The sequence below is a fragment of the Paenibacillus caseinilyticus genome, from assembly GCF_027533645.1.
Lineage (GTDB): Bacteria > Bacillota > Bacilli > Paenibacillales > NBRC-103111 > Paenibacillus_G > Paenibacillus_G caseinilyticus.
Window position 1 is genome coordinate 1 of sequence record NZ_JAQAGY010000009.1, and the last position, 230,686, is coordinate 230,686.

A 230,686-nucleotide genomic window follows, 5' to 3' on the forward strand; every position below is an offset into this window, starting at 1 on the left:
TCGACAATATCTACGTCAGATAGTTCAAAGATGGTTTTCAGCAACAAATATTTAAACATCCGGATGGGGTCAATTGCGCTGCGTCCCTTGTCCAAACAATATTTTGTTTCCAGTTCCTCATAGATGAAGGTAAAGTCCACCAGTTCATTAATTTGACGGAGCATGTTATCTTTCGGCACGACGATATCATACAGAGCCGCATAAGGACTCAGAACCAAGCTTTGTTGTTGTTGGATCATCCGTCTCACCCACTTTTCGTGATGACTTAATTATACGTCAAAAAAAGCACAGCCACTTCAATTTTCTTGAAGTGCTGTGCTTTTTTATAGGACGGACTTTTTCAGTGGCCTCCCGCACACGGCGTGGCTCCTTCTCTCTGCTGTGCATTCCTATCCTATAGCAACCCAGACTGAAAAGCCCGGGCCGTGATCTTATCTGCGCCCCTTACACCGTTCGCCTCTGCCCAGGGTCCACGTTCTGCGCCGGCATGCTCCCGTTGCGCTTCTTCATCCAATCCGCCCAGTAGGCCGTCAGAATCGGCACGATGATGGAGGTGACGATCACGCAAGCTGCGACTAAAGCGGTTGCAGACTGCGCCGCAGGCATGAACTCCGGCTTCATGTTCGCAATAATCATCGGATTGGCTACCGCTGCGCCCGCCGTACTGGAGGCCGCAAGACCCGCCGTGCCGTTCCCGCCGCCGATCCACTTGTCCGCCAGGATCAGCGGGATGCCCGTGATCACGATGACCGCCGCCCCCAGCAGAATCCCCAGGAATCCGGTCTGCAGAATGACGCCGAGGTCGATGGAGTTCCCCAGTGCGAAACCGAAGAAGGGGATCATCGTATGGGTCGCCTTGCCGAAAAACTCTCGCAGGTCGTGATCCAGGTTGCCCAGGATGAAGCCGATCAGAAACGGCAGGACCGCGCCGACGAACAGGTGCGGCTCGAAGGAGGCCAGTCCCGTGGTGCCGAGAATCAGCATCGTCACGAGCGGGCCCGACTCGAGTGACATGAGCACGAAGGCCCCGGCCTCTTCCTTGGTGCCATACTGCTGCATGATCGAGGCGTACAGGCCGCCGTTGGTCATGTCCATCGCGGCGATCAGCGCGAGCACCGAGAGCCCCGCGAAGAAGCCTGACTGGATCCCGCCTTCCGGCAGGAATTGTCCGGCAATGAGCGCAACGATCCAGGCCACGGCAATCTTGGTGAGTACCAGCGTCCCGGATTTGCGCAGCACCGTACCGGTAGCCCTGACGTCGATGCCGGCCCCCATACAGAAGAACCAGACCGCCAGGATTGGCACGGTTCCGGTCATGAGACCGTTCGTGAAGGAACCAAAATATTTGCCCGAATCAGGCCAAAAGGTGTGTACGACCGCCCCGAGAAAAAGCGGCACGAGCATCATGCCGCCGGGGATTTTATCCAATGCTTTCTTGATAGCCATCTGTCTTCACCACTTTCTTCCTCGGCAGCAATTATTCGCTGCTGTTCGGTTAGGGCCGGTCTATTTCCTGCTTAATCCGAGCTCCGGAATCAGCTTGGCGAAGGCATCGTGGCTGGCTTTCATCTGCTCCCGGAAGCCTTCGCCGTCCCGGACAAGCAGCCCGAGCCCGTTATCCTCCATATACGTTCCGAACTCTTCTTCTCCCGCCGCCTTCATGAACGCATCCGCCAGCACCGCCGTCACCTCATCCGGCGTATCCTTCGGCACAGCCAGCCCCCTCCATGTACCGGTGAACTGGACGCTGAGGCCGGTGGCCTCCTTCAACGTCGGCACACCGGGCAGCGCCCTGGACGGCTGCTGGGCATTCACCGCCAGCGTGCGGAGCTTCCCCTGTTCCACATAGGTCTTCACTTCCGCCGGACTCACCGGCACCGCGTCGACGAAGCCGCTCAGCAGCGCGGATACGGCGGGTCCCGCTCCCTCGAACGGAATATGGCTGAACTTGACCCCCGTGCCCTTCTCCAGGGTGGCTGCCGCCAGATGCCAGATGCTGCCGGTTCCCGCGTTGCCCATCTTCACCTTTCCTGGATGCGCTTTCGCAAAATCGAGAAACTCCGCCGCCGTTCTCCATGGCGCCTCTACCCTCACGGTAATGGCCGACGGGTCCAGATTCGTCTGGGCGATCGGCTTGAAGTCCTCGTAGGTGACCGGCAGCAGTCCCAGATGCGGCAGCGTCGTCAGCTCCGCCACGAGATAGGTGACCGTGTAGCCGTCCGCCTTGGCCCCCGCGCCTTCCATCAGCCCGATGGAACCGCCGCCGCCCGTCCGGTTCACCACCGTGATCGGCTGGGGCAGATGCTTCTCCGCCGCCTTCGCCAGCGCTCTGGCCGTCAGGTCCGTACCGCCTCCGGCGGCATACGGGACAATCAGGGTGATCGATTTCCTGGGAAATGCCTCCGGCCCGCTGCCTGTCCCTTTCGCCGCAAACCACTCACCCGTACAGGCTGTCAGCAGCAAAAGGAGTGAAGCGGCAGCACCGGCCCTCCGCAGGCGGCGGCTCCATCGTCTTGTTATCACGTTCATGCCTCTCTTCTATTGTAGGATGTGCCCTATCACCTCCCGGGGTTATGGATGGTTATCAAGTTCACCACAGCATAACGGGAGTGTAACGCATACCGGTCCATCGGCCAATCGTTCAATCTTACTTCAGATCCTCCGATATGCCGGACGGGCGGGATATCGGCCGATCTGCATACCCGCCGGAAGATTTGGCACCTTCCCGGTACCTGCCCGGCGTAATGGATTTCACCTTGCGGAACACACGGATGAAGCTGTTCTCGTTCTGGTAGCCGACCTGCAGGGCGATGTCCGCGATCTTCATCGGGGTCTCCTCCAGCAATCTGCAGGCCTTGTCGATTCGAAGGTGCGTCAAATAGTCGTAGATCGTGCTCCCCGTCTCTTCCTTGAACATGCCGCTCACGGACGAGATCGCCATCCCTACACTGTCCGCGATATCCTGCAGTCCGATATTCTGCTCCAGGTGGTCCGCCATATAGTTCTGCATCCGCTGCACGAGCTGGTATTCTCTCGTCTGTCTCCGGCTGCCAAGCCCTTCGGCCACAGCGGTCAGGCTGTGTTCGAGCAGGCCCGCAATCTCTTCAAGCGCCAGGGCGGCGCCTTGGCCCGGGGTATAATCGGCCAGCTCGGCCGGAGGAACCAACCCGTGAATGGCAGCGGTTCTCAGCAGTTCTTCTACGAGCGCATCGACCTCCCTGTACACGCAGGAGGGCCTCGCTCCGCGCGCCCGGAATGCCTCCGTCCAGTTCCGGGCCCACTCTCCCCATGACCGGCCGCCTCCAGCCGCCAACGCGCTGAGCCCGTCCGCCAGCCCTGCGTCCCCGCGAACGGACGGCTCGTCCTTCTCTGCAAGGTTCATCGCTGCCGAGTAGACCTGAATGCTGCCGTACCCGGCATAGAGCCGGTACGATACCGCCTCTCTCGCCTCCGCTAAGGAGCGGGCAGCCTGGGTAACCATCGGTACGGCCGTACCGATGCCGACCGATACCGACATGTTCAAATACTGCGAGAGCGCATCCCGCAGACGCACGGCTTCGTGCCGCAGTGCCTCGGAACCTTCCCCTGTCTCCGCATTCCTCGGCTGCAGCAGTACGGCGGCCCCATCCAGCCCATCCCCAATACTGACCGCCCGCCAGGCAGGCTCCAGGGCCTCCAACAGAATATTATTCATGGCATACTTCAGTAGTCTCCGGTCTTCCTCCGGATAACGTGCAGCCCACTCCCCGTACCGGTCGATGGATACGACGAATACCGTCAGGTCCCCGTTCCTCCATTCCTGAAAATACTGCTCCCACTTGGCCTGCGCCTCCCGGGCGCCGAGACGTCGGGCCAGCAGATCCTCAAGAAACTTGGCCCGCAGCTCCGGCAGACTCTGCCGGGCGACCATCGACTCTCTGTGCCAGTCCTCCACCAGTTTGCCGATGACCGGTTCGAGTTCATACAGATCTCCCTGTGCAACCTCGTTTCTTTGCACCGGACGCAGCAGCTTTTGAATCCGCTTCAAGGGCCGAAAGGCAGCGTAATTATAAGAATACACGGCAGCGCAGCCCACCGTGATGGAGAGCAGTGAGAGCAGCAGCATCATGTCGCGGGCCAGCTTGGCATTCTTCAGCAGTTTCTCCAGCGGCACGAGGGAGATCAGTCTCCAGCCCGTCACGTCAGAGAAAGTCTGGTTGGCCATATACTCCTGCCCGTCCGCCTTCACATAGGCGAACGGCCGGACGTCGAGCCCCTCGGTCACGCCGTGCATCTCGGGGAGCGGTATCGGGATATTCAGCTTCGGATAGATGAGGTCGCCCTCCAGGTTGTAGACATACAGATAGTTCGTTGAAGGCGTGTACATCTTCGAGAACAGCCGGTCATAGTCCAGGTTGACGATCACGGCACCAGTGACCTGCCCGTCCTCCCGGACTGCTCTCGCCAAGCTGAGCAGCTCGGTCTGTCCCGCACCCGCCGGGCCGCCTATACTTCTGCGCTTCACCAGCAGGGGCTTGTCGTTCAATTCCTGGAGCCAGGCGTCCCACGGCTCCCCCTCACCCCAGAGGGCTTGGTAGCCGTCCAGACTCGATACACGGGAACGGCCTTCCTTGGCCAGCACTTCAATCGAGTGCAGATCCGGTTTCTCGGCGAGGGCCAGCAGGTAAGCCTGAAGAGGGGCCGACCGGGCTCCCCGCTCCGAAGCATCCGCCCCGATGAAGCCCAGTGCGGACTCATAGTAAGACACATCGACGGCCTTATTGTCCGCCTCCCGGAACGCCCGGTTGGTCACATCCAGATTGATCTGGAGCAGCTCCACATTCGGCGTATTGAGCTCCGTATCCAGCACCCGGCGGTACTCGGCATAGGAGAACAGGCCGATCGCGCCGATGCATACCGAGATGCAGAGAGCAAGTAGTAGGATCAGCCTCGTTCTTTTGTTCGCCAGCATATATTTGAACCGGATTCGGAGCATCCTGCCGCCGCCCTTCTTCTGTCCTCTATGACAGAATTTCTCTCTTATTCTATTTATTCTGATCCGGTTGAAGGGGGAAGTCAAGGAATGGAGGCATTGCGACCCAAGACCTGCAGCGGACGGCCCGCATCCGTGTAGAATTATGTCGAACAACTCTATGATTCGGGCCTATCCCCTGATATAATAGCTTGGAAATGCTAGCCAAGGAGGCTTATCTTGTTGAAACGTTATCCATTCTGTCTCAGTTTGCTCCTCGCCGCTTCCTTGACCACACAAGCGGGCGCGGCCGCTCTTCTGCCGCCGGAGGCCCAGCAGTCCTATGCCCGGACTGAGCTTCAGGAGCTGGCTGACCGGGGCGTGTTGGGGGACGCGTTTCTGGCCCGGCCCCGGGAGGCGATCAGCCGCGAAGACTTCATCGGGGTGCTCGTCAGAGCGCTGGCGCTTGATGTGAGCTCGCTGCCTGCGGTGCCGACCTTCACCGATGTGCCGGCTGGCCACCCGTCTTATCCATACATAGAAGCCGCTGTGAAGGCCGGACTCGTCCAAGGTATCGGCGGCGGTCTCTTCGGAAGCGGACTGCCGCTGAACAGGGAAAGCATGGTGGTCCTGTATGTGCGCGCCCTGGGTCTGCCGAGCGGCGGCAAAGGCAGCCTGCTGACGTTCACGGACAAGGACGCCATCTCCCCGTGGGCGCTCGATGCGGTTGGCGCCGCGGTGGAATACGGCCTGATCTCCGGCTTCCCGAACCATGAATTCCAGCCGCAGGGAACGACGACGCTCGAACAGGCCGCTTCCGTCACCGCGCGGTATATCCGCGCGGAGGAAGCGGCTGCACAGGACAAGAAGCCGGAAGAGCCCAAAGAACCGGAGCCGGCCCTGGTTCAGCCGGACCCTGGCGGCAGCTCCTCCTCCTCGGGCGGCAGCGGATCCAGTTCGGGTTCGTCTGACGGAAACGGCAGCCCGGACTCCGCTTCGGACCACCACGATGACGATGTTCGTGATCATGACAACGATTCCGATGACTCGGAACCGGCACCTGTACCGTCTCCAGAGACAGGAGACGTCGAAATTATCCAAATCTATTAAAGGAGCTCCCTTACTTATGACAGCAAGACGCCTGCACTCCCTGCTATTATCCGCTTTCCTTGCCGGCAGCCTGCTGGTTGGGGCAGCTGCGCACCCTGCCCCGGCAGCAGCTGAAGACGAAGATAGGGTCTGTGCTCCGGCCGGAGAAGAGACCGTTTCTTCGGACGTGTATGACGGTAGCATCGACCCGCTGCCGCAGACCGATCTCGAGATGGTACGTATGTGCCTGCAGAATAACTATCTGTATGAAGTGCCTGCCGACATCCTGAGGATGGGTTCCATCGAAGACATAATCGCCGCGGTGCAGGTACAATTTGGCGATCCTTACACGAGATACATGACAGCGGCAGACTACGAGACCTACCTCGGGCGCATCAACCGGGAGTACGCGGGAATCGGCACTTTCATTCAAGGCGCTTCCGGGGGATTGGTCATTACGGAGGTGTATCCGCACACACCTGCCCAAGAGGCCGGTCTGCTGGCAGGCGATGTCATCAAAGCTGTAGATGGGGCCATCCTTGCCGGTATGCCCGAAGCGGAGGCGTCAGCCCTCCTGAGAGGTGAGCCGGGGAGTATCGTTCATCTATCCGTCCAACGGGGTGACCAGACTATTGAAATTCCGGTAACCCGGGAATACATCGATCTGCCCGTAGTGACGGGAGCCCTGCTCGATGGCCATATCGGTTATATCCGGATAGCGACCATGGCAGACGATACGACGGAACAATTTCTGTCCGCATCCGACAGCTTGACGCAAGAGCAGCCCGACAGCTACATTCTTGACCTGCGGGGGAACACGGGGGGAATGGTACTGCCCGCCGTGGAGATCGCCGATTTCCTGCTTCCTCCCGGCAGCGGAATGATTCAATTGAGCACCAGGCAGGATTGGAACGCTTTAGAATCGGCCTCCGGTCCCCTTTGGGATCCCGGCAAGCCCGTCTTCCTGCTGGTCGACCGTCTTACTGCCAGCGCGGCGGAGCTTCTGGCCTCATCTCTGCAAGAGAACCACGCGGTCTATACCCTTGGAGAAACCACGTTCGGCAAAGGAGTCAGTCAACTGCACATCCCGCTTCCTGAAGGAGGCGTCCTGCTCCTCACAGACATGGAATTTCTCGGGGGTGTCAGCGGTGAGAGCTATAATCACATCGGCCTGAAGCCCGACCTGTCCCTGGCTTCCCTGCCTGCGGAAGACTGGGTGAAGATCGCCGAGATGCTGCTTCACCCTGAAGCGGGTACGAAGGATGGCGATCTTCGACTTCGACTGGGCAGCCAGCAGCTACAGCTGTCTGGGGAGAGCCTCCGGCTGGAGCAGAACACAGCCGCCTTCCGCCATTTGCTCCAGCAAGCGGAACCCGGCTCCGTAGAGATAAGAAGCGGTGCTGCCTGGATTCAGGCCGGCGGGGCAGCGCTGGAGAAGCGGTGGCCGCTGTACTACCCCGGGTTCAAGGACATGGGTACCTTGGAGCAGGTGCCGCTGGACAAGACCTTCCATGTCGTCTTCTCGCAGAGCATGAACCCGGATTCCGTCATGGCGGACCGCGTGCGGCTGACCGAGAAGGAGACGGGGCATGCGGTGCCTGTGGAGGTCAGCTGGAGCCGCGCAGATGAGCTGCATGTCGTACCCGCGGAGCCCTTGAAGGCAGGCACAGCGTACTGGCTGGCAATACAGCCTCCGATGCAGTCCGCCCAAGGATCCCCTCTGAAGAGCGGCGCCGTGCTTGAAGTAACGGCGGAATAGATCCCTTACACAAACCAAATACCCCCATTTCCCGTCAGGCGGCGCAAGTTCTCACACCGGCCCGACCGGGAGACGGGGGTTCTTTGGAATGGATACAAATGAATGGGTGTTCCAGGCCTACAATCCACGAGCCCCATCCCTATGGAAATAATGAGGATCCAGATCATCCAGTATTGGCCAAAGAAAGTCTCGGATTTGCAGAAGAGGATCATAAAGAATATAAAGAACTGCCAGTGGATGAGATACTTTACGTCCATGTTTCTCTCCCCCTCCATATGTCCTCAGCCGTTCCTTCCACTCCCCGCCATAGGAACGGACCACCCCGAGCGTGCCCCAAGCGAAACAATCCGGGCCGTATGATGCCGGCCGTGCCAAACGAATCTCTGCAGAGCCGTATCCAGATTCATGACGCCATGAGCGGGACTTGTGAATGTCCGCTGGAACTCCGGCGGCTCTAAGGAGCGGAGCAGCACGGCAAACCGGCTGTGCAGTGCCTGCAGCAGCATCAGCGAATCTTCGACCGGCGTATCGTAATCATCGCTCCGAAATACAAGAAGGCAGGATCGAGCTCTGGCGAGATATAAATTCTAGCATTTTAAATAAATTCGCCCGGCCGCGGCTAATCTCCTTTCCCCCAGCAATTTTGTACAATACGCCTTGAGGTGAATCCCCGTACAATGATACCAGTCTTACTCACAGGAGGGATCGCGCGTTGAAAGAGCTTATGTTGAATGAAAGTTGGCTGCACGAAGCCGTGCGCAATGAAGCGAAGTGCGCCGAAGCGCTGCGGAGTGCCGCCCGCCGTCAGGATGTCAAGTTGTATGTGGAACAGTCCCCCGAGATATACCGGATCGTCAGCCGGGCAGCAGCGAGGTATATCGCTGGCGAGACCCGGCAGGAAGGCATCGTTACCGCCCGTCAGCTCATGGAGAAAGGATACGCGGTGTCGCTCGAATATATCGGCGAGAATACGGCGGATGCGGAAGAATGCAAGCAGGCGGCCTTGGAATTCATGCAATTGATTCAGGAACTTGGCAGGGCAGGCATGACTTCCCGCATCTCGCTGGACCTCTCCCATATTGGCCTCGCGGTTGACCCGGAGCTTGCTTATTTGCATCTCACGCAATTGGCGGAGCTGGCACAGCTGCACGGGATGGAGCTTGTGATCAGCATGGAAGAATCGGAGAAGACGGAGGGCATCCTTGCTGTGTACGAGAGAGCAGCGGCTGAGCACTCCCATGTCGGGATTACCCTTCAGGCGCAGCTGGAGAGGACTCCGCATGATCTGGAGCGGGTGCTGGCCTGCCCGGGACGCATTCGTATCGTCAAAGGCGCCTATCTGGAGGACGAGAGCATCCCGCGCTCCGATGCCCTGAATGCGCGGTATCTGGAGCTCTTGGACCGCTGTATCCGTGCGGGGCAGCCGGTGTCGATCGCCACCCATGACGAGCGCCTGATCCGGACAGCGGCCGAGCGGGGTTACCTGAAGGGGCCGCAGGTGGAGCTGGAGATGCTGTACGGGATCCGGCCGGATCTGGCGGCGAACCTGCGGGCAGCCGGCGCGCCGGTCCGGATCTACTTGACTTACGGATCCGAGTGGTTCCTGTACCTCCTTCACCGGATCGCCGAGTATCCCCCGAATGTGTATACGGCCATCACGGATATGATCACCGGTGCAGCGGGCCGGTCCGCGCTCTATTGAGCAGCCCGGCAGCCTCTTTTGATTGAACGCGGTGCCCATAGAACAGGCCCTCCCCCGCTCCAGGCGGCCGCATGCATTCACGGTAAGATTTGGTTTACACTCGATCTTTCCTTTGCGAGGGGACGGCACCGCCGCGTAGAATGAAGGAAACGAAGCTGTAAGAGGAGTGCATTCATGGACCGCAACAAATTCTCGATGATCGCCCATAGGCATCATGCGTTCTATAACCCTTTGGACCAAACGAAGCTGGCCCGCATGCTCGAACGCATGGGACTATTCCCGGGAGCCCGCGTATTGGACGTCGGAGCCGGGCAGGGGGAGCTCGCGCTGCGCATGATCGAACGGTTCGGAGTCTGCGTGACCGCACTCGAACTTAGCGCGGAAGCCGCGGAGCTCGGCCTCTCCCGCGCACAGGGCCGCGCAGCCGAAGGTGCCCTTACCTATGCCATAGGCGACGCGGGAGAAGAGATCGCGAGAATCCCCGATGGCAGCCTGGACGCGGCGCTCTGCGTCGGCTCCAGTCATGCGCTGGGCGGCCGGGATGCGGTCTTCGCCAAGCTCTTCCCCCTACTGAGACCGGGCGGCACGCTGCTGCTGGGCGAAGGCTACTGGAAGCAGAAGCCGGCGCCCGCTTACCTGGAAGCGCTCGGCGGCGGCGCCGAGGAGTCCGAGATCACGGACCATGCCGGCAACGTGACGGCCGGCGAAGAGGCCGGCCTGATTCCAATATGGGCAGCGGTAACCAGCGAAGACGAGTGGGACGACTATGAATGGCTGTATGCCAAATCCATTGAGGATTACGCGCTCGAGCAGCCGGACGATCCGGATCTCCCCGCGATGCTCGATAAAAGCCGCCGGTGGCGCAATACCTACATGACGTGGGGACGGGATACGTTGGGCTTCGGCTTGTACTTGTTCCGTAAGCCGGGTTAAGTCGGCCGGAGCGAAGCTCTACCTGACATACGTATCACTGGACGCGGCTCCGCTACTTCACAGATACTACCTTTAATGCTGCGGAGGCGTATCCGGTCACGTCTGCCGGCAGGACAACCTCGAAGGGCCCGATGGTGGATGCCTTCCCCGAATAGGACGCATCGAAGTCGAGGCTCAGGGGGGCCTCCGCGATCACCTTTCCCTCGGCATCCGCAAACGACAGCTGCGCCTCTACCCGATGCTCCCCCGGAAGCATGAAGGTATATTGGCCGTTCACGATGCTGAACGCCCCTTCCTGCCTAACCTGAATCGCGCCTAACCGAAGATCGGTATGGGCGGGGTCCGTAACCGACATGGGGTCTGCCGGGCTGATATCACGGGCAAGGTGGTGATTGAGCATGCCTATGTGTATCGTAGCCAACGCATACTGCCCGGCGCCAGGGTCAGCGGTCAATACCGCAGTCGACGGTTCGCTGCCACGAAGCTCCAGGGCTGCTCCAGAGGAGGTGCTGATCCGCTCTCCCTTATCGTTATAGAAGACAACACGAAAGCCGACCGGAACCGTCTCTCCCGTATCGCGCCATGTCGGTCCCAGCCGCACCGTTGCTTGGAATCGCGTCTCTTTCTCATCTAAGTAAAAAAGCCCCAATCCTACCTCAATGTCGTTATATCGATCGACGGCATCCCCTTCATGAAGCCGGAACCATACGGGTCCTAACCAGGAATCCGCCCGGTACCAGTCTCTCCACACCCCCGTGACATGCACCTTCTGGGGCGTTATGCTTGCTCCGATCTCATCGCGGGGAAAACGGAACAATCGGGTATTCGGAGCGGTCAAGGCCACTTCCGTCTGAAGCGGCTTGATCCCGGCGAGCACCTGCCCGCGGGGGGCAATCCATCCTGTTCCACCGGGCGTCTGGATCTGGTACCGCCCATCCCACTGCGCCACCGCTCTTGCGGTCTGCTTGCCGACGGTTCCTGTAGGCGACAATAATCCCGGATCGGCGTACACCTTCTCCTCTTGCGAAAGCTCCAGGTCGACATCGAGAGGCATCTGGCTGCCTCTGAGGGCGTTATCCGGGATAATCCACCGCTCGCCGAGCCACGTGGGGATGCGGTACATCGGCACTAGGTACCCTTCCCCGTGTCCTCTTCTTATTTTGGAGACTTCCAGCACTTGAACTTGCTGGGGCGCGATCCGGCCGACTTCCACGAATTGATCGTAGATCGCTGTGGACTCGAAGAGCGTAAGGGTCTGAGGCTGGCCGGTCAAGTCCTGCGGGCCGTCCGCATGAACCCGTGCCGTCAGCGGACCGGACGCCATACTTGCCAAGAGTCCAAGGATGAGAGCGGTTCTTCTTGTTCTTTGCATACTCCACCTCGTTATCGCTTCATGACATTACAGCCCTATAGACGTACCGGGGTTTGAATAGGTTTCCAAGTCAGAACCCTTGGATTGGACCTAGACTGGGACTGGGCCTCTGAGGATAAGTCCTGCGCGAACGCGAAGAAGCACTTGCGCGGAGTCATCGCGATGACCCTGCGCAAGTGCTTCCCCCAGTCTTATTTTATAAGCAAGGTTTACTTCATTAAGAAAACAAGGGACTGCGGTTACTGCACCCACAGCTTAAACAATCCCTCGGTTACGCCGAGGTTGTACATGTAATACACACCAAAGCCGGCACTGATCGCCCCCGTGAGCCCCGTCAGCGGTTTATTGAGACTCGCCTTCTTCGCCGTGAGGACAAAAGGAATCCCGATCACCGTCGTAAATAAGAGCATACCGAGGACCGTTCCGGCCCCAAAGACCAGAATATACACAGCCCCCTCCCACACGCTCTGAACCGTACTCATCGTCAGCAGCACCATCGCTCCGCTTCCGGCCAGACCGTGAACGAGGCCGATCCACATCGACTTCGCATAGGAAACCGGCCGGTGACCATGATCGTGCCCATGAGCGGCTCCTGGTTTATGCACCTGTTTGAAGGAAAGAATCGTCGTCATCCCCAGATACACAAGCATGATCCCGACCAGGAACTCGAGGGACATGGCCCATTTCTCCGGAATCTCGTCCTTCATGATCAGAAGCACGAGGCCGACAATGAACAACGTCGCCGTATGGCCCAGCCCCCAGAATACGCCGGCCAGCGACGAGCGGGATAACTTCCTGCTCTGACTGGCGATCGTCGATACAGCGATGACATGATCCGGTTCTATCGCATGCTTGATGCCTAGCACGAATCCGAGTGCTAGTATAGACAACAAACTGACTTCCATGGGAATACCTCCTGCATCATCGTAAAGTCGTGTCACGCTGCTGCGTCACCGTGTTACTCTCGTAGCTAAATGTAACACACCTGCGGGAATTATTCATCCATTAAATTGCCTGTCAAAAAAAAGAGCGCCCTCCCCTACGGGACAAAGGCACTCTTCTATTGGTGGCTCACTCCGCTTCTTCGAGACGTTCTTTGCAGAAGGCGCCGAGCTGCTGCACTTCCTCGTCTTCGAGATCGAACTCGAGGTATTTCTCGCTGCTGCGCTCGTAGAGCTCGTATTTGACGATTCCGCTGCGGCTTTCCTCGACGCCATAGATCACCCGGACATAGATACCCTGTTCGGAGTAGAGCTCGTCATCCTCTTCCACGTCCAGGTCAAGCCGGAACTCGTAACGCTGGCCCGTAATGATGCCGAACGGATCTTTAATTTTCTCCACGCTGTATTCGGTCACGCTGAACAATTCCAATCATCCTTTCCAGACTTCTGCCCTTATTATACAACAAAACAGGCAGAAGGCCAGAAACCCGGCACCGGTGGTCCGGGGAGGCAGCTTCCGATGCCGGCTCCTGCGGAAGCGGAAGGCCAAGGGACTTGCAAGGATTATCCAATCTTGATCCCAAGGCGCATGCCGGCCGCCGGGACCGTCTCCATGCCTTCGGCCGGGCCAAAAGCGAGACTGGCCAGAAGCACGTTCTCCTGCAGCACCTGCCTGAATCGTTCAATCGCTTCCTTCACATCAGGATCGACATCGAGTACGAGATCGATTCGCTGCTCGATCGGCAAATCCAGCTTTTTCCGGTAATCTTGGACCGCACGTACGACTTCCCGAACGATGCCCTCTTGTTCCAGCTCCCGGGTGATCTCCGTATTGAGGGCAGCGGTGATACCGTAGCCGGACGCGGAGGCAAAGCCTGTTTTCGCTTGTTTGTCGACGAGCAGCTCATCCAACGCGATAGAGCGTTCTTCCCCATCCAATGTCACTTGGAGGAAGCCCTGATCCACGGCCCGTTTGGCTTCTCCGGCGGATAATTGTTTGAGATGGTTCTGAATAGCACCGACCTGCTTACCGTACTTTTTGCCCGCCGTTTTGAGATTCAGCTTGAGCCGGAACTCGGCAATCTCACTGTCGGATTGTTCGATCCGGACGTCTTTGACGTTCGTTTCGTCCTGAATGATCTCCTGGAACCGGGCCAGGTCGAACGGGCGCGTCAGGATGATCTTCAATTCCGACAATGGCTGGCGGGTCTTAAGTCCGGTATCGCTCCGGATGCTGCGCGTCAGCTCCACGATGCGCCGGGCCGTCTCCATCTCCTCTTCGAGATCGGCATCAATCAGGGATTCATCGGCTTCCGGATAATCCGTCAGATGCACGCTTCCTTCGCCCCCCAGGTTGCTGAAGAGCTCTTCGGCGAGGAACGGCGTGTAAGGAGCCATCATCTGCGACAGCGTCAAGAGCACTTCGCCCAGCGTCTGGTAGGCGGAGATTTTATCCGCCGTCATCCCGCTGCCCCAGAACCGGTCGCGCGAGCGCCGGATGTACCAGTTGCTGAGCTCGTCGATGAGGGCTTCGATCCCCTTGGCCGGATTCAGGAAGTCGTAAGCTTCGAGCCCCTTCCTTACCTGCCGCAAGGTGCTGTGCAGCCTTGACAAGATCCAGCGGTCCAGCACACTAGCCGGCGGCTGCGCCGGATAGTCTTCCGGAAGATAGCCGTCCATCGCGGCGTACAGGGCATAGAATGCGTGCGTATGGGTCAGCGTATCGATCACCTTCGATTTGGCTTCGGCTACGATCCCTTTGGAGAACCGCTTGCTGTTCCAAGGCGCACTGTCGGCCAGCAGAGCCCAGCGGAACGCGTCGGCTCCGTATGCTTCAATGATGTCCCAAGGGTCGACCACATTGCCTTTGCTTTTGGACATCTTGAGCCCCTTCTCGTCGAGCACGTGCCCGGTCGAGATGACCGCTTTGTAGGGCAGCTGTCCGTTATACAGGGTGGACACGGCCAGCAGGCTGAAGAACCAGCCTCTCGTCTGGTCGATGCCTTCGCAGATCATATCCGCAGGATACTGATCCTCGAACTTCCCGTCGCCGGCGGAGGGATGATGGTACTGGGCGAACGGCATCGAGCCGCTGTCGAACCACACGTCGATCACTTCCGGCGTACGCTCCATACGGCCTCCGCAGGAACAGCGCAGAGTAACCTCATCCACATAAGGCTTATGCAGCTCCAGGTTCTCGTCGACCTTCCCTGCCGCCCGCTCACGCAGGTCCTTGTGGCTTCTCGGCGCATACTCCGATCCGCAATCCCCGCATACCCAAATGTTGAGCGGGGTCCCCCAGTAGCGGTTCCGGCTGATATTCCAGTCCACCAGCTCCTCCAGGAATTTACCGAAGCGGCCCTCGCGGAGATGATCTGGATACCAGTCGATCCGGCTGTTGTTCGCGATCAGCTGCTCCTTGACGGCCGTCGTCCGGATGAACCAGCTTTCCATCGCGTAATACAGCAGCGGGGATTTGCAGCGCCAGCAGAACGGATAGCTGTGCTCATAGCGTTCTTTGGAGAAGAGCAAACCGCGCTCGGCCAAGCTCTTGATGATATCGACGTCACAATCCTTCACGAAACGTCCGGCCCACTCGCCGACCTGCTCGGTGTATCGTCCGGCCAGATTGACCGTATTCACAAAGTCCAAACCATGCTCGCGGCATGTACGGTAGTCGTCCTCCCCGTGAGCCGGGGCCAGGTGAACCATACCGGTACCGCTGGTGTCGCTGACATAGTCCGCATCGACGACGATATGCCCTTTGGTGACTTGGATATAGCCAAAAGGCGGTTCATAAGCCATGCCTGCGAACTCCGAGCCCAGATGCGTGGACTGGATCTCATAGTCCCCCTGCATCACACGGTCGACAAGGTTCTTGGCGACCACATACACCTCCCCGCCCTGCTTCACTTTCGCATACTCGAGATCCTTATTCACAGCCAAGGCGACGTTAGACGGAAGCGTCCATGGCGTGGTCGTCCAGGCAAGGAAAGTAAGACCGCCTTCCTTGCTCCTGAACTTCACGGTCGCGCTTAAGTCCTTCACATCCTCGTACCCTTGCGCCACCTCATGGGAGCTGAGCGTGGTCTGGCAGTCCGGACAATAGGGACTGACGCGGTGGCCCTTGTACAGATAGCCTTTGCTGTGAATCTCAGCCAGAATGTTCCATACGCTCTCGATGTACTCCTTCTTCAGGGTGATATACGGATCATCCAGGTCCGTCCAATAAGCGATGGCTTCCGTGAGATCGCGCCACTGCTTCTCGTATTCGAACACGGAGCTCTTGCATTGCTCCACGAATTCCGCTACGCCGTACTTCTCAATGTCCTGCTTCCCCGAGATGCCCAGCATCTTCTCCACCCCGAGCTCCACGGGCAATCCGTGCGTATCCCATCCGGCCTTGCGGACGACCCGGTAGCCGGCCATCGTTTTGTACCGTCCGATGAAGTCCTTGATCACGCGTCCGAGCACGTGGCCGATATGGGGCTTCCCATTGGCTGTCGGGGGGCCTTCATAGAAGACGAAGTTCGGCTTCCCCTCCCGGCCCTCGACCGACTTCCGGAACGTTTCGTTTTGCTGCCATTGCCTAAGGATACGCAGCTCGCGCGCTCTTGCTTTTTCTTTTACATCTACTTTTCTCATGGGAATCCACTCCTTCGGGCTTCTGGAAAAAACAAAAAAATCCCGCCCCGTAAGGGACGAGATTCGATTCTCGCGTTACCACCCTCGTTCCGCACGACCACACCCTGTGATCTTGCGACAACTCTGCGTACCAACATACGCGTCCCTTGTAACGGCGGGATCCCGGGGCGGCTTACTCTACTGCTTCAGCCTTCCTTCTCGGAGAGGATTTTCCGCTAAGCCTTGAACGTTGGCTTTCAGCACAGGGCCAACTCTCTGGGGGACAAGGGGTTCAGCATACTCTTTCTCGTCAATGAATTTCAATGGGATAATATGTGCATTGCATTGCTTAGTCATGTTATACACCATAATCCAGTTTGCTGTCAATCGCCCGGCCTGTTTACCTTGAAGGAGATGTCCCCATCAGCAAAAGGTATTAATGTTTTTCAACATAAATATATTGATTAACGATAAATCATATGGTACATTCAGAATTGAAAATTACGAAGTGAGGTGCTCTCTTTATGAAACGGGGAACGACGCTCTTTTTAAAGCTGGCTGTTATAATTATAGGAATTCCTGTTCTTCTTTTGTGCCTATTCTTGGTGCCTGAATTAGCGAAAACGACAGCAACATTGTTTCCGGAGCTTGCTTATATGAAATATCTCGTTTCCATCATATTTTATGCATCGGCGGTACCATTTTACTTTGCTCTGTATCAAGCTTTTCAACTGTTAAGTTACATTGACCAGAATAAAGCTTTCTCCGAATTATCTGTAACGGCTTTAAAGAAAATCAAATACTGTGCCCTCACCATTAGCGGGCTGCATCTGCTGGTCTTGCCCATGTTCTATTACTTTGCGGAGATCGACGACGCCCCGGGTGTCATCTTTGTCGGTTTGGTTGTTCCATTCGCTTCCCTGGTGATTGCGACCTTCGCCGGTGTTCTCCAGAGGCTTTTACAAGAATCTATTGATATCAAATCAGAAAATGATTTAACGATCTGAGGTGAATAACATGGCGATTATCATCAATATTGATGTGATGCTGGCTAAAAGGAAAATGAGCGTGACCGAGCTTACTCAAAAAGTGGGTATCACAATGGCGAATCTCTCCATATTGAAGAATGGAAAGGCGAAAGCCATTCGATTTTCAACTTTAGACGCGATATGTAAAGCATTAGATTGTCAACCTGGTGATATTCTTGAATACCGCAGTGAGGCGGAAAGCGAGGAGTAACAGGATGACGTGCTCATTACGTTAAGGAGAAGCAGATGCCGAACCATGCGCTTGCCATTCGTCCTTTCCGGATAAGATGGCAGGGTTGCTTGTTTACAGAGGGAATGACTTAAATTGACTGACATTCCTTCCAGATTGCTTCCTTTCACAATTGGTTAGTCTGCAGCTTTATATGTCGAGCTATGTCGAGCATTTCATTGATTATACTGGTCGGATGTACATCTGCTTCTTCCCTTTTTGTTGTTGGGACGACTGACAACATTACAGAAGGAGCAGATGTTTTCACTATAAATGTATATTTTAGGACATTTACACAATATTATAATTTATGGAACTAAATTACTATTGTAACATTTTATTCCATATGAGAGAATAGAAAACGGTAATAGCTGGCCAGCTAACCTATTATTTTTCCATACGGAGGGAGCTTTTGAAATGAAGAAACGCGTCTCTACACTGTTGCTATTAATGTTTACTTTAATTACTTGCCTGGGATTTGCGGGCTCTGCAAGTGCGGCACCCAACGGGACCGAGGCTCTCTATCGTTATTACAATGGAACAGATCATTTCTATACAACCAACTATGGAGAACTTGGTAGTGGTAAAGATGGTTATAACTTAGAGGGAATTCAAGGCTATATTTATACACAACAAGTTGCAGATACCCTTCCACTCTACAGATATTACAATGGAACTGAACACTTCTATACTACTAGCTTTGATGAGCTTGGAAATGGTAGAGACGGGTATGTATTTGAAGGAATTCAAGGCTATATTAATTCTCAACCTCAACCAGGAACTACTCCCCTTTACAGGTACTATAATGGAACCGATCATTTCTATACCACCAATTTTGGTGAACTAGGTTCTGGCCGGGACGGGTACACATTGGAAGGCATTCAAGGTTACATTTACTAATTGGGTGTCCTAATAAGAATTCGGAACAGCCCTAGCATATAGTTTGCTACGGGCTTTTCCTTTTAAGTGTGTTTGCGAAAATAAACAGAAGAGGCAATTCAACAACTTACGTGAGAATATGACTTCTATGGGCTGCCGCTGGTTTCATACTCGAGTTAGCTTGGCAAAGAAAAGCCGCCCCTGGTGAATGAGCGGCGGTGTGGAGGAATGAATGTTGCACGCAAGCGGACAGGAAGCGTAAAACTACTCACCACATTGCTGAAAAAATACGTACGGTAAGTCCACCCGGGTATTCTTCCAACACTGCAGTCAAATCTGCATCAGGATCATTAAGAAAAGCAAGTGCCTTGCTATTGGTATTCACAGCCGGCTTCCATTCCCCATTTACACTCTGGTTAACAATATGGATATGGCACTTCTCACCCTTATAGTCAGTACCCTCTAGCGTATAATGTGCCCGCATTTTAACTAATGTACCCTCAACATGATCCTGAACATCTTCGGCTCCAGGTAAGATATGGCCTTTGAAGAACGGGCTTTCACCGTTTCCTGTAAAGAGAACGGCAGTCTGTCTTTGGGCACCTTCTTCCTTACGCACCTCACTACCGGTAATCTCAACATGGATGGTTAACACTTCTTTTTTGCCAAGTAAAAATTGGTGTATGGATACGATGGCACTAGCCGTTTGTTTTTCCGTAAAGGCATGTCCGGCATCTTTGATCAGCTGCAAGCGGCATTGATCAGGGGCATAAGATTCTTTGGCCTTAATGGAGTAATTGTAATGTACCAATGGATCTGCTGTGCCGTGCAACAGCAGCACGGGTCCTTTGTAAGGGATGATTTCCTCAAAAGGATTCATATCTACCACGGCTTCATGGAACTTCTTACTGATTCTCATCCACCCGCAATCAATAACCTCCGGAACATCATGGACATCATACGAAGAATTTGCTAATGCGCCTCTGCGTGCATCATCCGGTATACAGAGCGCGGGGTAAATGAGAATTAACGATTCCACTTCACCTTCGCGTTGTGCTGCTGCAAGTGCCGATACCAATCCCCCCTGACTGAAGCCCATAAGTGTCATTCTGCTTGCATCTACATAAGACAAACCCTTGACATAATCCATGACTGCCTTCAAGTCCTCACATTCCGTCAGCACCGTCATGTCTATTGTTTCTCCATCACTTCTTCCTTCCCCATCAGCACTGCCACCACAGAAATCAAAACCATACGCTGCATAGCCCCATGATGCCAATGCCATGCAATAGTCTGCTACCTCCTTTGAATTTCCACCAAATCCATGACTGACAATAATGGCCGGAAGACGATCTCCCTTCGGTAGAAATTCTTTTCCCCGAATCGTCAACCCCTCTCTATTGCAACAAAAATCACCTTCTCTAATCTCGCTATACATCCCTGCACATCTCCTTCTTTTCAAATTCAAACGCTTTCATTATAACAATATTAATATATCTGCAGCCTCAGCGAAAGGGAAGCCCTCCCTTGACTCACTCCGGCTATTAGTTACTCCTTAACTCCCCGTTTCCTTAATCAATAAATGAAGAATGGAGCACCGACTGCAAGTATTGACTGCAGGCAACCAGAGCACTCATGATCGCTAAACCAGATATCGCTCTTACGAAACGGCTTCTTGTCAAGTTATCCCCCCACCCTTTTCAATCAAAGTATTGATTTCCACTTTTAACTATATCGGGGAGATAACCCATTGAGGATGGCCCATCCGAGTCATCTTCATCTAAAACGATGTCTAACCTATGAATTCGGTCACAAGGTCCGATTCCTGTTCTTTCGTTATGATCGCTGTCGGAATGGGGTTCATGAGACGCTCCAAGGGCAATGATGCCCCGCTCCGCGCCATTCTTATTGAAGCAAAAAAAACCGCTGTGCCCTGCAGTCAGATTACCTGCACAGGGCACAGCGGTGCGATTCACTTCCGGCCATTCAGCCGCAGTATTACCTGCCGGCAATCGGTCCGGCCGAACGGATGTCTTCGCTGACTTCGCCGAACTTGGCGAAGTTACGGTGGAACGCGGCGGCGAGCTCCGCCGCCTTCGCATCGTAGGCGCCGCCGTCCTCCCAGGTGCGGCGCGGCTGCAGCACGTCGGCCGGGACGCCGGCTACGCGGTCCGGGCACTGCAGGCCGAACACGGGATCGGCCGTGTAGACCGCCTCCTCGATGCTGCCGTCCAGCGCGGCTGCGACCATCGCCCGCGTATGCGCCAGCTTCATCCGGCTGCCCGTCCCGTAAGGGCCGCCCGTCCAGCCGGTGTTGACCAGGTACACGCGGACGCCGTGCCGGTCGATCCGGCTGCCGAGCATCTGCGCATACACCTCGGGCTTCAGCGGCAGGAACGGCGCTCCGAAGCAGGCGGAGAACACGGCTTCCGGCTCGGTTACGCCGCGTTCCGTGCCCGCAAGCTTCGAGGTGTAGCCGGAGAGGAAGTGATACATCGCCTGCTCCTTCGTCAGCTTGGCGATGGGCGGCAGCACGCCGGAGGCGTCGGCGGTGAGGAAGATCACGACCCCCGGATGACCCGCTATGCCTTCCTCCACCGCGCCCGGGATATGATCGAGCGGATAAGCGGCCCGCGTGTTCTCCGTCAGCACGCCGCTGGCATAATCCGCCTCGCGGGTGAACGGGTTCACCGCCACGTTCTCCAGTACGGCGCCGTGACGGATCGCCTGCCAGATCTGCGGCTCCTTCGCTTCGCTGAGGCCGATACACTTGGCGTAGCAGCCGCCCTCGAAGTTGAACACGCCGCGGTCCGACCAGCCGTGCTCATCGTCTCCGAGGAGACGGCGGGAAGGGTCCGCCGAGAGCGTCGTCTTCCCGGTGCCGGACAGCCCGTAGAAGAGCGCGGTCTCCCCCTCCTCGCCCACGCTGGCGGAGCAGTGCATCGGCAGCACGCCCTGCAGCGGGAGGAGATAATTCAGCACGCTGAAGATCGACTTCTTCATCTCACCGGCATATTCCGTCCCGCCGATGAGCACGATCCGCTTCTCGAAGGAGATGACGATGAAGGTCTCGGACCGCGTACCGTCCCGTTCGGGGTCCGCCCGCAGGCCCGGCAGGGCCAGCACGGTGAAGTCGGGGGCCGTCTCCTCCGCCGCCTCGCCTGCCGCCGGCCGGATGAACAGCTGCCTGGCGAACAGGTTGTGCCAGGCGTACTCGGTCCGCACCCGAATCCGCAGCCGGTAGGCCGGATCGGCCCCGGCATAGCCGTCGAAGACGTAGGTCTCGCGCTCGCCGGCATACTGCAGCGCCCGGAGGTAGAGCCGCTCGAATCGCTCCGGCTCCAAGGGGCGGTTCACGTTCCCCCAGTCGATATGCTCCTGCACGGCAGGCTCGTTCACGATATATTTGTCCTTCGGGGAGCGCCCCGTATAAGCGCCCGTATCCACGCGAAGCGCTCCGGTGGAGGTCAGCATCCCCTCCTTGCGGCGGAGCGCCTCCTCGATTAACTCTCCGGTGCCGAGCCCTTGATGTATAAGCTCCGAGGTGGTTAGATCAATACTGCGTTTTGCCATGGCTGCATCTTCCTTTCTGCTGTAAGCTCCGCCAATTCCACGACACGGCACGCATAAGCCCACTCGTTGTCGTACCAGGCGAGCACTTTGATACTGTCGTCCAGAACCGCAATGGAGAGACCGTCGATCACCGCCGACTTCGAGCTGCCGACAAAATCCACGGACACGAGCGGCTCCTCCGTATAGTCCACGTAGCGGGAGAATGCGCCCTCCGCCGCTTCGCGGAACACGCGCCGCACCTCGGCGGCATCCGCCTTCCGCTTCACCTTGGCTGTCAGATCCACGAGCGATACGTCTTGCGTCGGCACCCGCAGGGAGAGGCCCTGGATGTGCGGCGCCAGGTGAGGCAGCACATCCCCGAGGGCTTTGCCGACCCCGGTGGACGTCGGCACGATCGACTGGGTGCAGGCCCGGGCACGCCGCAGATCCTTGTGCGGATTATCGAGATGGTTCTGATCGGAGGTGAAGGAGTGGACAGTGGTCATCCAGCCGCTGACGACGCCGAAAGCGCTGTCGAGGATATGCAGCACAGGCGCCAGGCAGTTCGTCGTGCAGGAAGCCGCCGAGAGAATGCGGTGACGGTCCGGTTCATAGCGGCCGTCGTTGACGCCCATCACCACCGTCAGGTCCACATCTTTGCCGGGAGCCGTCAAGATCACTCCTGAAGCCCCTGCGGCCAGATGCTTCCCGGCGCCTTCCCGGTGGTTGAACTTGCCTGTGGCATCCAATACCAGCTCAACCCCCAGCTCACGCCAGGGCAGCTTCTCGGGATCCCGCTCGCCGACGATCCGTACCGTGCGGCCGTTAATCACCAGCCGTCCGTCTTCCACACCGACTTCCGCATCCCACCGTCCGTGCACCGTATCGTATTTGAGCAGGTGCGCCACCGTTTCGGCCGGGTATACACAGTTGATAGCCTTCAATACAAGTCCCGATTCGTCCCCGGAGAACAGCTTGCGGACGAGCAGCCGTCCAATCCTCCCCATCCCGCTGATCCCGATGCCCTTGGTTACCTTCACCCTCGATCGCCTCCAATAGTACACTTTTAATAAATGCTTCCACGTCATTTATTGTATACTATTTATTAATTAATGTGTACTATTTAATTCAATGTTTGCTTTTTGTTCATTAATTGTACGCCCTTATTCCTTACTAACAGCCATTTAGAACACAATGACTCCAAGCAGCAGGGCTGCTGCAAGCATCACCAGGGTCGTTCCCACCGCCCATTTCAGCGTGAACCGCTGGTGGTCGCCGAAGTCGACACCTGCCAGTCCAACCAGCAGGTAGGTGGAGGGCACGAGCGGACTGAGCAGATGAACCGGCTGGCCGAGCAGCGAGGCACGGGCCATCTCCGCCGGCGAGATGCCGTAAGCTGCGGCAGCTTCCGTAATAATAGGCAGAATACCGAAATAGTAGGCATCATTGCTCATAAAGAAAGTGAACGGCATCGAAGCCAGCGCGGCGATCACCGGAAGGTGCGGCCCCAAGGCATCCGGGATCAACGAGACCATCGTCTGTGCCATCGCGTCGACCATCTGGGTACCGCTCAGGATGCCCGTGAAGATGCCGGCGGCGAAGACCATGCCCGCGACGGCAAGCGCATTGCCGGCATGGGCCTCGAGCCGTTCCTTCTGGTCCTGAAGCTTCGGGTAGTTGACGATCAGGGCAACCGCAAGCGCTAACATGAAGAGAATCGAGAGCGGCACCACATTCAGAATGAGTCCCGCCATCAGTGCGGCTGTCAGCAGGAAGTTGAACCAGAGCCGATTCGGACGCTTATATTCCAGCACTTCTTCCGATGCGGCAAGGCCCGCGATGGCCGCTTCCTGTTCCGGATGGCGCATTGCCCCTTCGAGCCCGAGCCGCTTGCGCTCCCGGCGTCCGAGCAGATAGGCGGCGAATACCACCCACACCCCGCCGGCGACCATGCCCGGGATCAAGGGGGTGAACACTTCGGAAGCGTCCAGGTGCAGCGCACTCATGACCCTGGCCGTCGGGCCGCCCCAGGGCGTAATGTTCATGACGCCGCTGCCGAGCATCGTCACCGCAGCGAGGATCAGCGGATTCATGCCGAGCCGCTGGTACAGGGGCAGCATCGACGCCGCAACGATCATGTACGTGGTCGATCCGTCTCCGTCCAAGGAGACGAACAGGGAGAGCAGCGCCGTGCCGACGACGATTTTGACCGGGTCGCCCTTCACCAGCTGCAGGGTCTTGTTCACCAGGGGGTCGAAGAGCCCCGCATCGATCATGACGCCAAAATAGAGAATGCCGAAGAGCAGCATCACGCCCGTGGGGGCAATCGTCTTGACGCCGGTGAGCATCATGGACCCGAGCTCCGCATGGAACCCGCCGATGAGCGCGAAGGCGGCCGGCACGAGGATAAGCGCTGTCAGCGGCGAGATCCGCTTGGTCATGATCAGGTACATGAAGACGGTAATCATTCCGAATCCGAGCAGGGCGAGCATGGTCAGCACTTCCCTTCCGCGGATGGGGACACGGCCGCATCCTCGTCTTCCGGCCGAGCGAGCGGATACGATGGGAACGAAGCATACCCGAACTCGAGAAGATCGAGACAGGTGCCGCACAGGCGCCCTCTTTGGCCCCCTCCTGCTGTGCTGTCGTAGCACAAAGGACAGGCAGATGGCACGTTGTTACCGCTTACGAAATTTACAAGGGTGACCTCACGAATTGACTTGATTGCTGTCATTCCAATCCTCCTCCTGAAGAGCCGCGCCGATGGAAACCCTTCCATGAAAGCGCATTACTTTGGTTCTTACCCGTAGTATAGTGGCTCACCGTGCGGCGGAACAGTTTTCGCGCTTAAGTTGAATAAGTTTCATGAAGTTCATTTTTTTCATAAATTTCACGGCCCGCTCCCCTCCCCTATATGGAGGCGGATACAACCTTTCTGCTACAATGGGAGGAAACCGATTAAAATCTTAAAACTTAGCCATAAAGCACCTGAGGGAGGACCCGATGTTCGCCTTACCCAAACCCCGGCTGCGTCTGCTGACGCAAATCGTTCTGCTCATCTCCTTCGTCGTCTTCGCGAGCATGGCGCTGGCCGGCACCCTGTTCGCCTTCATGATCGACGGGGCGGTGACGCATTATATCGGACAGAATGCACTGAATGTGGCCCGATTGACGGCTATGGACGAGCGTATCGTGAACGCCTACGGCGATGCGGATCCTTCGGCCGTCATCCAGCCGGTCGCCGAGCGCATCCGCCGGGAAACCGGCGCAAGCTACGTCGTGGTCGGTTCGCGCGAAGGCATCCGCTACTCGCACACGAATCCGGAGCTGATCGGCCGGGAGATGCAGGGCGGCGACAACGCACCGGTGCTCGCCGGCGGCTCCATTATCTCCGAGGCCGTCGGCGCAAGCGGCCCTTCGCTGCGCGGCAAGACCCCCGTCCTGAATGAACGGGGGGAGGTCATCGGGATTGTATCGGCCGGCTTTCTCTCCGGCGATATCCGCACCCTGGTGCGGGGCTACGAACGCACCATCGCCGGGCTCAGCGCCGGACTGCTCGCCGTCGGCATGCTCGGCGCCTATCTCACCGCACGCCGGGTCAAGAAGCTGATCTTCGGCCTCGAGCCAGGAGAGATCGCCTTCATGTTCAAGGAGAAGGAAGCGACGATCGAAGCCATCCGGGATGCGATCGTGGCGGTGAACGGGCAAGGCACCGTCGTCACGATGAACCGCCGCGCGCGCGAGCTCCTGCAGGTACACGGCCTCGCCGCAGGAAGCAGGCTGACGCATCTGCCCCTGCTCCAGGCCCTGCGTGAGGTGGCCGAGTCGAGGCGGGGCTACAGCGACCACCGGGTGTTCCTCGACAGCGAGGTATACGCCCTGCATGCGGAGCCGATTCTGAATGAAGAGCGCGCCGAGGGAGCCGTCTTCACCTTCCATACCGAAATCGAGATCGAGCGGCTTACCGATGAATTCTCGAAGATCCGCGCGTTCTCGGATAACATGCGTGCGCAGAATCACGAATACCTCAACACCTTGAACACGATCTCCGGTCTGCTGGCTCTCGGCCATATCGACCAAGCCGCGGAGATGATCTCCGGCGAAGTCAGCGACCGGCAGGATGTCATCGCCTTCCTGGTGGGCTCCGTCCGGGACCCGCTTGTCGCAGCCTGCCTGCTCGGCAAGTCGAACCGCGCCAAGGAGCTCAAGGTGCAGCTGGAGATCGATCCGGACAGCCAACTGGCCGGCGTGCCCGAAGGGCTGAACAGCCAGTCCCTCGTCACGGTGCTCGGCAATCTGCTCGACAACGCCATGGAAGCCGCGCGGGAGCACCGGGGCACCGCGGCCCATGTCCGCCTGTCGTTCACCGACCTCGGCCACGACCTTGTGTTCGATATCGAAGACAACGGGCCGGGCATCCCCCCGGGTCAGGAAGCCGCCGTATTCGTGAGCGGCTACTCTACCAAACCCGGCGGGAACCGGGGCCTTGGCCTTGCGATCGTGAAGCATGCGCTGCACGCCATGCACGGCCAGATCTATGCGGACCGCAGCGAACTCGGCGGCGCGAGGTTCACGGTCACCGTGCCCAAGCCTGTGCCGGCCGGACCCCATCTAGAGAGGTGAACCCCTTGTCCGATAAGCCATTAACGGATCCATCCATTCCCGTCATGATCGTCGAAGACGATCCCGTCGCTGCCCGGATCTACGAGCAGTTCGCAGCCAAGCTCGGCTGCTTCCAGATGATCGCCACAGCCTCCACCGGCCGGCAGGCCTTGGACCTCATGGAAGTATGCACCCCCGAGCTTATTCTGCTCGATGTATTCCTGCCCGATATGAACGGGATCGAGCTGCTGAGGCACGCGAGGCAGCACGGACATAAGACCGACTTTATTCTCATCACGGCCGCCAACGATACACAGACCGTCAGCGAGGCGATCCACGGTGGAGCCTTCGGCTATATCATCAAGCCGATTCAGCTCGACAAGTTCACCGCTACGCTGGAGCAGTACGCCGCGGTGCGCGCCCGGCTCGGCAGAAGCCAGACGATGGATCAGCAGGAAGTGGACCGTCTCTTCCGTCCAGCCGGATCTAACGGATCTCCCAGCTCTTCCGGGGCTGCCGGTGCCGCCGCAGGCGATCCTCTCCTGCTCCCGAAGGGCATCGACAAGCTGACCTTGAAGCTCGTCCGGGACACAATCCGCTCGCTCCAAGGCCCGGTAGGCGCCGACGAATTCGCCGCCGCAGCGGGTATGAGCCATTCCACCGTCAGGAGGTATCTAGAATATCTCGTATCCGTCAGCGAAGTGCGGGTCGATATCCTCTACGGTACGGTCGGCCGGCCGGAACGCAAATATTCGTGGTGCCCGGTATAGAATGGGATTCAACGCGCCCCTTCCCTCACAGCAAGGCGCTGGGCTGCCCGCAAGGAGCCGGCGGAAGTTCTACGCCCCGGTCCGGTCCGCAGGGACAACCAAAGAAGGACCTCCGCTCCCTGCCGGGAATGGAGGTCCTTCTTGTTGCCGGGCGGTGCCTGCTTACATGCCGCCCTGGCGGCTCACCTGGCCTGCTGCGCTTGTACGGCGGCCCCAGGACAGGGAGATGGACAGGCTGACAAGCAATACTACCGCCCCAAGGAGATAAGGAATGTTGACATGAACTTCGAACAGAATGCCGGCAACGGCAGGCCCGAAGATGTTGCCGAGGCTCATGTACGCGTTGTTCATGCCCGCAACGAAGCCCTGCTCCTCACCGGCCATCTTGGACAGCAGCGTATTGATCGCCGGCCGCAGGATGGAGGTGAAGGTGAAGAAGAACAGCGTCACCACGAGCACGTAAGAGAAATTACCCGAGAGCAGCATAAGCACCAGCGCGACCGCCGAGAACAGGAAGGTCAGATTGATGAGCTTCTTCTCCCCGAACTTCAGCAGCAGCTTGTTGATGAACAGCGCTTGGATCACGGTACCGATCAGCGCGCCGACCGTGATGAGGATCGATATGTCTCGTGCCGTGAAGCCGTACTTCTGGTCGACGAACAGCGGGAAGATCGCTTCGAAATTCGCGAGTCCGAACGTCAGCGAGAAGATCAGCAGGAGCAGTACGAAGTAGGGCGCACGGAACGAGCGGCCGAGCTGCTTGAAGATGCTCTCTCGCTTCGCCGTATTGCTGCGGGCGGCTTGGCGCTGCGCTGCGGACAAGGTCTCCGGCAGCATGATCACCGAGAGCAGCATCGCGACCAGGCCGACGGCGGCCGAGACATAGAACGGCGTGCGGAAGCCGAATTCGGCCAGGAAACCGCCGATGCCGGGCCCGATCACGAAACCGAGCGACATCGCCGCGCCGAGCATGCCCATGCCTTTGCCCCGGTTCTTCTCGTCCGTAATGTCCGCGACATAAGCCATCATAGATGGGATCATTGCTGCCGCGCCAATGCCTCCGACGAATCGGGAGATATAGAGCATCCAGATCTGCTCCGCCGCAGCGAAGATGAGATTGGACAGGGTGAACATCGCGAGGCCCAGGATGATCAGCTTGCGGCGTCCGTACTTATCCGACCACTCGCCGCTGATCGGCGAGAAGATGAACTGGGTTAAGCCGAAGGCGGCTACGAGGTATCCGGCGGTCTGGCCGCCCGCCCCAAAGTGCTTCAGGAATTCCGGGAGTACCGGAATGATGAGTCCGATGCCCAGCATCGCGATGAACATGTTGATCATCAGAACGATGAGCGGGGATTTCTTATTTTGCAATTCCGACATGACGGTGCATTCTCCTCTTCTCTCTTCTGGTCCGATATCGGGGGTCCAGTATCTGTATCCGGTAAAGGCCAGCGGTTTCTCTCTTACGGTAGTATATCACAGATTGACTTCAAGTCAATCTGTGACCTTCCTCTCCTTCTTGACAGCGCCGCGGGACCGCTCTATCATAAGAGCGATCCGGTGAACAACCGCGCAGGAGGTGGGCCGTATGCCAAGAAACACAGCCAAAGATCAGGAGCTCCGCAAGGAACGGTGCAGCCAGATTCTGTCCGCCGCCGTTGAACTGTTCGCCAAACAAGGGCTCGCCTCCACCAAAATTTCCGATATCGCCAAGAAGGCCGGGATGAGCCATGGCCTCGTGTACAATTATTTTCGCTCCAAAGAGGAGATCTATCTCTCCCTTCTTGATATGAACCTGAATGAACTGGAGAACCTGCTCTCCTGGATCGCTTCCCTCCCGCTCAGCCCGAGGGCCAAGATCGAACGGCTGCTCGATACGTTCAGCAGCCATACTTGGGACGAAGCGATGTTCTTCCAGATGTTCGTCGACCAGTTCCTCTCCTCCGATACGATCTGTGAAGAGATCAAGGTCTCGGTGCGGAAGAAGATGAGCGAGAATCTCGATCTGCTCGCCGCCATCTTCGCCGAGGGACAAGCGGCAGGCCAATTCGCGGGAGGCAGCCCGCGCGAGCTCGCCTTCTACTTCATGACCATCGTCCATGCGAAGATGATCTCGAAGACGCAGGGCTTCCAAATCTGCGACAACGGGCCCGAATCGTGGAGGGCCCTGCTTCATTTTTTCGTGAGGGAGTAGATTCCGCATGCATGCATGCGTGCCTGCCCGTGACGGCCTCTCCGGCCCCGCGTACCCGGCACATGATCAGCAAATAAATAAAGAGAGCCGCATCCCCTGCCGGCTCTCTGGAGTGTACGCTCCGCTGCTGCATCCTTTCGGTTCCCCCGCCAGAGGCAGCGGCCGATGCACGCCTCACCCCTGCTCCGCATCCATCGCGTCCGCCGCATCGATTGCAGACTCTCCGGGGACGGCCGTGATCGATTCCGCCTCCTCGATCTGCCGGCCGATCTCACGCCAGCTTTCCCCGTCCGTCCCGCCCTCCGTATCCTTGGGCTGCTCCCTGTTCATCATCATTCTCCTTTCACTCCTTACATGAGCACGAGCGCCTGCGATTTGCGGTGGCTCATATGCTCCATGAGATAAGCGATATACACCTCATCGCGTACCAGCCAGGCGCCGTACTGCCGCTTCACGTACCGTTCGGCCTCTTCGAAGGAGGGGAAGCTGCGGCTGATCTCCTCCCCGTCCACATCCACAATCCATTCGTCGTCCGAAGCGAACAGGAACATCATCTGCTCTTTGCCGTTCTCGTACAAAGTGCCGAAGGAGGAGTTTTTGACATTGTACCCCGTCTTGTAGGCGTCCGAGCGCAGCGGTTCCTTCGGGAAGGCCTCCGCTACATACAGCCGGTACACTTCCTCGGTCATCGGACAGCCCGATGCCTTGGCATGTCCGCCTCCCCCGTAATGACCCGCAACGGCGGACACGTCGATGTCGTCGTGGATCGTGCGGAAGCTGGCCTTTTTGCCCCCGATGTTCAGAATCGCTATGTAGTCCAGGTGCGGGTACTCCTTCCCGAGCTCATTGCCGAGCTCCGAGTGGTAAGAGTCCGCATGCACGATGCCGACACAATAGCCGCCGATGAACGTCTGGACCGTCTCCCGCTTCTTGCGCCGCACGTACCGTTCGATCCGCTCTTCCTCCACCGCGAGCATCTCCAGCTCGACCGTGCTGAAGGCGAACGGCTCCCGGCCCTTCAGCCTCTCCAGCATCCGTTCCTCGAACTCCTCCAGGGACAGCATCGAGAACAGGTCGCTGAGCCGCTTCGCCTCCATGTTCCCCGCACGGTCCCACTCCCATGTATCGTACAGGCGGACCAGCTCGACGAACTGTTCGATGCCCGGCTCCGACTTCAGCAGCCGGCCCTTCAGCAGGTAATCGTAGAACAGCGAAGTAGCCGAAGCGAGCCTTCCGTCGTCATACGCCACCTCCACCTGTCCCCACGAATACCGGTTCAAATGCAGCGAGGTTTGGTGGTGATCGATCAGCTTTACCTTGCCTCCGCTCTTCACGAATTCCTCGATCCCCCGTTCATTAGCCTCGTTGACGGCAAGATCAGTAATGAACAGGTGCTTCTTCTTCTTCGCCCGTTCCAAGAAACGCTCGACCTGCCCGTTCAACCCGCCGATGGAGTTGTAGCGGATCTCCACCTTGTCTCCGAACGCGCACCTGGCCAGGATGCCGCAGCCCACCCCGTCCAGATCGTTATGGGTATACAGATAGTACATCGTCCAGAAGGCCCCTCCCCTTGATGGATGTTAGGATTACGAGGATAAAATTCCCTCGGGGGGGTGGAATTATGCGCCAGACGTCCGCCGGAGTCCGAAGCCGGCTAGGCGAGCATAGAGGCGCGCGGAGCGGCCCGTGGAGATACCCTTGGGGAGGCAATAGAAAAGGATGCCTGACCGGCATCCCTCCTAAGCCTTCTATAAAGGGAAGCGTGGAACGGGATGCAGGCACAGCGAGCCTGCATCCATCAGCCTCTGATCAACCGCACGTTCCTCAGAAGTTCGTCCCATTCTTTTGAATCACCGTACCACTGGGTTCCCTTGGCGATCCGTACCGTATGAACTCCACCAAGCCCCCAGCCTTCTTCCTTCATGCCTTGGGATTCCTCATGGTAATTCACAAGGAGCAGGGAGCAGCGGCGCGGCGCCGTCAATGCATCCAGCGCTTCTTTGAGAGGTGCCGCCTCCTCCGCTTTCACATGATTGCGTATGAACAAGATCCGCTGCCCGCTGCGGACCGTCTCGTAGAACCGGGCGATCCGCCTGTCCAGCTTCTGCCGGAATTCGGGGTACCCGTACAGCGGATCCTGATCCGGCTTCGTCGGCAGCGGAAAATCGTGATAGGACCAGCACGTGGTGAACCGGTCACGCACCAGCGTCGTCACCCGGCTCGGCTGGCGCGGCTCCAAATTCTCCCTGAGCATAAAATGGGCAAAATCCGTCTGCAGCACCCGGATGACCTCGGCGGTATTCGAGAAATAAAACCAATCGAACGGATAGGATGCCTTCCGAAGCTTCAACCGCCTGAGCTGGTATGCCGTCTGGCAATTCGCTCCAAGGGAGATGATCGCTCCATAACTTCGGGACGCCGTACTCCAGGGCATCGGTCTACCTCCTCTCTCATGGAATCCGGGTTAAGCGATAGAGGCGCCGGCTCAGGCCGACAGCACGCGGACGAATTCAATGGAACGGAACGCAATGACGGCACGGTCCTCCGGGGGGCCGTAGATGACAGGAGCGATCTTGAGCGTAAGCTGGGTTGCCGAAACCGACAATAGCTCCCCGGTGAACAGCTCGCCCGGGATCATCACTTCCACCTCGCTGCCGATGAACGAAGACAGCATTTGTTTGAACTTCATGAAGCCCTCTCCTTTCCTGTCCTTAGACGACAGCCGCAATCTGGCTCAAGGGGATGGTCACAAGCTCGCCGGACCCCTCGCGGATCTGCAGGGCATCGCTGCCGACGGCAATCACCACTCCCTCCAGCGACGCATCCGGCAGCTTCACGGTAACGGTCTCGCCGAGCTTCGACTCCAGATATGCTTTCAGCTCCGGCTGAGGGAACAGCCCGCTCGCGAGCTGCTCGCGGATGGAGGCTACCTCGCCCGTCACGGTGAGCCATTGGTCTTCCAGATCCTGAACATCCCCCCGCAAGAGGATCAGTTCATCCTTCAGCGCTTTTTGTTCGCGCTCCAGACGGCGGATTTCGCCTGCCGCGAGATCGCGGAACGCCGCGAATTCGACCTCCAGCCGGCGCACTCTTCTCTCCAATTCCTTATTACATTTCCAGCCAAAGAGACACATGATGGGCAAAACTCCTTTCTCCCACTGGAAATAAGTGGTACCCCTTATTGTATGAAAGATTCATAGAACAGGGTGCGGGCACCGTGCCACAAAAGGGCTCTTACCGCCGGAAAGCCTTACTCCCCTGTCCCCTGCCCCTTCCAGACCCGGAACCATTCCCGGTACTGCGTATGATTCATCTGGCTGATGCTGTCCGCATGCACCCTCCGGTGATAGACAGCCTGCACAACCGCCGCCGCCGGGAACCTTGACAGTATCCGCGAGCAGACGGCGATGTCTTCGAAGAGACGGTCCCAATGCGCGGGCAGCACCGGCCATCCGCCGCACTCGCGCAAGAGCGCCGTCCGGTACATCCGGGGGATCAGCGGAGAAGCGGAGTCGGCCGACGCCCTGAACACCGCCTGCTGCTCGCCCCGGTACTGCAGTTCGCCCCGCTTGGGCTCGAACCATACGTGGAAGCGTCCCCCGGCCATACCGGCCCCGGGGCAGCGTTCCATCGCGGACACGAGCACGGCCAGCGCCTGCGGTGCGAGCCAGTCGTCCGCGTCGAGCTCGAGCAGATAGCGCCCGCGGCAGGCCGGGAGCAGCTCCCGCAGGCGGGCGGCCTTGCCCGCGCTGGCCGTGTGCCGTACGCAGCGGATACGCGGGTCTGCCGTCCAAGGGGCGGCCGCCTCCAGCGTGCCGTCGGTCGAGCCGTCGTCGGCCAGCAGCAGCTCCCAGGCCGGCAGCGTCTGCGCCAGCACCGAGCGTACCGCCCACGGCAGGCGCGCCGCCTCGTCGCGGACGCTGATCGCGACGCTCACGAGCGGCGCAGCCGGGGGCGCCGAGAGCGGCGCGGCCGGGGGCGCCGAGAGCGGCGCGGCCGGGGGCGCGAGGCCGGCCTGCAGCAGCGCCCGGGCCTCGGCGGCGCGCCGGCAGCCGGGCCGTACGCAGCGCAGGCCGAGCGGCGCGGGCGGCACGGTGAGGCCAGCCGTCGGCGGCCCCTGCGCGAGCAGGTCGGCGTCGAGTGCAGCGGCGGCCGGCAGCCCCGGGCGCCAGTCCTGCAGCAGCCGGCGCAGCAGGTCGCGGCGCCACAGCAGCGGCGCGGCGGGGTGCTGCGTTCCCGGCGGCGGCTGCTGGCCGCGGGCGCCCTGCGGGCGGGCGGGCTCGCCGGAAGCGGCGATCCAGCCGGCAGAGGCGGATACGGTGCGGAGGAAGGACGCCAGCGCTGCGGGGGCGCGCTGCGACCAGACGGCCGGTGCCGGAGACCAGAGCACCCAGGGGCTGTCTGTCCCGCCAAGCATGTGCCCTAGCTCCTGCACATAAGCCCGGACGTCCGGACGCAGAGATGCAAGCCGTTCCGCCCGCCTCCAGACGCCCGTATCGAACACCGCAGGCAGCGTATCCTCTCCGGCGCCGTTCATATCGAGCGGATCAGGGCGTCCGCCTGGCGCGCCCGTACTTCCCAGCGGTTGCGGTAAGCATAGGCAGCCCGCTGTTCCCTAGCCTCCTCGGAATCCGCTTCGCTGAGCAGCTTGCCGAGCTTCCAGCCGAAATCCTCGTGGGTCGTGGCCGTGACGACGTGCGGGTGCATCGCCACGCACTCGGGGAGTGCGGTTGACAGCACCCTTACCCCCGACGCGAGATATTCGTAGGCCTTCACCGGGTTCGTCGCCAGCGTGATGGGATGGTAGCGGAACGGGATGAGGGCCGCATCAAAATGCTGCAGGTACGCCTGCAGCGCTTCGTGCGGTCTCTCGCCCAGCACATGCACGTTGGGGTACTCCTCGTAGGTCGGCACTTCTCCGTACGCGGCTCCGATGGAGACGAACTGCACCTGCGGGAACCAGCGCGCCATCGTCATCACCAGCGGATGGTCGACCCAGTAAGCCCAGGCGCCGATGTAGCCGACCACCGGGCCATGAGGAAGATCCGCGGGCCGGGGCAGCGGCTCCCGCTCCAGGAACCGCTCGTCGGCCGCATTGCGGATCAGCGTGATTCCCTTCTCCGGGTAAGCGAGCTCCAGCCGCTGCCGGATGACTTCGGCCGAGCAGACCACGTGGTTCGCATAGCCCACCATCGGTGCCTCGTACCTAGCCCACTGGGGGAACTCGTCGCAGCAGTCGTAGATGACCCCGTCCGGCCGAAACAGCGGGATCCGTGTGCGCTGCTTGGCCCATGTCGTCCATACCACGACCCGCTCGCTCCCCCTGAGGCGCGGAAGCTCCCGGCCGATGAACCGCTGCGCATCCGTGAAGAGATAGACGTTCGGCTCCACTTCCGTGAACTGCTCTTCGATCGGGGCCGGGTTCTCGAAGTACACCTTGTGCCCGAGCTTGCCCAGATGGGTCATGAGCTGCTGCGGCCGCTGTTTCATATAACTCCAGCTGAGGGTCTTGGGGTAGATCACAACAGCCACTGACGCATCACTCCTTTGTCCATAACCCTTTCAGTGTATGCGGACCTGCTGCGCCGGGTAGCTGTGAGCGCCCGGTCCCGGGCAAAAATGGGTGCTTGCATGCAACGAATCCGGGATGATACCCTTAGGAAGGAAATACCAAAAAAACCTCCCTTTCCCCTGTTGAACGGAGAATCGAGAGGTATGGGGGGATACGATGAGCAACTCCCGTCAGGAGCGGGATCAACAGGTGGACGGCGGCACCGTTACAGCGGTCAGCCGAAGCGAAGGACATACGTTCAGCAAGGCGAACGAGGACCGGATCCGGCTCGTGGCAGGCCTTGGCGTCGAAGGGGACGCGCACCAAGGGGTCACAGTCAAGCACCGCTCGCGGGTCGCCCAAGACCCTGCGCAGCCGAACCTGCGGCAGGTGCACCTGATTCATGCCGAGCTCCACGACGAGCTGCGGGCTGCCGGATTCCCGGTGGAGGCCGGCCAGATGGGCGAGAACGTCACGACACGCGGCATCGATCTGCTCGGTCTGCCGGCAGGCACGCTGCTGCATATCGGGTCCCAGGCTGTGGTCGAAGTGACGGGCCTGCGCAACCCCTGCCCCCAGCTCGACCGCTTCCAGCCCGGCCTGAAGAACCGGCTGCTCGAGGAGAAGCCTGACGGCAGCCTGGTCAGGAAAGCCGGCATCATGGGCATTGTGCTTGCGGGCGGCGAAGTCCGTCCCGGCGATCCGATCCGCGCCGAGCTTCCGCCTCAGCCGCACCGGCCCTTGGAGAGGGTCTAGCGTACTTGGCAGGTGGGACGCATGCCCGGCCGGCAGTTTTGGCAAGAATTGCCCCGATCTTGTGGGCGGTCTTCGCTGTATCATTCGTTCCCGTGACCCGACCCAGCTTCCGTTCGCGGCTAGGATAACGCTTGAAGATTAACAGCCCCGCTCATCAGGAAGCCGCATGGGCGTCCTGCAGGCTGCGTTTTTTGCCTTTAAGCGATAAGAAGAAACAAACAAACAATACCAGGCACGCCAGCGTATACGGGTAATTGATATCCAGGTCGAATAAAAAACCGGCCGCAATGGGCCCAGCAACATTACCGAGACTCGTGAAGGCGGAGTTCAAGCCAGCAACATAGCCTTGCTGATCCTTAGCCACCATTGACATTTGTGTACTGATGGCCGGTCGTAAGATATCGATAGCCAGGAACACGATAAAGGTAACGGCAAAAATCATCCAGAACTTGTGAACGAAAAGCGTCAGCAATATAAAAAGACCAGCAAAGAAAAGGCAAAGCGATATGACGAGCTTCTCACCTAAACGGTTCAATATCCAGCTGAAGGCCGTGACCTGAACCACTGCACCGGCAATCGACCCGAACGTAATAATAAAGGCGATATCTTTGGGCTCGAACCCAAACTTTTGATCCACGAACAGTCCAAACACCGTTTCAAAGTTAGCCAGTCCGAACGACATGACAAACACGATAATCAAGCTTAAAAAATAGGGCTCTCTGTACGCGTACCTCAATTGCGATAGAAGTCCACCCCTCTGTTGGACTGCGCCGGGGCCTGGCGGAGTATCTGCTGCAGCTTCTTTGGAAGGGAGCGATTCCCGGAGCATCAACAATGTGACGCATGCAGCGATCATCCCCGCAGCCCCCGCCGCGTAGAAGGGTACGCGGATTCCAAATTCAGCGATATAACCGCCAATGCCAGGTCCTATAATAAATCCTGTGGTAATGGCTGCTGTAATGTACCCCATCCCCGCTGCGCGTTCTTCTGGTGTCGTGATATCAGCCGCATAGGCCATAATGGCCGGCATAATCATCGCAGCACTAATGCCGCCGAGCATCCTCGAAACAAACAGCAGGACAGGTGAACCCGCTAGCCCAAACAGTCCTTCAGTGATGGCGAACACGATCATGCCGATGACAATCAGCCTTTTTCTGCCGAAGGAATCGGCCAACCGGCCGGCCATCGGCGAGAAAAGAAGCTGAGTGACTGAAAAAGCAGCAACCAACAGGCCGACAATCCCCCCGGTAATGCCCAGACTCTCCATGAACTTAGGCAAAATGGGGACAACAAGGCCAATCCCCGAGAACACCAGAAACACATTAAACATGAGAATCAGTAAAGCTCCCCGATTTTTCGATAATAAGGCCATTCTTTATTCCTCCATACTCATACTCATAAAATACTGAACTTTTATTCAGGATAGGGGCAAAAAAAGGGCTAGCGAGTTGGTTTGGCAATGCCATGCAAAAACACATCCATAGCCAAACGATATGTCGCCAGCGCTTCCTCTCGTCCCATCCTCAGGCTGTGTTGGTTTAATCCAAGGAACAGACTGTCCAAAATAATGGCGAGTCCGGTAACATTGATGTTTTCGAATTCATGGTTATCGATCCCCTTTTGCAGCATTTGCTGATTGAAGGCCAGATATCCTTTGACCATTTCATTAATCCGTTCCTCCACTTCTGGAGCTTTTTCGGAGTTGTTGAAAAATTCATCTGAAGCCTTGGTTAGCGGATGATTGAGCTGGTCGAGCGCTAAATGTTCGGCCAGGCCATATAATTTATCAATCGTAGTGGGATACAGCGTTTCTTTGGCCACCCATGTCTTGCCCCATTCCGCGTTCCACTCTTCAAGTAAAAATAAAAAAAGCCCTTCCTTGTTCTTGAAATGATAATAAATGTTACCTGCGCTGCAGCCTGTCGCTTTTACGATCTCCTCTATGGATGTTGCTTTATACCCTTTTTGAGCAAACAAAGCTCTTGCTGCATCAGCGATTTTCTTCTTCGTTTGCTCGGTTTGCTGTTTCTTTTTGTTCACGTCTGCTTCACCACTTTTCTGGATGACGGTTTCTGGAAGTCAAAAAAAATAATACTGAACTTTCATTCAGTATTATAAGCGACGAATGGGGACTTTGCAAACCCTAAAAAAGAGCAGTCACCTTGGCGGGCAACTGCTACCGGTTGTAGTGCTAACGTTCTCCGATCGTTCATGGGGACTTTTGGAGCGAGACAAAATAAAAAGCTATGTAAAAAGTAGATTCTCCAACCATTCTTCTAGGGTATTTTTTATCAAAAATCTGTCTTTTGATTCGGTTTCCCGAATGACCTGCCAGTGTTCATCCACTTGAACTAACTTATACTGGCCGTCTGGTTGTCCGTCTGGATACCAACCTAGATCAATAATTATTTTCCCTTCCCTAGGTAAGCCCCATTCTCCATCTAGAATTCGCATCTGCACAATTTGCAGAATATCTTCCGTGAAATACTCCCAGTTCTGTATATAGCCATCTTCATCCTGTATGGGTTCAACGTCTGAAAACTTGTTATAACAAACGGCATAACCCATCGGTATTCTCAATGGGAGAAGAGACATAGCCATTTCCTCATTTCTACGGAAGCTGCCCTTACAGCAGCACACTCTCATTTACAAATCGATTGTCCCTGACGATTTTTCTTACCTTCTTCATCGTATCCGGGCCTTTGGGCACTCCAGCGATTCGGTCGAGCAGCAGCCACCGCAGGCAGGCAAGCGCTTCAAAGATCTCCAGTTCCTCCGTCGCTACGGGCATTTCCTCTTGGTATTTGTACAAAAACGTAAGGCTTTTGCTCTCGCTCAGATAGATACGCAGAAGCAAAAGAGCCCATGACAGATCATACCTGGGATCCCCCAGCTGCCCGTTCGTCCAGTCGATCACCGTGTATTGTCCATTCTCCTCTAGAATGTTGCCTACATTGAAATCGCCGTGAATAATCCGGTCCATTCTCATATCCGCGATAGTGACGAGACGGATCAGTTCCTCCTTCATCGCCGGATACGCCTCGATCCCCGGGAAAAAATACCCGACAAAATCATACCTAGCCAGCACGCTCTCCAATCCATCTGGGGGCAACCGGTGAATGTCGGCTAAAGCAGCGGCGATTTTCTTAAAAATGCCCGGATTCACCTTCGTTACTGTAGTGCCGTGATAGCGGGTCAGCAGCACGCCGTCCCCCGTTTCGGTTCGCCCATAGCCGATCGGCTCCGATACGCGGATTCCCTGACGATAAAGAACTTCCAAAAGGCGATACTGGCGCAGGACATCGGGTTTTGAGCGTTTGTTCCACACCTTCAGCACAAAATGCCTCTCACCTTGCGTGATCTTAACCACATCCGCCTCAAGCCCCGGCGAAAGCGGGCTAAGCGTCAGTTCAGCCCCTGAAGCAATCAGGTTGTTCAAAATTGGAGTTGTTTCAAGCCATTCAATCCCCTCCAATGAGTCATCCAGGGGATCTCCCGTTACCTTGCCTTCCCATTGTTTCATATCTCACCTCTATGTGATTTTACTCCTTCCAGAGAATTCAACATTTTGCTGCGTTATCCTCCCACTATGGAGAAACGCAGAGGCGTGCGAACAGCGGCTGGATCCCGTCTACATGAGACGAAAATAAGCGCCGCGACTGCGTATAAGTTAACGAAGCAGTTGCCTAGGTAGGCGGAACATTCGCCTTCGCCTTATATATTCTTGCCAGCCCCTTCTCGAGTACCCGGCACTCCTCTTCATCCAGCATACTTATGAAATAAGCATATATCCCCTGTTCATAAGTTGGCCAAGCTTGCAAAAATGCCCGCTTGCCCTCTCTAGTAATTACCGCATAAGAGCCTCGCCGATCCTCCTGCGTTCGTTCGCGTTGAACAAGCCCCTCTTTTTCCAGCCGCTCGACCACGCGGGTCAATCCGCTTGGAGTCAGTACGACCTTCTCAGCCAGTTCACTCATCCTCAGTTTTTTATTAGGCGCTTGATATAGAGCGACCAGAACATCGTACCACGTTAGCGGTACCTGACTGTGAGCAGACAGATCTTTCTCTATACGTCCGATGATGGTCGAATGCGCGTTTACAAATGCCCGCCAAGCCGCTAACTGATCTTCGCTTAGTTTCTTCATATGATACCGATCCTCCACACCCTAAATTGCATTATGCTTAAATCTTAAATGAAAGTATTTGACTATGCAAATAAATGATGATACTATTTGCTCACGCAATATTTGTATACGCAAATACGTTGGTTGGAGGAGGGGTGCTATGCTGTGGGGTCTTCTTTCAGCTTTATTGTTTGGTACCGCTGATTTTTTTGCGGCGAATTCCAGCAAGAGAATAGGAGCATATACCACACTGTTTTACATGCAGCTTGTCGGATTTATGCTCCTGTGTGTCGTTATGGCCGTATCCGGCGAATGGTACGTATTGCGGTCGCTATCCGGCGTCACTGCGGCCGGATTATGGATGCTCGTTGATCTCGTAGGAATCCTGCTGCTATACAAGGGGCTGCTCGCTGGCCAAGCGTCCATCGTCGCTCCCATTACGTCGAGCTTCTCTGTGGTCACGGTATCGCTTTCGATAGCGTTCGGGGACCATGTAAATTGGCTTACGCTTACCGGCATTGCGCTCACGATCTTAGGTGTTATCGGCGCGACCCTAACCATGCCTCGTTCCGGAAACAAGCAATCCCCTAATGCCAAAGCTGCGGAGGGATCATTATGGGCGATATTGGCGGCCCTGTTTCTTGGGACTGCCTTTTTTGGACTGCGTAATCCGGTTGAGGACTTGGGCGGGATCGCTACAGTCTGGGTTGGACGGCTGCAAGCGATAGTTCTCCTCCCGCTTCTCTCGCTGTTGGGAAAATGGAAACTATCACGACCCAAGCGGGGGCACTGGGGCAATCTGCTTATCGTCGGAGGGCTCGATTCCTTCGCTATTGTCAGTTACAACTTGGGGTTAGGGTATGAACAAACCTCCATCGTAATAACGGCGGCATCCTTGTTCGCCATCGTTACGCTGGTATGGGGAGTCCTACTGGGCAAGGAGCGGCCATTGTGGAACCAATGGATAGGGGTCACGTTGACATTCGCCGGTATTACGATGGTTTCATTGGGATGATTTATTAGTTCTTCCAGCTATGGCTATATGTGCTAACTGGTGAAGTTCGCCAGGCTTTGGACGAGGTACAAAGGGATCAGCTCCTAAGGGCTGTATTCCCGTCCGAATTGGGGAGCGAGTACACTCCACATCGTCCCAATCGCCGTCTCCACCTTGGCCATTCCGTCCGGGGCGCCGACATCTACTGGATCAAGACCAATCTCGGATATCAACTGGGTAACGGTTGCTACCGCTGCGGGGTCATCCCCGTATAAGAAAGCCTTAGCAAGTACGTGCTCCACATCATCGGGCAGCACGGCCAGCAGGATCACCTCGCCGAATGCTGCCGCTTCATTGATCGTGCTGGCCTGTGCGTGGGTGCCCCCTCCCTGCTCTGATTATTTTTATTCTAGAGGATGGAGTCGACTCCAGGTCAATACCTGATTTATTCACTGGATTCAGTTCTACGAATTTCAAGCAACTTAGCTACTACCCAACCATTTAATCCGTATGAAGATTGGATCACGTAGTATAAATAGTTTTCTTTTTTAAGAAAACTACTTAGATCATTCATGTTGTCATAGTACATCGGCCAACAATACTTTTTTTGTTTCTCCAGTAGATTCCTGTTTCCATCAATAAACCGGTCCAACTCATATTCTTGAATGCCAAAGATAATGCTTCCCTCTAAGGGCGCCTCGAATTGATGAGCTAGCACTTCCACAAATAACACTTCGACTTCTTGGTGGTTAGTGGGGGATAGCGTATGGAAGGTTATTTTGTGATTTTTTAGATCCACCTTATAAGATGTGATCTCATTATCATGAATGCTAATCACTTGGACACCTCCTTAGTTGTCTGTAAGCGTCAAATAGCTCCCACCTTGTCTACAAGATGAGAGCTATTGAATATTGCAGCAATGGTTGTTGTTTTACTACTCGGCAGTAAGCGGGAGTATTTCTGGCCACGGAAGCAGCATATCCAGCGTCTCAAAAGCACTAGGATGCGCTGTAGTTTAATCTGATAAAGTACACGAAAGTTTGAACGGCGACTGCGAAACCCTTCGTGTTACCCAGTGCATTAATTTAATTAATTGACATTTATAATGATCTCTGTGTCAAATCTATAGGGAGCAAAAATGGCCTCTCTTGCTTTTGCGTATCTGTTTATATGGGTAGTACCCGGTTTTAGAGCGGTGATCGTACCGTCATTCAAGGAAATTACCCCATTTTCGCGACCTATTGTGTATTTGTAAAAATAGAACCCCAGTTTCTTCCCATTATTCAAAAAAACCACCGGCGGCAGCTTGTGCTGTTGACCAACACTCAAATTAATCGTCGTACTGTCGTCTTGCTGCACAGCCTGTCCACTGCTAACCGCACTAGTAGATGTCCCTTCAGATGCAGATGCCGCCGTACCGCCAATCAATAAAGAGAAGGAAAGGGAAGAGACAAGCAACGTTTTTACCATTTTTCTCATCATATTGTTACCCTCCAAAAATATATAATGTAAAACAGTGACAAATCAAAATAACAGTAAAACAACCCTCTTATCCACACCCCCCCTAATTTACATAACTGATATTTATATCCAGATATATAATATCAAACTATATTTTCTTTTAGTGTTAAATTATGGTTAAATCCATCTTTATCAACCCCTTAGAGATGCCCCCCCTGCAAGCGGGCTTTCAAAAGCGTATTAATCCGCTCGGAGGCGATCAGCATCAAGAGGGCGTACAGCAGGACCAAGACCGGAAATATCCCGATGGTAAATGAAGCCGCGAGCGCCCCGAGCAGCGGAGGCAGCACGGTGCTGCCCGTATAGGCCGCTGCGATCTGGTATCCCATAATCCGGGGAGCATGCCTGCGGCCGAAACGCGCCGGCGTCTCGTGAAGCATGCACGGGAAGATTGGGGCACAGCCGAGCCCTACCAAGATCAATCCGATCAGCGAGCATACCGGTGGAACCGGCAGCAGCAATAACAGAGCTCCGGCCAGCGCGGTCAACTGTCCGGCACGGATGAGTGTCCGGCTGCTGACCCGGAAGGTCACGAACCCAGTTACGAGCCGGCCAACCGTGATCCCGGCATAGTACAAGGAAATCCATCCGGCCGCCGTCGACGCCGGCAACTGCTTGACATGGACGAGGAAGCTGCTTCCCCACAGGCCGACAGACGCTTCCACCCCGCAGTAGAACAGGAATGAGAGCATCGCGAGGAGGATCCCCTGCTTCGCCGGTGGCTTCTCCGAGTCCGTCCCTTCAAGGGGCAGCGGCTCCGCCCCCTCCTCCGTGCGGTCCGCGCGGTCAGCCTCATGTGAGGAGGCCGCCCGTTTCCACAACGGCAGGGATAGGAGCAGAACAGCCACCAGTATCCATTGGATCACGGCAATCGTACTGTAGCCGTCCCTCCAGGAAGCGTCATGGTCGATATACCAGGACAGGATGATGGGACCCAGGGTGGCTCCGACGCCCCAGAAGCAGTGCAGCCAGCTCATGTGATGGGCTTTGTAATGGGCTGCCACATAGCTGTTCAGGCCCGCATCGACAGCGCCGGCTCCGAGGCCCAGCGGCACTGCGAAGAGAAACAGCCACGCCACGGAAGGGGCATGGGCATAACCGAGCAGAGCCGCCGCGGTCAGCATGCAGCTGACCATGGTGACGAGGCCGGTGCCGAACCGCCCGATGACCGGTCCGCTCAGCAAGCTCGACAGGATCGTTCCCGCCGCGATGCTCATCGCGATGTAACCCGCGGTTCCGAGCGGCACCCCGAAGTCGGACTGCATAAGCGGCCAAGCCGAGCCCAGCACCGAGTCGGGCAGCCCCAGAGAGATGAAAGCCATATAAATTAGAACCAGAAAAAAAGTTGCCATATGTATGCCCGCCTATGCTTCGTATTTAGATAACAGGAAACCGGGTTCGAGGGTGCTCAAGGTCTGCACGATCATCCCGTCCACATAATCAGCCGTAAAATCTTCGGAAATCGACAGTTGGGGAACGGCGCCCGGAGGCAGCAGCCTGGAGCAGCCCTGCATCATCGCCGGAAGCTGCGCTTGACCCAGAAAGCTGGCGTTCAGCACAACGAAGTCCGGATTGAGTACGCTGCAGACGGCCGCGGTCAGTCTGGCTGCAGCCTCGCACCTCGCCTCGACCGATTCCCGCAGCAGCGCCCCGCCCCAGGGAATCCCTAGCGGAATCGTCGCCACCTCGCCGGCGAATCCGCGCTTGCCCTTGAACAGCTTCCCTTGGATGACAATCCCCGCTCCCGGCGCGAACCGGTCGGGAATATACAGGTAGACCCCCGTCGCATCCGGAGCTACCCCCTTCTTCTTCCAGAACCCGAGGACCGCCGCATTCACATCGTTCTCCACGACGACCGGCTTACCGTAACGTTCCCGGAAGTGCTCCGTAAGCGCCACGCCCCGGAGCGCATCATAGTCGGACACCATCATCCGCCCCTCGTATTCCGCGCCCGGCAGGCCGAACCCTATCGCGCCAATCGCAGGATAGGCAGCGAGCGCAACGTCGATCAGCGTTTCGAACGTCTGCACATCCACCTTCTCCGTCCTAGCGTCTGTCTCCGATATGGTTTTGCCCGAGAGATTGACCACCGTGCTGCGGATCCGGGTATCCCCTTTCGTTTCGTAGGGAAACAGGATTAGGGCAAGAGCATAATCCGGATTGTAGGCATAGAGCTGCGCCGGCCGGCCTCCGCCCGAAGACACCCGCTCAGCCTCCTGTACTTCCCCCCGCTCCGTCAAATCCTGCAGGAGGGTGCCGACCGTGACGGCGCTCAGCCCCGTAGCCTGTGCCAGCTCCCGTTTGGTGGCCTGCCCCTTCTCTTTGAGCACCCGGCGCACCAGGTGAAGATTCACCTCGCGGATCAGAACGGCATTACCGCCGATGGAATCGATAAGCTCTCCCCCTTCCGTATAAATAAATCACTTTTCAAAAGTGTTTTATAAAGTGGTTCCAAGTTACCATCTTCCGGAGCAACTGTCAATCCCTACAGAGGTATTCCCCCCTCCAGCCGTCTGCCCGGCAAGCCCAAAGAGGAAGCCGCCCTTCAGGCGCTTCCTCCTTGCTTTTACTTGCGGCCTGCCGCCTGGTCAGCGGCAGCTTCCAGCTCTTCCGCGAACTGCCGCGGCGAGATCGTGCCTCCGAGCAGTTTGCCGTTATACTTGCCATCATGTGCGGTTTCTAAAATATATGTATCGTTCATCCCTCTAAGATAGTATCGCAGCTGAGTCAGCTCATGAATTTGGTAAAGTTCTTGAATGTGCAGCAACAACGCAACGCCTGCTTCGACAAAAGTGAGTAGGTAACGGGAAATGTACCCATATACGAAATTATGCACACCCGTATCTCCATGCAATAAGCATTTCATGTCCACATTAGAGATGCTTTCCAGAAGGGACTTCACTCTATGATAGTCCTCCATAGGCAGCACGCTTCCCACCTGAATTCGGGCACCCTCGAGACTTCGCTGATTGAACTCAAGCCACGAATCGCGCGGAGCCGCGAGCCTTCCCCACTTCTCGGTCTGTTCATAGATGAAATCTCCTCCGGTCGGTCGAGCTTCAATACGCAGCTGGGTTCTTCGTTAACTGTCAGCGTATATACCTGCCCATCCGTGGTTCCATTCATGGAATCACTTACCCACCTCTATCGCCTTCACGTATTGTAAGTTACGAGCTCCTTGCGGCGATGCTTTCCGTGAGGTCTTCTCTCTGAAGAGCAGGCACTTCCCACCTTCTAGACCGCCAGCGCCGCCTCATCAATAGGGCGCGGATCCACTCGTCGGCCACGAAGGACGCATAGACGCCTAGCAGCCCCAGGTCAAGGTATACAATGCTCACATAAGCTGCCGGCACCCGGATTCCGATCATAAAGAGAACCCCGAGCACCGCGGGGTAGTTCGCATCCCCCACGGCCTTCAGCACATGCTGATACACCATGCACATGCTGTGCGCGGGCTGGAAGAGAAGCATCAGCCACAGCAAGCGGGTTCCCCACCCGATGACGACCGGGTCGTCTGTGAAGAAACCAAGCAGCGCCTCCGCCTCCACCGCGATCAAGACAGCGGCTGCCGCTCCGAAGATCATCGACCAGCGGATGCCGTGCATGCAGCGTTCCATGGCTTCCGCCGTCCTGCGCCCTCCAATGAGGTGCCCGATCATAATCTGTGTGCCTATCGCAATAGAGGTTGCTATGAGCGAAACGATGCCCAGCGTGCTGTCCACAAAGACTCGAGCGGTCAGGGCCTTGATCCCGAGTCCTGCGATGAAAGAGGTGATGCACAGCTGGGAAACATAGTAAGCCAGGTACTCGATCGTGGAAGGGATGCCGATCCGCAGCAGCCTGCCGGTATATTCACCGGACATGCCCCAGAACCTGCTCGTCTTAGATGAAGATCCTAATTTGGTTATCAGCACCAAGGCCATCAGCGTCATTCCCAGCACCCTTGACAGGACCGTGGACCAGGCCACTCCTTCGATGCCAAACTCCGGCAGCCCGGCGGGACTGTACAGCACCAGATAATTGCCGATGACATGTACCACATTCATGCCCACCCCGATGTACATAACTTGCCGGGTCAACCCATGGCTGCGGAGGATGGCAGATAACGTCAGCATGACGGCCTCCAAGAACAAAAAGCCTCCGACGATCCGTACATACGTAAGCCCGTCGCCCATCAGCTCGGGAGGCGTCCCGAGCCAGGACAAGTATAGCGATGCCCCGCTCCAAAGCGCCAGGCTGCATAACAGCCCGAACACGGCATTCAACGTAACCGCCGTCCGCGCCGCCGCTGCTGCTTTCCGGTGCAGACCGGCACCGAGCTCCTGCGAGATCACGATCGTCGTCCCCGCTGCGACGAAGCCGAACAGCATAATAAACAGCTGTACGATCTGATTGGCGATCCCTACGGCCGCTACGGCTCCGCTGCTGTAATGGCTTAACATATAAACGTCCAAGCTTCCCATCAGGAGATGCAGCAGCATCTCCACAAATATCGGCCAAGTTAACCTTGCCAAGCTTGTTACTGTAGGCTGAGCCTTCATCCATTTCTTCCCCCTGCTGCTCATTTGAACTTAGCGTAGCACGGAAAAGTGCCAATGGCTGTCACCTTTCTATGTTACTATCAAAGGAGTCAACAAGGAGGGCATGCCCATGATGAATAAAGCCCAGCGGCTGCTTCAACTATTCATGACCATTCAGACCAAACATAAATTCAATCTCGCCGATCTGACGGAGGAGTTCCAGGTATCGAAGAGGACGATGCTGCGCGACCTGCAGGAGCTAAGCGAGCTCGGCGTCCCGCTGTACTCGGAGCTCGGCGTTCACGGTGGGTACAGGCTCCTTCGCGACCGCATGCTGCCGCCCATCCACTTCACGGACAAGGAAGCCCTGGCGCTGTTTCTCATTGCCGAATCTCTTCGGGATTACAAGATGCTTCCCTTCGATTCCGAGGTGGAGTCCGCGCTGAAGAAGTTCTATCATTACTCGCCGCCGGAGACCAAAGAAAAGCTCGACCGGATCCGCTCGAACATGCTGTTTCATGTACCGGCACGGCAGCTGGAGACGCCTCATCTGTCGGCCTTGTTCGAAGCCTCCTTAGACCGGCGTGTGGTTCATATTACGTATGAGTCGGAGAGAGGGGTGTCGAACAGAGACATCCAAGCCATCGGCATCTATGCTATGAACGGCTTCTGGTATTGCCCGGCCTACTGCTGCAAGTCACAGGATTACCGGCTCTTCCGGGTAGACCGCGTCACCTCGCTGACTGAGGCGGAGGATCCGACAAGCCGCATCGATATGATCGGATACCAGATCAAGGATTGGGTGTTCTTCGACCGGACTGAGGAGACAGCGGATCTGACTATCAAGCTGACCCGGGCCGGTGTCATCCGCAGCCAGTCCGATCCCTGGATGCTTGAAGGACTTACGGTTCAAGAGGACGGAACCGGCTTGATCCGCCGGAAGGTCACGTCGTCTTATCTGCCCTGCCTGGTCGATGTGCTGATCGGTTATGGGAAGGATGCCGTCGTAGAGGAGCCACGGGTATGCCGTGAAATGATCTTGAACCGCGTCGATGAGATTCGCGAGCTGTATTCCGCAAAAATTTGATCCTCCCCTCCGTGCGCTTGCCGGAAGGACAAGGGAACCAAAGCAAACCAGCCTTCGTCCGGCAGCAAACCGGACGAAGGCTGGTTTTGTCCTATTCTCATTTGGCGATAATATTACATCGGCCCTTGTGACATCGAAAGCATCTTATCTGCGGCATGCTGGATATCTTCCTTGGTGATTTTCGTATCATTGTTGATATCGAACTTAGGGTCAACCATAAACGAATTACTTATTTCGCCCTGATAGAGGGCCAAGTTCCAGATATCGAATAAGTTCACCAACCGATCCCCATTATAATCCATATCCATAAAACTAAACAGATTATAATCCCGGGGGAACCCTGGAACAATCATGGCGTAAGGGGTGCCTGCATTGCCTTTTCTAAACGCAAGCTGTGGGTCAATCCTAAAGGAGATTTTGCCTATGCCGCCAGAGCCGATCACTTTAAGCTTTATAGTCAGCAGCCTTACTTTGCCGCTTTTTGCAGGATACTCTTTAGGGATCCAGCCCATATAATTATTCATATTGAAATATTCATGTTTTGCGAAGACCGCCGTCTTGCCTTCTACGCCAAACTCTTCAGACAACTTAGATTCGATAATTTGAAACTTAGTGGAATCCGGCTTTACATAAAGGAAGAACCCTTCTAAATCGGTAACCTTATCCGCATACACGTTAATGGTTAGGATGCTGTTCGGTTTTAAAACAATGGGGTCATTCTCAATGGCTACATGTGCATACTCATATTCTAACGGGGATGGGTTCTGAGTATGAGATGTAACCGCCCGGCTGTATACATTCTGAGCAACTGCTTGCTGAAGATAAACATCATCGCTGATTGTAAAGACCTGATTGGTCCAATCTTCAGGCAAAGGCGATGCCTCTTCTGCGCTTGCGAATGACGGTAAGAAAACCATGACAGTAAACATGAAAACCATTACCTTGACTATGCTCATCTGCAGTCTCTTCATTCTCTTTGCTCCCCGTATGTAAGATAGGTGTGACTCTATTAATATACCAAACTTCGCATACAGGATTAATAAAGGTTTGATAAAGACTTCCTGCGTCTCTTCTCCAATAAAGGACCAAACGCTTCTACCTGCATCGCAAATATCGTTTCGGCATCCCGTAACGCCGCTTTCTCCAATCTAACTTCCATCGTCTTCCTCCCGCTGGTTGAATCCCCCCAATTGTATCCATTGGGAGATGGAGCTGGCTCCCCTGGTACTGGACTAGCGCATCGCCGCCCAAGCACACCAAACAGCGCCAGCCTTGGCATCGTTCTTGCCTGGGACTGACGCTGTTCGCTTGACTACCTGCTACCGCCTATGCCTGACCGCCATAAATCTTCTCCAGGGCTTCGCGCTGGGGAGGCCTGATATTGATCACCGGCCGGATGTCTTTCGCGATCCGCTCCGCTTCTTCGATCGTCGAGGCTTGGCCCAGCGCGATCAAGGTGCCGACCGCCACCGCGCCGGTCCGGCCCTTGCCGCCGCCGCAGTGGAATCCTACCTTCTTGCCGCTGCGGTAAGCGTCCACGACAGCATCGATCGCCTGGCGGAACCGCTCGTCTTGCGGCGTCTCGGCATGGTCCCCGAGGCCGATCTTCACCCAAGCGGCCTCTGTTCCCGGATACGCGCACTCGGTCGCCTCGTCACGGAGATCTATGATAACGTCGCAGTGTTCCTCCGTAATCATAGCCTCCACGTCGGAAGCGCCGCCAAGATAAATCCGGTCTTCCACTAAGGCTTGATAAGCTTTGCTCATGCTGTGCTCTCCCTTCATCCTTACGGTTATGAATCTCGCTTGCAACCATCGCGAACATTGGACTGTATATCATTATATAACTGCTCGATGATATGTAAAAGATGAGCTTATGCAGCCGCATCTCTCTGCGAGTAAGTCTTTGTCCTCTGACCGGTGTCCAGCATAGCAAAAGGGCCGCCTGAAGGCAGCCCCGCTTATCCCCTATACGTTCTCTTTACCGCTCCGACACTCCACGCCTTCCTTCCCCATCTCTCCCGCCGCTCTCCCTGCTGACCTCTTCCCAGAGCTCCCGGGCCGTCCTTGCCAGCCACAGGGACTGCGCCCAGCGGTCCCCGAGCTCCTCGGCACGTTCCCCGCATTCATCCCGGGTGATCGCATAAGGAGGCGGTCCCAGCTCACAGACGAACGGCAGGACTACGCCCCGGCCCGCGTCGTTCAGCCAATACTCCATCCCCCGCTTCCACCAGCGGACAAAATGCGGTACGGCCTCATGCTCTCCGTGCTCGCCCGGATCGACCTGAATCTGCTCCCCATTCGAGATCCGGCCGTGAATGGCGGAGGTCCGGGTTAGCAGAATGCCGAGCAGCGCCTCGGCTTCGGGAGACACGGTGCGCATCTCCCCGGCCGTCACATAGTGGGAGAAGTCGATCGTCAGCCGCAGATCCTCCAGTGCCTGGACATACCGGACAGTCCGCAGGAGATCCTGGGTGGCCGTCCCCCGGTGCGTTTCGATGCAGACGTCGATCCCATAGGACGCCACCAGGGCCTGCAGCCCGCCGAGGAGTTCCTGCGCCGGAGCGCCGGTCACGAACGGCGTCATGACCTGCACATTCACGTGGCCGATCGCTCCCCCGTAGGCAGCCGCCCGCTGGAGGAATCCCTCCAAGTCGCCCACAGAAGACGGGTAGGCATTCACGCTGAAGGACAGACCGTACTCCCGGAGCAGCCTCTTCCACTCCTGCGCCCCGGCAGGCTCCGGCAGGAAGCCGTTGATGCCGTCGAAGCCGGCTTCGGCAATCCGCCGCACTTTGTCCTCCGTCGTGTCTCCCGCTGCCCCTCCCTGCAGTCCGCTCATGCCCCACCACGACATCTGGACCTCGAGCCGCCGGCCAGCCGGTCTCTCAGTGCGGATAGAGCGCATCGAATTCGACACCGCACGGACCTCCCTCCATCGAAGCCTCGGGTTCTACCGGCGTACCGTCCGCCCGCAACAGAGGTCTGTAATGCCCGGCAATCTTCGCGAGCGAGGCCGGAGCATAGTGGCAGATGAACGCCCGGCGGAACCGGTCCTTCGACTTGTTCCGGTAGGAGCCGTGGATCAGGTTCCCGTTGAAGAAAAGAACATCCCCCCGTTCCATCACGGCGGGTACCGCTTGGAGGCCCGCCGGTACCTTGACCAGATGCTTCGTGAACGATTCGTTCTCGTCGGCGAGCTCCGGGCAGACGATCTCGTGTCCGCTGGTCTGCGGTACGACAAGCAGGCTGCCGTTCTCCTCATCGGCCGCATCCACCGCCGTCCATGCGGCAATGCAGTTGCCCGGCTCCACCTTCAAGTAGAAGTTATCCTGGTGCAGCGCCTGTCCGCGGGAGCCCGGCGGCTTGTAATAGAACATGCTCTGCGCCGCCAGCGCTTCCTCCCCGTACAGATCTTCTAGTACGCCAAGCACAGGAGGATGAAGCATGTACCTGCGCGCCGTATCGTTGAAGCGGTGCGGGTGCATGACCCGCGGGTACCGGCTCAGCGGATCACCGCTGTCTGCGGTCAGGTTCGGCTCAAAATAGCCCGGAACCGTTCCCTTGCCTATCTCCTCGAACGTATGACTGATCTCTGCAAGCTGTTCCTCCGTGAACAGCCCCTTGACGATCAGATAGCCTTCCCTGACAAACCCGCTGATCTGCTCCTCGGTCAAGGTCTTGCGTGCGTATGCCATCGTAACTTCCCCCTTGGAATGAGATTGGGTGTCTCGCGTTCACCGTACTCTCATCTTACGGGGAATCCCCCTCCGATTGAAGCAAGAATCCTGCTGAGGTATGTCACGATCCTGCTGCCGGATTCGCGATATTCATGAGTTCCAAGGATGCAGCACACTTCGTACTGGCATATTCGTGCTGCCTCGCCTATGATAAAGAGCAGAATAACTTTCCCTCTTCACCGAAGACGACGAAAGGAGACACCGTGCGATGAAATCCGTTCATAAGCCCTACGCCGGCGTTGCGGAAACCGAGGGGTTGGTACTCGCCGGCCATTTTGACGAAGGGGACGACTATAGTACGAAGCGCCCGCACGGCCGGGGGGACTGGCTTCTCACCTATACGCTGGGCGGGGAAGGGTATTATGCCGTACCGGACCGGGAATTGATCTGCCGCCAAGGGGATATCGTGCTGCTGAAGCCGGGCACGCCGCACCGGTACGGCACGTCGGCGGGACAGCGCTGGCATTTTGTATGGGTTCACTTCTCCTCCCGGATCATGGAGACAGGCACCCTGCCGGATACGCCCCTGCTCCTCCATCACGTGGGCGATGATTCGACCGGGCAGCGCATCCGCGACGCCTTCGGAAGGATACTGACCGACTCCATCGGTCGCGGGGAATACTGGCTGGAGCTGTGCGAGCAGGCGGTCCGCGAGGTGCTGCTCCTGCTGGCGCAGACGATGCACAAGCCGGTCGATCCCCGGGTCCGCTCCGTGCTCCACCTGCTCTCCTCCCGGATGCGCGAAGGGATCCGGATCGACGAAGCCGCCCGTGCGGCAGGACTGTCTCCCTCGAGGCTCTCCCACCTCTTCAAGGCAGAGACCGGCCGCTCGATCATCGAGACGCTGAACCGAATGCGGGTAGAGCAGGCAGCCCTGCTCCTGAAGCATACGGACCGGACAGCGCTGGAGGTTTCGCACGATGTCGGGTTCACGAACTACCATCACTTCGCCGGACAGTTCCGCAAGCATTACGGCACCAACCCCAGCACGTACAAAAGCCTTGATCCGCCGCTTCCCCAGGCCCCCCAGTCCCGGCACCTGCCGCAGTCCGATCCCGCAACACTGGAAGATGAACAACAACCCGGCCGCCTTTGAGGGGGCCGGGTTCTGCGTGTGGGCATGGGGGAGAATTGCATTTAATATATTCCGATACAATTACTTTACTATAACTTAATTATTCTCTTATTTAACCTATGGTATATTGTGGTAGAAGACCAATTTGAAGGAGGAATTAGAGTGAAAAAAGTAAACTGGTTGCTGGTGCTTAGCATGCTGTCTGTCCTGCTCTTCGCTGCGCCGTCTGCGTACGCTTTCGGCCCTCCGGTATGCGACAACAACTTCTCGAAAGCAGGAGCGCCGGCAGCGCAGACGGCGGCCGCGTCCAAGGCTTCTCCGGCGGCCCTGACGGGGAATGTGACTCCGCAGGTTTTTTGCTCCGGCGACTTTGGCTACGCCCGCTTGGATTACGTGTACGGTGGCGGCGGTTTCGCCTGGAGTGCTTCTCCTGATTCCGGCAGCATATACCGGTTCAGCGGCTCCATTACGGTAATCAATAATACGTCAGGATCGGTAGCAGCCGTAATCCCGATCTCCGGCTGGGGAACGGGCAGCGGAAGCGCCTCGGGACTTGCCGATTTTAACGCCGTGAGAGGACAATCGTATACGGCGACACTAAGCGGACGAGCCTATGATGCCTCTGGTTACGTTACATCCGTCGCTGAGAATTGCTCCATCCAAGTCTTCCGGCCATAATCGCTGCGCCTTTAGGGTGAGATATCCATACCTATAGTTGAACAAAGACGCTTCCACTGCCGCTTCTAACGTGGTTTGGGAGCGTCTTTGCTTGGTTGGTTGGGGGAATGGAGCCGCCTCCGGTACATTGGGGATGTGATGTACTCCCTCAGTGTAGTCCTATAATCGACCGGGTTCATGACGGCGGATGATTCCCATGCCTTGCCAGCGAAACGGAAGTCCGCTCCCTACCGCAGAGCCGCCTGCTGCCCTTCCGCCGCCCAGCCAGCGCTGTTGCGGATGAGCCGCCTATAGGCCTCCGGCCGGAAGGAGGCGGCATGATGACCGGGCTGCAGGTATACTACCCTGCCGAGTCCGTAAGCGTGCTCCCATCCGGCAGGGTGTCTGCGTCCCTCGAATTCGAATTCCAGGAAAATGTTCCGCTCCGTGAACGGGTCCATTGCGAACAAGTAGGGCTCCTCTTCGAGGGCAAAATCTTCGACGCCCTCCAGCAGGGGATGCCCATCCGCCGTCCCGTAATACCGCAGATGCTGATACGGCGGGTGTCCGGTGAACTCGGCGCCGATCATCTGCAGCAGCTCGTAGCTGCTCTGCAGGGAGATCCCGTTGTGGATCACGAGCAGGCCGCCTCCGCCCGCCACATACCGGAGCAGCCCGGCCGCCTGCTTCTTCGTCACTTCCCTCCTCCAGCAGTCGGTATACGCGATGCACAGCGGGTACTCGGCAGGCTCCAGCCTCACCAGAACGTCATAATTCTCCGTGGCCATCAGCTCGAACGCTTCTCCGAGGATGCCTTGAAGCTCCGCCTGCGCGGGCTCCAGCGGATGCCACGGGGCATCCGTGTAATCACCGAGCAGCAGGGCTTTTGTCTGCGCTTTCTTATCCGATTTCATGTTCTCCATTCGTTATTCCGCCTCCCCCATGTTCCTCTTGTCTGGTTACCAAGGCAGCTCCCTGCCTGTGTCCGCCTCCACGTAGATCGGCTGCTCCCGGATGTCCCCTCCGCGCTCATCGATCCGCCTAAGAATATTCTCTGCCGCTTCCTGCGGGGTATAAGTGCCCTCGTCGTTCCAGCCGCCGCTCATATAGGTCTTCACCCAGCCGGGATGAAGCAGCAGCACGCGTCCCCCATCCTTCCGAATCCGGTTATGGATGAGGCTCGATCCCATATTCAGCGCCGCTTTGGCCATACAGTAGCCGAACCACGCGTCGCGGTAATTCTGCCCGATGCTCCCGGCTTCCGAGGAGATGTTGACGATCAGCCTGCCGCCGTTCATCAGGGGCCTGATCAAGGCATTGGACATGCGGATGGCCCCCAAGGCCGTCACATTATACACCCGCTGCACTTCGTCAAAATCGATCGCACCCTCGATCGCAGCCGAAGTATCACCGAGTATCGCCGCGTTGTTGATGAGCAGATCCAGTTTATCGGTCCGGCTCCGGATATAACCGGCCGCCAGCCTGACGCTCTCGTCGCTGCCGACATCCAGCCGGAAGGGATGCAGCCTGCCCGGATGGGCCTCCCCCAGCCGCTGTATCTCCGGATGATGCCCTGCCTCTGCAAGGCCGCCCGCATATACGGTATCCCCTGCGTGCAGCAGGGTCTCCGCCAGCGCCAGACCTACTCCCCTGTCGGTTCCGGTAATACATACCACCCGCTTCTCCGCCATCCCCCTATGCCTCCGTTCCAGCTTCGGCCCTACTTTGGCTTCGCTCCTTTCATCTTAGGACACCGGCAGCCTCCCGGACATAACCCAATGGAAGGCAAATATAGTATAATGTCTTTATCTGTATGCGCCTTCACAACGAAACCAGGGGAGGGAACCTGTCCATGCGAACCCAGCGGCTGACGAACCACTATGTGAATTCCTGTCAGGATATCCAATTCTACTATGCCGGGACGGAAGCGTGCGAACCCGGCCACGCCTGGGGCCCCGGGGTCAAGGATCATTATAAAATCTTCTACGTGCACTCCGGCAGAGGCACCTTCCGTACCTCCAACATGAACTATCCCCTTACGCAGGGCGAAGGCTTCTTCATGGTGCCAGGGGAGCTGTACGCCTACGAGGCGGACCTGGAAGATCCCTGGACTTATTCCTGGGTCGCCTTCAACGGCGGAGCCGTGGAGACCTATCTGCAGCAGGCCGGGCTCTCCGGCGAGCGTCCCCTGTTCACCTGCCCGCAGGACGGGCCCATCCGCCAGAGCCTCCAAGGCATGCTGGAGGCCGACCAGACCAGCTGGAGCAAGCCGCTGCGCATGACGGCCGCCCTCTACTCGTTCCTCGCGATCGTGATGGATTCGGTGCAGACGGCGCCGAAGGATCCTTACCGCAGCTCCATGCAATCACACTACGTCGCCCAGGCGCTCGAATTCATCGAGACGAACTACTCCCGTCCCGTCTCCATCGGGGATCTGGCCCAGTCGCTCGGATTGAACCGCAAGTACATCGCCAGCCTGTTCAAATCGGCCGTGGGCATTCCCCCGCAGCAGTACCTGTGCCGCTACCGGATGCAGAAAGCTCGGGATCTCATGAAGAGCCCCCTCTCGATCAAAGAAATCTCTTATTCCGTAGGCTACAGCGACCAGCTTATCTTCTCCCGCATGTTCAAAAAAACATACGGCTTTGCCCCCCGGGAATACCGTCAGAGGGCCGGAGGCATCAAGCCCCTCCGGTGATACGGCTCCAAGCTGGTATATATACGCCCTCCTTGGTGCCCGCCCGGCCCATCCTCGCGCTCCTCTGTCCTCTCCCGCCAACAAGCTTCCTGCCCGGCCCGGCGAATGGCATTCCCCTTCCCGATCTAGTACACTGGAAGGATAAGGAGTGGATTGCCGTGACGAAACGAACATTTACCCTGGAAGAAGCCAACGCGATGCTTCCCGAGCTCCGGGAGGAACTGTCTAAGCTGCAGGCTCTGGTCAAACAATTCGAGGAAATCTATCAGGAGCTGAAGAGCCGCAAAGCCCAGCATCACGCAACGCCAGCTGGGCTGCAGGAGGGGGGCGATCCCTTCTTCGAGCTCGAAGGGCAGCTGGAGTTCCTGCGGCTTGAAGCAGATCTCTTCATGGATAACTTTACTCGCAAAGGCGTGCTCCTCAAGATGATCAAGCCCGGCCTGATCGACTTCCCCGCGGTAGTCGATGGAGAGGACGTACTCATCTGCTGGAAAGAAGGCGAAGAGCGCATCACGCATTATCATGGCTGGCACGACGGGTTTGCGGGCCGTAAGCCTCATCCGGGAGCCTGATTGGCGGAGCGGGCATCTATCGTGCGGCTGCTCCATCCGCTGCTCATGGCAGCGGACCGGCAGGCAGTACACATAGAAGGGGGGAGCCTGCCGCTGAAGCGGTAAGCTCCCCCCTTCTCGCATTCCTGCGGGATTAATGCGTAACCAGCTGCAGAGCACCGAACTTCGAGGTGTTCGTATAGGAGAGGCCGGACGGATCGTTCCACACCGCGACAGTATCCCTTGTTCCGTCGCCGTCCCCGTCGTTATTCACCTGGAAGTCGAAGCCGATCACCCGGCCCCGGGCCGCGTCCGGCAGAGCGAGCGCCGCTTCGACGATGTACCCGCCAGGCACAGGGGTGACGCGCGAGCTGATCTTCTCCGCCGAGGCGGCTCCGCCGAAGCTCAGGACATTCTTGAAGTTCACCCGGAACTGTCCGTCGTCGGGCTCGTATACCGCGCTCCGGTGATGGTTCGGGTCGAGGAACAGCTCGATGGAATCCTGCTGGTGGGCCTGGGCCGAGGCATCGCTGAGCAGCGCATCCTCCACCTCGGCCCATACGTACAGGTGCCCTTCATCCCAGAGCAGCTTCGCCCTGCCGGCGGCTCCCCCCGTCCCCTGCACCCATACGCCAGTGGAGACGTTCTTCGCCGAATTCCAGATCCGGTCCTTCTTCCCGTCGATGACCGGCGTCCCCTTGGTCACAGACTGCACAGATACCGCCTTCGCGAGCGTGAGGCTGCCGAATTTGGATGTATCCGTATCCTGGCTGCGAGTAGAATCATTCCAAGAGACGACGCCGGCCGTGTCGGCATCGGTCACCCGGATATCGAAGCCTTTTTTCACTCCGACAGCCCCCTTCGTGATCGGCACCTTCGCCTCGAACCGGTAGCCTCCCTCCACTTCCTTCACCTTGAACTTCACCCGCGGATCCGGCTTCCCGGAGCGCTTCAGCACGTAATGCTTGTCATCCGCTTCATAGGCCGGCGTCTTCGCATGGTTGTCGTCGATGAAGAGCTCCACCATATCCCCCTTGGACCGCGAGCTGTCGCGGATCTCTCCGAGCACATACAAGGAATCTCCATGCCACAACGTCCTGAAGGTGCCGCCGACCGGATCTCCCTTCAGCTCGAAGGGCTGCTGCGTGCTCCATACGAGATCCGCTTTGCCGTCGATCTCCGGTTTGCCCTGCGCCACATCTCCCTGCTGAATGCTCACCGGCAGCTTCGACGGATCCACCAGACCCCAGTAAGCGGGCTTCGCCTGCAGCTGCTCGTCGAAGAGCAGCGGGAGATCGGTGCGCGTGATCGGGAACGTCTTCAGCCACGTATTATCGTCCGCCATCCCCCAGAATACCACCGAAGAGATGTAAGCCTTCAGCCGGACGAACTCCGCCATAAGCTCCTTGTAGCGGTACCCCTGCTTCACAAGCAGCTCCTGAGGCACAGGATCGTATTTATCCGTATCATTGCCATACACGGTCACATCGAGCTCCGTGATCTGGTTGTCGAGGCCGAGCTTCCCGAACATCTCGATGGAAGCCCCGATCTGGGCGATCGACGGCGAGTCGATGCGGATATGCGTCTGGTGTCCCACTCCGTCGACCGGCACGCCTTCCTCCAGCAGTTCCTTCACCAGGTTATAGAGCTCCTGCGCCTTCCTCGGCGAGTGGGTGTTGTAGTCGTTAATATAGAGCTTCGTGCCGGCCGGTGCATATTTGCGCGCATAGCGGAACGCTTCCTTGATATAATCCTTGCCTGCGATCTGGTACCACTTGCTGTTACGCAGCCCTTGCGTATCGTCGATGACTTCGTTCACCACATCATAGCCGTACACATCCGTGCCGAAGTGCTCCACCACCGTCTTGATGTGCGTCTCCATGCGCTTCAGCAGCAGCTCCTTGTTCGCCTGCCGCTTCGCGGGGTCCGTCTCTTCCGTCATCTCCCTGCCGTCCGCATCCTTGAAGAACCAGGATGGGGTCTGGCTGTGCCACACCAGCGTGTGGCCGCGTACCTTCATGCCGTTCGCTTTCGCGAAAGCGACCACCCGGTCCGCGTTCTCGAAAGTGAAGGTGCCCTCCACCGGCTGGGTGTAGTCAGGCTTCATTACGTTGCCCGCTACTACCGCGTTAAAATGCTTCTTGAGCAGCTCCCCGTGCTGCCCCTCGGTCTCGAACGGTTCGATGGCTGCGCCGATGCCGTTCGGAAAGTCCGCCTGGTACCGCTCATAAAGGTTCGGAATGTCCTTCTGGATACCGATCGGCGCAATGTAGGAGAGCGAGAAGTCGTCGAGGTAGAAGGAAGCCTTCCCGTCCGCTGACTCCACGTACAAGTCCAAGGTATCCGCCGTATTCCTCAATTGGTAGTCGCCCGTCAATTGAACCCAGCCGTCTGCGGTTACCGCCGTGCTGCCGACAATCGTATCGTAGCTGTTCGTCCCCTGGTACCCGCGCTCCAGGCTGAGCCGCAGCTGTGCGGGAGCTTCGCCCGGAGCCAGCTTCACCCATACGGAGAATTTGTATTTGCTGTCCTTGTGAACCTTGCCGAGCATGCTGCGTTTCGGCCCGAAGTACGCGCCTTCGCGCGCCGTGGTCAAGAGGCTGTACGCGCCCGAATGCGCCGTGTCCGTTACCGCGTTCACAGCCTCGCTGCCGATGCGGGGAGCCCAGCCCTGCGGCGTACCGTCTTCGAAGTCCGATGACAGGCCGGTCTGGTCATTGTCCGCCGGCGTCACCATCTGGATCGCGAGGTCATCGATCAGGATGTCTTCCGCAGCGTCCGAGCTCTCGACATAGAGCGTCAGCCCGTCCATCTCCTGCGTGAACGAGTAGCTTCCCTTGAGCTGAATCCAATCCGCAGCCGTCACGGAAGATGAGGCTACGGTAATATAGCCGGTCGTACCGCCCGCAGGCTTCTGTTCCATCGAGAGCTTGACTGTGCCGGCCGGGCCGCCGGCATGCTGCGGGAGCTTCACATAGCCCGAGATCTCGTAGACCGCGCCTTTCTTCAAGAGGCCCGAGACGTTCAGGCTCGGCCCGTGCCATGCGGCCGTCCGCCCCGCCGTCTTCAAGCTGTAAGTCGCCGACACGACGCTCTCGCTCGTGAGGCCCAGCGTCACCCCGCCCCTCGGGGCCCAGCCCTGCAGCGTACCGTCATCGAAGCTGTAGCTGTACGAGTCGAGCCCAGGTGCCACAGTAGAAGGCGCAGCAGGGGCAGCTGCCGGGGCAAGTCCGGCAGAAGCGCCCTGCGAATCGGCCGCGCGGACGGTGACAGGCCCCTGCGGAAGCAGGAGCGAGACCGACAGGAGCGCGGCGGTCAAGAGGCGGGATGATTTCGATAAGAATGACATAATATCCTCCCTTGCGAATGGTTATTCTCTTTCTTGCAATCGCTTGCAAAAAAGATTATATCTTGGGCCTGCCCGCCAGCGTACCCAAGGAAGTATATGTTTTACTGTGAAGATTAAAGAGGATCCGCCAGCTGCTGCCTTCTCCTCTGAGGCGCCCGTGTAAGCTATCGGCGGTGAGCTGCCACCTGATAAGACGGAAGAGAGTCTTAAACAGATAAGTCTTCCGATGCTCCGCTCCTTCCGGCGCGAAACAGAATCCAGCCAAGCCTTGGGACAGCTCAGCGCAGCTTGCACAGCAACAAAAGCCCGGTATCTCCCTAAGGCAAGGAAGATATCGGGCTTTCATTCGGCTGCACACAGCATCTGCTGCGGGTGCCGGCTGGGTGTTGCTCAAGCTGCCGCGTCCTATTGTTGGTTATTCGTGCTGTCGGATTGGTTCTCGGAGAACACCTGCGCCGCTTCTTCAGCGGAGAATTCCGTATCGTTCTCGCCGGAGACAGGCAGTTTGTTGAGTTCCGTGGACTGTACTTCCGATTTGGACACTTGATTCCGTTCGTTAGCCATGGGAGCACCTCCTTCCTTAAAATGACAACATCCGTTATCATTCCACAGGACAGGATTGTTTATGCAGCGATTGCGGTGCTCGCAGGTCATGCCGCAGCGCATCTCCACAGGATTGTTAAGGCAGCGCTGCAGTGCGGAGCAGCAGGACCTGCCCTTGGCCGGGATCCGGAATTCCAGCTGCGCTACTTCCTCCGCCTCCCCGGCAGATTCGTCCCCACCACGCCCAGCAGGATCAGCGCCGCCCCGACGAAGTGGTAGTAATGGAGCTCTTCCTTCAGGATCAGCGCCCCAGCGGCTATCGTTACCAGCGTAGAGAGATGGCTGAAGACACTCACCTTCGACGCCTCGAGCTTCGACAAAGCATACGTATTGAGCATCGACGTCACCATCGAGGATAAGACCCCGAGGTACAGCACGGCCGCAAGGAACGGCAGGCTCCCCAGCGGTTCGAAGTACGCCGGCAGCGTTCCCTCCATGGCGTGGCGACCGGCGGACATGACGCCAAAGAATACAAAGCCGATCAGCGTCATCGCGAAGGTCATCTCCATGACCGTGAAGCGCTTCGCCATCCGCCGGGCCATCACGCTGTACGCCGCAAGGCAGCCCGCGGACAGCAGGATCAGCACCGTTCCGAGGACCGCTCCCGAGCCGACGGCAGCCCCCTTCATTACGAAGATGTAGACCACGCCGGCAGCCGACAGGAGAATGAACAGTACCTGCCGGATGCCGGTATATTCCTTCAGCACTACAGCCGCGAGCAGCGCAGTGAAGATCGGAACCGTCGCATGAATGATGCCTGCTTCCGACGAGGAACTGTATGCCAGGCCGAACGCCTGGAAGGCAAAGAACAGCGAAGGGTACAGCAGCGCTAAGGGCAGCAGCGCGATCATCTCCCGGGGACGGATCTTCACCCGGATCCATCCCGCGGCCGCAGCGAATACCAGCACAGCGAACGAAGCCGTAAAGCGATGCGACAAGGTATCGAGCGGATGTGCCGTTTCGAGCGCGATCTTGACGAACAGGAACGAGAAGCCGACAATCACCGCATTGCCGACCGCCGCCAGGTAAGCCCAGCCCTCCTTCCCCGTACCCGCCGGTGCCCTCTTGGCAGCCCTCATGTCATCGCTCACGGAGCCTCCGGCCTCCCCGGGCCCGCCATCTGGTCCCTCTGCCGTCAAGGTCCTTCCTCCCGTTGTCCTCTCCCCCGCCTCTGAATCTCTCATATCCTTGCCTCCCCCGCAGCTTCTTCTCTTTCCAATACCGCCTAATCGTAACCCGCTTAGGGGAATACTGCCATATGGAAAAGAGAGATCTGTACCGATACAGATTCCAGCGCGGGAGATGGACGCGGACACTTTTCTTATGCGGGCTCTGCGCCCCCTCCGAGTCGTTCCATGAAGGTCCGGAACATCCGGTCCGAGAGATACGGAAGAGCTTCATGGCCGAACTCATGGTACACAAGCAGTTCTTTCTCCGAACGGATTTTGTTGTAAGCGGCGAATTGGGTGGACGGAGGACACACGGTATCGGTCAACCCGGTAACCCACAGCACCTGGGCGCGAATACGGTCCGCCAGGTTCTGAATATCGATATATCCGAGCTTGCGGAACAGCTCCTCTTCCCGGACATGGTGGGGATCGAAGAACCGGAAGAAGTATACAAGCTCTTCATAGGCCGTCGTCGCAACACCGGTCTGCCAGGCCCGCTTGAAGTCCGAGAGGAACGGATAGACAGGCACGGCTGCGCGCACGCGGGGTTCCAGCGCCGCGCAGGCCGTCGCTAGGGCACCGCCCTGGGAATAGCCGTACACGCCGATCCGCTCCGGATCGACCGTATCCATCGACATCAGGATCCGGACCGTCTGTACCGTATCCAGGAACACGTTCCGATAATAGAGCCGGTCCGGGTCCGGATCGTCCAGCCCGCGGATGATATGCCCCCGGATGGTCGTCCCCTTCACCGTCAAGTTATCCTGCGAGTCCCCTCCCTGTCCCCGGCAGTCCATGCCGATGACCGTGAACCCGTGGGCGGCATAGCCGACCTTCTCCATCCAGTCCCCGCTGTCGCAGGCATAGCCGTGGAATATGGCAAGCCCCGGACCCGAAACCTGCGTCCGCTTCGGTCTGGCAAGCTTGCAGTGCACCCTCGCCCCCCCGACTCCCGTGAAATAGAGATGGAAGCAATCGACCAGCGGTGTTCCGAAGTCCGCCGGCACGAGCTCATAGGCCAGAGACTGCCGCTCCAACTCGCCGAGCCCCCTCTGCCAATAGGCATCAAAATCATCCGGCTTCGGACTGCTCCCCCGATATATAAGCAACTCGGCTAATGACATGTCGGCCGCCATCACCCCAACAACCCCTTTTTGTTATTATTGTTATATTAACATTATGATATTTCTCTATCAAAATAACAAAAAATAATGAACATTACCAGACTTCGGTGGAAAGAGAATCGGACCTGCTGCCACTATGCACACTTGTACACTCACAGGCGCTAGGCAGGGCCAGGCCCTGCGATGGCTGTTGCGTAGGGGGTGTTGCTGCATATGGAGAGTTGTTCGTATGGAGTTTTGTCACGCAGGGAGTGCTTTTGCCCACAGGGAATGCGGCCGAACAGCCTTCTCCTCTTCACGTAGTCCTCCCCTTCAGTAGGAAACGAAAGGCCCCCGGGCCCTATATGCCCGGAAGCCTTCCGCATCGTTCATGCTTATGGTGTGGCCGCGCCACCCGAAATCCGTACGTCGTCAAGATAGGCGTGAGCCGTGCCCTCCCCGGTGAAGCCCTCGAATTTCAGGCCGACCGCCTTGACGCTGCGGAGATCCGCGATGCCGGCCAGAGGCAGCGATATCGTCTGAAACCCGCTTGAGTCCACCCCGACCAGCCCGCTGTCGTTCCAGGACCAGGCATCTCCCGACTTGATGTACAACCGGACCTTGGCTGTACCGCCCGACAGCTTGACCTTCGCGCTCAGCGCATCTGCCGAACGCAAGTCCAGATTCCCGAACTTGACGAGTTCGAAGTCCGACCCCGTCAGGGAGAACTCCGTGCTCAGAGCATGCGTGCCTTCCGCGTAAGCATCTGCCGTCACGGTGGCGGCGCCGGCCCCCGCGTTGTTCACATCCACGGTCCACCCCTGCGCATCGGTCTCGAAGCCGTACAGGAGACCCGGCAGCGCAGGCCCACTGCCCGGATCTGTGCCGTTATCCGGTTCGTCACCCGGATCACCTCCGGGCACACCGCCCGTTCCGTCGTTGTAAGCCTGGATCTCATCGAAGTACAGTGTGCCGGACGTGCCCATCGTGCCTTCCTTCTTGTTCACATAGATCCCGAACGAGCGGATGTCCTTCAGGTTCTCCTTCGTCATGACCTTGCCCGCATTGGCGCTGTCCCAAGGAGCCGGCGCGAACTCGCTGAACGGAATCTCGATGATCCCCGCCGCCGTCCCGGCCAGCGACGGATACGCTTCGAACGAGAAGCCGCTCGCGTTGACCTGCAGGACCAGCTTCTGGCCGCTGCCGTCCGGTGCCAGCCAAAGCTTCAGCTTGTTCGCCCCGGACCAGTCCACATTGTTCATATTCTTGACCTCGCCGCTGTAGCCTTGGCCGTCCACACGGTAGTCGAACTTCAGGCCGTACTTGCCGCTGTACTTGTGATCGGTATCGAGCGAGATTGCATTGAGATCGCCCGCCGGGCTGTAGGCCGCGTCGAGCAGCTCGCTGCTCCCCTTGTAGGTGTCGAACGTATCCACGGTCAGCGGATCGCCATTGCCCTGCACATCGCTTATGAACACTTGGATCGTCTCCGTGAGGACAGAGCCGTCCTTGGCATAGGATCTCACCGTGATCGTGGTGCCAGATTCGTCCAGCGCCGCGCCCGGCGTCCACTCGGCCGTATAGTAGAACCCGTCGCTGTCGAGATTCAGGAGATATTCCTTCGTATCGCTGCCGATCAGGTACGTCATTCGCTCCACAGCCTGGTTCACCGCATGGGCGCGGATCGTCGTCGGCGACGTCGTCGGTACCGTCTGGCTCGCCGTAGGAGAGGCGATATGCATGAACGGCTGCTCTGCGGCGGCCGTAACCGGCTTGCTGTAGGCGCCGGCTGCCCGCACCTCGTCGCTGAAGGAGGTATACGGATCGTTATAGTAGTTCACGAAATCCGGCAGGAGCTCGTGGTCGCCGAGTCCGTTCGGCGCGTTCTTGTAGGGCACGAAGATCGAATCCGTATTAAAATTCGCCCATGTCAGCATGAACGCCATCTTCTTCGCGTCGGGATCGGACTGCAGCGCCGCGATCAGCTTCGTATAATACTGCAGATCCTTCGTGCCCGACGGCTTCACGCCCGAGTACCCGAACTCGGTGAAGGCGGCGATCTTCCCTTTGGCATCCGCCAGCTTCGAGACCAGCTTCGCATCCTTCACGACCGCATCGTACCAGCCCGGCGTATTCCCGTCATAGTAGCAGTCGAAGCCGAGGATATCGACATAGTCGTCGCCCGGATACGTCTCGAGGAACGTCGCGTCCGTGCTGTTGAACGGGCTGCCTGGCGAGAAGGCATACAGGAAGTTGTGCACGCCCTTCTTGTCGCGCAGGTACTCCACAGTGTAGCGGTAAATCTCTTTGTACTGGTCCTTCGTGCGGTAAGGTGCGCCCCACCAGAACCAGCCGCCGTTCTGCTCGTGGAACGGACGGAAGATCACAGGGATCGGTTTGCCGCCGTCATCCTTCAGGTGGACCGCAAAATCCGCGATCATATCCAGGAACCGGTTGTATTCCGCTTGCTTGTCTCCGCCCGGCAGAATATGCGAGAGCACTTGGCCCTTCGTGTCGTAGAAGCTGCCGCCGGTGACGAAGTTCGGCATGTGCGAGCTCAGCGTCAGCACGCCGCCTTCCTTGTAAGCGGACTTCATCACGGCGATGAGGTTATCGCGGTTCTGCTCTCTCGCTGCATCCCCGGCGCCCGGCTTCTCCAGGCCTTCGAGGCTCAGCGTATCCCAGCCGAACATTCCCGGCAGGTCGCCTACGGCATTCTGCACTTCGGACTGGGTGCCGTCCTTCGCCGTAATAGAGATACCCTCGGTCGTCGCATGCTGGTGTCCGAACAGGATCTCCTTGCCCCGGATATCGTCCAGGTAAGCGAACAGCGATCTCGTCTCCGCCGTGGCGTCCTTGTCGGCCAGGTTCTCCACCCTCTCCGGCGCAGGTGCCGGGTCCGACCCGCTGTCCGAGTCCCCGTCCGAGTCGCCGTCTGATCCGCTGCCCGATCCGCTGCCCGATCCGCTGCCCGATCCGCTGCCCGATCCGCTGCCCGATCCGCTGCCCGATCCGCTGCCCGATCCAGACCCGGAACCCGAGGAACCGGAGCCCGCCGGCGCAGTTGGCTGTGCCGCCCCCGGTACAGGATCCGCCTTACCGTTCGTGATCGTGACCGGACCCTGCGCCAAGGCCTGTCCGTTCAGCGTCACGCCGGACGCCGTAATCTGCGCCTTGGCGATGCTGCCCTTGCCTGTGATGGCCGTGCCGGCTGCTTCCCGGCCCACCGTCAGGTCCGCGATCGCGGCTCCTTCCCCTACAACCAGGGATGCCGTCCGGCGGATGTCCGCCGCTGCGATCCGCGTCCCCCCGCCCAGCTCCAGCTTCGCAGCGCTGTCTACGGTGAGGCGGTCGATCTGCGTCGTTCCGCTCGCGACGACGTGCACTTCGCCTTCCTTGCGGTTCACGCTCACTTCGCCGAAGGTGGAATCCTTGAGCGTGACGGTGTTCGGCCCGCCGCCCGCAATGAACGTGGTGCCGGTGACGCGGACCCCGGCAAGTGTCACTTCCCCGTCGCCGATTCCGGCGGTCAAATACAGATTGCCGCGGACGGTCGTATTCTTCAGTGTCACGCCCGCCCGGCTTACCACGACGCTGCCTTCAACCTCGCCGCCCTCGTAACTGCCGGCATTCGAATAGTAGCCGGCGACCAGCTTGTCGATCAGCGTTATGAACTCCGCCCGCGTGAGGCTGCCTTCCGGCCGGAAGGTTCCGTCCTCATAGCCGCCCAAGATATCCGACAGCGCATGAACCGCCCCCAGGGCGTACGCCTGAATTTGTGCGGCATCGCTGAACGTGCCTGCCGCGGAAGCGCCGGCCTTGACCTGCAGTCCGAACGCCCGCGCCAGCAGCGTCACCGCATCCTGCCGGGTAATCCGCTCGGTGGCCCCGGCTTTGTTGCCCGGGAAGCCTTCGTAGTAGCCTGCCTGCCGGGCGGCGGAGAGCTGCTGCGCATACCAGCTGGATGCGTCCACATCGTCGAAGGCCGCGTTCGACGGGGCATAATAACCGAACACCTTGTTGAGGACGGTGACGAACTCCGCCCGCGTGATGCTCCCGTCCGGACGGAAGGTCCCATCCTCATAGCCGCTCAGGATCCCCTTAGCAGCCCATGCCTCCAGCCGGCTCTGGGCCCAGTGGCCCTGCGTATCCGTGAGAAGCGGGGCAGATGCCTTCACCTGCGCTGCATCCTCCGCAGCCCGCATAGGAGCCGCCGGAGCAGCGACCATGGCCGCGGTCACGATACAGCTCATCCACTTGGTTGTCTTCTTCATCATGAACTCCCCCTCTGCCTAATCATTGAATCATTCGATGCGTTCCTTGAGCAGCTGCTCGAAGCTTCTTCAGGACTTGACCGCTCCGTCGGTCACCCCTGATATAATGAAGCGCTGCGCGAACAGATAGACGAGAAGCGTAGGCAGCAGGACGGCGATAATGCCGGCCGACAGCACGTTCCACTGCGAACCCCGGTCCTGCGTGAAGAGCATGAGCCCGCTCGTGATCGTCGACAGCTTCGAGGAAGGCATATACACCGTCGGAATGAAGAAATCGTTGTAGATGCCGACGATCTTCAGGATCGAGATCGTGGCGATGGCCGGACGCATCAGCGGGAGAATCACCGACCAATAGACCCGGAAGTAGGAAGCCCCCTCTACCCGCGCGCTCTGATCGAGCTCCGTAGGGATTTTGTACATAAACTGCATGAACATATAAATATCGAGCACGCCCGCCGCCGAATACAGCAGCAGCCCGGCATACAACGTATTGTAGAGCGCGAGGCTCTTGATCACCGTGAAGGTCGCGATCGCCGTCGTCGTGGTCGGCAGCACCGCCGCGAAGACATACAGCCCGAGGATCAGCTTCCTCCCCCGGAACTTGAAGCGGGTGATGACATAGGCGACCATCGTCCCCATGAAGATACTGGTAATAAGCGAGACCACGATCAGAATGCCGACATTCTGGAAGCCGAGCAGCATCTTGCCCCGTTTCCAGTACACCTCGAAGTTGTCGAAGTTCAGGAAGCTCCGGGGCAAATCCCATACCTGCGAGTACATGTACTCCTGGTTCGACTTGAAGGACACCAGGAAGACGATCAGGATGGGCGCAAGGACCATGGCCACAAAAGCCAGCAGCAAAGCGTAATTCAACCAGCGGAGCACGGGGTGATTCACCACCAGCCCCGATTCCATCGAACGATGTCTCATCCTTCTTCCCCCCCGCCGCGAATGACTAAGTTCTGGATCAGCAGCACGACCAGGACAATGCCCAGCAGGAATACCCCGAGCGCCGAAGCCAATCCGAAGTTGTGGAAATTAAAGGCCGTATAATAAGCCATGGAAGCGAAGGTCTGGGTCCGGTCGCCCGGCCCGCCCTTCGTCATAATGAACGGCTGGAAGAAGGCTTGGAGCGCGCCGTTCAGACTCAGGAACAGATTGATCTGTACCACCAGCTTCATGCTCGGAATGGTGATGAAGCGGACCTTGTGGAGGAAGTTGGCCCCGTCGATGCTCGCCGATTCGTACAGATCCTTCGGAATCGACTGCAGGGCGCCGAGGAAGATCACCATCGCCAGACCCGTATTCTGCCACAGCCCCATGAACGCCAGCGACAGGTTCGCCCACCAGTTGTTGCCGAGGAAGCGGATCGCGTAGTCCCCAAGACCGATGCCCCGGAGCAGGATGTTAATGGGACCGTCTTCGAAGTTGTACATATAGCTGAACATGTAAGCGACGGCCACGCCGTTCAGAATATAGGGCATGAACAGGAGGGAGCGGAAGAACCGCTTGCCGCGGATATTCGAATCGAGCAGGATCGCAAAATATAAACCGAGGAACGTCTGAAAGATCGAGATGAGCACATAGGCCATGTTGTTAACGAGTGTTTTCCAGGCCATATTCTCCCGGAGAATCTCCTTGTAATTATCCAATCCTACGTAATTGTAGGAAGGCTTCATCCCGTCCCAATCCGTCAGGCTCATCTGGAACAGCTTCACGGCCGGATAGTAGGAGAATACGAGCAGGATGATCATCGGCACGGCCATGAACCAGCCGATGGTCCATCTTCTTTCCCATAGGTCATTGCGGTTGTGCAGCATGGCTTCTCTCCGCCTTTTTTATCTAAAATCTGAATGTTGCGCATGGAGAAGAGAGCCGGCTGAGAACCTGCTCCGCCGGCCCGGCATCTCCCGGGGGGACTACTTGCCAAGCGCCTTGCGCGCGTCGGCCCACTTCTTGTTGTACTTGTCGATAATCTCCTGCGGGTTCTCCGCCAGCACGTATTCCTGGGCCACTTTCTTCGTATCGATCTGCGCCTTGTTAATGAGATCCTGATATTCCGGCTGGAGCGCTTCCCACTCCACGATCGGAAGCTTATAAGACAGCAGCTCCTTCAGGAACGGCTGGTCCGCCTGGTAATCCTTGTTCGGCGGAATCATGCCGGCCTTCTTCGGCATATAGCCGTTATCCCACATGAATTTCAGGAAGGCCTTGGCCGCTTCCGGCGCCTTGGAGTTCTTCGTTACCCCGTACATGTAGTCCGCCGAACCGACGAGCGCTTTGGCTCCCGGTACCGGGAACATACCGATATCCTCCGGCTTGCCGCCGTTCTGTTCGATCTGGGCCGGCAGCCAGGTGCCGAGATAGGTCATCCCGACTTTCCCTTGGGCGAGATCGCGCTTGGAAGCGTCCCAGTTCGTGGACATAAGGTCCTTCTCCAGGTAGCCCTTATCCGCGAGCGTCCGGAGGAACTTGATCCCCTCGAGCAGGCTGCCCGGTTCGGAGCCGAACAGGTCTTTGCCGATCAGGGTGTTCTGGTAGTTCTTCAATCCCGTGATGTCGTTGGAATAGGCTCCGTCCGCATAGTTGCCGAGCGGCCAGCCGTCCTTGAAGTTGGAGGCGACTGGTACGGTGCCCTTCGCCTTCAGCTTCTCGGCAGCCGCGAGGAATTCTTCCATCGTTGCCGGAGGTTTGTCGATCCCCGCCGCTTGGAAGGCGGATTTGCTGTAGATGAAGCCCTGGTAGTTCACTCCAATGGAGAGCGTATACAATTTGTTGTCGGGCCCGGCCCCGTTGGTGTAGTACCACAGGTTATCCTTGGTATAGCCGAGATCGTCGATCGGGACAAAGTACGTCGGGTAGTCCTTGCGCGTCATCCCAAGACCGCTCGGAACGAACATGATATCCGGCAGCTCATTGGCGGCGATCTGCGTCTTGAGCACATCATCGCCCTTGCTCGCTTCCACGGTGATGTGCACCCCGGGATTCTTCGCCATGAACTCTTCCGCGATATCGGTCAGGACCGTATCCGCCAGGTCCGTGCGGTGCGTGAGGAATGTAATCTCCCCCTTCAATCCTCCGGCATTCGAAGGCGCTGCGGCAGGATCGGTACCCCCACCGGAGCCCGAGCAAGCGGAGAGCAGCGAAGCGGCACTCCATGCGGCAGCCAGAACGGCTATCGAACGTTTCACAATCCATTTCCCCCTCTTGTGTTAGCTAGCATTTGTTTGTTATGTTTGTTTCTTGTTATTATAGTAACGAATCTTCGTGGGAGTTAACATGACCGGGATTAAGATTTCTTTGCACTTTTACAGATTTATCAGGATACGGGCGGCACTGATTCACATCTCCCGGGAAGGGGGGAAGCTTGCAGCGCCTTACAAGCCTGCTATGTATCCTGGATCGGGATGCTGACGAAGATGTTGGTGCCTACCCCGGGGGTGCTGATGATCTCGAGGCCGTACGCATCGCCATAGAACAATTGGATGCGCTTGTTCACATTGTTCAGCCCGATCCTGCGGCTGCCTTCCCCATGCCGGCGGAAGGACCGGTTGAGCTCATCGACCTGCCCGGCGGACATTCCGGCTCCGTTGTCGCACACTTCGAAGATCAGACGGTCCCCGTCGCTGTAGCCCCGGACCTCGATCTGCCCTCCGCTGGAGCGGTTCGTGATGCCGTGCAGGATCGCATTCTCCACCAAGGGCTGCAGGATCACCTTCAGCATCGTCAGCTCCTTGATCTCTTCGCGGATATCCAGGGAGATCGAGAACACCTCCGCGAAGCGGTGCTTCTGCAGCAGCATGTACTGCTCGAGGTGATAGAGCTCCTCCCGGACGCTCACCGTATCGCCGGAGCGGTTGATGCCGTACCGCAGGATCTCCCCCAGCGAGAAGGCCATATCCGCCGCATCGGGGGCCTCCCGGGCTTCCGCTACCATGCGGATGGACTCCAGCGTGTTATAGAGAAAATGCGGATTGATCTGCATTTTGAGCATCTCGAGCTCCATCTCCTTCTGTGAGATCTTCTCCCGGGTTACTTCGTGGATCAAGTGCTCGATCCGCCGGGACATGTGGTTGAACTCCCGGGCCAGCTGCCCGATCTCATCCTCCTGGAGCAGGATGATCTCCTTGGTGAAGTCCCCGTCCTCCACGCGTTTCATGAGCCGGATGAGCTTATGCACCGGCTTGACGATACTCCTCGAGAAGAAGAGGGTGAAGACGATCGTGAGCAGCAGCAGCGACAGCGTCGTCAGGAACGTCGTCATTGCCATGTGGTTCATGTTCTTGTACAATTCGGTCAACGGTATGAGGTTGACCACCTTCCAGCCCGTCAGCTCGGAAGCGGCGCTGCTGAAGAGATAGTCGGTCCCGTCCAGAACGAGCCGCTTCGGCATATTGTCCGAGCCGTCTTGGAGCCTCATGGCGATGGCCGCAGAGACGGGCTGGCCGATCTTCGACGTGTCCCGGTCCGCCATAATCCGGTTCTTGTCGTCGAGCAGCAGCACCTGGTTGCCTTGGACGCTGTGCATCTCTTCGCTGAGCTCCAGCAGGTCATCCATCCGGCTGCTGACCATCACGACGCCGATCGTCTCGGAGGTCTCGAGCTTGTAGATTCCCCGGGCTACGCCGAAGACATAATAGGGCTTGAAGGGCGCCGTGGAGTTGGCGACCGGGTAGGTCGGCATCAGGGTGACCTTCTTATAATCGCTCAAGGAGGCGTCGAAGGCTTCGCGGGCGGGAGAATCCGGGTCAACTCCGGCGCTCAGCCATTTGCCGTCGATGTACAGGATCCCCGTGCCCAGGCGGTTATAGATCACCAGCGATTCGATGTGGTTGTTCACCGTCAAATATTTGTTGACGTCCCCGATGAAAGCGTTGCGCATATTGAAATCGAACTTGCCTGTGCTGTTCGATTCCTCCACATAGCGGAACAGATCGGAGTGGCTGCCATGCTCCCAGATCATTGGCATTTTGGACATCGCGATGAGTCCCTTGATGTTCTCGTCGATCTTGCTCACCGTCTGGTTGTTGAGCCGCTGAATCACCTCGAGCATGTTCTTCTCCTTATCCTGCTTGTAGTTCGAATAGGTGAGCCACGACAAGATGATCATGATGGCGAATACACATAGAAACCCCGTATACAGCTTGGCCGCAATAGGAAAATCGCGGAAGTGTAAACGCTTCAAAAGACGCATGTAGTGCGGCTGCCTGCTTCTCTGTGCTTCCATAACAAGAGCCCCCTGTACGTTGAGATATGTTTGGGATAGGTGCCTAAGAATCCTGTATTGGAGGATGCTATGCTAAAAATTGTGATCGCAGACGACGACAAAACCATACGTGCCGGAATCCGCGCCATCATCCACTCGCTTGGAAGGGGCTATGAAACCGATGCCTCCGCACCGGACGGGAAGACCGCGCTGGAGCGGGTCATCGCGTGGCAGCCGGATGTGCTCATCACGGACATCCGTATGCCTGTCATGGACGGTATCGAATTGGTCCAAACGATAGCGGAGCTCGGGCTTCCTGTCAAGACCGTCGTTCTCAGCGGATACGACGAATTCCAATACGTCAAGGAAAGCCTGAAAGCGGGGGTGCGGGATTACCTGCTCAAGCCCGTGAACAAACGCGATCTGGTCAAGCTGCTGGAGCGGCTCGAATCCGCCAAGCAGGTCGAAGCCCTGATGGCCGAACAGCAGGAGAAGCTGAAGCGCCGTGCGGAGGAAAGCCGGCTGCTCCGCAAAGAGCGGCTCCTGTGGGACTTGATCGTCAACCGGCTGCAGCACACCCCCTTGTTCTTGGAACGGATATCGGAATTCCAGCTGGACCGCTTCCCCTCCTTCCTTCTTGCCATTATTAAGATTGATGAAGACCCGCCGGCAGACAGCCTGGGCCTGACGGATTGGGGGGCATGGGCCGGCAAGCTCAGCGAGGAGGCCGGCTGGATGGATGAGAGCCTGTTCAGTGTCCAGAACGGGCAGATGACCCTGCTTCTCCCTGCTCCCGCTCCCGCATCCCCGGAGAGGCCTGCCGCTGCCGCCCCCGCCCCCCTCCTATGGCTGACCGGCCGGATGAGCGAACATGCGGCCGGCACGTTCACGGCCGGAGCCAGCAGGCCCTTCGAGACACTGGCCGCTGCAGCGCAAGCCTACCGGGAAGCGGCGGACTCCCTGCGCCGAGCCTTCTATGAAGGGCTGGGCGGCTGCTACCTGTACACAGCCGGCGGACCCGGGTTCGTCCCTCTGCAGGAGAGTGAGCTCTCGGCCGCCGCCCTGCCGCTCTTCCAAGCGGTCGAAGCCTTGGACGCCTCCCAAGCCCGCAGTACGATGCAGGCCTTGCTCCGGCGATTCATCGAACAGAGGACCGACCCGGCGGAGCTTATCAGCGGATTGACCCGGCTGGTACGCAAATGGTATGCCCGCTTCGAGGCCGCCGAAGAAATCGCCATGGCCGACGCAGACTGCTGCTTGCTCCAGTCCATAGAGCATGCCCCTACCGCCGAAAGGCTGGAGGACCGCCTCTGCGAGTCCGTCTACCGACTCGTTCTGAAGATGGATGCCCGCAAGGCCGGCAAAGACAACCCGGTTATCGCCTCGGCCAAGGAGTTCATCCGCCAGCATTACCGCCAGAATATCAATCTGCAGACCGTAGCGGAGCAGGTGCATCTCAATCCCAATTATTTCAGCAACTTCTTCAAGCAGGAGACCGGAGTGAACTTCCTGGAATATTTGCTGGAGATCCGGATGGAGGCTGCCAAGACGCTGCTCGGCGAGCCGGATGTGAAGATCTACGAGATCGGCTACCTCGTCGGGTACGACAATCCCAGCTCGTTCAACCGGGCCTTCAAGAATGTGACGGGACTGACCCCAAGCGAGTACAGAAAACATGCTTATTAAGCGTGCTGCATCAGCCATGCACTGCGGGCCGCCGGGTGGGGCAGCCACGCTATTAAGCGGCACCGCGGGACAGGACCCGCTTGGGCCCGTGCACGAGCCCTCTCTCCGCCGCCAAAAGACCGCCCATCCCTATACTTCCGTTAGGGATGGGCGGTCTTCATGAGGTGAACCGGCCTTATACTTCGAAGCTTCCGCCAGCCGCAATCATGCTGCGGTACCAATAGTAGCTCTCCTTGGGCGTACGCTTCAGGGTGTCATAATCCACATGAATGATCCCGAAGCGCTTGCTGTAGCCTTCCGCCCACTCGAAGTTATCCATCAGGGACCAGGTGAAGTACCCGAGCACCGGTACGCCGGAAGCGATGACCCGCTCCAGCTGCGTGAGATGACGGCGCAGGTAAGCGACCCGCTGCGTATCGTTCACCCGGCCCTCCTCGGGACCGTCGTTATAGCACGAACCGTTCTCCGTGATATAGATCGGGATATCGCCGTAGAGCGATTGAATATAACGCAGCACATGATGGAAACCGTCCGGGTAGATCGGCCAGCCGATATCCGTGCGCTGGTAGCCCATATCGATATCCTCGCAGTCGAAGAAGCCCGCCCCTTCCCGGAAGCGGCCCACGTTACCCGTGTAATAGTTGATGCCGAGCACATCGATCTTCTCGGAGATAGTCTCCATATCCCCTTCGAGCACAGGCACCTCTGCCCCCTTCGCACGGAACCAGTCTACGAGAAAGTCCGGGTAGGTTCCCTTGAATACGGGATCCATGAACCACTCCACGAACCAGCCGGTCGCCCGCCGGCAGGCGTCGATATCCTCCTGCCGCGTGCTGTACGGCTCGATCCACGTGACGTTCGGCGCATAGCCGATCTCCCCCTCAAGGCCGAGTTCGCGGAACCTGCGTACGGTACGGCCATGCGCCACGAGCAGATGATGCGCCACATCGACGGCCAGCTGCAGATCCGTATTCCCCGGCGCATGAACGCCGAGGAAGTTCGAGAGGAACGAGACGCACCATGGCTCGTTGATCGTCAGCCACTTTGTCACCTTCGGGGACAACGCCCCGAAGATCACCTCCGCGTACTGCACGAAGGCGTCGATCGTCTCCCGGTTCCCCCAGCCGCCCCGCTCCTGCAGCGCCTGCGGGAGATCCCAGTGGTAGAGCGTCACGACCGGTTCGATGCCTGCGGCGAGCAGCGCATCCACGAGCCGCTCGTAGTAGGCGAGGCCGAGCGAGTTCACCTTGCCGGTCCCCTCCGGGAAGATCCTCGGCCAGGCGATAGAGAAGCGGTACGAGTCGATGCCGAGCTCCTTCATCAGCGCGATGTCTTCTTCATAGCGGTGGTAGCTGTCGCACGCCACGTCGCCCGTATCGCCGTTCAGGACTTTGCCGGGGGTGCGGCTGAACGTATCCCAGATCGACATCCCCCGCCCCTCCTCGTCGTAAGCCCCTTCGATCTGATACGAAGCGGTTGCCGCGCCCCACCGAAAACCGGATGGAAATTGAATCGTGGACATAGGCCGTACTCCTCCTCATGGTTCTTTCGTCAGGTGTGCGCTGCCGCCCTACTCTTTCACCCCTCCGAGGGTCATCCCTTGCACAAAATATTTCTGCAGGAACGGATACACCGCGATAATCGGCAGCGTGGCCACCATCGTGATCGCTGCCCGGATCGAGGTCGGCGTCACCATATTCGACTGCGCGTTCTTGCTGCTCGCGAAGGCCGATTCGGCGGAGCCCCCGATGCTCATCTGGGCGGACTGCAGCTTCTTCATCAGCTCGAACTGCAGCGTGGAGAGCTGCGGCTTCGACGAGTTGAAGAGGAACGTGTCGAACCACGAGTTCCACTGGCCTACCGCCACGAAGAGCGCCACCGTAGCGACCACCGGCAGGCTCAGCGGCAGCACGATGCGCAGGAAGATCGTGAAGTGGTGCGCCCCGTCGATCTGGGCCGACTCCGCGAGACTCTCCGGCAGCCCCTCCATGAAAGAGCGCATGACGATCAGGTTGAACGCCGCGATCAGGCCCGGGATGATGTAGACCCAGAAGGTTCCGTTCAGATGCAGGTTCTTGATGAGCATATAGCCCGGGATCAGCCCGCCGCTGAAGTACATGGTGAATACGAATAGAAATGAGATATGTTTTCTCAGAACATACTCCCGTCGCGAGATCGCATAGGCCAGCATCGCCGTGCAGAACACGCTGGTTACCGTCCCGATCACCGTCCGGGAAGCGGATACAAGAAAGGCATGATAGATCGTGTTGTCTTGGAATAACGTGCGGTAATTCAGCCACGTGAACTCGCGGGGCCACAGGAACGTGCTGCCCCTTACGGTATCGGCGGCCTCGTTCAGCGATACGGCAACCGTGTTGATGAACGGATACAGGGTAGCGGCGAGCAGCAGGAGCAGCAGCGCTGCGTTGATTATATCAAAGAGCCGGTCTCCGGGACCATGCCTGTCCCTTTTCCTTAGTCGAACTTGCAATCACGCCACCTCCCGGCATAATCCGTGCAGCTCCCCGGGGCGGGGAGCGCCGGTCATCAGAAAAGCCTTTCCTGCCCCATGCGCCTCGCCATCCGGTTCGCGGCAATGAGCAGCAGGATGGAGATGACGGACTTGAAGATGCCCGCAGCCGTTGCGAACGAGAACCGGGACAGGTTAATCCCGTATTTGAGCACGAAGATGTCGATCGTCTCCGCATAGTCGACCACCATCGGGGTCTGCAGCAGATACTGCTGCTCGAAGCCCGCGTCGAGGATATGGCCGATGCTCATGATGAGCAGGACGATGATCATCGGCCGGATGCCCGGCAGCGTGATGTGCATCATCTTGCGGAACCGCCCGGCCCCGTCGATACCAGCCGCTTCGTACAGCGACGGATCGATCGTGGTCATCGCCGCCAGGTAGATAATCGCGCTCCAGCCGATCTCCTTCCATACATTGGAGAGGCCGATGATCCACCAGAAATACCCTCCCTCCGACAGCCACAGCACCGGTTCTTCGATGAAGTGGAGCTTCACCAGCACCGTATTGACGATCCCCTCGATCGACAGCATGTTCATGATGAGGTTCGCCGCAACGACCCAGGAGATAAAATGCGGCAGGTACGAGATCGTCTGCACGACACGCTTGAACAGGATGCTGCGGAGCTCATTGAGCATGAGAGCGAGCAGGATCGAGCTCGCGAAGCCGAGCACGAGGTTGATCAGGCTCATGGCCAGCGTGTTGCGCATGACGCGGAGGAACGCGTCGTCCCGGAACAGCTCGCGGAAGTGATCCAGGCCTACCCACTCGTTGTGGAGAACGGAGGAGCCGAGCTTGTAATTCTGAAAAGCCATGAGCCAGCCCCACAAGGGCACGTATGAGAAAATCAGCACATAAATCACGAACGGGATCGACATCAGCATAAGCATTTTTTGCGTCTTGATCTTCTTCCACAGCTCACGGGACGGGGCACGCGCGGCTGACGGTTTGGCGCGAAGCGCTTCCGGCGGGACAGCCATGGTCTCCCTCCTTTATCTATACCCGGCAGGATGAGTCATGCCGGTGATTTACCATTGTTCCTGGCGTTCCTTGACCTTCGCGGAGAGCTCCCCCATCCATCCGGACACATCCAGCTTGTTCACGGACTGTACGTACTCGCTCCAGCTTTTCTCGAAGTCCGCCTTCGACTTCGCCACCACCATCTGCGGCGGGAATTTCTTGTTGAGGTCTCCGATCTTCTGGTCGAACACCTTCGCCTTGTCGGAGAGCTCGATGCTCCACAGCGGGAAGTATTTGCGCTGCATGTTCGGCGGGTTGAACGTATCCTCATAGGTCGCCGCCCCGTAGACCTTCAGGATCTCCTTATCGAGCTCGTCATAGCCTGCCGCAATTTCCTCCGGCTGCCGGTAGATCTCGTAGTTGTTGCCGTCCGGCATCGTGCCCGAGGAGCCCGGCCAGAAGAACATGATGTTCCCGTTCAGCTTCAATCCGTTCTTCGGATCCTGGAAGTGCTTGCGGAGCTCTTCGTCCCGGTAGAAACGGCCCTTGTCGCTGACCTTGAAGTCTTCCCCTTTTACGCCCCAGTTGCGGAGAATCTGCCCTTCGTCGCTCGCCATGAAGTCGGCGTACTGAATCGCGCGGACCGGATCCTTGCAGTTCACCGTGATGGAGAAGCCCGTATTGTAGTTCAGGCCCGGCACATCCAGGTAATCCGCCTTGATCGACTCATCGAAGGTGAGCTGCAGCGGCACGAACATGCGGTTCTCCTTGCCCTGCTGCTTCAGCGAATCGAGCGCCTGTTGGAACTGCCACTTCTGGTCGAACATGCCGAGCACCCGCCCGCTGGACAGCTTCGCCAGATACTGCTCGTAGTTCATCACGAACGCTTCCTTGTCGATCATCCCTTCGTTATACATCTCATTGAGCTTCTCGTAATACCGCTTCGTGATCTTCTCGTCGGTCTGGTAGAAGGTCAGCTCGCTCGTGCCCGGCTTCACCATCGCGCGGGAATCGTTCGGGCCGCCGGCCAAGAACTGCATCGCCGTTGTCAGCGTGAAGTTGCGCCAGTCATAGGTCAGGATCTCAAAGGGAACCGTGTCGGCGCCGTCGATCTGCGGGTGCTTCTTATAATACGCTTTCAAAATATCCACGTACTGCTCGAAGGTGGTGATCTTCGGAAAGCCGGCTTCCTTCAGCACTTCCTTCTGAATCCAGAAGGCGGCGCTGATCCCCTTGCTCGGCGTGCCCGTCGGCGCCACCGGCGGCAGCGAGTAGATGTGGCCGTCCGACGACTTCAGTCGCTCCCAGTACGGGCCGTACACCCGCTTGATATTCGGCGCATGCTTCTCGATAAGCTCCTCGAGCGGAATCAGCGCCTTGGCGTCCACCATTTTCGTCGTCATGTCGGAGTTGATCAGATCGGGGTAATCGCCGCCTGCGATCATGACCCCGAGCTTCTGCTCTTTCTCGCCGACGAGCAGCTCGTACTTGATCTTCACGCCGGTCTTCTTCTCGATAAGATCGCCGATCTTGGTCGATTCGGGCACATTGTCGCCCGGGGTGAAGACGAAGTAGCTGAAGGTAACCGGGCCGGTGGACGCTTCCTTCCCGGCGGGCCCGTCCTGCGTCCCGGGTGCGGCCTCGTCAGCAGAGCAGCCCGAGAGCAGGGCGGCGGAGAGCATGCCGAACGCCGTTATCGTTGTAAGCGCTCTTTTTTTCATCATTGCTAATTCCTCCCTTATTGCTTCCTGCGTCTATCTTACCAAGGGGTCCTCCGCCCGGGTACCCTGCGGATCTTAGCATCGTCCCCCCCAAATCTAAGGGGTTCTCTCGCGGAACTGCGAAGGGGTGCAGCCGGTGATCTTCTTGAACTGCTGGACGAAGTAATCCGTATCGCTGTAGCCGACCGACAGCGCGATATCGAAGATCTTGTTCGTCGTGCCCTTGAGCCGCCTGCATGCTTCCTCCACCCGCACCCGGTGCACATAGTCATTGAAGTACATACCCGTCGATTTCTTGAACAGCTGCCCGAGGTATATGGGGTTCAAATACAGCTTGCCCGCCAGCTCCTTGACCGTGATCGGCTCCCGGAAGCGCTCCTGCACATAGCCCGTCACGAATTCCACCGCTCCGGCGGCCGGCGGCTGGTCCGGCGGACACGGGGCCGGGAGCGGCTGCCGTTCCTTCTCCAGCCTGCGCCGCGTCCGCTCCAGCGCACGGATCAGGTCGTCCTCCTCCAGCGGCTTCAGCAGATAGTCTACCGCGCCGCACACCAGGGCGGTCTTCGCATACTGAAAGTCGCTGTAGCCGGAGAGCACGATGAACTGGCAGTCGAACCGTCCGGACACTTCCATCATGAGCTCCAGCCCGCTGAGCACGGGCATCCGGATGTCCGTGATGACAAGGTCCGGCCGCTCCTTCTCGATGCGCTCCAGCGCCTGTCTGCCGTTCTCCGCGTCGCCGCACAACGAGAAGCCGTGCGATTCCCAGGGAATAATCTTCTTGAGTCCCTCCCTCATTCTCGGTTCGTCCTCCACAATGAGCGTCTTCAGCATGCCGTGTTCCCCCCATCGGTCTCTTGTTCCGCCTCCCGGTCCCCGGGCGCCAGATCCAGCGGGATCCGGACGCGGACCAGCGTTCCCCGGCCCGGCGCCGATTGGATACTGAGGTCGAATGCGCTTCCGCAGTGCCATTTGAGCCGGTCATATACATTCTTCAGTCCGACATGGTCCCCCCGGTTATCGCCGTGCTTCATCTGCTCCAACCACTGCTCCACATCCTCTTCCTCCATGCCGGCCCCGCTGTCCGATACCTCGACTAGCATGCAGGAAGGGCGGCCCATGACGCGGACTCCGACGGTTCCCGGTCCTTCCCGCTTCTCGATGCCGTGGATACAGGCGTTCTCCACGAGCGGCAGGATGCTCATCTTCGGGATGTATACACCGCGGACATCTTCATCGACATGGACGTAATAGTTCAGATGGCTGCCGAAGCGGAACTTCTGAATCTCCAGAAAATCGAGTACGAATTCCATCTCCTCGCTCACCGGAATGCGGTCGTCCCCCCATTGGAGCGATCTGCGGAAGCCCCGGGCCAGCCGCTTGATGATATCCGCCGTGACCTTCTCGTCATTGACGATGCAGTTCATCCGCACCGCTTCCAGCGTATTGAACAGATAGTGGGGGTTGATCTGGCTCTGGAGGGCGTTGAACTGGGCCTGCCTCCGGTCGAGCTCCGCCACGTACACATCCTGGATGAGCGTGCCGATCTGCTCGGTCATCCGGCTGAATTCGCCGGTCAGCTGTCCGATCTCGTCGTGGGCCGGCTTCGCGTTCAGCGGTTCGAACTGCTGGTTCTTGACCCGCTTGATCATCTTGAGCAGATAGCCGATCCGCCCGGTCAGGGACCGCGAGAAGAGCAGGATGATGAGCGTCGGCACGAGCAGGTTCACGCAGGTGAGATAGATGATGAACTTGCGGGACTGCAGCACCGCGTCCAGCACCTGGCTCTCCGGATAGATGCCGACGATGCGCCACCCTTGGAGATACTTGGCCCCTTCGAACGGACTTGCGATCACCAGCTTGTGCTGCCTCTGCGCCTCGGCTTCGCCCAGCAGCGGCGAATCCCCGGAGGCGTAGACGACGGCCCCGTCCCGGTTCAGAATATAGAACTCCCCTGGCGAAGACCGGTCCCACAACGTGCTCTGGAGGTACTCCGGCAGAATATCGATCCGCAGCACCTTGGCATAGGTGCTGTAGGCTTTGAAGAAATCCAGCTTGCGGATCACGCTGAGGTAAGGCCGGCCGCAGTCCGCACCCGTCGGACCGCTCTCCTGCCCCCCGCAGGCCCGGATCGTCGTATGGATGATGAGCTCCCCCACGGCCGTACTCTGCTGAATCTGCCGGTACCACGCCTCCCGCTTCGTGTCTTCGGACAGAAACTTCAGCACCCCGGAGGAGATCAGCGTCTCATTGTCGGTGTAGAGATACGCGTTGTAGAACTGCCGGTTCATAGGGACGAACCGGTTGACCGCATTGCTCATGATCTCGTTGTAGGCGGTCAGCATCTCGTCCTCGGACGCGTAAGGGTGATCGAGCGCGCTGCTCAGCAGGCTGTCCGTATAGAGGATGGACGAGAACCCGATCAGCCCCTCCAGCATTCCCCGGAAGCGGTCCTTCCCCGCCGTCAGCCCGCGGTGCAGATCTTCGAGCTTCTGGGTCTGCACCTTCTCGGCCGTCATGCGGTAGAAGGTCACGTTCGTGAAGACCACCGGCAGCAGCACCGCGGCGAGATACAAGATCATCAGCTTGCTGCGCAGCCGGATATGGTTCCAGCGCAGCCCTTTCCATGTTCCTTTCCCTTTCATCGCGCCGCCTCCCTCTCCCCGGAGCAAAACTTAATAACACGTATGCTTGTTTGGTTGTTCGGTATGATCGACAGGATGAGCGCATATGTCCAATCGGCTTCATTCTGACCGCGCTTACATTGCGGCGCTCAGGGATATGGCACGTCTTTCCCGAAGCGAGCCGTCCCTGTCCGACGCCTCCCTCCTTACAACACAAGGCTGCCCGAAGGCAGCCTTGTGGGGTTGAAAGCAAGGAAACAGCTGAAGTAAAGATGAAGCTTACATGAAAGTACGGATAAAACCAAACCAAGCCAAGCCTACAGCGCCTGCTCTCCCGCCGGCTGCTGCGCGATCTCCGCACGCCCGCCGGCCTGGATGAAATCGACCATCGAGCGTACCGTCACCTCGCCCGGATCACCCGCCGTGAAGGCGGCGCTGCCGTCCGAACGCTTCCGGAAGGCGACCGTCACCGGACGGCCCGGCACCAGATCGAAGAAGTTGTCGGTGAAGTGGCCTTCGGCCTCCGACGACAGCCACACCTGCTTCGCGAGCCTATCCGCGTCCAGGGTGAACCGCACTTCCTCCCCGTCCGTCGTCCGCGTCACCTTCACACCCGGCGTCCCCAGCCGGATATCTTTGGCCGGCACGAAGTAGTGCTCCTTGCTGTCTACCGTGCCATCGCTTCCCTCGAAGCGGGCCAAGAGCATCACGGAGGCCGGATCGGCGCCGTCCAGCACTTCGTCTGTCGCCAGCGACTTCAGCAGCCCGGCCGCGTTCGCCGAGAGCACCACGGAGGCCGACCACGTCTTGAGCGCCTGCCCTTGGAAGTCCAGCAGCTGCAGCTGCAGCGTCCCCGTCAGAGGAGCCTGCCGGTCCGAGACTCCGTGAACTTCAATCGCTCCGCCGTTCTCGTCCACCGACAGCATGACGTCCCGGAAGCTCCGCTTCGCATAATACTGCAGCGCCTTCCAGCGGCCGAGGTAGTCCATGCCCGCCCAGGAGGCCACCGGCCAGCAGTCGTTCATCTGCCAGTAGAGCGAGCCCATGCAGAAGCCCATGCGGCGGCGGTGCGCTTCGATAGCCGTTTGCATGGCTTCGCCCTGCAGCACCTGGCTCATATACAGGAACGAACGGAAGTCCTTCGGCTCGCTAAGATACAGCTCCATATATTCCTTGATGAGCGTGTTGCCGCGCCCGTTCTTCTGGTGGCTGAGCATGACTTCGGAGACGAGCTCCATATCCTCATCCGCCGCGTAGGTCTCCACCGTCTTCTCTTCAGGGAACGACTGGAAGCCGTACTCGCTCATGAACCGTCCGATATGCACCTTGTAATTCGAGAACGGCTCGACGTTATGCCACACGCCCCAGTAGTGAATATCCCCGTCGGGGGAAGAGCTCGTCGCATGCTGGGCTGCGTCCCCGGTCACCGCCCTCATCGGCGATGAAGGCCAATAGTCGGTCTCCGGCGACAGGGCTGCTACCGTCTCCGGCAGTATGGAATGGAAGATCGCCTCGTAATCCCCCCAGATCTTCTCCCGCAGCTCCGGCTCATACTGCTTCTTCCAGCCCCACCCCGCCTTCTCGTCATAGTGGGACCAGGCCGTATCCATCTCGTTGTTGCCGCACCACAGCACCACCGACGGATGGCGGCGCAGCCGCTTCACGTTCTCCTCCGCCTCGGCGCGGACGCTCGCCAGGAAGGCTTCGTCCCCCGGGTACATGGAGCAGGCGAACATGAAATCCTGCCACACGAGGATGCCGTACTCGTCGCATAAGCGGTAGAAATCGTCGTGCTCGTAGATGCCGCCGCCCCAGACGCGGAGCATGTTCATGTTGGCTTCCGCCGCCGAAGCCACCTCATGGCGGTACCGCTCATAGGTCACTTCCGTCACGAAGCTGTCGTTCGGAATGTGGTTCGCCCCCTTGCAGAAGACGGGCACTCCGTTGAGCTCGATATGGAAGCCGGTGCCATGCGCGTCCGGCTCGCGGACCAGCTTCGCGGAGCGCAGTCCCGTCGTCACCGTCTGCCCGGCCTCCACGGTCCCGCCTGCGGACACCAGCTCCGCCCGGAAGTCCGTCAGCTCCGGTCTGCCAAGGCCCCGCGACCACCATAGGCGGGGGCTTGCCAGTTCGGCAGCCAGCTCCAGCGTGCTGCGGCCCGCTTCGATCCGCACGCTCCGGCTCCACTGCTGTCCGTCAGCGGATACGCGGAGCTCGCCTTCCCAGGCGCCATCCGCTTCCACTTCCAGCAGAGCCGTGATACGTGCCGCCGCTTCGTTGACCTCATCCTGCCGGATATGGACGTCGCGGATGCGCAGTCCTGACCAACTCTCCAGCCGCACTTCCTTCCAGATCCCGCTGGTGACAAAGCGCGGGCCCCAGTCCCAGCCATAGTGGTAGGGCGCTTTTCGGGCGAAAACGCTTACTTTTTCGTCGCCAAGACCGCCCGCTTCGCTTTGGTCATTCACAGCCGGCAGCGCATAACCGAGCGCCCGCAGCTTCGGCAGATCCTCCTGGACCGGTGAGCGAAAACGGATCAGCAGCGTGTTCTCTTCCTTCAGCACATCCTTGACATCGACACGCCAAGACCGGAACATGTTGTCCGCCGCCAGGATCTGCTTCCCGTTCAACATCACATCCGCGTAGGTATCCAATCCATCGAATACCAGCTCTACATTCGCCTGGCCGAGCTGTTCGGCAGAAGCCGTAAAGGCCGAGCGGTATTCCCAATCTTCTTTGTCGATCCACTGCAGGCGCTTCTCGTTCGTTCCGTAGAAGGGATCTTCGATCTTCCCGTTCTTAAGCAGGTCCGTATGTACACAGCCGGGCACAACCGCGGGGAGCCACTGTTCGTCTTTGCAGGCCTTGAACTCCCAGTTCGTGATGGAAGGGAACTCCGGTTTCGTCGTTGTCACAATCACCGTCTCCTTAGAATCGTATGGAATGCTGTGGTTCCATTATAAGGGCTGGGGGCCCCCGTGACAATAACAAGTTGTTCATATTCGATATAACAAACATAACAAAATGTCCATTATCGTTCGCTTCCCGAGTCTGCTGCTCTCTGCCGGTTGCCTCCTCATAAGAAAAAAGCCTAGCGGAGCTCTCTCTGAGCCTCATCTAAGCTTATGTCCGTTCTTCCCTTAAGTTGCTTGAACCGGATTGGCTTCCAGTTCATAGGCCTGCAGCAGCTCGGCCAGCCGCAAGGAGCCCGAAGCATGGAATGCCTCTCTGCGCTGCCCATCCAAATAATCGTCGATATAATGCATGAGCACCATCTTGCGCCGGATCTCTTCCGGCAGCGTCAGCAGCTCCTCGAGCGATGTATGGGACGGCAGCTGGTACGGCTGCATATGGCATTCATAGAATAGGATCCCCGCCTTCGAGGCGGCCTCTTCGATCTGCCCGAGGTCAAACCGCGTGTCTCCGCTGAAGTAAAAGTACGGCTCGCACAGCAGCCCGAAGGAGGTCATCCCGGGGATATGCACCGTCCTCACCAGCTCGAAGCGCGTGCCTTCGATCTCGAACGCGTCCTGCACCGCCACCACCTCGAAGAAGTCCGAGAGCACCTTGGGGCCCCGCATCGAGTAAGACAGCCCGTGCCGGAGCGCATCCCACAGGTCATCGAGCAGTTCCTCGTGGACGAACAGCCGGGGCTTGCCTTTCAGCGGGTATACCCCGTGGTAGAAGGCCAGCTTCTGGAGCCCGTTGATGTGATCTTCATGCAGGTGGCTGACGAACACATTCTCCACCCTGTTCAGTTCCATGCCGAGCTCGTGGAGCGCGGCGTGGTTGGATTCCGGAAAATCGATGCACAGATTCGTGCCGCCGAACTCGATCAGCGCGCTGTTGTGGCCTTGGCGTACGCTGAACCCGTCGCCTGCACCAAGGAACGTAAGCTTCATTACTCTATTTCCCTCCCAGAAATTATCCCCCTTATAGTAGAAAGATAGAACGGATATTATGTTACGGAGGATCGATCACATCATGATGCAGCGAAGCGCCGTATCCCCTCGCCCGGCCAGGCCCCCATGGAAGCCGTCCCTTTTACATCCTTCTCATCTCATTGATCATTGTACTACTTACGAACAGCGTTTTCCATTATTATACAAAAGTCATGCTGACCCGGGAGCTTGAGGACCGGCTGCAGCTCATCGCCGATACATTGCAGCCGTCGATTATGTGCGCAAGCCCATCGTCCGCGCCCGCTTCAAGCAAGCGGTGGACCGGGCCAAGGCCATTGTGGAAGCGCGCCGCCGGGTTCCGGATCTGCCGTATGACCTGCGCCTTGATCTCCTGCAAAGTAAACCACAGGGATCTTCCATTCGCAGAGCATCAGCTGCTCTATGCGGAGAGAACCCTGCTCCGCAAGACCAAGGTGTACCTGGGAGATGGAACGTCCTTTCTCACCGGCACTTCCTTGAACCCTATCAAGGCCCAGTGCTCGGGGCGCATCGTATTCAGCCACCGGAGCTTTCTGGTGAACACGCGGTGCATCGCTTCGATCGAAGCGGTGACGGGCCATTCCCGCACAAGTTACGCCATCACGCTGATCCACTCCGCTGACCCACTTACTACAGCGAGTGCAAGCTGCAGATGCAATCGTTCGCGAACGGTACGTTATGAGGACCAGCGCATGGCCTTCCTCCCGGACAGCGGCCCGGCCGGATCCGGCACGATCGGCACCGGCCGCCCCCTGCCGTCCTTCCCCCACAGCGGCTGCGGCAGCTTCCAGGTCAAGGAGAGCTCCCGCCGTTTCAGCTGAAGGTGATTCTGATGAAATTGCCGGTGGCAGGACCGGCAGATTACCCGATTCACATGTTCATAAATAATGAGTCGTTCCGACAAACAATGGATGCATTGGTCCCTCATGAGTCCCGCCTCTTTCGATTATGATACCTTGAATGTACCAACTCGGCGGGGGCTTGCATATAGGTCGCGTCCGAAAGGTGGAATCTCGCGTCTGAAATGTGAAAACTTGCATCTACAACGCACCTGATAACCGATTCTGGAGAGGACCGCTTACTTCTGCTCTTCCGTCCCGGTCGTGATCCGGATATCCTGGAAGTTCTCTACCGACGCCTTCTTCTCGTAGAAATGGGCCGCATTCGCCTGTATGCCTTCCCGGGTGTAGAACGGATCCCCCGGCTGCAGCGGGAACGTCACCAGGGCACCGGTGCTGGCCGACTTGTAGATGCCGAGGATGAGCTCCAGCGTACGGCGCCCGCTGATCCCGTCGACAAGCACCGGCGCGCCCGATTCGATGGCGGTGAGCACATTGTCCACCTGTCCGGCATGGCCTGTGTAGGGAACTTCAGGCAGGTTGTCATACAGCCGCTGCAGCTCCGCTTCCCTCTCCGGGTAAGGCTCCGGGAACCCGTTGGGCCGGGAGCGGGACGCCTTCACCTTCCAGGGCGCGGAGACCCGGGCGTCCCGGCCCTGGAAGATCAGCTGCTGTTCTTCCCCGTGATGGACGACGGAGCTCGTGATCTGCGCCAGCGCCCCGTCCGGGTACCGCAGCATCGCCACCGACAGATCCTCGACTTCGGCGTTATCGTGGGACGTATTGCTCATGAACGCCTGCAGGCCGCTCGGCGGGCCCATCATCCACAGGAACGCGTCGATATGATGTACCGCATGGTTGAGCGTGCAGCCTCCCCCCTCTTTCTCCCACGTGCCCCGCCACCACAGATCGTAGTAACAGTGACCCCGCCACCAGAACGAATCGACCTGGGCATGGACGACCGGCCCCATCAGCCCGCTGTCCAGCACGGCCTTCAGCTTCATCATCGGTGTGGTGAAGCGGTTCTGCGCTACGACCGACAGGATGCGCCCGCTCTCCCTTGCCGCCGAGTTCATCTCGTCGCACTCCTGCAGGGAGGAGGCCATCGGCTTCTCCACCAGCACATGCTTGCCGGCCCGAAGACAGTCGACCGCGATCGGCGCGTGGGTATAGGGAGGCGTGCAGACCGACACCAGGTCGATATCCTCCGGCAGCAGCTCCTTGTAATCCTCTACCGCCTTGGCCTCCGAGAGACCGAACTCGGCGATCCGGGCCTCCGCCTTGTCCTTATAGATATCGCTAACCGCGACGATCCGGCAGCGCTCCGGGAACTGCAGATACGCTTCGATATGGGCGCGGGAGATCGCCCCTGTGCCGATGACGGCCACCTTCAACATGTCCGAAGACCTCCTCTGTCTATTCTTTCTCCTCCTCATTCTACAAAAGAAATGCATCGGTTTATGCCGCAATATTGGGGGATAATGACTCGATGTTGCGCTTATGCGAACACAGCCGATACACGCCGGGCAGCGGATGGCCATACGTCGCGGACAGCAAGCATGCTGCGGTGCACAGCAGGCAGGAGCGGCAGAGTCCCGTCCCTGGCGGCGACGGAGCTTCCGGGCTGCCTGCTGTACCAGCCGCTCAGCCCCATCCTCCTAGCTGCCTATACGGAAAGCCGCGAAGCTTGGGTCATCTTGCCCGGCATGCTCTGATCTTGCTATGATCTTAGTACATCCGAGGAGTACGCCGGGGGCTGCCGATAGCATAGAGCTGTGCCTTGGCGGGCTTCAACCAACCTATTGCATACGGAATGGGGCTGAAGGCTGCATGGTGACCCAACCTTTAACCGAGCCTTACCTGTTCGACTACCGCCGCACGTCCCTCCATGAATTCAAAGAAGTATTCCATGCCCATCTTGAGATGGAACTCACCTACGTGCATGAGGGGGAAGGGAACCTGATCCTCGAAGGCCGCACCTACCCCATCATGCCGGGGACCCTGCTGGTATTCCAGCCGTTCCAGCTTCACCGCATCCGGATGGAGGTCGCACCAGGCAAGCCGTTCGTCCGCACGCTTCTCATGTTCGACCCGGCGGTGCTCCAGCCTTATTGGAGTCTCTTTCCGGCGCTCGGAGCCTACTTCGTCTCGCTCACAGGCCAGCAGGCTGCCTGTCCGCCACTCTTCCTGCAGGAGGGAGACCCGGCGGTGTCTCTGCTGAAGCAGTTCTACGATAGGCTTCCCAGACTGGCGCCGCAGGAGAAGCAGGAGGAGTATCTCTTCCTGCTCCTAGGCTTACTGCGGCAGCTGAGGGCGCACAGCTCTGCCGGGCCTCATGCTCCGCCCTCTCCCCGCAATCGCCGGGCGGGAGAGATCATGCAGTGGATCGAGCGTCATTATGCCGAGCCGTTCCAACTGGAGCGGCTCGCGCAAGAAGTGCATCTCAGCCGGTACCATGCCGCCCATCTATTCAAGGAAGCCACCGGGACGACCATTCTCGCCTACGTCCACGCGACCCGGATTCGTCACGCCTGCATCCTGCTGATGCAGACGGAACTGGCCATCCCGGAGATTGGCATCCGCACCGGCTATCCGAACCCGTCATACTTCTGCCGGGTCTTCCGGGAGACGATGGGCACGACGCCGCACCAATACCGGCTGCGGGTGCAGGCCTAACCGACCGGGGGTGCCCGTCGCCATCTTTGGCTGGGAGATTGCTAACTGACGACGGAACCAAGCCGCCGCGCTTCCAGGCAGTCTGCGACAGCCATCGCAAGAACAGCCGCTATCCCCGAAGCAGAACGGCTTATGCTTGGGGATAGCGGCTTATGCAATTGGGCTATGGTATTGATGCTATTCAATTGATGCTATTCAATTGATGCTATGCAATTGATGCTATGCAATTGGTGCTGTGGAACTCATGCTATAAAACTCATGCTATGCAGTCAGGCCTTGCGGCCTTCCGCATCGAACGTGCGGACGTACGCTGCCAGCTCCGCCCAGTTCACCCAGGAGAGGCCTACCTTCTGGTCGGCCGCCCCGTAGGCCATGATGAGCTCATCGCCGGCCACTATGCCGGCCGTCGTGAAGAGGCACGGCGTCGGATAATCCGTCGGCATCTCCCATGCCTGCTGCGCATACATCATCCGCTCGGAGCAGCGGTGCGTCACCACCGGAAAGTCATCCTCCTGCTCCTGGACGATCAGGAACGACTGCGTATAACCGAAGTGGATGTCCTTCTTCCCGTGGTAGGCGATCAGCCACTCGTTCTCCGAGATCCGCAGCGGCGGCCAGCTCGCCCCGATGCGGTCCGCTTCCCAGTCGAACCGGCCGGCAGCGAGCAGCCGGTGGTGCGCCTGTGGCGAGGGGAACGCTTCCAGCGATTCGGCTGCGGCCAAGTAGATCGAGGGGCGGAGCTGCTCCCCGCCCGGGAAGGCTTCCGGGTTCATCGGCCGGTGCAGCATAAGGTACTGCAGCCGGCCATGGATCTTCATCCGCTCCGGGAACAGGAACACGTCCCGGTTGTCGCTGACATGCCCCTCCGTCAGCGGACCGGCGTAGGCGAACGCTTCCTCGTACCGGCGGGCCTTCAGCTTCGCGAGATCGAGCCGGTACAGGACGGTGACCGTCGCGTTCGACCGGCACGTCTCGTAGAACGGCCCCGCCCCCTCCCGCGTCCACTCCGGCACATAGTCGTACCGGGTCTCGACCGGCGGATCCCCGTCGGCCAGCCAATAAGGCCCGGGCGGGAACAGGCGGCAGGCCGCCGAGAGATACAGCTGCCCTTCGATGGGGAAGATGCGCGGATCCTCGATGCAGCCGTTCGCATAGTCCCACACCTGCTTGCCGTGCACATCCGTCACGGTAAGCTCCTCCTCCTCCCAGCCGAGCCTCGGGGCCAGCGCCGGACGCGAGAAGTCCGCCTCCCATGAAGCCCCCCGGTCATGGCTGACAGCATAGCCGAGGAAGATCGGGTAGGGCGGGTGCCGCCCCTCCCGCTGCTTCTGCGGCCAAGGGCCCGTCGCCCGGAACAGCATGTGCAGCGTGTCCCCGTCCTCCGGGTCCTGCACGATAGCCGGATTCAGCACCATCCGGCTCGCCCAGTCGCAGCCGGGCTGCGGCACCAGGACCGGCTCCGGCGAATAGCGGAATTGCGGTTTCATACGCTTATCCCTCCCCTTCTAGGACTTGCCCTTGCGCGTCATCTCTGCGAGCTCATTCCACTCCTCCGGGGTCACCTCGAGCAGGTCATTGAACTGCCCGGCGCCCTGCAGCCATTCGCCGCCGTCGATCGTCACGACTTCCCCGTTGATGTATCCGGCGTAGTCGGAGATCAGGTAAGCGGCGAGGTTCGCCAGCTCCGCCTTCTCCCCGACGCGCTTCAGCGGCACGCCCTGCACGAGCTTCTCTGCGAGCTCCGGCGTCGGCGCAAGCCGGCTCCACGCCCCGTCCGTCGGGAAGAGCCCCGGCGCAATCGCCGCCTGGCGGATGCCATAGCGGGCCCACTCCACCGCGAGCGAACGGGTCAGCGCCAGCACGCCGGCCTTCGCTGCGGCGGACGGCACCACGAACGCCGAGCCGGTGGACGCGTAAGTCGTCACGATACTGAGCATCGTGCCCCCGCGTCCCTGGGCGATCCATCGTTTGCCCAGCTCCAGCGTCGTGTAGAACGTGCCGTGCAGCACAATATTCAGCACCGCATCCACCGCTCTCGGGGACAAGTTCTCCGTCGGGCTGGCGAAGTTGCCGGCCGCGTTGTTCACCAGCACGTCGATGCGCCCGTAGTGCGCCTCCACGGCCCCGATCATGGCCTGTACCTCGGCCGCATCGCGCACGTCGCACGGATGGTAGAACACCTCGCGCTCGTCGGTCCGCAGCTCCGCCGCCGTCTGGGCGAGCACCTCTTCCCGCCGGCTCGTGATCGCCAGCTTCGCCCCGAGCTCCAGGAACCGCTCGCCCATCACCCGGCCGAGCCCGGTGCCCCCGCCGGTGATCAGCACCACTTTGCCGGACAGCAGATTCTTATCGAACATGGCGGCTCCCCCTCTCCGTCTGCGGTTCATCTGCCTGCCCGCAGCTCCGGTCATGCGTAGGGACGCTTCGCTCAGCCGTCCGGGTTCCCGTATCCATCCTCAGGTAGAACGTTACCATTGCAAGCCTCATCCTTATTCACCGTCTCCCGTATCGTAATGATTCTTATAGAGCTCCCGGAGCTCGCGCTTCATGAATTTGCCGACGGAGGTTCTGGGGATCTCCTGCAGCACGATCACATCGTCCGGGAGCCACCACTTCGTGAATCGTCTGCTCAAGAAGGAGAGCAGCTCCTCCTTCTCCACCGCCCCGTCCGCCGGAGGATCCCTTAGGACGACAAACGCCAGCGGGCGTTCCCCCCACTTCTGGTGCGGCACCCCGATCACACAAGCCTCGAATACCCCGGGATGCGCCATGAGAGCGTTCTCCAAATCCACAGAGGAGATCCACTCACCCCCGCTCTTCACGAGATCCTTCACCCGGTCCACGAGCTTCACGTACCCCTGTGCATCGATCACCGCGATATCGCCGGTCTTGAACCACCCGCCTTCGAACGCATCCTTCGTCCGCTCGTCCCTGTAGTATTCGGACGCGATCCAAGGTCCGCGCAGCCAGAGCTCGCCCATGTCCTTGCCGCTGCGGGGGACATCCCCGTGCGGCCCGACGATCCGCATCTCGAGACCGGGCACGAGCAGCCCCTGCGTCGCCAGGATGTCCAGCTGCTCTTCTTCTGGCAGGTGCAGCTGGTGGCTCTTCAGCCGCGAGACGGTCACGAGCGGACACGTCTCCGTCATGCCGTAGGCATGGCAGAGCGGAACGCCGATCCGGCGGTAGCTCTCGATGAGGCTGCGGGGGGCCGCCGAGCCGCCGCAGACCGCCGCACGCAGGCTGGACAGGTCGGCACGGACGGATGCCTGCGCCTGCAGCGCCGCCGTCCAGACCGTCGGCACGCCGGCCGCGATGGTCACGCGCTCCTTCTCGATCAGCCGCAGCAGATCGTCCGGCGCGGGGAAGGGGCCCGGCAGCACCTGCTTCGCGCCGAACCATACGGATGCGAACGGCAGTCCCCACGCGTTGACGTGGAACATCGGCACGATCGGCAGCACGGTGTCCCGCTCCGACAGCCCGAGCGTATCCGCCGCCCCCAGGGAGAGCGAGTGCAGGTAGAGTCCACGGTGGGAATAGACCACCCCTTTGGGGTTGCCGGTCGTCGCCGACGTGTAGCACAACCCCGCGGGAGCGCTTTCATCAATGTCGCCGGGAAACTCGTAAGAAGCATCCCCGCTCTCTATCATGTTCTCATAGGAGTAGAGAGGCTGTAAAGCGGTCTGCGGCAGTTCCTTCCCCTCGCTCATGACAATGAAGCCTTCGACGGAAGCCAGCTCGTCCTTCACCTTCTCGAGCACAGGCAGCAGACATTCGTCGACGAGCACGAAGCGGCTCTGCGCGTGGTTCAGAATATACGCGATATGCTCCGGGGACAGCCGGATATTGACCGTATGCAGCACAGCGCCCATGCAGGGGATCGCAAAATAAGCCTCCAGGTGCCGGTGATGATTCCACGCGAAGGTGGCTATCCGTTCTCCCCTTTGCACACCCAGGGCCTGCAGGCTGCAAGAGAGCCGGCGGGTACGCTCGCCGAACTGTCCGTAGTTATACCGGAACAGGCCGGACGGCGTACGGGAGACGATGTCTTGATCCGCGAACAACACTTGAGACCGGTCGAACAGCGAGCGCAGCGTCAAAGGAAACTCTGCCATACAGCGGCACCTCCGGAATGGTTATCCTATTCTTGCCTATTGTCATCATATCAGAAGCCGGACGGCGATATGAATGAAAAGTAAATTAATGCTACAATAAGATGGGGAATGGGCCATCTTTCCTGCCCTTGCCTGCCCATCCCCGACTTGCCCCAGAGACCAATCCATATCGAGAGAAGGGTGTTCGTATGCCAAACCAACTGCAGCGCCATGAGGTGCCCCAGCACGAGAAGTGGAACCTGGCCGATATTTATCCTGCGCCCGGCGCGTGGGAAGAAGATTACGCCAAGATCGAGACCCTGATCACGACCGTCAAAGCCTTCGAAAACCAGCTCACCTCCGGCGCCGCGCTGCTCGCCTTCCTCCGGGGGCAGGAAGAGATGCACCGGCTCTACGAGAAGCTGTATGTCTACGCTTCCCTCCAGCTCGCGCAGGATACCAGGGAAGCCTCCTCCCAGGCGCTGCTCGACAAGGCCAGCCAGCTTGGCGTGCGGGTCAGCGCTTCGACCGCCTTTTTCTCCCCGTTCCTGATGTCCCTTGCTCCGGAAGCGCTGGAGGGCTATATCCGGGAGGACGAGGAGCTTCGCTATTATGAGAAGGACCTCTACGAGGAGTACAAATACAAGAAACACGTGCTTAGCCAGGACAAAGAGGAAGTCCTCTCCCAGCTAGGCGAAGTGATCGGGGCGCCGCGGAACATCTTCAATATGCTGAACAACGCCGATATCCGGTTCGGGAACGTCCATACGGAAGATGGCGAAGAAGTAGCGCTAACGCGCGGCATGTATGCCAAGATCATGGAGAACCGGGACCGCTCGAAGCGCGAAGAAGCGTTCCACGCGTTCAATAAGCCTTACCTCGAGCTCAAGAATACGATCGCCGCCACGCTCGGCTCCTCGGTGAAGAACAACGTCCTCTTCTCCCGGATGCGCGGCTACGAGTCGCCGCTGCAGCGTTCCCTGTTCAAGGATGACGTGCCGGTGTCCGTCTACGAGAACCTGCTCGAAGCGACCAAGGCGAACCTGGCTCCGCTGCACCATTACCTGAAGGTGCGCAAGAAGGCACTTGGGCTGGAGGATCTGCGCGTCTACGACCTCGGCGTGCCGCTCGTCACCGATGTCGAGATGACGATCCCCTACGACGAGGCCTACGCCACGATGCTCGAGGCCTTGGCCCCGCTTGGCGACGAGTATGTCAGCGTGCTGTCCGAAGCCCGTACTTCCGGCTGGATCGACGTCCGCGAGACGCAGGGCAAACGCTCCGGCGCCTTCTGCTCGGGCCCTTACGGGACGCACCCTTACGTGCTGCTCAATCATAACAACACGTTCGACAGCATGTTCACTCTGGCCCACGAGATGGGCCATGCGATGCACTCTTACTACAGCGACAAGCACCAGCCGGCGATCTCGGCGCAGTATACGATCTTCGTGGCGGAAGTCGCTTCCACGGTCAACGAAGTGCTGCTCATGAAGCACTACCTGAAGCAGAATCCTTCGGCGAATCTGAAGAAGTACCTGCTCAATCACTTCATCGACGAATTCCGCGGCACCTACTTCACGCAGGTCATGTTCGCGGAGTTCGAGAAGCGGGTGCACGAGAAGGCGGCGAAGGGCGAGACGCTTAACGCCGACTCGCTCAGCGAAGTGTACGAAGATCTCTACAAGACGTACTACGGCGACGTGCTGGAGCTGAACCCGGAAGTGAAGTTCGGCTGGGCCCGCATCCCCCACTTCTACAACGCGTTCTACGTCTACAAGTACGCCACCGGCTACGCGTCCGCCTTCCACATCGCCTCGCGTATCTTCGACGGGGATGCCGGGACGGTGACCGCCTACCTTCAGTTCCTGAAGTCCGGCCGCTCCGAGTATCCGCTGGAGCTGCTCCGCCGTACCGGGGTCGACCTGCTGCAGCCCGAGCCGATCCAAGGCGCCCTGCTGGCCTTCGCCGGGATTGTGCAGGAGTTCGAAAGCACGTTCTGATCGGTACGTGCAGGCAGCAAGACTATGAGCAATAAGCCAAGTTTCCTCTCTCCCGCTAGGGTTAGGAACTTGGCTTTTTCAAATAGCGCTATTTCTCCCAAAGCTCGACCAGCCGACCATCAGGATCTTCAATCCAGATAAACGTTCCAAATTCACTACTCTCTTTTTGCTTTGCAAGAGGTACTCCCATATGTTCAAGATGCTTAATCGTTTCGTTTAGATTATGTACTTGGAAATTTAACATCACTTGTTGTCCTGTTGGAAAATAACTGTCATTCTCGGTAAAGAAAGAAAAGATAGTCTCATTTCCTAACTGGGGTTTTATCACAGTCCCATTCCAGTCTTCTATTTCAATCTTCAACACTTCGCTGTACCATTTTTTTACAGATTCAACATTCTTAGTTCTCCAGAATATTCCTCCGAAACCTTTTATCATCGTATCAAGCTCCTGTCTATCATCAAATTTTCAGCTATCCGATTACATTAGATATTCGAGGTTTGCATATAATTCCCTTTTTCAACTATACTCCCTGCCCATCAACGTAATGTAGCTGCCGAATGAATGCAAGCGCAAGCAGTGCTATCTCTGGATATAACTGAACGGACTCAACTCTGAAATTGGAATCCACTTGACACCAATCAAACAATCACACCCCACTATGTAATGCTCCTGGATCGTTCAACTATCTTCCTCCCCATAGGCTAATTAGGGTTGGTAACGTTGCTATGGGGTTTGCGTCGATCATATACCTCACTCCGAATATCTAAGAGATGATTGTTAATTGATACTATATTCTCATCTAACCATTCTATCTCGGCATCTTCTTCTGGGAAATTCCAGTATATGTTCTTCCGCTCTCCATTCTCAATTTTTTCTATTCTTATCGCATCAGGGGTAGTACTATGATAGTTGGAAAGATACACTTTTAAGGTTTTTGTGCCTCTCGGGGAAGACGATTCTTTTATAAATTGACCTTGAGGTAAACAAGACAAGCTTGTCTTCATCACATAACAATTATAGAATCTCATTCCGGATATACCCAAAACGATAGTGACAAGTAGTAGCGATGATCCTATTACTAGAAATTTTTTCTTTCTCATTTTACCCCCTCTATCCACAATAGTATCGATTAACCAGATAATAAAAATTCACTAAATGTTACCAAAAAGTACAGACGAATGGAACGTTCTTCATGTTGCAGAACGCTACTGTTACTCATTTCCTTAAGAGGCAGTAATTCGATAGCTTTGTTCAGTTGTGTGCGAGTCAGGAGATGATAACTCCTGACTGACAACTGCACGTTAGCTTGGAGAACGGTTGCCAATCAAATCTGGCAGAGATCCGATATTAAGTCAGAGATATACATTCGGATTATCGGTTGGTCATAAGGTAGGAGGAATGGGCCATGCTAATACGAGCGAGGCAAATCGGGAGGTATTTAATGAATATCAAGCTTTTTAATTTCGTTTACTTTTCTCTTACTAACCACAAGTTCACCTTTTTATCAAGTTGCAGAGGCAAATAAAAACAATAAACCTTCATCACCCAATAAAGTAGAGGTGTCATTACAAGACCTTAGGGTCTACATCAATGGGCAACGGGTACATGCTTATCCGGCAAAATATCCGTTACTAATCTACAAGGACATAACATACCTTCCGATGACTTGGGAATATGCAAGGGCACTCGGTTTACGCACTATTTGGGGGCAAGAAACAGGTTTTTCCGTTAGTAAGGACCCTACAATCACAGAAACTTCTTTTAAAGAAGATATTACATTTTCATCTGGAAACCAGTCCACACAACATGCGAGCATGCCTGAGTTTAACGTTCTAATTGAGGGAACTCGATATGATAATTCCAAAGAAGAATATCCTGTATTCACTTTCCGCGATGTAACTTATATTCCATTGACTTGGGAAATAGCTGTTGAAAAGCTAGGTCTTTCACTAAAAATGGGAGGTACAGTAGATCTAAGTATAGACAGGCAAAGTAAGTCAGATGATAACTCTATTGAAATTCCAAAGGATCCGTTAAAGAGTTTTAAAAAAAGAGCTGCTGAAAGGAAGGTAAGCGGCAGGTGAGCCTGAAGACAAGGACATGACACTGGGCTGGTCGGGATTCCGGTGTAACCGGGCCTTTCGTCAGCCTTTTTGCTCACCTGACGGACGGAGTAGCCGAGGCGATTTAGTTATAATTGTTTTTTCCATCCTAATGGTTCGCAACTCGTGTTAAGATGACACGAGAGATTTGGCATCAAGATCTCCCTTTTGATTGCAAAATACATAAAAAAGAGGTGTCTGTATGATCGTTGGGATATATCCACAATTGATTTTGGAAGGCAAGGTACATGAGGCGGTTGCCTTTTATGAAGATGCATTGGATGCCACGGTTCTTGGCCGCCAAACCTATGGTGAAATTCCTGAATATCCGGACCACCCGACTCCTGTGGAAGCCAAAGACCGGGTCATCAACGCCCACTTGAAAGTGGGTCAAACCGATCTCATGCTGTCCGACATCTTCCCGGGTCATCCCTATTCCACCGCATCACAAAAGACGGCAGCTATCATCATTAACGATGCGGAGAAATCCAGAGAAGTCTTCGAGAAATTACTCGCAGGCGGAGGGCAGATGATCATGCCGCTTCAAAAGACCTTTTGGAGTGCTTCTTATGGACAAGTAAAAGATAAATTCGGCGTAACCTGGCAAATTTCAACACAATCGGCAAACCAATAACGTTTACAGCCACCCAAGTGCAACCTTCGGATGGATTCGCATTCAACCTGAAAGTCACCGTCTTCCATTGAGGCAGGGCAGTGACTTTTTTGTAATATCAGAAAGCTATCCCTGCAATGACCGACATCATGGTCTTTTTAATTCTCCGGCGGTAATTCATCTTTGTGATCCGGGTGTCGCTGTGCCCAAGGGTCTCACTGATGAAATCGGTGGATGCCCCGTTGGCATAGGCACCTGAGCAAAGGCGCGCCGCAGTTCCTCCTAGGGCTGCCTGCGTAACGAAAACCACAAGGAGGGAGGCCCCCGAACGACCATCGCCCAATGGCTGAACGCCATGCTGTGGATGGCGCGGACAGGTGCGCTCTGGCGGGATTTACCGGAATACTACGCCTCCTGCCCCACCGTCTTCAGCCGGTTCCGCCGCTGGAAAATCGCCGGAATTTGGGATCAGATCTTAGACCGGTCGTAAGAAACTTCGCTAGAATGGCCATCTCTGTCTTGTTTGCTGAACAATTACCCGGAGGATGTATTTCCCCTGTGAATAAATGTTCCGGTCTTCAAGCCCACTCAGGGCCTGTCCTGTTCTTCGTGCGGTTATAACAATGCTTTACCATAAAATAAACCCAAACGGTAAAAGCTTGTGCGGCTAAATAAAACACGAAGGAATACCCGAACTGCCACCCTTTCCGGTAATTAAAAAGATGGAAATAGGTAACAGAAACCCATTCGTAGGCAACCCCGGCAAGAGCCCAAGCGAATACGTACAAGCTGATACGGATTCCCTTCGGTTTCCACCAATCAAACAGATACAGAAACAAATAAGCAAACGGGCTGTATAGAAGGAAATTCAATAAATCAAACCATTCATACATCGGGAGATCGTTGACATCGTACAGATCTACCGGCGGGAGACCGAAGTGAAAATCTACGAACAAGGCGGTTCCGCTTCCAATGACCAGAAAAACGAACGAGACAATCGTCGGAAAGCGGCGGGGAAGAATCAGTACAACTGCAATCATAGCCAATAAGGAAAGTGTCGAAAACCACTCGTTGCCGTCAAATTGCACGGGTAACTTCATATCCTCACTTCCTTTCGGGCGATGGATCGGATCCCTTTAAAAGCTAACCACAACACCGCCAGATTTAAGGCCCAATTGGCAAAAGAGAACCATACTCTCCAATTTCGGCTATGGCTGAGGATGCCAAGCACATCTCCCAAGTATTCGAGACCAACAAAAAGCGCAACGAACATCGCCCCGTTTAGAAGCTTCTTCCACTTCCGGTCAAGCGATGTGTGAAGCTCCAGGAACAGCATCATGCCGATCGGAACTATAATGCTGCGATTAGTATCGTATACCAGATAGTCTATCCAATCATGCGATAGTTCGACTAGCTTGTAGTTTAATCCGAACAACCAATGAAAGTTGTTTTGTAACAAAACGGTAAAGACCCATACGATGATTCCTTCGAAGACATGCAGTCGGCGTTTCGTAACGGAGAGAGTAAGAATGAGCAGCACTGATATACTGCAGAAGATCAGGATAGCCAACGAATACCACCTTTTACATGCAGAATGGGACTATTATTCCCCTCACCGAGGTTATTCAAACTAAGACACTGGACATGCGCATCATTTGAACAACTGGAGGATGTGTCTCTCCCGGCAGTTTGATTCCCCGCGCAGCTTGTAGCTGGCCAGTAGAAACATCGGACTGCTGATATCGCTGACTACAGAGGCGGCCATAGTACCAGCGGCGGCATAGGCAACGCCGTAGGGCAGCAAGATGTGTACCAAAGCCGCCGCCCGTTTACCTCCCCGGGTCTCTCCCTTTATCGCTTTGAGTGAATGAAGCCCTACATGGTCGCCTCCGATGATAACGCATGTCAAGTCGTTCATCTTTCCTCAGCTCCTTTTACGTTTTGCACATATAACAACGTAAAGCGCTGATTTGTGACATCGGAAACGAACAAAAAAATTAAGATTCGTCGATCACTGATGCATACACTGACTCGTACCTCCGTAAGAAACATGTGGAAACAAGGTTGTATTCCTTATTCTCATGTCCATACTCGGTCAGAATGGTTGCTGCAGTAAGGGCCAGCTCGCTGCGGCTCGCACTGGAGATAAAGAGCAGTTTGGTTCCGGCAGCAAAAGCATTATGAAGAGATTTCGGGTCATTATAATCTCCCAGGCAGACTTCAATACCCAATTCCGCAGAAGCTTTTTCAAGATTACGTGCGACCGCAACAATTTGACTTGTCGGACCCTTTTTGAGCAAATGTTGTACAACTAGACCTCCAAGTTGCCCTGTTGTTTGCCTCCAATTCGATCCTTGGTATTAACTCAAATCGGGGGATGCCCCGTTGGCATAGGCCACCTGAGCAAAGGCGTGCTTCAGGAAATGGGGGGGTGATTCCAACCAAAAGGAATAATGAAAAACAATTTCGGGGGAGCCGAATAATCACAACTGATCAGGCAGACCTTGCAGATACATATTTATGCAGTCCGTGTTCTGCTTTAACGCTTGAATGGTCTTAGTATTCGGAGAGATATAAATGGTCAGATAATCAGCCTCGTCATAATCTATTCGGATCGGAAAGGCAAGTTTTTCTTCATTCAATGAAAACTCTGCGTGGATTCCAGGTTTATTGCCCCGTGCGTCCAAGCGGATCCACGCATCTAATTTCTGTATATAAACAGCGTTCAAAGCATGTATACAATACCCCGTGTCAGGAGTGTCCCCTATCGTCAGTCGCTGATAACAGAAGCCAGCCGGTATGCCTGCTCTTCGAAATATTGCACACAAAAGGTTCGCTTTTGCATAGCAAATCCCCTCTTCATGAACCAATGTTTCCGACGCGGAACAAGTAATTCTAGAACTTTGGATGTCCCAAGAATGATGAATTTCATCACGGACAAATTCATATGACTTTTTAATAAAATCTTCTTGGTCCTGTGATGATGCTGCCAGTCTGGAGGTCAATTCAGCAATCAAAGGGTGGTCATAATCGACCTCGGCTGTCTGGGTTAAATAATCGTTAATGACTTGCGATTCGCAGATTAGACTCATCTCTTCCTGTTATCCCCCCCCCAATAAATTGTGCCATTCTTATCCCTCCGACACAGCTGTGTTAAATCATTCAAGCCACTTTATGTCCGCTGCATGTTGATAAATTGAATCAGAGAGAAACTCTTCAAATGAATCATAAAGCTTTACTATCCCTTTAGCACTTCCCTCGTACCATTCCATAACTGGAGGATTATCTCCGGCGTTTAACTCAAACAATCTAATTTCATAACCTTGATGCATGGAGAATACAAAAGCTGATTCAGGCAGCTCTATCGGATCATTATTCTCTCGCAATAATGCCTTGGCCTCATGCTGTAGTCCCTTTAATTCTGAGTACTTGGTAGTTGTACCTTGAAAAAGTCTTCCTGAATAATGACCTACAGCGAGTAAATATTGAATATATGACTCTGGTAACTTGATTCTCATTTCTTGCTCCAGTAAGTTTATTTCAGCTTCGCTGCATCCTTTAAATGGATGATCAGTATGCAATTTCTTTTCCAAAAGGAGTTTTAACAAATGATCACTTTTCACTAAAAAACCTGCTTCCTAAAGAAAGAAATATCTAATTATTCGTGAGGTACTTATTGAATTCCTTTACAGCAGTGGCCCATAGCGTAAACTGCCCTTGCACGACCACCGTCTCAAATATCTCCTTTTCGAAACGATAAACATGACAAAAGAACCCCCATCACTGGAGGCTCTAACCTAGAGCATGCCACAGCAAACTGCTCTTTTGGTTGTTCCGAGCTTCTGAAGATCTGAACTATTCAGTAAAGTGTAGGGACGGGACGGCAAGAAACAAATCGCACATATCTTGGATCCACTACAAATTGAAACCAAAACCTTCCACTCCAGCGATAACCGGAAACCTCACTGTATTTAGCACTAGTCGGGTAAAAGCAGAAACTTTCCCCATTCCATAACCTTACAAAGGTGTATTGATACAAGCAGCCAACGAAATAAGAACTCGTGGGATTCATCCTAGTCTAAGGTTCGGTTATCGGTGTTATTACGCAAAGAAGCCCCCAAGCATTTCAGCCTGGAGGCTTCTTTGGTACAAAGGAGGAACTCACATTATCGAGCCTGTTGAGATTCTAAATCCTTAGACTTGATCAAAAATTAAAGCTCAGGCCCGAGGGCCTGAGCTTTAATCCCTTTAGATCATCCAACCTGCTCCAAGAACGATGACCAGCAAAATGTAAAGGACCAGGATTGTTGCTGTGCTGGTGAAGTAGCCTTTAACGCAGCTCATGGTGTTTCCTCCCTTCGCTACCGATACTGTATTGTATGGGTATTTATTATCAAATGCTTAGGCTATATGGAAAATTGGGTGGGTTTTTTTATCGGCCCTGCAGCCATCCATGGCAAAACCGATGTGAAAGACTGATGATGAAATAAACACGGTAACTCATCCTCTGAATAAAGCCGATGATTGCAACCATAATAAGACAGGTTGTTTATTCCAAATGTACAGAGGAGCAGATGAATTTGAAAAACAAATGGCTCATAACGTTGCCGGTAACCTTCACGCTTCTTTTTAGCGGGACGCCTGCAGTGGAATCCGCACAAGCGAAGATGAACGTGGAGAAGGATTCGGCTTGTCTACGTCCCCAAATGCTGAAATTGAAAAGCGATATGCAAAAGGCATGGATCGACCATACGATCTGGACGAGAAGCTATATTGTAAGCGCACTCTCTAATCTTCAAGACCAGAAGGACGTGTTAGACCGGCTCCTGCAGAATCAGCAGGACACAGGCAATCTGATTAAGCCTTATTATGGGGAAGCCGCCGGTAATAAGCTGGCTGAACTTCTGAGAGAGCACATTCAGATTGCGGGGAACATTGTAGCGGCTGCCAAAGCGGGCAATCAAGCCGATGTGAAGAAGCTAGAGGCGGACTGGCATAGAAACGCCGACGAAATAGCCAAATTTTTAAGCGCGGCGAATCCGAACTGGCAGTATAAAGCCTTGCAAGATATGCTGTATAACCATCTGCAGTTCATTACGGAAGTAGTTCTGGACTACATCAAAGGAGACTGGAAAGCGAATATTGCAGCTACCGACAAAAACGAGATCCATATGATCCATTTAGCGGATATGCTGACCGAAGGCATTGTTAAACAATTTCCCCAAAAATTTTAGTGACTCCGCCATTTCCTTTGACCCTAAGCGCTCTCTGAGATCATCCGCTGCACACGCAAACAAAAGGTCCGGGGCAGTTCACCGTAATGGTGGATTGCCCCGGACCTTTTGGGGGAGCATCTCCGTTCCTCCCAGCTGCCGTACGAACCTAACAAATCACAGCGGCTGCGCGCAGGTAGCTAGGCAGATCGCCAGTCAAGTTCGCCTCCAGCGACAGCATTCTTCTCCTACGTAGCCTATAATACAGAGCAACGGCGGCCCGCCATGCTCTGTATTCGCCCTCCTTTTCTTCGGGCCTCCTTGCGCCCCCCTCTTCACCGCCCGAGCCGCTCCGCCGCCTCAACGGTATGCTTCAGCAGCATCGCGATCGTCACCGGACCCACACCGGCCGGAACGGGAGTAATCGCGGAAGCACGCGCGTAGGCCGCTTCGTAATCCACGTCTCCGACATTGCCCTCATTGTACCCCGCATCCATCACAACCGCGCCGGGTTGGATCCAATCTCCCTGGATGAACTTGGGCTTACCCACCGCCGCTACCACGATATCGCCGAGCCGGACGATATCCTCCAGATTCACGGTCTTGGAATGACAGACCGTTACCGTCGCATTCCGGTTCAGGAGCATCATCGATACAGGCTTTCCCAAGATGGGACTCCGCCCGATGACCACGGCATGCTTGCCTTCGATCCCGATGCCGTAATGATCGAGTATCGCTATGATCGCCGCCGGGGTGCAGGAAGGATAGTCGGCTGTGCCGAAGGCATTCTGGGCGAAGCCCGTCATCGTGACCCCATCGACGTCCTTATCTGCCCGGATCGCCTCGAACACCGCCCGTTCGTCGATAGGATGGGGAACGGGGTGCTGCAGCAGGATGCCATGCACCGCAGGGTCTTCGTTCAGCTGCCGGATCGCTTCCAGCAGCTCCTCTGTCGTCGTCTCCCTTGGCAGATCGACCCGTCTGGACTGGAGGCCGAGTCTCCTGCAGGCGTTGCCCTTCATCCGCACATAAGTCGCCGACGCCGGATCGTCGCCGACCAGCACCGTCGCAAGACAGGGGACGATGCCCTGCCCCCTCAGCCGCTCCACCCGCTCCGCCAAGCTGCTCTTGATCTCCTCCGCCACCCGTGTTCCGTCCAATATCACCGTCTTCTTCATGGTTCGCACCAGCCCTCTCATCCGAATAAAAACAGAAAGAGGCAAGGGGAATCCCCTTACCTCTGCCCAGGCGTACGGCTCATAGCTCCGTGTGCTCCCCCATGGTTCCCCATGCTCCGCCAGTCACACACAGTCGGTGCCCTTATCATACCAAGGGATACAGGATGAATCAATAATCAATGGCGATCTTCCTACCGGGAGACCTCCAGCACCAGCTTGCCCACCGTGTTCTTCTCTTCAAGCAGCTCATGAGCTTCCCCGGCCTGCTCGAGAGGATAGACACCGAATACTTCCGACCGGACGGCTCCGCCGGCCAGCAGGCGAAGGGCCTCTGCCGCAGCAGCACCCACCTCTGCGGGGGCATACTGGCTGTAAGCCCCGATATTGAAGCCGCTCAGCGACCGGTTCGAGAGCCACACATCGGTCAACGACTGCTGGACATCCTCTCCCCCGCTGGCATTGCCGAGCAGCACGAGCCGCCCGAGCGGACGCAGCAGCTCCTGGCTTGCGAGGCGCATCCCGCCGCCCACCGGGTCCAGCACGAGATCGAGGCCCCGGTAATCTTCCTTGCGGCGCAGCGGCTCCGCAAAGTCCGTGCGCAGGAACAGCTCGTCATAGCCAAGGGAGGGAGCGAGACGCGTCTTCTCCACGCTTCCGACGGTGCCGTACACCCGGCCCGCCCCGAAGTGCCGGGCCATCTGCCCAAGGAAGCTGCCGAGTCCTCCGGCCGCCGCATGAACGAGCACCTGATCGCCCTGCTGTATCCGGGCCACATGCCGCAGCACCATGTAGGCGGTCGTCAGGTTCACGATGCTCGCTGCGGCCGCCGGCAGGTCGAGGCTGCCTCCCAGCCCATCGAGGGGGATCGTCAGATCCGCGCTGGCTGTTGCCACTGAGGCATATCCGCCCAATTCCATGAGCGTCATCGCGGCCACGGGCTGCCCGACGCGGAATCCTTGGACCCCTTCCCCGATGGCCCTCACATAACCGGACACCTCGAGCCCCGGGATGACCGGCAGCGGGATCATGCTCCCGAAGTCCCCGCGCCGCAGCATCACATCCACATACCCTACGCCGATATAGGCGACATCGATGGTCAGTTTGCCCGGGCCTGGCACGGGATCCGGCAGCTCCCTCACCTCAAGTTCCTCTGCTCCCATCGCGCGATCAATCACAATTCCTCTCATCTTCCAAGCCGCCTCCCCGAATTCGTTGATAGACCTATCCTACTTCAAGCCGGAGAGGGCAGCCACACCACGCTTATGCTAGTAATGGGAGTACCAGACTGACGTACCGGGACGAACCGGATGAACCGGACGCCCTGCCGCCGTTTTCTATCCGAGGAGTTCCCTCAGCCTCGTCTCGGTCTCCGTTCCACTGACCGGCGTATACACGCAGCAGTGCAGGTCCGTCCTGCCGTTCAGGCTGGCGAAGGAGTTAATCTCGAAGGCGAGCTCGCCTGCCCGCGGATCCATCAGCCGCACTTGGATGCTTTTCTTGAGCTGGATGTCATGCCGGCGCCACAGTTCTTCGAACTCCGGACACTTCGCGCACAGCCGCCTTACGCTCTCCCCGAACCAGGGATCGCTCTGGTGCCTGTCGTAGTAGGTGCGGAATACCGCAGCCGAGTACTGCGCGAATTCTTCCCAGTTGACCATCCGCCGCCGGAAGTCGCCATCCTCGAACAGCAGGTGCATCATGACGCGGTCCGCGGGCTTCATCGACGTGAAGTCCGCCAGCACGACATCCGCAGCCCGGTTCCAGGCGAGGACTTCGGTCCGGTCATTGCTGATGAAGGACGGATACGCCAGCTGGTCGATGATATGCTGCCACTCCGGTTTCAGCCCCGTCTCTTCCCTGTCCGGTGAAAACACCGATATGTCCTCCTGCGGAGCGGACAGCCCCATGAGATGCATCATCTCGTCCCCCGAGAGCTGCAGCGCCCGGCCAATGCCCTCCACAACTTCCTTGGAAGGGTTCACTTCCCTTCCCTGCTCAAGCCAGGTGTAATAAGTGGCGCTGACGCCGGCCAGATAGGCGACTTCTTCCCTGCGGAGTCCCGGCGTCCTCCGGCGGCCGTAAGAACCAGTGATGCCGGCTTGTTCTGGCTGAAGGCGCTCCCGGCGGGATTTTAAGAACTCGCCGAGCGTCTTCCACCGGTCCTGTGCCGGAAGGATGCCTGCTGTTTTCTCCCTGCTTGCTCTCATCATCGTCACCGCTTTCTTCCTCTTTTCTCCATTGTAAAGGGTTTGGTGCCCCGTATACCACACGTTTTTGGCTGATTCTCCTGCTTTCTTGGGCCAGCCGGTCATATCTCCGTCTTCCTATGCGTAATATTACTAATGGCAACAAGCGAAGGAGGTCTCCCCCCATGGATTATATTCTACTCGGCCTGCTGGCCCTGCGCGAACAAACCATATACGAGCTGAGCAAAAACATGAAACATACCGTCGCCCTCTTCTACAGCGACAGTCTCGGTGCCATCCAGGCGGCGCTCAAGAAGCTGGGCGACAAACAATGGATCGCCTGCCGGGAAACCGCGGAGAACGGAAAGCTCAAAAAAATCTATTCCATCGAGGCCGAGGGCCGGGATCATCTGATGGCATGGCTCCGCTCCCCGATCCCCACCGATAAGCTGAAGGATCTGGCCGTCGCCCGGCTGTTCTTCCTGGGACTGCTGCCGGAAGAAGAGCGCATAGAGGTGCTGCGGGGCTATGTCGGAGCCCTGACGGAGATGCACCGGAATCTGGTGTCCCTCGAAATTCAATCGAGCTTCATGGAGGTTCCCGAGGAGAAGAAGGACATTTTCCGGTATCAGATGCTCTCGCTTCGCTACGGGGTCGACCATTACGCCTTTAGCGCGCAGTGGTACAAGGAGCTGCTGCAGGATACGGTGCAAGGAGGCGAGCATGGGCATTCCGGCAGAACATAAACAGTGGGTGTCGGAGGAGGCTCAGATCCATTATTTCGTCTCCGGCAGGCCGGAGGGAGAGCTTGTCCTCTGCCTTCATCCGGCCTTCGGGGATCACCGCTGCTTCGACGGGCAGTTGGAGGCCTTCGCTTCCCGGTACCGCGTCATCACGGTGGATCTGATCGGCCACGGGCTGTCCCAGGTGTATGGAGCCGGCCAAGGGATCGATAGGGCCCTGCAGCATCTGCTCGGGATCCTGCACGCCGAGGGGTATGACAAGTGCCATCTCGTCGGCGTGTCCATGGGGTCGCTGGTTGCCCAAGCCTTCGCCTCGCGCTATCCCGACAAGGTGATGTCCCTCGTCTCGGTGGGTGCCTATTCGATCCGGGAGGAGCATCCGGAGATCGTCCGCGCCCAGCGCTCCGAGATGCTGCGATGGCTGCTGATGGCGGTCCTCTCCATGAACCGGTTCCGGCGGTACCTGGCCTCCGTCACCGTCATCCGGCCGGAGCAGCAGGAGAGGTTCTATGACATGACCGCCGGCTTCACGCGCCGCTCCATCCGGGTGCTGTCCGGACTCCGCACGCTCGCCCAGGCGCAGACCGGACCTGCCGCGGCTTCCCCTCCCCTGCTCCTCGTCTGCGGAGACCGGGATCTGCCCGTGGTGAAGGAGGCAACCCTGAGATGGCAGCTTGCGGAGCCCCGGAGCACCTGCCTGGAGCTGGAGAACGCCGGGCACTGCGCGAACATGGACCAGCCGCAAGTGTTCAATGAAGTCGTGCTGGCCTTTTTGAACAGCGTCCCGAGCGGGTAAGAAATGGTAAACAGGCCCAGGGGCCGGAAGGAGCATGGGGATGAGCGGTAGACACGACCAAACGAAGGTGGAGGCGGAGCCGGTCCGAGCAGTACGCAGAACAGCGATCGTCACAGGGGCAAGCAGCGGCATCGGCAAAGGCATCTCGATCGTGCTGGCGAGGGCCGGTTACCATATCTCCACGGTATACAAATCCAACGAGATCGGCATCCAGGAGCTGGAGCAGACCGTCAAGGGAACGTACGGACGCCAGTTTCATGCCGTACGCGGCGATCTATCCGATCCCGGCTTCGTCCAGCGGTATGCGCAGGAAGCGATTGGGGAGCTCGGCGAGGTGCATCTGCTGGTCAACAATGCGGGAGTGGGCTTCCCGAAGAAGCTGCTGGATATCGAGGCGGAAGACATGCTCTCCTTCATCCATATTGATTTTGTCGCGCCCGTCCTGCTCATGCAAGCCGTCGGCCGGCACATGATCGAGAAGGATATCCGGGGCAGCCTGATCAACATCACCTCGACGCGTGCGGAGAGGGCTTATCCGCATGACTCCATCTATGGAGGCATGAAAGCGGGGCTGCGCCGCGCGAGCGAATCGATCGCCCTCGAGCTCGGCCTGCATGGCATCCGCGTCAACAATGTCGCGCCGGGCGCGACGGAGATCGAGCGCGTGGGCGCCGACTTCTACGACAAGCTCGGCGGGAAGATTCCGCTGCGGAGGGTAGGCCAGCCGGAGGATATCGGGGAGGCGGTATTATGGCTCGCCTCCGAGGCCGCCTCTTACATTACCGGCGTCTCCCTCAAGGTGGACGGCGGGTTGATCCTGCCCGGCATGCCGGAGCGGGATGACGAGACGGCGGAGTATTACGGCTGGGCTCCCGTCCGGGAGCAGCCTTAGAGAGAGCCGGCTTCATCCGTAGGGGCAGAACGTGACGCCAGCGGAGCTCGCCAGCATGGGCGCGGCTCCTTTTTTTGCTTGGGCGTCAAGCCTTCTTCCCCAAGATCGTACAGCCGTACAGCCCCACAAGGACAAGGCAGATTGTAAAGTCAAGGAAAGGCCAATAGTTGCTTGCCAGGTCGTTGAAATAGGCAATGTCCGGAAAGGCCACGATCGAGGACACGAGCAGCATCATGCCAAGGGGCAGGGTCGTCAGCTTGGGTTCGTTCAGCCGGGTCAGATGGGCAGCGCCGAGCATCAAGGCATAGAAGTTCAGCACCGTCTTGAAGAAGGTGGTAATAATCCACATGATCGCAAGAATGGCTTCGATCCGTTCTAAAAAATTGCCGATCCCGATTTTTTTGGCCAGCGAATAGGCGGGATAGATCTGGTTGGCTGTCAACGGAGCCCCGATCACGACGATCGTCAAGATAATGATGATCTCCAGCACGATGCCTCCAATGAGCGCCCCCATGAGCATACTCCGAGGTATCTTCTCCGTTTTGTTCACGGAAGACAGAATCGACAGGATACAGACGGCCTCCGCGAACGGAAAGGTAATGGCCGTCAGCGATCCATAGAGAATCGGCTTGACTCCCATGCTGAAAGGGACCATCACATTCTGCAGGTCAATCTTAGGCAGCAGGCAGGCTGCCAGCATGAAGAACAGCAGGAAAAAGTGGGGAAACAGGAGCTCCCCCGCCCGGGCAACCGTCTCGATCCCCAGCCGGCCTCCCAGCACGACGATAAACAAGAATAAGAGCTGGACCGATTGGATGGGGGTCAGCGGCATGATCTGCGTCGTCATAAAGTCCCCCATCTCCCGGACCTCGGCCGAGACCATAAGAAAGAAGTAAAAGGAAAACAGAACGGCAGCCGCCTGGCCGCCCCGCTTCCCGAGAAGCCGGGAGCTGTACTCATACAAGTTCATTTCGGGATGAAGCTTCCCCAGCCTGGCGAGCAGATAGACCAAGAGCAAGCCAACCGCCAGCCCGATCAGTCCCGATATCCATGCATCTTCCTTGGCGTACATTGCCGGGAAGGAGGGCAGCACCAGGATGGAATCTCCAATGACATAGAGCGTGACCAGTACGATAAGCTGGCGGTTGCTGATTTTCACCTGGTTCTGCATGAGAAGATCACCTGCCTTGAGCCTGATCTCTGCCGCGCAGCCATGTGAGTGCAAGCAGCAGGAGGGGAACGCCGACCTGGAACGGGAGATGAAGATACAGCGGGACGATCTTCAGCCCGACTTCGATGTGCTCGATGTAGTTGCCCGTCATGACGAGCGAATAGAGGAACAAGAGTCCGCCTATACACACGATCGTGAGCTTTTTTCGTCGTTCGATACGGAACACTTCTATCAATCCCGTCACAGAAGCGTAGAGGAACACCGTGATCTTGAAGAATCCTCCGATGATAAGCGTGATAATCGCAATCACTTCCAGCCGTTCGATAAACTCGCCCAGCCGGATTTTACCTAAGGTCTTCAAGAGAGGGAAAGTCGCGTTCTCCGCCCCGTAGGCGGTCAGCACACTGATATTGGCCGCAATAATGAAGCTCAGGGCCAGACCGCTGATCAGAATGGCCGCCATGCCGACCCTTCTCGCCAGATGAGGCTTGTTCAGACAGGGGAGCAGCATCGTGAAGACAACGGTCTCACCGAACGGGAACGTCAGGGTCTGAGGGAACGCCGTCTGCAGTACAGGCTTCCAGCCGTTCACGAAGGGAGGCATCAGATTCTCCAAGTGAATCACGTCCGAAGCGACCAGGAGGAAGATGGAGAGCAGGCCCAAGAGGACAATCACGCCCAGGAAGATCTCACCTACCCTTCCGATAGTTTCGATGCCCAGAAGACAAGCATAGATGACGGGGATGACCATCACGAAATTGACCACTTCCATTGGTGTCAAAGGCAGAATTGAGCTTAACAGCAGCCCTCCAAAATCCCTTAAGACTCTGGCCGCAATGTAAAAAAAGTAAACCATATACAAGATAGAGACCAGGTTTCCCAAGGGTTTGCCGAACAAAGCCTGCAAGCAGCCAATCAGCGATTGGTACCCATGCCTGCGGTACAAGGCAGCGTAGAGGAGGAACAAAGGCAGACCCGCTCCCATACCGATCAGAACGGCAAGCCATGCATCCTGCTTGGCCTGCATGCCAACGCCGACCACCACGGAAGTGCCCATCTCGAATAGCAGCATCAGCGCAGTCAGCTCTGCGGCATCGATTTTGGCCTTCTGCATCTGCGTCCCCTCCCCTCTGCTATTCTTCCATGCCTATACTTGGAGCAGCTGTTTCAGCAGATCCGCTACCGGTTTGTACACCACGACCAGCAGTTTCGAAGGGTTCGGCAATTGCAGGTTCGTCGCGAACTGGATCAGATTCAGGCCTGTGCCGAGGAGCAGCATGAGGAAGAAGACAACGCGGCCTCTCCTCTGCTGACTTCGCCACATCGGAGATTCGATCCACAGGAACAGCAGCGCTGAGGCCAGAACAGCCAAGACGATGATCCACAATGCCGCTCACTCCTTCTCCTTCAGCTGCTGAAAAATCGAGTTCGTGACCGTACCCAATCTGCGGATCTGGAAATCGGTTTTGACTTGCACCTGCATCTGGGGAAATAATTGCTCCCAGTCTTTCTTAATGGCATTCCAGCCCTTGGGGTCGGAGCGTCTGATCCGGTCCCCGAAGCCGAAGATATCGGATTTGTATTTTTTTTGGGCCGCGGCCAGGGTGACGTTCACAATCTCCTTCAATCGGGCCCCGGCGAGCTGCTCCAGCTCATCGATGCTCTCCGGCTTGGTCAAATCCAGCCCGCACTGCACCTCCCCCACATTGCCCTCGTTATGGACCTCGACGGTGATCTCCGGCTTTCCGCCGACAACCCTCCCCTTCGTAACGGTTTTGGAACGGACGGTTTCCAGATTCAGCTGCCCCCCTCCCGGACATTTCATCGGTCCCACGGTCCTGTATACCTTATCGGTGAGATAGACGAAGCCCTTGCTCTCCGCCTCATCCAGCCAGCCGATGAGTTTGTCCTTCTTGAAGACGGCCAGACCCGATATCTTAATACGGGCCTGCGGATCCGGGGACCCCAGGGACTGGGTGCCAGTATTCGTTTTTTTCCCCAGTCTCTTCACGGCGGTAAGGACGGGATTGCGCCCTTCTTTGACCAGGTCGTTAATCAGTCGGTCGAGGGTAATGGTCAGTGCAGGGGCCCAAGATCTCTCCGATTCATACAGGGAGGTGAACAGCTTGTTCGCCGGCACTTCTTCGATCGCCGTGAGCACTTTCAATATCTCCTCCGCCTTGGAGTCTTTGGCGACCACGATGTAAAAATCCGTCCGCATCTCATGATTCCTCGACAAAAAGTCCAGTATCGGGGCGACCCCATCTCTTGCCAGGCTTTCTCCAAGCACGAGTATGCGAAGATGGGACAAGTAGAGTCTGCGGGGACTTTCCTCGGTAACCCGCCCGATGGCTTCGTAGATCGTTTTGCCGAAGGACTGGTATACCGTGACCGGTGACCGCCCGCCGCCGCCTCCCTTGGAGGCCACCTCCCTCGGCTCGACCACCTGCGCCGTGATCCGGTAACCCTTGGCGTCCTTATCGATCCCCAGCCCCATGTTGATGGCCAGCTGATTCATTTCCCTCCGGTTCCAGCAGCCGGTGAGAAGAACCGTACCGCAGGCAAACAGGATCAAGAGAATTAACTTACGACTGCGCATGGAATGGTCCTCCTCCGTCATGCGGGACCTCTGGATTTGCGGGGCGGGTCCGGTTTGATTCGGGTCGTATCCTGCTGGCTGATCAATCTCGGGCGATTGCGCTGCATCCAGCGGGGCAGCCGGAAGAGCGCGTCATCCTGGTCACCGGGGATGAAGGGGCCGAACGGACTCATGTAGGGAATGCCGAACGACCTCAAGGAGCACATATGCAGGAGCAGGGTGATGGTCCCGATAGTCACCCCATACAAGCCGAACGATGCCGCCAGACCCATCAGTATGAACCGGAGCATTCGAATCGTAATCGACATACTATAGGCGGGGAGTACAAAGCTGGAGATGGCCGTAATCGCTACCACGATGACCATCGCCGCAGACACGATGCCTGCCTCCACAGCCGCTTGCCCAATAACCAAGGTGCCGACAATAGAGATCGCCGAGCCGACGGCCTTGGGCATGCGTATGCCGGCTTCCCGCAAGATCTCGAAGGTAATCTCCATGATCAGCGCTTCAATAAAAGCAGGAAAGGGCACCCCTTCGCGCTGTGCCGCCAAGCTCAAGAGCAGCCGGGTGGGGAGCATCTCCTGGTGGAAGGTCGTGATGGCAATATAGAGCGAAGGCGCGCTGAGCGCGATGAATAGAGCAAAAATCCGGATGATCCGGACCAGCGTACTGATATCCGCCCGCTGGTAATGATCCTCCGCCGATTGATAGAATTGGACAAACAGCGCAGGCACCAGGAGCACGAAGGGCGTACCGTCCACCAGGATCGCGACGCGCCCTTCCAGAAGCCCCGCAGCGATCACATCCGGGCGCTCCGAGTTGAATACGGTCGGAAAGGGGCTCCACTTGTTGTCCTCGATCATCTCCTCGATGTAGCTGCCCTCCAGAATGCTGTCCAGCTTAATCCGGCCCAGACGCAGGCGTACCTCCTCCACAATCTTCTCATTGACGAGTCCATGGATATACATGATCACTACCGAAGTTTTGGTATATTTGCCAAGGGAGATGCTCTCCAGCCACAGCTGCGGATCCTTGATCTTGCGCCGGATCAGCGCCGTATTGGTCCGCAGATTCTCCGTGAACGCCTCCTTCGGCCCCCGTACGACATTCTGGGCCGTCGACTCGCTCACGGTCCGGTCTTCCCACTGGCTCATGCCGATGGACAAAGCCTGCGGGATCCCGTCCGCCATCAGGATGACGCCGCCGGATAGAAGCGAATGCAGCAGGGCTTCCCGGTCGGTTACCGTCTCGATCGAGCCGGCGGTGAGCACCTGCTCCTTCAATCCGTGCAGCAGCGTCCCTTCCGCACTCTGGAGCCGGTCCATCTCCTGCGGCCCGATCCCAGTCATCAGAGGCGTGAGCACAAACTGCTGCACCGCATGCATGTCCGTCAAGCCTTCCGTATACAGGATGCAGAGGTTCAGCTGCCCTTCCGGTCCTGCATGGAAGGTTCTTGACACGATATCCTCGCTGTTCCCTACCGCGCGGAGGATCCCGCTTATATTCTCCTCTATGGAGGAGGACAGGGGACCGGACGCGCCCGCTTCCTGTTCCGGGCCGCCGGGATTTCCGCCAGCGTTTTTACCTTTATCCATCCCTTGGTATCCTCCTCCCATTGGATCTGCTCTGGATATCATTTCCCATTGTGGACAAATTATGTGGAACAAGAAACACAAACAAGCCCCAAGGTCATCTTGGAGCTCGAATGCAATCCAGCTTTCTTCAATCCTTTCATCGTGAAAGCCGCCCTGCCCATTCTCTTACGGCAAAGCATAGTGGAATAGACAGGGCTGGTGTACAATGACATCATCCCTCACGATAAAGAAAAGGAAGTGCTTTCCATGAAACTGCAGTTGATCCGGCATGCCACACTCTGGGTGGAATACGGCGGCCATCCCTTCTTAATCGACCCGATGTTCAGCGAAGCCGGGGCCAACCCGCCCATCGTGAATACGACGAACGAACGGCGGAATCCGCTTGTCCCTTTGCCCGCCGGTACCGATAACGTGCTGGCTCCATCGGCCGTACTCGTCACGCATACGCACCGGGACCACTGGGATGAGGCAGCGGCAGCCGCCCTCCCCAAATCCACGCCGATCCTATGCCAGCCGGAGGACGAAGCGCTGATCGCCGGCTCCGGATTCGGGACCGTGCTCCCCGTGAGCTCGTCCCTGGAGTTCCGCGGGGTCCGCATTACCCGTACTGGCGGTCAGCATGGTACGGGCGAGATCGGCCGGCGGATGGGGCCGGTCTCCGGTTATGTGCTGCAGGCGGAGGGCGAGCCGACCTTGTATATCGCCGGCGATACGATATGGTGCGAGGATGTGCGGCAAGCGCTGGATGAGCACCGGCCACATCTGACCGTCGTGAATGCAGGCGGGGCCCGCTTCGCGGAGGGTGATCCGATCACGATGGACGCGGACGATGTCGCGGCGGTATGCCGATACGCGCCCGCTGCCAAGGTTGTCGCCGTCCACATGGACGCCATCAACCACTGCTTGGTGACGAGAGCGGACCTGCGGGAGCGGTTGTCGGCAGAAGGGCTGCTGGAGCAAGTGGCCATCCCGGAGGACGGTGCTTGGTTGTAAGGAGGCAGGGCCGAGGCGGCCTGGCTGTATGTAGGGCTGCCTCCCCCCTCGCGGATGTCAAGAACCGCTTCAGAAGATTATACGAAGCCCTCCATAGCTCCTAAGATCAAGACAGTAAAGATTAGAAGCAGAAGGATGACGATAAGAGCAGCCCTTATGCTGCCCAGGTTGGCATGGTGGACCCTAGTCCCTATATCCCTATCCCAGGTTGTATACCCTTCTTTTACCAGCGTTTTGTAAGCCAGAGCATTCGCTATAAGCTGCACCACCCCTATTCCCACGCCCATCCCTCTCAGCCAAATGAATCTGCTGCGTTTGAACGATTCCATCGGAGTCAGCCGGTTGCCTGAGGCGTTCAGTACGCGTATGCGGAATATTTTTTTGCCTGGTGTCGTTCCGAAAAGAGATAGAAGCGTCCCTTCCACGAAAATCCAGGAAAATATCAGCAGCACGGACAGTAACGTATCGCTTGTGCGATTCAAACTCTCCATATCTATAAGCGCCCAAACGAAAGTAACCCCTATCATAAAAATAAAAATGTCCACATACCTCGCCCAGAATCTGATCCACGGTCTGGGTGCAGCAGAATCAATGACGGTTAGTTCCTTCAGATTTTCATGTTGTTCGGTCATTATCCCAGCCCCTTACCTTCCGTATTATTCCGTTTATAAACTAACTCTTTCTCCGGCCGCCCCATTGTAGTATAAAACAAAGGGCTGCCCAGCGGCAGCCCTCATGCGAATTCTAATCCGTTAACTCTACCTGGACCGAATTGTAACGGGTCAAATTGCCCTTCCCTGCAAGCATGTGGAATCTTGTCATCCGGGATGGGATCATCATAAGTACAGGATGATGAAGAAAACCGCAGCCAGCGCAAAGCGGTAGAGAGCAAACCAGGTCAGGCTGAGCCGCTTGATCAGGCTCAGGAACGTGACGATAGCAAGCAGTGCAACAACGAAGGCGGTGCCGAGCCCCGTGAGGAACAGCGGGAGGTCGGCCGCGGACAGGTACGCCCGGCTCTTGTACAGGTCGTAAGCGGAGGCGGCGAACATGATAGGGACGGAGATGATGAAAGTGAACTCCGCTGCCGCCTTCTGGCTGGTGCCAAGCAGCATGCCGCCCGAGATGGTCGAGCCCGACCGCGAGAAGCCCGGCCAGACCGCCAGACACTGGAACAATCCGATAGCGAAGGCCTGCCTGTAGCTGATCTCGTCCATCGTCTCGGCGGTAACCGTCCTCCTGTACTTGTCGGCCGCGATCATCAGCACCCCGCCGGCCACGAGACCGATCAGGACGGGGGTGGGTCCGAACAGATGCTTTTTCATATATCCATAGATGGAGAGTCCGGCGATCAGGAACGGCACGAGTGCCGCACCCACATGCAGGATGTTCAGTCCCGGCTGCCTCCATCTCCGGGGAGAAACCGCCAGGAACCCGAGAAACCGCCTCCGGTACAATACGAGCACCGCCAGGACGGCACCGAATTGAATGACGACCTTGAAGGTGGAAGCCCCCTCGCCTTCGAATCTCAGCAGATGTCCAGCCAGGATCATGTGTCCCGTAGAAGACACCGGCAGGAATTCAGTCAACCCTTCGACCACGCCCATAATGATAGCAATCCATAGATCATTCACTCGCTTCTCCTCCGTTATTGGCCTGAGGGGGACGCCTCATCCAATATCCTCTCTCTTGAAGTAGACCAGGGCCGCCAAGAACCCGGCGAGCGAGGTCAGTACTATCGCAAGATAGGAAGAAGAGATAGGGTAAGCCCCGGCCTCTCCTCCGGATGCGATGACATGCACGGCCGACCAGGGAAACAGCGCCTTGTACTCCCGGTTCGCCAGCGCCACGTTCCCCATGGTGACCACAGAGGTGAAGATGATCGTCGGCACATAATTCCGGAAAAGCAAGGTGACGAACATCGTCGGCGTGGACAATAGAAAGAGCAGGCTGCCGCCGGCCGCGTACTGCTTCAAGGAGCGCAGCAGCACCTCTTCATGAAGTCCCTCCGCCCCCGCAAGCAGCCCCGCGAGCAGGGTGAGCCCCCAGGCGGTCAGCGTCAGAACCATGATCCAGAAGAAGAGCAGAATGAGCTTGCTGACCATGAGGTTGCCTCTCGGGACGGGCACCGTGAGCAAATTCTTCAGCGTATCTTCCGCATACTCCCGGTGGAACAGATAGGCTGTGATGACGCCGTAGAGCAGCGTCCCGATGAGCAGCAGCACGTACAAGTTCGTCTCTTCGAACATTTGGGAGAAGGTCACCGGTTCGCCTGGCCGTCTCGCCTTCATGTCGAGGGCCCCGAGGAACATCATCACCGGAGCGGCCGCTGCGCCGACGAGGCTGACCGGGATCATCCCGGCTCGTTTGAGCTTCAGGAGCTCCGTATAGAGCAGCTCAACCAAAGGTACCGCCTCCAATCCGACGGACAAAATAATCCTCGAGCCGGTCCTCGCTTACCATCATCCGGGTCACTTCAATCCCGTGCTCCACGAACAGCCTGTTGATCTTGCCCTGCTCCCCGATGTGGGAATAAATACGGAGCGTTCCCTCATCCCCGACTTCATAGTCGTGTATCTCCGCATGCTTCTCGAGGAGCATGGCCGCCTTCGTGTCGCTCGATACCTGGAACTCGAGAAACCGCCGGCTGCGCCGCCGGAGCTCCTCCAGCGTAATCTCCTCGAGCAGCTTCCCGTGGTGGATGACCCCGATCCGGTCCGCGAGCTGCTCCACTTCCGGCAGGATGTGGCTGGAGATCAGGATGGTCATCCTCCGCTCCCGAGCCAGCGTGCCGATCAGCCGGCGGATTTCCTTGATTCCGACCGGATCGAGGCCGTTCGTCGGCTCGTCCAGGATGAGCAGCTCCGGATGATGGAGAATGCTTCGGGCGATGCCGAGCCTTTGCTTCATCCCAAGCGAATAGGTGCCAACCCGCTTTTTGCGCTCGTCTTGAAGACCCACGATCTCGAGCGCTTCCTCGATGGCATTCTTGGTATGTACGCCCATCAGCTTCGCATTGATGAGCAGATTCTCCCCTCCCGTCAAATTGCCGTAGAAGCCGGAGAACTCTACTATCGACCCGATGCGTCTCAGAATCTCCCTGCGCTTGCGGGAGAGGGACTCTCCGAAGATCTCGATCTCCCCTTCCGACGGACGGATCAGTCCCAGCAGCATGCGGATCGTCGTGGTCTTGCCTGCTCCGTTCTGGCCGAGGAATCCGTAGATCTCCCCCTGCTTCACGAGCATGTTCAAGCCGTCGACCGCTTTTTGCGTACCGTATCTCTTGCTTACCTGCGTCGTTCGAATGACTGCGTCCACGCTGTGCCTCCTCTTCTGGGTTGAGCTGTTGCTGCACAGATCCTATGGTAACGCCCGGAGCTTAAATGCCGCTTACCCGATTCTTAACATTCTCTTAACTGGGTATGCGGCGGTTCGGCTTGCGGCGGCTTCAGCCTCGGCAGAGTCAGTCTAAATTCCGTACGGACCCCCGGCTCGCTCTGCGCATGGATCCGCCCTCCCTGCTTCTCCGCCAAAGCCCGGGCTATCGCAAGTCCGAGACCGCTTCCGCCCCCGGATGAGGTCCTGGAGAGGTCCCCCCGGTAAGTTCGCTCGAATATGCGCGTAAGGTCCGCCTCCCCAATTCCTGGCCCCCGGTCCCATACGCGCAGCGAATATTCTTCCGCCGCTTCGTCCACCTCCAGCCCCAAGACGCCTCCTTCCCTGCCGTACCTTACGGCATTCTCAAGCAGATTGGACAAGATCCGCTCGAGGCTGAAGCGGTCGGCAAGCACGCGGCACACCGTCTCCGGCAGGCAGAGCCGCGGTTCTATCCCGTGCTTCTGCAGCTCCGGCAGCCAGGCGATCAGGGCTTCTCTCGCCTGCTCGGCAAGATCCAGAGGCTCCGGCGTCAGGGACTGGTCGTCCGCATCCAGCTTCGCGAGCTGGAATGTTTCGTCCACGAGGCGTTTCAGGCGGCAGGCTTTCTTTGAGAGCACATCCATGTACTCCTCGCGGACCTCCCGGGTAGGCGCGATCTCGTCCCGGAGCGCATCAATATAGCCGATCATCGATGTAAGCGGCGTCCGGATGTCATGCGAGATATTGGACAGCAGGCTCTTCCTGGCCGCCTCGGAACGGACCGAGGCCGCCTGCACCTCGGCCAACCGTCCGATGAGTTCATTCACCGCGAAGACGGCCTCTTTCCAAACGCTATCTCCCCGGGCCAACAGGCGGGCGCTCCCGTGGCCTGCCAATACCCGGCGCAGCTCGACTGTCCATCCGTGCAGTCCCGATCTCCGCCGGACACCTTGCCGGAGCAGCATCACGGCAAGAACGAGCAGGACTGTTCCCGAAGCGGCCCGTGCGGCCCCCTCGAACCCTGCCCACGAGTCGGTGAGCAGGAGACCGGCCAGAGCCAGCAGCTGCAGTCCGAACCAACACCCCTCCCGCTTATGCATCATGCGGCTCCTCCGCAAATTTGTAGCCGATCCCCCACACCGTCTGAATCCGCTGCGGGTCGGACGGATCATCTTCAATCTTCTTCCGCAGCTTGCGGATATGCACCATGACCGTATTGTCGTCCTCGAGATAATCGCTGTCCCACACCTGCCGGAACAGCTGCGTCTTCGTGAACACGCGCTGGGGATGAGTGGCGAACAGCTTCAGAAGCTGGAATTCCTTGGCCGTAAGGCCCACCTCCGTCCCATCCTTGGTTACGGTGTAATGGAGCGTGTCGATACATAAGTTCTTGAAGCGGAGAACACCGCTGTCCTGCATGCCTCCGTTCTCGCTGCCGAGGACCCGGTACCGGCGCAGGTGCGCTTTGATCCGGGCCACGAGCTCATGGATGCTGAACGGCTTCGTGATATAGTCATCGGCTCCGATAGAGAGTCCCAGCACCTTGTCGATCTCCTGATCCTTGGCGGTAAGCAGGAGGATGGGCACATTGGAGCGGGCCCGGATACTCCGGCACACTTCGATACCGTCTATCTTGGGCATCATGAGGTCGAGCAGCACCAGGCTGTAGGGACGCTGGCCGAACAAACGGAGCGCCTCTTCGCCGTCTCCCGCCAGGTCCACACGGTACGTTTCGCGTTCCAAATAAATTTGGAGTAAGTCTCGAATTTCCTTCTCATCGTCGGCAGCAAGCACCCGGATGTCTTCCATGGAGTTCACCCTCTTCTCTTTATAGCATCGACCAAGCGGCCAATCCTCTGACGGGACATCCCGGCCAAATGTTTCGAAGCCCGCAATCTTGCCTTAGTAAAAAACAAAGGGCTGCCCAGCGGCAGCCCTCCAATCGAACTTTAATCCATTAACTCTACCTTGACCGACTTGTACCGAGTCAAATCGCCCTTCCCTACAAGCACGGTATACATCGGATCCGTCTTCTGGTCAAAGGTGGTATGGATGGTGTCCAGCGTGTTCCCGCTCTCATCCAGGAAGGAAATCCGAACGGTCTGCGCAGGGATCGTCCCCGCAAAATTCACCGTATTGAGCAAGGCGCGCATCACGGTATAATCGCCCGATCTCTCCATGTTCAGGACGCCGAAGGCCACCATACCGGTCGGATCCTGGATCAAGGGGCCGGCCGGATCGTAGAATGGACGCGGACTGGGCTGGGTCTTCTCCAAGGTAACGACAGCATAACCGGACACATCTGTCTGGCTTGCCGCCTGCAGGCTCACGATCTGTTCTTTCTGGAGCGCGGCGCCGTCGACCTTGTAAGGCACTTTCTCCATCACTTCCCCTTTGTCGTTCCAGAACACGAGCGTACCGGAGACCGTAGTGCTCGAGTTATCGGTGTCCGGGTTCATCGACTGTATGGCATCCAGGAATTTATGATCCCATGCATCCTGTCCGATGTAGAGCTTCCCGCTGATCGTCGAACCGCTGCCGGCTTGCGCAACCGTAAGGTGCCCCGCCTTCGTGTAGCGATTATTCACATCTACGATGTCCAACCCGCTATCGATCGTGATCGTCTTCGAAGTCTCATCATAGGCGACGGCAGCCCCCAGACTCTCGGATACAAACCTTACCGGCACATAGGCGCTTCCGTTATAATTCAAGGTCTCATATGAGGTAGCCGCTTTGTCTTCCCCATTGATCACAAACGCCGCCGGAAACAAGTAGGCCTGAATCGTAGTGGAAGCATATACAGCTGTCGTGGCCGTCAAAGCAGCTCCGCAGGCTATGCCCATCATAAACTTGTTCATTGCCAATCCCTCCCCTCCCATTTTCCGGACAGCCTGGCGATGGCGTTATCTCGGCAGGGTGAACTCCGCCGTAGCTTCTTTGAACAGCCTTTTGCCGTCCGTGCCCGTGAACGGTCCGAACTCGAGACCGAATGCCTTGTAGAGGCCGAACTCATCCTTGCGGAATAGAAAGACATGGTACTTGGTCGCCCCGCCGCCCGGCTTCACCTCATCGGGATCTCGCGGCTCGACCAATCCCTGGGAGAGCGCCGTACCGCGGTTCCCATCCACATGAAGCTTGGAGCCGGTCGAGAACAGGCTCAGCGCCGTATCCGACGGGTTGTCGATCAGCAGCTTGACGGTAACCGCCACAATCCCGTTCTCGCCGAAGGTCTTGAACCTCGCCTGATTGGCTGCAGTCGGAATGACTTCCGTATATTGGACGCCGTCCAAGGTGATCTTGACATCGCCGATCTGCTTCGTCTCCCCGATTCCGGTCTTCTCGAAGATCATCTTCTTATCGGCCAGGTTGTCCGTGGTCAGACGGTCCGGATAGAACTTCGGTTCGCTCGCGGCCTGCTGCTTCTGCTCCTCGCTGTAAGTGAAATCGAAGGTGGCATCGCCTTTGAAACTCCCCTTGAACTGGTCGTTGTCCGAGGCTCCCCCTTCAATGATGAATTTGGGTTTCACCGACTTCAGGGATGCGAATTCCTCATGGGTCAATGTGAAGGAGATCAGCCCCGTAATCTTCTCGCCTGAGGCGAATTTCGAGGCTTCCGTCTCCTGCTTGGATTTCAGCTGATCTTCCTTGCGGATGAACGTGCGGTTGCTATCGTTAGGGACATAATCGCTCGACTTGCTGACCTGAATCCGATAGTTATTGTTATAGTACATCGCCTTGCCTGAGCCATTATCGAGCGTCACCTTGGCTGTCACCACATAACCTTCGGTTTGATTCTCGAACGGAATGGAGGCCACCCGCTTGTTCATATCCGTTACTTTTACGATTTGATATTCTTCGACGGTAACCTTGAAGCCATCCATATTGTGGGTATAGCCTGGCGCTTGGTTCGTATAGATGACTTCAACGTTACCCTCCGATTCCACAGCGATGTTCGGATTGAGCGGGCTGCCCCCGCTGCCCCCGCTCGATGAAGCGGCTTCCGGCTTCTTTGTGCTGGCGGCGGCAGTCTCCTTCTTCGGTTCGGCGGCCGGCGTTGCGGCAGCGTTCTTAGCCAGCTCCTGAGCAGGCGCGGGCGCCTCCGCCTGCTGGTTTGCGCCGCACGCTGTGAGCAGCAGCACCGCCGAGAGGAGTATGCTCGATACGACTTGTTTCTTCATCATGATGTCCCAATCTTTCTGATTATGTATTTGAACGAAGTTCAATAGTATATTGTGACGAACATTACCATGAAAAGGAATAGGCGATAGAACCCATTATTTTGATGAATGAGGGAGAACCGTGTAGGATTTTATCGAAAACCATTGCATCTTCTGCATGCCAGGACTGATTTTATCTTGGATCCGTCTTGATTTTATCTTTAACCAGTCTTAGCGTCCACACGATATAATGAATGACAATCACATTATCGACTGCCCAGATCCACAGCGGATAAATGTTCAGCTTCCCGTATTCCACATTGAGATACACCAGCCACACATACCCTAATCCCCTGACCACCTGAACCCATGGGGAATCCTTCTGCGGCAGAAGGAGGGAATACGAAATACCGGAGTCTCGGTTAGGGGCCACCGCGAAATAATACAGCACCGCATACAGCACGGCATTCAGCATCAGAAAGAACAGGGGAATCACAACAATGACGATAGCCAGACCCGCTACGTTGTCCACCCCTTCCGGCACGAGCATGCCGGCGACCAACTGGGCTATGAGGCGGAAGTAAGCCGTTACGGGCGCCACAAGGGCAACGAGCAGGCTGAAGACAAAAAATACCCCCCGGTTCATGCCCCTGCCTCCGATTCTTGCCTAGTCCCCGTGCAGAATCCCTCTGCCATTTGCACCACTCCCTTTATTCCATAATATACCATATACGGACAAGCCCTGTGGTACAAGATACACGGCTTCGCCGCCCTTGAAAGGACGATGCGCGTTTATAAGAAATACAAGAAGACAGGATCGGACTCTGGCTGGCGAGATATAAATTCTAGTATTATCAAAAAAAAGCGGCCCCGAGACACCTTCCCGGTTGGCCGCTTCTTCAGGCTATTCATTAGCTCGGATGGAGCCTGACTTACTTGCTGCTGCCCCGGTAGACGGCGGTTCGAAGCTCCCCTATATAGGCTTCCAGATAAGGCATGCCGGACTCCATGGCCTGCCGCACCGACAGCTCCACATCATATGGCACACGGGTGAACTGGACCGTCAGCGGGGCGGGAGTCTCGCTCTCCCATACGCCTTCCAGAATCGCATAGGAAGCCTGGGGCAGATCCAGCGGATTCCCTACGCTGCCCGCATTGAATAGAAGCTTCCCGCCCAGATGCTGCATGTAAGCCTGATGAATATCCCCGTAACCGGCCGCATCGGCCGGGATGGGGCGCTGGCAGTGCTCCGAAGAATCGAACAGCGACAGACGCCGGGCGGCGTCGTCCCAGGGTTGAATCCGTTCGTACAGGCTTCGCGGTGAAGCATGGAATAGCCGGACATACTTGCCGCTCATCCAGAACTCCGCCGAGAAGGGGAGCGAGGCCAAGTAGCTCATCCGCTCTTCCCCCAGCATTGACTGATGCCACTGAACCTCCGTGATCTCGCTGGGCTTCGACATAAACTCATCCCAGTTGCCCATAACCACCCGTTCGCACCGCTCCCGGATCAGGTCTACGCAGAGGTCCGAGCTGGGGCCTTTGCCAATGAGATCGCCAAGGCATATCACCCGCGCGATTCCCCGGGTATCGATATCTTCCAGTACCGCTTCCAGCGCAGGCAGATTCCCATGAATGTCGGATATAACGGCGATGCGTTCCATAGAGCAGTCCTCCCATCGAATAACAGCAAGCATGAATCCATGAGAGTAAAATACCACAACTCCCTAAGGTTTGCCCATACCACCGCCCCGGCAGGCATCTATGTGTGCAGCAGCGCCAAAAAACACCGCACCATGGATGCGATGTTCTGCAGGGAAACCCGGAATCTCTCTTATCCTTGCTGGACGGCACCCGAATCCATATAGAGAACTTCCCACAGGTGGCCGTCGGGGTCCTGGAAGCTCCACGAATACATGAAGCCGTGATCTATCGGTTCGTTGGAAGGCTTGCCGCCTGCAGCCAGCGCCCGGTTCACGATGTCGTCCACCGCTTCCCTGCTCTCGGCGGACAGGGCCAGAATAACTTCCGAGCTCCGGGAAGCATCGCTGATCTCCTTGCCCGTGAAAGACTGGAACTTGCTCTCCACAAGCAGCATGACGTAGATATGCTCGCTGATCACCATACAAGTGGCTGTCTCGTCAGTGAACTGCGCATTGAATTCGAAGCCTACGGAAGTAAAAAAAGCGACAGAACGATCCAAGTCTTTTACCGGTAAATTCACAAAGATTTGTTCGGCTCTCAGTGCCATCGGGCATCACCTCATGGTAGGATGGTTTGCTTTCTTGCCGGCTTGTCTCTCGCTGTCTTCCTCCTAAGTATACCATGAAGGGGACGCCCGGTTTCTTACGGATTGCGGTAAGTACAGACAGGCCTGCGCCAGAACGGATCGCGGGCGCAGTCGAAGACCCCATCCAAGCCTGGACGGGGTCCCCGGGTATTCTATGGATTCCAAGCGCCTGCTCTCCTGCATAGGGCGAAAAGAAGGTCTTACGTATGGATCGGTGTTACGTATGGATGTGTCTTACGTATCAATCTCCGCCGCCGTCAGTGTTCCCTCATTGATTGTGATCGTGATATTGCCCGCTCCCGGAATGGTTCCCGTAGCACGCAGCGTATACGTATGCGTGCCTACAGCCGCCCCCATATCGCAGCAGGTCAGGGCCGTCGTGATCGGACTGTTGGCCGACACCGGCGTGTCGCTTGCCGTACATAAGACCGTCGTCCCGTCCCGGAGGATGCTGAATGCAATCGTAGGACTCGCCGCGCTGGGCGTCCATGTGGCATAGGCGGTCAGCCAGACGATGTTACCGGGTTCGTCTACCGTGATCGTCACGGATGCCAGGTCAGCAATAGGCGCAGCCGTTGTCAGTACGATCCCGCCGAACTCCGCACATTCAAATTCGATGAAGATCCCGGAAGTACCCGGCGGTCCGGCAGGGCCTGCCGGTCCCGTCGGTCCTGTAGCGCCTGTCGGACCTGTCGGTCCCTGTGGTCCCGGAGGGCCGGGAGGGCCTGGTAATCTACCCATAGTCGCGTTCACGCTCCTTCGCATGATAGAGAATCCTTGGCCCCATACGGAAGGTGATCCTTCGCCTTCCGGCTGGTATCAAGGTCTACATGAGATTCTATGCCCGGCTGAATCGTTATATGCGCCCTCTTTTGGCCGCACAGTGTGCACCTGTCCATGCATATGCGCCATCCTCACATATGATATACAGACACCAATTGCACACGGAAGGAGGAATCCTCTTGAACCGGCATCCAGGCACGATCGGCATCCTGGTCGAGGACGACAAGCGAAGAAAGCCAGCCCTCCGGACCTACATGTTGCATAAGCCTGCCAGGATGAAGCTCGTATGCTTCACCCCCTCGTCTATCGACTGGAGGCGCAGACAAATCCGCTGCCTTCAGCTGAGGAACGGGAAGTGGACGGAGGGCCTCGTCCCCCTCCCCAAGCTGGTCTATAACCGCTGCTACCGGTTGGATGATGAGGTCAGAGACCGTCTCGAGCAGGCTATCGGCCCGGGGAAGCTGTTCAATCCTGCCAACCAATTCAACAAGCTGGATGTTCACCGGAGTTTGAGCCGCTGGCTCTCGCCTTACTTGCCGGACACCTGGGCTTACGACAGAGACACCGCCGCCCGGCTGCTAAGCGTTCACAAGCTCCTCTACCTGAAGCCCTGCAACGGACATATGGGCCAAGGCGTATACCGCGTAGCGCTGCAGGACTCAGGCGAAGTCCACGTGGCGGACCATCATACGACACCCCGGATCATCGCCGGCAGCATCGCCGGGTTTCAGGAAGAGATCGAACGCCTCATCGGCTCCACGCCTTACCTGATCCAGCAGGGAATTGAGGTGCGGCAGCTTCAGCACCGCCACTTCGATATCCGGATTCTCGCCCAAAAAAACAAAACGGGGCAATGGTCCGTAACCAATGCGGCCTCCCGGATCGCCTATCCAGGATGCTTCAATACGAGCGTCAGCGAGAAAGTGGTCTTGTCGAAAGAGGCGCTTGGCCGCCTCTATCCTGCCTCCGCTATCAAACCGATGATGAAAACGATGTATGATATCAGCTTGCGGGCCGCTGAGATTGTAGAGATGGATATCGGCAAACCGATGTGCGAGCTGAGCGTAGATATTGCCTTGGACGGCCAGGGGCATCCCTGGATTATCGAGATGAACGGCAAGCCCCAAAAGACGATGTACGCGGAACTGCGCCACACCCGGCGAGCCGTCTATTCCCGGCCGCTGGAGTACGCGAACTATCTCAGCCGCAGGTAAGGCACTGCAGATACCCCAGTATATGGGTAGATGCTTGGCAAGGTTACACGCCCGGATTTACTTGTGAAGAACAATACGCAAGATAAACGGCTTCGCCGTCCTTTAAGGACGGGCGCGTTTATTAGATATGTAAGATGACAGGATCGAGCTCTGGCGAGATATAAATTCTTAGCTATCAAGAAAAAGAGGCACACGTCGTGCCTCTTCTTTGGCATGGGGGACACATCGCAAGGCTGCCGCGTCTCGCAGGAAATATTTTATTGTATACATCCCTGACAGACTGTTGTCACCATCCCCGGCTTATAATAGGAACATAAGGCTCGAATGGAAGCCGCCTAGCCCCAAAGGAGATGTGACTATGACCTGTGCTGCTACGATGTACCAATACCATATTTGGGCCAACCGGACCCTGCTCGGCCGGCTGGACGAACTGCCCCAAGATGTCTACACCCAGGAGATCCGCAGCATCTTCCCCACGGTCTCCAAAGCCATGGCGCATATCTATACGACGGATTGTGCCTGGCTGAGCATCATGGACGGGAAGTCGATGAACGATGCCATAGCGGCCAGCGCCAGCATCCAAGCGGACGCGGAGCAGCGGAACGCCACAGAGCTGTCATCCCTGTTCGGCAGCTTGTCCGCGCAGTATGCCTCCTTCTTCGGTCGCGAGCCCGACTTGGAGAAGAAGCTCCTGCTCGATAATCCGTATGCCGGCATCCGGGAAACGAGTTTGTCCGAGATGGTGCTCCAAGTGGTGAACCACGGGACATATCACCGGGGGAACGTGTCGGCGATGCTCCGCCAGATGGGTCACGCCTCCACCATGACCGAGTATGCGCTCTTCTGGTATGCGGGCGGTTCGCCGGCTGAGGAACAAGGAGCTCCTGCTGTCTAAAGAGGGTGAAGATAGACACGAAGAAGAAGCCGGTGCAGCGTGCTGCCGGCTTCTTCTTCTGTGCCCGGTCGGTCCGGCCCTATGGGCCGCGGGCTGCGGCGTTACGTCCTCTCCTCATACCCATGCCTCGTTCCGATCGACAGCTCGCCCAGGACAAATAATTCGTACATTGATCTGTTGGCCTCCATCCTCTCTGGCTGCGGCACACTCTCCGAAGCCAGCGTACCTATCCATTCTATTATGGGAAGCCTCCCTAAGCCAAGTCCGCTTACCCTCGGCCCAGATCGTCACATGGAGGCCCTAAGCCTCCCTCCTCTCCCTTCCATAGAAAAGAACGGCCCCGGGAATGGGCCGTTCTTCAGAAGCGATGCAGCGGGGCCGGCGAGTTATCCCCGGAGGGAGGCGCCGCCCGTCCCCTTCGACGCTTTGGCTCTCAGGAGCGGACGGTAGCTGTCCAGATAGCCGAAGAGAAGGAAGACGTTCATGAGAAACAGGACGAGCGCGGGAAGCATTCCGGCCGGTTCGAGGAATAGATGGAAGAGCAGCATGTTCAGCGAGATCGGAACGAACAGGACGAGCGCCAGAGGTACGAACCGTCCCGTCAGCATCGACAACCCAACCAGCCCTTTCAGCAGCGTCACGATAAAGAGAATATAGCCGGCACCCGTCAGCCCCGCCATGAATTGCTTGGCCGCCTCGGGGTAATTGGCGGGGACGGAGGCTTCGATGAAGAAGCTCATCACCGCAAAGGCAAGCAGGAAGATCCCAAATAGCACCCTTACCACCAATACCGCTTTGTTCATTTCCATTCACACTCCTTCGGTCGTTTGGATTATAGGATCGCTCTCTTGTACGGGGACCCGGTGCTTCAGCATCCGGCTCACGAAGACAGCGGCTATGAAGAGGGATACGGCGGCCGAGACCGCGCTGATGAGGAACAAGGACGGGTACCCGAGGTATTGGGATACCCATCCGAGACCGATGGAGCCCAGCCCGATGCCCAGGTCGAACGCGGTCAGGAACGAGGCGTTCGCCGCTCCCTTGCGCTCCGGGTGGGCCATCCGGAGCACGGCCGCTTGAAGGGCCGGCTGCGATGCGCCTGTGCCCATTCCGTAGAGTACCGCAGCGGTGATCACGCCGGTCAGGCCGCCGGCGTTCCCAAGCACGACCAGGGCGGCGACCGTCAGGCCAAGGCCTGGTACGATCACGGCCAATTCGCCGCGCCGGTCCGACAGCGAGCCGGCCAGCGGGCGGATCAAGGTCAGCGTGATCGCATAGATCAGGAAGAAATGCCCCGCGTTCACACCGATGGACCCCGCAAAGAGCGGCAGGAAGGTTGTCACGCCTCCATAGGCGACGGCAAGGAAGAAGACGCCGGCGGCGATGGGGGCAAGCGACTTGTCGAAGAATACCATCCGCGCGGCCGCCTTAGGCCGAAACGGAATGCGGGCACCCAACGCCAGAAGGATCGAGACGGCGGACAGAGCCGCAGCGAATGCGAATAAATACGGATAGGAGAAATGCTCCAGCACCCACAATCCGAGCAATGGCCCGACCGCCATGGCAACCGTCATGGCCGTCCCCGACCAGCCCATGCCTTCCGCACGCCGGGAAGCCGGAATGCTGTCCGTGATCGAGGTGAAGATGGAAGTGGTCGTCACGGCCCAGCTTACGCCATGGAGCATCCGCAGCAGCATCAGCGCCGCAATGCCCGCCGCCCAGTCGTAGAGCACCATGCAGAGCGTGAACGCCGCCAGCCCCCAGAGGATGAACAGGCGTCTGCCGTACCGGTCCAGCAGGGCGCCGACCAGCGGCCGGAAGGCTACTGCGGCGATCGTGAAGGCACCGGCGGCCAGGCCGATCTGGCTGTCTGTGCCGCCCAGCTTCTGGATGTAAAGAGGCAGTGTCGGCAGCAGCAGATAAAATCCGGTGCCGAGAAACAGCATTGCCAAGGTCAATACAATGAAAGGTTTCGTCCATAACCGATCCATCTTATCCCTCCTCCAACTGCGTAAGCACATTTTTCCATTTTTACCGTATGATTACCCGAAGTGTTCTATGCAGAATGTCTGTCAGCACTGACTGTCATTCAAGCCTTAAAAAAACTAGAGAGCCCCCCCTCTAGCAAAAATCTCCACGCTCTCTTCGATGAACCCTTCGAGTGTGATGCCTGCGAACGCACCGCCGTTCTCCAGGTTGTTCATGAAGGCCCCGAACTGCATCATCAGGAAGGCCGCGGCCTGGAGCTCCGGATTCGGCACCACAGCCTTCCCCTTCCCGGTCATGGTCCTAAAATACTCGGTCAACCCCTCCATGAACTGCTGGGGATGCTTCCGTGTCATTTCCTGAAAGCCCGGCAGATGCCCTTCGTCCTTGATGCTGATCATAATCATCTTGCGGTTGCGGTTCATGAGGTCATGATACGTCCGGGAGATCAGACGCAGGTCCTGCCGCAGGTCTCCCACCAGCCTCTCCGCGAAAAGCTTCTTCATCTCCTCCCCATAGTGATACCGGTCGAACGCGGACTCCAGCAGATGCCGCTTCGTGCCGAACCGCCGGAACAGGGTTTTCTCGCTGAGTCCCGCGGCGGCTGCAATTTCCTTGGTCGATACGCCGTTGTATCCTTTGTCCGCTATAAGATCGATGGCCGCGAGCAGCAGCTTATCGTCGCTGCCCAGAGGGGTACTGCCGTTCATATGCTGTTCCTCCATTCCTGCAATGTCAGTGATCACTGTCATCCATCTTATGCCAAATGGTGCATAGCGTCAATAGGAGGACGCCCGATGTTTCAACACTACCGGATGGGGGTAATGATCCTATAAACAACTTCGCTGTTTATTTTGGATCATGGCCGGTCATCTTGTACTACATTCGCTCCTGCATCATATATGTAAGTAAAGGAGAGTGATGGTTGTCATGGATGATAAGTCAATGTACATCGTAACGGTAGACGATCAGGATCACTGCTTTGACACGTACGCCGAGTTCTGCAACTTCATGTCGGACAACAGTCAGGCCGTCATCAAGTGTATCGAGAAACGGGAAGATTAGACGCGCCTGCATCCCTCCGGCCGAAGATCTTCTCGCCCGCCCGTTCCCCCCACCCTCTATAAGGCTTAGCCGGCTTCGAAACTGAAGCGGCTAAGCCTTTTTTGGTGTGCCTTCAGGTTTTCTTAAGATAGATCTGCCCCCGCCCCAAGCAGGGTAGAAATGTAATCATGTCCTTGTGACGCTTGTCAAACCAATTCATGATCTTTCGTAACTAGGAAACGTGACGGTACATGAGTGACAATCGGATGAAGCGATTGACGCATGGTGCGTTGGCGGATCAATCTTGCTTTTCCAAATAACTCAACAGAGGTGGAAACAGAATGAGGAAGAAAATGTATGGCGGCCTGGCTTTATTGGTTAGTGCAGCATTATTGGCTGCAGGATGTGCAGGGAACGTTGGAAAGGAAGTGCAATCAAGGGAAACCGCCAGTTCTGCTCAACCGATCCAGAATAAGATCGTCCAATCCATTGAATCCCAGGTGAAGCCGTTGAAGACACTGGACCCGAACCAACCGTTCGATGATCTAAAGCCGCTTAAGAACATGATAGGGGCTGCCCATTACGTGGGGCTCGGGGAAAATAATCACGGAAGTTCCGAAATTTTCACGATGAAGTTTCGCCTTGTGAAGTATTTGGTCACCGAGATGGGCTTTACGAATTTCGCCATGGAAGAAGATTGGGGAAACGGATTAAAGCTCAACGATTACATCCAAACGGGACAAGGAGATCCCAGAGAATTTTTGAAGCTGCTGTATCCGACAGATGAAATTATAGCCATGGTGGAATGGATGAAGGATTATAATGCCAATTCATCGAACAAGAGCAAAATCCAGTTTATCGGACTTGACTTAAAGACACTGGATCCAAGCGTCTATGATAAAGTGATTGACTATGTGAAGCAGCATCACCCTGATGCACTGGCAGAAGTGGAAGAAAGTTATAAAGAGCTGCCTGCTGTGACTGGAAACTTGCAGGACTATATGAAGCTGGCTCCCGAGGCGAAAGAAAGGTTCAAGGTTGACGCTCAGAACGTAGTCCGGTTGCTCGATAACAAGACCAAGCAGGCAAACCCTGAGAACGGTTCAACCGAACTGATCTGGATAAGAGCAACGGCGAAGGCGATAGAGAATTTCACAACGATGATGAATGCAAGCGACTATCCAAGCCTATTGAAGCTGCATGAACAATTTTTAGCAGATCATGCCATGTGGGCCCAAGAGGCATTAGGCGGCAAAACGATGATTTGGGGACACAATATACATGTAGCCAAGGGCATCATCGATAAAAAGTTATACCCTGAAGGAGCCGGACAGTTTTTGAAAAATCGTCTAGGCGATCAATATGTCGTCATGGGCAGCACCACCACGGAGGGGAGTTACACCTTATACAGCCAATTCAGCTCTTCCAGCGACAACAAGCTTTCGACAAATCCGATTCCGCAGGATGAGAACAGTTCCAATGATACGTTGGGACAGGTCTCACATGAAATGTTTTTGTTGGATCATCGTCATCTCAAGGGGGAGGCAGAGCAATGGGTGAGAGAAAAGAGAGGGCTGCTGAGCCTTGGGGCACAAGTCGTCCCGAACGAGTCGCCATTCTTTGATGTGTCCCTCCTGGATCAGTTTGATCTTGTTTTACACATACGCCAAACCAGTCCGTCGCATATGAAGTAACTACCTTATGACAATCCCTGCTTGGGTCAACCAGGAATGGGATTGTTTTGCATCTTGTCCTATCTGTTTAGCACAAGCCGAACATGTCATATGACATTTTTACACTGGCAGGGTTGACGCAAGACGCCGTACGATGCGGATATAACACGGAGAGGAGCGATGAACCTCATGAAATCAGGTTTCATCCGGAATGGTTATTTTTTATTGTTCACTTTCGCTACAGGATTTTTTTACTTTTGCTTCTACCTGGTGGCTTTATCGTTCAGTTTAAGTCTTTCATTCACAGTCATCGGCATTCCCCTGGTTACCCGTGTATTGCGAACGACTACAGTGTTCATCCAGTTCGAACGGACGCAGACGAAAAGGTATACCGATATCACGACAGACCCTTATTACAGAAGAGCAGCAACGGGTGCATCGGTCTGGGCTCAATCCAAATTTGAGCTTACGGACCGCCGCAACTGGTCCGCCGTCTTTTGGTTAATGCGAAAATTCTTGATCGGACTCGTTAGTCTCGTCTGTGCAGCCGTGTTCTATGTGACCCCCCTTGCTTGCCTGTTGGCACCCTTATTGTACCGGCACATGGATATGAATTTCATGTTCCTGGAGGTCGACACCTTTGCGAAATCACTTCTTATCATGGCTGTGGGCGTGGTGCTTGCGGCCATAAGCTCCAGGCTGGCCGATGGTTTGGCGAAAAAAATCGGAGGCTATACGCGCAGCATGACCAGGCAGCTAAACCGATAGCTGTTTTGCTGCCGGTCTTTGCGATAGTGCTGGTGCCGCAGCCTAAATAACAACATAGGCACAGCCTTAAGGTTTAGACTATAATAGGATTGGAAATAAAACAGAAAGCCGCTTAGGGGTGGAACGACTTGTTGGATATGGTGAAACAGTGGGTTTGGTATGATTGGATTATGCTGGGGCTCCGCCTTATTACCAGCGTTTCGCTCATCCTCACGTCGATACGTTTTCAGGAGGGTTTGGCGCTGCCTCTGTGGATCGTCATTTTTTTAGAGATTGCCGTTTTCTCTATTCCATGGGTTTGTCTGCAGCTGAGCTACAAATATTATTTACTCACAGAAATCCTGCTGTTTGGCGGACTAAGTATTCATTTAACTTCGCTATTTCCGGAAGCCTATCTTACCTTCCTGGTATCCACGTTTCTGATCGCGGCGAACAGCGCGCAGCAGTCGTATCGCTGGACGGCCCCGGCAACCGTCTTTATATTGCCGGGAGTATTCTATGTGGTTGCGCCAAGCAACAGCTATTGGTTCATGGTCACCTACTATGGACTTGCTTATGTGATGGGATTCGCTTTTCATTTATTGATCGTCAACCATCGGCAGAATACTACGATCCGCAAGCAAAATAGGGTACTTGAGCAATATATGTCCCAAATCGAGCGCATCACGCTGGCAGAAGAACGGAACAGACTGTCGAGGGAACTCCACGATACGGTCGGCCATGCTTATACATCCCTCATCATGGGCATGGAAGCATTGCGCTCCGAGCTTGCTACCGACACCGGTACTCAGAGGCTCGATTCCTTGTTGGAGCTGGGCCGCAACAGTATCGAGGAAGTGAGGAGCTACTTGCATCAAATGGAGTCCGCGCAGCAGTCGCTTTCATTGGTCATGTCTTTGCAAAAGCTTGGGGATGAATTTCAGGAGCATGCCCAAGTCGGTGTAAGCTTCAGCGCGTACGGAGAGGAGTACCGGCTGTCCCGGCAAGCGAAGATGACCTTCATTCGCTGCTTGCAGGAGTCGCTTACCAATGCGGTTCGTCACGGCCAGGCCACGGAAATCACCGTTACTCTGCAATTCGAGCAGCAATATACGAGGCTCGAGGTGCAGGATAACGGAAGAGGGATGGAAGAATGGCGGGAGGGCTTTGGCATGAACGCGATGAAGGAGCGGGCGATGAATCTGCAGGGTCAAGTGTCCGTCTATACGAAGCCGGGAGACGGGACGCTTGTCGTCTGTAATTTGCCGAGAGCAGCGGACAAGGCGGACGAGCTTATTCGTCTGCTGGTGGCCGACGATCAACCGTTTTTTCGGGAAAGTCTGCGGACACTTTTCGGACATCACCAGGATTTAGACGTAGTCGGCTTGGCTGAGGATGGCGAGCAAGCCGTCGACCTGTGCGGATCTCTTCAGCCCCACGTAGTGCTTATGGATTTGGATATGCCGCGCTTAGACGGAGCGGAGGCCGCCAAATTGATCAAGCAGCAATGGCCGCATATCCGCGTATTGATTTTTACGACTTTTCAGGATACGGACCAAGCGTTGGACTTGCTGCGTAACGGCGCGGACGGGTTCCTCCTGAAATCGGCCGCTCCGCTTGAGCTGGCCGATACGATCCGGCTTGTTCACCGAGGAGGTACGTTGATCGATCAGGAGATGTCCCACAAAATATTCGAGAGATTCGATGGGAGCATGCCATCTCCGCAATTGAAAGCAGCCGCTGACTATGAGCTGACTGCCAGGGAAGTAGAAATATTGCAGCTAGTTGCCAAAGGACTGCGGTACAAGACGATCGCCTCCAGACTGAATTTGTCCGACGGTACAGTCAGAAACTACGCCTCCTCTGCCTATATCAAGCTGGGAGTACACAATAAGGAAGAGGCTTACCAGAAAGCATTGGACATCGGGATCATTCATTAGTTAGACGAGACGGTTCGATGGGAGCCGAACGATACAGGACGACTGGACACCCGGGCCGACGGCCAAGTGCCCTGCCCCGCATTCCGCGGAGCAGGGCTTATTTGACTCTCCTCATGTAAGCAGCTTTATGGGACGCTGCTTTTATTTATTGCTTTTTATTCGACGCTTCACTGGGGTTTGCTGAAATCATAATAGAAGCGCGGACGCTCGCCAAGAAGCACTTGGTAAATATCGTAATTGGTTCTCATCGCTCCGGCCAGGAAGGTCTTGTAGGGCCTGTCCGCAACATTGACGAGTCCGGAATTGTACCGCTCCGCCCAATCCCCGATGCCTTGCCAATACCTCCCCGTGGGGGCCTGATCCACATAATTGAACCAGTGCACGCCCACGACATAACCGAGGCTGGCCGCCCCCTCGACATAATTGCGGTACCTCAGCTGGCGCTCGTTCTGATTCGCCGCCGTTCCCGGCACGAGCGGCTTTAACCCCTGCTCGGCCGTGCCGTAGCCGAATTCACTGAAGAGGATCGGCTTGCCCCCCGACTTCACATGCACTTCGCTTAGAAGGTCCGTTTCCATCTTGCGCGTATAATAGTTGATCGAGATGACATCCATATACTTGCCCGACGCTTCGGCGAGATAGCCCCGGAGCTTCGCATCGTGGAACGGCGTGGTGATCCACCGGTCGCCGAGGAGCAGGTGATTCCCGTCGTATTTGCGGTAGATCCGCGAGACCGTTCCGTAGAACGTATCGAGATAGAGCTCGAAGAAGTCGTTCATATCCTTCCACGAGGCCGAGCTCTGCAGCGGGAGTTCCTTCTCCTTCATGTCGTCGAACGAAGTGAAGCAAGATCCCCAGGCCGCGTTGAACGCCCCGATGCTCCGGTACTTTGCCGCAAGCTCGCTCACCAGGCGCAGCTTGATGGCGGCCTTGCTTCCCTTGAGCTTCGGCACCTGCCGGTGGAATTTGTGGTAGTCGTATTCATTGTCAAGGAAATATCCGAGGAGCATGGGATCCTCCCGGTGTGCGGGCAGAACGGCCGCGAACGTCTCGTCGATCTTCTTCTCCGCGTCCGGCGCGAAGATATCGAACAAGCTAAGGCCTGGGATCTTGGCCCAATCCATCCAGCTCAGAGGCAGCATCCGCACGTAAGGGAAGCGGTTCGCGCTGCCGTACTGCTCGGGGGAATAGCCCCCGGCGGTATTGAACCCCCACTTCTTAAGACGCCCTACCGCCTCGGTATAGAGGCCGCCGCCGCTCGGGAACCTCCCCATCTTGCGGTACTTGTTCGCCATGTAATACGAGAAGCTGCCCGGGTCGCCGGGGACGAAGGCCGGCTGGTATTCGCCCTCGGCAGGCGGAATCCATTCATACTTCCCCTCACGTCCGCGTACCATCGTATACGTCTCTATATTCGTCAGTCCGTTGACGCCCAGGCTAAAGAACAGATTCCCTTCGGGCGTCTTCAGCACCGGACGTCCCTCGGCTTCCCCCACCGCAAAATAGCCTGTCCCGGCAAGGCCGTACCGCTCTGCGCTCCCGGCGAGTCCGCCATAAGTATCCCACGTTACGGGCGGGTTCAAGCCGTCATAATAGGCGGCATCGTCCTTGGCGTCCTGCCGAAGCTCCCGCTCGCTCTTCACCTTCTCCGGGAACGGGGCGGACACGATCTGCCCGAAGCGGTCGACCTTGATCTCATCCGTCGCATTGAGCTCATACGTGCGCAGCGGGCTCGGCTCCCTTCCGTCCGCCACCGCATACGTCTGCAGCCGGGGATGGCCTGTCAGCGCAATCGGACCGGTATAACGCTCGAATGCCGCATCCTCCCCGAGCCTGTAGAATAGGCTCGCTCCCGAAGAAGCGGAGCTCAGCTCGGCCTGCAGCCCCCCTGCCCCCCGCTCGGTCTTGAGCTGGACGGCCGGCGTGCCCCGGTTGAGCTGTACCAGGGAGATCTGCTGCGCCCAAGGCTTGTCGTAGGATTCCGGCAGCTCGATCCTGAGGTAACGGATGCCTTCCGCAAGTCCCCCGGCGTCATAGACATAGGGCTGCCAGCTGCCGGAGGCCCGGCCCGCGCCGTAGGTCTCCGCCTCCAGCTCATCGTACGCCATGCCGTCCTTCGAGACATACAGACGCAGCTTCTCTACGGCAGACCCGGCATATTGGTAGGCGAAGACGGAGAGGGAGCCGATGTCGTAGGAGGTACGGTACACTATGCTCCCCTTGGCCGTAGAGCTGCGCGTCAGACGGGAGGCATCGCCGCCGAAACTGGCCGGGTCGCTGCCGGTCAGGTACACGTTCGCCCGGCTGTAGATCTTCCCGAAGGTATCGAGCGGATCCGTCAGGCCCGGGCCCCCCCCCGGAGAGGACATCAGGAACGGGGCGGTCTCCCCCGACTCCCGGCTGTTCAGGAAGGTCATGCCGTCGGTCGCATTGACCAGTGCCAGGCTGATCTCTTGAACTCCCAGGCGCCGGGCCTCCTGCGCATATCCGGTTATATCGAACTGCAGCCAGCCGGGCGTACCGTACTCCAGCCTCTGCTCCTGCAGCAGCTGGCCGTAGGTAAGTCCGGTTACCGATGAACCGTCCTCTCCGCCATAGACCGAGTCTGTGACGGGAAGCGGTGCGTTCCCGTACGCATCGCCAGTGACCGAAGACGATGGCAGGCCGTAGACCGCATCGGCTGTCCCGGCTGCCGGTGGAGGCAGGCTGTCTGCCGCACCGGCGATTCCCGGCGTTCCTGGCGGCCCGGTGCCGCCATAGGCCGCAGCCGTCACGGACAGCGGCAGCGGCTTATTCGCATAGGCCAGCGAACCCTCGGACCACCCTCCGGAGACCGAATACAGCCTCAGGAGAGCCTGCGCCCGGGAAGCATCGGAGGCATAGCCGTACACCTGAAATGTGACTGTGTCCGTCTCGCCCCCGGCCGGCAGCCTGAATTTGAAGTACGCCTCCCGGCTGCGGAATTTCTTGACCAGCAGCACGCCCCCGCCGCCATATGCGGCATGCGGCGCACCGCCGTCCACGTACCCATCCTCCAGCGCCGGAGAGATCCGCCCTTCCCCGGATCCGGCCGGAATCGGCAGGTAGCGGTACGTGGAGACGCGCCCTGCCCCCGCCCCGTCCAGGAAGGCGCAGGTCTTCAGCACGGTATACCGGAGCATATCCACCGGAGCCTCATAAGGCTGCCGGGTAAGCGACGTACGGGGATCGCTGCCGTCCGTCGTGTAATACACCGCCGCTCCTACGGTCGGCGTATCGAGCACCGCCTTGCTGCCGTAGGGGACTACCCCGGCGGGCAGGGAAGAACGCACGCCGGCCGCACCGTTCAGAACCACCTTCCCGATGGAAGGAGGTTCTCCGGATGCGCCCGCCGGGTACCGGATCTGAAGATAGCGCGTATCCGGCGGAAGGTCCGCCGACTCGTATCGTACCGACCGCAAGTACCCGCCCTGATCGTAGACATCCGCCGTCACAGGCGAGTAGGTCACCTGGTCGGAGGATGCATAGAACGCCGGGGGATCCACCGGCCGCCCTCCCGGCGTATAATAAGCATCCACAGCAAAAGAACGAAGGGGATCCTTCGTCCGGTAAGTTATGTATTCCTCTCCTCTGCCGCTTGACTGCACCCGGGTCAGATCGTCCGCCCCGCCGGGGAACTCACGCAGAACCAGTGACGCCGAACGGTCGTAGACCCGGCTCCAGTCTTCGAGGTCGTCGACCAGAACCGGAGAAGAAGCGGCAGCCCATCCCTCCGCAGACGGCGGCACCGCCATCGCCAGCAGGCTGCACAGCAGCAGCCGGGGAATCCATCCTTTTGTTGATTTCACTATTTCATCCTTTCTCCCATGAACAAACTACCGGCAGACAGCTAGGCCCGGATCCGGCTGCCGACAAAGAACTTGCACCAGGCCCGGCTGTAGCGGACGCCGCCGATCTGTACATACTCATCATCGTACCCTTGGACCACGCCGCTCTTGTCCAGCATGCGCTCCGTCTCCGGACGCATCAGCCAGATGTGAACGTGCCGCTGATACAGCGAAGCTGCGAACAATTCAATGCCGGAGATCAGCTGCTTGTAATCCCTCACCTTGATATTGGGATTTTCATACATTTTGTACCACCTCCATTAGCAGTATGGCACAAGTTTCTATTCACATCAATTGTTAGCGCTTTTTTCATTTCGCGAGTAAAGGGCTTCACCCTCCTTTAAGGACGATACGCGTTCGTAAGAAACACAAGAAGACAGAGTCGAGCTCTGGTGAGATATAAATTCTAGTATTCTCAAAGATAGCCCGCTAAGACCAACAACGCCAGGCCGTCTATACACCTCTGGCTCTGCATGGAGGGTCCCTGTCACGCCGCCCGCCCGGCCAACTGTTCCGAAGCCCGCAAGCTTGCCCCTCCCCGGCGCTTGCAAGCTTGCTCTACAGGGCCTCTCCTGTTCCTTTGAGTGAGAAAAGGGTATAATAGATTAGGTATAATAGATTTCTAGAGTCCACCCATCTTATGCAGCAGGAGTGACTGTCTTATGCCAACCGGAATACTCAGAGGATTCACCCACCGGCACGACTCGCCGGTTCACTATAGCCTGAAGCTGGACGATACCGAGATTAGTCTCAACGATTGGGTCGGCCGCACCGTACACATCCAATTCACGGGAGAGATCCGCTGCGTTCACTGCTCCCGCAGGATCAAGAAGACCTACAACTCCGGATACTGCTATCCCTGTTTCACCGAGCTCGCGGAGAACGATCTGTGTATCGTGAAGCCGCACGAGTGCCACTTCGACCAAGGCACCTGCCGCGATCCCGAGTTCGCGAAGACCTACTGCATGGTTCCCCATTATGTGTATCTTGCCGTGAGCAGCGGACTGAAGGTCGGGCTGACCCGCAAGGGCAACCAGATGAAGCGCTGGACAGACCAGGGGGCGCTGCAGGCGATCCCGATCGCGGAGCTCCCCACACGCAAGCTTGCCGGCGAACTCGAATTCGAGCTGAGCAAGCATGTCATGGATAAGACCGACTGGCGCAAAATGCTTAAAGGCCAGGTCGATGAAATCGACCTTCTGCAGAGCCGCCGGGAGCTTCTCCAGCATGTGCCCGAGGCGTTCAGGCCTTACCTGCTCGATGACAGCGATGTCTACGAGTTCGTCTATCCGCTTCTCGAGTCGCCCGAGAAGATCAAGACTTACGATCTCGCCAAGGCTCCATTGATCACGGACCGCCTCATCGGCATCAAGGGCAACTATCTGATCTTCGAGGGCGCCGTCATGAACGTCAAAAAATTCAGCGGCTACAAGGTTTCGATGGATCTTGTAGAAGAGACCGCCGATGAAGAGCAACAAGAAGACCTGCTCGTTCGTTAAAGCTATCATCCCCTATGTATCATTTCTAACTGAAGCGGCCTTTGTCCGGCACCTGCCGGACGAAGGTTGTTTTTTTGTGGATTTTTTACTGAGAGTCTTTCTACCGGAATTTTCTTGCCGGAATCACCCTCTGCAGGTTAACAAAAACATTACAAAAAATTGAACCGGCTTCCAGTATAATCAATTTGTAATTTTATCCATTTTGCAAAGGAGGCATTAGGTAATGAAGTCGATGTTCAGGTTCATGGCTTCGGTAGTTCTCGTATTGGCTTTGGTGTTCGGCAGTATCGGTGCGTTAGCTCCACTAGGTATTCCTGCTGCGGAAGCGGCCGTCTCGGGGCCTACGGACTATGCCGGCATTATCAACCATATCAAAGCATACGGATGGCTGCCGGATAACTTCCTGACCAAGTCCGAGGCAAACCAGAGAGGCTGGGTATCCAGCAAATGCAACCTGGCCACCGTTGCACCGGGTTACAGCATCGGAGGCGACGTGTTCTCTAACCGGGAGGGCAAACTGCCGGCCAAAGCAGGACGCATCTGGTATGAAGCCGACGCCTATTATAAGTCGGGCTGCCGTGGTGCGCAGCGTGTCGTTTTCTCCAATGACGGCCTCTACTACACGACCAGCGACCACTATCAAACGTTCAAGAGATGGTACTGAGTTTATAGCAGCGAAAAAGGACTTGCTTCCTGGAAGCAGGTCCCTTTTACTGAAATAGAGCAAGACATCCCCATAACGAACCGGAATAAGGAGACCCCTAAACCATGCTTACCGAACTGCTGCTTGACGGCAAGGAACTGAAGACGATGGATTCGTTTCACCAGGAGTTCAAAACACGGCTCCTGTTCCCGGATTACTACGGCCATAATCTCGATGCCCTCTATGATTGCCTGATGGACTACGCCGCAGCTCCCCTGGTCATCCGGTGGATCCACTTTGAAGACAGCCGGCGGCAGCTGGGTGAACGCGTCCATGCGCTGGTTCAGGTGCTGCGGGACGCAGCTTCGGAGATGCCGGGGCTGGAGCTGATTATCGAGAACGGCGGCACGTCGGAGCAGGGGTAAGCCTCCCCTGGCAACAGTAAACTTGGCTGTACACGGTTGACCAGCGGGATCTATTCCTTACGACAATTCTAAACTTTCATTTACCAAAGAAGGAATGTTCCGGGAGACAGCGAAACCTTCACTTCAAGCTACCTGTAAGAGCAACCTACATACAAAGGTAGATACTTAGGATTAGAGAGGAATGAAGGTATGAACCGCAAAGTATCCATCACCATGCTGTCGCTAATGAGCACTCTCCTGCTGCCTGTCGGCGCCTATGCCCAGACAGGGAGCCCGGAAGCGGCACCACGACTGCCTTTCTCCCAAAGGGGACAGAACTCCGTAATCGATGCCAGTAAGTCCATCCGGGTTACGGTACCGTCTTCTGCCGAGAGCGAGGTTCTGAAGAAAATCTGGGACGTGCCCGGAAGAACCGAAGATTTTGACGGCGACCGGGTGATCTACACCACCGCAGACGGTTCGGTCCATCTCAAGCGGCTGAGCGACGGGACCGACACGGTTCTGGATCAGAACCCCGATTACTGGGACTTCGGTACATGGGCCTATCTGGTACCTGCCGGTGTATTGCTGGGGAACCCCTCCGGCTCCTCCTTCCGGTTGTGGAAGGATGGCACCTTCACTCCGGTCACTCCTCCGGACTGGGATAGCGAAGTGAACCCGTCGATGTCCATCCTACGCGTGAAGAACGGCTATACCGTATATACGGTCTACGGACACGGGGATTACCTCCTGAATACGAATACCGGCAAGTCGGTTAAATTCGCTTCGGCTTCGGGCAGCGACAACCTCTATGGGAACTGGGACATGTCGGAGAGCGGGGAACTCTACTATACCGCCTCGGGCGGGATCTACAAATTCGATCCGGCAGACGGAACCACCACTGAATTATACGCTTACCCGGATGCAGAGACTTCGTATAAAGAGCCTCTGGTGACCGGCAGCACCCTCGTATTCTCGGATTACGAGAAGCTGTATGAACTCTCGGAGGGCACCGTGAAAGAACTCGCCTCCAATCTGTCCATGAGCAGAGACAGCTACTATCAAGTGAACCAAGGCTGGCTGCTGTACACGGGCCGGACCCCTGCAGAGCAGGCTGGTCAAGGCGAGTTCTGCTTCTTCCTCCGCAGCCCCCAAGGAGAGACGCGGGTGCTCCCGCAGGATACCTACCAGATCTCCATCGATAAGCTGCAAGCGGACGGCACCTTCTCCTATTTCAAGGAGGGAGTCCAATACGTGGGCGACACCTACATTGGCGGCAGCTACGACAAGACCTTCTGGGTTAACGGGCAGGGCTATAAGGTGATCGACGGCGCTTTGTACTCCATCCAGGTCGACGCGCCTCCTCCCGTTACTCCGCCGTTCTGGCCGGTCCCCCAGCCGCTCACCGTCAGCAGCGCAACTTATGACAGCATCACGGTCGCATGGCAGCCCGCACAGGAAGACAAGGAGACCGTCCAAGGCTATAATCTGTACCAAGCTTCCGATATTGCCGAATTCTCAACCAGCGTCGGCGGGGATGTCCTGCAGTACACCTTCACCGGGCTGAAGCCGGGGACAGCGTATGAGTTCCGCGTAGTCCCCTATAACCACTTGGGCTACCCCGGGGAGACTGCGTTGATTCAAGCTTCCACTACTTCCGCTCCTGCAGCGTCCTCCACGCTCGCACTGAAGCTCAATACGGGCCGAATTCAGGTGGGCCGCGTAGCCGAGGTGACGCTGAAGGCGGAACAGGTGACGGATCTATACGGCTTCCTGGCTAAGCTCGAGTACGATCCGGCCAAGCTGAAGCTGATGCAGGCCGTACTTCACAACGACTTCGGCCGGGAGAACTCTACAGCGGTGCTCGGCAAGGTACTGGGCGCGAACGGCAAGGTGAAGCTGAGCGGTTCCCTGCTCGGGCCCGTACCCGGCAAGGGCGGTTCCCCGTCCCTGGTGACGCTGAAGTTCATACCCCAGAAGAGCGGCAGCACGGACGTAGTCCTGCATACGGACTCGGCATACTCTGACAGCCAAGGGAAACTGAGTGCTCCGGCAGCTCCCTCGAAGGTGACCCTGCAGGTGGGCCCATAAGGATAAGAAAAACGCCTATCGGCGTCCTTTAAGATCTCTGTGTGCCAACCCATACGTTGGTGCACGGTGAAGAATGGGTATGGGGTTCCAACCGCTCTTGAAGTCGTGTCCTTTTCCACCCCATACCCATTCCCTCTCTAAATCCACTCTCTACTTGGTTCCTACCATACCAGGAACAAAAACAAGGTGGAAAACAAGCTCCAACTCGAAATTTTATAAATTCTATTATACTAAAAAAGGGAACCGGCAAGCCTGCTTCGCAGGCCGCACCGTTTCCCTTTTCCCCTTCCCGTCCGGCCTGCACTCATGTTGCCTGCAGCGGGCGGACATACGGCGAGATCCCGATCGCCAGCTCCCGGATTCCCTCCGCGAGCAGTCCGGCCAGCCGCTTCGCCCCGGCTTCCGTGAAGTGCGTGAGATCCGTACCGTTCTCGGAGACCATGAAGAGGCGGGACGCCTCTTCATACCCTAACGCCGCGTAATGCGCCAAGCTGCGGGTCATGAGGTCGACGAGCGGCACCTCCAGCTCCTCCGCAACCTCTTTCATCGCCGTGCAGTAGTCCGCAAAGTCGTTCACGAACGTGCCGTCCTCGGTATGCAGCCGCCCCATCGGTGTAACCAATAGCGGCACAGCCCTCCGATCCCTGGCCCCTGTAATGTAGAGCCGCAGATAATCCTTGTAACTGCCGAAGGGCTCCGTGTAGCGTTCCGGCCTGCTCGGCGTGGCGTCATTGTGGCCCATCTGCACGAAGAGCCAGTCCCCCTCGCGGATCTCCTCCAGAATCGAATCCAGCCGTCCTTCCTCGATGAACGTCTTCGAGCTGCGTCCGCCGATGGCCCGGTTCTCGAAGCGGACCTCCCCCGTAAAATATCCTGCGATGTACTGCCCCCAGCCGGCTTGGGGCGCACGGTCTGCCGTATACGTTTGAACCGTGGAATCCCCCGCCAGATAGATCGTGAACCGCGCGTCTGCTGCCATCTTCAGCACTCCTCCCTCATCGCATACCCGAGCAGCTTCGCGGGACCGATCAGGCCGGAGGGCAGCGACCGCCCGTCATACCGGTTGGCTAGCGTGTTCGTGACGGCCACCGTCAATTCGTTGCCGCCGGGCCGCAGCAGCTCGCCGACCGGGAACCGGTACGGGCTCCACATGGCCACCCCGGCTTCTTGCCCGTTCACCCATACCCGTACGAGCTCGTGGGCTTCGCCGAGATCGAGCTCCACTTTGCCGTACTTCTCCCACGCGTCCCCATCCAGCTGCAGGTGTTTCTCGTAGACGACCGTGCCGGAGTAATGCGCCATATCTTCCCACTCTGTCCAGGAGGTGAGCGTGTCGATCTCCCGGGAAGCGGCGGCGCCCTGTACCCGCCATGCGCCGGTCACCCGCTGCTCCTCCGCCAGCTGCCACCCGGCGGCGGCATCCATCCCGGAGAAGTTACCGCTCCCCTCCGCTACGGAGGCCGCAGCCGGAGTCGGGTCGACGACGATAAGCACGCACTCCCGGCGCTCCACATGGAGGGCAATGGCTGCCCCCTCCCCGCCTGAAGTAACCGCCGCCGCCTGCATGGCGCCCGTCCACGGATGCCAGATCTCCACGTTGCCCGTTACCGGGAGGGAGAATGCCCCTTCATAGGCCGCTTCCCCTTCGTTCACGAGGCAATAGAAATGAATGCCTTCCTTCACGACATGGCTGACCCGGATCGCCGGGCCTGCAGGCAGCAGCCTGCCGTCCTTGCCGAACCCAGCTCCGAGCAGGGCCGCCGCATCGGCTGCGCGGAGGCGCTGCTGTCCGATGTCGGCTCCGCTCTTGCGGCCGGTCTCCTCATCCTCAATCTCGATCACAAGTCCACCCTGATCCAAGAAGGCTTGCAGCTTGCTCCAGGTCTCGCTGCCGAACCGGTCCCCGTTCTCCACGACCACCGCCTTGTAGCGCTGCTCCGCGATGCGCAGCGTCCCTTCGTCCAGGGCGCACGACGAGAAGAGCAGCTCCTCTTCGAGGTAGTTGAACTCGATCTGCCTCTCATAGAGCTCCCTGGCCGCTCTCCAAGGCAGTCCGGATGCCGCGGTAAGCACCGCCACGCCGGCCTGGTTGACGCTGTCCGTCATCAGCCAGCTCATCCGCTTGATATACCGGGCGAAGCGGCGGTATTCCGGCCACCAAATATTGTTCGGCCCGACGTCCGGCGGACGCTCGTCCCTCCGTTCGTTGCGGATCGAATAATAGAACGCGTGCGGCGAGATCAGATTGACGCCCCGGACGAACAGCCAGTCGAGATACCATTTCATCTCGTCTGCCGTCAGCGACCAGCCTCCGCCCTTCCCGCAGACGCCGAACACCTCGTTGAGGTTGCGGCGCCGCCTTCGGTGGCGGGCCGAATCCGCCGAGCATTTGCCGAGCGTGCTGTGCGGCCCGGTCACCCCGAGGCCGTCCTCCGGTGCGATGAAGCGCCAGACGACGTCCTGCCCGGGAATATGGAAATACTGCAGCAGCCCGATATCGTCGCTTCCCGCCGGGTGGCCGGTCAACGCGATGCCGTGCGCCCCGCACCAGTCGTGCAGCGGCTTGTAGTAGGACTGCGTCATCCGGCGGTAGACGGCATGCTCGTACGCCCCCCGGATGCGCTGCGTCGCTTCGCCGGCATCCAGCCACAGCGCCGGCAGATCCTTCAGCGCGAGCCCGGCGGCCAGGACGTCGTCCAGCAGATCCGCCGTCCAGGGCTTCAGCCCGCGGAGATGCCTGCGCCCCAGCAGATCCGGCTCGTCGGTGAACATCGCGATGACGGTGGAGCCGAAGTAAGGCCTAAGCTTCGCATAATACTTCTCATGCGTCTCCTCGATGAAGCAGCGGACCGCCTCCACATTGAGCAGGTCGGCGGCCAGGGGCGCATCCGCCTCCCCGTCGTCCTGTCCTTCGTGAATGCCGCGGATCGTTCCTCCCGAATACACATCGGCGAATACGAGTACAGACCAGACGCCGTCCCCCGGCGGAGTGAAATCGAGCGACAATGCCTCGTCGCCGTCGCCATAGCCGGGCTCCATGTGCAGCAGGAGCGTAGCGGAGGGATCGATCTCCTCCCACGACACCTTGCGGACCGCTTGAACCGAGACGATCCGCTCTCCCGGGGACAGGGATACCGTGATGCGCGTGCTCTTCCCGGCCGGGCAGGGGGTCTCGGTCATCCGGAGCCCCCGGCTGGCGAAGGCCGGATTGCGCTTCACCACTAGCCCGTTGGCTGCTCCGGAGGGGTACATCCCCTCATCGTACAGGATCACCTGCATGCCGTGCTCCGCCGCTTCCTTCACGGCAGCTTCTGCCAGGTCCAGGAATTCCGGGGACAGATAAGGCTGAGTCCGCGGGAGCCCCATACGGGGGTGGAGCACGAAGCCCGAGACTTCTTTGCTATGAAACTCATGGATCTGCCGCAGGATCTCCTCCCTCGACAGTTCGTCGTTCCAGAACCAGAACGGCACCGGCGAGAACTCGGCAGGGGGATGGTCAAACACGCTTCTTAGTCTTTCCAGCATTCGGGTATACCTCCAGGTCAGTAGGATCGCATCTCTATCATGTCTTCTCATCTCTACCATAGCTGCCGGGCCGCTTACCCGCCATTGGACATTCTTGCAGCCGGGCTCCCGCGCCTGACAAAAAGGGACACCCCGTTATCAGGGGTGCCCCGCTTAATCAATTCAATCCACCGAGAACCGGATGAGGCACGTAGGGCTCCTCGAGGCTGGCGATCTCCTCCGCGGTCAGCTTCAGCGACAAGGCTGCCGCCGCATCGTCGAGATGGTGCGTCTTCGTGGCCCCCACGATCGGCGCCGTCACCGGCTCCTTCTGCAGCACCCACGCGAGCGCCACCTGCGCGCGCGGCACGCCCCGCTTCGCCGCGACCTCGGCCACCCGTTCGACCACCCGGCGGTCGGCTTCGGCCGCTACGGCGTACAGCGTCTTGCCGAACTCGTCCGTCGCCGAGCGCTCGCTGCCCTCGTTCCAATCCCGGGTCAGCCGTCCGCGGGCCATCGGGCTCCATGGGATGACGCCGATGCCATCGGCCTTGCAGAGCGGCAGCATCTCCCGCTCTTCCTCGCGGTACAGGAGGTTGAGGTAATTCTGCATGGACACGAAGCGCGTCCAGCCATTGCGTTCGGCAGTATGCTGCGCCTTGAGGAACTGCCAGGCGTACATGGAGGATGCGCCAATATAACGCGCTTTGCCCGCCTTGACGACATCATGGAGCGCCTCCATCGTCTCCTCGATCGGTGTAGCGTTGTCCCACCGGTGAATCTGATAGAGATCGACATAGTCGGTGCCGAGCCGCCGGAGGCTGTGGTCGATCTCGCTCAGGATCACCTTGCGCGACAACCCGCCGCCGTTCGGTCCCTTGCGCATCGGGTAGAAGACCTTCGTCGCGATCACGACCTCGTCGCGGCTTGCGTAGTCCTTCAGCGCCCGGCCCACGATCTCCTCGCTCGTCCCATCCGAGTACATGTTCGCCGTATCGAAGAAATTGATCCCGAGATCGAGTGCTTTCTTGATGAACGGCCTGCTCTGCTCTTCATCCAGCGACCACGGGTGCGCCCCGCGCTCCGGCACCCCATAGCTCATGCAGCCGAGACACAGCCGCGAGACGTCCATACCGGTAGAACCCAGCTTTACATACTCCATCTGCCACCCACTCCTTCTTTTTACAAAACTTCCATCCTATCATATCGCAACTCCCGGCCCAAAAAAAGAAGAGATAGGAAAATCCTGCCCCTTGCCGGCTGCTCTCAGCGGTGATAACGCAGCTTGGGCAGAGGCCATCCCTTCGTCTCCATCCGCAGGGTCAGCCCGAGAAGGCAGGCTGCCGCCAGCGCAGCGAAGAGCGGCAGCGGGACTCCCGCCCAGCGCCCGACCCCGAGCACAACGCACATGGCGGCCGTAGGGATCAAGGGCTGGCCGTAAGCCCGCCACCAGTCGAGCGGGAAGCCCTCGCGGTAGAAGAAGCCGATCATCGCCGCCGCCGAAGCCGCCCAGCTCCCCGTGTAGACCCAGACCGCCCAGACCGGAGACTTCCCGACAAGCAGCGGAACGAACACGATGACCGGAAGGCCCGCTGCGATCATCACCCAGAAGTTCGCCTTCGTCCGGCCGACGCCCGCCAGAATGTTACCTCCGAGCCGGCCTACCGATGAGAAGAAGACGCCAAGCGCCAGCAGCCGGATGTAAGTACCCGAATCTGCCGAGGTGTACCCTGTGCCGAACAGGAAGCTGTTGATCTCGTCCGGGAACAGGCAGATCACTGCCGTCAGCGGGTACAGCGTGAGATTGTTGTACCGGATACAGAGCGTTCCCCGGCGCCTGCTCTCCGCCGGGTCGCGGACGCTTTCGGCCACGAACGGCAGCGTGACGATCATGAACGCCCAGGTGATAATCCCTACGAAGCCGGTAATCCGGGAAGCATTCGCGAGCTCGCCGACCGCGACGACGGAGATCGAGCCGATCATCATGACGAGGAACGGCTGCTGGAACGCCTTGGCGATGTTGCCGGCCCACATCGGGACCCCGTAGCCCATCATCTCCCGCATCAGACGGGGAGACAAAGCCCCGCGCCACCGGGGACGGTGCACCCGGTCCACCCTCCAGCAGACGAAGACCGCCGTACAGGCCGCCCCGACGCAGCTCCAGAGGGACACCCCCCACAGATATCCCCCCAAGGGATACAGCGCGCCGGCCACCATGCCTGCCGTCGAGCATAGGGTCATGACGACCATGAAGAAGGCCTGGGTCCGGAACTCGCGGTTCCCGGAGAAGGACGCCACGCCGATATGGATGACCGACTGGAACAGCAGGGTCGCGGCACTGATCGTCAGCGCACCCCGCAGCCCGGGAATGCCGTACGCCTTCGCGAGCACGGGGGCCAGAGCGATCAGGAGGAGAGAGACGACCACGGCAAAAAACACGCTGCCGGCCATCGCGAGCCGGAATTTCACGTGTATGGCTTCTTCCGTATTCGTTGAGAACGTATACACGAGCGAGGAGTTGAACCCCACATTGAGGAAGAGCGTGACCATGCCGAAGATCTGCAGGAGCAGATTCACTTCCCCGAATGCGACCGGATCATGGAGAAGCCGGGCGAGCACAATGCTGCCCGCTGTCTGGAGGAGCTGGTTGATGAACAATCCGAGCACGATAATCGACACGCTCCGGATCAAAAAACGCTGGGAGCCGCTGAGCGGCGCTGCAGGAGTAGTAGACATGGCAATCCCCTTTTTCTGTAGATGGAATCCGGTTATGTAACGGCAATGCACACGTTTGCTACATCGTAGCAGTGAAACGTTTTAAGCGCAAAGGCCAAAAAATGCTAAAAAATCGGATATAGAGGCTAATTCATCTGAAAAACCATCTTTTCTTGCCCTTTAGATATTCTCTGGACCTATTCCCGCGAAGAACCGGAGGAGAAGCTCTTGCCTTAAAGTCCACTTGAAGGTGTAGCATGACTCCTTGAGGTGAAGACATCCATGTATACTGTATTTCTAAAGACATCCTTCCGCTTATCAGGCCCGGGTCAGGCGGTGTTCCCGTGGACTTAGTCAGACCTATCCTGCGGCTCGCCCTGCCGTCGATCGCCACGTTCTCGTCCATGACCTTTACAGGACTGCTTGTCCTGATGATCGTAGGCAAGCTCGGCGCGGCCGCCATCGCCGTCGTCGGAATCTCCAACATTCTGATGTACAATCTCTGGGCCATGTTCTCCGGCGTACAAGGGACGATCAACTATCTCGTCGCCCAGAATTTCGGCTCCCATACGATGAAGCAGGGCAACCAGCGCATGCAGATCGCACTGCTCGGCACCCTGCTGCAGGCCGTCTTTCTGTTCGCCATCAGCTTCGGCCTGCCCTACTCGATCCTGCAGCTCATGGGGTCGAACGAAGAAATTCTGACGCTCGGCGCCCCCTACGTACAGATCCGGATCTACGCCATGATCTTCACGCTCTTCAGCGGCGTCTTCTTCGCCTACATGCGGGCGATCGGCGACACCCGCACGCCGATGACGATCTCGCTGATCAACAGCGGGCTGGTCGTGGTACTGACCTATCTGCTGTCTTACGGCAAGTTCGGCTTCCCGGATCTCGGCCTGCAGGGGGCCGCCTGGGGCATGGTCGCCGCAGAGATCATCACGCTGCTGCTGAATCTGATTGTCTACTACCGTTTCATGCATAAGCAATATGCGACGAGATCCTGGGTGAAGATGGAGCTGCATCAGATGAGGATGGTCTTCTCCGAGAGCGTGAAGCTTGGGATCACGGAGATGTCGAACAGCGTCGGCATGCTCGTGTTCACCGCCTGCATCACGCGCCTCGGTACGACAGCCATTGCGGCCAACGAGATCGCCCTGAACATTCTCTCGTTCGGCTTCATGCCTTCGAACGGCTTCGGCGCCGCTGCCACGATCGGCATCGGGCAGGAGGTCGGCAAGGGACGTCCGCTCGAAGGAAGGCGCTTCGGCCTGGTTACCGTGTACCTTGGACTCTGCTTCATGGTGCTCGTGTCTCTCTTCCTGTTCCTGTTCGCCCTCCCGGTAGCGAAGCTGTATACGGGCGAGGCGGCCGTGTACATGACGGCGATCTCCCTGATCCATCTCGCCTCGTTCATCCAGCTGTTCACAGGGGCGAGCATTATATTCGCCGGCGGGCTGCGGGGCATCGGCGATACGACCTACCTGTCCCGTACGGCACTGCTGCTGAACTGGGTCCTGTTCATTCCCTTCACGGTGCTCCTCACACAGGTGTACGACTTCGGACAGGTCGGCGCGTGGTCCGCACTATGCATGCTTATCGTCCTGACGGCTATCGCCAACGGCTGGCGCTACCTCTCGCTGAACTGGGGCAGCGCCTCTGCCAAGTCGGCGCCCGCAGCACCGGGAGCGGCCATGCACATGTAGCTCCCGCTATGCCGTGCCAAGGAGCGAGGCCCGGCTGCTTCCTGATGGCAGGCCGCCATGCCGGTCCGGTTAGACACTAGCCTATGGGCCGCTTCGGCTTGCCTGACCGGCACACACCACGACAAGCACAAAAAGCCCGCCCGAAGAAATACTTGGGGCGGGTCTTCTGATCCGGCGGTATGTGCGGAACCGTTATGGTCCGAGGGAAACGTTCTTGTAGTGAAACTCTATTTTAGGCAAAAGAAACCGTTCTGCAACAGCGGGACATGGAGGTCGGCCCTCCATGGCTTCTCCCCGTGTCTGATCCTATTTCTGCTCGCGGGCACGCTGTTCCAGGGTATCGTACCACTGCATTTTGTCATCGATCTTGCGGGTGGCGTGCTGCAGTTCGTTCATCTTCTCGAGCATCGCGCTGCGGTGCTGGGCGAGGATCCGCTTCCGCTCCGGGATCGTCCCGTCTCCCTCCCGGGTCAGCTCCACCATCCGCTTGATCTCGGAGACCGGCATGCCGGTCGCGCGCAGACAGGTGATGAGCTCGAGCCATCCCATGTCATGGGGCTCGAATATCCGGTTGCCATGATCGTCCCTGCGGACATTCGGCAGCAAGCCTTCCTGTTCGTAGAACCGCAGAGTATGCGGCATGAGACCTGCCTGCTGAGCCGCTTCTTTAATGGATAATCCCATGATTGCGTCCTCCCGTCCGTATGCCTCCGCGAAGGCCGCTCATACCGGGTGCGGAAGCTTATGTACATTGTTGTTGCCGCCTTGCCATAAGTTGGGTACGTAGCATTGTAGCACGATCATCATTCGTTGTAAAAGGAGAACCTTGCCATGATGCGATCCTACCTGCTCCTTCTGTTCTGCGTCACCTGCTGGGGCAGCAACTTCGTCTTCGGATCGATGCTGGTCCACGAATTCCCGCCGCTCCTGTTGTCGGCGCTGCGGCTGACCGCTACCTCGCTGTTCCTTCTCAGCTACGCCTGGGGGACGAGGCGGCTCCGGCTACTGACCCGCAGAGACTACCTGATCCTGGTGCCCTTGGGCTTCATCGGCACCCTCCTGAACCAGGCCGCTTTCTTCACGGGACTGACGACCGTGAGCGCCACGACCGCGGCGCTCATCCTGTCGCTCGCGCCCATCACTACAGCGCTTCTGGCTGCCGTGTTCCTGAAAGAAGCGCTGACTCCGCGCATGGCCCTTGGGTCGGTCATCGCGATACTCGGCATCTTCCTCGTCGTCGGTCAGTCCGGCGGATTCGCGGTGTCGCGCGGCATCGTCTATATCGGCATCGCGATGCTGACCTTCGCCGCCTCTATCGTCATGATGCGCAAGCTCACGGAACGGATCGATCCGTTCATCGCTACCGTCTACTCCACCGTCATCGGCACGACGATGGTGATACCGGCCGCCGTGATCCGCGAGCCGCTGCAGGTCAGTACGCACCCGTGGGCCTGGATGCTGCTGATCGTAACGGCGATCCTCATGCAGGGGATGTGCGGGCTGATCTGGAACACGCAGCTGCGCCGCGTCGGAGCCGGCAAGGCCGCCGTCTTCCTGAACCTGCAGCCCTTCGCGGCGATGCTTGCCGGATTCCTCCTCCTCGGCACGCCGGTCACGGCCATGCAGATGGCCGGGTCGCTGCTCATCGTCGGCGGTGTCGGATTCGCCACCCTGAAGAAGAAAGACAAGGCCGCGGAGGCTCTGGCACCCGGCGTCTCCGCTACATAGGAAGAAGCCGGTCCCCAGATGGAATGCGGACTGCTCTCCGGACGACACCATCCTTACGTCCCGGCCCCGCCCGCCCATCCTCCGAATCCACGCGAAGGCGCTCTCCCTGCATCGGAGCCGTTCTCCCCGCTATGAATGCGGAGGGCACCCTTGGCGCCGCGCTCCTTCATAAGAACCCTCCACTGCAATCGGCGCTGACCTGCGCCGATTTTTTTTGACATCCTAGAATGTATATCTCACCAGAGATCGATCCAGTCTTCTTGTATTTATTTAACCATCAAAATAACACTTTACAGGTTATGTCAAATCGTGATAACCTTATTTCATAACCACCTTAGTTGATTTATGAAGGTTACATTCGAACAAAGAAAGGATGATCGTTATGCATATTCAACGCTTGCCTTGGGCAGGGATCCGTATCCAGGAGGGGCCGGCCGCCGTGGTCATCGATCCGGTGACCCGCATTCCTTCGAAGTTCGGAGGATCGAAGGTGCCGATGTATCCGCTGAGCCGCTTCGGCCCCGCGGACGCCGTGCTGATCACCCACCTGCACGACGACCATTTTGATCCCGAGGCCTTGATCGAAGCCTACGGCCCATCGATTCCCGTCTATGTGCCGGAGCAAGCGGCTGATGCCGCCCGGGCAGCCGGACTCCAGAATGTCATCGGCGCGGCTGCCGGCTCATCTTACGCCCTCGGGGGCGGGGTGACGGCGGCAGCCGTGCCTTCCGTCGATGGAATCGGCGATCCCCAGATCGCCTGGGTCGTCGAAGCCGGTGGGCATAAGGCCATCCACTGCGGCGATACGCTGTGGCACGGCTATTGGTGGTCTATCGCCGGGACTTACGGTCCCTTCGATGCCGCCTGCCTCCCGGTCAACGGCGCCGTGCTGGAGCTCCCCGGCAGAACGCCGAGCGGCCAGCCCATCTGCCTCACACCGGAGCAGGCCGTCTCGGCAGCAGCGATTCTCGGGGCAGGGACCCTCATTCCGATTCACTACGGGGCGATCCACCATCCGCCGGTCTATACGCAGACACCCGATATCGAGGCCCGGCTCGCCGCGGCCGCCCAAGGCAAGGTGAAGCTCAGCCTGCTGCAGGCGGGGGAATCCCTCATCATCGACTGACCACCAAGCGGCCTCCTCCTCTCTTTCTCCCGGATTCGTGCCTCCGATTGTATTTGATGCCCGGGATTCGGAGGGTAGCGGGTACTTTTTGAGTAGAATGAAAGTCTCCACATTGAGTTGTTCGCCCCCTGCGCATATAATAGGGGGAGACCAAAGATCACAAAGAAAAGGTGTCACTCAATGAGCATACTTAACGTAGAACGACTAAGTCATGGTTTTGGGGATCGCGCGATCTTCAACAATGTTTCCTTCCGCCTGCTCAAAGGCGAGCACATCGGACTTATCGGCGCCAACGGCGAAGGCAAGTCCACTTTCATGAACATCATTACCGGCAAGCTGCAGCCGGACGACGGCAGGGTCGAATGGTCGAAGCGCATGCGCGTGGGCTATCTCGATCAGCATGCGGTGCTGAGTAAGGGCCTGACGATCCGCGACGTACTCAAAGGGGCTTTCCAATACCTGTTCGATATGGAGCAGGAAATGAACGATATGTACGGGAAGATGGGCGAGGTATCTCCGGAGGAGCTCGAGCAGCTGCTCGAGGAAGTCGGCGTCATTCAGGATACGCTGACCGATCAGGATTTCTATATGATCGATGCCAAGATCGATGAGACCGCCCGCGGCCTGGGGCTGACGGATATCGGCCTGGACAAAGACGTGAATGATCTCAGCGGCGGACAGCGGACGAAGGTGCTGCTAGCCAAGCTCCTTCTCGAGAAGCCGGACATCCTGCTCCTCGACGAGCCGACGAACTATCTCGATGAGCAGCATATCGAGTGGCTGAAGCGCTACCTGCAGGAATACGAGAATGCCTTCATCCTCATTTCTCACGATATTCCGTTCCTGAACAGCGTCATCAACCTCATCTATCACATGGAGAATCAAGAGCTGAACCGCTATGTCGGCGACTACGAGCACTTCCAGCAGGTCTACGAGATGAAGAAGCAGCAGCTCGAATCCGCCTACAAGCGCCAGCAGCAGGAGATTGCCGACCTGAAGGACTTCGTGGCCCGCAATAAGGCGAGCGTCGCTACCCGGAACATGGCGATGTCCCGCCAGAAGAAGCTCGACAAGATGGACGTCATCGAGCTGGCGAAGGAGAAGCCGAAGCCGCAGTTCAACTTCAAGGAAGCGAGGACGTCCGGCAAGATGATCTTCGAGACGTCGCAGCTCGTGATCGGCTATGAGAGCCCGCTCTCCCGTCCGCTCGATCTGAGGATGGAGCGCGGCCAGAAGATTGCGCTCGTCGGCGCGAACGGCATCGGGAAGACGACGCTGCTGCGCAGCATCCTCGGCGAGATTCAGGCGCTGTCCGGCACGGTCCGGCTCGGCGAGAATCTCGAGATCGGCTACTTCGAGCAGGAGACGAAGGATGCCAACTACAACACGTGTATCGACGAAGTATGGAACACCTTCCCTTCGCTCTCCCAGTTCGAAGTCCGCGCCGCGCTGGCCAAGTGCGGGCTGACGACCAAGCATATCGAGAGCAAGATTGCCGTGCTCAGCGGCGGCGAGAAGGCGAAGGTGCGACTGTGCAAGCTGATCAACCGCGAGACGAATCTGCTCGTGCTTGACGAGCCGACCAACCATCTCGATGTGGATGCGAAGGAAGAGTTGAAGCGAGCCCTCAAGGCGTTCAAGGGCAGCATCCTGCTCATCTCCCACGAACCTGAGTTCTACAAGGAAGTCGTAACGGATACGTGGAACTGCGAATCCTGGACGACCAAGGTATTTTAATTGTACATTTGCTGCTGCATCCCTATTGCAGCGCGCCTAACTTGTCTGCCTATGGCAGGCAAGTTTTTTGTTGTGAAGGGGGAAACCGCCTGCAGACAAAAAAAACAACCATCCATAGCGTAATGGAGGGCTGCAGGGGCGTATCTATGGGGTTTTAACCGAACCGCTCTATCCGATCATGATGCCTTTGTTCCTAGACTTCATCTCTTTATTGGAGTTCGCAACGAGCGGCAGCAGCTTCACGCTGCTGATCATGACGGAATGGCAGAGATGACAGACCGGCGCATGCTCAAAAGTAAAGTTGTCCCGTGTCCACCCTTTGCAGCCATCTTGGCTGCACGTCCAGATCTTGGTCTCTGTATGAGGAAGGTCCTCTAACGGAATACGTTTGTTGTACATGGTGTGCTGCCTCCTTTGGTCTCATGAAAAAGAAAAAGCTGCTCCAACACAAGGTAAGAGCAGCTTTCTGTAAGTTATGGCTGGATATTAGTAAACTTTCGTAACGTTCTCGGCTTGTGGACCACGGTTGCCTTGAACTACATTGAACTCTACGCGCTGTCCTTCGTCCAGGGATTTGAAGCCCTCGCCTTGGATTGCGGAGAAGTGGACGAATACGTCATTCCCGTCTTCTCTTTCGATGAAGCCAAAGCCCTTTTCTGCGTTAAACCATTTCACTGTTCCTGTTTCCATACGATAATTCCTCCTTGATTTTGGATATACATGAGATATTTGGCAAATGAAAAGCAAAAATCACATATGGAAAAGGATCCATGGAACAAATGAGAACCTTTTCCATATGTGACTTTAAGGTTTAAATTTGCTTATAACCTTATAATAACACATCTCGCCGCCAAAAGCAAAGGGAGTGTGCCAAGGGGCAGGCGGCAGCGGTAAGATAAGGGCCGGTTCTGGATTGGACCGGCCTGCGAAGGGAACTCCGGTGCACCGCCTTGCCAATATTAGGATCGATCCGGAGACCGGCACCGAAACTGCGGAATAAACCCTATGAGCGCCATAAGGATGGGTGTGGAAACCTAAGATGCCGTTTCGGTTCTTCCATGGCGGACTGCCTCTGCCTGTGTTCTTGCAGTTACCCCTTGCTCTTGTCCCGCAGGATATACCCCTGCCCGGGCAGGAACTCCACGAAACCGGCCATCCTCCTGCCTTGGAAGCCCAGTGGACTGCTGCCCCCCATGACGATGACATTACGCAGGTGTCCCTGCTCTTCCCCCGGCAAATAAAAGGCCTGCAGGTAAGGAAAAGCCTGCCGCAGCGTGGTACAGACCGCATTCAGATAGGGGTCATTCCCCGGCTTGCCCATCAAGTTCAGGAGAAGGGCTCCTCCGGGGCGCAGCTTCTCCTTCGCTAAGCCGAAGAATTCCGCCGTCGTGAAGTGGCCCGGCGTCCCCTCGCGGTCGAACGCATCGAGGATGACATAGTCAAAGGCGGCCCCCTGCTGTTGCTGCAGAATCGACCGCCCGTCCCCAATCGTCACCGGAAGATGGCAGCCGAAGAAGGTTCGGCTGCACTCCACGACCTTGGCGTCAATCTCTGCAACAACGAACCGCTTGTCCGGATAGCGGCCCGGGATCGTCCCAATGCCGTGTCCGATGACGGACACATCCGAGAACGAAGCATCGTTATGCTCCATGAGGTGGATGATGCCCCGGGGATATTCCAGTACGATCCGCTGCGGGTTCTCCAGATCGACGGCTCCTTGAACAGCACCATCCGAGAATTGAAGGAACCGGTAGCGGCCCGGCTTGCCGTACAGCAGGGATGCCTCGTATACCGCAATCTCTTGGTTGTATGAGCTGGACTCTTTGAACAGCAGCTGCAAGCTTCGCCCCCCTCTCATGACAACCTATGGAGGTAACGATACTCTACTCGGCCTGCCATCGCAAGATGTAAAGATCCCGTCTTCGCCTTCACGCCAAACCGCCGGCTGTTCCCCACCCGGAGGAAGCCGGCGGTTCGTCGTATCCAGGCCGCTCTTCCCGGCGCTAGACCTCGTCGCGCTGCCAAATATCCTGATATTCCTTGTGTCTTCTGAACTGGGCGTGCGCGTAGGAACAAGCGGGGACGACCTTCTTCCCCGTCTCCCTTGCATGGTCGACCACCCGGCGAACCAAATCTTCCGCAACCTTCTGCCCCCGAAGCTCGGGCGCCACATACGTATGATTGAGCACCAGGGTCTCCTGGCCTACCGGAACGAAGGTGACCTCGGCCACCACTTCCCCATTGTCTTTTACAAAAAATCCGTTGCCTTCCTGTACCGTATCCCTCATAAGCCAGATCCTCCCTTTCCAAGTTATCTTTCCCTACTATATACCCGCAAATCCGCAGTTCTTACCCAGGCCCCCTCCCGGAACGCGTCCGAAGCGCGGCCTGCCCTGTTGGAATTGCCGAGTTTGCTTCTTGGCGCTTTCAAGGTACACTGTAGAGATAGACATTCGTGCACCGGGGGAATTAACGCATGGACGAAAGAGACTGGACCATCCTTCATCTGCTCTACGAGCACAAGAATATTACCCGTACCGCGCAGCTTCTCTACCTGACGCAACCCGCGCTGACGAAGCGGCTGATGCATATGGAAAAAGAGTACGGCGTGAAGATCGTCAACCGGGGCATCCGCGGCGTCCATTTTACGCCCCAGGGCGAGTACCTGGCGAAACGGGCGGGCGAGCTGCTCACCGCTTTCCGCGAGATCAGGGACAACGTCACGAACATGAACCAGGATATCGCCGGCACCCTGCGGCTCGGCGTCTCCAATTATTTTGGCAAATACGAGCTGCCGCATCTCCTCAGGCTGTTCCGCGAGCAGTATCCGCGCGTGGATTACCAACTCGAAACGGCCTTCAGCAAAGACATCTTCACGATGGTGTACAATCATGACATCCACATCGGCTTCGTGCGGGGAGACTACAGCTGGCCCGGCGAGAAGCACCTCCTATTCCGGGAGAGCGTCTGGATCGTATCGAAGGAGCCCATCGATATGGAGGAGCTGCCGCAGGCGCCGCGGATCGACTATTTCACCGATCCTCTCTTCAAGACGATGATCGACCGGTGGTGGTCGGACCATTACACGAAGGCCCCGTTCGTCTCGATGAAGGTCGACCGCGCCGATACGTGCCGGGAGATGGTGAAGAACGGGCTCGGCTACAGCTTCCTCCCCACGAGATTCCTGAGGGATATGGGCGATATGCATACTCTCGAGATCAAGGATAAGAGCGGGGACCCCCTGATCCGCGAAACCTGGATGTTCTACCATCCGGAGTCCCGCGAGAATCACGTAGTGAACGCCTTCGTCGAATTCATGGAGAAGACAGACCTGGAAGACATGGGGCTGATCCGGGAATAATACGGTACAGGGCTTCGGCTCCTAGGACACGGAACACGCGAAAAACCGGCTCCCGTTATTGGACGGAGGCCGGTTCTTCCTGCGGCTTGGACTTTGTCAGAAGCGCCCCGCCGATCAGGAACGCGCCGCTGACATAGAAGACGGACACTAGCCCGACCCCTGTGCCGACAAGGCCGAAGAACAGCGGCGCGACAAGCTGGGACAGCCTGTTGGTGGCCAGCCGCAGTCCCAGCACCTCACCCGTCTTATTCTTCGGCGAGGCATTGTAGGTCGTCGACATCGACAGGGGCTGCCCGCAGCCGAGGCCGATGCCCATCAGCACGCTCGTCATCAGCAGGAGCCAGACGCTTGAAGCGTAGGGGATGAGCACAAAGCCAAGACCCGCGGTCAGGATCGACCCGAGAAGCACCCGCTCGCGGCCGAGCAGCTTGGTCAGCGCGGGCAGGAAGAGGCGCACGAAGACCATCGCGAGGCCCTGCAGGGCGAGAATCCAGCCGATATTCGATTCGGAGATCCCCATGCGCGCCCCGTACAGCGGGAAGTACGCCACGAAGATATCCCTCGAGTACAGGACGAGCGCGCTGGTAGCCAGCGCGTTGCGCAGCAGCGGAATTCTCAGCAGCCCCAAAGCGGAAGAAGACCCTTCAGGCTCCGATACAGCCGCTTCCTTGATCCCCCGATGCTTGATTATCGGAATGAAGCGTACCACGGCAACCGGGATGATGCAGAAGAACATCGCGATGAGGAACACCGCCGCGTACGAGACCTGCTCCGAGAGATAGCCCTGGGCCACCGGACCGATGAATCCGGCCAGGGCGACACTCATGCTCAGCATGCTGAAATACGAATCCCGCTCGTCCTTGGTCTGCGCGGCGTGCCCCAGCACGTTCTGCAGGCAGATCGCGATGAATACATGCGACACGCCGACGGCGAACTGGGATACGTACAGCGCCCACAGTGAAGGGAACAGATACGGCATCGCCATGCCGAAGGCGCATCCGATGCTTCCGATCAGAACAGGCAGACGGTCCCCGAACCGGTCCGCCAGCTTGCCCGCGTGAATAGCGAGCAGCAAGGGCAGGAGGGCATATGACGAGGTCAGCATGCCGATCTGCAGCGTGCCGGCTCCAAGCTCCGAAGCGAACAAGGTGATGGCCGGCCTCGACATATTAAGCATCATTTGAAATCCGAACATAATCAGCAGCACATTCCATAGTACCGCTTTACTCTTGCGACCCCCGCCTAATGGCGCGGCTTTCAGTAGTCCGTTCATTCTCCGTCTCTCCCCGTACTGCTTTCTTCTCTGCTTCTATAGCTTTAGCTTACACGGAAAAGCCCCATGCATAAAATTCCCGTTGCTCATTCTTCCCCATAACCAAAAAGAATGATGCGGCCCTGCTGTTTCAATGCCTGTCCGCCCGGGTAAGAAGAAACAGTGGGAAGTGGTAATTATGAATCAATTGCAGAAGAAAACGACAGGTTCCATGTTTTCCGAAAGGTTGGTTTGCCATGTTCTCTCTCTTGAGAAGAAAACGATTCGCCTTTATTCGCAAGGTACTTGCATCGTGCAAGATGACTAAGCAGGCTTCCTGAATCCTGACAGTCGATCGGTGATCCACAATGATTGCGGCTTCCCACATATAAGGCAAAAGCGCACTCCCGGCAAGGGCAGTGCGCTTTTGTTGTATATGCCGTTTCACAAGATAAACGGCTTCGCCGTCCTTTAAAGGACGATGCGCGTTTATAAGAAATACAAGATTACGGGATCGAGTTCTGGCGAGATATACATTCTAGTATTTCAAGAAAGAAAACCCCGCGGCGGCGGGCCGCAGGGTTCTCGTCGTCTGTTCGGGGCGCACCCCCATGTGATCCCGCCTAGAGGTTCGCGGTACCTTATCGTACCGTCCTCAGGCTAGTGACTACAGGGCTGCATTCGTTTGCCCTACCTTATCCATAATCCGGGCTCTGAGGCCTTTGGACAGCTCGGCTGCTTCGGCCGAGGTGATCTGACGGTTCTCTACCGCACGGTCGATCCGGCTCTGGTACAGGAACTCCAGACGCTCGATCAGCTCGGAACGGCCTTCGAAGTCATCGTCGCGCTCACGGTCGGCCACGGCCAGAAGCGAGTCGCCGGACTTCAAGTCGTCGATGAGATCCTGAAGTTCCATATCCATATAGATCGAAGCGTTCAGTACGATATCGTCCAGGCTCAGGCTAAAACGCTCTTCGAGCTTCATCGAAGGGTTCTCGAGCACTGCTTTGTCCTCATAGCCGGGCTGGTTCAGTGCATCGGAGAGCTGCTTCTCGTTCGTGCTGCGAATATCCGCGGCTTCCTCGGAAGTCAATTGACCCGCAGCCACCGCCGTATCGACACGGTAGTTATAATAGTTCTTCATCGCATCGAACAGCTCGTAGCGGTTCTCGATGTCGTCATCTTCATCCTGGCGGTCGGCGACCTGGTTGATCGACTGCGATGCGTTCAGCTCATCCTTCAGCTCATACTCTTCGAGATCCAGATAGATGGCCGTCATCTTCACTATGTCGCTCAGTCCCGCCTGGTAACGCTGCTCCAGCGGAATCGAGGTATCGACGGCTGCATCTACATAGCCCGGCTTCGACAGCGCATCCGACAGCCGCTTCGCAATATCCGCTTTGAACCCGTCAGCTTCTTCCTTGGTGATCCGGCCCGCTTCGAGCGCCGAGTTCACGGAAGTTTCGTACATGTTCTTCAGCCCTTGGTGCAGCTCACTGGAGTTCTCCAGCTCCCGGTGGGAGAGGTCGCTAAGCGACAGTCCGCTCTTCAGGTCGCTGATCACATCGGCATAATCCATCTCGAGGTAGATCGCCGCATACTTCACGATCTGGTTCAGTTCGAGGGAGAACCGGTCTTTGAGCGGAATATCGGTATCCACGCCGGCTTCCTTATATCCTGCCGTATCCAGGGCCTGCGCTACGCGGTCCTTGATCTTCCCTTCGTACTTCGCCGCTTCTTCAGCCGTAATTTCCTTATTCGCGAGTGCTGCCTTCACGGAAGCGCGGTACAAGCCTTCGAGGTCTTCGCGAAGCTCTTCGCGGCCTCTGTAGTCGTCATCCTTGATTCCGTTCGCGATGCTGCCGAGGGTGCTGCCGCCCTGAAGCGCGTCCTGCACATCCCCGAATTCCTTATCCATGAATACCGAAGCATACCATACGATTTTGCTGAGATCCGAACTGATCCGGTAGGCAAAAGGCACGATGACTTCGTCATCATCCGACTTGCTGCTTGCATAAGCCGCTGGCGTAGCCACTACAGCAGGCACTGCCCCCAGCAGTAATGCTGCAGCCAGCGTTGTTGCGATCCATTTCCCGCTTTTAAGCTGAGTTGCTTTCATATGAACTCTCCATCCTAAGGTCTCTATATTTGGTTTAAGCACCCGTGCACTAGGTTCTTCCATAGCTTTATTGTAGTGAGATCGGCCGTTTTTTTTTAGTAGCAAGTGTCAGGTTTATGGCTGTGACATCCGTGACATTTGTCACGAAGCTGCCCGGTGTTCAGTAAGGCTCCAGCCAGCCGTGCTCCCGACAGCGGGAGATCGCCTCGATCCGGTTCTTCACCCCGAGTTTCTCGAGGATGCCCGAGATATAATTGCGCACCGTTCCGCCCGACAGATGAAGCTGTCCGGCGATCTCTTTGGTGGACTTGCCGTCCGCCACCAGGACCAGCACTTCCCGCTCCCGGCCGGTGAGCGGGTTCTCTTCGACGTAGATGTCTTCCTCCAGCTCCTTGGTGTAGATACGCCGGCCGTTCATGACGCTGCGGATCGCTGCGGCAAGCTCCTCGCTCGTATTATCCTTGGACAGATAGGCGCTGACCCCCGCTTTGACGGCACGTTCAAAATACCCCGCACGGGCGAAGGTCGTCAGGATGACGACTTTGCAGCCGCCCTTCATCCGCTCGGCCGCCTCGATGCCGCTCATCACCGGCATTTCGATATCGAGGATGCACACATCGGGATGCAGCTGCTCCACGAGCGCCAGCGCCTCCTCCCCGTTCGCAGCTTTGCCTACAATCTCAAAATCCTCCTGCATTTCGAGCAGCGCGGCCAAGGCGTCAAGCAGCATGCGCTGGTCCTCGGCAATCACAATGCGGGTCATATCGGTTTCCTCTTTTCGGACTGGTTTACTTCCTGCTTGATAATATGGGGCACGGTCATGCGGACGCTGGTCCCGCGGCCGGTGTCAATCTCCACCTTCCCGTTCACGAAATCCAGACGCTCCTTCATGCCGATCAGGCCGTTGCCCTGCCCCCACTCTGCGCGCGCCCCTCCGCCGTTGTCCTCCACCGTCACGACCGTCTCCGCCGGCAGCCGCTCCATGCGGAGCCTGCAGGAAGAGGCGCCGCTGTGCTTCACTACATTGGTGACGGCTTCCTTGATGCACATGCTGAGCACATTCTGAATGAGGGGGGACACCTCCTGGAGGGAAGCTTCGTTGTCGCAGAGGAACTCGATATCCGCGGCCCCCAGGATGCGGCGGACATGCGCCACTTCTTCCTGGACCGTCGTTCCCCTCATCTTGGACACGAGCTCTTGCACTTCCTTCAGGGTCGAGCGTGCCACGCTCTGGACCTCCTTCATCTGCAGCTGCGCCTTCTCCGGCTGCTGGCCTACCAGCTTGTCGGCGAGCTCGCTCTTCAGGCCGATCAGCGACAGCTTCTGCCCCAGGGTATCGTGCAGATCGCGCGAGATGCGCTGGCGCTCTTCCTGGATCACGAGCTCGGCGATACGGCGGTTCGCTTCCACGAGCAGCTTCTGCAGTTCGATCCGCTTATAGCGGAAATACGTGTTGAACGGAATGAGTATGCTTCCGATCAGCGTCAGCAGAACGAAAGGATACTGGGCCAGGATCGACGCATGCTGCGTCAGCGTACCGTAGTTGACCGCACCGAAGATAATGAGCAGATGCAGCGTATAGAGGATGGAGAACGGCACCCGCCTGCGGATTCGCCCGATGAAATACGACACGACGAAAGCAAGATACACGTAGCCGTAACCAACGCTGATGAGCCCGGATACGACCATCTGGACGCAGGTCCACAGGTATGCCGTGCGCTGCGCCGAGTAAGCCGAACCGGCCGTCGCAGCCAGGAAGAGCAGCAGGAGCCCCGCTCCGGCTGCAGCGGGAGGACCCTTAGGGACATGAAACAGCAGATAAAACGGAATGAGGTACAGGATCAACCAGACACCGACAACGAGCATGCGGCTTTTGGAACCAGGCTTCGTTAAAAACATAAGCAGCTTCCTTTCATCCACGGGCTGGGGCTTGAGCAACAAATAACAGCACCCCCCGCTAAGGGAGATGCTGCTTGGTTCGCGGCTGTATGTGCGGGCTCAGGCTCGTCAGCTCTTCGCTCCGGATGCGCGCTGCTTGTTCTTGAAGAAGTCCAGCACGGCTTCCTCGACCATATGCTGCAGTTCTTCGTCAGGCGTCTCCGTCCGGGAGAGTACGGACCATTGTTTGATTCGTTGTAGCAGGGCCAGCATGATGTAGTTTCCCCTCTCTGATGCACAAGACCGTCAATTATGTATAAGGCACTTCAGACAACGAATATTCTGAACATTTGTTTTTAACATTCGTTAAATTTAGCGCTAAAGTAAATTATATGAAGATTATACGAAGCCGTCAAATGAAAACTTTGACAGCCCGGACTCCCTGGAATCAGGAAAGCCCTTGCAGCATGCATTGACTTCGTCCCTCCCCCTCCATTACAATCGAACAAAACACGGGTGGGCCGCAAGGATTGCGATCCAATCGAACAACACACGGGTGGGCCGCAAGGATTGCGATCCCCTTAGACGGAGGAATACACCACGATGACGACATGGGAATCCGGGCAGCCGGATGTGAAGGACAAGATTATCCTCTCGGCCAAAAAGCTGTTTGCCGAACAGGGATACGAAGGAACCAGCGTACGGAAAATCTGCGATGAAGCCGGCGTCTCCCTCCCTCTGGTCTCCTATCATTACGGCGGCAAAGAGAACGTATTCTGGGCGATCCTCGAGCCTCTGAAATCCGTACCGTTCCTGCCGGCAACAGACGATCCCAAAGCGGATCTCCTGCATTTCTTCGAGAGCATGATGACGTTCCTGCAGCAGGAGCCCGAAATCTCGCAGATCCTCAGACAGGAGCTATCGGTGAACAGCCCCCGCTCCGACAAGATCGTCCTGCTCGTAAGGCACATCAGCGATAAGCTGCGGGGCATCCTCGAGATGGGCATGGATAAGGGGGTGTTCCGTCTCGGCTCCGTCTCCCTTACGGTGAAGCTCATCTTCGGCTCCATGACTGCCTTCCGGAATGTACGCTGCTTCGAGACCCTGTACGGCCCGGATTCTGCGGTCGCCCATCATTCGAAGGAACTCTTCCGCTTCATCTACTCGGGTATCGGGACGGACTAGGCGGGGCGGACTAGCTCCTCTTCGGCTGCACAGGCTGACCGGACTCCGCGGCCGGCCTCCCAGACGCAGGACAGAATTACAAAATTTATATAAAGAGGAAGGATTCAGCCATTCCTGGAACGAATTTAGAATGCAGCGCAGACCGGAATCATACACTAAGCCCGTGCAAGGGACTGCTGATTTTTCGTAATCTCCCTTTTCGTAAGCGCTTACTTTATTCCTCGTCACCCTTTCCCCCACTCCCTTAACGAAAGGATGATTCCCCTGCGCCATTCGATCCAACGCGCCGTGTCCCTCTTCCTCTTCCCTGTTCTCTTGTGTTCCGCCATCACACTGCCTGCGGCGGGCACGGCTGAAGCCGCTCCTCCGTATGACGCTCTCCGGGCGAAGTGGAAGGAGGTGCTCACGGGCGGTGAGAACATCGACTTGTCGGTCCCCGAGATCACGGCCAAAATCCAGGCGATCGAGACCACGGCAGCCGGCTACCAAAGCACCCTGAAGCGCGGCACCGACCGCAACACCTGCAAATGCCTCTGGCCTGTGAGTGCGGCCGAGCTGCCGAACCGCTCTTATATCTTCCAGAGCTATGACCGGCTCAAGGCATTGGCGCTCGCCTACACCACCCAGGGCAGCTCCTTGCGCGGCGACGGCATGCTGAAGACGGATATCCTGGAGGCCCTCGACTGGCTGAATGCCAACCGGTTCAACGGCGCCAAGCCCGGCACCGGTTCCTCCCAGTGGTGGTACTCGGAGATCGGCGCGCCGCTGCGGCTCGGCGAGATCATGGTGATGCTGTACGATGAGCTGACGCCCCAGCAGATCGCCGCTTACACGGCAGCCATCGATTATAACAGCCCGATCTCCTACAGCCCCGTCGAAGAATACAAGTACATGGCGGCCAACCGGGTGTGGCGCTCCATTGTGCACGCGCTGCGCGGCATTACCGGGGAGAGCGCCGACAAGATGATCCAGGCGCGCGACGGCCTGAGCGATGTCACACCCGGCCGCAGCGGCGAGTATAACGTGTTCGCCTATACGGAGGACGGCGACGGCTTCTACAAGGACGGCTCCTTCATCCAGCACGGCAAGTTCGCCTACAACGGAGGCTACGGGACCTCCCTGCTCAAGGACCTGTCCGACGTCATGTACCTGCTCCAGGGCACCGAATGGGAAGTCACCGACCCACAGCGCGCCAATGTGTGGAAGTGGGTCTCGGATTCCTTCGAGCCCCTGCTCTACCGGACCGGGCTGATGATGGATATGGTCCGCGGAAGGGAAGTGGCGCGCTACAACTTCCAGGACGGCGCCGCAGGCCATAAGGCGACCTCCGCGATCATCCGCCTGTCGCTGATCGCGCCGGACGCCGAGGCGGCCCGGTTCAAGAGTCTCGTGAAATCCCTGGTGTCCGGGGACGACGGCTTCTATGCCGATGCCTCCATCGAGATGATCGGCCGTGCCGCCGCCCTCGTCAAGGACCCTGCCGTCCCGGCCCGCGGGGACATCTCGTATAATAAGCTCTTCCCGCGCATGGCCCGCGCCGTGCATGTGCGGCCGGGCTTCGGCTACGGGATCAGCATGTTCTCGAATAACGTGGCGAACTTCGAGAACAACTTCGAGCTCCGCCGCGGCTGGTATACCGGCTCGGGTATGACCTATACCTACACGGCAGACAAGGAGCAGTACAGCGACAGCTTCTGGGCGACCGTCGATTATTCCCGTCTTCCCGGCACTACGGTCGACACCAAGCCGCGGACCCTGAACGTCACCGAGTCCGTGTATGTGAATACGGATCGCCGTGTCGGCGGCGTGTCCGACGGGCAGTTCGGCATAGTCGGCATGGGCCTGACCGCACCGGGCGCTTCGGGCACATCGCTGACGGGCAAGAAGGCGTGGTTCCTCTTCGACGATGAGGTCGTAGCCCTGGGCACCGATATCCAGCTTGACGATACGGAGCCGTTCAACGTCGAGACCATCGTCGATAACCGGAAGCTGAGTGCGGCGGGGGACAACGCGCTGACGGTGAACGGCTCAGCCCGGCTGCCGGCGCTGGGCTCCCAAGAGACGTTGACCGGGGTTACCTGGGCCCATCTGGCAGGCCATGTTCCGAATTCGGATATCGGGTACTATTTCCCGGGAACCCCTGTCACCCTGAATGCTTCCCGCCTGGCCAGAACCGGCAAGTGGGGCGACCAGAACCTCAACGCGAAGCCGTCCCCCGACATTCCTTATACCCGTAATTATGCGACCCTCTGGTTCGATCACGGCGTCAGTCCGGACCATGCCTCCTACCAATACGTTACGCTGCCGAACAAGACCGCCCGACAGACAGCAGGGTATGCGGCAAGGCCGGACATCCGGATACTCGCCAATACGCCGAAGATTCAGGCCGTGAGGGAACGGAAGCTCGGCATCACGGGCGCCATCATCTGGTCTGAGGAGGGAGCCTCCGCCGCCGGCATCACCTGCTCCACGACGGCAGCCATATTGATAAGAGAAATGGATGACGGCCTGGTCGTGTCGGTAGCTGACCTAACCCGTTCCGGCGGCGGCGTCATCGAGATCTCGCTGAACGAGCGGGCTGCGGGGATTCTGGAAACGCCCTCCGGCATCACGGTGTCGAATACCTCTCCCACTATCCGGTTCAAGGTGGATACCACGGGTTCGGAGGGCCGGTCCATCCAAGTGAAGTTCCAGCGCAAGAGCTGACTCACCGCAACATCCTCCCCAGCGGAGCCCGGCATGACGGGGCTCCGCTGGTTTTATGCTTTTAGGATGCCTCCTCTTTTCGCGCCGCCTTGTACGGGCCTCCCGGGACCGGCGGGCCTGAAGCGGCGTCTGCCTGCCGGGCATAGCTTCTATCCCGCTTGCTGAAGGCGGCGCCCCATGATACACTTCAGTACACAGAAGGTTCAGTAACTGACGGTGTACGTTACTTTCAAGAAGAGTCAGGTGAAGAAGAATGGCCGCTGCCCGCCTATCCGCACGCCGGCATATCCTCGAGGTGGCCTCCGAGTTGTTTTATCGCGAGGGCATCCGTTCGGTTGGCGTCGACACGATTGTAGAGCGTTCGGGTGTAAGCAAAGCAACACTGTACAGGCACTTTCCGACCAAAGACGATCTCATCATCGCTTATTTGGAAGCACAGGACGGCATCAACTGGGAGCACTTCGACGCCGCCATTGCAAAGCACGAGGGATCTCCGAAGGCGCAGCTTCTCGCGCTGATCGATGCCACGATCGAACTGCTCGAACCGGGGTACCACCGGGGATGTCCCTTCTTGAATGCCCTGGCCGAATTCTCCGAGGAGGACCATCCGGTCCATCTCCTCGCGGTGGAATACAACCGTGCCCTGCGGCTGCGATTGGCCCGCTTGAGCCGGAAGGCCGGAGTCCGTGACGAACGTTTGACGGACCAGCTCATGCTCGTGATCAACGGAGCCCTGGCCTCGGTCCCCGTATATGGGACGGCGGGCCCTGCGGCCGAGCTGACCACCCTTGCGGAATACCTCATCGACCTGCATCTGCAAAAGAACCCCGTAATCCATACCCCGGAAGAACAGGGCACGGCCTAACGCTGCGAACAGCGAAGCCGATCCCCTCTTCAGGGGTATTTTCGTATGTGGATGCCCCCGCCCCTATATTTGGAAATTAGGGTCTTGACGGCGGCAGCATGCCGTTGTATTATTTTCCCAGGCTCTAAACGAAACAAAACTGTTTCGTTTAGTTTTACTAATCTATATCCATGCAAGGAGGATCTGATGAGTCGATATTCGGGAATCAAAGCGGTTGTTACCGGCGGTACACACGGAATGGGACTCGCCGTGGCCCATGCCCTGCTCGCCGGAGGAGCCGAGGTACTGCTCACCGGCAGGAATGAGCAGAATCTCGAAGCGGCACGGGGCAAGCTCGGGCCAGGCGCCCATGTCGTAAGGTCCGACACCGAGAGCATGCACGATATCGACACTCTCGGCACACTGGCAGCGCAGCGGTTAGGTAAGATTGACTTCTTGTTCGTCAATGCGGGCTACTCGAAGCTCGAGCCCTTCGATCAGGTCACCGAAGCCTCGTACGACCGGAGTTTTGCCGTGAATACGAAGGGGGCCTACTTCACGGTACAGCGTCTGGCTCCCCTCATCCGGGATGGCGGCTCGATTGTCTTCACCACCTCCGTCGCGGATGTAATGGGATATCCCGGCATGAGCGTGTATTCGGGCGCGAAGGCCGCCCTGCGCTCCTATGTCCAAGTCTTGGCCGCCGAGCTGCTCCCCCGGGGCATCCGGGTGAATGCGGTAAGCCCCGGATTCGTAAAGACGCCGACCATGGGCGTTACCGGAGCCACGCCTGTTGAGCTCGCCGCCTTCGAACAGGAAGGGATCGCGCTTACCCCTATGAAGCGCATCGGCACGCCGGAAGAAGTAGCCCGTGCAGTGCTGTTCCTCGCCTTCGATGCGACCTTCACCACCGGAGCCGAGTTCCCGGTCGATGGCGGGCTCTCCCAAGGGATCGTTCCTGCGCATGCCTAGTGCGCAGGCCAGCGGGTCACGGCACGCTGCTGTGTCTACAAGTTCTTCCCCCTCTCTTCCCTGCACAGATACGTAAGTACCAATCCAAGGAGGTTGTGATTCTATGAGTAATGTAACCGTAATCGGTCTCGGGGCCATGGGTACGGCCATCGTCCAAGTGCTGCTGCGAAGCGGCCATAGAGTAACCGTATGGAACCGGACGGCCGCCAAGGCCGAAGGACTCGTCCGGGAGGGAGCGGTTCCGGCTGCCAGCGCAGCGGCTGCCATCGAAGCCAGCCCTGTCGTGATCGTCTGCGTCACCGATTACGATACCGCCTACCGCATTCTCGGTACGGAGGAGGCCTCTGCCGCGCTCAGCGGCCGCACGCTGGTACAGCTGACCACCGGCAGACCCCAGCAGGCGCGGGACAACGAAGCGTGGGCCCGGGAACGGGGCGCCGATTATCTGGACGGGGCCATCGCGGCTACGCCGCCCCAGATGGGAAGAAGCGATACCACCATCTTCGTCTCGGGCTCGGAGACCGCCTTCCGGAAGAGCGAACTCCTTCTTACGAGCCTGGCCGGGAATGTCCCGTATCTCGGCGCGAAGGTAAGCGCCGCTTCTTCGACGGATCTGGCCTTCCTCTCCTACTTATTCAGCTCGATGCTGGGCTTCTTCCATGCGGCGCGGATCATGGAATCCGACGGGCTGCGCGTGGACGACTTCGGCTCCCTGATCGCCGCCATCTCCCCCGTCATCGGGGAGATGGTGAAGCACGAAGGCGATGTCATCCAGACAAGCGCCTTCGGCGAGCCGCAGAGCTCCGTCAATATCTGTATGGCTACCGTGAAGCTGCTGCAGGAACAGGCCCGCGATGCGGGAATCAACGGTGAATTCCCCGACTTCGCCATGGGACTCTTCCGCAGAGCGGCCGATGCCGGTTACGGGGAAGAAGAGCTCGGCGCCTTGATCAAGATTCTGCGGTAACGCCGGCTCACGTGCCGCTCCAAGACGCAAGGTTTCCCGTAGACGAATCTCCACATCCTTGTATAATGGTATTCGTGGAGGCGGATTATGATCATTTTTCTTCTTGTCAGTCAGACGTTGTATGTGTGCAGCTTGGCCGGATGGTTGCTGGTCTGGGGAATGTCATTCATGGTGTTCGATAATGGAATCCATCTATGGAATACGCTATTCTTCGCGGGTGTCAGCGCTTATCCGCTTGCGGTCATTACCTGTTCGGCCACAGCCTGGATTCTGCGGAACCGGAGGAAGCGGATCGCGGCTGCCGTTGGGCTCGTCCCCTTCTTGTGGATCGCCGCTTATGCCATCCTGATGCTGGCCTATTGACGGGTATCACCCAAAAAAGCAGCGGCAGCTTTGGACATCGGTCCAAAACTGCCGCTGCTTTTGATTAACGTCTTCTATCCCGTTCCGGGTACAGAGGCCATATAGAGGCCAGGCGCCTATAGAGCTCCTGCACTCGTGCATGCGGAGCGGCCGCGGACTTACCCCCGCTTCCCCTCCAAGGCATCGGAGACCTGCGTATCGCTTGTCATCGCCGTGAACCAATTCGGATACAGGGCGGCGGGCCGCGTGATCTCATCGAGTCTCGCGACATCCCCGGCGCTCAGCTCGAGCTCTGCCGCACGCAGGTTATCTTCCAATTGGGACAGCCTGCTGGAGCCGACCAGTACGCTGCTGACGTGCGGCCGGGCCAGAAGCCAAGCCAGCGAGACTTGGGCCGGTGTCGCCCCGTGGGATGCTGCGATCTCGCGAACTGTGTCCAATACCTGGAAGCCCCACTCTTTGTCATGCGGCAGAAAATCAAAGCCGCTCAAGCGGTTCTGTTCGTCATTCAGATTCTCCCGGGTATACTTCCCGCTCAAGAAGCCGCCGGCGAGAGGACTCCACACGGTTAACCCGATCCCGCTTGAGACCGCGAAGGGTACCGTCTCGTGTTCAATATCACGGCCAACCAAAGAATAATACAGCTGTCCGTTGATGAAGGTCGCCCACCCGCGCTCGCGCTGGATCGTGACGGCCTGCGCCGCCTGCCATGCCGGCCAGTTCGAGTAGCCGATATAGCGCACCTTCCCCTGCCGCACGAGATCGTTCAGCGCTTCGAGCGTTTCCTCGAGCGGGGTGTAAGGATCGGTTTTATGTACGATGTAGAGGTCGATGTAATCCGTGTCCAACCGGCGCAGGCTGTCCTCACAGGCCGTGAACAGATGCTTGCGGGACAGCCCGGCCTGGACAAGTCCGGAGCCGACGCGGAAGCCGCCCTTCGTGGCGATGACCGTCTCCTTGCGCCGGGAGCCGAGCAGCCGTCCCAGCATCTCCTCGCTTTGTCCGTCCGCATAACCGTCCGCCGTGTCAAAAAAATTGATGCCCGCGTCCAAGGCGCGGTCCACAAGCTCCTGCGCCCCGATCTGGTCCACCTTGTATACGCTGGGATTGTTCCCCGACCCGAAGGTCATAGCCCCGAATGCCAGCCTGGAAACGAGCAAACCCGATCGGCCCAGTAAAGCGTATTTCATCGTCTCTCCTCCTCGGTCTCACGGAATGGTCGCGCCTCACCACTATACCAAATTTGTTAAATAATAGGATGAGGCTGGAGTCTGAGAGTGGGAGCACACGCTGCGCCTGCTCCTTACGGTTGTATACTGGCTGCTTACTCCGTAATCAACGAACCGTAGGCCGGCAGGGTCACCGGCTGGCCCGACAGATTATGATAGACGCAGGGTATCTCTTGGCCGGACGTACGCTTATAGGCGGACACCGCCGCTTGCCCTCTCCCCACCTTCTCCAGCTTGCCGCTGCCCCCCGTTATAATCAATCACTTCATACTTATGGAGCTTGGCGGTCCCTTTCAAATGTCCGCGCCCGTCTCCCTTGAAATCATAGAATGAGTTCCATAGATTTTGCAGCCCCCCGCTCCCGCCCCGGGCAGGTGGCCCGGTCCCTTCGAGCCATGGGCCATGTCCCTTAGTAAGAATACAGATACGATTATATAATAGGTCTAACTACCCATTTAAACGAAATTTTACAGGACAAATTTCGCGTTTTTTGCTAAAATTGTGATAAGCTTCACTTCATCAGAACGGATTTTAGTATACTTCATAAGGGGAACCCTCAGATGTCACAAGAAAATCGGATGTATCAACGCTCAACGACCGCTCTGGACCTTTCTTTATCTATACATAGCATACAGAACAGGGAAACCAAGACCCGGCGGACATTCATCGAGCTCAAAGACATCTCCCTCACGGGGCTGTCCTTCAAGTGTTCACTAAACTTCCCCTCCCATGGCGACTTCGTGCTGAAGTTCGAGAATGCGCTGTTCGGCGAGATGTACGGATCGATCGTATGGAAAGAAAACCTGGATGGCGCTTATCTGTACGGCGTCCAGTTCCTGTCGGTCTCCAATGCCCTTACCTCATTCCTGGTCCATGATCATCCTGGGAGGGATGCCATCCATGGCATGCCTGCGGCTGTGATAACCAAGCCATGGTCCGCTCGTTACTGACCCGCCGGACACCGCCTATAACCCGGCATCACAAAGGAGACTCATTGCAATGAAACTCGTATCATGGAACGTGAATGGCCTCAGAGCCTGCGTGACCAAAGGATTCAGCGATTATTTTGCCGGTACCGGCGCCGATATTGTATGCGTGCAGGAAACCAAGCTGCAGGAAGGGCAGATTGCACTGCCGTACGAGGGGTATTATCAGTATTGGAATTATGCGGAGAAGAAAGGCTACTCCGGCACCGCCGTCTTCACCAAGAAGGAGCCCTTGTCGGTCCGGTACGGCATGGAAGAAGACAGCGAGCCGGAGGGTCGTATCCTTACGCTGGAGTATGAGGGCTTCTACCTCGTCACCGTATACACGCCCAATGCCAAGCGAGACCTGTCCCGGCTGCCGTACCGGCTGGAGTGGGAAGACCGCTTCCGGGGCTACCTGCAGGGGCTTGACGCCTTGAAGCCGGTCATCGTGTGCGGGGACCTCAATGTGGCCCATGCGGAGATTGACCTTAAGAACGCCAAGGGCAACCGGGGCAACTCCGGCTTCACGGCGGAAGAACGGCAGAAGATGACCGATCTTCTCGAAGCGGGCTTCGTGGACACCTTCCGGCATTTCTATCCGGACCGGGAGGATGCTTATACCTGGTGGTCCAATATGCCGAGAGTACGGGAGCGCAACGTCGGATGGCGGATCGATTACTTCCTCGCCTCCTCCAGGCTCGCTTCCTTCTTGCTCGACGCCGGGATAGACGCGCACATTACAGGCAGCGACCACTGCCCGGTGACTTTGAGTCTTATGGAGCCTCCCGCCCTATAATCCCGTGTGCCCTCCGGCTTCAACCGGCCGACCAGCCTGTTCGACCCGCCCGTGACCTCTGCAGGTCGCGGGCTTCTTGGGTTTGTTTGCACAAAGCCGGGACCTCCGGCAAAACGCACGTCACGATCAAGTTCGCCGCCCGGGAAGGCCGCAAAGTGGCCCAGGTCGCCGGCCTGCGTGTCGTCAGGCGCTCCTTAGCCGGTGCAGCATAGCACGTAGCGCGGACGCCGATGCTGCCCGGGGCTCCAGGCACCGGGCACCGGTCGCCGGGCTCCCACCGACAAAAACTTCGGCGTCACATCTGTCCAGTCTAGAAAATGAAACAGCGGCGTCCCAAAACTTGAAAAATAAAGTCTTGGACTACCGCTGTCTTTGTTTACCTAACGTTCCCAGATAACGTAATGCCACTTCCAGCGTTTAGACGATTATTAGGTAACAAATTATTGCACAAGCAGCATTAGGAAAACCAATAAGCAGTAAGGAATTAATCCTTGAAAACCGACCGTCTCTGCTCTCGGTTGATTCCTCGGATAAATTTCTCCCTAAACGATCACCACTAACGAATGCACCAGAAACAATAGCACTGAGGAATATCGTCACTACTCCGATAAATCCCGTTATTTTATATGTGAGCGACCAATCTTGCAATACGAGAGAAACGACAAGCGCCAACAAGACAATCATGATACCTACGGATAGGAATTTCAGCAATGGAACCCCCTCCTTAATAAAGCAGCTTCTCCTTCCAAGTTTAACATATTTATCCACTATGCTGCCCGTTACTTCAATGAAAAAATAGAGCAGCTGCCGCGGTGGCAAAACTGCTCCTGGATCATTCAACTATCGTTCTTCGTCCCTCAGTATTAAGGATTTATCTCACGTATGCTCACTCATTCGCAGGATTTCATCACCTTGGAATTCTGGATTAAGTCAGGAATTAAACCACAGACGTCCATAAGATCGGTTTTTGGTATGCGGGAATAGAAGAAACGCTCAGAAACATTTCCCCAGGTCTACTCTACTGCACGCATACTCCACAATTCCTTGGAGACTAACCATCCCAAGGCTCTACGGGTCTGTGCCCTTACATTCCTTCGTTACACCTGTCCAAGGTGTGGAGACCGATAGCGTTTAGTGAATGGGTCTGTGCCCTTTTTGGGAACGAACTCGGTCCTCCGTGCTTTCTTTGTTCGAAATCCTGCGAATGAGTCAATCCACGTTTGAGCTTACATTCTTACGCTGCTTGAACCGAAGGGTACACTGTTTTTTCAGGAGTGAAGGACTCTCCACTGTGTACCATTCCAATTAATATCCGCGCCAGTTTCCCCAGCAGTTTAAGTATCGACTTCTGTTTGCTCATATGCTTCACTTTGAGATTATTCTCATGTAACTGCCGGAAGATTGGATTGACTCCTGTCAGGGTTAGGGTAGCAAGATACATGTACTTTCGGAGAACGGCACTCCCTCGCTTGGAGAGTATAACCTCCCCTTTACGTTTCCCAGACATGCTTTCGGCCAGATTTAAACCAGCTTTTCGCAGCAGCTGACGCCCATGAACATACTGCGCTAAATCGCCTGCTCCAGAGAGAATGGCTGCTATATAAATTGTCCCCAGACCTTTAACTGAGCGCATTTGGCCAGCTATGGGGATGTCTTCGAGCAGCAATGCGACGTCCCTTTCAATCTGCTCTAAATGACTTTCGATTCGTTCATACTCTTCAATTAACCGTTGTAGATCCTGCTTCGCCTCGTGAAGCGACGTAACATCCCCAACGCTCCGATTCGCTTTAGAGAGCAGTTCCGCGGCTTTCTGAATACCTGAGCAGCCGCCGGCTCGCTGCATGTGTTTTCTCCAACCTGTAATAATCTCTGCAGTGGAAAGGCCTCTCAGATCAAGTGGAGATGGGAACTCCTTCAGTGTCGCCAAAGATCTTACGCCCGTCCACTTATTGAATACGGAAGCATATTCGGGGAAGCGGATATCCAGCCAGCGAATAATACGATTTTGCAGTCGTACGCTATTGGTAACCCAAAATTCCCGGTCACTCATCATGACTTTCAGCCGCTGAAAGCTTTCGGCCTGCCGACTGTACTCGTAGTAATAGCCACGGCTAACGACATCTGCAATAACCAATGCATCCTTTGGATCGCTTTTGGATTGACAGTTATCCCGGTTTTCCTTGTTCCTTTTGGTTGTTGCCGGGTTTACCAACACACATGGATCCCTAGTTCAACCAGCCAATTGGCCAAGTTATACCAGTAATGTCCTGTCGGCTCCATGCCGACAATGAAGCTCTTTAAGCGGTGTTTTTGCTGCAGTGACTCGATCCAGCACTTCAGTTTTTCAAACCCTTCTGCAGTGTTCTTGAAGGCAAGATGACGATTGGAAAGGACGATTCCCCGGAAGTTGGTGGCTTGTGCGACATGAGTTTCCTTGGCCATATCAATTCCTACAACGAAGTGAGAGGTAGTGATTCGTTCAATCCGTTGATTTTGTGCGTCAGATTGCTTAAACTTCATAGTAAGGAGCGCCTCCTTGATGGTGTTTTGGACAAACCCATCATACCGAGGCGCTCCTTTTTTGACAAAGCCGAATTTCTTAGGCTATACAGGAATGTTTAGCTTAATGATAAAGTTTACTCGTATGCCTTTCCTGCCAATAACGAGGTTGCAAAGGTGCTCCAGGTTGGCGTATCAGAAACCAAATTTGAATCATTTAACCAAGCCTCTATTGCTTCCAAAAAACTCTCCAGTGTTTGGTTCTCCCAGGTCGCAGTATTCTCAGTTAAATCATGTCTCAATGCATGAAGAAATGTTACCAAGTCTTCCTTTGTAGATACGTCTTTTGGGTTCAACCTTTACGGCCCTCCTCAACATTAAGATTCAACTAACGTTCCCAGATAGTTGAACGTCAATAATGAATTTCTATCCAATGAAAACCACAGTATTTTCTCGTCGAAATGCGGTTGGTAATTTAGTGATTAACAAATCGATACGGTCGAGGATATGTGACTGCTTCGCTTCTAATAAATTGTGAAGTGACCACTCTCGTATCTGCAGTAGCTCGCAAATGACTTTATCCAAATCTTCTTTCCTAACTTCTATTCCCCACGAAAAATGCTCTACCCACTCTAATTGCATTGCTGTTATCGCAGGAGCCCAACATTCATAAAAAAATGATTCAGATGCCACAGGTATTGAGAATTGCCTTTCGAATTCATCAGTCGGTTCTGAGATAAGAGCTAATATTGACATAATCGGAATTCACTCCTAACCTAATTGAACGACAATCCCAAGTTGAAGAAATAGAGCAACTGCCGTGGCAAACGGCTCCTGGATCGTTTAACTAACGTCTCCGATTTGTTCAATAATCAATACTATTTTCGCGCTACATTTGCTTTTGTCTGAGCAGGATAAGATTGGTTTATCAATGCCACCCCATCAGGGAAACTTATGCTTACTTCGTCACCAATCATAACAGAATCGAAATCATACTTGTCTACTTGAACCCAAATAGCATCTGGGAGAGCATTTTCTAGTATCTCATTAAGCGGCTCATTGGGGTTATCTACCTTGATTCGAACAACAAGGATTCGTCCATCCTCCTTGGCAACAGCAAATCCATCCTTATAGTCCCATAGCTCATCTGATGTTACGTTGTATTTTGTTGAACATCCTATAGTCAAAACCGGAACAACAAGGAGTATTAAAATCAATATTTTCAAAGCAGTTCCTCCTAGGAAATCTAATGAACCAGCTAGGGAGCAGCTGCTGCGGCGTCTGCGCCCTGTTATACGCTATTGTCTCCAGTTAGCTTAATCTTCAATTTCACTTACAATGGGCTCTGACACTGACACAATGTCTACTATGTGGTCTAAGCAACAAATCCCATAATGTTTAAACGGACCAGGGAAGTCTTCCGTTGCAAATGTGCTCACTCCTATAAAGTCGAGATATCTTGACTTTCTGTAGATTCTAAATACTTTACCTTCGAATTCCTCATATTCATCCCATGAAGTATAGGATTCATTCCTGACCGAGTAAGCGATATAACGCTCAAATTCAATTTGTATAAGAGGTTCATTCTCATCAACATTAATCGGATAAGCGTCTAAACTTGTCTTCCCAATCATTACTTGTTCTGGAGTATCTCCAGAAATACTTTTACTGAAAATAACCCTTAGGGAATTAAGTTTGGGTTCTGTGAGCCCTATAAAGAATACATCTTTTAGTTCCATTAAATCTTGAAATATCATGGAAATTCACCTCTTTACGCTTTGGACGGTCAACTCGTACTGACCTTACTCACACACTTTAATTTTAACACATATTGGAACTAATCTGCCCTTTAGTTGGAGTGACTACATTAATAAGACAGCCTCACCGTCACTCTCTATAGTATGAGTTGATGTTAAAAGAACCGTCGATAAAGTTCACGACGCCGTTCGCCGCGCAGCTGAGCGTAAATTTGAGTGGTTGATGCTTTCTCATGTCCCAACATACCTTGAATGAAATCTAAAGGTGCACCATTATCAAGCATTTGGCACGCATAGGTATGACGAAAGCGATGCGGATATACATTCGCTTCAAGCTCCCCCCGGTCCGCAAGCCGTTTTAATGCCCATCTGATTGTAGGTATAGTCATTCGTCGTGTAGGATTTGTATCTGTTACGAACAGAGCCTTACACGAGTCCACGCGGCTGGCCAAATACTTCTTAAGCCATACCTTACACTCCGTTGCGAAGTAAACCTCCCTCTGTTTTGCACCTTTGCCATGAACAATGGCAGAGCAGTTCTCCCAATTCAGGTCCGCGATGTTTACCCTTTCGACCTCTCCAACTCGGCAGCCCGTACTATAGAGGAATTCCAGCAGAGCTCGTTCTCGAAGGGATTGGCAGGAATTTTTTGGTATTCGCTTCTCCAGTTTCGGTTCTCTTAATTTTATTGCAGGATTAGAAGCTAGGTATGCCTCTTCATAAGCAAACCGAAACAAGGAGCGAATAAATCGGATCCGGCGCCGCTGTTGGGCTTCAACCGATCTGATTGTTTTGCAAGGTATTCTTTAAGCTGTTGTAATGTAATTTCCGAAATATCAAGATCTCCAAGTTCACTAGCCAGCATCCTTTGCTGTAGGGAGTATGCTTTTAATGTGCTTGAACTAAATCCCTGGATACGCTTGTCGGCTTCATACAGTCTCCACAATTCACTTAAGTTCATGAAAAAACCTCCCATTAGGCCTATTAAATCTAGGGTTGCTCCAATGAGAGGTTTTAATCGGTTTGCATTTAACTAGCGTCTCCAGATAGTTGAATAGAGTCAGTCTTCAATGTCAATCGTTAAGCAGGTGATTAAACAATCCATCATCGGGATTACCATGGAACACTTGTAAAGTTCAACTCCATTAATTTCGATATCCTGAATTGAAATGTCATGAAAGAAGAAATCCAGATCACCTGGCTTCTTTGGAACCCTTCCTTTCATCCCATCAAGCCAGGTGTTAAATTGGGCTGAAAAACAGTCTTGGAAAACTACGGTTACGTCATTGTCAAGACTATTTGGGTCACCATACGTCATACGTACTATATGAGATGCATGGTCATAAACCAACATTTTTAACTTTGCATCTATATATTGGGTATTAAGCAGTTGATTCATAATAGCGTTGCTATCTGCTCTCATGAAGCGGTCCTCCTTCAGCAAATACTGCTTTGCCTAGATAGTAAAGTTCAATAACTCGGGAGCATTTCCTACCGAGATCTGCCTCCAGGGTTCTTGCGCTATTGTTCTCAGATAACGTAATCGACTAATACACCATGAAGGGCTAAAGGGCATGCCGGGTCATCTTTTTTCTATCGGTTGGCGTTCATTTTTTAATCGCAACCCGCTCAATAAACCGACGAATTGCTTTTTGGACGCTGCCTCTTTATCATGCTTTGAAAATTCCAGTACGTTAATAATTTTGTCTTGTATCGGGATGACGGCGAAATAGACGTCATGTGTGCCGGTCAGACCGGAGGCGGCTGTACCGTTGTCAGCGTCTAGCGTATATAGCTTACCGCTTCCGATGGGAGTATCGATTAATTCTTCATTTATAATTTCGCTATGGTTGGGCTTATAAAATTTGAAGTCAAAATCCTCAGCATACGGGTACGTGATAATACTACCGAGATTCATTCCGTTCTCGTCAGTGAGGGATGCGTAAAAGCGGTCTCCGGTACTCAGGTTCCATCCCTTCGGCAGGGTCAATTCCAGATTGGAGACGTCGTATTCAGAGTTCGTATTGACAGTGGTTTCACGAGGCTGCTCAATGCCGGCGTTGGCAGTTTGGTTAACAGAAACGGATAAAGTGACTGGGTTATTCTGTGCGGCGGGAGCCCTTTGGTTACCGGAACAACCGCCAAGAACCAGCAGCGAAACAAACAGTAGCACTTGTATTTTCATGGATCGTGCCATTCATCGTCTCCTATTTGTTTTTGACCTCAAAACTGCATGCACCCTCGTAGCCATCTGCTCATTTCGCTATCGTTCCCAGTTAGGTTAATGACCAATGACTGAACCTATACGTCAATTCTTTTAAGCTCAAAAATAGTTGCCTCTGATAACAAGATAAGCCTATCGTTATTAACAACAAAAAAACTCACACTTACAGGTATTCTCATTTTTGTAGAAGGGTCACTTATATCTATTGCTTTTACTACATCATTTATATTTAAGTCTGGAATATGTGTTTTATATAATCTATAAAAAGCGTCAGAGTTATTGCATGTCGCTGTAATCTCATATAATGGATTTTTTTGTTCATATTGATACTTACTATAGTTTTTAAGTCCTTTTGATGAGAAAAGGTCTTTTTTGATTATAATTTCATCTCCAATATATTTTTGCCCTGTTGGATATTCAGAAGCATCATTATATGAATTTGCAAATCCTAAAAGCTTCTCAACTTTCCAAGTTCCATAGAAATGTTTTCCAGTTTCACTATCCAAACTTATAAGATCTACAGTACAATATTCGGATTCTTTTGGAATAATAGACTCTTCCGTTTCAGGTTTAGGCCCACTAGAAGTATTTGGATTTGACGTCGTATCAACATTTCCACAAGCTGATGCTAGCATCAACATTATCATAATACAAGCCAATATTATTTTTTTCATATCTCACACTCCTACTTTAAAGTTACCATTCTCGAGACCTTACTCGGCCGCCGTGCGCAAAATTTAGCGCAGCGAAGGCAACCGGTCAATCCGGCCGGCTGCCTTCGTGTGTTCGTTCAATTAACGTTCCCCTATAGTTAAACAAACTCAAATCAAATGTGAATCACTCTTGAAATGAAGTGGTTTCTTGGATAGAACTTCTCTTATAAACGACCCATTATTATTTAATTCTTATCAACAAAATGCCCTTCTCGAAATTCAAGAACCTGCATAGTGGTTTTGGAATCCCCTACTTGCTTGTTATCTTCTAAGGATGCGTCCATTTCAGTTTGCCAGTAGAAAAGTTCCCCGTCATCATCATTAAATTGATAACTCCCCATAGTAGCATGATATTTATCTTGGAATACAGAGCGTTCTTTAAGAGTACCTTTCCAAGCTTCAGTCCATATCCCAGTATCACTCATATACATTAAATGGACTTCCCTAACATCAACCCCCGTACCACCTGTTCTAGTTACAATTTTGTACAATGGATTCATTCCCTCAGCACGAAAATTTTCAATACTTTCAATATTCCAAGATTCGACATGCCAAGGTTGCTCAAAGGATAATTTATATGACCCATCGGATTGATTATCAAATATGAAGAAATTTCCAAGATGCACTCCCCCATCAATTCGTGCAAGAACCTCTGGTTCGGAATCCCCATCTAAATTCATTTTTTCAAAGGATAAACCATCAAAATAATAACCATTTTTTTCTTCGCCCTGCTTTCGTATCCAATCCACAACCGCATCTTTCCTAAGTTCTGTTTGAATGTTCACTGAATTGGTTTCTTTATCCCAGGTAACGTGACCACCCAGAGCTTCGGCTACCGAGCGTACTGGAGCAACAACTTTTCCATTTTCTAATTTCACTCCATCATTTAAGGATTTACCATTAATGAACAAGTCTATCGAATCACTAGCTAAAGCAGTACCAGTGAAAATTGCACATGCCCCCACAATTGAAAGTAACACCTTCAGACCTTTTCTTAACGTCATTACTTTATTCTCCTTATGAATGATTAAGTTATATAAAGTTAGACGCTTAGCGCTTATCAAAGGTTCTTAACTTCCCCAACGCTGTGATGGGGTCGAGAGGAACGCGGCAACATCCATATCGTGTACCGTCGCATTCCAAAATCGAATTCGGGAGTAAGTCCAAAAAGTGTTTAAACGCTACTGACACACCGTTGTCAGTAGCGTTTTTTTATAATCGGTGTATGTAAACATAGAGGAGTGAGTAATAAATGCATTTTGCTTCTGTACGCATCATTACCGACGACGTGGACCGTCTCGTCGAGTTCTATGAGAAAGTCATGGGTGTTTCGGCGGAGCGCCCCGCGCCAGTCTTTGCGGAACTCGTTGCGTCATCGTTCACCCTGGCGATCGGCCACTCCCAGACGGTGCAGCTGTTCGGCGCTGGTTCCGCAGTGGCGGCCGACAATCACACTGTCATTCTCGAGTTCCGCGTCCACGATGTCGATGCCGAATACGAGCGCTTGAAGCCGTTTGTCGAGGAGTGGGTAAAGGAACCAACCACGATGCCGTGGGGGAACCGTGCTGTACTGTTTCGCGACCCCGACGGCAATCTGGTTAACCTCTTCGCGCCGGTAACCGAGGAAGCGATCAAACGGTTCAGCGATAGGCGTTGACGGACGGTTGAAGTAGGTGAGGCCTCAGCTCCTGCTCGGTTATGTAAATGAACAGGGAGCAGCACCATGGTGATATGCTCCCCTTACGGTAGACAGGTGAAATAATAAAATCCTGCTACGGTAACTTCTGGCCTCTCCCTGAATCAGTTGAACAAACGAATTCAAATGGAGGGAATTCATGCATTGGAGTAAAATGGCATGGCTGTCAATGGTCGTTTACTTTTTTCTATATGGCCCGCTGTGGATTTACATCGTTACAGACCGATTCCATCCGGCGGTAACGGTAGTGTGTCTGGTGATTGGGCTATTCCTGATGCTCAGAAGAAATTATGTTACGTTCAAAGACATGATCTCTCATCCATTCACCGCTGTTGAAATTTTACTCGCAGCTGCATTGAACGTCCTGATCTTCTCTCCTGTTGTGCCGTCCCGAATGAAAGCAGCGATTTTCGTGATCTCACTCCTTCTCTATGTCCCCACTTTCTTCAAGCTGCTGGACATTTCACAGAAAAAACAAAGAAGCTGACCCCGTTTCACGAGTAAGAGCGGATAAAGTTCTGCCCCTCCGTTCGGGCAAACTGCTTCCTTGATTGGTTTAACTATCGTTCTTCGTCAGGTTAATCAACTGGTGTAACGAATGTAAGGTTACTGAACACTTTTCCACTCGACGTCCAACAAATCAAGTTGTATCGCAGCAGCAGCTGTTGCTACACTCGATGCGGCGGATATTAATTGAAATGGGGCTCCAGCTGCATCTCCTGCTGAGTAGACGCCTGGAACATTCGTCCGCCCCATCGGATCAGTGACAATTTTCACAACCGGTCCATGATCGGATAACTCGCAACCCAGTCTTTCTGGGAATGTTGTACTCTGGATCAAAGTGGGCGAAAAGAAAATTCCCTCACATTTCACCGGTGCATTTGATCGGAAGGTGATAAGGTTCACATACCCTTGGATCGATTCAATCCGTTTAATTTCATCTTGAACGGCGTGAACACCGTGAAGCTCTAAGTCTGTGAGTTGATCGGAGGACAATAACTGTGAACCGTTGGTGAGTAGTGTAACGTATTTGGTCCAACCCGATATCATCTTCACGAAATGTAGATTCAAATCATTTGGGGCAATAACACAGATATGCTTGTCACGCAATTCCCAGCCGTCACAAAATGGACAGACAAATGCACTGGTTCCATACACCTCGACAAGTCCTTCAATATTCGGCAACACATCTTTCATGCCGGTGGCAAACAAGATTTTTCGACTGCGGGCAGCGGCTCCAGGACCCGCTAAAAGCAGATGGAAATCCTCGTCACTTCCAGTCACAGACTTCACAATACCTGATTCAAAAATGACCGAAGGGTATTTTGAAATTTGCTCCTTTGCAATACTGCGAAACTCAGCGGGGGTGATTCCATCCCTTGTTAGAAAACCATGAGACTCTCGAGTCACTCGGTTTCGTGGCAATTCTTCATCAATCACCAGTACGCTTCTACGTGAACGCCCCAGTACCAAAGCGGCATTGAGTCCTGCAGGGCCGCCGCCAACAATTGCGACATCATATGTTTCATTCGTATGTTTCTTCATGTTCAGAAACCTCCCTCATTTAAAATTAGAACCTTAATAGACTTTTAATGTCTATAATTAGGGCGGATTTGTTAACTCCTAGAGTTCTTAACAGGGACGACAATGATCAATATCCATCGTACTCCACTATGATCATCTGGGTTTCCCATTCTTGTAGTCATTATAAAATAGATATTATCGACTAATTATGTCCACGATTAAACGGCATAAAATACGGATTTTACTCCGTCTTCGCTAACTTGATTAAGTCAGCTATTTTTTTATGCTTTAGATAATCCTCCATCTGACGTTCTGCGTCGATCACAACCTGCTGAATCAGACATTGGCTTCCGTGATCCAAGCTGCATTCAAACAAAGAAGCGGTACCTTCGATCGCTTGGATGACATCAAGAAAGGAAATATCCTCCCCCCGCTGTCTGAGACGATACCCGCCGTGTACACCAGAAACAGACTGAATTAATCCTGCTTTAACGAGTTGTGCCATCATCTTAGACAGATAAGTTCGCGACACGCTTAGCTTCTCAGCAAGCATTTGAACTCCTATAGGCTTATCGGAATCTGACATAACGAGATATAGCATCGCATGAAGCGCATAGTCGGTTGCTTGAGAATATTTCATTCGCCGCCTCCATCGTCGACTTGATGTATCTAGAATAGCCATGTTTATACACTAAGTCAAGTATTCTTACTGCCTATAGGCAGATAAACGGTAAATATAGTGCCTACATCATGCTGACTAGCAACGCGGATGAAACCGCCGTGGGCTCTTACAAAATGATGGACGATGGATAATCCCAGCCCCGTTCCGCCTGTATGACGCGAACGGGCCTTTTCCACACGATAAAAACGATCGAACAGGTGAGGAAGCTCTTCCGCTGGAATACCGATGCCGGTGTCAATTATTGAGACACATGCATAGACCGCGTTCTGATCCATGACACTATCTTCAATTACGACCGAAATCTTTCCGCCTTCCGCCGTATACCGGATTGCATTGGTCAACAAATTGATAAATACCTGCGTGATCCGTCTCGCATCAGCCATCACTATCACTGGCCTCGTGTTCGATGAGAGGCAGATTGCCAGTCCGTTCTCCTCCGCCTCCATTTTCACATCATCCACAATTTGTTCAAGTCTCGCCGTCAGATCTAGCGGTTTGCGATCCAATGTTAACCGGCCCGCCTCAGCCAATGATAGAACATGTAGATCTTCCACCAACAGGCTCAAGCGGATCACTTCGTCATGAAGTCTGAGCAGCATTTCCGGAGAGACGTATTGGCCGGCCTGTTGGGCATTTTCCAATTTTAGCTGCATAATGGACAGCGGCGTGCGAAGCTCGTGAGCAACATCAGCCACCAATCTTCTGCGGGCTTCCTCGGCTTCACGCAAACGAAATGTCATATCATTGAACGTTATGGCGACTTTCCCATACTCATCTTTCGTGTCTACAGGTACTTTGACGTTCAGGTCGCCCTGCGCCACGCGCTCTATGGCGGCTATAAGCTTTTTGAGCGGGAGGGTCAGCACCCCCGAAATCCAAAAATTGAAGAACAACCCGATCGCAACAAAAAAGAACAAGCGCATGCCGTGTGTGACATTAAGCAGTGCGCTCAACCGCATATTTTCAAGGAAATAAGATTTAAAGATTTCGATTTGCTCTTCGGGCGTGGCACCCAAATAGTTGGCATCGATTTGTTCCTTTTGAAATTGATCGATCAAGCCGCCTGTGTAAACTTGCGTTGTAAGGGAGAAAGTGATACTCACAGTAAGCACGAGCAGTCCCATATAGGCAAATATTTTCATGCGGACCGTCATCTTCATGAACGTTCACCGAATCGGTACCCGAAGCCATATACCGTTTGGATATATTGAGGATTGGCAGGATCGTCTCCCAGTTTGCGGCGAAGATTCCGGATATGGGAATCCATCGTTCTTTCGTATCCCATGTACTCATTATCCAAAGCAGCATTTAATAATTGCAAACGGCTAAAGACAATACCGGGACGACCCGCCAGAGTGAATAGAATTTTGAATTCGGTAGGTGTCAATTGGATTTCCTGACCGTCTTTGAATACCTGACATTTGGCCTCGGAAATGAACAAGTTGTCTCTTTCCAAGAACATCGTCCTGTCTTCGGGTCCGCGTAAGCGGCGAAGTAAAGCTCGAATGCGCGAAGTGAGTTCGCGCAAGCTGAACGGCTTCGTCAAATAATCGTCCGCGCCGATTTCCAGACCGACGATTTTATCCGATTCATCCGATCGTGCTGTGACCATAATAATGCCGCAATGCGAGGTCTGCCTTATTTCGCGGCATACGTCGATTCCGTTTTTCTCCGGGAGCATCCAATCAAGTACGACGAGATCAGGCCGTTCAGACCGAGCAATCATAAGTGCTTCCTTACCGGTGCAGGCGGTCAATACCCGGAACCCTTCACGTTGCAAATAGGTCTGCATCTCCTCCAACATGTCCGGTTCGTCTTCCACAAGCAACAATTTCGGCTCCATCCCCATCACATCATTCCTTTTAGTCTTATTCCATTAACGAGAGTTATATCGCTTACCGAAATTATACCGTGATTTGGTAGGTTCTTAAATAAGTCCATGCAAAGAGAGGAAGATCTGCATAAGTTCTCGACATTTGTTGTGTAAACTGGTTGTGAAAGGAGAGAACTCATCATGAAAGTTAAACTCGTTTCATTCGCAACTCTTTCTGTTTTTCTACTTGTGCCGACGATTGCCTTTGCTGAAGGTACTGGTGTTGCTTATGGCAGTATCACCCCCGGGCGGCTCTTGACTTTCGCGGCTGCGTTGATTGGGCTAAGCAGCGCGGTTGTTGCTGGGATCGCTCTCGCCCGTCCAATCAGTCATTTTGCCACTGGTCAATGGCCCGTTATGTCCATCGTGTTGAGTCTGTTTTGTGTGCTACTCTCTGCGTTTCATCTTGCCGTTACCCCTGGTGGTTTCAACACGGGCAACGGACGTGCTGGAGCGATCATAGCGATCGCGGTTGGGCTGATCGGCTTGGTGCTTGCTGGAATGACTTGGACCCGCTCACTTCGTAACAAATAATTCGACTATTTTCTCTGTTTCTCTTGAGAACGTGCTTTTTGGAGGGCGCAAGAGAAGATTTTGTAATGACAGTGAAAGGAGAATAAGCGTGAACATAAAACTTGTTTCATTCGTAATCCTTTCTGCACTTCTATTTGTGCCAACAATTGCCTCAGCTGAACAGGTCTACGGTTTTACTTCCGCACGAATCAAGATTATCGTGACCGTGGTAATGGGGTTGGGCAGTGTGGTCATCAGTTGGTGGTCTTTGGCCCGTGCCTCTGATCGTTCCGGCAAAGGTCATTGGCGAATTGGGACCTTCGCGGCCGTGGTGTTGGCATTGATTTCCTATTTCATCGCTGGGCCGCATTTGGGTCACAATCCTGGTGATATTGGTTCAGGTAACGGTCGAGGCGGTGCCGCCCTTGCCGTCATACTGTCGATAATCTCGACAGTCCTCTCTGGAATGGCTTGGTACAGCTCCCGCCGTATCAATTAAACCGAAGATAGTGCTGGTGTATAATAAGTAAAGAAGCAAGCCAGTCGGGATTCAGATGTTCCCGACTGGCTTGCTTTGGTTTCGATGCCTTATATGGGCACCGGAATCGCAGGTAAGCGTCAAATAGCCCCCCATCTTAATTCCAAGGTTGGGGCTATTTGACGCTTACGTTGAGACAATAGCTTTAGAAAATCCTCAACTCCGTATTGGCAAAAATAAGGGGAGCGTGGGAGCGTATCATAAGTTAAAAGGATTACTACCACGTTAATTATCCTGCCCTTGAGCTCTGTCCTCTTGCAGTTTATCTAAGTCCTCCAGGTTTTTGAAAAAATTGATTTTAAGATCGATTTTCTTCAGCGTTTTTTCAAGTTCCTTCTTTTGATCGATAACTTTCCGGCGATAAGCTTCCATAAATTCTCGTCGTGCTGTTATTTGAGAGACCTCACTATTATGCAAGTCGATAAACTGCTGCATCTCCCGAATGGGCATCCCCATCGCTCGAAAGTAACTTAAAACTTGAAACCATGCGATATCGGACTCTGAATACAGACGATATCCATTTTCGTCCCGCTCTATACCGTCAACTAACCCAATTTGCTCATAGTATCGCAATGTGTGAATGCTTAATCCCGTCTTTTCAGAAACTTGTTTGCTCGAAAATTTGTTTTCCATATTTTTATTATAGCATTGATTCGAACTATATTGCTATTGAGTGCACTCTATACTTTATTATTGCAAAAGTAAGTTATGATTTTCATTTAGGGAGGAATTCATCATGCGTGTTTTTGTTACCGGAGCAACTGGATTCATCGGATCTGCGGTTGTTCGCGATCTCATCGAGGCAGGTCATCAGGTTATCGGGCTTGCCCGCTCGGACACAGCCGCCGCAGCCTTGATGGCCGCCGGCGCCGACGTGCACCGCGGCGCCCTCGACGACCTCGACGTCCTTCGCAGCGGCGCCCTAACAGCGGACGGCGTCATTCACCTGGCCTTCATTCACGACTTCTCGGACTTTGCTGCCGCGGCCGAGACCGACAGACAGGCCATCGAGGCGATCGGATCAGCGCTCGAGGGCTCCGACAAACCATTCGTGGTCACCTCGGGGACGCTCATGCTCACGCCTGGACGCCTCGGGACGGAAGATGACGATCCGATCCCGGTTACGCCGCGTCGCTCCGAGGAGGCGGCGATCGCGCTAGCTAAGCGCGGGGTGCGATCATCGGTCGTCCGACTCGCACCGTCAGTGCACGGTCCGGGCGATCATGGCTTCGTCCCAGCGCTGATCGGCATGGCTCGCGACAAGGGCGTCTCTGCCTATATCGGAGACGGGTCCAACCGCTGGCCGGCCGTGCATCGCCTCGATGCGGCACGCCTGTTCCGGCTGGCGTTGGAAGCCGCCCCGGCGGGGTCACGGTTGCACGGGGTCGGTGATGAGGGTGTGCCATTCCGCGACATTGCCGGCATCATCGGTCGCCACCTGAACCTGCCGGTCGTAAGCATTTCCCGCGAAGAGGCAGACGCCCATTTCGGTTGGCTTTCCTTCGCCGCGTCGGCCGACAATCCGACGTCGAGCGCGCTGACACGGGAACGCCTGGGATGGCGGCCGGTGCAGCCCACGCTGATCCCGGACCTCGAAGAAGGACACTACTTCAACGGCTGAACAGCCAAAATAATGTGACACAGGGCGATTTCCTGGTAATTGCCGGGGAATCGTCTTAACCTTATTCCAGTATAATTTCTGCAAACCTCCTCCGGAAGAGCTGCTTTTGAATTCTTTGGACTACCACTATCCATTTTATGCTTCCCTTACAACTATCCTACGCTTTAGCTTAACGCGAACCAGGGAGCAGCTGCCCGCGGCGATCTGCTCCCTGGTGTTGTGCTATCGTACTCCGATAGTTCAATTTCCCAATCTGAAAAATTCAGCTTGATTCATAAAATATTCATCAATTTTTTCGATTATGAGCCCTCCGTTTTCTTCCGAGTTGCGTTTCACTTGAATCCATTCGATATCTTCCCTAAACTGCTCCCATAGCCTTTGACGCTGCGCCATATCCTTAAATTCCATCACATAATATAGTTTATTTTGGCCTGTTGCATCTATCCAGAAATTCACAACCTTCATTCCCAGTCTTGTAAAAATACTAAACGTATGCTCCTTAAATCTGTCTTGAATGGCATCCATTCGACCTTCGTAAATCGTATAGATTCGCAACTCGTATAGCATGTTATTTCCTCCCTGAATGGATCTGATTGGTAATCCAGCGCACATCTATTTCGACTTTTTAAAAATCAGATCGAGCGCATTCTCTCTGGACCATCATGCTTACCTTCTAAAACACACAGAGGTAAGAGATACCTCTCCCTTACCTCTGCCCAGGCGTACGGCATATGACAATATGTGCTCCCTCGTGGGTCTCCACGTTTACGCCAGTCACACATACCAAATGTTTACTGTGATTATAGTTAGAATATTCACTGAAGTAAAGATGTTATGTTCGTTATCCTGCCCGTTGTTACTTTAATGGAGAAGGGAGCAGTTATAATGCTCCCATAGGTTGAGACACGGGAGAGTGAAAAATAAGTTATAATGAAGCTATGGAAAAACGGAACCGATATACCTCAGAGTTTAAGACGAAGGTTGTCCTGGAGGTCCTCCGTGAGGAGCAGACCGTAAACGAGATCGCAGCAAAGTACGAATTGAGTCCGGTCATGATTAGCCGGTGGAAGGCGGAGTTCCTCGAGCGTGCTTCCACGGTATTCGAGAAGAAAACCCAAGAAGCTGAAAAACTGAAAAAGGAATATGAGAGCAAACAAGAGCATCTGGAAAAGCTGGTCGCTCAACTTACGGTTGAGGTCGATTGGCTCAAAAAAAAATCTGGTCTCAAATGAATCGCTGGAAGCCCGTAAAGCCATGGTGGAGCGTGACTGTTCCGAGATTACCATCAAGCGTCAGGCAGACCTGCTCAGCGTGAACCGTACAAGTGTATACCGTTCAGGTAAGGAGCAACGGGAAAGCGAAGAGAATGTGCAGCTCATGCACCGAATCGATGAACTGTATATGAAGCACCCTTATTTCGGTTACCGGCGTATGACAAATGTGCTTCGGGATCAAGGCTTTGAGATCAACCGTAAGCGCGTACGCCGCTTGATGCAGCTGATGGGGCTGGAGGCGATCTATCCAAAGCCGAACTTAAGCAAACGCCTCCATGCCAAGTATACACGTCCCTATCTGCTCCGCGGCTTAACGATTGACAGGCCCAATCACGTTTGGGGAATCGATATCACCTATATTCGAATGGGCAAGGGCTTTATGTACTTGTTTACCATCATCGATTGGTATAGCCGCAAGGTGATCGATTATGAGCTGTCCAGTACGCTGGAGAAGGGCTTTGTAATGACGTGCTTAAAACGTGCATTCAAGCGCTGTAAGCCTGAGATCATGAATAGTGACCAGAGCTCTCACTTTACCAACGCGGACTATTTGGAGCTGTTAGAAAAAGAAGAGGTAAAGGTCTCGATGGACGGCAAAGGCCGGGCAACGGACAACAGCCGCACGGAGCGTTACTTCCGATCGCTCAAGTATGAATGTATCTTCCTGAATGAATTTGAAAACCCTCGTGCGCTGCGCAAAGGGATAGCTCGCTATGTCCAATTTTACAATGAAGAGCGCCCTCACCAGTCTCTTGATGGAGCTAAGCCCGACCAACACTACACGCACAAGATAGAGCAGATCGCATCCTAATTCAATAGACTACGAGATGGGAGGACATAACTTATTCCTCAATAATTCGTGTCTTGACAATGGGGAGCATTACAAGTTGCCGCGCGGCGATTTGCTCCCTGATGTTGTGCTATCGTTCTCAGATAGAATTCCTGTAAAACGAATAATTTCGTCTTTGCAAAAAAACAAGCGTCTCGGTACGATGGGGTTGCACACGAGGTCATTGCCTCAAACCCATCATCCAGGAGGACGCTCTACTATGAAGTTTAAAGCTCAAGACAAACAAAATCAACTCATTGAAAACATTACCTCTACACACCTTGTCGTTGGCGTAGATATTGCCCAAGAAACCCATGTAGCTCGTGCAGTCAGCTACCGTGGCATTGCACTTGGAGCTCCAATCGACTTTGGTAATCACGACGAAGGTTTTCGTCTCTTCGGCCGCTGGATTCAAGATCTGCTCACGTCCTACAAGCTGAACAAGGTCATTGTCGGTATGGAACCCACAGGTCATTACTGGTTGAGTCTGGCCCGGTGTCTTCAAGCTAAAGGTATTGAAGCCGTTCTCGTCAATCCCCATCTTGTCAAAAAGAACAAGGAAAACCGCGACAATACACCATCCAAAAGCGACCGCAAGGATGCTCTTGTCATCGCCGACATGGTTAAAAACGGCTACTATTCGCCTGTACGGTTTAACACTGAGGCATACGAAGAGCTGCGGATCCTCATGGCCAACCGGGATACGGTCACGAAAAGACTAAACAGTGCCGTGAACCAGCTGCATCGCTGGGTGGATATTGTTTTTCCTGAGCTTCGACAGGTCTTCAAAGTCCTTACCTGCATTAGTGCTATTGCCACCTTGAGGCTGTTTCCTCTACCAAAGGATATTTGTAAGCTAACTCCTGAGCAAGTAATTGCCGGTTGGAAGCAGTATGTGAAGCGTCATGCAGGTTTACGACGGGCTGAGCAGCTAATTGCCTTGGCAAAGCGCAGCGTTGGTGCTATGCAAGCCCTGCATGCTTACAAGCTCCACCTGGGTCAGCTGCTTGAAGAATACGACTTGGCAACCCGCCAGCTTGAGTTAATAGAGAATGAACTGAGGCTCGTACTTGGACGAATCCCCTATGCCAGTAAGCTGCTTACGATTCGAGGAGTGAATGCAACCAGTTTAGCGGCGTGCTCGGTGAAGCCGGCGATCTAAGCGGATTTGCTCATGGTAACGCCCTTCTCCGTCATGCAGGTCTGAACCTGGCAGAAGCCAGTTCAGGGAAATGGAAAGGAAAAATGGTACTCAGTAAACGCGGCCGCCCTCGACTTCGGCGCTTCCTTTATCTCATGACGATGTGTATGGTGATGACCAATCCGGATGTAAAGGCCCTGCACCAACACTATGTTCGAGAAAAGAAGCTGAAGAAAATGAAATCCATTATGAAATTGTGCGGCAAGGTAGCAAGAATGCTTGTTGGCCTGGCTAAAAGCAGCGAAGCTTACAGCTCCGCCAAAGTATTTCCACAAGCTGCTTAAATCGCGCTTCTCACCGGTTGATGTATTCGCAGGATAAAGAAGCACGGAGTATCGGGATGCGTTACGCAAAAGGGCTCGGACCCATTCAGATAGAAAAACCGACCTCCACCCCTTGGCTAGATATGACGAAGGAATGAAAGGGCTTTGACCCGTTGAGACGTGGGAGTGAAAATCGCTGGGGGCAGCATGGAGACGTGCAGGATATGGAATGATTTGGGTGATACCTACTTCACCTTTGTTCCTGCATGCCCTTTTATGACTTTTCCAGGCTACCGGCTCCATACGTATCATTCTTTTGAACAACTAGCTAAGTTGTAATCCTGCGAATTCATGAGCTTGAGTGAGATTTTTGAATCATTTCGAGGGAGCTTAATTGATTTTGCCGTAATACCAACTAATGTATGTTTCTGGCTCGCAAATTACTGCTTCCCATTTCTTATCTTTAATGATTCTTGCAATATTCTCTTCTCTGGAGAGGAATACGGTAATGAATGAGTCATAAACACTTAAAAATGCATAATCCCTTCTTTCGTCCGTTACAACTAACTCGGAAGGTGCCAACTCGCAAAATTGTAAGTTGGTCACATTTTTGATTCCTAGTTGACCAGACTGATCGAAAATCGGATCAGAATGCATTAAAGACTCGGCTCCGTTAGAGCCCAATACGTCGAGAATGTCCGATATAAAAAATTCCGAAATTCTATCTTCGCGGGGATAATAAAGGTCTTTGGATAAGTTATTATTTAACAACTCCGCTAAGTCTGGACCAGCAGACTCTGGCTTTAATGCAGAAATTGATGTCTTCAAAGCAACAGCAAGTTCTTCATAGGATTTTATCCCTGTTTCCAACATTACTTCTTTCCATGGTTTAGGCCTACCGAGTTGTAATGACTCCTCTAATGAGGGATAAACATGCTCAAAGTCGCTCTTTCGCTTTACATTTGTCCAACCTCTTGTCATTTGAATAAAGGGATTAAACAATATCGCCGCTTTTGTGAATGGATGGGGCAGCTGCTCTAAAATTGGCTTTTCGTAATTAAACCATAAGTAATCCATGTAGACCTCCTTGGAACGATCAGCAGCGGCTAACACTAACCACACTATATCATTCAATTAATTCTGCACGTTAGCGCAACAACGGCAGCCGTTCTTTTTGGCCGGCTGCCGTCATGTTTTGATTTAGCTATTGTTTGACCCAAGCCAACGGGATACGTTTAAGTTGAGATCTTATCGCGTTATATGGAGGATGGACTGAATTCAACAGATCGAGGAATATACTGATTGTCCTGAAATTTGTAGTAAATGACCGCCTCTCCTATAAACCCTGATGGTGAAATCTCTCCTAGTACTCGAGATATTAGTACGTTATCAGTTATTTCAAATCTAATAACGTTTCCGAAATATAAATGATCGAACCACTTCTCTTTCTCTATTCCAATTTGTTTCGCGGAAATCTGATGTATCTTCCCGTCTGCAGTAACCTGCACACCATCGGCATTTATTGACGATGCAATTCTTTGTTTCAAGACCGATACTGAATCGACCAAGGTAATTTCACTCAATTCCTTAGGATTTAATATGTGTGCTTCTCGAATGGCAAGTCCCGTGCCATGTTCCTTAGTCAACACAATGATCAGCTCTTGGACGCCATCATTGTTTAGGTCAACGGAATGAATCACTGGGGCAAATGCCTTATTCGTAGTATTTATCCATTTATAATAGTCCTCCTTATTTTCTGATTTAACCCAAATACCCTGATAGTATCCATCGACCTCCAAACATGCATACACCGTAACATTAGCATCATTCAGACGAGCAATTTCTTGTTTTTCAAGACAGGCATTATTGTGTTCAAATAAACTGGCCGGAGGTTTGCTCCCATCCTCATGAAGCTCAAAATCGAACTTCTTACCAAATATTTCAATCAACCCTATTTCAATTCTTTTTCTTGTATCAGGTTTAATTTTCGGAACGTAAAGATGAACTTTATCATCAATGCGAATATCTGTTATACCGTATTTTATCAACTTGTCTCTTTCATAGTAAATTCCGCCGTGCTTTATATCTTCAATCTGAATTTTTTCTAACTGAGAGCAACCTGCGAGGAACAATAATAACAGAAATAATTTCAATTTCATTTTTACACCTCTAGTTTTTAGAGGTAACATTCCCCAGATTTGATTCTGTTATTCTGCCCGATTACTTCAATGAAGAAGAAGCAGCTGCCGCGCGGCGATCTGCTCTCTGGTTGTTGTGCTATCGTTCGCCTATAGCTTAATCATGATTGCTGAAAAAAAATTACATCCACCTCAATCGACATCATAGAAACTGATCGTGAAGCTGCCGAGTGCCGGCAGCTTCGTCCAGGATTGCTTGATGGAACTTACGTTCTTTCTTACGTTAGCGTAATCTAAATTTGCTCAAAGTTGACCTAAACGAATGTAAAACTAAAATTCCATTTTTCCCTTAAACTTCGTTATATTGCTTATTGCGCTATCGTCTCCAGTTTAGTTCAATGAACTGATTAGAACAACATGGCAAGTTTGATATCTTCAAAAGGTGTGTTTTTTATGATATCAAGTACCCGCACGAATGTTACATCGAAGCTTGGAAAAGGAGATAATGCTTCTCTCGCAGCCAATTTCATTTCTATAATTTCTATTTCATTCATGCCCCATTTTGTTTTACCCAAAGTCAAATGTGTAAGGATCGTCCAGCCGCCCGCCCACAGGTCGCCGCCGAGCAGCGGCATCCACGGCAGCGGCTGCCCGCGGCGATCTGCTCCCTGGTGTTGTGCTATCGTTCCCCGTTTAGCTTTAAAAGTATATTTGGCTTAGCTGAGCAGTATATTGCGATTCCTCAAAAATCATTGGAGGAATCTTATCAAGCCAATCAACTTTTGTTCCCAAACTGTCATATCCCTGAAGTAGATCTTCTCTTGTACTCTTATCGATTCCAATATGCTTCCAAGTAATATAACCATCTGCTTTAATGACTTCCGCAACAATTACAGTACACCATAAATCGCACTCATCGGGACACATCATAATTGGCAAGACAGACTCACTATCTGTTGAATTGAACCTCTCTTTAATCAATTCCTTCTCTCTCGGGTTATCTATCCAGTCAATAATTGTTGGAATCATACCTAAAAGATGATTTGATGGATAGTAACTATTAAGCAATAGATCCAAAGCAGTATCGTCTATTACGATATTGTGATGCTCAACTTTGCAGTATTCGCTCTTCATCAAGGCTACTTCAATTTTATTCACCAATCTCACGATCAACACCTCATTTGAGCATGTTACTTCATCTATATTCTATCACGATTCACTCTATTATCCTGCCCTATAGCTTAAGTCTGCGGCCAGTCTACAACTTTATTTTTTCGGTCTAATACTTTGTTTTTCAGTTTAGAACTTTATTTTCAATGAACAACACCTTTATACCCAACCGGTGCTCCGCCCCCGCGGTGGCGGGCACCGGTTGTTCGTGCTGCCCAAGCTGATCGGGAAGCCAGAGCTGTCTATACGGCAGAGCCTCCGCAGGGAAACGACGACTGCAGATGCCCCGCCCCGGCTTCGTGCTCCGCTTCACTTTCTCCCCCTCCCCAGACGCCACGCACACAAAGAGAACCGGCCCCTGCGTGGACACTTCCACGCACAGACCGGCCCTCTGCTGACCCTTAAGCTTCCGTTACTTCCCTCCGACGGTCTTGTTGACCTCCGCCGTAATCTGATCCCCGCCGAGCTTCTTCCAGTTCTCGACGAACTTGTCGAAGTCGTCCACCGGCAGGTCGCCGTAAATAATCTTCAAGAACGTCTCGGCTCTCAGCTTGTCGAGCGTCGCTTGCTTGCTGCTCATCGTCTTCGTCGGCGCATAGATGAACTCGTTCATCACGACGAGGTTCTTATCGCGGTAATGCTTGATAACCGATTGGGAACTCAGCGGTCCGAAGATCCGCTCCATATGCCATTTGTCGAGATCCCCCTTGCGGTAAGCCTGGATATCGTCATAGAACAGCTTCGCTTCCAGTCCGAGCTTCGACGTATCCCCGGTTTCGAGCGCCTGGACCACTTCCTCCATCGCCTTCACGTTCTTGTTGGCGGGCAGGTTGGATACGACGGCGTTCTGCCAGCCCGTACCGGTCATCCCGTTGAGATAGCCCGCGCGCTCGGCCTGGGCCGACTCTCCGAACATCTTCTCCGCCTGGAAGTTCAGCAGCTTGATCAGTGCCTCCGGATGCTCGTAGCCTTTGCGTACCGCGAAGACGCCTGCGAGCGTCTGGTGGTTCTGCGTCTTCGCCGGCTTGTCGTCGATCGACTGTACCGGATACGGCACCCAGTTCACGTTCTTGTCCTTCTTGATCATTTCCTTGACGGGGAACGGCGCCCATTGCGGCAGGAAGAACATCCCGGCTTTGCCGGCATTAATCGCCTCCATCGACTTCGCGAAGTCCTTCACACCGAATTCCGGATCGATCGCGCCGGCCTTGTACAGCCGCTGCAGCTCGGCCAGCCCCTTCTTCACCTCGGGCTGTACCGTGCCGTTCACGAGCTGGCCGCCGCCGTCCTTGATCCACGTCTCGAGGTAAGCATGATAGCCGAGCAGGAAGCCGTTAATCGGCAGATCTTTGTTCAGCTGAATTCCGTATGTATCCTTCTGGCCATTGCCGTCCGGGTCGTTAGTCGTGAACGCTTCGGCGATCTGGATCACGTCCTGCATCGACTTGGGCGCGCCGAGTCCCAGCTTGTCCAGCCAATCCTGTCTGATCCAGATCATATCCGAGGAATCGAGCGCACCCGGGTAGCTCACCATCGCGTAGATTTTGCCGTCCTTCGTAACCGGTTTCAAAGCCGCGCCGTTCTCCGCCCCGTAGAATTCCTTCACGAGATCGGACGCGTACGTCTTGTACACTTCGGTCAAGTCCTCCAGCATTCCCGCCTGCTGAAGCTGCTCGAACTGCACCGGAGTGACCTTGAGGAGATCGGGCAGATCCCCGCTGGCGAGCGTCACGTTCATCTTGTCGTTGTAGTTCGCTTCGCTGACAATCCAGTCGTACTTCACCTTGATGCCGAGCTCCGCTTCGTAACCGCGCGTCCAGACGTTGTTCGCGTGCGTATCGCCCTGGGCCAGCGTATCTTTCCCCGTCTCGTTCATGGTGGAGCGGATCGTAATCGGCGGATCGTACTTGGTCAAGGGCCCTCCCTGCTTGGCAGCCGCAGCAGCCTCAGTCCCTTTGCCTGCCGCTTCCTGTCCAGCCTGCTCCCCGCCGCCGGAAGAGCACGCCGTCACCGCCAGGGGCAGCGCCATCCCCAGTGCCAGCCATTTCAGCCTTCTGCCATTCTCTCTCATGCATGGAACCTCCTGTGTGATGTCTTAAGTTTATTGTATGAAGAAAGCGCCGGCACTTCGAGTGGCAGTCGTTTACCTCAGGTATCTTCTCTTTACCTTTATCCCAGGGGACCTGCAATCCTGCCGCGGTTCCATCCGTCAGCCCTTCCTGCCGTCCCGGAATTCCTGCGGCGTGCAGCCGACGGCTTTCTTGAAGAAGCGGAAGAAATAATGCTGGTCGCTGAAGCCGACCTCCTCCGAGATATCGTACATTTTGCAGGATGAACCAAGCAGCAGCTCCTTGCTCCGCTCGATCTTCCGCTCCAGAATGTAATCGGAGAGCCCCTTGCCAGTCACCTTCTTGTACCAGCGGGACAAGTAGGACGGGTTCAGCGACACCTCCTGCGCAATGCGCGTCAGCGACAAATCGTCCTTGAGATGCCCCCTGATATAGTGATGAATCGCGGAGAGAATCTGCACCTCGCTGCTCTTGTACGTATCGCTGCGCCTCGTCACCAGACTCCGGAAGGCACTTTCGTAGAAGGAGAGCACCTCCGGCCAGCGGGTATGGATATCGAAGCGGAGCATTCCCGACAAGTCCGTCTCCGCATAGTCTTCCGGGGAGAGCCCGAGCTCCTGGAGGGTCTGCAGCAGGCACTCGCCAAGCCCGGACAGAAGCCGCAGCTTGAGATAGGGGTCTTGCGGCCCCTCAGCTCCCGCCGCCTCCGCCCACCTGCGGAACGTGGCCGCCCAGTCCTCCTGGCCTTGGAGCAGCTGCGCCTTCAGATGGTCGAGCAAGTGCTCCGACATGGCATGGGAGGCCTGGCTGCGGGGAGGCGCCGTAGAGATGGACGTCACATCCACGCGCACCAGCTTCTCCATGCCGAGCCCCGGGCTGCCGGCCGCAGCGAGAGAGAGCCGGCTCAGCGCCCCGTGAAGCTCCTGCCAGCCTACCGCTCCCTCGCTTGCAGCGACCGACACGGACAGCTGCAGACACTCCCCGCAAGCCTGCTGGACCGACTCCATCGTCCCGTGCACGAAGCGGACGGTACGTGTCCAGCCCTCCTCCCTTCCCACCCTGTTCAGGAGCCCTGCCTCTGGCTGCAGGAAGATGGCCACTGTCTGGCGGTCGAGCTCGAATGCCTTTCCTTCCGACTTGTCGCCGAGCAGTTCTTCGGCGATATTGGCGGCGGCATACCGGATGAGGCCCCGGTCGGAATCACTCTCGTAATTCCGCCACTCTTCGATCCGCAGGATGAGGGGCAGCACCCCGAGCTCCGCCCGGTATGGCAGGTGTACCGCTTCGAACTCGTCCTGCAGCGAGAGGAGATCCCTCCCTCCGCTGCGCCTGGCGATACCCCAGAGCAGCTGCCGCTGCAGCTGGGGCAGCGCCTTCGGCAGCTTGTCGCGGAACCACTGGGCCTGGGTATGGAAATCGTGCTCCGCCGCGATCCGCTTCAGCGTGTCCTCCACGGCCGAGCGGATACGGTCCATCCCTTCGGTCTTCAACAGGTAGTCCACTACGCAGGGATTCCGGATGGCCTGGTGGGCGTAATCAAACTCGTTGTGCCCCGTGAGCAGGATCACCTTGCAGCGGGGCCAGCGGTCCATAATCTCCCCGATCAGCTCCATGCCGCCCATCCCCGGCATACAAATATCGCTGAGCACCATATCGATCTTGACGATATTGAGCCAATCGATGGCCCCAGTGGCGGAATACACCTTGATGATCTCCAGGTCATCGAAAGCCGCCTTCTGGAAGTAGGCTTCCAGTCCATCGGCTATCAGCGGTTCGTCATCCACAATCAACATACGGCGCATGACTCTCCTCCCCTTCCGCCGGAATCAATACACTTACGCGCAGTCCGCCGAGCGGGCTGCGGTCGGCCTGCAGGCCGTACGCCCCGCCGAATTTGATGCGCAGGCGTTCGTTCACGTTGAGGAGGCCGGTCATCTCCCCGTGCTTCGGTCCGGTTCCACCTAGCCGCTGCTGCAGAAGTTCCAGCGTATCGCCACTGAGCCCCCCGCCGTTGTCCTCCACCGACAGCAGCAGCCCTTCCGCGGTACGGGCATACGTCAGCCTCAGCAATCCGCCGCTGTGCTTCTGCTGCAGTCCGTGCTCGAACACATTCTCGATGAGCGGCTGGAGCAGTACACGGGGCACCCGGATGTTACGGTAGGCGGAAGGCAGCTCCTCCACCTCCGAACGCAGCCGCGAGCCGAAGCGGATCTGCTGGATGGCGAGGTACACCAAGGCATGGTCGAGCTCCTGGCCGAGCGATACCTCCTGCGATGCGTCACGGGTCATGTACCGGAAATACCGGCCGAGGTAATCCGAGAACTCTTTGATCAATTCGACATTCTCGAGCTCGGCCATCTGCTTGATGCTGAACAGGCTGTTATACAGAAAATGCGGCGTGATCTGCGATTGCAGATGCTTCAGCTCCGCCTCGCTCGTACGCAGACGCTGGACGTAGTTCTCTTCGATGAGCGTGTGCAGATGCTCCATCATCTCGTTGAACCGGGAATACAAGTACCCGAACTCATCCTCTCTCGCATGGGTGAGCTTGACGGTCGTGTCCCCCTGCTCCGCCTTCTTGAAACCTCTGACGAGCACGCTCAGCGGGCGGTGAAGGGTCCGGTAGGTCCATAGGGAGTACACTATCACGATAACCACCGACCCGGCCGTAAGCAGCAGCAGCCACAGCGAATACACTTGAATCGGCTTCAAGACCACCGCGTTCGGAATGCTGGCGGTCAGCCGGAAGTGGTTCTCGTAATCGAAGATCGTATAGTAGAAATAATCGGAGGTCCGCTGCTGCCGCACTTTCACATTCGGCTCCGCGCCCTGCGACGCCTCCAGTCCGAGACTCCGGGGCTCTTCGGAAGAAGATACGATATAATCGTCTCCCTCGCCGAAGATCAGCGTAATGTCGCTCTCCCCGGACACGGCGAATTCCTTCAGCCTCTTCTGGAGCTCCGGTGAGGACAGGCGCACGCCTAGCAGGAAGTCGGGAGGCGTCGCCCGGTCGATATTGAACGGATTGCTCCGCAGCATATACAGGTCGTCCTTGTACTTGGAGAGGGCACCCTTCAGGTTCCCCATGCTGTAGACGAGCCCCTGCCACTCCTCAGCGGGCACGTCCGCGATGCCGTCCTGGGCGCTGACTTTCTTGCTGATGCCCGGCACATAGTACACGACATCCCCGATATAAGGACTCGTCTCCCGGATCTGCTTCAGTTTCAAGTGGATCAAGTTGAGATTGGCCATCTTCTCGTAGGGGCTCATAATCGGAATCCGGGTAGAGAAGGTCGACAACGTCTCGTCGAAAGCGTATTCGGTCACGAGCGCCGTAATCCGGCTCAGCTCGAATTCCAGGTGGCTGTAATAAAAATGAAGCTTGGATTCGTTGGCCCGCTCGATCTCCTGCTGCATCTGCTTCGAGCTGTTATAGGTGATCCCTATGGAGCAGATGCACAGGGGCAGCACGACGAGCAGGAACGCTCCCATGAGTTTGCCTACGATCGACCGGGTGCCCCAGATATGGGTAAAGCGCTTCACAAAACCCATGTAACCCTCTCCCTGTACGAAAAACGAGCCTCGGCAAGGTACCCCTTCCGCAATTCCAAGAAGGAGCCGCATAAAGGCTCCCTCCCGGTCACTCTTGCCTTCAGTTTATCCCTTCACGCTTCCGACGACCAGACCTTGCACGAAATATCTTTGTAAGAAAGGGTACAAGGCCAGGATCGGCACCACGGACAGAAAAATCTGGGAAGCCTGCGTCGTGCGGTCCGATACCTGGCTGAGCAGTTCCGCCTCCTCCAGCGACATGCTGCCCGTCGTCTGGACAGCCGCCTGCTGCTGCAGCATCGACTGCAGGTACGTCGCCAGCGGATAATGTTCCGGATTCTTCATATAGATCATGCCGTCGAACCAGGCATTCCAGTGCCCGACAACCGTGAAGAGCGCGACCGTGGCGATACTCGGCAGGGAGACGGGCAGATACACGCTCCAGAGGGTACGCAGGTGCCCGGCCCCGTCGATCCAGGAGGCTTCCTCGAGCTCCTTCGGCAGGCCGCGGAAGAAGTTCAGCATGAGCAGCACGTTGAAGATCGGCACCGCCCCCGGCAGGATCAGCGCCCAGACCGTGTCCAGCATCCCCGTTTCTTTGACGATGAGATACGTGGGAATGAGTCCCCCGCTGAACAGCATCGTGAAGACGAAGATCCATGCATACACCGTGCGGGAGCGGAACGTCCGCGCTTCCTTGGACAAGGGATAGGCTACCAGCACGGTCAGCACGAGATTGACCGATACCCCGAGAACCACCCGGGTGAGGCTGACGAGGAAGGAGCCGGTGAACCGGCCGTTCTGCAGCATGTAGGTGTAGGAAGACAGCGTGAAGTCCACCGGCCAGAACGTGACGCTCCCTGCCGATACGGCGCCGCTGGAGCTGAAGGAGATGGCCAGGATGTTCACCAGCGGGAAGAGGCAGAGCAGCGCGAGCAGGGTCAACAGGCCGTAGTTAAACCACAGAAATAAGCGGTAAGAAGCCGAGGTATGATGCATCTGTTGTCGCTCCTTTTTAGAAAATCCGATAATTCGCAATCCGGTAAGCCAGATAATAACCGAGGCCGATGAAAGCGAAGGATACGGCCGACTTGATCAGTCCAAGCGCCGTCGACACGGAATACTGGGCATCCTGCAGCCCGATGCGGTAGATCATCGTATCGAGAATATCCCCCGACTCGTAGACGAGTGGATTGTACAGGTTGAACACCTGGTCGAAGCCGCCGTTCAGCACATTCCCGAGACTCAAGGTCAGCATCAGGATGATGAGCGGCCGGATGCCGGGCAGCGTGATATGCCAGGTCTGCTTCCACCTGCCCGCCCCGTCCATGACGGCGGCTTCATACAGCGATCCGTCGATACTCGTGAGCGCCGCCAGGTAGATGATCGTACCGAACCCGAATTCCTTCCACTGGTCGGTCAAGACAAGCACATAGGGGAACCAGTCGTTGCTCGCCAGGAATTGGACCGGTTCGATGCCCGCGGACTTCAACAGCAGATTAACGATGCCTCCGCCCGGAGACAGGACATCGATGACGATGCCCGCAAGAATGACCCAGGAGAAAAAATGCGGCATGTAAATGATCGTCTGCACCGAACGCTTGAAGCCGGAGGAGCGGACTTCGTTCAAGAGCAGAGCCACCAGTACCGGCACGGTCAGACCTGCTATAATCTTCATGACGGAGATATAGACGGTATTCCATACCACCTGGTAGAACCCGGGCAGTTCGAAGAGGTACTTGAAGTTGTCGAGCCCGACCCAGTTCATCACCTTGAAGCCGCCGATCGGCGAGAAATCCTGGAAGGCAATCAACAGGCCGGCCATCGGAATATAGTTGTAGATCAGAATAATGATGAGACCCGGCACGATCATCAGGTGCAGCGGGATGTTGCGTACGAATCCTTTGAGATTGGCGTTCATGGCGGTCTCCTCCTCTTGCTGTCCATTATAGGATCGCGCCGTCCCCCATTCCTAGTGGAGCCTGTTGACTTCCGGTGGCTTTTGTTGACCTTACCTGGCCGAATCCCTCATTGTGCTCAAGGTTAGGATAGCCGCTGCGGTTAAGACGCTGGCGGCAGCGCAAAAATCCCCTATCCGGCGCGTGACCAGATAGGGGGAATGCTCATACTGCTGAGCTAATTGGGTACTGCCAGGCTGTGCGGGAGTCTCTCGATGATAATCCCTCCTACGCTTAACTTTCAGCGAGAAGGGATCGATCGGTCTCTTCCTTTATCTCGATGGATATACCCTGTACTCTCCATTCCCCGAAGAGAACCTGAGAATAATTATTCCAATCGGTCTGTCCGTGTCTGACCACGTAGATCATATAGTCGGTCTCTCCTCTGTATTTACTAAATAAGGTAAGTTTAGCACGGATTCATTCCAGCTGCCTCCAGCTGTTTACAAAGAGGAACAACACGTAAGGGCCCTCACATCCACAAAAATTACAGGAGATTCATATTTCGTCCGGTACGCACGCCTCTGCGGAGTTGGTAAGATCATGTAAGGAAAGGAGGGAATGATTGAGAAGCAAGCAATCGAACTGCTATTAATGGAAGCGCTTCATAACACATCACGAAAGGCCAGGTGTCTATTGTATGTACACAACGATGAATCTCCGCAAAAAAGTGCCCGCTGTCTTTGCCCTAGTGCTGACCTTCTGCCTGCTGGCATCGCTTGGAACCCAGTCCGCTTCTCTGCCCCAAGCTGAGGCTGCCGCCGCCTTCGCCAAAGGCTCGGATATCTCCTGGGTGCCCGGCATGGAAGCCCAGGGCAAAGTATGGTATGACAAGAACGGCGTAAAACGGGACATCCTCCGTATTCTTAAAGAGGATTACCAGATGAATTCCGTACGAATCCGCGTCTGGGTGAATCCGAACATGAGCGATTATGGCAACGGTTACATGAACGCTGACAATGCGGCCAAGCTGGCCAAGCGCGCCAAAGATCTCGGCCTGCGCGTCATGCTCACCCTCCACTACAGCGACTCCTGGGCCGATCCGGGCCAGCAGAACAAGCCTGCCGCCTGGAAATCCCTTACATTCCAAGGGCTGATGGACAATGTATGGGCTCACACCGTGTCCGTCATGAACACGATGAAGAGCTACGGGGTAACGCCCGAGTGGGTACAGGTCGGCAACGAGACGAACAATGGGATGCTGTGGGATGACGGCAAAGCGTCGGTCTCCATGAAGAACTACGCATGGCTGGTCAATACAGGCCATAATGCCGTCAAATCCGTCAGCAGCACGACGAAGACCGTCGTTCACCTGGCGAACGGCTATGACAATGCCACCTTCCGCTGGAATATCGGCGGGCTGATCAGCAATGGAGCGCAGTTCGACGTCGTCGCCATGTCCCTGTATCCGACGAGCACGGATTGGTCGACGAAGAATACGCAGGCGCTGGCGAACATGAATGACATGATCGCGAGCTATGGCAAGGAAATCATGGTCTCCGAGGTCGGGATGGACTATACACAGCCGGCTGCCGCCAAGAGCTTCGTCAGCGACATCAAGACGAAGACCCGGGGGCTCTCGAACGGCAAAGGCCTCGGCGTCTTCTACTGGGAGCCGGAAGCCTCGCCAGGGTACAACGGCGGGTATAATAAAGGAGCCTGGGGCACGAACGGCAGGCCTACGGCCGCTTTGGAGGGCTTCCTGAACTAACCGGCATCCCGGACTCCGGCATCAACCGCTCACTCTCTTCACCCTATCACCGTTCTTCTGCCTATCTGGAGAAGAACGGTGATTTTGTACTGCCTGTAGTTTTTGTACGGATTGTTCCTCTCGCCTACCCCGACAAACTATCGATTTTCTGTAGATTTTGGGGATGGGAAGAAATGGACGTGCAAAGCTTCTCCGGCTGAGTTACTCTTAAGAGTACAACCCAGAAACGGTAAACCCGAGGTGGATCGAATGTTCAAGCTTCTGCTAGCCGATGACGAAAAAATGACAAGGGAAGGCATCCGCAGGTCCGTGGAATGGCAGGCGCTCGGCGTGTCTGAGGTCCGCGAAGCCATGGACGGACTGGAAGCCCTTTCTCTGCTCGAAGATTACCAGCCGGATATCGTCCTTACGGACATCAAGATGCCCCGTATGGACGGCGTGGACCTGGCCTTCCAGGTCCGCCGCAAATACCCGGGATGCAAGATTATATTCATGAGCGGCTATGCCGAGAAAGAATACCTGAAAGCGGCCATATCGCTTAAGGCGATCTCCTATGTGGAGAAGCCGATCGATATGGATGAGCTGGAAGAAGCGCTGCAGGGGGCCGTGCAGCTCTGTCTGCAGGAGAAGCGGCATCAGGAAGAGGAAGCGCTCGCGAAGATGAGCCTTCATGCGAGCTCCTCCTATATCCGGCAGGAGATCTGCCTTCAATTGACCCGGGAGATCCGGGATGAGACGGTCCTGCGCAAGCGGCTGCAGCTGGCGGAGCTGGATCTGCCCGAGCAGCCTTCCTGCGCTTCCGTGATGATCAAGATCCTCCCAGCTCCTACGCCGTCTGCCGGAGAGCTGGAGCTCTGGACTCGGGAAGCTGCAGAGGCGTACGGCCTCTCCTCTTTGCTCGGACAGAAGGATGAACTCCATACGGTGCTCCACCTGTTCGCGCCGGCGGACCGGCCGATGGACGGGCATACCCTGTACGCCGTATGCCGGCTGATCGCCGCCTCCCTGGACAGCCGGGGCTGCAGGTTCTCCATTGGAGGTGGACATGCTGCCGCCGGACTGGAGGGACTGCCCGCCTCCTACGCCTCCGCTGTAGCCCAGCTGCAGGAGACGTTCTACCGGGGAAGCTCCTCGGTCGCCGTCTATCCGGAGAAGAGCAGCGGCTTCGCGCTGCAGGAGCATTATCATCCCGAGCCGCAGCTGCAGAAGACGATGCAGGACCTGCTGGTGGACGGCCGCTTCGACGAAGCGCGCGATCTGCTCTCGCGTATGGCCGCCGAGATCCGGAGACGGCCGGGTACGCTCATCAACAGCACCAAAGAGCTCTATTACCGGCTCCTGCTGGAGCTGGAGAAATTCGCCGGCGAACGGGGGCTCGTCTTGTTCCAGACGGAGGATGAGAAGGATGTGCCTTGGGAGCTCATCTTCCAGTGCCACTACTTCGAAGACGTCCACGGGGCGCTGCTCGGGAAACTGGGTCAGCTGGAGAGGGCCCTGAAGGAGCGGGGCGGCGGGAGCACCGCTTCCCGGATTATCCGGTACATCCATCATCATTATGCGGATGAGACCCTGACCGTTCAGGGGATCAGCGATCAGATGCAGATGACCGCATCCCATCTCATCGCCGTCTTCAAGGAAGCGACCGGCAGCACCGTGAAGCAGTATCTCATGGAATACCGCATCGAACGGGCCAAGGAGCTGCTCAAGACCGACTCCTTCAAAATCTTCGATATTGCCCTGCAGGTCGGATACAGGGACGGAGAATATTTCGCCAAGATCTTCCGTAAGCTGACGGGGATGACCCCTTCCGAATACAGGGAGCGCAGCCGCGGATGAGGACTTACCTGAACCGGCTTGGCCGCAAATGGCTGTATAATATGAAGCTCCGGCACAAAATCCTGTATACCTACCTGCTGCTCATCCTGCTTCCGCTCGGCGCCTACCAGTTCGTCGTGTCGGACAAGGTATCCGGCATCCTGATCAATCATGTCACCTATTCCGCCGAACAGGGGTTCAACCAGACCTATGCCTTCCTGAGCTACCGGCTGCAGCGGATCGGCGAAACGACCGATGTACTCATTGCCAATCCTTCCATCCTCCGTTCGATTACCGATCCCGGCACGACGGGGGACATCCACCGGCAGCTCCAGGATTACAGCGACCTGAAGCAGCAGCTGCGCTCGCTTCAGGACGGTACCGATATTGCGAGGGTGACCCTCTATGTGGACCGGGCGTATGTGTTCGGCAATGAGACCGAGAACTTCCTGCCCCTGGATATGACGGAGGGGAACGCCTGCTTCGAGCGGCTCGTGCAGGATAACCCGAAGATGCTGTGGTGCTCGCCGTCGGAGATAGAGACTAGTAACAAAACCCAGGGCGCCGGGGCGAGCCCGTATCTCTACGTGGTCCGCAGCCTGCTCGACCCGAACAATTACGAGCGGACGGCCGGCCGTCTGCGGGTGGACGTCAGAGCGGATACGCTGCGGGGCATTCTTAAGAACGCCAATGCGGTTGAGAAAAGCGTCACGTATCTCGCCTCCAGCGACTCGGAGGTCGTCCTCTCCTCCGATCCCGGCGCCGCGGCTCCTCCCTTCGCTCTGCCAGCCACCGACAACCGTGGAGAAGTCACGGTGACGATGGAGAGCGACGGAACCTATTACCTGTACCGGCCGATCCCCTCCTCCCGGTGGTCAATGGTCACGGCGATTCCGATCGACGAAGTCATGAAGCAGAGCCGGCAGCTGCGCAATGATCTCCTCGCCCTGCTGCTCGTGGTGGCGCTGGCAGCCCATGTCGTCGCCTATGTGCTGTCCCGCTCGGTCACCCGCCGCATCTCCCATCTGACCAGCCGGCTGAAGGACGTGCAGGAGGGCAGTCTGGTCCCCCTCGCCCAAGTACAGGGCAAGGATGAGATCGGCGAGCTGATTCAGACCTACAACTTCATGATCGACAAGATCGCCACCATGAATGAGGAACAATACAAGCTCGGCCAGGAAGTGAAGAACGCGGAGCTGAAGGCGCTGCAGTCCCAGATCAACCCCCACTTCTTGTACAACACGCTCGATCTCATCAACTGGATGGCGAGCAGCGGGATGAGCGACGAGATCCGTACGGTCGTCAAGGCGCTCTCCCGCTTCTATAAGGTCAGCCTGAGCAGCGGGCGGGATGTCGTGACCCTCCGCGATGAACTCAAGCATGTCTCGTTCTATGTGCAGATTCAGAACATCCGCTTCGAGAACAAGATCCGGCTGGTCACCGACGTGCCCGAAGACCTGCTCGGCTATGCCATCCCGAAGATTACGTTCCAGCCCATCGTCGAGAATGCGATCCTTCACGGCATCCTCGGCCGGGTATCCCGCGAGGGTACGGTAACCATCTCCGCCGCAAGGGAAGGCGCCGATCTGCTCATCCGCATCACGGACGACGGTATCGGGATGAAGGAGGAGCTCGTGCAGCAGATGAACACCGGCACCTTCCGGGGCACCTTCAAGGGCAGCGGATACGGCAGCCGCAATGTCATGCAGCGGCTGCAGCATGTGTTCGGCGAGCCCTACGGCCTGGCCTGCCGCAGCAAGCCTGGCGAGGGGACCGCGGTCAGCCTGCGCATCCCCGCCGTACTGCCGCCCGAAGAATAGGCGGAAGGGAAATGAATATTTTAGAGCGCGAGGCCGGGACTGCAGCCTATAGTCCCGGCCTCGCGCTCTATTATTGTCTGGAACGCTTGAACGCCTGCCACAGTCTGCGGCTGCCCTACCTTGCTTCTACTGGGGAAGCATGCGACGGATCCGGATATAACGCCGTAGATAAGTAACGTTCGCCCGTATCCGGCAGGAGCACGACTATGTTTTTGCCTACGTTTTCCTTCCGGCCCGCGAGCTGGACTGCGGCATAGACGGCGGCACCGGACGAAATACCGACGAGCAGACCTTCGCTCCTGGCAAGCTGGCGTGCGGTCTCGAATGCTTCATCGTTATTCACTTGGACAATCTCATCCACCACCGACGGATTAAAGTTATCCGGCACAAAACCGGCACCGATGCCTTGAATTTGGTGCACCCCGCGTCTCCCTCCGGAAAGTACGGGGGAATCGGCTGGCTCCACGGCTACAATTTGGACGGATGGTTTACGGCTTTTGAGGAGTTCGCCTACCCCGGAGATCGTTCCTCCCGTGCCTACCCCGGCAACGAACAAATCCACCGCGCCCTCTGTATCCCTCCAAATCTCCTCCGCCGTGGTTTTCTTATGAGTCCCCGGATTGGCCGGATTCTTGAACTGCTGCGGAATGAAGGAATGAGGAATATCCTTAGCCAGTTCCTCGGCCCGCTTAATCGCACCCGCCATCCCCTCAGCCGCAGGGGTCAGCACCAATTCGGCCCCGAGTGCGGTCAGCAGCTTCCGGCGTTCCAGGCTGAAGCTCTCAGGAAGCGTAATGATTAGCTTATAGCCAAGCGCGGCCGCGGCAAAGGCAAGCCCGACGCCTGTGTTTCCGCTCGTAGGTTCAATCAGTACCGAGTCCGAGTGGAGGTGCCCTTGTTCCTCCGCATCTTTGATCAGGGCAAACCCAATACGGTCCTTCACGCTTCCCGCCGGATTAAAGTATTCTAGTTTGGCCATAATGCGGGCCTGGACGGAATGGAGTTGGGTGAAATTCGAAAGCTCCAGCAATGGAGTGTTTCCGATAAGCTCAGTCAGATTCTTCGCTATTCTGGACACGCGGCACGACCTCCTGATAATTCATTCCCACTAACTTGGTATTCTATGATAACACTATCATTTCTGCCAAATAGAAGCAAACGACCCTCAAGGAACGCGATACGTAGGCATAAAAAAAGCAGCTTGCGCACGGCAAGCTGCCCCTCAACTGTTCGTTAACCCGTCCCAGTCCGACCAGGCGTCCGAGGCCTCCCGGTGGATTTAGCTGTAATCCTCTATCCTTACGATTTTTCCTTCGCTCAACTCGAAGAGGGATTTCCCTTGCAGCTCCAGCGTCTCTCCCGCCTTGAGTCCGTTCGGCAAATCAACAGCCAGTACCCCTTCGTAATCAATCCGCACCTCTACGACCTCATCCATCATCCTGTAGTCTGTAATGGTCTGCTGCCGGCTCGCGAACATGTGTGAAGCGTTCTCCGCCAGTTCCCTGAACTCTTGGATGCCTCGGGTCTGCGTGTTCATCTCCCCGCCAGCGAAATTCCTGAACACGATATCGGGGTGCAGAAGGGTAAGCATTCCCTCCACATCGAATGAATTGTAAGCCTCGATATAACGTTCAATGATAGCCTTAGTCCCCTGCCCGCTCATCCATCATTCTCCTCCTGAAATATACTCATCCATCCATCAAAGCCCGCTTCCTGTCCGTGCCGCTGTCACTGCAATCCGAGTTCATCGCGGATCTTATCCGCAACCAGCCGATCCGGCGAACGCTCTCCCCGCCCGCTCCTTAGGCGGTTGCATAGCACCGCTACCGAGAGGCCGCTCTCCGGGTCGGCATATCCGATCATGCCGCCTAAGCCGGAATATCCGAATGCCAGCGGATTAGTCCCCATGGCATCACCGCTGCCCGCATGGCCCAGCGTATAGCCAAGCCCCAGCCGGTTAGGCACGCCCATGACCTCATCGACTCCTTCCCACTGCAGAGCCGTCGCGGCCGCCAGAGAGGCCGGCTCCAGAAGCTGTCCCCCCGACACGCCCCCGCCTATCAACGAGGCGTACATCCGGGCTAAGGCCCGCGCCGTCGCGACGGCATTCGCGGCCGGTACGGCCGCTTGGTGGAACCACGGCTCGTTCCACTCCGGGTTCGCGACAGGGACCACGGCCGGAGGCAGCACCCGCTTGATCAGCATGCCGTCCGGCAGGGATGCGATCGGCAGGGCGTCCCCGCTGATCTCGGCGATGCGCGGCAGCGCGTCCTCGGAAGCGCCAATGTACAGCTCCGTCCCGATCCCGAGCGGCCTATTGATTTCATCCTGAACGATTCGGGAGAACGACCGTCCATCCGCCCGGGATGCCGTCTCCCCCAAGATCCATCCGACCGTAAGCCCATGGTAGCCTGACTTGCTGCCCGGTTCCCAGATCGGCTCCAACCTCTCCATCTCACGGACCATAGCCTCCCAATCACAGATGAGCTCCATATCCGCATGCTCCGGCATCAGCGGCACGCCGGCCGTATGGGTCAGCATCTGGCGAAGCGTAATGTGTTCCTTGCCGCCCGCCCCGAACTGCGGCCAGTAATGCGCTATCCGCTCATCGTAGTGAAGCTTGCCCTGCTGAACGAGGATATGGATGGCGGTAGATGTAATTCCTTTGGAACAGGATTGGATATTGAACAGCGTGTCCGGCTTTACCGGCCGCTGTCCCGCGGCGTCTGCGCTGCCGGAACAGGCATCCAGAAGAAGCTGGCCTTTCCAATAGGCGGCCGCTTGGAAGCCTGCTCCCGGATCGCCTGCCGCCAGATCGTCCAATATCTCTTGGACTCGCGCCTGAAGCAATAGAGCTGTCATATGGATCGAAGCCCCCCATGCATAATGAATTTCAATGATTATACGACGGAACAACGAAGAAGGACAGATCCAAAACAAATATAACCCTTTTGTACCCCTCCATCCGAGCGAGCAGCGGCGCAGACCGGAGGTGATGGGGGTATAGTCTCCAGGCTGCTATTCTGCACAAAAATCCAGGATGGGGAGGACCTCAAAGGCGGGGAGCTGCTGCGCCCGATTGATGCCATGCCATCAGCTTCTCCTCCGTCTGCGTACCCGGCAGCGGCATGTAAATGCAGCACATCAAATTCTCCAAATCGTTGATTTGGTTGAACGTGATGATCTCGAAGAAGAGAAGCCCCAGGGATTCATGCCGGATCTCCACTTGGAGTCCGTTCTTATCGGCCACCTCGTGCAGCGGCCACCACTCGGCGAACTCCCTGCTCTCCTCCGCCAGCGCTTCCGCGAGCTCGATGTACCACTGCTGATCGGCAGACCGGTCGTACACCTTTCGGTAGAACGAAAGCGCCACCCTGGTCGTTTGTTCCCAGTTGACAATTCGCGTACGGTAGGCCGGATGCGTGAATGCCAGCCTCAGCATCTGCCTGCCCTCCGGGGGCACCATCGAATAATCGGCGAGAATCGCGCAAGCGACCGGATTCCATGCAATCAGCCGGTTCTCCGGACCAATGACGAGGAACGGGTAAGGCGTGTTCATGACCAGGCTGGAAAAAGCGGGGGATAATCGGTACTCGGACAAATCGCGTGCCGGGGAGGCATAGCGCCCCGAGAGCAAGTATAGGTATTGACGCTCCGCCGTATTCAGCTGCAAGGCGGAAGCAAGGCGGCCCAGAACTTCGGCAGACGCAGCCACCTCACGCCCCTGTTCGAGCCAGGTGTACCATGTCGTGCTCACATCGGCGAGCTGGGCGACTTCCTCCCGGCGCAATCCGGGCGTCCTGCGGCGCGTATACCCTCTTGGCAGACCGGTCTGCTCGGGGGACAGGCAGCTTCTGCGCTTTTTCAAAAATTCGCCTATCGCTTTCCGGTTATGATTAGCTTCCATAAGACCTATACTCCGATCCGGGTAGTTTTTATACTAGTTACGTTCCCTACTGGTTCAAGCAATAGAGGCATGTTAACCTCAGTTCAAGCCGCAGCTGCAATATCATTATAACTTGGGAAAGAAGGAATCCGATATGGCGCTTCATCCGCAAGCCGAACAATTCTTGAATGACATCGCCTCGTCCCCCCTGTCGAACGAGATCGAACCGGAACAATTACGGGAGGCCGTAGCCGGCACAGCCATCTCCGATGTGCACGATCTGGCCTCCGTTGAGGACGTAAGGGCTCCCGGCCCTTATGGCGACTTGCCGATGCGGATCTACCGGCCCCAGAAGGCAGGTGTGCTGCCGGTCATCGTATTCTACCATGGGGGCGGCTTTGTCCTCTGCAATGTCCAGAAATACGACCCGTTATGCCGCAAGCTGGCCGCCCTGACGGGATGTGCCGTCGTTTCGGTCGATTACCGGCTGGCTCCGGAATACAAATTCCCCGTTGCGGCACACGAAGCTGTCTTCGCCGTGAAGTGGGTGGCCCAAAGCTGCGCTTCGCTCGGCTTCGATCCGGACCGGATCATCGTCGCAGGAGACAGTGCCGGCGGCAATCTGGCTGCGGTGGCCGCCAGGCAAGCCATTGCCGAGGGTATTCCCGGGCTTATCGCTCAAATCTTGATCTGCCCGATGACCGATTTTGCCCATACCTACGAGTCTTACAGTCAGTTCGCATCGGGATATTTTCTTACCAAAGACATGCTGGATTATTTCACGCATCATTACCTGCGAGACGATGCCGATCGTATGGATCCGCTTGCCTCCCCCATGCTGGGATCCTTCGACGGCTTGCCGCCTGCCCTGATTTTGACGGCCGAATACGACCCGGTACGCGATGAAGGCGAGTCGTACGGCCGCCGCTTACTGGAATCCGGGGTCAGCGTCACATCGAGGCGCTACCTCGGAATGGTCCACGGGTTCTACTCCATGACCGACTTGTTCGACGATGGCCATGCCGTCTATGAAGATATTCGGAGTATGCTGAACAGCCTCCTTCAACCGGCAGAACTTTCTTACTGACATAGAATCAGCGGTTGAAGAATTAGGGGAAGCAGGCAGCGCGATAGCTGTCATTGTCACGAGACGCCAGAACAGCCCGCCTCCAAGCTCAGGCGGGCTGTTCGTTAGGAACAACTAGGACGGGCGAAAAATACTTCTGCCTGCCGCAAAACGGTTAGGATTTCACTTATCTCCGTTTGCTGTTCACCGGTTTCTCCATCGCATGCAGATCCTCTTCGAGCGCAGTCATCTTTTCTCCGACCACCTTTACGACATCCTGGATCGCTGCATTGTACATGAAGGGACCGAGCTCCTTGATCATATAGTCGAGCAAAAATTCCGCCGCCAGGTCCCCGATCTCCTCTCCTCTTTCTTCCTCAAAATAGGCTTGCACCCGTTGGATTAATTGATCTTTCTGGTCTTTGGGCAGTTTGACTATGAACAAGTTCACCAGCTCCTATAAAGGGAATGTTGAAAGGATTGTGTTGTTTCTATATGTCAATTCAAGAGAAGATCGCTTATTCCTGCCTCGGTATCTGCCCCTAAGACAGGGACGGCCACCTAAGACCGGCATTCCCTCCTCTCCGGAACTGCCAAAAACACCGTCCTTCGGATGCCCTGGGGCTGCGAAGAACGGTGCTGGCGGTATTCTGTATTCGTTATTCCATTAGACCGCAGGCGGCTAACGGACCAATCTATTTAGCGGGACGTTTCAGCACGAGACACTCGAACCCGTCCAGCCGTACGATCGACGACGCCGGCTCACCGGTCAGCAGCTCCGTGTATGCTTCCATGTCTCCCAGGTCAACCACAGTCTCAGAGGCCCCAAAATTCAGCAGGAAGACAAAATCATGCTCGCCATCCGTCCTCATCTGGGCGGTGACGCCTTCAGGAAGGGTTCCTGTCAGCACCGGCTTCACTCCTGTCTCGGATAGTATCGACTCATAGAAATGATCGTGGAACGGCGCTTTGTTCCTCGAAGCGATGTAATAGGCCTTGCCCTTGCCCAGCCGGTTCACCGTCAGCGCCGGACGGCCTGCATAGAAGTCGCTCCCGTAAGAGGCCAGCGCCTCAGCCCCTTCGAGATGCACAAGGTCGCACAGCTCGTAGGCTTCGTAGGAAGCCTGCAGTGCAAGCGGGCCGTTCTGCCCGGCAAGCACCGTGTTCGTCTGGCCGTCATGCAGCCCGTCGATCTCCTCGGACCAGATGCCGAGTGTGCGGCGCAGCGGTCCCGGGAAACCGCCGAGGAAGCAGAGGTCGCTCTCGTTCACGATCCCCGACCAGTAAGTAGTTACCAGGGTCCCCCCGTTCTCCACGAACTTCTCCAGCCGCTCGCCCACGCCCTGCCGGACCATGTACAGCATCGGAGCGACGACTACTTTGTACTTGCTGAAGTCGCAGTCCATCGAGAGGATATCGACCGGAATCCCCCGGGACCAGAACGGCTTGTAATGCTCGAGCACGGTCTCCTCGTGGTGAATGCCGACATTACGCGGACCCTGCGAATCCTTCACGGCCCACCGGTTCTCCCAATCGTAGATGATCGCCACTTCCGGCTCGACCGAGGTGCCGACGACCTCCGCGAGCTTCTCGAGCGCCTCGCCTACCTCCGTCACATCGCGGAACACCCGGGTATGCTCATGGCCCGCATGGTCGACGACTGCCCCGTGCAGCTTCTCCGAGGAACCCCGGCTCTTGCGCCACTGGAAGTATTGGACGCTGTCCGAGCCGTGGGCTACCGCCTGCAGGGAAGACAGCAGGTGCATGCCCGGCTTCTTCAGCTTGCTGACTTCCTGCCAATTCGTCAGGCTCGGCGTGCTCTCCATGAGCAGGAACGGCTGGCCGCCCTTGAGCGAACGGTTAATATCGTGGAAGAAGGCGAAGCGCACCGCCTGATCGATATCCCCCTCGTTATCGTGCCACGTCGGGTAAGCGTCCCAGGAGACGAAATCCAGGGACTCCGCGAACTTCCAGTAGTTCAGTCCCTCGTAGTTCTCCATCAGATTGGTCGTCACCGGCAGCTCCGGGTTCACTTCCTTCAGCGGCGCGATCTCATGCTTCATGAAGTCGACGGTCTGGTCGGTGACGAACCGCTTCCAGTCGATGTTCATCGCATGGACGAACGACTCGCCGTGCGGCGCCGGCGATTCAACCTGGGACCAATCTGTGTAGGTATGGCTCCAGAACGATGTCCACCAGGCATCATTAAGAGCCTCCAGCGAGCCATAGCGCTGCTGCAGCCAGCCGCGGAACGCATCCTGGCAGTAATCGCAATGGCACTCGCCGCCATACTCGTTGGAGATGTGCCAGCCGATCACGGCCGGATGGTCCGAGTATCGCTCAGCGAGCAGGCGGTTCATGATCCCCGTCTTCTCGCGGTAGACAGGGGAGGTGTAGCAGTGATTGTGGCGCTGACCGTGCAGGTTGCGCACCCGGTTCGCACCCGTGCGCAGCACCTCCGGGTACTTCGCGGACATCCAAGCCGGGCGGGCGCCGCTCGGCGTAGCGAGGAACGCGTAGATGCCGTTCTCGGTGAAAGAGTCCAGCAGGCGGTCGAGCCAGGCCCACTCGAACCGGCCTTCTTCCGGCTCGAGGGAAGCCCAGGCGAAGATGCCTACCGACATGACGTTGCACTTCGCGAGCTTCATCAGCCGCAGGTCTTCCTTCAGGATCTCCGGGTATTTTTGCCATTGATCCGGGTTATAATCGGCGCCGTGCAGCATCTTCGGCACTCTGGGGCTGACGGGAGGATATTTGGTCATGAGTGTTCACACCTTCATCGTAGAATAAAGCCCGCTCCCTCCCGAAGGAAAGAGCGGGACCTTGTAAGAGCACTACTGCAGCTTGACTTGCTTTTACTCTTCTTTGTGGATCTTGATATAGGCTCTTACATGTTACGGCCATAAGCTATAAGCTGTCCGTTACTTCTTAGCTGCGGCATCCGCTTGAGCCTGCATCTCGGTCAGCACCTTGTCGATGCCCGCCTGCTTCAGCTTCTCGCGGAACACCTGCACGCCGCCTTTGGCATCCGCCGGATCGACGATCCCGTAGAAGAGCGGTCTGCCGTACGTGTTCATCACGTTATTGATCGCCGCCACTTCGTTCTTCACTTTAGCGTCGTCGAAGGTGAATGTCTCGAGCGGGTGGTTGACGGTAACCGTCTGCTTCCAGCCCTCTGTGAACTTATTGATCTCATCGGCTACCGTCGCGTCGAGGCGCTCGTTCAGGGAGTTCCAGCCCCACGGGGAGACGCCGGCCGGCGGGAAGTTCGCCGAATCCTTCAGCGGCTTGAACTGCTTGTCGCCCACGGCTTCATAATGCTTGCCGGCGATGCCGTAGTTCGTCAGGTCGTGAATCTCTTTGTCGTAACGGAGCAGGTCGATCGCCATCAGCGCCCGCTGGGCGTTCTTCGATGTGGCATGTACGGACATGCCGTTGTTGATGAACGGGTTCGCGAGACGCTTCTTGTCCGCGCTGAGGTCGGCGAGCTCGATCTTCCAGTCCGGATGGGCCGCTTGGATCTCCGACTTGGCCCGGGTCAGCGTACCGAGATTCCACTCTACCGATGCCAGCTTGCCATCCTTGAACGCCTGGATCTTGTCCATCTTGCTCACGAGCGCATCCCGTGACCAAGCGCCGCTCTTCGCTGCGGCATTCATCTTGGCAACGAAGCTTTCGAATTCCGGCGTCTCTGCGTAGTTGAATACCTTCGAAGCCTTGTCGGTCACCTTGTAGGCGATCGGATACTGCGGCACGACGAAGTTCCACTCGTTGGCCTGAACCAGCTCGACCGCATTGAATTCGCTTGCACCAAGGCTTGGCGTGAAGCCCTTCTCTTTCTCCGCTACGGCTTTGAGGTAGTTCAGGTAATCGTCGTGCGTCTTCACTTCCGGCAGTCCCAGCTTCTCGCGGAGGTCACCGCGAAGCGCTACCAGATGGTAGCTGTATTCGAAGTTGTTCTGCGGCACCATGTAGATTTTACCGTTAACCTTCGCTTGTTCCCAAGCGATCTTCGGCTCCTGTTCCCAGGTCTTCGGCGCATACTTCTTCAGCATGTCTTCGGTCAGCTCCAGGAAGCCGTTCTTGTTGGCCTGCTGGGCATAGAAGAGCCATGGCGCGGAGAGCACGAGGTCGAAATCTTCGTTCGCCGCGAACATCAGCGGATACTTCTGGTTATAATCGCCCCAGTCGATGAACGTCACGTCGAGGGTCGCGTTGATTTTCTGCTTCATGATCTTGTTGACTTCGCCGTACACCTGATCGAAGTCCGCCGGCTTCGAGCCGAGCAGGACCATCTTCAGCTTGACTTCTTTGCTCGTGTCCGCATCTCCGGAAGGTGCCGCCGTCTGGGCTGTATTCGAAGCCGTGCCGTTCGGTGCCGCCGTGTTCGAACTGCATCCTGTGAACACCGCTGCTGTAGTCAGTGCCAAGCCGAGAGCCATCAGTTTGTTCTTGCTGCTCATAAGGTATTGCCTCCCCTTGTCTGTATCCATAGTGTAAACCCATCTATGATCACTGGATAGCCCCAGAATGATCCAAAATTTCGGTAGTGCTATACCGCAGGGCGGCGAAAGGATGTTACCCTTTGACCGCGCCGACTGTCAGACCCTGTACGAAGAACCGCTGAACAAAGGGATAGAGCAGCACGATTGGCCCCGTCACGATAATCGCAAGCGCCATCTTCAGGCTCTCGCCTGGGAGCTCCGCCACACGCATGCCGGATACTTCCATCAGCTTGCGGAGGCCTTCGAGATTGCCGAGCGTCTTGTAGAGCAGGTACTGCAGCGTGTACAGCTTCTCGTTGGAGACGAACAAGAGTGAATTGAACCAATCGTTCCAGTAGCCGAGGGCCGTGAACAGGCCGATCGTGGCCAAGGCCGGCTTCGAGAGCGGAAGAATCAGCTTGACGAAGATCGTGAAATCCCCGGCTCCGTCGATCTTCGCCGATTCCGTGATCGCCTCGGGAATGCTGCGCAGGAACGTACGAAGGATGAGAATGTAGAATACATTGAGCATCGGGGGCAGGAGCAGCGACCAGTAGGTATCCTTCATATGCAGATAGTTCACCATGAGGATGTACCAGGGAACGAGCCCGCCTTGGAACAGCGTCGTGAAGTAGAAGTAGAACGAGAAGCCGCTCTTCCACTGAAAATCCTGGCGCTGCAGCACATAAGCGGTCATCGCCGAGATGAACAGGCCGAACACCGTGCCGACGACCGTCAGCGAGATCGTAAGGACATACGCGTTAATGAACTGCTCGGGATGCTGGAAGGCGAATTGGTATGCCCCGAGCGAGAACTCCTTCGGCCAGAGGCCGAAACCCTCCCGGGTAATGCTCGATTCGCTGGAGAACGAGCCGCTCACGACAAGCAGGAACGGCACCAGGCAGACCAGGGCAACCAGCCCGACGAACACGTACCCGATCAAGTCGAGGATGCGCTGGTCCGCACGGTTTTTTTTGACAGTTGAAGTCATCATTGTCTCTCACCTCATAGTTGGTATGGGAGGGGCGCCGCCTGCCTCTAGAACAGCGCGTTCTCCCGGTCTGTCCGGCGGACCAGGTAGTTCGTAGCCAGGATGGTCACGAAGCACAGTACGGATTGGTAGAAGCCGATCGCCGCCGACATGCCTACCTCGTTGTTGACAAGCAGGGAGCGGTACACATAGGTATCGATGACATCCGTTGCCTGGAACAGCATGCCGTTGTTGCCGACGAGCTGGTAGAAGAGGCCGAAGTCGCCGCGGAAGATGCCGCCGATCGCCAGAAGCACGAGAATCAGGATGGTCGGTCTCAGCGAAGGAAGCGTGATGTGGAGAATGCGCTGGAACACGTTCGCCCCGTCGATATCCGCCGCCTCGTAGGTTTCCTTGTCGATGCTTAGGATGGAGGCCATGTAGAACACCGCTCCGTAGCCGACGACCTTCCAGGCCGAGAAGAAGATCAGGATGTACTTCCAATACTCCGCGGTCGTGTAGATATCCAGCGGTTCCATGCCGAAGGACTTCAGCATCGTGTTGATCGCCCCGAACTCGTAGTTGAACAGGTTGTACGCGACCGCTCCGACCACGACCCACGAGATAAAATAAGGCAGGAACATCAGCGTCTGCGCCGTCTTGCGGAACAGCTTGCTACCGACCTCCGCCAGCAGGATCGCCACGACGATCTGAAGCCCGTTATTGATGACGATGAACGCCGCATTGTAGAGCAGCGTGTTGCGGGTTACGTTGAACGCATCGCCGGTCAGGAAGAAGAACTTGAAGTTATCCAGTCCCACCCACGGCGAATTCAATATTCCGAGGTCATAGCGGAACTGCTTGAACGCGAGCACGATCCCCGCCATTGGGATATAGTTGAAAATAAAGAAGAACAGCGTCGCCGGCGCGATCATCAGCAGCAGGCTCCGGTTGGCGTTGATACGGTAGAGCAGGCCCCTCTTCATCTTTCTTGTCACTCCTCCGGTTCATGTCTCTGTAAGTTATATCGTAAGGTTACCAGTTCGGGGGAATCGTTCGTACCCTACAAAATAAGACTCTCCTGTACTTTTTGCGGCTGGCGGAAAGCTGCAGGAAAGAAGCGGGAAAGAAGCGGGGCTGCCGTGCGGCGGACATGAGACGGATCGCAAAAGGATCGGCCTGGTATGGTGCGAGAGGTGCGAGGTTCAGTCCGGGCGGCAGGCGCAGCAATCCGGGCCGGACGCGCAGGCGTGATGGCTGTGCATGTCTTGGCGGGCGGATTCCCGGCACCCGTGGGAAGTGAATGGCCGGAGACCACACCGCTCACGCGAAAAAGCCCCGGACAGAGGAGGCCGGTGAACGGCCGGATACTCTGCTTCCGGAGCTGGATGAGGCTATGTGTACACAGTATGCCGCCCATCTGAGGGCGGTCAGACCGCATAAGATTATTCCGACGCCTGGAGGGCACGGTACAAGATAACCGCCGCTTCCGCTCTTGTCGTCGCTTCCTTCGGAGCCAGGAGGCTGCCTCTGCCGTTGATCACGCCTGCTTGGACCAGGCCAGCAGCCGCATCTGCAGCATAATCCGCCACGCTGGACGCATCGCTGAACGCCTCCAGCCCGCTGCCGCCGGCCGGCTTCCACCGGCCTGCCGCCTCCAGGGCTCTCACGGTCAGCACCATGAGGTCTTCCCTCGTGATGCGTTCCGACGGCGCGAAGCCGCCGTTGTCCCGGCCGCCGGCCACGCCGAGCTTCTTAGCGATGCCTGCGGCATCATAATAGTAATCCGTGCGCGAGACATCGGCGAAATTCGAATCGAACGATGCCGTCAGTCCGGCTGCGCGCACGAGCATCTGCAGGAATTCCGCGCGCGTCACCGGCGCGTCCGGCGAGAACTCCGCGTCTGTTGTACCCTGGATGACCCCTTTGGCCGCAAGAGCTTCTACCGCTTGAGCCGCCCAGCCGACGTGCGACAAGTCGCTGAACGTGCGGTGGTCATAAGCGACCGCATAGGCGCTTAAATGTGTCGTCTGGAACGTCAGTACGCCTGCTTTCGCATCCCAGTGCGAGGTAGGGACTGCCTCTGCTGCTCCGCTGCCGCTGAGGTACCAGACCGTGAGGTATTCCGGATGCTGCGCTTCGGCAGCGCTCGGCTTGTACGGAATGGACACCGTCACCGGCGCGTCCGGATTGTTCCACGCTACCGGCTGGCCGTTCACCTGAACGGTCAAGTCGATGACAGGCTTGCCGCCGAGCTTGCCCCGCAGGGCTTCGTCGTTCAGGGCTGACGGCTCCACTGCGCGGATACCCACCGTCACCGGTCCGGAGCCCAGGCCCTTGCTGCCGGCAAGCATACTCCCCGGAAGCTTTACGCTGCCGAGCGGGGTAACCAGGGTGATGCGCTGGTCAGGCTGCCCGGACTGCAGCAGCGCTGCAGGAAGCTCCTGGGCATACGCCTTGGCGCCATCCACGGCGGGGATCTCCAGCTTGATCGCCTCTCTGCCGGCGGCCGTCCGAAGCTTGGCCGCTTCCTCTGTGCTCAGGCTGGCCGTCACGGTGCCGCTGGCCGCATCATAGGCCGGCTTCTGCCCTGCGGCACTGCCGCTCGTGCTGCCGCCGCTGCTGCCGCCGCTGCTGACGGTACCGCTATCGCTGCTGCTGTCACTGTCGTCATCGCTATCATCATTGCTATCGTTATCGCTATCGTTATCGCTGCTTCCGTCACCCGTGCCTGTGCCGTCACCCGTGCCTGTGCCGTCACCCGTGCCTGTGCCGTCACCCGTGCCCGTGCCGTCACCATTGCCCGTGCCGTCACCCGTGCCTGTGCCGTCACCTGTGCCCGTGCCGTCACCATTGCCCGTGCCGTCACCTGTGCCTGTGCCGTCACCATTGCCCGTGCCGTCACCTGTGCCAGTGCCGTCACCATTGCCCGTGCCGTCACCATTGCCCGTGCCGTCACCTGTGCCTGTGCCGTCACCTGTACCTGTGCCGTCACCCGTGCCCGGCTGGCTGTCCACGGAGCCATATACCGATACGGTTACGCTGCCAAGTGTGGAAGGGGTGATCTTCTGGCCGGTAGACAGCGCCGTCCATTCCGCCGATGCCACTCCGATCGTGCCTTTACGTTCGATATCCTGCGCTTTGAACCTTACCTGAAGCGACTCGGTATTCGAAGCCTTGCCTTCCTCATGCTTCGTTACCAGATGAATGGTACCGGCATCCGCATTGTACGTCGCATCAACGACCGTGCCCGCCTCCTTGCTCTCCGCCCTTACGAATTCGAACAGATTGCGGTCGTACGAGAGCTGCAGATCCTGCGAGCCGATGATATTCACGAGCCCTTTCACGCCTACGCCGACAGTGAACTCGCTGCCCGGCTTCACTTCGTCCGGAGCGCTCAGGGTGGCCTCCGAATGATCCGAATACAGCTCGAACTCGTCGATGCTGCCCCAGCTTCCGTTATTGGCATCCGCTTCGACCCCAAGGGTCAGCTGTCCGCCGGTCACGGTAATATTCGGGATGACAACATGCTTCCATTCGTGCCATGCGGTATTGACGATATCAGCGGTCAGCTTATCGCCAGCCGCATTCACCGCGAAGAGCTTCAGGCTCTTCTCTCCGCCGCCGCCCTGCGTGCGGACTGCTGCGGTGTAGGTGCCGTCCGGCAAGCCGGCAACCTTCTGCTCTATCTTGAACGTATAAGGCCGGTCGAGGTAATAATGAAGGGAATAGTCCCCGCTGTAAGCATTGCCCGCAGGCGCGCTCGACTTCTCCGCCTGCAGGGCGGCCGTCTCTCCGCTCAGGGTCCACCCGCTGAAATCCCCAGCTTCAAACCCGGCGTTCTTCACGTAATTCCGCGTGCCTTCGACGACCACCACCGCTTCGGCCTTCTGTTCGGTTCCTTCGATCGTCCCGGCAACATGCAGCGTGCCCGGCTGCGCCAGGTCCTCCGGCTTCACTTCCTCCCACGTCACCCCAAGGCTGCGGATGGAATCGTCGCTGAACTCGCCTTTCACCGCTTCGGGAAGCTGCAGTTCGCCGCCTACGGTAATGGCCATCGTTACCGGCTGGATCGACGTCAGTTCCGCCTGATAAGGCTCGCCGGCCGGCGTCTTCGAGACCAGGTTATAGACGTCCAGCGATGGGAGCGCGTTGCCGCCAAAATCGAACATCGCCTGGTTATCCCAGCCGTTGCCCTCGCCCGTCTTCCAGCCCGCGCCCTCTACTGGAATCCAGTCCTGCTCCCAATAGAACACGCCGAGTCCGCGGCCGCCCTGCACCTCATGCACCGTGTTCATGACATCCCGTACGGCTTGGGCTTGTCCCTGCACCGTGGCTTTGTAGCCGCCCGCGCTCTGCTCGGCCGGTCCGAAGATATTCGTGAACCCGTCGCCGTTCTCCAGGGTATGCGCGTACGCCGTCTCGACAACGATGACATTCTTGTCATACCGCGAGCTGATATCGTTCATGTTATGCTTCAGCTCATCCAAGGTGCCGTGCCAATACGGATAGAACGAGAGGCCGATGATATCGAACTCCACACCCCGGGCCGTAAGCGCGTCGAACACGCGGCGGTACAGGTCATTGTCTCCGCCGTCGGCCAAATGGAGCATGATGCGGGTCGCATTCCCCGGATCGTTCTCCTTCACCGCGCGGATCCCCGCCTTCAACAGGTTCGCGAACCCGTCGTAGCCGCCGATCTCTTCCCCTGCGGACTGCTGCCACGTCTTGCCGTCCGGCCAGATCATGCCGCCATTCGTCTCGTTGCCGATCTGCACCATGTCCGGCATCGCGTTATTCGCCTTGAGCTCGCGGATCACGCTGTCGGTGAAGTCGTAGACCGCCTGCTCCAGCGCGGCGCCGCTAAGGTCCTTCCATGCGGCCGGCTTGAACTGCTTGGCCGGATCCGCCCAGAAGTCGCTGTAGTGAAAATCGAGCAGCACCTTCAAGCCAAGCGCCTTGGCTCTCACGGCCGTCTCCACCGTGCGGGCCAGATCGTTATTGCCTCCTCCAAGCGGCCCATTCTCATCCGCGGGATGGTTCCAGATCCGCAGCCGGACCCAGTTCGTCCCGTGGTCTTTCAGAATCTGGAGCGCATCCTTCTCTTCGCCACCGTCGTAATAACGGCCTCCGCTCTCCTCGATCTGGCTCAGCATCGATACATCCGAGCCTTTGATGAAATCGGAACTAAGCCCTTCAATCGGGTTAATCCGGATGGTGCTCTCCTGCCCCGCAGCCTGGGCCTGGATTGGCAGCAGATTCATCACCATCGCGGCGATAAGCAGCAGTCCCACTTTCCCTCTCTTGAATCTCATATCTTCGGGTGACCTCCCTAACTATCATGTAAGCGGTTAACTATCCTTGTGTCCGTCCGCTGACCCGATTATAGCAAAGTGCGTCGGGCGGATTACCCCGGCAAAATAGGATTCTTCTGTAGTTTTTGCAGGTTCTCCGCTCCTCTGCCGGATGAAGCTTGGCAGCGGGGCTCCCCTTTTGCTCCCCCTTCATGCAGCAAACCCAGCACCTCACGGTACTGGGTTCCATAGGAATTCCAATATAGATACCTAATCCTCCGGTATATAAAACCGGCTGTCCCCTACCTGTATGTCTTCCAGCGTATCGGGGCCGCCCGGATCATGGTCGAAGAAAAGCCGGCGGACTGTGGTGCCGTCCTCATACTTGAGCGTTATCGTGTTGCCTGCGATGGAATAGGTTCCCGTATCGCTCTTGGACGAGGACGACTGTGTACCCGATACGATCACATCCAAGGAAGCGATGCTGAGATCCGTACTTTCGAATGTGCCATCGCGGCTAAACGAGAGATATTCCGTCGACGAGGTGGAATAAGCGTTAATGCCCACCAAGCCGTAATAGCTGATATATTTGTAACTGCCTTGGAGTATAGTCCCATCGGCTGCCGGCACCACTGCCGTCATCAGGATGCCGTTAATGGATAGATCTCCAGCCTGCGAGACTTCAATGCTGTAACTGGTTCCATCGCTTACCTGAAGCTTCCCTTCGGCAATGGTGTACGTACTGCACTTATCCCGGGTGCAGTCGATGGTCTCCGGTCCGCCCTGCGGAGGAGCTCCTATCAGGATATGGCTGTCCGGAAGAAAGGTATAGAGATCCCAGCAGGCACCGCCGCATTCATATCCTCCGAAGTCGTCCCTGAATCCGTAGTACATCCCTTGAAGATTGGACAGATCTACTGGCTTAGCAGGCTGAACGGGAGCGGCCGGCGTACTCGGCTGGGGCTCTTGGACTGGAGGCGCGGGCTCTTGGGCCCCGGGTGCAGGTTCCTGGGGTGCAGCCGGCGGCGTCTGCTGGTTGGCTGCATAGTCGGCCAGCTTGGTCAGCATCTCTTCCTTCGTCATGCCAAGGCTCGCCAATAACTTGTCGGTAACCACGGATATTTCTCTATTCACCGGATCCCAGTGCACGATAGCCCCGGTCGCTTCCCCAATAAAACGCAGGGGCACCATGGTGCTGCCATCCACGATCCGGGCGCCTTGGCTGAGCTCTACCTTCCGGCCGTTCACTGCAGCATAGGGTTCGTCAATACGGAGCTCAATGGTCAGCCCATCTTGAGATCCCGTTACCAGCCGCTGGGCTTCATCCCACTTCACCTTCATGCCCATCCCTTCGAACAGGGGCCTGAACTGGACCAATGTCGTGCCGTCGATTAGAAGCGGTTCTATCTCGAATGAGATTCTCGTCGTATCGACGAACACCTTCACGGGCTGCTGGGCAGCGGCAGCGTGGATTCGGGCGGAGGGATACGAACCGAAGAGGAAGATGACAAGGAGCAGTGAACCTATCAACATGCGGCGTGACAAGCGCAATAGGGATACCTCCTGGGAATTCAATTTTTGTGATCTTCCCTTAGGCTAATCGAACCCCCTGTATTTTCCAAGGTGCCAAAAGTATCTTTTCTAATCAACTTTTCTTGATTCAATGAGCGCTTCTTCAAAAAAATGAGGTGTAGATGCAGAAAAAAGGATCGATCCACCAGTCGGATCGATCCTTTGGGTATGCCGGCTTAGCGTTCTGCAACTTACCTCGATTTGACTAGGGGGACTTGCGGTTCTTGCGGAAGTGGATATTTAACTTCTCCGTCGAATTCTACCCAGTCCAGATTGGACATTAGCAGCAGGTGACGTTTCCCATTGGGATTATCCGGGTCGCTGATGATGATGTGGTCACGGCCAGCCGTTTCAATACGGCCGCGGTACCTTTTTGAATTATGCTCGTTGTTGCCTTGGTAAGTAAAATAGAATGTAGCGATCGCGTTTTTGTTGAAGCGCAGAATATTCTCGATAAATGATTCTTCCACCCTGCCTACGGGAAGCTGCTGACCAGTCCCCATCGGTACTACCGGGGTGGCAAACGATGGCCCGGAATAACCCGTCGCCGGGAAACCAGCAGCCCCCATCGGTGCTGCGGGGGCTCCAAACGAAGGTCCGGAATGACCCGTTGTAGGAAGGCCGGCAGCGACATCACTGCGTTTCATTCCATCCGGATAACAATCATAACCATACGGCGTTGGATAATAACTGTAGTTCCCATAACAAGTCATGAGAAAGTCAGCTCCTTTTTGTAAGTTTATCGGTAAAACTCGGGGCAATAGCCCTCTACACCTTCATAGAAGCAATGATTTTTGTGCGCGAATACGAACCTCGTCATAGGGGATCTTGGCATCGTGGGGGTACAAGGTATTCTCGTTCTTCTTCCTGGGCTAGGGTTAAAAAACCACAAGCTCATTCTGGACCGGGGTTCTCTATAACCATGCAGCAATTTCCTGGCCCTATTGATGTCTGCTTGTTTGGGACGTTGTGTATACAATGTTCCATTCAGGACGGGTTCAAAGTGAGGGACTCCCGTTCCAGGTATGGTTTGATAGATCGCCTGTGCAATATTACGCAGCCCTCTGAAGTCAGGAGCACAGTTAGCGTCGACCCGATTGGTCAACACCGTTCCTACCATGTTCATTCCTTGAACGCCTTCACCAACTGCTTCCGCCAACATAATCTTCGCTAATTCATCTACGTGACGTGCTGTATGTCTTATTCGTCTCCCCAACGTTTCCCCTCCTTTCGCTTATGTAGGCAATATATTGCACAAAGTCGTTCTAGGTAACTTGCCTATAGCCCAATTTTTGGGGAAAGTTCAATCCCCCAGGCTCACACGACATCCTCACGTCTGCGCTTCCCTTTTATTTTGGGAGGAACTATGGTAACTTGTATCCATATGGTTACAGGAGGACATGAACATGGCTAAGCCGCAGTACCGCTGGAATATCAAGCTGAAGAAGAGCAATTCGTATCTCGGAACCGTCTATCTCGAGGAGCCGCTCCCGGAAGTCGAGGACGTGATCATGATCGGGGACAAGAAATATTCGCTCGTGGAGATCCAGCCGGGCACGACCCGGGATTCCCATGACGTGTTCGTTGAGGAAGTCAAGAAGGACACCGCGAAGAAATAGCTGTGCCGCGCTGCAGGCCCTGCTTCATCACGGATTTGGGCGGTCCGCCGCAGCATAAGAAGGCCGGTCACAGGATATCCTGTGACCGGCCTTCTGTCTGTTTAACCGGAAAGATTGCGTCCTCACGCCGTACTGGGTGACTGTACTGCACCGTCCATCCCTCTCCGGCCGGAAAGCCCGGGCCAACGTGAATAACCTCTTCTCGCAGAGGGTAATATATGGCAATCCTAGAGTAGGGTGGTGAAGCGATGGAAAGACAACCGCTGCTGCTGGTCGAGGAGCTCGCCCTCAAGAAGCGGAAGATCTATAAGCAAAGCCCGCTGCGCTACCTGTCCAGGTCAGCGCTTGCCAGCATGTTCATCGGCTTCGGGGTGATCGTGGCGTTCCGGACGGGAAGCTTCTTCTACCTGGAACACTCCCCGTTCACCTATCCGATGGCGGCACTGACCTTCGGGGCGGCGATCATTCTTATTGCCTACGGGGGCGGCGACCTGTTCACGGGCAACACCTTCTACTTCACCTTTGCGGCGCTGCGCCGCCGGATCCGGTGGACAGAAGCGGCCAAGCTGTGGCTCACAAGCTATGGCGGCAATATTCTTGGGGCTGCCGTGTTCGCCGGTCTCATCTATCTCACCGGCCTGTTCCGGGACAGCAGCGTGAACGCGTTCCTGCTCAGCGTGGTGGAGAAGAAGATGCACGCGCCTGTAACCGAGCTGTTCTTCCGGGCCATCCTGTGCAACTGGCTGGTCTGTCTCGCCTTCTTCATCCCGATGTCCCTGAAGAGCGACGGGGCCAAGATTTTCGCCATGATGCTGTTTGTCTTCTGCTTCTTCATCTCAGGCTACGAGCATAGC

216 protein-coding genes, 5 pseudogenes, 2 riboswitches and 1 other annotated feature (1 of these 224 cut by a window edge) are annotated in these 230,686 nt (G+C 56.4%); of the genes and pseudogenes, 67 read left to right on the top strand and 154 right to left on the bottom strand.

Translation table 11 applies throughout. The features are described from left to right. The 4 genes and pseudogenes from O9H32_RS15000 to O9H32_RS15015 form a co-directional block, all read right to left on the bottom strand. Positions 1-239: pseudogene (locus tag O9H32_RS15000) on the bottom strand (IS5/IS1182 family transposase); the annotation flags it as partial. Between the two features lie 205 nt (positions 240-444). Next, positions 445-1,446, bottom strand: coding sequence for a 2-keto-3-deoxygluconate transporter (gene kdgT / locus O9H32_RS15005; protein ID WP_269866927.1), 1,002 nt, complete (start codon positions 1,444-1,446; stop codon positions 445-447). Positions 1,447-1,506: 60 nt separating this feature from the next. Then, positions 1,507-2,520, bottom strand: a complete 1,014-nt coding sequence (locus O9H32_RS15010) for a tripartite tricarboxylate transporter substrate binding protein (protein ID WP_269867168.1) — start codon at positions 2,518-2,520, stop codon at positions 1,507-1,509. Positions 2,521-2,647: 127 nt separating this feature from the next. Next, on the bottom strand, positions 2,648-4,975 hold the full coding sequence (locus O9H32_RS15015) for a helix-turn-helix domain-containing protein (RefSeq protein WP_269866928.1): 2,328 nt from the start codon (positions 4,973-4,975) through the stop codon (positions 2,648-2,650). 219 nt (positions 4,976-5,194) lie between these two features. On the opposite strand from O9H32_RS15015, the gene O9H32_RS15020 reads away from it, so the two are divergent. After that, positions 5,195-6,061: an S-layer homology domain-containing protein gene (locus O9H32_RS15020; protein WP_269866929.1), complete on the top strand. Its 867-nt coding sequence runs from the start codon at positions 5,195-5,197 to the stop codon at positions 6,059-6,061. 16 nt (positions 6,062-6,077) lie between these two features. Further along, a complete protein-coding gene (locus O9H32_RS15025) occupies positions 6,078-7,799 on the top strand; it encodes a S41 family peptidase (protein ID WP_269866930.1) in 1,722 nt (573 codons plus the stop codon). Between the two features lie 281 nt (positions 7,800-8,080). Here O9H32_RS15025 and O9H32_RS15030 read toward each other — a convergent pair. After that, positions 8,081-8,326 (bottom strand): annotated as a pseudogene (locus O9H32_RS15030) (DinB family protein); the annotation flags it as partial. A gap of 197 nt (positions 8,327-8,523) precedes the next feature. Here O9H32_RS15030 and O9H32_RS15035 point away from each other — a divergent pair. Continuing rightward, positions 8,524-9,501, top strand: coding sequence for a proline dehydrogenase family protein (locus O9H32_RS15035; protein WP_269867169.1), 978 nt, complete (start codon positions 8,524-8,526; stop codon positions 9,499-9,501). 174 nt (positions 9,502-9,675) lie between these two features. Further along, on the top strand, positions 9,676-10,434 hold the full coding sequence (locus O9H32_RS15040; RefSeq protein WP_269866932.1) for an SAM-dependent methyltransferase: 759 nt from the start codon (positions 9,676-9,678) through the stop codon (positions 10,432-10,434). A gap of 52 nt (positions 10,435-10,486) precedes the next feature. Here the strand turns inward: O9H32_RS15040 and O9H32_RS15045 are convergent, their stop codons facing one another. The 4 genes from O9H32_RS15045 to ileS form a co-directional block, all read right to left on the bottom strand. Continuing rightward, the gene (locus O9H32_RS15045; RefSeq protein WP_269866933.1) at positions 10,487-11,806 is read right to left on the bottom strand and encodes a hypothetical protein; all 1,320 of its coding nucleotides are present in this window, start codon (positions 11,804-11,806) and stop codon (positions 10,487-10,489) included. Between the two features lie 239 nt (positions 11,807-12,045). Further along, positions 12,046-12,711, bottom strand: a complete 666-nt coding sequence (locus O9H32_RS15050) for a HoxN/HupN/NixA family nickel/cobalt transporter (protein ID WP_269866934.1) — start codon at positions 12,709-12,711, stop codon at positions 12,046-12,048. A gap of 166 nt (positions 12,712-12,877) precedes the next feature. After that, the gene (locus O9H32_RS15055; protein ID WP_269866935.1) at positions 12,878-13,171 is read right to left on the bottom strand and encodes a DUF6509 family protein; all 294 of its coding nucleotides are present in this window, start codon (positions 13,169-13,171) and stop codon (positions 12,878-12,880) included. A 140-nt stretch (positions 13,172-13,311) separates the two neighbouring features. Continuing rightward, on the bottom strand, positions 13,312-16,392 hold the full coding sequence (gene ileS / locus O9H32_RS15060) for an isoleucine--tRNA ligase (RefSeq protein WP_269866936.1): 3,081 nt from the start codon (positions 16,390-16,392) through the stop codon (positions 13,312-13,314). Between the two features lie 49 nt (positions 16,393-16,441). Further along, positions 16,442-16,694 (bottom strand) — a binding site (T-box leader). A gap of 201 nt (positions 16,695-16,895) precedes the next feature. Here ileS and O9H32_RS15065 point away from each other — a divergent pair. From O9H32_RS15065 to O9H32_RS15075, 3 genes are all read left to right on the top strand, one after another. Then, complete coding sequence (locus O9H32_RS15065) at positions 16,896-17,378, top strand: DUF2975 domain-containing protein (RefSeq protein WP_269866937.1); 483 nt, start codon at positions 16,896-16,898, stop codon at positions 17,376-17,378. Positions 17,379-17,388: 10 nt separating this feature from the next. Then, positions 17,389-17,610, top strand: a complete 222-nt coding sequence (locus tag O9H32_RS15070; RefSeq protein WP_269866938.1) for a helix-turn-helix domain-containing protein — start codon at positions 17,389-17,391, stop codon at positions 17,608-17,610. Positions 17,611-18,045: 435 nt separating this feature from the next. Further along, positions 18,046-18,528 (top strand): hypothetical protein, encoded by a 483-nt coding sequence (locus O9H32_RS15075; RefSeq protein WP_269866939.1) that lies wholly within the window; start codon positions 18,046-18,048, stop codon positions 18,526-18,528. 247 nt (positions 18,529-18,775) lie between these two features. Here the strand turns inward: O9H32_RS15075 and O9H32_RS15080 are convergent, their stop codons facing one another. The 5 genes from O9H32_RS15080 to O9H32_RS15100 form a co-directional block, all read right to left on the bottom strand. Beyond that, positions 18,776-19,945 (bottom strand): alpha/beta hydrolase, encoded by a 1,170-nt coding sequence (locus O9H32_RS15080; RefSeq protein ID WP_269866940.1) that lies wholly within the window; start codon positions 19,943-19,945, stop codon positions 18,776-18,778. A 560-nt stretch (positions 19,946-20,505) separates the two neighbouring features. After that, positions 20,506-22,080: a phosphoenolpyruvate carboxykinase (ATP) gene (gene pckA, locus O9H32_RS15085; RefSeq protein WP_269866941.1), complete on the bottom strand. Its 1,575-nt coding sequence runs from the start codon at positions 22,078-22,080 to the stop codon at positions 20,506-20,508. Continuing rightward, complete coding sequence (gap, locus tag O9H32_RS15090; RefSeq protein WP_269866942.1) at positions 22,056-23,099, bottom strand: type I glyceraldehyde-3-phosphate dehydrogenase; 1,044 nt, start codon at positions 23,097-23,099, stop codon at positions 22,056-22,058. Before gap ends, pckA begins: the two co-directional genes overlap by 25 nt. 144 nt (positions 23,100-23,243) lie before the next feature. Beyond that, positions 23,244-24,551, bottom strand: coding sequence for a CitMHS family transporter (locus O9H32_RS15095; protein ID WP_269867170.1), 1,308 nt, complete (start codon positions 24,549-24,551; stop codon positions 23,244-23,246). A gap of 2 nt (positions 24,552-24,553) precedes the next feature. Next, positions 24,554-24,793: a hypothetical protein gene (locus O9H32_RS15100; RefSeq protein ID WP_269866943.1), complete on the bottom strand. Its 240-nt coding sequence runs from the start codon at positions 24,791-24,793 to the stop codon at positions 24,554-24,556. 269 nt (positions 24,794-25,062) lie between these two features. Between O9H32_RS15100 and O9H32_RS15105 the strand changes: the two genes are divergently transcribed. Further along, on the top strand, positions 25,063-26,682 hold the full coding sequence (locus tag O9H32_RS15105) for an ATP-binding protein (RefSeq protein WP_269866944.1): 1,620 nt from the start codon (positions 25,063-25,065) through the stop codon (positions 26,680-26,682). A 44-nt stretch (positions 26,683-26,726) separates the two neighbouring features. Beyond that, the gene (locus tag O9H32_RS15110) at positions 26,727-27,431 is read left to right on the top strand and encodes a response regulator (RefSeq protein WP_319946937.1); all 705 of its coding nucleotides are present in this window, start codon (positions 26,727-26,729) and stop codon (positions 27,429-27,431) included. 162 nt (positions 27,432-27,593) lie between these two features. Here the strand turns inward: O9H32_RS15110 and O9H32_RS15115 are convergent, their stop codons facing one another. Further along, positions 27,594-28,811 (bottom strand): MFS transporter, encoded by a 1,218-nt coding sequence (locus tag O9H32_RS15115; protein WP_269866946.1) that lies wholly within the window; start codon positions 28,809-28,811, stop codon positions 27,594-27,596. Positions 28,812-29,019: 208 nt separating this feature from the next. Here O9H32_RS15115 and O9H32_RS15120 point away from each other — a divergent pair, with 208 nt between their 5' ends. Continuing rightward, positions 29,020-29,625, top strand: coding sequence for a TetR/AcrR family transcriptional regulator (locus tag O9H32_RS15120; RefSeq protein ID WP_269866947.1), 606 nt, complete (start codon positions 29,020-29,022; stop codon positions 29,623-29,625). 174 nt (positions 29,626-29,799) lie between these two features. Here O9H32_RS15120 and O9H32_RS15125 read toward each other — a convergent pair whose 3' ends face one another. The 6 genes from O9H32_RS15125 to O9H32_RS15150 all read right to left on the bottom strand — a co-directional run bounded on the left by O9H32_RS15125 (position 29,800) and on the right by O9H32_RS15150 (position 33,562). Continuing rightward, entirely contained in the window at positions 29,800-29,961 is a 162-nt protein-coding gene (locus tag O9H32_RS15125) for a hypothetical protein (RefSeq protein ID WP_269866948.1), read from the bottom strand. A gap of 14 nt (positions 29,962-29,975) precedes the next feature. Beyond that, positions 29,976-31,175, bottom strand: a complete 1,200-nt coding sequence (locus O9H32_RS15130) for a DHH family phosphoesterase (protein WP_269866949.1) — start codon at positions 31,173-31,175, stop codon at positions 29,976-29,978. Positions 31,176-31,423: 248 nt separating this feature from the next. Continuing rightward, on the bottom strand, positions 31,424-32,059 hold the full coding sequence (locus tag O9H32_RS15135) for a DUF1796 family putative cysteine peptidase (protein WP_269866950.1): 636 nt from the start codon (positions 32,057-32,059) through the stop codon (positions 31,424-31,426). Between the two features lie 51 nt (positions 32,060-32,110). Next, entirely contained in the window at positions 32,111-32,314 is a 204-nt protein-coding gene (locus tag O9H32_RS15140; protein WP_269866951.1) for a hypothetical protein, read from the bottom strand. Between the two features lie 22 nt (positions 32,315-32,336). Next, positions 32,337-32,726, bottom strand: coding sequence for a mechanosensitive ion channel domain-containing protein (locus O9H32_RS15145; protein ID WP_269866952.1), 390 nt, complete (start codon positions 32,724-32,726; stop codon positions 32,337-32,339). Between the two features lie 149 nt (positions 32,727-32,875). Continuing rightward, the gene (locus tag O9H32_RS15150) at positions 32,876-33,562 is read right to left on the bottom strand and encodes a glycosyltransferase family 2 protein (protein ID WP_269866953.1); all 687 of its coding nucleotides are present in this window, start codon (positions 33,560-33,562) and stop codon (positions 32,876-32,878) included. A 157-nt stretch (positions 33,563-33,719) separates the two neighbouring features. On the opposite strand from O9H32_RS15150, the gene O9H32_RS15155 reads away from it, so the two are divergent. Continuing rightward, positions 33,720-34,064, top strand: coding sequence for a hypothetical protein (locus O9H32_RS15155; protein ID WP_269866954.1), 345 nt, complete (start codon positions 33,720-33,722; stop codon positions 34,062-34,064). 94 nt (positions 34,065-34,158) lie between these two features. Here the strand turns inward: O9H32_RS15155 and O9H32_RS15160 are convergent, their stop codons facing one another. After that, complete coding sequence (locus O9H32_RS15160) at positions 34,159-35,157, bottom strand: glycosyltransferase family protein (RefSeq protein WP_269866955.1); 999 nt, start codon at positions 35,155-35,157, stop codon at positions 34,159-34,161. 196 nt (positions 35,158-35,353) lie between these two features. Between O9H32_RS15160 and O9H32_RS15165 the strand changes: the two genes are divergently transcribed. Beyond that, positions 35,354-35,932 (top strand): MOSC domain-containing protein, encoded by a 579-nt coding sequence (locus O9H32_RS15165; protein WP_269866956.1) that lies wholly within the window; start codon positions 35,354-35,356, stop codon positions 35,930-35,932. A 154-nt stretch (positions 35,933-36,086) separates the two neighbouring features. Here the strand turns inward: O9H32_RS15165 and O9H32_RS15170 are convergent, their stop codons facing one another. The 5 genes from O9H32_RS15170 to O9H32_RS15190 all read right to left on the bottom strand — a co-directional run bounded on the left by O9H32_RS15170 (position 36,087) and on the right by O9H32_RS15190 (position 40,077). Beyond that, positions 36,087-37,304, bottom strand: a complete 1,218-nt coding sequence (locus O9H32_RS15170) for an MFS transporter (RefSeq protein ID WP_269866957.1) — start codon at positions 37,302-37,304, stop codon at positions 36,087-36,089. Between the two features lie 68 nt (positions 37,305-37,372). Further along, positions 37,373-37,972: a TetR/AcrR family transcriptional regulator gene (locus tag O9H32_RS15175; RefSeq protein ID WP_269866958.1), complete on the bottom strand. Its 600-nt coding sequence runs from the start codon at positions 37,970-37,972 to the stop codon at positions 37,373-37,375. 204 nt (positions 37,973-38,176) lie between these two features. Next, positions 38,177-38,500 (bottom strand): hypothetical protein, encoded by a 324-nt coding sequence (locus O9H32_RS15180; RefSeq protein WP_269866959.1) that lies wholly within the window; start codon positions 38,498-38,500, stop codon positions 38,177-38,179. A 58-nt stretch (positions 38,501-38,558) separates the two neighbouring features. Beyond that, the gene (locus tag O9H32_RS15185; protein ID WP_269866960.1) at positions 38,559-39,455 is read right to left on the bottom strand and encodes a phosphotransferase family protein; all 897 of its coding nucleotides are present in this window, start codon (positions 39,453-39,455) and stop codon (positions 38,559-38,561) included. A 163-nt stretch (positions 39,456-39,618) separates the two neighbouring features. Then, complete coding sequence (locus O9H32_RS15190; protein WP_269866961.1) at positions 39,619-40,077, bottom strand: MarR family winged helix-turn-helix transcriptional regulator; 459 nt, start codon at positions 40,075-40,077, stop codon at positions 39,619-39,621. 139 nt (positions 40,078-40,216) lie between these two features. Here O9H32_RS15190 and O9H32_RS15195 point away from each other — a divergent pair, with 139 nt between their 5' ends. After that, positions 40,217-41,071 carry a DMT family transporter gene (locus O9H32_RS15195; RefSeq protein ID WP_269866962.1) on the top strand — a complete coding sequence of 285 codons (855 nt, stop codon included), beginning with the start codon at positions 40,217-40,219 and terminating at the stop codon, positions 41,069-41,071. Positions 41,072-41,154: 83 nt separating this feature from the next. Here O9H32_RS15195 and O9H32_RS15200 read toward each other — a convergent pair whose 3' ends face one another. The 7 genes from O9H32_RS15200 to O9H32_RS15230 all read right to left on the bottom strand — a co-directional run bounded on the left by O9H32_RS15200 (position 41,155) and on the right by O9H32_RS15230 (position 47,112). After that, on the bottom strand, positions 41,155-41,382 hold the full coding sequence (locus O9H32_RS15200; RefSeq protein ID WP_269866963.1) for a hypothetical protein: 228 nt from the start codon (positions 41,380-41,382) through the stop codon (positions 41,155-41,157). Between the two features lie 113 nt (positions 41,383-41,495). Beyond that, positions 41,496-41,888 carry a hypothetical protein gene (locus tag O9H32_RS15205; protein WP_269866964.1) on the bottom strand — a complete coding sequence of 131 codons (393 nt, stop codon included), beginning with the start codon at positions 41,886-41,888 and terminating at the stop codon, positions 41,496-41,498. A gap of 251 nt (positions 41,889-42,139) precedes the next feature. Then, a complete protein-coding gene (locus tag O9H32_RS15210) occupies positions 42,140-42,532 on the bottom strand; it encodes a hypothetical protein (RefSeq protein WP_269866965.1) in 393 nt (130 codons plus the stop codon). Positions 42,533-42,711: 179 nt separating this feature from the next. Further along, positions 42,712-43,923: an MFS transporter gene (locus O9H32_RS15215; RefSeq protein ID WP_269866966.1), complete on the bottom strand. Its 1,212-nt coding sequence runs from the start codon at positions 43,921-43,923 to the stop codon at positions 42,712-42,714. A gap of 12 nt (positions 43,924-43,935) precedes the next feature. Then, the gene (locus tag O9H32_RS15220; RefSeq protein ID WP_269866967.1) at positions 43,936-44,925 is read right to left on the bottom strand and encodes an ROK family transcriptional regulator; all 990 of its coding nucleotides are present in this window, start codon (positions 44,923-44,925) and stop codon (positions 43,936-43,938) included. A gap of 212 nt (positions 44,926-45,137) precedes the next feature. Beyond that, a complete protein-coding gene (locus O9H32_RS15225; RefSeq protein ID WP_269866968.1) occupies positions 45,138-45,491 on the bottom strand; it encodes a hypothetical protein in 354 nt (117 codons plus the stop codon). A 247-nt stretch (positions 45,492-45,738) separates the two neighbouring features. Further along, a complete protein-coding gene (locus tag O9H32_RS15230) occupies positions 45,739-47,112 on the bottom strand; it encodes an MATE family efflux transporter (protein WP_269866969.1) in 1,374 nt (457 codons plus the stop codon). Positions 47,113-47,221: 109 nt separating this feature from the next. Here O9H32_RS15230 and O9H32_RS15235 point away from each other — a divergent pair, with 109 nt between their 5' ends. After that, entirely contained in the window at positions 47,222-48,178 is a 957-nt protein-coding gene (locus O9H32_RS15235; protein WP_269866970.1) for a helix-turn-helix transcriptional regulator, read from the top strand. A 113-nt stretch (positions 48,179-48,291) separates the two neighbouring features. On the opposite strand, the gene O9H32_RS15240 is transcribed toward O9H32_RS15235, so the two are convergent. The 5 genes from O9H32_RS15240 to O9H32_RS15260 all read right to left on the bottom strand — a co-directional run bounded on the left by O9H32_RS15240 (position 48,292) and on the right by O9H32_RS15260 (position 51,876). After that, entirely contained in the window at positions 48,292-49,149 is an 858-nt protein-coding gene (locus O9H32_RS15240) for a hypothetical protein (protein ID WP_269866971.1), read from the bottom strand. 65 nt (positions 49,150-49,214) lie between these two features. Continuing rightward, the gene (locus O9H32_RS15245) at positions 49,215-49,337 is read right to left on the bottom strand and encodes a hypothetical protein (RefSeq protein ID WP_269866972.1); all 123 of its coding nucleotides are present in this window, start codon (positions 49,335-49,337) and stop codon (positions 49,215-49,217) included. 167 nt (positions 49,338-49,504) lie between these two features. Next, positions 49,505-49,945, bottom strand: a complete 441-nt coding sequence (locus O9H32_RS15250; protein ID WP_269866973.1) for a protein-tyrosine phosphatase family protein — start codon at positions 49,943-49,945, stop codon at positions 49,505-49,507. A 214-nt stretch (positions 49,946-50,159) separates the two neighbouring features. Beyond that, positions 50,160-51,098: a sugar phosphate isomerase/epimerase family protein gene (locus O9H32_RS15255; protein ID WP_269866974.1), complete on the bottom strand. Its 939-nt coding sequence runs from the start codon at positions 51,096-51,098 to the stop codon at positions 50,160-50,162. Then, a complete protein-coding gene (locus O9H32_RS15260; protein ID WP_269866975.1) occupies positions 51,067-51,876 on the bottom strand; it encodes a phytanoyl-CoA dioxygenase family protein in 810 nt (269 codons plus the stop codon). The genes O9H32_RS15255 and O9H32_RS15260 overlap by 32 nt, the downstream gene beginning before the upstream one ends. 250 nt (positions 51,877-52,126) lie before the next feature. Here O9H32_RS15260 and O9H32_RS15265 point away from each other — a divergent pair, with 250 nt between their 5' ends. After that, complete coding sequence (locus tag O9H32_RS15265; protein ID WP_269866976.1) at positions 52,127-53,014, top strand: helix-turn-helix domain-containing protein; 888 nt, start codon at positions 52,127-52,129, stop codon at positions 53,012-53,014. A gap of 141 nt (positions 53,015-53,155) precedes the next feature. After that, positions 53,156-53,671, top strand: coding sequence for a hypothetical protein (locus O9H32_RS15270; protein WP_269866977.1), 516 nt, complete (start codon positions 53,156-53,158; stop codon positions 53,669-53,671). Positions 53,672-53,898: 227 nt separating this feature from the next. Here O9H32_RS15270 and O9H32_RS15275 read toward each other — a convergent pair whose 3' ends face one another. Next, positions 53,899-54,573, bottom strand: a complete 675-nt coding sequence (locus tag O9H32_RS15275; protein ID WP_269866978.1) for a ThuA domain-containing protein — start codon at positions 54,571-54,573, stop codon at positions 53,899-53,901. A 36-nt stretch (positions 54,574-54,609) separates the two neighbouring features. Next, complete coding sequence (locus O9H32_RS15280; RefSeq protein WP_269866979.1) at positions 54,610-55,341, bottom strand: SDR family NAD(P)-dependent oxidoreductase; 732 nt, start codon at positions 55,339-55,341, stop codon at positions 54,610-54,612. A 161-nt stretch (positions 55,342-55,502) separates the two neighbouring features. Between O9H32_RS15280 and O9H32_RS15285 the strand changes: the two genes are divergently transcribed. Next, entirely contained in the window at positions 55,503-56,348 is an 846-nt protein-coding gene (locus O9H32_RS15285; protein ID WP_269866980.1) for an AraC family transcriptional regulator, read from the top strand. 158 nt (positions 56,349-56,506) lie between these two features. Continuing rightward, complete coding sequence (locus tag O9H32_RS15290) at positions 56,507-56,920, top strand: DUF2203 domain-containing protein (RefSeq protein ID WP_269866981.1); 414 nt, start codon at positions 56,507-56,509, stop codon at positions 56,918-56,920. Positions 56,921-57,053: 133 nt separating this feature from the next. Here O9H32_RS15290 and O9H32_RS15295 read toward each other — a convergent pair whose 3' ends face one another. The 9 genes from O9H32_RS15295 to O9H32_RS15335 form a co-directional block, all read right to left on the bottom strand. Next, a complete protein-coding gene (locus O9H32_RS15295; RefSeq protein WP_269866982.1) occupies positions 57,054-60,248 on the bottom strand; it encodes an endo-1,4-beta-xylanase in 3,195 nt (1,064 codons plus the stop codon). Positions 60,249-60,653: 405 nt separating this feature from the next. After that, on the bottom strand, positions 60,654-60,812 hold the full coding sequence (locus tag O9H32_RS15300) for a hypothetical protein (RefSeq protein WP_269866983.1): 159 nt from the start codon (positions 60,810-60,812) through the stop codon (positions 60,654-60,656). Positions 60,813-60,994: 182 nt separating this feature from the next. Beyond that, complete coding sequence (locus O9H32_RS15305) at positions 60,995-61,930, bottom strand: DMT family transporter (RefSeq protein ID WP_269867171.1); 936 nt, start codon at positions 61,928-61,930, stop codon at positions 60,995-60,997. 242 nt (positions 61,931-62,172) lie between these two features. Then, positions 62,173-63,156: an acetylxylan esterase gene (locus O9H32_RS15310; protein ID WP_269866984.1), complete on the bottom strand. Its 984-nt coding sequence runs from the start codon at positions 63,154-63,156 to the stop codon at positions 62,173-62,175. A gap of 362 nt (positions 63,157-63,518) precedes the next feature. Further along, positions 63,519-67,400: a glycosyl hydrolase gene (locus tag O9H32_RS15315; RefSeq protein WP_269866985.1), complete on the bottom strand. Its 3,882-nt coding sequence runs from the start codon at positions 67,398-67,400 to the stop codon at positions 63,519-63,521. Between the two features lie 66 nt (positions 67,401-67,466). Further along, complete coding sequence (locus tag O9H32_RS15320; RefSeq protein WP_269866986.1) at positions 67,467-68,327, bottom strand: carbohydrate ABC transporter permease; 861 nt, start codon at positions 68,325-68,327, stop codon at positions 67,467-67,469. After that, on the bottom strand, positions 68,324-69,217 hold the full coding sequence (locus tag O9H32_RS15325; RefSeq protein WP_269866987.1) for a carbohydrate ABC transporter permease: 894 nt from the start codon (positions 69,215-69,217) through the stop codon (positions 68,324-68,326). Before O9H32_RS15325 ends, O9H32_RS15320 begins: the two co-directional genes overlap by 4 nt. Before the next feature lie 99 nt (positions 69,218-69,316). Continuing rightward, the gene (locus tag O9H32_RS15330; protein ID WP_269866988.1) at positions 69,317-70,588 is read right to left on the bottom strand and encodes an ABC transporter substrate-binding protein; all 1,272 of its coding nucleotides are present in this window, start codon (positions 70,586-70,588) and stop codon (positions 69,317-69,319) included. A 197-nt stretch (positions 70,589-70,785) separates the two neighbouring features. Further along, complete coding sequence (locus O9H32_RS15335) at positions 70,786-72,624, bottom strand: sensor histidine kinase (protein ID WP_269866989.1); 1,839 nt, start codon at positions 72,622-72,624, stop codon at positions 70,786-70,788. Between the two features lie 69 nt (positions 72,625-72,693). Here O9H32_RS15335 and O9H32_RS15340 point away from each other — a divergent pair, with 69 nt between their 5' ends. After that, positions 72,694-74,289 carry a response regulator transcription factor gene (locus tag O9H32_RS15340; RefSeq protein WP_269866990.1) on the top strand — a complete coding sequence of 532 codons (1,596 nt, stop codon included), beginning with the start codon at positions 72,694-72,696 and terminating at the stop codon, positions 74,287-74,289. Between the two features lie 175 nt (positions 74,290-74,464). On the opposite strand, the gene O9H32_RS15345 is transcribed toward O9H32_RS15340, so the two are convergent. From O9H32_RS15345 to O9H32_RS15380, 8 genes are all read right to left on the bottom strand, one after another. Beyond that, a complete protein-coding gene (locus O9H32_RS15345) occupies positions 74,465-75,811 on the bottom strand; it encodes a GH1 family beta-glucosidase (RefSeq protein WP_269866991.1) in 1,347 nt (448 codons plus the stop codon). Positions 75,812-75,859: 48 nt separating this feature from the next. Beyond that, complete coding sequence (locus tag O9H32_RS15350; RefSeq protein WP_269866992.1) at positions 75,860-76,780, bottom strand: carbohydrate ABC transporter permease; 921 nt, start codon at positions 76,778-76,780, stop codon at positions 75,860-75,862. Positions 76,781-76,836: 56 nt separating this feature from the next. Next, positions 76,837-77,799, bottom strand: coding sequence for an ABC transporter permease (locus O9H32_RS15355; RefSeq protein WP_269866993.1), 963 nt, complete (start codon positions 77,797-77,799; stop codon positions 76,837-76,839). A gap of 48 nt (positions 77,800-77,847) precedes the next feature. Continuing rightward, entirely contained in the window at positions 77,848-79,503 is a 1,656-nt protein-coding gene (locus O9H32_RS15360; RefSeq protein ID WP_269866994.1) for an extracellular solute-binding protein, read from the bottom strand. A gap of 93 nt (positions 79,504-79,596) precedes the next feature. After that, positions 79,597-80,334 carry a response regulator transcription factor gene (locus tag O9H32_RS15365; protein ID WP_269866995.1) on the bottom strand — a complete coding sequence of 246 codons (738 nt, stop codon included), beginning with the start codon at positions 80,332-80,334 and terminating at the stop codon, positions 79,597-79,599. Then, positions 80,328-82,145: a cache domain-containing sensor histidine kinase gene (locus O9H32_RS15370; protein ID WP_269866996.1), complete on the bottom strand. Its 1,818-nt coding sequence runs from the start codon at positions 82,143-82,145 to the stop codon at positions 80,328-80,330. The genes O9H32_RS15365 and O9H32_RS15370 overlap by 7 nt, the downstream gene beginning before the upstream one ends. Before the next feature lie 296 nt (positions 82,146-82,441). Then, positions 82,442-85,039, bottom strand: a complete 2,598-nt coding sequence (locus tag O9H32_RS15375) for a beta-mannosidase (RefSeq protein WP_269866997.1) — start codon at positions 85,037-85,039, stop codon at positions 82,442-82,444. 225 nt (positions 85,040-85,264) lie between these two features. After that, the gene (locus O9H32_RS15380) at positions 85,265-86,026 is read right to left on the bottom strand and encodes an MBL fold metallo-hydrolase (protein WP_269866998.1); all 762 of its coding nucleotides are present in this window, start codon (positions 86,024-86,026) and stop codon (positions 85,265-85,267) included. A 161-nt stretch (positions 86,027-86,187) separates the two neighbouring features. Here O9H32_RS15380 and O9H32_RS15385 point away from each other — a divergent pair, with 161 nt between their 5' ends. Further along, positions 86,188-86,886: a LytTR family DNA-binding domain-containing protein gene (locus O9H32_RS15385; RefSeq protein ID WP_269866999.1), complete on the top strand. Its 699-nt coding sequence runs from the start codon at positions 86,188-86,190 to the stop codon at positions 86,884-86,886. A 257-nt stretch (positions 86,887-87,143) separates the two neighbouring features. Here the strand turns inward: O9H32_RS15385 and O9H32_RS15390 are convergent, their stop codons facing one another. Together O9H32_RS15390 and O9H32_RS15395 are read right to left on the bottom strand one after the other, a co-directional pair. After that, positions 87,144-88,301 (bottom strand): Gfo/Idh/MocA family protein, encoded by a 1,158-nt coding sequence (locus O9H32_RS15390; RefSeq protein WP_269867000.1) that lies wholly within the window; start codon positions 88,299-88,301, stop codon positions 87,144-87,146. Positions 88,302-88,402: 101 nt separating this feature from the next. Next, entirely contained in the window at positions 88,403-88,558 is a 156-nt protein-coding gene (locus O9H32_RS15395; RefSeq protein WP_269867001.1) for a hypothetical protein, read from the bottom strand. 176 nt (positions 88,559-88,734) lie between these two features. Here O9H32_RS15395 and O9H32_RS15400 point away from each other — a divergent pair, with 176 nt between their 5' ends. Further along, on the top strand, positions 88,735-89,580 hold the full coding sequence (locus O9H32_RS15400; RefSeq protein ID WP_269867002.1) for an AraC family transcriptional regulator: 846 nt from the start codon (positions 88,735-88,737) through the stop codon (positions 89,578-89,580). Positions 89,581-89,849: 269 nt separating this feature from the next. Here O9H32_RS15400 and O9H32_RS15405 read toward each other — a convergent pair whose 3' ends face one another. From O9H32_RS15405 to O9H32_RS15415, 3 genes are all read right to left on the bottom strand, one after another. Beyond that, complete coding sequence (locus tag O9H32_RS15405; RefSeq protein ID WP_269867003.1) at positions 89,850-91,067, bottom strand: glycoside hydrolase family 130 protein; 1,218 nt, start codon at positions 91,065-91,067, stop codon at positions 89,850-89,852. 18 nt (positions 91,068-91,085) lie between these two features. Then, on the bottom strand, positions 91,086-91,937 hold the full coding sequence (locus O9H32_RS15410; RefSeq protein ID WP_269867004.1) for an SDR family oxidoreductase: 852 nt from the start codon (positions 91,935-91,937) through the stop codon (positions 91,086-91,088). A 132-nt stretch (positions 91,938-92,069) separates the two neighbouring features. Continuing rightward, positions 92,070-93,695: a long-chain fatty acid--CoA ligase gene (locus O9H32_RS15415; protein WP_269867005.1), complete on the bottom strand. Its 1,626-nt coding sequence runs from the start codon at positions 93,693-93,695 to the stop codon at positions 92,070-92,072. Positions 93,696-93,883: 188 nt separating this feature from the next. Between O9H32_RS15415 and pepF the strand changes: the two genes are divergently transcribed. Next, entirely contained in the window at positions 93,884-95,674 is a 1,791-nt protein-coding gene (gene pepF / locus O9H32_RS15420) for an oligoendopeptidase F (protein WP_269867006.1), read from the top strand. An 88-nt stretch (positions 95,675-95,762) separates the two neighbouring features. Here the strand turns inward: pepF and O9H32_RS15425 are convergent, their stop codons facing one another. Both O9H32_RS15425 and O9H32_RS32900 read right to left on the bottom strand, forming a co-directional pair. Next, positions 95,763-96,110 (bottom strand): VOC family protein, encoded by a 348-nt coding sequence (locus O9H32_RS15425; RefSeq protein ID WP_269867007.1) that lies wholly within the window; start codon positions 96,108-96,110, stop codon positions 95,763-95,765. Positions 96,111-96,376: 266 nt separating this feature from the next. Next, positions 96,377-96,775: a DUF5412 family protein gene (locus O9H32_RS32900; protein ID WP_406627327.1), complete on the bottom strand. Its 399-nt coding sequence runs from the start codon at positions 96,773-96,775 to the stop codon at positions 96,377-96,379. A 459-nt stretch (positions 96,776-97,234) separates the two neighbouring features. Here O9H32_RS32900 and O9H32_RS15430 point away from each other — a divergent pair, with 459 nt between their 5' ends. The 3 genes from O9H32_RS15430 (at position 97,235) to O9H32_RS32905 (ending at position 98,880) form a co-directional block, all read left to right on the top strand. After that, positions 97,235-97,759 carry a hypothetical protein gene (locus O9H32_RS15430; RefSeq protein WP_269867008.1) on the top strand — a complete coding sequence of 175 codons (525 nt, stop codon included), beginning with the start codon at positions 97,235-97,237 and terminating at the stop codon, positions 97,757-97,759. A gap of 220 nt (positions 97,760-97,979) precedes the next feature. Continuing rightward, positions 97,980-98,411 carry a VOC family protein gene (locus O9H32_RS15435; RefSeq protein WP_269867009.1) on the top strand — a complete coding sequence of 144 codons (432 nt, stop codon included), beginning with the start codon at positions 97,980-97,982 and terminating at the stop codon, positions 98,409-98,411. A 271-nt stretch (positions 98,412-98,682) separates the two neighbouring features. After that, positions 98,683-98,880 (top strand): transposase, encoded by a 198-nt coding sequence (locus O9H32_RS32905; RefSeq protein WP_406627331.1) that lies wholly within the window; start codon positions 98,683-98,685, stop codon positions 98,878-98,880. 88 nt (positions 98,881-98,968) lie between these two features. Here O9H32_RS32905 and O9H32_RS15440 read toward each other — a convergent pair whose 3' ends face one another. The 6 genes and pseudogenes from O9H32_RS15440 to O9H32_RS15465 form a co-directional block, all read right to left on the bottom strand. Further along, positions 98,969-99,490, bottom strand: coding sequence for a hypothetical protein (locus O9H32_RS15440; protein ID WP_269867010.1), 522 nt, complete (start codon positions 99,488-99,490; stop codon positions 98,969-98,971). Further along, positions 99,487-99,960, bottom strand: coding sequence for a hypothetical protein (locus O9H32_RS15445; protein ID WP_269867011.1), 474 nt, complete (start codon positions 99,958-99,960; stop codon positions 99,487-99,489). Before O9H32_RS15445 ends, O9H32_RS15440 begins: the two co-directional genes overlap by 4 nt. Positions 99,961-100,041: 81 nt before the next feature. Then, the gene (locus tag O9H32_RS15450) at positions 100,042-100,308 is read right to left on the bottom strand and encodes a hypothetical protein (protein ID WP_269867012.1); all 267 of its coding nucleotides are present in this window, start codon (positions 100,306-100,308) and stop codon (positions 100,042-100,044) included. Between the two features lie 79 nt (positions 100,309-100,387). Continuing rightward, positions 100,388-100,711, bottom strand: a pseudogene (locus O9H32_RS15455) (NAD(P)H-binding protein); the annotation flags it as partial. 162 nt (positions 100,712-100,873) lie between these two features. Then, positions 100,874-101,482: a transglutaminase-like domain-containing protein gene (locus O9H32_RS15460; RefSeq protein WP_269867013.1), complete on the bottom strand. Its 609-nt coding sequence runs from the start codon at positions 101,480-101,482 to the stop codon at positions 100,874-100,876. 66 nt (positions 101,483-101,548) lie between these two features. After that, positions 101,549-102,013, bottom strand: a complete 465-nt coding sequence (locus O9H32_RS15465; protein ID WP_269867014.1) for an SMI1/KNR4 family protein — start codon at positions 102,011-102,013, stop codon at positions 101,549-101,551. A 957-nt stretch (positions 102,014-102,970) separates the two neighbouring features. On the opposite strand from O9H32_RS15465, the gene O9H32_RS15470 reads away from it, so the two are divergent. After that, positions 102,971-103,624, top strand: a complete 654-nt coding sequence (locus tag O9H32_RS15470) for a glycosyltransferase (protein ID WP_269867015.1) — start codon at positions 102,971-102,973, stop codon at positions 103,622-103,624. Positions 103,625-103,938: 314 nt separating this feature from the next. Here the strand turns inward: O9H32_RS15470 and O9H32_RS15475 are convergent, their stop codons facing one another. From O9H32_RS15475 to O9H32_RS15485, 3 genes are all read right to left on the bottom strand, one after another. Next, positions 103,939-104,781 (bottom strand): bifunctional 5,10-methylenetetrahydrofolate dehydrogenase/5,10-methenyltetrahydrofolate cyclohydrolase, encoded by an 843-nt coding sequence (locus O9H32_RS15475; protein ID WP_269867016.1) that lies wholly within the window; start codon positions 104,779-104,781, stop codon positions 103,939-103,941. 57 nt (positions 104,782-104,838) lie between these two features. Next, positions 104,839-104,918, bottom strand: a riboswitch (ZMP/ZTP riboswitch). A 54-nt stretch (positions 104,919-104,972) separates the two neighbouring features. Then, positions 104,973-105,968: a quinone oxidoreductase family protein gene (locus O9H32_RS15480; protein WP_269867017.1), complete on the bottom strand. Its 996-nt coding sequence runs from the start codon at positions 105,966-105,968 to the stop codon at positions 104,973-104,975. A 147-nt stretch (positions 105,969-106,115) separates the two neighbouring features. Then, positions 106,116-106,991: a helix-turn-helix transcriptional regulator gene (locus O9H32_RS15485; RefSeq protein ID WP_269867172.1), complete on the bottom strand. Its 876-nt coding sequence runs from the start codon at positions 106,989-106,991 to the stop codon at positions 106,116-106,118. 161 nt (positions 106,992-107,152) lie between these two features. Between O9H32_RS15485 and O9H32_RS15490 the strand changes: the two genes are divergently transcribed. The 3 genes from O9H32_RS15490 to O9H32_RS15500 are packed head-to-tail and all read left to right on the top strand — an operon-like array spanning position 107,153 to position 109,398. Continuing rightward, the gene (locus O9H32_RS15490; protein WP_269867018.1) at positions 107,153-107,713 is read left to right on the top strand and encodes a PadR family transcriptional regulator; all 561 of its coding nucleotides are present in this window, start codon (positions 107,153-107,155) and stop codon (positions 107,711-107,713) included. Beyond that, a complete protein-coding gene (locus tag O9H32_RS15495; RefSeq protein WP_269867019.1) occupies positions 107,691-108,506 on the top strand; it encodes an alpha/beta fold hydrolase in 816 nt (271 codons plus the stop codon). The genes O9H32_RS15490 and O9H32_RS15495 overlap by 23 nt, the downstream gene beginning before the upstream one ends. Before the next feature lie 40 nt (positions 108,507-108,546). Beyond that, positions 108,547-109,398, top strand: a complete 852-nt coding sequence (locus O9H32_RS15500; protein WP_269867020.1) for an SDR family NAD(P)-dependent oxidoreductase — start codon at positions 108,547-108,549, stop codon at positions 109,396-109,398. Positions 109,399-109,483: 85 nt separating this feature from the next. Here the strand turns inward: O9H32_RS15500 and O9H32_RS15505 are convergent, their stop codons facing one another. Genes O9H32_RS15505 through O9H32_RS15525 form a run of 5 tightly spaced genes read right to left on the bottom strand, consistent with a single transcriptional unit; the run spans position 109,484 to position 114,763 of the window. After that, on the bottom strand, positions 109,484-110,569 hold the full coding sequence (locus O9H32_RS15505; RefSeq protein WP_269867021.1) for a GerAB/ArcD/ProY family transporter: 1,086 nt from the start codon (positions 110,567-110,569) through the stop codon (positions 109,484-109,486). A gap of 7 nt (positions 110,570-110,576) precedes the next feature. Further along, on the bottom strand, positions 110,577-111,683 hold the full coding sequence (locus tag O9H32_RS15510; protein WP_269867022.1) for a GerAB/ArcD/ProY family transporter: 1,107 nt from the start codon (positions 111,681-111,683) through the stop codon (positions 110,577-110,579). A 33-nt stretch (positions 111,684-111,716) separates the two neighbouring features. Then, positions 111,717-111,956, bottom strand: a complete 240-nt coding sequence (locus O9H32_RS15515; protein ID WP_269867023.1) for a hypothetical protein — start codon at positions 111,954-111,956, stop codon at positions 111,717-111,719. A 6-nt stretch (positions 111,957-111,962) separates the two neighbouring features. Beyond that, positions 111,963-113,168 (bottom strand): Ger(x)C family spore germination protein, encoded by a 1,206-nt coding sequence (locus O9H32_RS15520; RefSeq protein WP_269867024.1) that lies wholly within the window; start codon positions 113,166-113,168, stop codon positions 111,963-111,965. Between the two features lie 17 nt (positions 113,169-113,185). After that, positions 113,186-114,763: a spore germination protein gene (locus O9H32_RS15525; RefSeq protein ID WP_269867025.1), complete on the bottom strand. Its 1,578-nt coding sequence runs from the start codon at positions 114,761-114,763 to the stop codon at positions 113,186-113,188. A gap of 246 nt (positions 114,764-115,009) precedes the next feature. Between O9H32_RS15525 and O9H32_RS15530 the strand changes: the two genes are divergently transcribed. After that, positions 115,010-115,756, top strand: a complete 747-nt coding sequence (locus O9H32_RS15530) for an MBL fold metallo-hydrolase (protein WP_269867026.1) — start codon at positions 115,010-115,012, stop codon at positions 115,754-115,756. 77 nt (positions 115,757-115,833) lie between these two features. Here O9H32_RS15530 and O9H32_RS15535 read toward each other — a convergent pair whose 3' ends face one another. From O9H32_RS15535 to O9H32_RS15590, 12 genes are all read right to left on the bottom strand, one after another. Continuing rightward, positions 115,834-116,388, bottom strand: a complete 555-nt coding sequence (locus O9H32_RS15535; protein WP_269867027.1) for an RDD family protein — start codon at positions 116,386-116,388, stop codon at positions 115,834-115,836. Positions 116,389-116,592: 204 nt separating this feature from the next. Continuing rightward, positions 116,593-117,390, bottom strand: a complete 798-nt coding sequence (locus O9H32_RS15540) for an undecaprenyl-diphosphate phosphatase (RefSeq protein WP_269867028.1) — start codon at positions 117,388-117,390, stop codon at positions 116,593-116,595. Positions 117,391-117,426: 36 nt separating this feature from the next. Beyond that, positions 117,427-118,161 carry an ABC transporter permease gene (locus O9H32_RS15545; protein ID WP_269867029.1) on the bottom strand — a complete coding sequence of 245 codons (735 nt, stop codon included), beginning with the start codon at positions 118,159-118,161 and terminating at the stop codon, positions 117,427-117,429. Beyond that, positions 118,154-119,074 (bottom strand): ABC transporter ATP-binding protein, encoded by a 921-nt coding sequence (locus O9H32_RS15550; protein ID WP_269867030.1) that lies wholly within the window; start codon positions 119,072-119,074, stop codon positions 118,154-118,156. The genes O9H32_RS15545 and O9H32_RS15550 overlap by 8 nt, the downstream gene beginning before the upstream one ends. Positions 119,075-119,157: 83 nt before the next feature. Then, on the bottom strand, positions 119,158-120,216 hold the full coding sequence (locus tag O9H32_RS15555) for a sensor histidine kinase (RefSeq protein ID WP_269867031.1): 1,059 nt from the start codon (positions 120,214-120,216) through the stop codon (positions 119,158-119,160). Further along, positions 120,206-120,922, bottom strand: coding sequence for a response regulator transcription factor (locus O9H32_RS15560; RefSeq protein WP_269867032.1), 717 nt, complete (start codon positions 120,920-120,922; stop codon positions 120,206-120,208). The genes O9H32_RS15555 and O9H32_RS15560 overlap by 11 nt, the downstream gene beginning before the upstream one ends. Positions 120,923-121,062: 140 nt before the next feature. Beyond that, positions 121,063-121,971, bottom strand: a complete 909-nt coding sequence (locus tag O9H32_RS15565; protein WP_269867033.1) for a stalk domain-containing protein — start codon at positions 121,969-121,971, stop codon at positions 121,063-121,065. Between the two features lie 45 nt (positions 121,972-122,016). Next, positions 122,017-123,294: a DUF5068 domain-containing protein gene (locus O9H32_RS15570; RefSeq protein WP_269867034.1), complete on the bottom strand. Its 1,278-nt coding sequence runs from the start codon at positions 123,292-123,294 to the stop codon at positions 122,017-122,019. A 169-nt stretch (positions 123,295-123,463) separates the two neighbouring features. Beyond that, a complete protein-coding gene (locus tag O9H32_RS15575) occupies positions 123,464-123,916 on the bottom strand; it encodes a hypothetical protein (protein WP_269867035.1) in 453 nt (150 codons plus the stop codon). A gap of 286 nt (positions 123,917-124,202) precedes the next feature. After that, on the bottom strand, positions 124,203-124,934 hold the full coding sequence (locus O9H32_RS15580; protein ID WP_269867036.1) for a metallophosphoesterase family protein: 732 nt from the start codon (positions 124,932-124,934) through the stop codon (positions 124,203-124,205). 170 nt (positions 124,935-125,104) lie between these two features. Continuing rightward, on the bottom strand, positions 125,105-125,521 hold the full coding sequence (locus O9H32_RS15585) for a VOC family protein (protein ID WP_269867037.1): 417 nt from the start codon (positions 125,519-125,521) through the stop codon (positions 125,105-125,107). A gap of 273 nt (positions 125,522-125,794) precedes the next feature. Next, positions 125,795-126,301 carry a hypothetical protein gene (locus tag O9H32_RS15590; protein ID WP_269867038.1) on the bottom strand — a complete coding sequence of 169 codons (507 nt, stop codon included), beginning with the start codon at positions 126,299-126,301 and terminating at the stop codon, positions 125,795-125,797. A 221-nt stretch (positions 126,302-126,522) separates the two neighbouring features. Here O9H32_RS15590 and O9H32_RS15595 point away from each other — a divergent pair, with 221 nt between their 5' ends. Further along, positions 126,523-127,557, top strand: coding sequence for a YheC/YheD family endospore coat-associated protein (locus O9H32_RS15595; protein WP_269867039.1), 1,035 nt, complete (start codon positions 126,523-126,525; stop codon positions 127,555-127,557). A 358-nt stretch (positions 127,558-127,915) separates the two neighbouring features. Further along, a complete protein-coding gene (locus O9H32_RS15600) occupies positions 127,916-128,452 on the top strand; it encodes a DinB family protein (RefSeq protein ID WP_269867040.1) in 537 nt (178 codons plus the stop codon). Positions 128,453-128,838: 386 nt separating this feature from the next. On the opposite strand, the gene O9H32_RS15605 is transcribed toward O9H32_RS15600, so the two are convergent. The 3 genes from O9H32_RS15605 to O9H32_RS15615 all read right to left on the bottom strand — a co-directional run bounded on the left by O9H32_RS15605 (position 128,839) and on the right by O9H32_RS15615 (position 131,148). Next, a complete protein-coding gene (locus tag O9H32_RS15605) occupies positions 128,839-129,255 on the bottom strand; it encodes a hypothetical protein (RefSeq protein WP_269867041.1) in 417 nt (138 codons plus the stop codon). A gap of 6 nt (positions 129,256-129,261) precedes the next feature. Then, positions 129,262-130,443, bottom strand: a complete 1,182-nt coding sequence (locus O9H32_RS15610) for an MFS transporter (protein ID WP_269867042.1) — start codon at positions 130,441-130,443, stop codon at positions 129,262-129,264. A 114-nt stretch (positions 130,444-130,557) separates the two neighbouring features. After that, a complete protein-coding gene (locus O9H32_RS15615) occupies positions 130,558-131,148 on the bottom strand; it encodes a TetR/AcrR family transcriptional regulator (protein WP_269867043.1) in 591 nt (196 codons plus the stop codon). Positions 131,149-131,368: 220 nt separating this feature from the next. On the opposite strand from O9H32_RS15615, the gene O9H32_RS15620 reads away from it, so the two are divergent. The 4 genes from O9H32_RS15620 to O9H32_RS15635 all read left to right on the top strand — a co-directional run bounded on the left by O9H32_RS15620 (position 131,369) and on the right by O9H32_RS15635 (position 135,842). After that, positions 131,369-131,503 carry a hypothetical protein gene (locus tag O9H32_RS15620; RefSeq protein WP_269867044.1) on the top strand — a complete coding sequence of 45 codons (135 nt, stop codon included), beginning with the start codon at positions 131,369-131,371 and terminating at the stop codon, positions 131,501-131,503. Between the two features lie 320 nt (positions 131,504-131,823). After that, positions 131,824-133,176 carry an erythromycin esterase family protein gene (locus O9H32_RS15625; protein ID WP_269867045.1) on the top strand — a complete coding sequence of 451 codons (1,353 nt, stop codon included), beginning with the start codon at positions 131,824-131,826 and terminating at the stop codon, positions 133,174-133,176. 168 nt (positions 133,177-133,344) lie between these two features. Continuing rightward, on the top strand, positions 133,345-133,923 hold the full coding sequence (locus tag O9H32_RS15630) for a sensor domain-containing protein (protein WP_269867046.1): 579 nt from the start codon (positions 133,345-133,347) through the stop codon (positions 133,921-133,923). 128 nt (positions 133,924-134,051) lie between these two features. Beyond that, a complete protein-coding gene (locus tag O9H32_RS15635; RefSeq protein WP_269867047.1) occupies positions 134,052-135,842 on the top strand; it encodes a helix-turn-helix transcriptional regulator in 1,791 nt (596 codons plus the stop codon). A gap of 167 nt (positions 135,843-136,009) precedes the next feature. Here the strand turns inward: O9H32_RS15635 and O9H32_RS15640 are convergent, their stop codons facing one another. Continuing rightward, complete coding sequence (locus O9H32_RS15640; protein ID WP_269867048.1) at positions 136,010-139,669, bottom strand: CBM96 family carbohydrate-binding protein; 3,660 nt, start codon at positions 139,667-139,669, stop codon at positions 136,010-136,012. Between the two features lie 41 nt (positions 139,670-139,710). After that, positions 139,711-139,953, bottom strand: a complete 243-nt coding sequence (locus O9H32_RS15645) for a hypothetical protein (RefSeq protein WP_269867049.1) — start codon at positions 139,951-139,953, stop codon at positions 139,711-139,713. Positions 139,954-140,370: 417 nt separating this feature from the next. Between O9H32_RS15645 and O9H32_RS15650 the strand changes: the two genes are divergently transcribed. The 4 genes from O9H32_RS15650 (at position 140,371) to O9H32_RS15665 (ending at position 144,345) form a co-directional block, all read left to right on the top strand. Beyond that, positions 140,371-141,207 (top strand): DUF2797 domain-containing protein, encoded by an 837-nt coding sequence (locus tag O9H32_RS15650; RefSeq protein WP_269867050.1) that lies wholly within the window; start codon positions 140,371-140,373, stop codon positions 141,205-141,207. Positions 141,208-141,430: 223 nt separating this feature from the next. Further along, on the top strand, positions 141,431-141,871 hold the full coding sequence (locus O9H32_RS15655; protein ID WP_269867051.1) for a ribonuclease domain-containing protein: 441 nt from the start codon (positions 141,431-141,433) through the stop codon (positions 141,869-141,871). A gap of 104 nt (positions 141,872-141,975) precedes the next feature. Beyond that, the gene (locus O9H32_RS15660; RefSeq protein ID WP_269867052.1) at positions 141,976-142,275 is read left to right on the top strand and encodes a barstar family protein; all 300 of its coding nucleotides are present in this window, start codon (positions 141,976-141,978) and stop codon (positions 142,273-142,275) included. A gap of 189 nt (positions 142,276-142,464) precedes the next feature. After that, on the top strand, positions 142,465-144,345 hold the full coding sequence (locus O9H32_RS15665; protein ID WP_269867053.1) for a fibronectin type III domain-containing protein: 1,881 nt from the start codon (positions 142,465-142,467) through the stop codon (positions 144,343-144,345). Positions 144,346-144,649: 304 nt separating this feature from the next. Here the strand turns inward: O9H32_RS15665 and O9H32_RS15670 are convergent, their stop codons facing one another. The 4 genes from O9H32_RS15670 to O9H32_RS15685 form a co-directional block, all read right to left on the bottom strand. Next, a complete protein-coding gene (locus O9H32_RS15670; protein ID WP_269867054.1) occupies positions 144,650-145,324 on the bottom strand; it encodes a rhamnogalacturonan acetylesterase in 675 nt (224 codons plus the stop codon). A gap of 2 nt (positions 145,325-145,326) precedes the next feature. Beyond that, entirely contained in the window at positions 145,327-147,870 is a 2,544-nt protein-coding gene (locus tag O9H32_RS15675; protein WP_269867055.1) for a glycosylhydrolase-like jelly roll fold domain-containing protein, read from the bottom strand. A 157-nt stretch (positions 147,871-148,027) separates the two neighbouring features. Further along, on the bottom strand, positions 148,028-149,011 hold the full coding sequence (locus tag O9H32_RS15680) for an aldo/keto reductase (protein WP_269867056.1): 984 nt from the start codon (positions 149,009-149,011) through the stop codon (positions 148,028-148,030). A gap of 104 nt (positions 149,012-149,115) precedes the next feature. Continuing rightward, positions 149,116-150,585, bottom strand: coding sequence for an oligosaccharide flippase family protein (locus O9H32_RS15685; protein ID WP_269867057.1), 1,470 nt, complete (start codon positions 150,583-150,585; stop codon positions 149,116-149,118). A 323-nt stretch (positions 150,586-150,908) separates the two neighbouring features. Here O9H32_RS15685 and O9H32_RS15690 point away from each other — a divergent pair, with 323 nt between their 5' ends. After that, complete coding sequence (locus tag O9H32_RS15690; protein WP_269867058.1) at positions 150,909-152,270, top strand: MATE family efflux transporter; 1,362 nt, start codon at positions 150,909-150,911, stop codon at positions 152,268-152,270. 306 nt (positions 152,271-152,576) lie between these two features. On the opposite strand, the gene O9H32_RS15695 is transcribed toward O9H32_RS15690, so the two are convergent. After that, positions 152,577-152,954, bottom strand: a complete 378-nt coding sequence (locus O9H32_RS15695) for a MerR family transcriptional regulator (protein ID WP_269867059.1) — start codon at positions 152,952-152,954, stop codon at positions 152,577-152,579. A gap of 147 nt (positions 152,955-153,101) precedes the next feature. Here O9H32_RS15695 and O9H32_RS15700 point away from each other — a divergent pair, with 147 nt between their 5' ends. Continuing rightward, on the top strand, positions 153,102-153,998 hold the full coding sequence (locus tag O9H32_RS15700) for a DMT family transporter (RefSeq protein WP_269867060.1): 897 nt from the start codon (positions 153,102-153,104) through the stop codon (positions 153,996-153,998). A gap of 53 nt (positions 153,999-154,051) precedes the next feature. Here O9H32_RS15700 and O9H32_RS15705 read toward each other — a convergent pair whose 3' ends face one another. Beyond that, complete coding sequence (locus O9H32_RS15705; RefSeq protein ID WP_269867061.1) at positions 154,052-154,219, bottom strand: hypothetical protein; 168 nt, start codon at positions 154,217-154,219, stop codon at positions 154,052-154,054. A gap of 161 nt (positions 154,220-154,380) precedes the next feature. Between O9H32_RS15705 and O9H32_RS15710 the strand changes: the two genes are divergently transcribed. Further along, positions 154,381-155,124 carry an MBL fold metallo-hydrolase gene (locus O9H32_RS15710; RefSeq protein WP_269867062.1) on the top strand — a complete coding sequence of 248 codons (744 nt, stop codon included), beginning with the start codon at positions 154,381-154,383 and terminating at the stop codon, positions 155,122-155,124. A gap of 180 nt (positions 155,125-155,304) precedes the next feature. Then, entirely contained in the window at positions 155,305-156,861 is a 1,557-nt protein-coding gene (locus tag O9H32_RS15715) for an ABC-F family ATP-binding cassette domain-containing protein (protein ID WP_269867063.1), read from the top strand. Between the two features lie 168 nt (positions 156,862-157,029). Here the strand turns inward: O9H32_RS15715 and O9H32_RS15720 are convergent, their stop codons facing one another. From O9H32_RS15720 to O9H32_RS15735, 4 genes are all read right to left on the bottom strand, one after another. Further along, positions 157,030-157,260, bottom strand: coding sequence for a cold-shock protein (locus O9H32_RS15720; RefSeq protein ID WP_269867064.1), 231 nt, complete (start codon positions 157,258-157,260; stop codon positions 157,030-157,032). A gap of 87 nt (positions 157,261-157,347) precedes the next feature. Next, on the bottom strand, positions 157,348-157,551 hold the full coding sequence (locus O9H32_RS15725) for a cold-shock protein (protein WP_269867065.1): 204 nt from the start codon (positions 157,549-157,551) through the stop codon (positions 157,348-157,350). 400 nt (positions 157,552-157,951) lie between these two features. Next, positions 157,952-158,701, bottom strand: coding sequence for a spermidine synthase (locus O9H32_RS15730; protein WP_269867066.1), 750 nt, complete (start codon positions 158,699-158,701; stop codon positions 157,952-157,954). 163 nt (positions 158,702-158,864) lie between these two features. Next, entirely contained in the window at positions 158,865-159,149 is a 285-nt protein-coding gene (locus O9H32_RS15735; RefSeq protein ID WP_269867067.1) for a GNAT family N-acetyltransferase, read from the bottom strand. Between the two features lie 188 nt (positions 159,150-159,337). Here O9H32_RS15735 and O9H32_RS15740 point away from each other — a divergent pair, with 188 nt between their 5' ends. Then, on the top strand, positions 159,338-160,222 hold the full coding sequence (locus tag O9H32_RS15740) for a LysR family transcriptional regulator (RefSeq protein ID WP_269867068.1): 885 nt from the start codon (positions 159,338-159,340) through the stop codon (positions 160,220-160,222). A 55-nt stretch (positions 160,223-160,277) separates the two neighbouring features. On the opposite strand, the gene O9H32_RS15745 is transcribed toward O9H32_RS15740, so the two are convergent. From O9H32_RS15745 to O9H32_RS15765, 5 genes are all read right to left on the bottom strand, one after another. Next, positions 160,278-161,495, bottom strand: a complete 1,218-nt coding sequence (locus O9H32_RS15745; protein WP_269867069.1) for an MFS transporter — start codon at positions 161,493-161,495, stop codon at positions 160,278-160,280. A 646-nt stretch (positions 161,496-162,141) separates the two neighbouring features. Then, entirely contained in the window at positions 162,142-163,593 is a 1,452-nt protein-coding gene (locus O9H32_RS15750; protein ID WP_269867070.1) for a hypothetical protein, read from the bottom strand. 160 nt (positions 163,594-163,753) lie between these two features. Next, positions 163,754-164,356 (bottom strand): response regulator transcription factor, encoded by a 603-nt coding sequence (locus tag O9H32_RS15755; protein ID WP_269867071.1) that lies wholly within the window; start codon positions 164,354-164,356, stop codon positions 163,754-163,756. After that, entirely contained in the window at positions 164,353-165,492 is a 1,140-nt protein-coding gene (locus tag O9H32_RS15760; protein WP_269867072.1) for a sensor histidine kinase, read from the bottom strand. Before O9H32_RS15760 ends, O9H32_RS15755 begins: the two co-directional genes overlap by 4 nt. Positions 165,493-165,600: 108 nt before the next feature. Continuing rightward, positions 165,601-165,744, bottom strand: coding sequence for a hypothetical protein (locus tag O9H32_RS15765; RefSeq protein ID WP_269867073.1), 144 nt, complete (start codon positions 165,742-165,744; stop codon positions 165,601-165,603). A 330-nt stretch (positions 165,745-166,074) separates the two neighbouring features. On the opposite strand from O9H32_RS15765, the gene O9H32_RS15770 reads away from it, so the two are divergent. From O9H32_RS15770 to O9H32_RS15795, 6 genes are all read left to right on the top strand, one after another. Beyond that, entirely contained in the window at positions 166,075-166,656 is a 582-nt protein-coding gene (locus tag O9H32_RS15770; RefSeq protein WP_269867074.1) for a TetR/AcrR family transcriptional regulator, read from the top strand. 288 nt (positions 166,657-166,944) lie between these two features. Next, positions 166,945-169,362 carry a polysaccharide lyase 8 family protein gene (locus O9H32_RS15775; RefSeq protein WP_269867075.1) on the top strand — a complete coding sequence of 806 codons (2,418 nt, stop codon included), beginning with the start codon at positions 166,945-166,947 and terminating at the stop codon, positions 169,360-169,362. A gap of 253 nt (positions 169,363-169,615) precedes the next feature. Then, positions 169,616-170,227 (top strand): TetR/AcrR family transcriptional regulator, encoded by a 612-nt coding sequence (locus O9H32_RS15780; RefSeq protein WP_269867076.1) that lies wholly within the window; start codon positions 169,616-169,618, stop codon positions 170,225-170,227. Positions 170,228-170,413: 186 nt separating this feature from the next. Beyond that, positions 170,414-171,178, top strand: coding sequence for an SDR family oxidoreductase (locus O9H32_RS15785; protein WP_269867077.1), 765 nt, complete (start codon positions 170,414-170,416; stop codon positions 171,176-171,178). Positions 171,179-171,281: 103 nt separating this feature from the next. Next, complete coding sequence (locus tag O9H32_RS15790) at positions 171,282-172,145, top strand: NAD(P)-dependent oxidoreductase (protein ID WP_269867078.1); 864 nt, start codon at positions 171,282-171,284, stop codon at positions 172,143-172,145. Between the two features lie 87 nt (positions 172,146-172,232). Then, positions 172,233-172,508, top strand: a complete 276-nt coding sequence (locus tag O9H32_RS15795; RefSeq protein ID WP_269867079.1) for a hypothetical protein — start codon at positions 172,233-172,235, stop codon at positions 172,506-172,508. Between the two features lie 158 nt (positions 172,509-172,666). Here O9H32_RS15795 and O9H32_RS15800 read toward each other — a convergent pair whose 3' ends face one another. Next, positions 172,667-173,698, bottom strand: a complete 1,032-nt coding sequence (locus O9H32_RS15800) for an aldo/keto reductase (protein WP_269867080.1) — start codon at positions 173,696-173,698, stop codon at positions 172,667-172,669. A gap of 134 nt (positions 173,699-173,832) precedes the next feature. After that, entirely contained in the window at positions 173,833-173,997 is a 165-nt protein-coding gene (locus tag O9H32_RS15805; RefSeq protein ID WP_269867081.1) for a hypothetical protein, read from the bottom strand. Between the two features lie 300 nt (positions 173,998-174,297). On the opposite strand from O9H32_RS15805, the gene O9H32_RS15810 reads away from it, so the two are divergent. The 3 genes from O9H32_RS15810 to O9H32_RS15820 all read left to right on the top strand — a co-directional run bounded on the left by O9H32_RS15810 (position 174,298) and on the right by O9H32_RS15820 (position 175,713). Continuing rightward, complete coding sequence (locus O9H32_RS15810; protein ID WP_269867082.1) at positions 174,298-174,687, top strand: PilZ domain-containing protein; 390 nt, start codon at positions 174,298-174,300, stop codon at positions 174,685-174,687. Between the two features lie 49 nt (positions 174,688-174,736). Continuing rightward, positions 174,737-175,501, top strand: a complete 765-nt coding sequence (locus O9H32_RS15815; protein ID WP_269867083.1) for an exodeoxyribonuclease III — start codon at positions 174,737-174,739, stop codon at positions 175,499-175,501. Between the two features lie 86 nt (positions 175,502-175,587). After that, the gene (locus tag O9H32_RS15820; protein WP_269867084.1) at positions 175,588-175,713 is read left to right on the top strand and encodes a hypothetical protein; all 126 of its coding nucleotides are present in this window, start codon (positions 175,588-175,590) and stop codon (positions 175,711-175,713) included. Positions 175,714-175,918: 205 nt separating this feature from the next. On the opposite strand, the gene O9H32_RS15825 is transcribed toward O9H32_RS15820, so the two are convergent. The 12 genes and pseudogenes from O9H32_RS15825 to O9H32_RS15880 form a co-directional block, all read right to left on the bottom strand. Next, positions 175,919-176,341, bottom strand: a complete 423-nt coding sequence (locus tag O9H32_RS15825) for a DUF5316 domain-containing protein (RefSeq protein WP_269867085.1) — start codon at positions 176,339-176,341, stop codon at positions 175,919-175,921. Between the two features lie 394 nt (positions 176,342-176,735). After that, positions 176,736-178,021, bottom strand: a pseudogene (locus O9H32_RS15830) (IS110 family transposase). 116 nt (positions 178,022-178,137) lie between these two features. Beyond that, the gene (locus O9H32_RS15835) at positions 178,138-178,356 is read right to left on the bottom strand and encodes a DUF7660 family protein (protein WP_269867086.1); all 219 of its coding nucleotides are present in this window, start codon (positions 178,354-178,356) and stop codon (positions 178,138-178,140) included. Between the two features lie 70 nt (positions 178,357-178,426). Then, positions 178,427-178,756, bottom strand: a complete 330-nt coding sequence (locus tag O9H32_RS15840; RefSeq protein ID WP_269867087.1) for a hypothetical protein — start codon at positions 178,754-178,756, stop codon at positions 178,427-178,429. A 122-nt stretch (positions 178,757-178,878) separates the two neighbouring features. Beyond that, entirely contained in the window at positions 178,879-179,226 is a 348-nt protein-coding gene (locus O9H32_RS15845; protein WP_269867088.1) for a DUF3221 domain-containing protein, read from the bottom strand. Positions 179,227-179,316: 90 nt separating this feature from the next. Continuing rightward, positions 179,317-179,757: a hypothetical protein gene (locus tag O9H32_RS15850; RefSeq protein WP_269867089.1), complete on the bottom strand. Its 441-nt coding sequence runs from the start codon at positions 179,755-179,757 to the stop codon at positions 179,317-179,319. A 155-nt stretch (positions 179,758-179,912) separates the two neighbouring features. Continuing rightward, positions 179,913-180,494, bottom strand: a complete 582-nt coding sequence (locus O9H32_RS15855; RefSeq protein WP_269867090.1) for a tyrosine-type recombinase/integrase — start codon at positions 180,492-180,494, stop codon at positions 179,913-179,915. After that, complete coding sequence (locus tag O9H32_RS15860; protein WP_269867091.1) at positions 180,461-180,718, bottom strand: integrase; 258 nt, start codon at positions 180,716-180,718, stop codon at positions 180,461-180,463. The genes O9H32_RS15855 and O9H32_RS15860 overlap by 34 nt, the downstream gene beginning before the upstream one ends. Before the next feature lie 99 nt (positions 180,719-180,817). Then, positions 180,818-181,180, bottom strand: coding sequence for a hypothetical protein (locus O9H32_RS15865; protein ID WP_269867092.1), 363 nt, complete (start codon positions 181,178-181,180; stop codon positions 180,818-180,820). A gap of 159 nt (positions 181,181-181,339) precedes the next feature. Beyond that, positions 181,340-181,954, bottom strand: coding sequence for a hypothetical protein (locus tag O9H32_RS15870; RefSeq protein WP_269867093.1), 615 nt, complete (start codon positions 181,952-181,954; stop codon positions 181,340-181,342). 104 nt (positions 181,955-182,058) lie between these two features. Further along, the gene (locus tag O9H32_RS15875; protein WP_269867094.1) at positions 182,059-182,655 is read right to left on the bottom strand and encodes a hypothetical protein; all 597 of its coding nucleotides are present in this window, start codon (positions 182,653-182,655) and stop codon (positions 182,059-182,061) included. Positions 182,656-182,879: 224 nt separating this feature from the next. Beyond that, positions 182,880-183,698: a stalk domain-containing protein gene (locus tag O9H32_RS15880; protein ID WP_269867095.1), complete on the bottom strand. Its 819-nt coding sequence runs from the start codon at positions 183,696-183,698 to the stop codon at positions 182,880-182,882. Positions 183,699-183,946: 248 nt separating this feature from the next. On the opposite strand from O9H32_RS15880, the gene O9H32_RS15885 reads away from it, so the two are divergent. Both O9H32_RS15885 and O9H32_RS15890 read left to right on the top strand, forming a co-directional pair. Continuing rightward, positions 183,947-184,351 carry a VOC family protein gene (locus tag O9H32_RS15885; RefSeq protein WP_269867096.1) on the top strand — a complete coding sequence of 135 codons (405 nt, stop codon included), beginning with the start codon at positions 183,947-183,949 and terminating at the stop codon, positions 184,349-184,351. A gap of 178 nt (positions 184,352-184,529) precedes the next feature. Beyond that, positions 184,530-184,877 (top strand): hypothetical protein, encoded by a 348-nt coding sequence (locus O9H32_RS15890; RefSeq protein ID WP_269867097.1) that lies wholly within the window; start codon positions 184,530-184,532, stop codon positions 184,875-184,877. Positions 184,878-184,996: 119 nt separating this feature from the next. Here O9H32_RS15890 and O9H32_RS15895 read toward each other — a convergent pair whose 3' ends face one another. The 4 genes from O9H32_RS15895 to O9H32_RS15910 form a co-directional block, all read right to left on the bottom strand. After that, positions 184,997-185,935 carry an NAD(P)/FAD-dependent oxidoreductase gene (locus O9H32_RS15895; protein WP_269867098.1) on the bottom strand — a complete coding sequence of 313 codons (939 nt, stop codon included), beginning with the start codon at positions 185,933-185,935 and terminating at the stop codon, positions 184,997-184,999. Positions 185,936-186,155: 220 nt separating this feature from the next. After that, positions 186,156-186,554, bottom strand: coding sequence for an RrF2 family transcriptional regulator (locus tag O9H32_RS15900; protein WP_269867099.1), 399 nt, complete (start codon positions 186,552-186,554; stop codon positions 186,156-186,158). 56 nt (positions 186,555-186,610) lie between these two features. Continuing rightward, positions 186,611-187,756 (bottom strand): sensor histidine kinase, encoded by a 1,146-nt coding sequence (locus O9H32_RS15905; protein ID WP_269867100.1) that lies wholly within the window; start codon positions 187,754-187,756, stop codon positions 186,611-186,613. After that, positions 187,753-188,439 carry a response regulator transcription factor gene (locus O9H32_RS15910; RefSeq protein ID WP_269867101.1) on the bottom strand — a complete coding sequence of 229 codons (687 nt, stop codon included), beginning with the start codon at positions 188,437-188,439 and terminating at the stop codon, positions 187,753-187,755. Before O9H32_RS15910 ends, O9H32_RS15905 begins: the two co-directional genes overlap by 4 nt. 171 nt (positions 188,440-188,610) lie before the next feature. Between O9H32_RS15910 and O9H32_RS15915 the strand changes: the two genes are divergently transcribed. Then, a complete protein-coding gene (locus O9H32_RS15915; protein WP_269867102.1) occupies positions 188,611-189,003 on the top strand; it encodes a DUF6223 family protein in 393 nt (130 codons plus the stop codon). A gap of 88 nt (positions 189,004-189,091) precedes the next feature. After that, positions 189,092-189,481 (top strand): DUF6223 family protein, encoded by a 390-nt coding sequence (locus O9H32_RS15920; protein ID WP_269867103.1) that lies wholly within the window; start codon positions 189,092-189,094, stop codon positions 189,479-189,481. 264 nt (positions 189,482-189,745) lie between these two features. Here the strand turns inward: O9H32_RS15920 and O9H32_RS15925 are convergent, their stop codons facing one another. Further along, a complete protein-coding gene (locus O9H32_RS15925) occupies positions 189,746-190,153 on the bottom strand; it encodes a MerR family transcriptional regulator (protein WP_269867104.1) in 408 nt (135 codons plus the stop codon). A gap of 103 nt (positions 190,154-190,256) precedes the next feature. Here O9H32_RS15925 and O9H32_RS15930 point away from each other — a divergent pair, with 103 nt between their 5' ends. Then, positions 190,257-191,141 carry an SDR family oxidoreductase gene (locus tag O9H32_RS15930; RefSeq protein WP_269867105.1) on the top strand — a complete coding sequence of 295 codons (885 nt, stop codon included), beginning with the start codon at positions 190,257-190,259 and terminating at the stop codon, positions 191,139-191,141. Positions 191,142-191,381: 240 nt separating this feature from the next. On the opposite strand, the gene O9H32_RS15935 is transcribed toward O9H32_RS15930, so the two are convergent. Beyond that, a complete protein-coding gene (locus O9H32_RS15935; RefSeq protein WP_269867106.1) occupies positions 191,382-191,708 on the bottom strand; it encodes an NIPSNAP family protein in 327 nt (108 codons plus the stop codon). Between the two features lie 140 nt (positions 191,709-191,848). Then, a riboswitch (ZMP/ZTP riboswitch) is annotated at positions 191,849-191,929 on the bottom strand. A gap of 150 nt (positions 191,930-192,079) precedes the next feature. Here O9H32_RS15935 and O9H32_RS15940 point away from each other — a divergent pair. Continuing rightward, positions 192,080-193,226, top strand: a protein-coding gene (locus O9H32_RS15940) for an IS3 family transposase (protein WP_455072783.1) whose coding sequence is annotated in 2 segments (ribosomal slippage) — positions 192,080-192,351 and positions 192,350-193,226 — 1,149 coding nt in all. Because the reading frame shifts where the segments join, the coding sequence is not laid out codon by codon here. Between the two features lie 238 nt (positions 193,227-193,464). After that, positions 193,465-194,729: pseudogene (locus tag O9H32_RS15945) on the top strand (IS110 family transposase). Positions 194,730-195,098: 369 nt separating this feature from the next. On the opposite strand, the gene O9H32_RS15950 reads toward O9H32_RS15945, so the two are convergent. From O9H32_RS15950 to O9H32_RS15995, 10 genes are all read right to left on the bottom strand, one after another. Beyond that, complete coding sequence (locus O9H32_RS15950; protein ID WP_269867108.1) at positions 195,099-195,785, bottom strand: DUF2711 family protein; 687 nt, start codon at positions 195,783-195,785, stop codon at positions 195,099-195,101. 179 nt (positions 195,786-195,964) lie between these two features. After that, positions 195,965-196,867 carry a hypothetical protein gene (locus O9H32_RS15955; protein ID WP_269867109.1) on the bottom strand — a complete coding sequence of 301 codons (903 nt, stop codon included), beginning with the start codon at positions 196,865-196,867 and terminating at the stop codon, positions 195,965-195,967. Positions 196,868-197,253: 386 nt separating this feature from the next. After that, on the bottom strand, positions 197,254-197,481 hold the full coding sequence (locus tag O9H32_RS15960) for a hypothetical protein (protein ID WP_269867110.1): 228 nt from the start codon (positions 197,479-197,481) through the stop codon (positions 197,254-197,256). 64 nt (positions 197,482-197,545) lie between these two features. Further along, positions 197,546-198,013, bottom strand: a complete 468-nt coding sequence (locus O9H32_RS15965) for a hypothetical protein (protein WP_269867111.1) — start codon at positions 198,011-198,013, stop codon at positions 197,546-197,548. Positions 198,014-198,428: 415 nt separating this feature from the next. Next, the gene (locus tag O9H32_RS15970; protein ID WP_269867112.1) at positions 198,429-200,087 is read right to left on the bottom strand and encodes an extracellular solute-binding protein; all 1,659 of its coding nucleotides are present in this window, start codon (positions 200,085-200,087) and stop codon (positions 198,429-198,431) included. 138 nt (positions 200,088-200,225) lie between these two features. Then, positions 200,226-201,887 carry a response regulator transcription factor gene (locus O9H32_RS15975; RefSeq protein WP_269867113.1) on the bottom strand — a complete coding sequence of 554 codons (1,662 nt, stop codon included), beginning with the start codon at positions 201,885-201,887 and terminating at the stop codon, positions 200,226-200,228. Then, positions 201,862-203,637: a sensor histidine kinase gene (locus O9H32_RS15980; protein ID WP_269867114.1), complete on the bottom strand. Its 1,776-nt coding sequence runs from the start codon at positions 203,635-203,637 to the stop codon at positions 201,862-201,864. Before O9H32_RS15980 ends, O9H32_RS15975 begins: the two co-directional genes overlap by 26 nt. A gap of 105 nt (positions 203,638-203,742) precedes the next feature. Next, complete coding sequence (locus O9H32_RS15985; RefSeq protein ID WP_269867115.1) at positions 203,743-204,636, bottom strand: carbohydrate ABC transporter permease; 894 nt, start codon at positions 204,634-204,636, stop codon at positions 203,743-203,745. 16 nt (positions 204,637-204,652) lie between these two features. Then, positions 204,653-205,558: an ABC transporter permease gene (locus O9H32_RS15990; protein WP_269867116.1), complete on the bottom strand. Its 906-nt coding sequence runs from the start codon at positions 205,556-205,558 to the stop codon at positions 204,653-204,655. A gap of 271 nt (positions 205,559-205,829) precedes the next feature. After that, positions 205,830-205,964 carry a hypothetical protein gene (locus O9H32_RS15995; RefSeq protein WP_269867117.1) on the bottom strand — a complete coding sequence of 45 codons (135 nt, stop codon included), beginning with the start codon at positions 205,962-205,964 and terminating at the stop codon, positions 205,830-205,832. 271 nt (positions 205,965-206,235) lie between these two features. Between O9H32_RS15995 and O9H32_RS16000 the strand changes: the two genes are divergently transcribed. From O9H32_RS16000 to O9H32_RS16010, 3 genes are all read left to right on the top strand, one after another. After that, positions 206,236-207,306 carry a glycoside hydrolase family 53 protein gene (locus tag O9H32_RS16000; RefSeq protein ID WP_269867118.1) on the top strand — a complete coding sequence of 357 codons (1,071 nt, stop codon included), beginning with the start codon at positions 206,236-206,238 and terminating at the stop codon, positions 207,304-207,306. 249 nt (positions 207,307-207,555) lie between these two features. Continuing rightward, complete coding sequence (locus tag O9H32_RS16005) at positions 207,556-209,142, top strand: response regulator transcription factor (protein WP_269867119.1); 1,587 nt, start codon at positions 207,556-207,558, stop codon at positions 209,140-209,142. Then, positions 209,139-210,941 carry a cache domain-containing sensor histidine kinase gene (locus O9H32_RS16010; protein WP_269867120.1) on the top strand — a complete coding sequence of 601 codons (1,803 nt, stop codon included), beginning with the start codon at positions 209,139-209,141 and terminating at the stop codon, positions 210,939-210,941. The genes O9H32_RS16005 and O9H32_RS16010 overlap by 4 nt, the downstream gene beginning before the upstream one ends. 115 nt (positions 210,942-211,056) lie before the next feature. Here the strand turns inward: O9H32_RS16010 and cysK are convergent, their stop codons facing one another. The 4 genes from cysK to O9H32_RS16030 all read right to left on the bottom strand — a co-directional run bounded on the left by cysK (position 211,057) and on the right by O9H32_RS16030 (position 214,848). Further along, the gene (gene cysK / locus O9H32_RS16015; RefSeq protein WP_269867121.1) at positions 211,057-212,019 is read right to left on the bottom strand and encodes a cysteine synthase A; all 963 of its coding nucleotides are present in this window, start codon (positions 212,017-212,019) and stop codon (positions 211,057-211,059) included. A gap of 201 nt (positions 212,020-212,220) precedes the next feature. Next, positions 212,221-212,604 (bottom strand): nuclear transport factor 2 family protein, encoded by a 384-nt coding sequence (locus tag O9H32_RS16020; RefSeq protein ID WP_269867122.1) that lies wholly within the window; start codon positions 212,602-212,604, stop codon positions 212,221-212,223. Between the two features lie 65 nt (positions 212,605-212,669). Further along, positions 212,670-213,803: a serine hydrolase domain-containing protein gene (locus O9H32_RS16025; RefSeq protein ID WP_269867123.1), complete on the bottom strand. Its 1,134-nt coding sequence runs from the start codon at positions 213,801-213,803 to the stop codon at positions 212,670-212,672. Between the two features lie 190 nt (positions 213,804-213,993). Further along, complete coding sequence (locus O9H32_RS16030; RefSeq protein WP_269867124.1) at positions 213,994-214,848, bottom strand: helix-turn-helix transcriptional regulator; 855 nt, start codon at positions 214,846-214,848, stop codon at positions 213,994-213,996. A 133-nt stretch (positions 214,849-214,981) separates the two neighbouring features. Here O9H32_RS16030 and O9H32_RS16035 point away from each other — a divergent pair, with 133 nt between their 5' ends. Next, a complete protein-coding gene (locus O9H32_RS16035; RefSeq protein ID WP_269867125.1) occupies positions 214,982-215,914 on the top strand; it encodes an alpha/beta hydrolase in 933 nt (310 codons plus the stop codon). A gap of 166 nt (positions 215,915-216,080) precedes the next feature. Here O9H32_RS16035 and O9H32_RS16040 read toward each other — a convergent pair whose 3' ends face one another. The 9 genes from O9H32_RS16040 to O9H32_RS16080 all read right to left on the bottom strand — a co-directional run bounded on the left by O9H32_RS16040 (position 216,081) and on the right by O9H32_RS16080 (position 229,375). Then, a complete protein-coding gene (locus O9H32_RS16040) occupies positions 216,081-216,338 on the bottom strand; it encodes a DUF2164 domain-containing protein (protein ID WP_269867126.1) in 258 nt (85 codons plus the stop codon). A 250-nt stretch (positions 216,339-216,588) separates the two neighbouring features. Continuing rightward, positions 216,589-218,655 (bottom strand): beta-galactosidase, encoded by a 2,067-nt coding sequence (locus O9H32_RS16045; protein WP_269867127.1) that lies wholly within the window; start codon positions 218,653-218,655, stop codon positions 216,589-216,591. Positions 218,656-218,814: 159 nt separating this feature from the next. Continuing rightward, positions 218,815-220,356 carry an ABC transporter substrate-binding protein gene (locus O9H32_RS16050; protein ID WP_269867128.1) on the bottom strand — a complete coding sequence of 514 codons (1,542 nt, stop codon included), beginning with the start codon at positions 220,354-220,356 and terminating at the stop codon, positions 218,815-218,817. 115 nt (positions 220,357-220,471) lie between these two features. Continuing rightward, on the bottom strand, positions 220,472-221,371 hold the full coding sequence (locus O9H32_RS16055; protein ID WP_269867129.1) for a carbohydrate ABC transporter permease: 900 nt from the start codon (positions 221,369-221,371) through the stop codon (positions 220,472-220,474). 44 nt (positions 221,372-221,415) lie between these two features. Then, on the bottom strand, positions 221,416-222,333 hold the full coding sequence (locus O9H32_RS16060; RefSeq protein ID WP_269867130.1) for an ABC transporter permease: 918 nt from the start codon (positions 222,331-222,333) through the stop codon (positions 221,416-221,418). Positions 222,334-222,792: 459 nt separating this feature from the next. After that, entirely contained in the window at positions 222,793-226,662 is a 3,870-nt protein-coding gene (locus O9H32_RS16065; protein WP_269867131.1) for a glycosyl hydrolase 53 family protein, read from the bottom strand. Positions 226,663-226,911: 249 nt separating this feature from the next. Continuing rightward, positions 226,912-228,174, bottom strand: a complete 1,263-nt coding sequence (locus O9H32_RS16070; protein ID WP_269867132.1) for a stalk domain-containing protein — start codon at positions 228,172-228,174, stop codon at positions 226,912-226,914. Between the two features lie 230 nt (positions 228,175-228,404). Beyond that, positions 228,405-228,926: a spore coat protein GerQ gene (gerQ, locus tag O9H32_RS16075; RefSeq protein WP_269867133.1), complete on the bottom strand. Its 522-nt coding sequence runs from the start codon at positions 228,924-228,926 to the stop codon at positions 228,405-228,407. 26 nt (positions 228,927-228,952) lie between these two features. After that, positions 228,953-229,375, bottom strand: coding sequence for a cell wall hydrolase (locus O9H32_RS16080; protein WP_269867173.1), 423 nt, complete (start codon positions 229,373-229,375; stop codon positions 228,953-228,955). A 244-nt stretch (positions 229,376-229,619) separates the two neighbouring features. Between O9H32_RS16080 and O9H32_RS16085 the strand changes: the two genes are divergently transcribed. Both O9H32_RS16085 and O9H32_RS16090 read left to right on the top strand, forming a co-directional pair. Beyond that, positions 229,620-229,832, top strand: a complete 213-nt coding sequence (locus O9H32_RS16085; RefSeq protein WP_269867134.1) for a hypothetical protein — start codon at positions 229,620-229,622, stop codon at positions 229,830-229,832. A gap of 248 nt (positions 229,833-230,080) precedes the next feature. Then, a protein-coding gene (locus O9H32_RS16090) for a formate/nitrite transporter family protein (protein ID WP_269867135.1) crosses the window boundary here: on the top strand, positions 230,081-230,686 show its 5' portion. 186 nt of this gene lie beyond the right edge of the window; only the first 606 of its 792 coding nucleotides appear in the window; the start codon lies at positions 230,081-230,083; its stop codon lies off the right edge, out of view.

Excerpts from the sequence above, each read along its gene's own strand:
- kdgT (WP_269866927.1), bottom strand. The coding sequence starts at position 1,446 with ATGGCTATCAAGAAAGCATTGGATAAAATCCCCGGCGGCATGATGCTC.
- O9H32_RS15015 (WP_269866928.1), bottom strand. The coding sequence starts at position 4,975 with ATGCTCCGAATCCGGTTCAAATATATGCTGGCGAACAAAAGAACGAGG.
- O9H32_RS15025 (WP_269866930.1), top strand. The coding sequence starts at position 6,078 with ATGACAGCAAGACGCCTGCACTCCCTGCTATTATCCGCTTTCCTTGCC.
- O9H32_RS15035 (WP_269867169.1), top strand. The coding sequence starts at position 8,524 with ATGTTGAATGAAAGTTGGCTGCACGAAGCCGTGCGCAATGAAGCGAAG.
- O9H32_RS15040 (WP_269866932.1), top strand. The coding sequence starts at position 9,676 with ATGGACCGCAACAAATTCTCGATGATCGCCCATAGGCATCATGCGTTC.
- O9H32_RS15045 (WP_269866933.1), bottom strand. The coding sequence starts at position 11,806 with ATGCAAAGAACAAGAAGAACCGCTCTCATCCTTGGACTCTTGGCAAGT.
- O9H32_RS15050 (WP_269866934.1), bottom strand. The coding sequence starts at position 12,711 with ATGGAAGTCAGTTTGTTGTCTATACTAGCACTCGGATTCGTGCTAGGC.
- ileS (WP_269866936.1), bottom strand. The coding sequence starts at position 16,392 with ATGAGAAAAGTAGATGTAAAAGAAAAAGCAAGAGCGCGCGAGCTGCGT.
- O9H32_RS15065 (WP_269866937.1), top strand. The coding sequence starts at position 16,896 with ATGAAACGGGGAACGACGCTCTTTTTAAAGCTGGCTGTTATAATTATA.
- O9H32_RS15070 (WP_269866938.1), top strand. The coding sequence starts at position 17,389 with ATGGCGATTATCATCAATATTGATGTGATGCTGGCTAAAAGGAAAATG.
- O9H32_RS15075 (WP_269866939.1), top strand. The coding sequence starts at position 18,046 with ATGAAGAAACGCGTCTCTACACTGTTGCTATTAATGTTTACTTTAATT.
- O9H32_RS15080 (WP_269866940.1), bottom strand. The coding sequence starts at position 19,945 with ATGTATAGCGAGATTAGAGAAGGTGATTTTTGTTGCAATAGAGAGGGG.
- pckA (WP_269866941.1), bottom strand. The coding sequence starts at position 22,080 with ATGGCAAAACGCAGTATTGATCTAACCACCTCGGAGCTTATACATCAA.
- O9H32_RS15095 (WP_269867170.1), bottom strand. The coding sequence starts at position 24,551 with ATGCTCGCCCTGCTCGGATTCGGAATGATTACCGTCTTCATGTACCTG.
- O9H32_RS15100 (WP_269866943.1), bottom strand. The coding sequence starts at position 24,793 with ATGACAGCAATCAAGTCAATTCGTGAGGTCACCCTTGTAAATTTCGTA.
- O9H32_RS15105 (WP_269866944.1), top strand. The coding sequence starts at position 25,063 with ATGTTCGCCTTACCCAAACCCCGGCTGCGTCTGCTGACGCAAATCGTT.
- O9H32_RS15110 (WP_319946937.1), top strand. The coding sequence starts at position 26,727 with ATGATCGTCGAAGACGATCCCGTCGCTGCCCGGATCTACGAGCAGTTC.
- O9H32_RS15115 (WP_269866946.1), bottom strand. The coding sequence starts at position 28,811 with ATGTCGGAATTGCAAAATAAGAAATCCCCGCTCATCGTTCTGATGATC.
- O9H32_RS15120 (WP_269866947.1), top strand. The coding sequence starts at position 29,020 with ATGCCAAGAAACACAGCCAAAGATCAGGAGCTCCGCAAGGAACGGTGC.
- O9H32_RS15125 (WP_269866948.1), bottom strand. The coding sequence starts at position 29,961 with ATGATGATGAACAGGGAGCAGCCCAAGGATACGGAGGGCGGGACGGAC.
- O9H32_RS15130 (WP_269866949.1), bottom strand. The coding sequence starts at position 31,175 with ATGTACTATCTGTATACCCATAACGATCTGGACGGGGTGGGCTGCGGC.
- O9H32_RS15135 (WP_269866950.1), bottom strand. The coding sequence starts at position 32,059 with ATGCCCTGGAGTACGGCGTCCCGAAGTTATGGAGCGATCATCTCCCTT.
- O9H32_RS15140 (WP_269866951.1), bottom strand. The coding sequence starts at position 32,314 with ATGAAGTTCAAACAAATGCTGTCTTCGTTCATCGGCAGCGAGGTGGAA.
- O9H32_RS15165 (WP_269866956.1), top strand. The coding sequence starts at position 35,354 with ATGAGCAACTCCCGTCAGGAGCGGGATCAACAGGTGGACGGCGGCACC.
- O9H32_RS15170 (WP_269866957.1), bottom strand. The coding sequence starts at position 37,304 with ATGGCCTTATTATCGAAAAATCGGGGAGCTTTACTGATTCTCATGTTT.
- O9H32_RS15180 (WP_269866959.1), bottom strand. The coding sequence starts at position 38,500 with ATGGGTTATGCCGTTTGTTATAACAAGTTTTCAGACGTTGAACCCATA.
- O9H32_RS15185 (WP_269866960.1), bottom strand. The coding sequence starts at position 39,455 with ATGAAACAATGGGAAGGCAAGGTAACGGGAGATCCCCTGGATGACTCA.
- O9H32_RS15190 (WP_269866961.1), bottom strand. The coding sequence starts at position 40,077 with ATGAAGAAACTAAGCGAAGATCAGTTAGCGGCTTGGCGGGCATTTGTA.
- O9H32_RS15195 (WP_269866962.1), top strand. The coding sequence starts at position 40,217 with ATGCTGTGGGGTCTTCTTTCAGCTTTATTGTTTGGTACCGCTGATTTT.
- O9H32_RS15210 (WP_269866965.1), bottom strand. The coding sequence starts at position 42,532 with ATGATGAGAAAAATGGTAAAAACGTTGCTTGTCTCTTCCCTTTCCTTC.
- O9H32_RS15215 (WP_269866966.1), bottom strand. The coding sequence starts at position 43,923 with ATGGCAACTTTTTTTCTGGTTCTAATTTATATGGCTTTCATCTCTCTG.
- O9H32_RS15225 (WP_269866968.1), bottom strand. The coding sequence starts at position 45,491 with ATGGAGGACTATCATAGAGTGAAGTCCCTTCTGGAAAGCATCTCTAAT.
- O9H32_RS15230 (WP_269866969.1), bottom strand. The coding sequence starts at position 47,112 with ATGAAGGCTCAGCCTACAGTAACAAGCTTGGCAAGGTTAACTTGGCCG.
- O9H32_RS15235 (WP_269866970.1), top strand. The coding sequence starts at position 47,222 with ATGATGAATAAAGCCCAGCGGCTGCTTCAACTATTCATGACCATTCAG.
- O9H32_RS15240 (WP_269866971.1), bottom strand. The coding sequence starts at position 49,149 with ATGAAGAGACTGCAGATGAGCATAGTCAAGGTAATGGTTTTCATGTTT.
- O9H32_RS15245 (WP_269866972.1), bottom strand. The coding sequence starts at position 49,337 with ATGGAAGTTAGATTGGAGAAAGCGGCGTTACGGGATGCCGAAACGATA.
- O9H32_RS15250 (WP_269866973.1), bottom strand. The coding sequence starts at position 49,945 with ATGAGCAAAGCTTATCAAGCCTTAGTGGAAGACCGGATTTATCTTGGC.
- O9H32_RS15260 (WP_269866975.1), bottom strand. The coding sequence starts at position 51,876 with ATGGCATACGCACGCAAGACCTTGACCGAGGAGCAGATCAGCGGGTTT.
- O9H32_RS15265 (WP_269866976.1), top strand. The coding sequence starts at position 52,127 with ATGAAATCCGTTCATAAGCCCTACGCCGGCGTTGCGGAAACCGAGGGG.
- O9H32_RS15275 (WP_269866978.1), bottom strand. The coding sequence starts at position 54,573 with ATGGAGAACATGAAATCGGATAAGAAAGCGCAGACAAAAGCCCTGCTG.
- O9H32_RS15280 (WP_269866979.1), bottom strand. The coding sequence starts at position 55,341 with ATGGCGGAGAAGCGGGTGGTATGTATTACCGGAACCGACAGGGGAGTA.
- O9H32_RS15285 (WP_269866980.1), top strand. The coding sequence starts at position 55,503 with ATGCGAACCCAGCGGCTGACGAACCACTATGTGAATTCCTGTCAGGAT.
- O9H32_RS15295 (WP_269866982.1), bottom strand. The coding sequence starts at position 60,248 with ATGTCATTCTTATCGAAATCATCCCGCCTCTTGACCGCCGCGCTCCTG.
- O9H32_RS15300 (WP_269866983.1), bottom strand. The coding sequence starts at position 60,812 with ATGGCTAACGAACGGAATCAAGTGTCCAAATCGGAAGTACAGTCCACG.
- O9H32_RS15305 (WP_269867171.1), bottom strand. The coding sequence starts at position 61,930 with ATGAGGGCTGCCAAGAGGGCACCGGCGGGTACGGGGAAGGAGGGCTGG.
- O9H32_RS15310 (WP_269866984.1), bottom strand. The coding sequence starts at position 63,156 with ATGGCGGCCGACATGTCATTAGCCGAGTTGCTTATATATCGGGGGAGC.
- O9H32_RS15315 (WP_269866985.1), bottom strand. The coding sequence starts at position 67,400 with ATGATGAAGAAGACAACCAAGTGGATGAGCTGTATCGTGACCGCGGCC.
- O9H32_RS15320 (WP_269866986.1), bottom strand. The coding sequence starts at position 68,327 with ATGAGACATCGTTCGATGGAATCGGGGCTGGTGGTGAATCACCCCGTG.
- O9H32_RS15325 (WP_269866987.1), bottom strand. The coding sequence starts at position 69,217 with ATGCTGCACAACCGCAATGACCTATGGGAAAGAAGATGGACCATCGGC.
- O9H32_RS15335 (WP_269866989.1), bottom strand. The coding sequence starts at position 72,624 with ATGGAAGCACAGAGAAGCAGGCAGCCGCACTACATGCGTCTTTTGAAG.
- O9H32_RS15340 (WP_269866990.1), top strand. The coding sequence starts at position 72,694 with ATGCTAAAAATTGTGATCGCAGACGACGACAAAACCATACGTGCCGGA.
- O9H32_RS15345 (WP_269866991.1), bottom strand. The coding sequence starts at position 75,811 with ATGTCCACGATTCAATTTCCATCCGGTTTTCGGTGGGGCGCGGCAACC.
- O9H32_RS15355 (WP_269866993.1), bottom strand. The coding sequence starts at position 77,799 with ATGGCTGTCCCGCCGGAAGCGCTTCGCGCCAAACCGTCAGCCGCGCGT.
- O9H32_RS15360 (WP_269866994.1), bottom strand. The coding sequence starts at position 79,503 with ATGATGAAAAAAAGAGCGCTTACAACGATAACGGCGTTCGGCATGCTC.
- O9H32_RS15365 (WP_269866995.1), bottom strand. The coding sequence starts at position 80,334 with ATGCTGAAGACGCTCATTGTGGAGGACGAACCGAGAATGAGGGAGGGA.
- O9H32_RS15370 (WP_269866996.1), bottom strand. The coding sequence starts at position 82,145 with ATGAAAGGGAAAGGAACATGGAAAGGGCTGCGCTGGAACCATATCCGG.
- O9H32_RS15380 (WP_269866998.1), bottom strand. The coding sequence starts at position 86,026 with ATGAAGCTTACGTTCCTTGGTGCAGGCGACGGGTTCAGCGTACGCCAA.
- O9H32_RS15390 (WP_269867000.1), bottom strand. The coding sequence starts at position 88,301 with ATGTTGAAGGTGGCCGTCATCGGCACAGGGGCGATCTCCCGCGCCCAT.
- O9H32_RS15395 (WP_269867001.1), bottom strand. The coding sequence starts at position 88,558 with ATGGGGCTGAGCGGCTGGTACAGCAGGCAGCCCGGAAGCTCCGTCGCC.
- O9H32_RS15400 (WP_269867002.1), top strand. The coding sequence starts at position 88,735 with ATGGTGACCCAACCTTTAACCGAGCCTTACCTGTTCGACTACCGCCGC.
- O9H32_RS15405 (WP_269867003.1), bottom strand. The coding sequence starts at position 91,067 with ATGAAACCGCAATTCCGCTATTCGCCGGAGCCGGTCCTGGTGCCGCAG.
- O9H32_RS15410 (WP_269867004.1), bottom strand. The coding sequence starts at position 91,937 with ATGTTCGATAAGAATCTGCTGTCCGGCAAAGTGGTGCTGATCACCGGC.
- O9H32_RS15415 (WP_269867005.1), bottom strand. The coding sequence starts at position 93,695 with ATGGCAGAGTTTCCTTTGACGCTGCGCTCGCTGTTCGACCGGTCTCAA.
- pepF (WP_269867006.1), top strand. The coding sequence starts at position 93,884 with ATGCCAAACCAACTGCAGCGCCATGAGGTGCCCCAGCACGAGAAGTGG.
- O9H32_RS15425 (WP_269867007.1), bottom strand. The coding sequence starts at position 96,110 with ATGATAAAAGGTTTCGGAGGAATATTCTGGAGAACTAAGAATGTTGAA.
- O9H32_RS32900 (WP_406627327.1), bottom strand. The coding sequence starts at position 96,775 with ATGAGAAAGAAAAAATTTCTAGTAATAGGATCATCGCTACTACTTGTC.
- O9H32_RS15435 (WP_269867009.1), top strand. The coding sequence starts at position 97,980 with ATGATCGTTGGGATATATCCACAATTGATTTTGGAAGGCAAGGTACAT.
- O9H32_RS15440 (WP_269867010.1), bottom strand. The coding sequence starts at position 99,490 with ATGAAGTTACCCGTGCAATTTGACGGCAACGAGTGGTTTTCGACACTT.
- O9H32_RS15450 (WP_269867012.1), bottom strand. The coding sequence starts at position 100,308 with ATGAACGACTTGACATGCGTTATCATCGGAGGCGACCATGTAGGGCTT.
- O9H32_RS15460 (WP_269867013.1), bottom strand. The coding sequence starts at position 101,482 with ATGAGTCTAATCTGCGAATCGCAAGTCATTAACGATTATTTAACCCAG.
- O9H32_RS15475 (WP_269867016.1), bottom strand. The coding sequence starts at position 104,781 with ATGAAGAAGACGGTGATATTGGACGGAACACGGGTGGCGGAGGAGATC.
- O9H32_RS15480 (WP_269867017.1), bottom strand. The coding sequence starts at position 105,968 with ATGAGAGGAATTGTGATTGATCGCGCGATGGGAGCAGAGGAACTTGAG.
- O9H32_RS15485 (WP_269867172.1), bottom strand. The coding sequence starts at position 106,991 with ATGATGAGAGCAAGCAGGGAGAAAACAGCAGGCATCCTTCCGGCACAG.
- O9H32_RS15490 (WP_269867018.1), top strand. The coding sequence starts at position 107,153 with ATGGATTATATTCTACTCGGCCTGCTGGCCCTGCGCGAACAAACCATA.
- O9H32_RS15495 (WP_269867019.1), top strand. The coding sequence starts at position 107,691 with ATGGGCATTCCGGCAGAACATAAACAGTGGGTGTCGGAGGAGGCTCAG.
- O9H32_RS15500 (WP_269867020.1), top strand. The coding sequence starts at position 108,547 with ATGAGCGGTAGACACGACCAAACGAAGGTGGAGGCGGAGCCGGTCCGA.
- O9H32_RS15505 (WP_269867021.1), bottom strand. The coding sequence starts at position 110,569 with ATGCAGAACCAGGTGAAAATCAGCAACCGCCAGCTTATCGTACTGGTC.
- O9H32_RS15510 (WP_269867022.1), bottom strand. The coding sequence starts at position 111,683 with ATGCAGAAGGCCAAAATCGATGCCGCAGAGCTGACTGCGCTGATGCTG.
- O9H32_RS15520 (WP_269867024.1), bottom strand. The coding sequence starts at position 113,168 with ATGCGCAGTCGTAAGTTAATTCTCTTGATCCTGTTTGCCTGCGGTACG.
- O9H32_RS15525 (WP_269867025.1), bottom strand. The coding sequence starts at position 114,763 with ATGGATAAAGGTAAAAACGCTGGCGGAAATCCCGGCGGCCCGGAACAG.
- O9H32_RS15530 (WP_269867026.1), top strand. The coding sequence starts at position 115,010 with ATGAAACTGCAGTTGATCCGGCATGCCACACTCTGGGTGGAATACGGC.
- O9H32_RS15535 (WP_269867027.1), bottom strand. The coding sequence starts at position 116,388 with ATGACCGAACAACATGAAAATCTGAAGGAACTAACCGTCATTGATTCT.
- O9H32_RS15555 (WP_269867031.1), bottom strand. The coding sequence starts at position 120,216 with ATGATGCATAAGCGGGAGGGGTGTTGGTTCGGACTGCAGCTGCTGGCT.
- O9H32_RS15560 (WP_269867032.1), bottom strand. The coding sequence starts at position 120,922 with ATGGAAGACATCCGGGTGCTTGCTGCCGACGATGAGAAGGAAATTCGA.
- O9H32_RS15565 (WP_269867033.1), bottom strand. The coding sequence starts at position 121,971 with ATGAACAAGTTTATGATGGGCATAGCCTGCGGAGCTGCTTTGACGGCC.
- O9H32_RS15570 (WP_269867034.1), bottom strand. The coding sequence starts at position 123,294 with ATGATGAAGAAACAAGTCGTATCGAGCATACTCCTCTCGGCGGTGCTG.
- O9H32_RS15575 (WP_269867035.1), bottom strand. The coding sequence starts at position 123,916 with ATGAACCGGGGGGTATTTTTTGTCTTCAGCCTGCTCGTTGCCCTTGTG.
- O9H32_RS15580 (WP_269867036.1), bottom strand. The coding sequence starts at position 124,934 with ATGGAACGCATCGCCGTTATATCCGACATTCATGGGAATCTGCCTGCG.
- O9H32_RS15585 (WP_269867037.1), bottom strand. The coding sequence starts at position 125,521 with ATGGCACTGAGAGCCGAACAAATCTTTGTGAATTTACCGGTAAAAGAC.
- O9H32_RS15590 (WP_269867038.1), bottom strand. The coding sequence starts at position 126,301 with ATGGGTAGATTACCAGGCCCTCCCGGCCCTCCGGGACCACAGGGACCG.
- O9H32_RS15600 (WP_269867040.1), top strand. The coding sequence starts at position 127,916 with ATGACCTGTGCTGCTACGATGTACCAATACCATATTTGGGCCAACCGG.
- O9H32_RS15605 (WP_269867041.1), bottom strand. The coding sequence starts at position 129,255 with ATGAACAAAGCGGTATTGGTGGTAAGGGTGCTATTTGGGATCTTCCTG.
- O9H32_RS15610 (WP_269867042.1), bottom strand. The coding sequence starts at position 130,443 with ATGGATCGGTTATGGACGAAACCTTTCATTGTATTGACCTTGGCAATG.
- O9H32_RS15615 (WP_269867043.1), bottom strand. The coding sequence starts at position 131,148 with ATGAACGGCAGTACCCCTCTGGGCAGCGACGATAAGCTGCTGCTCGCG.
- O9H32_RS15620 (WP_269867044.1), top strand. The coding sequence starts at position 131,369 with ATGGATGATAAGTCAATGTACATCGTAACGGTAGACGATCAGGATCAC.
- O9H32_RS15625 (WP_269867045.1), top strand. The coding sequence starts at position 131,824 with ATGAGGAAGAAAATGTATGGCGGCCTGGCTTTATTGGTTAGTGCAGCA.
- O9H32_RS15630 (WP_269867046.1), top strand. The coding sequence starts at position 133,345 with ATGAAATCAGGTTTCATCCGGAATGGTTATTTTTTATTGTTCACTTTC.
- O9H32_RS15645 (WP_269867049.1), bottom strand. The coding sequence starts at position 139,953 with ATGTATGAAAATCCCAATATCAAGGTGAGGGATTACAAGCAGCTGATC.
- O9H32_RS15650 (WP_269867050.1), top strand. The coding sequence starts at position 140,371 with ATGCCAACCGGAATACTCAGAGGATTCACCCACCGGCACGACTCGCCG.
- O9H32_RS15655 (WP_269867051.1), top strand. The coding sequence starts at position 141,431 with ATGAAGTCGATGTTCAGGTTCATGGCTTCGGTAGTTCTCGTATTGGCT.
- O9H32_RS15660 (WP_269867052.1), top strand. The coding sequence starts at position 141,976 with ATGCTTACCGAACTGCTGCTTGACGGCAAGGAACTGAAGACGATGGAT.
- O9H32_RS15665 (WP_269867053.1), top strand. The coding sequence starts at position 142,465 with ATGAACCGCAAAGTATCCATCACCATGCTGTCGCTAATGAGCACTCTC.
- O9H32_RS15670 (WP_269867054.1), bottom strand. The coding sequence starts at position 145,324 with ATGGCAGCAGACGCGCGGTTCACGATCTATCTGGCGGGGGATTCCACG.
- O9H32_RS15675 (WP_269867055.1), bottom strand. The coding sequence starts at position 147,870 with ATGCTGGAAAGACTAAGAAGCGTGTTTGACCATCCCCCTGCCGAGTTC.
- O9H32_RS15680 (WP_269867056.1), bottom strand. The coding sequence starts at position 149,011 with ATGGAGTATGTAAAGCTGGGTTCTACCGGTATGGACGTCTCGCGGCTG.
- O9H32_RS15685 (WP_269867057.1), bottom strand. The coding sequence starts at position 150,585 with ATGTCTACTACTCCTGCAGCGCCGCTCAGCGGCTCCCAGCGTTTTTTG.
- O9H32_RS15695 (WP_269867059.1), bottom strand. The coding sequence starts at position 152,954 with ATGGGATTATCCATTAAAGAAGCGGCTCAGCAGGCAGGTCTCATGCCG.
- O9H32_RS15700 (WP_269867060.1), top strand. The coding sequence starts at position 153,102 with ATGATGCGATCCTACCTGCTCCTTCTGTTCTGCGTCACCTGCTGGGGC.
- O9H32_RS15705 (WP_269867061.1), bottom strand. The coding sequence starts at position 154,219 with ATGTCAAAAAAAATCGGCGCAGGTCAGCGCCGATTGCAGTGGAGGGTT.
- O9H32_RS15710 (WP_269867062.1), top strand. The coding sequence starts at position 154,381 with ATGCATATTCAACGCTTGCCTTGGGCAGGGATCCGTATCCAGGAGGGG.
- O9H32_RS15715 (WP_269867063.1), top strand. The coding sequence starts at position 155,305 with ATGAGCATACTTAACGTAGAACGACTAAGTCATGGTTTTGGGGATCGC.
- O9H32_RS15720 (WP_269867064.1), bottom strand. The coding sequence starts at position 157,260 with ATGTACAACAAACGTATTCCGTTAGAGGACCTTCCTCATACAGAGACC.
- O9H32_RS15725 (WP_269867065.1), bottom strand. The coding sequence starts at position 157,551 with ATGGAAACAGGAACAGTGAAATGGTTTAACGCAGAAAAGGGCTTTGGC.
- O9H32_RS15735 (WP_269867067.1), bottom strand. The coding sequence starts at position 159,149 with ATGAGGGATACGGTACAGGAAGGCAACGGATTTTTTGTAAAAGACAAT.
- O9H32_RS15740 (WP_269867068.1), top strand. The coding sequence starts at position 159,338 with ATGGACGAAAGAGACTGGACCATCCTTCATCTGCTCTACGAGCACAAG.
- O9H32_RS15745 (WP_269867069.1), bottom strand. The coding sequence starts at position 161,495 with ATGAACGGACTACTGAAAGCCGCGCCATTAGGCGGGGGTCGCAAGAGT.
- O9H32_RS15750 (WP_269867070.1), bottom strand. The coding sequence starts at position 163,593 with ATGAAAGCAACTCAGCTTAAAAGCGGGAAATGGATCGCAACAACGCTG.
- O9H32_RS15755 (WP_269867071.1), bottom strand. The coding sequence starts at position 164,356 with ATGACCCGCATTGTGATTGCCGAGGACCAGCGCATGCTGCTTGACGCC.
- O9H32_RS15760 (WP_269867072.1), bottom strand. The coding sequence starts at position 165,492 with ATGTTTTTAACGAAGCCTGGTTCCAAAAGCCGCATGCTCGTTGTCGGT.
- O9H32_RS15765 (WP_269867073.1), bottom strand. The coding sequence starts at position 165,744 with ATGCTGGCCCTGCTACAACGAATCAAACAATGGTCCGTACTCTCCCGG.
- O9H32_RS15770 (WP_269867074.1), top strand. The coding sequence starts at position 166,075 with ATGACGACATGGGAATCCGGGCAGCCGGATGTGAAGGACAAGATTATC.
- O9H32_RS15780 (WP_269867076.1), top strand. The coding sequence starts at position 169,616 with ATGGCCGCTGCCCGCCTATCCGCACGCCGGCATATCCTCGAGGTGGCC.
- O9H32_RS15785 (WP_269867077.1), top strand. The coding sequence starts at position 170,414 with ATGAGTCGATATTCGGGAATCAAAGCGGTTGTTACCGGCGGTACACAC.
- O9H32_RS15790 (WP_269867078.1), top strand. The coding sequence starts at position 171,282 with ATGAGTAATGTAACCGTAATCGGTCTCGGGGCCATGGGTACGGCCATC.
- O9H32_RS15795 (WP_269867079.1), top strand. The coding sequence starts at position 172,233 with ATGATCATTTTTCTTCTTGTCAGTCAGACGTTGTATGTGTGCAGCTTG.
- O9H32_RS15800 (WP_269867080.1), bottom strand. The coding sequence starts at position 173,698 with ATGAAATACGCTTTACTGGGCCGATCGGGTTTGCTCGTTTCCAGGCTG.
- O9H32_RS15810 (WP_269867082.1), top strand. The coding sequence starts at position 174,298 with ATGTCACAAGAAAATCGGATGTATCAACGCTCAACGACCGCTCTGGAC.
- O9H32_RS15815 (WP_269867083.1), top strand. The coding sequence starts at position 174,737 with ATGAAACTCGTATCATGGAACGTGAATGGCCTCAGAGCCTGCGTGACC.
- O9H32_RS15840 (WP_269867087.1), bottom strand. The coding sequence starts at position 178,756 with ATGTCAATATTAGCTCTTATCTCAGAACCGACTGATGAATTCGAAAGG.
- O9H32_RS15850 (WP_269867089.1), bottom strand. The coding sequence starts at position 179,757 with ATGATATTTCAAGATTTAATGGAACTAAAAGATGTATTCTTTATAGGG.
- O9H32_RS15860 (WP_269867091.1), bottom strand. The coding sequence starts at position 180,718 with ATGAACTTAAGTGAATTGTGGAGACTGTATGAAGCCGACAAGCGTATC.
- O9H32_RS15865 (WP_269867092.1), bottom strand. The coding sequence starts at position 181,180 with ATGAGAGCAGATAGCAACGCTATTATGAATCAACTGCTTAATACCCAA.
- O9H32_RS15870 (WP_269867093.1), bottom strand. The coding sequence starts at position 181,954 with ATGGCACGATCCATGAAAATACAAGTGCTACTGTTTGTTTCGCTGCTG.
- O9H32_RS15875 (WP_269867094.1), bottom strand. The coding sequence starts at position 182,655 with ATGAAAAAAATAATATTGGCTTGTATTATGATAATGTTGATGCTAGCA.
- O9H32_RS15880 (WP_269867095.1), bottom strand. The coding sequence starts at position 183,698 with ATGACGTTAAGAAAAGGTCTGAAGGTGTTACTTTCAATTGTGGGGGCA.
- O9H32_RS15885 (WP_269867096.1), top strand. The coding sequence starts at position 183,947 with ATGCATTTTGCTTCTGTACGCATCATTACCGACGACGTGGACCGTCTC.
- O9H32_RS15890 (WP_269867097.1), top strand. The coding sequence starts at position 184,530 with ATGCATTGGAGTAAAATGGCATGGCTGTCAATGGTCGTTTACTTTTTT.
- O9H32_RS15895 (WP_269867098.1), bottom strand. The coding sequence starts at position 185,935 with ATGAAGAAACATACGAATGAAACATATGATGTCGCAATTGTTGGCGGC.
- O9H32_RS15900 (WP_269867099.1), bottom strand. The coding sequence starts at position 186,554 with ATGAAATATTCTCAAGCAACCGACTATGCGCTTCATGCGATGCTATAT.
- O9H32_RS15905 (WP_269867100.1), bottom strand. The coding sequence starts at position 187,756 with ATGAAGATGACGGTCCGCATGAAAATATTTGCCTATATGGGACTGCTC.
- O9H32_RS15910 (WP_269867101.1), bottom strand. The coding sequence starts at position 188,439 with ATGGAGCCGAAATTGTTGCTTGTGGAAGACGAACCGGACATGTTGGAG.
- O9H32_RS15915 (WP_269867102.1), top strand. The coding sequence starts at position 188,611 with ATGAAAGTTAAACTCGTTTCATTCGCAACTCTTTCTGTTTTTCTACTT.
- O9H32_RS15925 (WP_269867104.1), bottom strand. The coding sequence starts at position 190,153 with ATGGAAAACAAATTTTCGAGCAAACAAGTTTCTGAAAAGACGGGATTA.
- O9H32_RS15930 (WP_269867105.1), top strand. The coding sequence starts at position 190,257 with ATGCGTGTTTTTGTTACCGGAGCAACTGGATTCATCGGATCTGCGGTT.
- O9H32_RS15935 (WP_269867106.1), bottom strand. The coding sequence starts at position 191,708 with ATGCTATACGAGTTGCGAATCTATACGATTTACGAAGGTCGAATGGAT.
- O9H32_RS15950 (WP_269867108.1), bottom strand. The coding sequence starts at position 195,785 with ATGGATTACTTATGGTTTAATTACGAAAAGCCAATTTTAGAGCAGCTG.
- O9H32_RS15955 (WP_269867109.1), bottom strand. The coding sequence starts at position 196,867 with ATGAAATTGAAATTATTTCTGTTATTATTGTTCCTCGCAGGTTGCTCT.
- O9H32_RS15960 (WP_269867110.1), bottom strand. The coding sequence starts at position 197,481 with ATGCCGCTGCTCGGCGGCGACCTGTGGGCGGGCGGCTGGACGATCCTT.
- O9H32_RS15970 (WP_269867112.1), bottom strand. The coding sequence starts at position 200,087 with ATGAGAGAGAATGGCAGAAGGCTGAAATGGCTGGCACTGGGGATGGCG.
- O9H32_RS15975 (WP_269867113.1), bottom strand. The coding sequence starts at position 201,887 with ATGCGCCGTATGTTGATTGTGGATGACGAACCGCTGATAGCCGATGGA.
- O9H32_RS15980 (WP_269867114.1), bottom strand. The coding sequence starts at position 203,637 with ATGGGTTTTGTGAAGCGCTTTACCCATATCTGGGGCACCCGGTCGATC.
- O9H32_RS15985 (WP_269867115.1), bottom strand. The coding sequence starts at position 204,636 with ATGCATCATACCTCGGCTTCTTACCGCTTATTTCTGTGGTTTAACTAC.
- O9H32_RS15990 (WP_269867116.1), bottom strand. The coding sequence starts at position 205,558 with ATGAACGCCAATCTCAAAGGATTCGTACGCAACATCCCGCTGCACCTG.
- O9H32_RS15995 (WP_269867117.1), bottom strand. The coding sequence starts at position 205,964 with ATGATCTACGTGGTCAGACACGGACAGACCGATTGGAATAATTATTCT.
- O9H32_RS16000 (WP_269867118.1), top strand. The coding sequence starts at position 206,236 with ATGTACACAACGATGAATCTCCGCAAAAAAGTGCCCGCTGTCTTTGCC.
- O9H32_RS16005 (WP_269867119.1), top strand. The coding sequence starts at position 207,556 with ATGTTCAAGCTTCTGCTAGCCGATGACGAAAAAATGACAAGGGAAGGC.
- O9H32_RS16010 (WP_269867120.1), top strand. The coding sequence starts at position 209,139 with ATGAGGACTTACCTGAACCGGCTTGGCCGCAAATGGCTGTATAATATG.
- O9H32_RS16020 (WP_269867122.1), bottom strand. The coding sequence starts at position 212,604 with ATGAGCGGGCAGGGGACTAAGGCTATCATTGAACGTTATATCGAGGCT.
- O9H32_RS16025 (WP_269867123.1), bottom strand. The coding sequence starts at position 213,803 with ATGACAGCTCTATTGCTTCAGGCGCGAGTCCAAGAGATATTGGACGAT.
- O9H32_RS16030 (WP_269867124.1), bottom strand. The coding sequence starts at position 214,848 with ATGGAAGCTAATCATAACCGGAAAGCGATAGGCGAATTTTTGAAAAAG.
- O9H32_RS16035 (WP_269867125.1), top strand. The coding sequence starts at position 214,982 with ATGGCGCTTCATCCGCAAGCCGAACAATTCTTGAATGACATCGCCTCG.
- O9H32_RS16045 (WP_269867127.1), bottom strand. The coding sequence starts at position 218,655 with ATGACCAAATATCCTCCCGTCAGCCCCAGAGTGCCGAAGATGCTGCAC.
- O9H32_RS16050 (WP_269867128.1), bottom strand. The coding sequence starts at position 220,356 with ATGAGCAGCAAGAACAAACTGATGGCTCTCGGCTTGGCACTGACTACA.
- O9H32_RS16055 (WP_269867129.1), bottom strand. The coding sequence starts at position 221,371 with ATGATGACTTCAACTGTCAAAAAAAACCGTGCGGACCAGCGCATCCTC.
- O9H32_RS16060 (WP_269867130.1), bottom strand. The coding sequence starts at position 222,333 with ATGAAGAGGGGCCTGCTCTACCGTATCAACGCCAACCGGAGCCTGCTG.
- O9H32_RS16065 (WP_269867131.1), bottom strand. The coding sequence starts at position 226,662 with ATGAGATTCAAGAGAGGGAAAGTGGGACTGCTGCTTATCGCCGCGATG.
- O9H32_RS16070 (WP_269867132.1), bottom strand. The coding sequence starts at position 228,174 with ATGTTGATAGGTTCACTGCTCCTTGTCATCTTCCTCTTCGGTTCGTAT.
- gerQ (WP_269867133.1), bottom strand. The coding sequence starts at position 228,926 with ATGACTTGTTATGGGAACTACAGTTATTATCCAACGCCGTATGGTTAT.
- O9H32_RS16080 (WP_269867173.1), bottom strand. The coding sequence starts at position 229,375 with ATGTTGGCGGAAGCAGTTGGTGAAGGCGTTCAAGGAATGAACATGGTA.
- O9H32_RS16085 (WP_269867134.1), top strand. The coding sequence starts at position 229,620 with ATGGCTAAGCCGCAGTACCGCTGGAATATCAAGCTGAAGAAGAGCAAT.